This window comes from Amycolatopsis sp. NPDC049868, assembly GCF_044461365.1.
Taxonomy (GTDB): Bacteria; Actinomycetota; Actinomycetes; order Mycobacteriales; family Pseudonocardiaceae; genus Amycolatopsis.
Genome location: NZ_JBITKV010000001.1, coordinates 1,222,789 through 1,450,316 on the forward strand (window position 1 = coordinate 1,222,789; position 227,528 = coordinate 1,450,316).

204 protein-coding genes and 1 riboswitch (1 of these 205 running past the window's edge) are annotated in these 227,528 nt (G+C 69.2%); of the genes, 91 read left to right on the forward strand and 113 right to left on the reverse strand.

What is annotated here, in order from left to right; translation table 11 throughout:
• Nucleotides 1-97: 97 nt before the first annotated feature.
• Entirely contained in the window at nt 98-1,411 is a 1,314-nt protein-coding gene (locus ACIBTM_RS05885) for a cytochrome P450 (RefSeq protein WP_395875404.1), read from the reverse strand.
• A 71-nt stretch (nt 1,412-1,482) separates the two neighbouring features.
• On the opposite strand from ACIBTM_RS05885, the gene ACIBTM_RS05890 reads away from it, so the two are divergent.
• On the forward strand, nt 1,483-2,103 hold the full coding sequence (locus ACIBTM_RS05890) for a UdgX family uracil-DNA binding protein (protein WP_395875405.1): 621 nt from the start codon (nt 1,483-1,485) through the stop codon (nt 2,101-2,103).
• A gap of 1 nt (nt 2,104) precedes the next feature.
• Here the strand turns inward: ACIBTM_RS05890 and ACIBTM_RS05895 are convergent, their stop codons facing one another.
• Nucleotides 2,105-2,296, reverse strand: coding sequence for a hypothetical protein (locus ACIBTM_RS05895; RefSeq protein ID WP_395875406.1), 192 nt, complete (start codon nt 2,294-2,296; stop codon nt 2,105-2,107).
• A 117-nt stretch (nt 2,297-2,413) separates the two neighbouring features.
• Nucleotides 2,414-3,376 carry a TIGR03557 family F420-dependent LLM class oxidoreductase gene (locus ACIBTM_RS05900; protein ID WP_395875407.1) on the reverse strand — a complete coding sequence of 321 codons (963 nt, stop codon included), beginning with the start codon at nt 3,374-3,376 and terminating at the stop codon, nt 2,414-2,416.
• Between the two features lie 111 nt (nt 3,377-3,487).
• Here ACIBTM_RS05900 and ACIBTM_RS05905 point away from each other — a divergent pair, with 111 nt between their 5' ends.
• The 3 genes from ACIBTM_RS05905 to ACIBTM_RS05915 all read left to right on the forward strand — a co-directional run bounded on the left by ACIBTM_RS05905 (nt 3,488) and on the right by ACIBTM_RS05915 (nt 5,122).
• The gene (locus ACIBTM_RS05905) at nt 3,488-3,820 is read left to right on the forward strand and encodes a plasmid stabilization protein (RefSeq protein ID WP_395875408.1); all 333 of its coding nucleotides are present in this window, start codon (nt 3,488-3,490) and stop codon (nt 3,818-3,820) included.
• A gap of 64 nt (nt 3,821-3,884) precedes the next feature.
• Nucleotides 3,885-4,337 (forward strand): anti-sigma factor, encoded by a 453-nt coding sequence (locus ACIBTM_RS05910; protein WP_395875410.1) that lies wholly within the window; start codon nt 3,885-3,887, stop codon nt 4,335-4,337.
• A complete protein-coding gene (locus ACIBTM_RS05915) occupies nt 4,334-5,122 on the forward strand; it encodes a SigB/SigF/SigG family RNA polymerase sigma factor (protein ID WP_395875411.1) in 789 nt (262 codons plus the stop codon). Before ACIBTM_RS05910 ends, ACIBTM_RS05915 begins: the two co-directional genes overlap by 4 nt.
• A gap of 202 nt (nt 5,123-5,324) precedes the next feature.
• Here the strand turns inward: ACIBTM_RS05915 and ACIBTM_RS05920 are convergent, their stop codons facing one another.
• The 3 genes from ACIBTM_RS05920 to ACIBTM_RS05930 all read right to left on the reverse strand — a co-directional run bounded on the left by ACIBTM_RS05920 (nt 5,325) and on the right by ACIBTM_RS05930 (nt 6,706).
• Nucleotides 5,325-5,654, reverse strand: coding sequence for a DUF3140 domain-containing protein (locus ACIBTM_RS05920; RefSeq protein ID WP_395875412.1), 330 nt, complete (start codon nt 5,652-5,654; stop codon nt 5,325-5,327).
• 28 nt (nt 5,655-5,682) lie between these two features.
• A complete protein-coding gene (locus ACIBTM_RS05925) occupies nt 5,683-6,147 on the reverse strand; it encodes a hypothetical protein (protein WP_378371664.1) in 465 nt (154 codons plus the stop codon).
• A gap of 97 nt (nt 6,148-6,244) precedes the next feature.
• Nucleotides 6,245-6,706, reverse strand: a complete 462-nt coding sequence (locus ACIBTM_RS05930) for an SRPBCC family protein (protein ID WP_395875413.1) — start codon at nt 6,704-6,706, stop codon at nt 6,245-6,247.
• Nucleotides 6,707-6,842: 136 nt separating this feature from the next.
• Between ACIBTM_RS05930 and ACIBTM_RS05935 the strand changes: the two genes are divergently transcribed.
• Genes ACIBTM_RS05935 through ACIBTM_RS05960 form a run of 6 tightly spaced genes read left to right on the forward strand, consistent with a single transcriptional unit; the run spans nt 6,843 to nt 11,454 of the window.
• Entirely contained in the window at nt 6,843-7,256 is a 414-nt protein-coding gene (locus ACIBTM_RS05935; protein ID WP_395875415.1) for a phage holin family protein, read from the forward strand.
• Nucleotides 7,253-7,558, forward strand: coding sequence for a DUF3618 domain-containing protein (locus ACIBTM_RS05940; RefSeq protein ID WP_395875416.1), 306 nt, complete (start codon nt 7,253-7,255; stop codon nt 7,556-7,558). Before ACIBTM_RS05935 ends, ACIBTM_RS05940 begins: the two co-directional genes overlap by 4 nt.
• On the forward strand, nt 7,555-7,821 hold the full coding sequence (locus ACIBTM_RS05945; RefSeq protein ID WP_007030245.1) for a DUF4235 domain-containing protein: 267 nt from the start codon (nt 7,555-7,557) through the stop codon (nt 7,819-7,821). The genes ACIBTM_RS05940 and ACIBTM_RS05945 overlap by 4 nt, the downstream gene beginning before the upstream one ends.
• Before the next feature lie 2 nt (nt 7,822-7,823).
• Nucleotides 7,824-9,119 carry an NAD(P)/FAD-dependent oxidoreductase gene (locus tag ACIBTM_RS05950; RefSeq protein ID WP_395875417.1) on the forward strand — a complete coding sequence of 432 codons (1,296 nt, stop codon included), beginning with the start codon at nt 7,824-7,826 and terminating at the stop codon, nt 9,117-9,119.
• Between the two features lie 11 nt (nt 9,120-9,130).
• Complete coding sequence (locus tag ACIBTM_RS05955; protein ID WP_395875418.1) at nt 9,131-9,634, forward strand: hypothetical protein; 504 nt, start codon at nt 9,131-9,133, stop codon at nt 9,632-9,634.
• A gap of 29 nt (nt 9,635-9,663) precedes the next feature.
• Nucleotides 9,664-11,454: a thiamine pyrophosphate-requiring protein gene (locus ACIBTM_RS05960; protein WP_395875419.1), complete on the forward strand. Its 1,791-nt coding sequence runs from the start codon at nt 9,664-9,666 to the stop codon at nt 11,452-11,454.
• 64 nt (nt 11,455-11,518) lie between these two features.
• Here the strand turns inward: ACIBTM_RS05960 and ACIBTM_RS05965 are convergent, their stop codons facing one another.
• The 3 genes from ACIBTM_RS05965 to ACIBTM_RS05975 are packed head-to-tail and all read right to left on the reverse strand — an operon-like array spanning nt 11,519 to nt 13,344.
• Entirely contained in the window at nt 11,519-12,289 is a 771-nt protein-coding gene (locus ACIBTM_RS05965) for an SDR family NAD(P)-dependent oxidoreductase (RefSeq protein WP_395875420.1), read from the reverse strand.
• Between the two features lie 35 nt (nt 12,290-12,324).
• Nucleotides 12,325-12,921: a TetR/AcrR family transcriptional regulator gene (locus tag ACIBTM_RS05970; protein ID WP_395875421.1), complete on the reverse strand. Its 597-nt coding sequence runs from the start codon at nt 12,919-12,921 to the stop codon at nt 12,325-12,327.
• Between the two features lie 54 nt (nt 12,922-12,975).
• Nucleotides 12,976-13,344 (reverse strand): winged helix-turn-helix transcriptional regulator, encoded by a 369-nt coding sequence (locus ACIBTM_RS05975; RefSeq protein WP_395875422.1) that lies wholly within the window; start codon nt 13,342-13,344, stop codon nt 12,976-12,978.
• 78 nt (nt 13,345-13,422) lie between these two features.
• Between ACIBTM_RS05975 and ACIBTM_RS05980 the strand changes: the two genes are divergently transcribed.
• Nucleotides 13,423-13,947: a GNAT family N-acetyltransferase gene (locus ACIBTM_RS05980; RefSeq protein WP_395875423.1), complete on the forward strand. Its 525-nt coding sequence runs from the start codon at nt 13,423-13,425 to the stop codon at nt 13,945-13,947.
• Here the strand turns inward: ACIBTM_RS05980 and ACIBTM_RS05985 are convergent.
• Nucleotides 13,944-15,020 (reverse strand): TetR/AcrR family transcriptional regulator, encoded by a 1,077-nt coding sequence (locus ACIBTM_RS05985; RefSeq protein ID WP_395875801.1) that lies wholly within the window; start codon nt 15,018-15,020, stop codon nt 13,944-13,946. The genes ACIBTM_RS05980 and ACIBTM_RS05985 overlap by 4 nt on opposite strands.
• 107 nt (nt 15,021-15,127) lie before the next feature.
• On the opposite strand from ACIBTM_RS05985, the gene ACIBTM_RS05990 reads away from it, so the two are divergent.
• On the forward strand, nt 15,128-16,318 hold the full coding sequence (locus tag ACIBTM_RS05990) for a cytochrome P450 (protein WP_395875424.1): 1,191 nt from the start codon (nt 15,128-15,130) through the stop codon (nt 16,316-16,318).
• A gap of 26 nt (nt 16,319-16,344) precedes the next feature.
• A complete protein-coding gene (locus tag ACIBTM_RS05995) occupies nt 16,345-17,202 on the forward strand; it encodes an LLM class F420-dependent oxidoreductase (protein WP_395875425.1) in 858 nt (285 codons plus the stop codon).
• Here the strand turns inward: ACIBTM_RS05995 and ACIBTM_RS06000 are convergent.
• The gene (locus ACIBTM_RS06000; protein ID WP_395875426.1) at nt 17,177-18,574 is read right to left on the reverse strand and encodes a serine/threonine-protein kinase; all 1,398 of its coding nucleotides are present in this window, start codon (nt 18,572-18,574) and stop codon (nt 17,177-17,179) included. The two genes, ACIBTM_RS05995 and ACIBTM_RS06000, sit on opposite strands and share 26 nt — an antisense overlap.
• Nucleotides 18,575-18,803: 229 nt before the next feature.
• Here ACIBTM_RS06000 and ACIBTM_RS06005 point away from each other — a divergent pair, with 229 nt between their 5' ends.
• Together ACIBTM_RS06005 and ACIBTM_RS06010 are read left to right on the forward strand one after the other, a co-directional pair.
• Nucleotides 18,804-19,496 (forward strand): IclR family transcriptional regulator, encoded by a 693-nt coding sequence (locus ACIBTM_RS06005; protein ID WP_395875427.1) that lies wholly within the window; start codon nt 18,804-18,806, stop codon nt 19,494-19,496.
• A gap of 348 nt (nt 19,497-19,844) precedes the next feature.
• Nucleotides 19,845-21,407 (forward strand): amidase, encoded by a 1,563-nt coding sequence (locus ACIBTM_RS06010; RefSeq protein ID WP_395875802.1) that lies wholly within the window; start codon nt 19,845-19,847, stop codon nt 21,405-21,407.
• Between the two features lie 187 nt (nt 21,408-21,594).
• Here ACIBTM_RS06010 and ACIBTM_RS06015 read toward each other — a convergent pair whose 3' ends face one another.
• Nucleotides 21,595-22,134 (reverse strand): TetR/AcrR family transcriptional regulator, encoded by a 540-nt coding sequence (locus tag ACIBTM_RS06015; protein WP_395875428.1) that lies wholly within the window; start codon nt 22,132-22,134, stop codon nt 21,595-21,597.
• A 136-nt stretch (nt 22,135-22,270) separates the two neighbouring features.
• Between ACIBTM_RS06015 and ACIBTM_RS06020 the strand changes: the two genes are divergently transcribed.
• Together ACIBTM_RS06020 and ACIBTM_RS06025 are read left to right on the forward strand one after the other, a co-directional pair.
• Nucleotides 22,271-22,762: an anthrone oxygenase family protein gene (locus ACIBTM_RS06020; protein ID WP_395875429.1), complete on the forward strand. Its 492-nt coding sequence runs from the start codon at nt 22,271-22,273 to the stop codon at nt 22,760-22,762.
• A gap of 164 nt (nt 22,763-22,926) precedes the next feature.
• Nucleotides 22,927-24,147 (forward strand): pentapeptide repeat-containing protein, encoded by a 1,221-nt coding sequence (locus ACIBTM_RS06025; RefSeq protein WP_395875430.1) that lies wholly within the window; start codon nt 22,927-22,929, stop codon nt 24,145-24,147.
• 4 nt (nt 24,148-24,151) lie between these two features.
• Here the strand turns inward: ACIBTM_RS06025 and kstD are convergent, their stop codons facing one another.
• From kstD to ACIBTM_RS06050, 5 genes are all read right to left on the reverse strand, one after another.
• Complete coding sequence (kstD, locus tag ACIBTM_RS06030) at nt 24,152-25,900, reverse strand: 3-oxosteroid 1-dehydrogenase (protein ID WP_395875431.1); 1,749 nt, start codon at nt 25,898-25,900, stop codon at nt 24,152-24,154.
• A 130-nt stretch (nt 25,901-26,030) separates the two neighbouring features.
• Nucleotides 26,031-27,068 carry an LLM class flavin-dependent oxidoreductase gene (locus ACIBTM_RS06035; protein WP_395875432.1) on the reverse strand — a complete coding sequence of 346 codons (1,038 nt, stop codon included), beginning with the start codon at nt 27,066-27,068 and terminating at the stop codon, nt 26,031-26,033.
• Entirely contained in the window at nt 27,068-27,586 is a 519-nt protein-coding gene (locus ACIBTM_RS06040) for an SRPBCC family protein (protein WP_395875433.1), read from the reverse strand. The genes ACIBTM_RS06035 and ACIBTM_RS06040 overlap by 1 nt, the downstream gene beginning before the upstream one ends.
• A gap of 48 nt (nt 27,587-27,634) precedes the next feature.
• Nucleotides 27,635-28,150, reverse strand: a complete 516-nt coding sequence (locus ACIBTM_RS06045; RefSeq protein ID WP_395875434.1) for a winged helix-turn-helix transcriptional regulator — start codon at nt 28,148-28,150, stop codon at nt 27,635-27,637.
• A gap of 60 nt (nt 28,151-28,210) precedes the next feature.
• On the reverse strand, nt 28,211-29,134 hold the full coding sequence (locus tag ACIBTM_RS06050) for a hypothetical protein (protein ID WP_395875803.1): 924 nt from the start codon (nt 29,132-29,134) through the stop codon (nt 28,211-28,213).
• 538 nt (nt 29,135-29,672) lie between these two features.
• On the opposite strand from ACIBTM_RS06050, the gene ACIBTM_RS06055 reads away from it, so the two are divergent.
• Nucleotides 29,673-30,086 carry an SsgA family sporulation/cell division regulator gene (locus ACIBTM_RS06055; RefSeq protein WP_125788323.1) on the forward strand — a complete coding sequence of 138 codons (414 nt, stop codon included), beginning with the start codon at nt 29,673-29,675 and terminating at the stop codon, nt 30,084-30,086.
• Between the two features lie 57 nt (nt 30,087-30,143).
• Here ACIBTM_RS06055 and fgd read toward each other — a convergent pair whose 3' ends face one another.
• The 5 genes from fgd to ACIBTM_RS06080 all read right to left on the reverse strand — a co-directional run bounded on the left by fgd (nt 30,144) and on the right by ACIBTM_RS06080 (nt 34,223).
• On the reverse strand, nt 30,144-31,148 hold the full coding sequence (fgd, locus tag ACIBTM_RS06060; protein ID WP_016333459.1) for a glucose-6-phosphate dehydrogenase (coenzyme-F420): 1,005 nt from the start codon (nt 31,146-31,148) through the stop codon (nt 30,144-30,146).
• A 339-nt stretch (nt 31,149-31,487) separates the two neighbouring features.
• Nucleotides 31,488-31,964 (reverse strand): DIP1984 family protein, encoded by a 477-nt coding sequence (locus ACIBTM_RS06065; protein ID WP_395875435.1) that lies wholly within the window; start codon nt 31,962-31,964, stop codon nt 31,488-31,490.
• A gap of 43 nt (nt 31,965-32,007) precedes the next feature.
• A complete protein-coding gene (locus ACIBTM_RS06070; RefSeq protein WP_395875436.1) occupies nt 32,008-32,535 on the reverse strand; it encodes a hypothetical protein in 528 nt (175 codons plus the stop codon).
• A gap of 17 nt (nt 32,536-32,552) precedes the next feature.
• A complete protein-coding gene (locus ACIBTM_RS06075) occupies nt 32,553-32,969 on the reverse strand; it encodes a CBS domain-containing protein (RefSeq protein ID WP_395875437.1) in 417 nt (138 codons plus the stop codon).
• 60 nt (nt 32,970-33,029) lie between these two features.
• Nucleotides 33,030-34,223, reverse strand: a complete 1,194-nt coding sequence (locus tag ACIBTM_RS06080; protein WP_395875438.1) for a zinc-dependent alcohol dehydrogenase — start codon at nt 34,221-34,223, stop codon at nt 33,030-33,032.
• Between the two features lie 89 nt (nt 34,224-34,312).
• On the opposite strand from ACIBTM_RS06080, the gene ACIBTM_RS06085 reads away from it, so the two are divergent.
• The gene (locus ACIBTM_RS06085) at nt 34,313-34,672 is read left to right on the forward strand and encodes a VOC family protein (RefSeq protein WP_395875439.1); all 360 of its coding nucleotides are present in this window, start codon (nt 34,313-34,315) and stop codon (nt 34,670-34,672) included.
• A gap of 258 nt (nt 34,673-34,930) precedes the next feature.
• Here ACIBTM_RS06085 and ACIBTM_RS06090 read toward each other — a convergent pair whose 3' ends face one another.
• Nucleotides 34,931-35,131, reverse strand: coding sequence for a hypothetical protein (locus ACIBTM_RS06090; protein ID WP_395875440.1), 201 nt, complete (start codon nt 35,129-35,131; stop codon nt 34,931-34,933).
• 133 nt (nt 35,132-35,264) lie between these two features.
• On the opposite strand from ACIBTM_RS06090, the gene ACIBTM_RS06095 reads away from it, so the two are divergent.
• Entirely contained in the window at nt 35,265-35,771 is a 507-nt protein-coding gene (locus ACIBTM_RS06095) for a GNAT family N-acetyltransferase (protein WP_073847202.1), read from the forward strand.
• On the opposite strand, the gene ACIBTM_RS06100 is transcribed toward ACIBTM_RS06095, so the two are convergent.
• Entirely contained in the window at nt 35,696-36,631 is a 936-nt protein-coding gene (locus tag ACIBTM_RS06100) for a DMT family transporter (protein WP_395875441.1), read from the reverse strand. The two genes, ACIBTM_RS06095 and ACIBTM_RS06100, sit on opposite strands and share 76 nt — an antisense overlap.
• A gap of 388 nt (nt 36,632-37,019) precedes the next feature.
• Here ACIBTM_RS06100 and ACIBTM_RS06105 point away from each other — a divergent pair, with 388 nt between their 5' ends.
• Nucleotides 37,020-39,302: a tetratricopeptide repeat protein gene (locus ACIBTM_RS06105; protein WP_395875442.1), complete on the forward strand. Its 2,283-nt coding sequence runs from the start codon at nt 37,020-37,022 to the stop codon at nt 39,300-39,302.
• Here the strand turns inward: ACIBTM_RS06105 and ACIBTM_RS06110 are convergent.
• Nucleotides 39,299-40,519, reverse strand: coding sequence for a cytochrome P450 (locus ACIBTM_RS06110; protein ID WP_395875443.1), 1,221 nt, complete (start codon nt 40,517-40,519; stop codon nt 39,299-39,301). The two genes, ACIBTM_RS06105 and ACIBTM_RS06110, sit on opposite strands and share 4 nt — an antisense overlap.
• 130 nt (nt 40,520-40,649) lie before the next feature.
• Between ACIBTM_RS06110 and ACIBTM_RS06115 the strand changes: the two genes are divergently transcribed.
• On the forward strand, nt 40,650-42,170 hold the full coding sequence (locus ACIBTM_RS06115; protein WP_395875444.1) for a GGDEF domain-containing protein: 1,521 nt from the start codon (nt 40,650-40,652) through the stop codon (nt 42,168-42,170).
• A gap of 114 nt (nt 42,171-42,284) precedes the next feature.
• Here ACIBTM_RS06115 and ACIBTM_RS06120 read toward each other — a convergent pair whose 3' ends face one another.
• Nucleotides 42,285-43,232: a phosphatase PAP2 family protein gene (locus ACIBTM_RS06120; RefSeq protein WP_395875445.1), complete on the reverse strand. Its 948-nt coding sequence runs from the start codon at nt 43,230-43,232 to the stop codon at nt 42,285-42,287.
• Nucleotides 43,233-43,342: 110 nt separating this feature from the next.
• Between ACIBTM_RS06120 and ACIBTM_RS06125 the strand changes: the two genes are divergently transcribed.
• The 4 genes from ACIBTM_RS06125 (at nt 43,343) to ACIBTM_RS06140 (ending at nt 46,797) form a co-directional block, all read left to right on the forward strand.
• Nucleotides 43,343-44,032 (forward strand): response regulator, encoded by a 690-nt coding sequence (locus ACIBTM_RS06125; protein WP_395875446.1) that lies wholly within the window; start codon nt 43,343-43,345, stop codon nt 44,030-44,032.
• Nucleotides 44,029-45,441, forward strand: a complete 1,413-nt coding sequence (locus ACIBTM_RS06130) for an ATP-binding protein (protein WP_395875447.1) — start codon at nt 44,029-44,031, stop codon at nt 45,439-45,441. Before ACIBTM_RS06125 ends, ACIBTM_RS06130 begins: the two co-directional genes overlap by 4 nt.
• The gene (locus ACIBTM_RS06135) at nt 45,438-45,935 is read left to right on the forward strand and encodes a hypothetical protein (RefSeq protein ID WP_395875448.1); all 498 of its coding nucleotides are present in this window, start codon (nt 45,438-45,440) and stop codon (nt 45,933-45,935) included. The genes ACIBTM_RS06130 and ACIBTM_RS06135 overlap by 4 nt, the downstream gene beginning before the upstream one ends.
• A gap of 196 nt (nt 45,936-46,131) precedes the next feature.
• A complete protein-coding gene (locus ACIBTM_RS06140) occupies nt 46,132-46,797 on the forward strand; it encodes a hypothetical protein (protein ID WP_395875449.1) in 666 nt (221 codons plus the stop codon).
• Between the two features lie 9 nt (nt 46,798-46,806).
• Here ACIBTM_RS06140 and rnhA read toward each other — a convergent pair whose 3' ends face one another.
• From rnhA to ACIBTM_RS06165, 5 genes are all read right to left on the reverse strand, one after another.
• The gene (gene rnhA / locus ACIBTM_RS06145; protein WP_395875450.1) at nt 46,807-47,289 is read right to left on the reverse strand and encodes a ribonuclease HI; all 483 of its coding nucleotides are present in this window, start codon (nt 47,287-47,289) and stop codon (nt 46,807-46,809) included.
• Nucleotides 47,290-47,310: 21 nt separating this feature from the next.
• The gene (gene dinB, locus ACIBTM_RS06150; RefSeq protein WP_395875451.1) at nt 47,311-48,501 is read right to left on the reverse strand and encodes a DNA polymerase IV; all 1,191 of its coding nucleotides are present in this window, start codon (nt 48,499-48,501) and stop codon (nt 47,311-47,313) included.
• Nucleotides 48,502-48,543: 42 nt separating this feature from the next.
• Complete coding sequence (locus tag ACIBTM_RS06155) at nt 48,544-49,545, reverse strand: MerR family transcriptional regulator (protein ID WP_395875452.1); 1,002 nt, start codon at nt 49,543-49,545, stop codon at nt 48,544-48,546.
• On the reverse strand, nt 49,545-50,204 hold the full coding sequence (locus ACIBTM_RS06160) for a HEAT repeat domain-containing protein (protein ID WP_395875453.1): 660 nt from the start codon (nt 50,202-50,204) through the stop codon (nt 49,545-49,547). The genes ACIBTM_RS06155 and ACIBTM_RS06160 overlap by 1 nt, the downstream gene beginning before the upstream one ends.
• A gap of 189 nt (nt 50,205-50,393) precedes the next feature.
• The gene (locus ACIBTM_RS06165; protein WP_395875454.1) at nt 50,394-50,813 is read right to left on the reverse strand and encodes a DUF6010 family protein; all 420 of its coding nucleotides are present in this window, start codon (nt 50,811-50,813) and stop codon (nt 50,394-50,396) included.
• Between the two features lie 93 nt (nt 50,814-50,906).
• Between ACIBTM_RS06165 and ACIBTM_RS06170 the strand changes: the two genes are divergently transcribed.
• Together ACIBTM_RS06170 and ACIBTM_RS06175 are read left to right on the forward strand one after the other, a co-directional pair.
• The gene (locus tag ACIBTM_RS06170) at nt 50,907-51,845 is read left to right on the forward strand and encodes a GlxA family transcriptional regulator (protein ID WP_395875455.1); all 939 of its coding nucleotides are present in this window, start codon (nt 50,907-50,909) and stop codon (nt 51,843-51,845) included.
• Nucleotides 51,846-51,951: 106 nt separating this feature from the next.
• Entirely contained in the window at nt 51,952-53,694 is a 1,743-nt protein-coding gene (locus ACIBTM_RS06175; RefSeq protein WP_395875456.1) for a discoidin domain-containing protein, read from the forward strand.
• 1 nt (nt 53,695) lies between these two features.
• On the opposite strand, the gene ACIBTM_RS06180 is transcribed toward ACIBTM_RS06175, so the two are convergent.
• A complete protein-coding gene (locus tag ACIBTM_RS06180; protein ID WP_395875457.1) occupies nt 53,696-53,986 on the reverse strand; it encodes a hypothetical protein in 291 nt (96 codons plus the stop codon).
• Between the two features lie 119 nt (nt 53,987-54,105).
• Here ACIBTM_RS06180 and ACIBTM_RS06185 point away from each other — a divergent pair, with 119 nt between their 5' ends.
• From ACIBTM_RS06185 to ACIBTM_RS06205, 5 genes are all read left to right on the forward strand, one after another.
• Nucleotides 54,106-55,365, forward strand: a complete 1,260-nt coding sequence (locus ACIBTM_RS06185) for an MFS transporter (RefSeq protein WP_395875458.1) — start codon at nt 54,106-54,108, stop codon at nt 55,363-55,365.
• A 340-nt stretch (nt 55,366-55,705) separates the two neighbouring features.
• On the forward strand, nt 55,706-57,004 hold the full coding sequence (locus ACIBTM_RS06190; protein WP_395875459.1) for a diguanylate cyclase: 1,299 nt from the start codon (nt 55,706-55,708) through the stop codon (nt 57,002-57,004).
• Nucleotides 57,005-57,029: 25 nt separating this feature from the next.
• Nucleotides 57,030-58,472 carry an ArnT family glycosyltransferase gene (locus ACIBTM_RS06195; protein ID WP_395875460.1) on the forward strand — a complete coding sequence of 481 codons (1,443 nt, stop codon included), beginning with the start codon at nt 57,030-57,032 and terminating at the stop codon, nt 58,470-58,472.
• A 115-nt stretch (nt 58,473-58,587) separates the two neighbouring features.
• Nucleotides 58,588-59,748, forward strand: a complete 1,161-nt coding sequence (locus ACIBTM_RS06200; RefSeq protein WP_395875804.1) for a DUF222 domain-containing protein — start codon at nt 58,588-58,590, stop codon at nt 59,746-59,748.
• Nucleotides 59,749-60,360: 612 nt separating this feature from the next.
• The gene (locus ACIBTM_RS06205) at nt 60,361-65,850 is read left to right on the forward strand and encodes a carboxyl transferase domain-containing protein (protein ID WP_395875461.1); all 5,490 of its coding nucleotides are present in this window, start codon (nt 60,361-60,363) and stop codon (nt 65,848-65,850) included.
• A gap of 82 nt (nt 65,851-65,932) precedes the next feature.
• Here ACIBTM_RS06205 and ACIBTM_RS06210 read toward each other — a convergent pair whose 3' ends face one another.
• Complete coding sequence (locus ACIBTM_RS06210; RefSeq protein ID WP_395875462.1) at nt 65,933-66,466, reverse strand: bifunctional nuclease family protein; 534 nt, start codon at nt 66,464-66,466, stop codon at nt 65,933-65,935.
• A 23-nt stretch (nt 66,467-66,489) separates the two neighbouring features.
• On the reverse strand, nt 66,490-68,247 hold the full coding sequence (ctaD, locus tag ACIBTM_RS06215) for a cytochrome c oxidase subunit I (protein ID WP_395875463.1): 1,758 nt from the start codon (nt 68,245-68,247) through the stop codon (nt 66,490-66,492).
• A 127-nt stretch (nt 68,248-68,374) separates the two neighbouring features.
• Between ctaD and ACIBTM_RS06220 the strand changes: the two genes are divergently transcribed.
• Nucleotides 68,375-69,385 carry a serine hydrolase domain-containing protein gene (locus ACIBTM_RS06220; protein WP_395875464.1) on the forward strand — a complete coding sequence of 337 codons (1,011 nt, stop codon included), beginning with the start codon at nt 68,375-68,377 and terminating at the stop codon, nt 69,383-69,385.
• Here ACIBTM_RS06220 and ACIBTM_RS06225 read toward each other — a convergent pair whose 3' ends face one another.
• From ACIBTM_RS06225 to ACIBTM_RS06250, 6 genes are all read right to left on the reverse strand, one after another.
• Nucleotides 69,386-70,528: a glycosyltransferase gene (locus ACIBTM_RS06225; protein WP_395875465.1), complete on the reverse strand. Its 1,143-nt coding sequence runs from the start codon at nt 70,526-70,528 to the stop codon at nt 69,386-69,388.
• Nucleotides 70,529-71,329, reverse strand: a complete 801-nt coding sequence (locus ACIBTM_RS06230; RefSeq protein ID WP_395875466.1) for an alpha/beta fold hydrolase — start codon at nt 71,327-71,329, stop codon at nt 70,529-70,531.
• A gap of 2 nt (nt 71,330-71,331) precedes the next feature.
• Complete coding sequence (locus ACIBTM_RS06235) at nt 71,332-71,631, reverse strand: acyl carrier protein (RefSeq protein ID WP_395875467.1); 300 nt, start codon at nt 71,629-71,631, stop codon at nt 71,332-71,334.
• Nucleotides 71,628-75,896: a beta-ketoacyl synthase N-terminal-like domain-containing protein gene (locus ACIBTM_RS06240; RefSeq protein WP_395875468.1), complete on the reverse strand. Its 4,269-nt coding sequence runs from the start codon at nt 75,894-75,896 to the stop codon at nt 71,628-71,630. Before ACIBTM_RS06240 ends, ACIBTM_RS06235 begins: the two co-directional genes overlap by 4 nt.
• Nucleotides 75,897-75,899: 3 nt before the next feature.
• Nucleotides 75,900-82,400 carry an SDR family oxidoreductase gene (locus ACIBTM_RS06245; protein ID WP_395875469.1) on the reverse strand — a complete coding sequence of 2,167 codons (6,501 nt, stop codon included), beginning with the start codon at nt 82,398-82,400 and terminating at the stop codon, nt 75,900-75,902.
• Nucleotides 82,401-82,817: 417 nt separating this feature from the next.
• A complete protein-coding gene (locus ACIBTM_RS06250) occupies nt 82,818-83,723 on the reverse strand; it encodes a LysR family transcriptional regulator (protein WP_395875470.1) in 906 nt (301 codons plus the stop codon).
• 71 nt (nt 83,724-83,794) lie between these two features.
• Here ACIBTM_RS06250 and ACIBTM_RS06255 point away from each other — a divergent pair, with 71 nt between their 5' ends.
• Nucleotides 83,795-84,784, forward strand: coding sequence for a YeiH family protein (locus ACIBTM_RS06255; RefSeq protein WP_395875471.1), 990 nt, complete (start codon nt 83,795-83,797; stop codon nt 84,782-84,784).
• Here ACIBTM_RS06255 and ACIBTM_RS06260 read toward each other — a convergent pair.
• Nucleotides 84,762-85,946: an MFS transporter gene (locus ACIBTM_RS06260; RefSeq protein ID WP_395875472.1), complete on the reverse strand. Its 1,185-nt coding sequence runs from the start codon at nt 85,944-85,946 to the stop codon at nt 84,762-84,764. The genes ACIBTM_RS06255 and ACIBTM_RS06260 overlap by 23 nt on opposite strands.
• Before the next feature lie 56 nt (nt 85,947-86,002).
• On the reverse strand, nt 86,003-86,899 hold the full coding sequence (locus ACIBTM_RS06265) for a DMT family transporter (RefSeq protein WP_395875473.1): 897 nt from the start codon (nt 86,897-86,899) through the stop codon (nt 86,003-86,005).
• Between ACIBTM_RS06265 and ACIBTM_RS06270 the strand changes: the two genes are divergently transcribed.
• The 3 genes from ACIBTM_RS06270 (at nt 86,898) to ACIBTM_RS06280 (ending at nt 90,864) form a co-directional block, all read left to right on the forward strand.
• A complete protein-coding gene (locus tag ACIBTM_RS06270; protein WP_395875474.1) occupies nt 86,898-88,322 on the forward strand; it encodes a PLP-dependent aminotransferase family protein in 1,425 nt (474 codons plus the stop codon). The two genes, ACIBTM_RS06265 and ACIBTM_RS06270, sit on opposite strands and share 2 nt — an antisense overlap.
• Nucleotides 88,323-88,359: 37 nt before the next feature.
• Nucleotides 88,360-89,058, forward strand: coding sequence for a Crp/Fnr family transcriptional regulator (locus tag ACIBTM_RS06275; protein WP_395875475.1), 699 nt, complete (start codon nt 88,360-88,362; stop codon nt 89,056-89,058).
• Between the two features lie 285 nt (nt 89,059-89,343).
• On the forward strand, nt 89,344-90,864 hold the full coding sequence (locus ACIBTM_RS06280; RefSeq protein ID WP_395875476.1) for an exo-alpha-sialidase: 1,521 nt from the start codon (nt 89,344-89,346) through the stop codon (nt 90,862-90,864).
• 130 nt (nt 90,865-90,994) lie between these two features.
• Here ACIBTM_RS06280 and ACIBTM_RS06285 read toward each other — a convergent pair whose 3' ends face one another.
• From ACIBTM_RS06285 to ACIBTM_RS06305, 5 genes are all read right to left on the reverse strand, one after another.
• On the reverse strand, nt 90,995-92,404 hold the full coding sequence (locus ACIBTM_RS06285) for a DHA2 family efflux MFS transporter permease subunit (protein WP_395875478.1): 1,410 nt from the start codon (nt 92,402-92,404) through the stop codon (nt 90,995-90,997).
• An 89-nt stretch (nt 92,405-92,493) separates the two neighbouring features.
• Complete coding sequence (locus ACIBTM_RS06290) at nt 92,494-92,961, reverse strand: hypothetical protein (protein ID WP_395875479.1); 468 nt, start codon at nt 92,959-92,961, stop codon at nt 92,494-92,496.
• A 1-nt stretch (nt 92,962) separates the two neighbouring features.
• Nucleotides 92,963-93,235: a DUF1905 domain-containing protein gene (locus tag ACIBTM_RS06295; RefSeq protein ID WP_007032748.1), complete on the reverse strand. Its 273-nt coding sequence runs from the start codon at nt 93,233-93,235 to the stop codon at nt 92,963-92,965.
• A gap of 39 nt (nt 93,236-93,274) precedes the next feature.
• Nucleotides 93,275-93,781 carry a flavodoxin domain-containing protein gene (locus ACIBTM_RS06300; RefSeq protein ID WP_395875481.1) on the reverse strand — a complete coding sequence of 169 codons (507 nt, stop codon included), beginning with the start codon at nt 93,779-93,781 and terminating at the stop codon, nt 93,275-93,277.
• Nucleotides 93,782-93,869: 88 nt separating this feature from the next.
• Nucleotides 93,870-95,078 (reverse strand): nitric oxide synthase oxygenase, encoded by a 1,209-nt coding sequence (locus ACIBTM_RS06305; protein WP_395875482.1) that lies wholly within the window; start codon nt 95,076-95,078, stop codon nt 93,870-93,872.
• 376 nt (nt 95,079-95,454) lie between these two features.
• Between ACIBTM_RS06305 and ACIBTM_RS06310 the strand changes: the two genes are divergently transcribed.
• Together ACIBTM_RS06310 and ACIBTM_RS06315 are read left to right on the forward strand one after the other, a co-directional pair.
• A complete protein-coding gene (locus ACIBTM_RS06310; protein ID WP_395875483.1) occupies nt 95,455-96,471 on the forward strand; it encodes a CobW family GTP-binding protein in 1,017 nt (338 codons plus the stop codon).
• 104 nt (nt 96,472-96,575) lie between these two features.
• The gene (locus ACIBTM_RS06315; protein ID WP_395875484.1) at nt 96,576-96,842 is read left to right on the forward strand and encodes a hypothetical protein; all 267 of its coding nucleotides are present in this window, start codon (nt 96,576-96,578) and stop codon (nt 96,840-96,842) included.
• A 14-nt stretch (nt 96,843-96,856) separates the two neighbouring features.
• Here the strand turns inward: ACIBTM_RS06315 and ligD are convergent, their stop codons facing one another.
• From ligD to ACIBTM_RS06330, 3 genes are read right to left on the reverse strand one after another with little or no spacing between them, the layout of a single operon-like run.
• On the reverse strand, nt 96,857-97,864 hold the full coding sequence (ligD, locus tag ACIBTM_RS06320; protein ID WP_395875485.1) for a non-homologous end-joining DNA ligase: 1,008 nt from the start codon (nt 97,862-97,864) through the stop codon (nt 96,857-96,859).
• The gene (locus tag ACIBTM_RS06325; RefSeq protein WP_395875486.1) at nt 97,861-98,940 is read right to left on the reverse strand and encodes an ATP-dependent DNA ligase; all 1,080 of its coding nucleotides are present in this window, start codon (nt 98,938-98,940) and stop codon (nt 97,861-97,863) included. The genes ligD and ACIBTM_RS06325 overlap by 4 nt, the downstream gene beginning before the upstream one ends.
• Nucleotides 98,941-98,979: 39 nt before the next feature.
• The gene (locus ACIBTM_RS06330) at nt 98,980-100,131 is read right to left on the reverse strand and encodes a DUF1015 family protein (RefSeq protein WP_395875487.1); all 1,152 of its coding nucleotides are present in this window, start codon (nt 100,129-100,131) and stop codon (nt 98,980-98,982) included.
• Nucleotides 100,132-100,242: 111 nt separating this feature from the next.
• Between ACIBTM_RS06330 and ACIBTM_RS06335 the strand changes: the two genes are divergently transcribed.
• Nucleotides 100,243-101,763 (forward strand): MDR family MFS transporter, encoded by a 1,521-nt coding sequence (locus ACIBTM_RS06335; RefSeq protein WP_395875488.1) that lies wholly within the window; start codon nt 100,243-100,245, stop codon nt 101,761-101,763.
• Nucleotides 101,764-102,115: 352 nt separating this feature from the next.
• Here the strand turns inward: ACIBTM_RS06335 and ACIBTM_RS06340 are convergent, their stop codons facing one another.
• Complete coding sequence (locus ACIBTM_RS06340; protein WP_395875489.1) at nt 102,116-103,006, reverse strand: TIGR03854 family LLM class F420-dependent oxidoreductase; 891 nt, start codon at nt 103,004-103,006, stop codon at nt 102,116-102,118.
• A 163-nt stretch (nt 103,007-103,169) separates the two neighbouring features.
• On the opposite strand from ACIBTM_RS06340, the gene ACIBTM_RS06345 reads away from it, so the two are divergent.
• Nucleotides 103,170-103,901 carry a thioesterase II family protein gene (locus ACIBTM_RS06345; protein ID WP_395875490.1) on the forward strand — a complete coding sequence of 244 codons (732 nt, stop codon included), beginning with the start codon at nt 103,170-103,172 and terminating at the stop codon, nt 103,899-103,901.
• 42 nt (nt 103,902-103,943) lie between these two features.
• Here ACIBTM_RS06345 and ACIBTM_RS06350 read toward each other — a convergent pair whose 3' ends face one another.
• Both ACIBTM_RS06350 and ACIBTM_RS06355 read right to left on the reverse strand, forming a co-directional pair.
• Nucleotides 103,944-104,375, reverse strand: a complete 432-nt coding sequence (locus tag ACIBTM_RS06350; protein WP_395875491.1) for a DUF6292 family protein — start codon at nt 104,373-104,375, stop codon at nt 103,944-103,946.
• A 100-nt stretch (nt 104,376-104,475) separates the two neighbouring features.
• Entirely contained in the window at nt 104,476-104,919 is a 444-nt protein-coding gene (locus tag ACIBTM_RS06355; protein WP_395875805.1) for a MarR family winged helix-turn-helix transcriptional regulator, read from the reverse strand.
• A gap of 103 nt (nt 104,920-105,022) precedes the next feature.
• Here ACIBTM_RS06355 and ACIBTM_RS06360 point away from each other — a divergent pair, with 103 nt between their 5' ends.
• The gene (locus tag ACIBTM_RS06360; protein WP_395875492.1) at nt 105,023-105,421 is read left to right on the forward strand and encodes a DUF5313 family protein; all 399 of its coding nucleotides are present in this window, start codon (nt 105,023-105,025) and stop codon (nt 105,419-105,421) included.
• A gap of 83 nt (nt 105,422-105,504) precedes the next feature.
• The gene (locus ACIBTM_RS06365) at nt 105,505-106,455 is read left to right on the forward strand and encodes a pseudouridine synthase (protein ID WP_395875493.1); all 951 of its coding nucleotides are present in this window, start codon (nt 105,505-105,507) and stop codon (nt 106,453-106,455) included.
• A 39-nt stretch (nt 106,456-106,494) separates the two neighbouring features.
• Here ACIBTM_RS06365 and ACIBTM_RS06370 read toward each other — a convergent pair whose 3' ends face one another.
• Nucleotides 106,495-107,100 (reverse strand): hypothetical protein, encoded by a 606-nt coding sequence (locus ACIBTM_RS06370; RefSeq protein ID WP_395875494.1) that lies wholly within the window; start codon nt 107,098-107,100, stop codon nt 106,495-106,497.
• A gap of 123 nt (nt 107,101-107,223) precedes the next feature.
• Here ACIBTM_RS06370 and ACIBTM_RS06375 point away from each other — a divergent pair, with 123 nt between their 5' ends.
• Nucleotides 107,224-107,424, forward strand: coding sequence for a hypothetical protein (locus tag ACIBTM_RS06375; RefSeq protein WP_395875495.1), 201 nt, complete (start codon nt 107,224-107,226; stop codon nt 107,422-107,424).
• Between the two features lie 72 nt (nt 107,425-107,496).
• Here the strand turns inward: ACIBTM_RS06375 and ACIBTM_RS06380 are convergent, their stop codons facing one another.
• On the reverse strand, nt 107,497-108,276 hold the full coding sequence (locus ACIBTM_RS06380; protein ID WP_395875496.1) for an alpha/beta fold hydrolase: 780 nt from the start codon (nt 108,274-108,276) through the stop codon (nt 107,497-107,499).
• Between the two features lie 99 nt (nt 108,277-108,375).
• Here ACIBTM_RS06380 and ACIBTM_RS06385 point away from each other — a divergent pair, with 99 nt between their 5' ends.
• A complete protein-coding gene (locus tag ACIBTM_RS06385) occupies nt 108,376-109,002 on the forward strand; it encodes an alpha-ketoglutarate-dependent dioxygenase AlkB (protein WP_395875498.1) in 627 nt (208 codons plus the stop codon).
• 3 nt (nt 109,003-109,005) lie between these two features.
• Here the strand turns inward: ACIBTM_RS06385 and ACIBTM_RS06390 are convergent, their stop codons facing one another.
• Nucleotides 109,006-110,280, reverse strand: coding sequence for a cytochrome P450 (locus ACIBTM_RS06390; RefSeq protein WP_395875499.1), 1,275 nt, complete (start codon nt 110,278-110,280; stop codon nt 109,006-109,008).
• Nucleotides 110,281-110,526: 246 nt separating this feature from the next.
• On the opposite strand from ACIBTM_RS06390, the gene ACIBTM_RS06395 reads away from it, so the two are divergent.
• Nucleotides 110,527-113,652, forward strand: a complete 3,126-nt coding sequence (locus tag ACIBTM_RS06395; protein ID WP_395875500.1) for an ATP-binding protein — start codon at nt 110,527-110,529, stop codon at nt 113,650-113,652.
• Nucleotides 113,653-113,680: 28 nt separating this feature from the next.
• Here the strand turns inward: ACIBTM_RS06395 and ACIBTM_RS06400 are convergent, their stop codons facing one another.
• From ACIBTM_RS06400 to ACIBTM_RS06420, 5 genes are all read right to left on the reverse strand, one after another.
• Complete coding sequence (locus tag ACIBTM_RS06400) at nt 113,681-114,532, reverse strand: ABC transporter permease (RefSeq protein WP_395875501.1); 852 nt, start codon at nt 114,530-114,532, stop codon at nt 113,681-113,683.
• A complete protein-coding gene (locus ACIBTM_RS06405; protein WP_395875502.1) occupies nt 114,529-115,509 on the reverse strand; it encodes an ATP-binding cassette domain-containing protein in 981 nt (326 codons plus the stop codon). The genes ACIBTM_RS06400 and ACIBTM_RS06405 overlap by 4 nt, the downstream gene beginning before the upstream one ends.
• 23 nt (nt 115,510-115,532) lie before the next feature.
• Complete coding sequence (locus ACIBTM_RS06410; RefSeq protein WP_395875503.1) at nt 115,533-116,087, reverse strand: NADPH-dependent FMN reductase; 555 nt, start codon at nt 116,085-116,087, stop codon at nt 115,533-115,535.
• A 101-nt stretch (nt 116,088-116,188) separates the two neighbouring features.
• Nucleotides 116,189-117,088: an ROK family protein gene (locus ACIBTM_RS06415; RefSeq protein WP_395875504.1), complete on the reverse strand. Its 900-nt coding sequence runs from the start codon at nt 117,086-117,088 to the stop codon at nt 116,189-116,191.
• On the reverse strand, nt 117,085-118,494 hold the full coding sequence (locus ACIBTM_RS06420; RefSeq protein ID WP_395875505.1) for an APC family permease: 1,410 nt from the start codon (nt 118,492-118,494) through the stop codon (nt 117,085-117,087). Before ACIBTM_RS06420 ends, ACIBTM_RS06415 begins: the two co-directional genes overlap by 4 nt.
• Before the next feature lie 217 nt (nt 118,495-118,711).
• On the opposite strand from ACIBTM_RS06420, the gene ACIBTM_RS06425 reads away from it, so the two are divergent.
• Complete coding sequence (locus tag ACIBTM_RS06425) at nt 118,712-119,221, forward strand: hypothetical protein (protein ID WP_395875506.1); 510 nt, start codon at nt 118,712-118,714, stop codon at nt 119,219-119,221.
• Nucleotides 119,218-120,141 (forward strand): hypothetical protein, encoded by a 924-nt coding sequence (locus ACIBTM_RS06430; RefSeq protein ID WP_395875507.1) that lies wholly within the window; start codon nt 119,218-119,220, stop codon nt 120,139-120,141. Before ACIBTM_RS06425 ends, ACIBTM_RS06430 begins: the two co-directional genes overlap by 4 nt.
• A gap of 6 nt (nt 120,142-120,147) precedes the next feature.
• Here ACIBTM_RS06430 and ACIBTM_RS06435 read toward each other — a convergent pair whose 3' ends face one another.
• Nucleotides 120,148-121,014, reverse strand: coding sequence for an alpha/beta hydrolase family protein (locus tag ACIBTM_RS06435; protein ID WP_395875806.1), 867 nt, complete (start codon nt 121,012-121,014; stop codon nt 120,148-120,150).
• A 151-nt stretch (nt 121,015-121,165) separates the two neighbouring features.
• Between ACIBTM_RS06435 and ACIBTM_RS06440 the strand changes: the two genes are divergently transcribed.
• Nucleotides 121,166-122,245 carry a DnaJ domain-containing protein gene (locus ACIBTM_RS06440; RefSeq protein ID WP_395875508.1) on the forward strand — a complete coding sequence of 360 codons (1,080 nt, stop codon included), beginning with the start codon at nt 121,166-121,168 and terminating at the stop codon, nt 122,243-122,245.
• A 71-nt stretch (nt 122,246-122,316) separates the two neighbouring features.
• On the opposite strand, the gene ACIBTM_RS06445 is transcribed toward ACIBTM_RS06440, so the two are convergent.
• Nucleotides 122,317-124,815 (reverse strand): M14 family zinc carboxypeptidase, encoded by a 2,499-nt coding sequence (locus ACIBTM_RS06445; protein WP_395875509.1) that lies wholly within the window; start codon nt 124,813-124,815, stop codon nt 122,317-122,319.
• Nucleotides 124,816-125,050: 235 nt separating this feature from the next.
• On the opposite strand from ACIBTM_RS06445, the gene ACIBTM_RS06450 reads away from it, so the two are divergent.
• Together ACIBTM_RS06450 and ACIBTM_RS06455 are read left to right on the forward strand one after the other, a co-directional pair.
• Nucleotides 125,051-125,740 carry a DUF998 domain-containing protein gene (locus ACIBTM_RS06450; RefSeq protein ID WP_395875510.1) on the forward strand — a complete coding sequence of 230 codons (690 nt, stop codon included), beginning with the start codon at nt 125,051-125,053 and terminating at the stop codon, nt 125,738-125,740.
• 92 nt (nt 125,741-125,832) lie between these two features.
• The gene (locus ACIBTM_RS06455) at nt 125,833-126,498 is read left to right on the forward strand and encodes a class I SAM-dependent methyltransferase (RefSeq protein ID WP_395875511.1); all 666 of its coding nucleotides are present in this window, start codon (nt 125,833-125,835) and stop codon (nt 126,496-126,498) included.
• On the opposite strand, the gene ACIBTM_RS06460 is transcribed toward ACIBTM_RS06455, so the two are convergent.
• Both ACIBTM_RS06460 and ACIBTM_RS06465 read right to left on the reverse strand, forming a co-directional pair.
• The gene (locus ACIBTM_RS06460; protein ID WP_395875512.1) at nt 126,404-127,045 is read right to left on the reverse strand and encodes a hypothetical protein; all 642 of its coding nucleotides are present in this window, start codon (nt 127,043-127,045) and stop codon (nt 126,404-126,406) included. The genes ACIBTM_RS06455 and ACIBTM_RS06460 overlap by 95 nt on opposite strands.
• Nucleotides 127,042-127,353, reverse strand: coding sequence for a hypothetical protein (locus ACIBTM_RS06465; RefSeq protein ID WP_395875513.1), 312 nt, complete (start codon nt 127,351-127,353; stop codon nt 127,042-127,044). The genes ACIBTM_RS06460 and ACIBTM_RS06465 overlap by 4 nt, the downstream gene beginning before the upstream one ends.
• Before the next feature lie 383 nt (nt 127,354-127,736).
• Here ACIBTM_RS06465 and ACIBTM_RS06470 point away from each other — a divergent pair, with 383 nt between their 5' ends.
• From ACIBTM_RS06470 to ACIBTM_RS06485, 4 genes are read left to right on the forward strand one after another with little or no spacing between them, the layout of a single operon-like run.
• Nucleotides 127,737-129,029, forward strand: a complete 1,293-nt coding sequence (locus tag ACIBTM_RS06470) for a helix-turn-helix transcriptional regulator (protein WP_395875514.1) — start codon at nt 127,737-127,739, stop codon at nt 129,027-129,029.
• Entirely contained in the window at nt 129,026-129,775 is a 750-nt protein-coding gene (locus ACIBTM_RS06475; protein ID WP_395875515.1) for a hypothetical protein, read from the forward strand. The genes ACIBTM_RS06470 and ACIBTM_RS06475 overlap by 4 nt, the downstream gene beginning before the upstream one ends.
• A complete protein-coding gene (dcd, locus tag ACIBTM_RS06480) occupies nt 129,766-130,362 on the forward strand; it encodes a dCTP deaminase (protein ID WP_395875516.1) in 597 nt (198 codons plus the stop codon). The genes ACIBTM_RS06475 and dcd overlap by 10 nt, the downstream gene beginning before the upstream one ends.
• Entirely contained in the window at nt 130,346-131,428 is a 1,083-nt protein-coding gene (locus ACIBTM_RS06485) for a thiamine-monophosphate kinase (RefSeq protein ID WP_395875517.1), read from the forward strand. Before dcd ends, ACIBTM_RS06485 begins: the two co-directional genes overlap by 17 nt.
• 68 nt (nt 131,429-131,496) lie before the next feature.
• Here the strand turns inward: ACIBTM_RS06485 and ACIBTM_RS06490 are convergent, their stop codons facing one another.
• Nucleotides 131,497-134,751: a S8 family peptidase gene (locus ACIBTM_RS06490; protein ID WP_395875518.1), complete on the reverse strand. Its 3,255-nt coding sequence runs from the start codon at nt 134,749-134,751 to the stop codon at nt 131,497-131,499.
• Between the two features lie 214 nt (nt 134,752-134,965).
• Between ACIBTM_RS06490 and fabG the strand changes: the two genes are divergently transcribed.
• From fabG to ACIBTM_RS06525, 7 genes are all read left to right on the forward strand, one after another.
• Nucleotides 134,966-135,727 carry a 3-oxoacyl-ACP reductase FabG gene (gene fabG, locus ACIBTM_RS06495; RefSeq protein ID WP_007029803.1) on the forward strand — a complete coding sequence of 254 codons (762 nt, stop codon included), beginning with the start codon at nt 134,966-134,968 and terminating at the stop codon, nt 135,725-135,727.
• A 3-nt stretch (nt 135,728-135,730) separates the two neighbouring features.
• On the forward strand, nt 135,731-136,183 hold the full coding sequence (locus ACIBTM_RS06500) for a MaoC family dehydratase (protein WP_395875519.1): 453 nt from the start codon (nt 135,731-135,733) through the stop codon (nt 136,181-136,183).
• A 91-nt stretch (nt 136,184-136,274) separates the two neighbouring features.
• Nucleotides 136,275-137,300: a phosphotransferase family protein gene (locus ACIBTM_RS06505; RefSeq protein ID WP_395875520.1), complete on the forward strand. Its 1,026-nt coding sequence runs from the start codon at nt 136,275-136,277 to the stop codon at nt 137,298-137,300.
• 2 nt (nt 137,301-137,302) lie between these two features.
• Nucleotides 137,303-138,526: an acyl-CoA dehydrogenase family protein gene (locus tag ACIBTM_RS06510; protein WP_395875521.1), complete on the forward strand. Its 1,224-nt coding sequence runs from the start codon at nt 137,303-137,305 to the stop codon at nt 138,524-138,526.
• Nucleotides 138,523-139,704 (forward strand): acyl-CoA dehydrogenase family protein, encoded by a 1,182-nt coding sequence (locus ACIBTM_RS06515; RefSeq protein ID WP_395875522.1) that lies wholly within the window; start codon nt 138,523-138,525, stop codon nt 139,702-139,704. The genes ACIBTM_RS06510 and ACIBTM_RS06515 overlap by 4 nt, the downstream gene beginning before the upstream one ends.
• Nucleotides 139,701-140,816: an acyl-CoA dehydrogenase family protein gene (locus ACIBTM_RS06520; protein WP_395875523.1), complete on the forward strand. Its 1,116-nt coding sequence runs from the start codon at nt 139,701-139,703 to the stop codon at nt 140,814-140,816. The genes ACIBTM_RS06515 and ACIBTM_RS06520 overlap by 4 nt, the downstream gene beginning before the upstream one ends.
• Nucleotides 140,817-140,900: 84 nt before the next feature.
• Nucleotides 140,901-141,287, forward strand: a complete 387-nt coding sequence (locus ACIBTM_RS06525; protein ID WP_395875524.1) for a hypothetical protein — start codon at nt 140,901-140,903, stop codon at nt 141,285-141,287.
• A 5-nt stretch (nt 141,288-141,292) separates the two neighbouring features.
• On the opposite strand, the gene ACIBTM_RS06530 is transcribed toward ACIBTM_RS06525, so the two are convergent.
• The 3 genes from ACIBTM_RS06530 to ACIBTM_RS06540 form a co-directional block, all read right to left on the reverse strand.
• Nucleotides 141,293-141,910, reverse strand: coding sequence for a TetR/AcrR family transcriptional regulator (locus ACIBTM_RS06530; RefSeq protein ID WP_395875525.1), 618 nt, complete (start codon nt 141,908-141,910; stop codon nt 141,293-141,295).
• Between the two features lie 78 nt (nt 141,911-141,988).
• On the reverse strand, nt 141,989-142,972 hold the full coding sequence (locus ACIBTM_RS06535) for a phosphotriesterase (protein ID WP_395875526.1): 984 nt from the start codon (nt 142,970-142,972) through the stop codon (nt 141,989-141,991).
• Between the two features lie 5 nt (nt 142,973-142,977).
• Nucleotides 142,978-144,633 carry an AMP-binding protein gene (locus ACIBTM_RS06540; RefSeq protein WP_395875527.1) on the reverse strand — a complete coding sequence of 552 codons (1,656 nt, stop codon included), beginning with the start codon at nt 144,631-144,633 and terminating at the stop codon, nt 142,978-142,980.
• A gap of 104 nt (nt 144,634-144,737) precedes the next feature.
• Between ACIBTM_RS06540 and ACIBTM_RS06545 the strand changes: the two genes are divergently transcribed.
• Nucleotides 144,738-145,556 (forward strand): enoyl-CoA hydratase-related protein, encoded by an 819-nt coding sequence (locus ACIBTM_RS06545; RefSeq protein WP_395875807.1) that lies wholly within the window; start codon nt 144,738-144,740, stop codon nt 145,554-145,556.
• Here the strand turns inward: ACIBTM_RS06545 and ACIBTM_RS06550 are convergent, their stop codons facing one another.
• From ACIBTM_RS06550 to ACIBTM_RS06560, 3 genes are all read right to left on the reverse strand, one after another.
• On the reverse strand, nt 145,557-145,892 hold the full coding sequence (locus tag ACIBTM_RS06550) for a hypothetical protein (RefSeq protein WP_395875528.1): 336 nt from the start codon (nt 145,890-145,892) through the stop codon (nt 145,557-145,559).
• 214 nt (nt 145,893-146,106) lie between these two features.
• A complete protein-coding gene (locus ACIBTM_RS06555; protein ID WP_395875529.1) occupies nt 146,107-146,892 on the reverse strand; it encodes an SDR family oxidoreductase in 786 nt (261 codons plus the stop codon).
• The gene (locus ACIBTM_RS06560) at nt 146,889-147,647 is read right to left on the reverse strand and encodes an SDR family oxidoreductase (protein WP_395875530.1); all 759 of its coding nucleotides are present in this window, start codon (nt 147,645-147,647) and stop codon (nt 146,889-146,891) included. The genes ACIBTM_RS06555 and ACIBTM_RS06560 overlap by 4 nt, the downstream gene beginning before the upstream one ends.
• Before the next feature lie 124 nt (nt 147,648-147,771).
• Between ACIBTM_RS06560 and ACIBTM_RS06565 the strand changes: the two genes are divergently transcribed.
• The gene (locus ACIBTM_RS06565; RefSeq protein WP_395875531.1) at nt 147,772-148,386 is read left to right on the forward strand and encodes a TetR/AcrR family transcriptional regulator; all 615 of its coding nucleotides are present in this window, start codon (nt 147,772-147,774) and stop codon (nt 148,384-148,386) included.
• Nucleotides 148,387-148,544: 158 nt separating this feature from the next.
• Nucleotides 148,545-149,918 (forward strand): MFS transporter, encoded by a 1,374-nt coding sequence (locus ACIBTM_RS06570; RefSeq protein WP_395875532.1) that lies wholly within the window; start codon nt 148,545-148,547, stop codon nt 149,916-149,918.
• On the opposite strand, the gene ACIBTM_RS06575 is transcribed toward ACIBTM_RS06570, so the two are convergent.
• A complete protein-coding gene (locus tag ACIBTM_RS06575) occupies nt 149,877-150,836 on the reverse strand; it encodes a helix-turn-helix transcriptional regulator (protein WP_395875533.1) in 960 nt (319 codons plus the stop codon). The genes ACIBTM_RS06570 and ACIBTM_RS06575 overlap by 42 nt on opposite strands.
• 164 nt (nt 150,837-151,000) lie before the next feature.
• Between ACIBTM_RS06575 and ACIBTM_RS06580 the strand changes: the two genes are divergently transcribed.
• On the forward strand, nt 151,001-151,465 hold the full coding sequence (locus tag ACIBTM_RS06580; RefSeq protein WP_395875534.1) for a nucleoside deaminase: 465 nt from the start codon (nt 151,001-151,003) through the stop codon (nt 151,463-151,465).
• Here the strand turns inward: ACIBTM_RS06580 and ACIBTM_RS06585 are convergent.
• Entirely contained in the window at nt 151,462-152,721 is a 1,260-nt protein-coding gene (locus ACIBTM_RS06585; RefSeq protein ID WP_395875535.1) for a GGDEF domain-containing protein, read from the reverse strand. The two genes, ACIBTM_RS06580 and ACIBTM_RS06585, sit on opposite strands and share 4 nt — an antisense overlap.
• A gap of 225 nt (nt 152,722-152,946) precedes the next feature.
• Between ACIBTM_RS06585 and ACIBTM_RS06590 the strand changes: the two genes are divergently transcribed.
• Nucleotides 152,947-153,897 (forward strand): chitinase, encoded by a 951-nt coding sequence (locus ACIBTM_RS06590; RefSeq protein WP_395875536.1) that lies wholly within the window; start codon nt 152,947-152,949, stop codon nt 153,895-153,897.
• Nucleotides 153,898-153,984: 87 nt separating this feature from the next.
• Here ACIBTM_RS06590 and ACIBTM_RS06595 read toward each other — a convergent pair whose 3' ends face one another.
• The 13 genes from ACIBTM_RS06595 to ACIBTM_RS06655 form a co-directional block, all read right to left on the reverse strand.
• Nucleotides 153,985-155,484, reverse strand: a complete 1,500-nt coding sequence (locus ACIBTM_RS06595) for an ABC transporter substrate-binding protein (RefSeq protein WP_395875537.1) — start codon at nt 155,482-155,484, stop codon at nt 153,985-153,987.
• Between the two features lie 88 nt (nt 155,485-155,572).
• The gene (locus tag ACIBTM_RS06600; RefSeq protein WP_395875538.1) at nt 155,573-157,597 is read right to left on the reverse strand and encodes a hypothetical protein; all 2,025 of its coding nucleotides are present in this window, start codon (nt 157,595-157,597) and stop codon (nt 155,573-155,575) included.
• A 181-nt stretch (nt 157,598-157,778) separates the two neighbouring features.
• Nucleotides 157,779-158,249: a hypothetical protein gene (locus ACIBTM_RS06605; RefSeq protein WP_395875808.1), complete on the reverse strand. Its 471-nt coding sequence runs from the start codon at nt 158,247-158,249 to the stop codon at nt 157,779-157,781.
• A gap of 297 nt (nt 158,250-158,546) precedes the next feature.
• Nucleotides 158,547-158,816: a hypothetical protein gene (locus ACIBTM_RS06610; RefSeq protein WP_240597349.1), complete on the reverse strand. Its 270-nt coding sequence runs from the start codon at nt 158,814-158,816 to the stop codon at nt 158,547-158,549.
• A 117-nt stretch (nt 158,817-158,933) separates the two neighbouring features.
• On the reverse strand, nt 158,934-159,536 hold the full coding sequence (locus tag ACIBTM_RS06615) for a TetR/AcrR family transcriptional regulator (RefSeq protein ID WP_395875539.1): 603 nt from the start codon (nt 159,534-159,536) through the stop codon (nt 158,934-158,936).
• Nucleotides 159,533-160,384 carry an SDR family oxidoreductase gene (locus tag ACIBTM_RS06620; protein WP_395875540.1) on the reverse strand — a complete coding sequence of 284 codons (852 nt, stop codon included), beginning with the start codon at nt 160,382-160,384 and terminating at the stop codon, nt 159,533-159,535. Before ACIBTM_RS06620 ends, ACIBTM_RS06615 begins: the two co-directional genes overlap by 4 nt.
• Before the next feature lie 11 nt (nt 160,385-160,395).
• Nucleotides 160,396-161,562, reverse strand: coding sequence for an acyl-CoA dehydrogenase family protein (locus tag ACIBTM_RS06625; RefSeq protein ID WP_378372897.1), 1,167 nt, complete (start codon nt 161,560-161,562; stop codon nt 160,396-160,398).
• Nucleotides 161,559-163,511 (reverse strand): biotin carboxylase N-terminal domain-containing protein, encoded by a 1,953-nt coding sequence (locus tag ACIBTM_RS06630; protein ID WP_395875541.1) that lies wholly within the window; start codon nt 163,509-163,511, stop codon nt 161,559-161,561. Before ACIBTM_RS06630 ends, ACIBTM_RS06625 begins: the two co-directional genes overlap by 4 nt.
• Before the next feature lie 5 nt (nt 163,512-163,516).
• The gene (locus ACIBTM_RS06635; RefSeq protein WP_360094916.1) at nt 163,517-165,115 is read right to left on the reverse strand and encodes a carboxyl transferase domain-containing protein; all 1,599 of its coding nucleotides are present in this window, start codon (nt 165,113-165,115) and stop codon (nt 163,517-163,519) included.
• Nucleotides 165,112-166,260: an acyl-CoA dehydrogenase family protein gene (locus ACIBTM_RS06640; RefSeq protein ID WP_395875542.1), complete on the reverse strand. Its 1,149-nt coding sequence runs from the start codon at nt 166,258-166,260 to the stop codon at nt 165,112-165,114. The genes ACIBTM_RS06635 and ACIBTM_RS06640 overlap by 4 nt, the downstream gene beginning before the upstream one ends.
• The gene (locus ACIBTM_RS06645) at nt 166,257-167,957 is read right to left on the reverse strand and encodes an acyclic terpene utilization AtuA family protein (RefSeq protein WP_395875543.1); all 1,701 of its coding nucleotides are present in this window, start codon (nt 167,955-167,957) and stop codon (nt 166,257-166,259) included. Before ACIBTM_RS06645 ends, ACIBTM_RS06640 begins: the two co-directional genes overlap by 4 nt.
• Nucleotides 167,954-168,748 carry a TIGR03084 family metal-binding protein gene (locus tag ACIBTM_RS06650; protein ID WP_395875544.1) on the reverse strand — a complete coding sequence of 265 codons (795 nt, stop codon included), beginning with the start codon at nt 168,746-168,748 and terminating at the stop codon, nt 167,954-167,956. Before ACIBTM_RS06650 ends, ACIBTM_RS06645 begins: the two co-directional genes overlap by 4 nt.
• A 150-nt stretch (nt 168,749-168,898) precedes the next feature.
• On the reverse strand, nt 168,899-169,753 hold the full coding sequence (locus tag ACIBTM_RS06655) for an NAD(P)-dependent oxidoreductase (RefSeq protein ID WP_395875545.1): 855 nt from the start codon (nt 169,751-169,753) through the stop codon (nt 168,899-168,901).
• Nucleotides 169,754-169,803: 50 nt separating this feature from the next.
• Between ACIBTM_RS06655 and ACIBTM_RS06660 the strand changes: the two genes are divergently transcribed.
• The 10 genes from ACIBTM_RS06660 to ACIBTM_RS06705 all read left to right on the forward strand — a co-directional run bounded on the left by ACIBTM_RS06660 (nt 169,804) and on the right by ACIBTM_RS06705 (nt 183,329).
• On the forward strand, nt 169,804-170,196 hold the full coding sequence (locus tag ACIBTM_RS06660) for a MerR family transcriptional regulator (protein ID WP_395875546.1): 393 nt from the start codon (nt 169,804-169,806) through the stop codon (nt 170,194-170,196).
• The gene (locus tag ACIBTM_RS06665) at nt 170,193-170,663 is read left to right on the forward strand and encodes a tetratricopeptide repeat protein (protein ID WP_395875547.1); all 471 of its coding nucleotides are present in this window, start codon (nt 170,193-170,195) and stop codon (nt 170,661-170,663) included. Before ACIBTM_RS06660 ends, ACIBTM_RS06665 begins: the two co-directional genes overlap by 4 nt.
• Nucleotides 170,664-170,702: 39 nt before the next feature.
• The gene (locus ACIBTM_RS06670) at nt 170,703-171,542 is read left to right on the forward strand and encodes an enoyl-CoA hydratase-related protein (RefSeq protein WP_395875548.1); all 840 of its coding nucleotides are present in this window, start codon (nt 170,703-170,705) and stop codon (nt 171,540-171,542) included.
• Nucleotides 171,527-172,147, forward strand: a complete 621-nt coding sequence (locus ACIBTM_RS06675) for an acetoacetate decarboxylase family protein (protein ID WP_395875549.1) — start codon at nt 171,527-171,529, stop codon at nt 172,145-172,147. Before ACIBTM_RS06670 ends, ACIBTM_RS06675 begins: the two co-directional genes overlap by 16 nt.
• Before the next feature lie 234 nt (nt 172,148-172,381).
• Entirely contained in the window at nt 172,382-175,387 is a 3,006-nt protein-coding gene (locus tag ACIBTM_RS06680; RefSeq protein WP_395875550.1) for a ribonucleoside-diphosphate reductase subunit alpha, read from the forward strand.
• Nucleotides 175,388-175,460: 73 nt separating this feature from the next.
• On the forward strand, nt 175,461-176,537 hold the full coding sequence (locus ACIBTM_RS06685; protein WP_395875551.1) for a ribonucleotide-diphosphate reductase subunit beta: 1,077 nt from the start codon (nt 175,461-175,463) through the stop codon (nt 176,535-176,537).
• 82 nt (nt 176,538-176,619) lie between these two features.
• A riboswitch (cobalamin riboswitch) is annotated at nt 176,620-176,843 on the forward strand.
• A 100-nt stretch (nt 176,844-176,943) separates the two neighbouring features.
• Nucleotides 176,944-179,217, forward strand: a complete 2,274-nt coding sequence (gene metE / locus ACIBTM_RS06690; RefSeq protein ID WP_395875552.1) for a 5-methyltetrahydropteroyltriglutamate--homocysteine S-methyltransferase — start codon at nt 176,944-176,946, stop codon at nt 179,215-179,217.
• 138 nt (nt 179,218-179,355) lie between these two features.
• Entirely contained in the window at nt 179,356-180,801 is a 1,446-nt protein-coding gene (locus tag ACIBTM_RS06695) for a cytochrome P450 (protein WP_395875553.1), read from the forward strand.
• A 197-nt stretch (nt 180,802-180,998) separates the two neighbouring features.
• Nucleotides 180,999-182,846 carry a putative bifunctional diguanylate cyclase/phosphodiesterase gene (locus ACIBTM_RS06700; protein ID WP_395875554.1) on the forward strand — a complete coding sequence of 616 codons (1,848 nt, stop codon included), beginning with the start codon at nt 180,999-181,001 and terminating at the stop codon, nt 182,844-182,846.
• 18 nt (nt 182,847-182,864) lie between these two features.
• A complete protein-coding gene (locus ACIBTM_RS06705) occupies nt 182,865-183,329 on the forward strand; it encodes a peroxiredoxin (protein WP_034311845.1) in 465 nt (154 codons plus the stop codon).
• Here the strand turns inward: ACIBTM_RS06705 and ACIBTM_RS06710 are convergent.
• The 4 genes from ACIBTM_RS06710 to ACIBTM_RS06725 all read right to left on the reverse strand — a co-directional run bounded on the left by ACIBTM_RS06710 (nt 183,316) and on the right by ACIBTM_RS06725 (nt 187,367).
• Nucleotides 183,316-183,846, reverse strand: a complete 531-nt coding sequence (locus ACIBTM_RS06710) for a GNAT family N-acetyltransferase (RefSeq protein WP_395875555.1) — start codon at nt 183,844-183,846, stop codon at nt 183,316-183,318. The genes ACIBTM_RS06705 and ACIBTM_RS06710 overlap by 14 nt on opposite strands.
• Nucleotides 183,847-184,085: 239 nt before the next feature.
• Nucleotides 184,086-185,294: an LCP family protein gene (locus tag ACIBTM_RS06715; protein WP_395875556.1), complete on the reverse strand. Its 1,209-nt coding sequence runs from the start codon at nt 185,292-185,294 to the stop codon at nt 184,086-184,088.
• 94 nt (nt 185,295-185,388) lie between these two features.
• Entirely contained in the window at nt 185,389-186,651 is a 1,263-nt protein-coding gene (locus ACIBTM_RS06720; protein ID WP_395875557.1) for a class I SAM-dependent methyltransferase, read from the reverse strand.
• Between the two features lie 20 nt (nt 186,652-186,671).
• Nucleotides 186,672-187,367: an alpha/beta hydrolase gene (locus ACIBTM_RS06725; protein ID WP_395875558.1), complete on the reverse strand. Its 696-nt coding sequence runs from the start codon at nt 187,365-187,367 to the stop codon at nt 186,672-186,674.
• A 131-nt stretch (nt 187,368-187,498) separates the two neighbouring features.
• Here ACIBTM_RS06725 and ACIBTM_RS06730 point away from each other — a divergent pair, with 131 nt between their 5' ends.
• Both ACIBTM_RS06730 and ACIBTM_RS06735 read left to right on the forward strand, forming a co-directional pair.
• Entirely contained in the window at nt 187,499-188,227 is a 729-nt protein-coding gene (locus ACIBTM_RS06730; protein ID WP_395875559.1) for an SIS domain-containing protein, read from the forward strand.
• 90 nt (nt 188,228-188,317) lie between these two features.
• The gene (locus ACIBTM_RS06735) at nt 188,318-189,466 is read left to right on the forward strand and encodes a serine hydrolase domain-containing protein (RefSeq protein WP_395875560.1); all 1,149 of its coding nucleotides are present in this window, start codon (nt 188,318-188,320) and stop codon (nt 189,464-189,466) included.
• Between the two features lie 85 nt (nt 189,467-189,551).
• On the opposite strand, the gene ACIBTM_RS06740 is transcribed toward ACIBTM_RS06735, so the two are convergent.
• A complete protein-coding gene (locus tag ACIBTM_RS06740; protein WP_395875561.1) occupies nt 189,552-191,417 on the reverse strand; it encodes an ABC transporter ATP-binding protein in 1,866 nt (621 codons plus the stop codon).
• A gap of 146 nt (nt 191,418-191,563) precedes the next feature.
• Here ACIBTM_RS06740 and ACIBTM_RS06745 point away from each other — a divergent pair, with 146 nt between their 5' ends.
• Nucleotides 191,564-192,865: a glycosyltransferase family 87 protein gene (locus ACIBTM_RS06745; protein ID WP_395875562.1), complete on the forward strand. Its 1,302-nt coding sequence runs from the start codon at nt 191,564-191,566 to the stop codon at nt 192,863-192,865.
• On the opposite strand, the gene ACIBTM_RS06750 is transcribed toward ACIBTM_RS06745, so the two are convergent.
• The 5 genes from ACIBTM_RS06750 to ACIBTM_RS06770 all read right to left on the reverse strand — a co-directional run bounded on the left by ACIBTM_RS06750 (nt 192,866) and on the right by ACIBTM_RS06770 (nt 200,647).
• Nucleotides 192,866-193,075, reverse strand: a complete 210-nt coding sequence (locus tag ACIBTM_RS06750) for a helix-turn-helix domain-containing protein (protein WP_003071237.1) — start codon at nt 193,073-193,075, stop codon at nt 192,866-192,868. It abuts the gene before it with no gap.
• Nucleotides 193,076-193,253: 178 nt separating this feature from the next.
• On the reverse strand, nt 193,254-194,882 hold the full coding sequence (locus tag ACIBTM_RS06755; protein ID WP_038515461.1) for an ABC-F family ATP-binding cassette domain-containing protein: 1,629 nt from the start codon (nt 194,880-194,882) through the stop codon (nt 193,254-193,256).
• A 141-nt stretch (nt 194,883-195,023) separates the two neighbouring features.
• The gene (locus ACIBTM_RS06760) at nt 195,024-195,692 is read right to left on the reverse strand and encodes an acVLRF1 family peptidyl-tRNA hydrolase (protein WP_395875563.1); all 669 of its coding nucleotides are present in this window, start codon (nt 195,690-195,692) and stop codon (nt 195,024-195,026) included.
• 128 nt (nt 195,693-195,820) lie between these two features.
• Nucleotides 195,821-198,694 (reverse strand): S8 family serine peptidase, encoded by a 2,874-nt coding sequence (locus ACIBTM_RS06765; RefSeq protein WP_395875809.1) that lies wholly within the window; start codon nt 198,692-198,694, stop codon nt 195,821-195,823.
• Between the two features lie 390 nt (nt 198,695-199,084).
• Entirely contained in the window at nt 199,085-200,647 is a 1,563-nt protein-coding gene (locus tag ACIBTM_RS06770) for a deoxyguanosinetriphosphate triphosphohydrolase family protein (protein WP_395875564.1), read from the reverse strand.
• Between the two features lie 43 nt (nt 200,648-200,690).
• Here ACIBTM_RS06770 and ACIBTM_RS06775 point away from each other — a divergent pair, with 43 nt between their 5' ends.
• Both ACIBTM_RS06775 and ACIBTM_RS06780 read left to right on the forward strand, forming a co-directional pair.
• Nucleotides 200,691-201,818 (forward strand): lycopene cyclase family protein, encoded by a 1,128-nt coding sequence (locus ACIBTM_RS06775; protein WP_395875565.1) that lies wholly within the window; start codon nt 200,691-200,693, stop codon nt 201,816-201,818.
• Nucleotides 201,819-201,890: 72 nt separating this feature from the next.
• Complete coding sequence (locus tag ACIBTM_RS06780; RefSeq protein ID WP_395875566.1) at nt 201,891-203,573, forward strand: EAL domain-containing protein; 1,683 nt, start codon at nt 201,891-201,893, stop codon at nt 203,571-203,573.
• Between the two features lie 11 nt (nt 203,574-203,584).
• Here the strand turns inward: ACIBTM_RS06780 and ACIBTM_RS06785 are convergent, their stop codons facing one another.
• The 3 genes from ACIBTM_RS06785 to ACIBTM_RS06795 form a co-directional block, all read right to left on the reverse strand.
• Nucleotides 203,585-204,745, reverse strand: a complete 1,161-nt coding sequence (locus tag ACIBTM_RS06785; RefSeq protein ID WP_395875567.1) for a sulfotransferase family protein — start codon at nt 204,743-204,745, stop codon at nt 203,585-203,587.
• 184 nt (nt 204,746-204,929) lie between these two features.
• Nucleotides 204,930-205,712, reverse strand: coding sequence for an SDR family oxidoreductase (locus ACIBTM_RS06790; RefSeq protein ID WP_395875568.1), 783 nt, complete (start codon nt 205,710-205,712; stop codon nt 204,930-204,932).
• Nucleotides 205,709-206,878, reverse strand: coding sequence for a hypothetical protein (locus tag ACIBTM_RS06795; protein WP_395875569.1), 1,170 nt, complete (start codon nt 206,876-206,878; stop codon nt 205,709-205,711). The genes ACIBTM_RS06790 and ACIBTM_RS06795 overlap by 4 nt, the downstream gene beginning before the upstream one ends.
• 86 nt (nt 206,879-206,964) lie before the next feature.
• On the opposite strand from ACIBTM_RS06795, the gene ACIBTM_RS06800 reads away from it, so the two are divergent.
• Entirely contained in the window at nt 206,965-207,852 is an 888-nt protein-coding gene (locus ACIBTM_RS06800) for a helix-turn-helix domain-containing protein (RefSeq protein WP_395875570.1), read from the forward strand.
• A 7-nt stretch (nt 207,853-207,859) separates the two neighbouring features.
• Here ACIBTM_RS06800 and ACIBTM_RS06805 read toward each other — a convergent pair whose 3' ends face one another.
• Nucleotides 207,860-208,327 (reverse strand): nuclear transport factor 2 family protein, encoded by a 468-nt coding sequence (locus ACIBTM_RS06805; protein WP_395875571.1) that lies wholly within the window; start codon nt 208,325-208,327, stop codon nt 207,860-207,862.
• A gap of 77 nt (nt 208,328-208,404) precedes the next feature.
• Between ACIBTM_RS06805 and cysD the strand changes: the two genes are divergently transcribed.
• Both cysD and cysC read left to right on the forward strand, forming a co-directional pair.
• Entirely contained in the window at nt 208,405-209,313 is a 909-nt protein-coding gene (gene cysD, locus ACIBTM_RS06810; protein ID WP_395875572.1) for a sulfate adenylyltransferase subunit CysD, read from the forward strand.
• Nucleotides 209,313-211,139, forward strand: coding sequence for an adenylyl-sulfate kinase (gene cysC, locus ACIBTM_RS06815; protein WP_395875573.1), 1,827 nt, complete (start codon nt 209,313-209,315; stop codon nt 211,137-211,139). The genes cysD and cysC overlap by 1 nt, the downstream gene beginning before the upstream one ends.
• A 31-nt stretch (nt 211,140-211,170) precedes the next feature.
• Here the strand turns inward: cysC and ACIBTM_RS06820 are convergent, their stop codons facing one another.
• The 3 genes from ACIBTM_RS06820 to ACIBTM_RS06830 are packed head-to-tail and all read right to left on the reverse strand — an operon-like array spanning nt 211,171 to nt 213,629.
• Nucleotides 211,171-211,824 (reverse strand): response regulator, encoded by a 654-nt coding sequence (locus tag ACIBTM_RS06820; RefSeq protein ID WP_395875574.1) that lies wholly within the window; start codon nt 211,822-211,824, stop codon nt 211,171-211,173.
• Nucleotides 211,821-213,050 carry a sensor histidine kinase gene (locus ACIBTM_RS06825; protein WP_395875575.1) on the reverse strand — a complete coding sequence of 410 codons (1,230 nt, stop codon included), beginning with the start codon at nt 213,048-213,050 and terminating at the stop codon, nt 211,821-211,823. The genes ACIBTM_RS06820 and ACIBTM_RS06825 overlap by 4 nt, the downstream gene beginning before the upstream one ends.
• A gap of 9 nt (nt 213,051-213,059) precedes the next feature.
• Nucleotides 213,060-213,629 (reverse strand): TetR/AcrR family transcriptional regulator, encoded by a 570-nt coding sequence (locus tag ACIBTM_RS06830; RefSeq protein ID WP_395875576.1) that lies wholly within the window; start codon nt 213,627-213,629, stop codon nt 213,060-213,062.
• A gap of 89 nt (nt 213,630-213,718) precedes the next feature.
• Here ACIBTM_RS06830 and ACIBTM_RS06835 point away from each other — a divergent pair, with 89 nt between their 5' ends.
• Nucleotides 213,719-214,936, forward strand: a complete 1,218-nt coding sequence (locus tag ACIBTM_RS06835; protein WP_395875577.1) for an MFS transporter — start codon at nt 213,719-213,721, stop codon at nt 214,934-214,936.
• 13 nt (nt 214,937-214,949) lie between these two features.
• Entirely contained in the window at nt 214,950-216,914 is a 1,965-nt protein-coding gene (locus tag ACIBTM_RS06840) for an ABC1 kinase family protein (protein ID WP_395875578.1), read from the forward strand.
• On the opposite strand, the gene lepB is transcribed toward ACIBTM_RS06840, so the two are convergent.
• The 9 genes from lepB to ACIBTM_RS06885 all read right to left on the reverse strand — a co-directional run bounded on the left by lepB (nt 216,838) and on the right by ACIBTM_RS06885 (nt 224,534).
• Entirely contained in the window at nt 216,838-217,638 is an 801-nt protein-coding gene (gene lepB / locus ACIBTM_RS06845) for a signal peptidase I (RefSeq protein ID WP_395875579.1), read from the reverse strand. The two genes, ACIBTM_RS06840 and lepB, sit on opposite strands and share 77 nt — an antisense overlap.
• A gap of 18 nt (nt 217,639-217,656) precedes the next feature.
• Nucleotides 217,657-217,986 carry a YnfA family protein gene (locus ACIBTM_RS06850; protein ID WP_125736353.1) on the reverse strand — a complete coding sequence of 110 codons (330 nt, stop codon included), beginning with the start codon at nt 217,984-217,986 and terminating at the stop codon, nt 217,657-217,659.
• A 141-nt stretch (nt 217,987-218,127) separates the two neighbouring features.
• Entirely contained in the window at nt 218,128-218,535 is a 408-nt protein-coding gene (locus ACIBTM_RS06855) for a metal-sulfur cluster assembly factor (protein ID WP_016333171.1), read from the reverse strand.
• Nucleotides 218,532-218,981 (reverse strand): Fe-S cluster assembly sulfur transfer protein SufU, encoded by a 450-nt coding sequence (gene sufU, locus ACIBTM_RS06860; RefSeq protein WP_007029705.1) that lies wholly within the window; start codon nt 218,979-218,981, stop codon nt 218,532-218,534. Before sufU ends, ACIBTM_RS06855 begins: the two co-directional genes overlap by 4 nt.
• Complete coding sequence (locus tag ACIBTM_RS06865; RefSeq protein WP_395875580.1) at nt 218,981-220,267, reverse strand: cysteine desulfurase; 1,287 nt, start codon at nt 220,265-220,267, stop codon at nt 218,981-218,983. The genes sufU and ACIBTM_RS06865 overlap by 1 nt, the downstream gene beginning before the upstream one ends.
• Before the next feature lie 39 nt (nt 220,268-220,306).
• Nucleotides 220,307-221,077 carry a Fe-S cluster assembly ATPase SufC gene (gene sufC, locus ACIBTM_RS06870; protein WP_007029703.1) on the reverse strand — a complete coding sequence of 257 codons (771 nt, stop codon included), beginning with the start codon at nt 221,075-221,077 and terminating at the stop codon, nt 220,307-220,309.
• A 36-nt stretch (nt 221,078-221,113) separates the two neighbouring features.
• A complete protein-coding gene (sufD, locus tag ACIBTM_RS06875; protein ID WP_395875581.1) occupies nt 221,114-222,286 on the reverse strand; it encodes a Fe-S cluster assembly protein SufD in 1,173 nt (390 codons plus the stop codon).
• A gap of 2 nt (nt 222,287-222,288) precedes the next feature.
• On the reverse strand, nt 222,289-223,737 hold the full coding sequence (gene sufB / locus ACIBTM_RS06880) for a Fe-S cluster assembly protein SufB (protein WP_038515497.1): 1,449 nt from the start codon (nt 223,735-223,737) through the stop codon (nt 222,289-222,291).
• Nucleotides 223,734-224,534: a helix-turn-helix transcriptional regulator gene (locus ACIBTM_RS06885; protein WP_395875582.1), complete on the reverse strand. Its 801-nt coding sequence runs from the start codon at nt 224,532-224,534 to the stop codon at nt 223,734-223,736. The genes sufB and ACIBTM_RS06885 overlap by 4 nt, the downstream gene beginning before the upstream one ends.
• Nucleotides 224,535-224,744: 210 nt before the next feature.
• Between ACIBTM_RS06885 and mptB the strand changes: the two genes are divergently transcribed.
• The 3 genes in view from mptB to ACIBTM_RS06900 are tightly spaced (at most 19 nt apart) and all read left to right on the forward strand, a layout consistent with a single transcriptional unit that may run on beyond the window.
• The gene (gene mptB, locus ACIBTM_RS06890) at nt 224,745-226,331 is read left to right on the forward strand and encodes a polyprenol phosphomannose-dependent alpha 1,6 mannosyltransferase MptB (protein ID WP_395875810.1); all 1,587 of its coding nucleotides are present in this window, start codon (nt 224,745-224,747) and stop codon (nt 226,329-226,331) included.
• A 19-nt stretch (nt 226,332-226,350) separates the two neighbouring features.
• Nucleotides 226,351-227,277, forward strand: a complete 927-nt coding sequence (locus ACIBTM_RS06895; protein ID WP_395875583.1) for an ABC transporter ATP-binding protein — start codon at nt 226,351-226,353, stop codon at nt 227,275-227,277.
• On the forward strand, nt 227,274-227,528 hold the start of the coding sequence (locus tag ACIBTM_RS06900; protein WP_395875584.1) for an ABC transporter permease. The gene runs 546 nt beyond the window's last position; only the first 255 of its 801 coding nucleotides appear in the window; its start codon is at nt 227,274-227,276; its stop codon lies beyond the right edge, outside the window. Before ACIBTM_RS06895 ends, ACIBTM_RS06900 begins: the two co-directional genes overlap by 4 nt.

Genomic DNA, 227,528 nt, shown 5'->3' on the forward strand with positions numbered 1-227,528 from the left:
CCCGCGCGGGGGTTCCCCAACCCCCAGTGCGGGCCCTCCCGGCGCCCCTATGGGGCCCCCCCCCCACACCTCCGTCCGAATGGGTCGAAGACGAGCCCTAGACCGCCGAAAACCTCAGGTGGAAGTTGTCCAGCGTCGCGGGCAACGGCCGCTCCGGCCCCAGGACGGCACCGGAGGCCAGTTCGAAGCGGCGATCCTTGATCAGGTGCGCCAGCATCGTGCTCGCGCAGAACAGCACCAGATCCCGGCCGGGGCAAATGGCCGGTCCGGCACTGAACGGGACCAGCGCGGGATTCGCCGCCGCGCTGCCGTCCAGCCAGATCCCGGGTTCGAACCGGTCGGCGTAGGGCAGCGATTCGGGATCGCGGTGGAAGAACGGGGTGAAGATCAGCACCGTGGTCCCCGCGGGTCCCCACGCCGTCTCGGCCGTGCTCTCGCGCAGCAGCGCGGGGGTGGTCGGCCACAGCCGGACCGATTCGAGGGCGCAAGCGCGCAAGTACGGGAACTGGCCAGGCACAGTCAGGTCGGCGGCCGCGACCTCCTCGTCGGCGCGTTCCCGCGCGGCCGGGTGGGTGGCCAGCAGCGCGAGCGCGCGGTAGGTGACGATCCCGGCGGCGTCGAACGCGAAGAGCCAGTGGGCGACCTGGTCGGCGACGACCTCCATCGTCCGCTCTCCCGCCGGGCCCGCCGACGCGATGGCTTCGGCGAGGCTTCCCGGCTCCGCCCGTTCCAGATGGCCGATGAGCCGGGTGCGGAATTGATCGTGGAGCCGCTCGCGCCGAGGGTGCGCGTACGCCCAGTTCGCGTCCTTCCGCAGCCGGGCGAGCATGTCGGTGAGGCCGTCGTCGCCCGCCGCGGACTCGCCGAGCGCGACCCGGCGAACCATCCGCCACCAGGCCACGTTGAAAGTGTCCCAGTCCAGCGTGCCGCCGTCCCACAGCGACGCTGCTTCCGCGCCGATCGCCGCGGCGAAGGGGGCGGCGAGATCGTGCAACGGCTTGCCCGGTTCGAGGACCTCCTCGTTGAACGCGCGGCGCGGCGCACGCTCCACCGCGTCCGAGACGAGTACGCCGTGGGGCTGGAAATGTCCCAGCGCGGCCCGCTTCTCCGTGGTCGACGGACTGAACGGGACCGGCGCGGCGGCGAGCACGTCACCGACGTCGTCCCCCGACAGCGCCAGATCGATCGAGCGGCCGGGCACCCGCAGGCGCAGCGGCCCCTCGCCGTACCGGGACCGAAGCCGGCACAACAGCCGCACCGCGGGGCGGTCCAGCTGGAGTTTCTGCGCCGCGGCCAGCCCCAGCGGCCGCCGTTTGATCACCCCGCCCGCGAGCGTGGGAAGCACCACCCGCAGCGCGACACGCACCGTGTCCTGGACGGAAGCGATGGCTGGTTCGGTCGTAGTCGCCATGACGAAGGACTACCCGGCACGGCGCGCACGTAACCGGTTTGTCCCACGGCCGGGCGGGGAATCCGGCGGCCATGGCGACCAAGGCACCCGGGGCGGATCCGCCCGAGACCGCCGACCTGGACCGGCTGCGTTCGGCGGCGGCCGGTTGCCGCGGCTGCGACCTCCACCGCGACGCCACTCAGACCGTCTTCGGCGAAGGCACCCGCGCGGCGGAGATCATGGTGATCGGCGAACAACCCGGTGACCAGGAGGATCGGCAGGGAGCCCCGTTCGTGGGGCCCGCTGGGCGGCTGCTCGACCGGGCTCTCGACGAAGCGGGCTTCGACCGCCGGAAGATCTACGTCACCAACGCGGTCAAGCACTTCAAGTTCAAACGCGACGAACGCGGCAAGCGGCGTATCCACAAGACGCCGTCGAAGACCGAGATCGTCGCCTGCCGTCCGTGGCTGCACGCCGAACTGGCGGCGGTCCACCCGGGGCTGCTGATCTTCCTCGGCGCGACGGCGGCGAAGGCGCTACTGGGCGACGACTTCCGCATCACGCGAAGCCGCGGAGAGCGGATCGACCTCGCCGAGTTCGCCACCACCGCGGTCGCCACGGTGCACCCGTCCGCGGTACTGCGCGCGCCGGATCGCGACGAGGCCTACCAGGCCTTCGTCGCGGATCTCGTGGCGGCGCGCGGCGCGCGCTGAATCAAGCCACTTCGGAGCTGCTGCCGCCGTCGTGCAGGCCGAGCATGTCCAGCAGGGTCGCACAGTCTTCGGCGTTCTTGGCCCGCGAAGCCACGGCGAGAGCCGCCTTACGACGGATGGCCTCTTGCTCCGGGGTGTCCTGGCCCTCCGGCAGCAGGTCCGGGACCGGATGAAGCCCGAGTTCGTTGTGCATCGATTCCCCCTTGACTGAAGGATGACGTGCCTCCTGGTACCCGCGCTCGCGGGTTTGAACACAGGTGTCCCCGTTCGGGTGCGCAGAGACACAGCGCTCCTACTCCGTCCGTGTGAATCAGCTCCGCAGCGCCGGGAGCAGCGTGTCCTCGGCGAAGCGCAGGAAGCCTTCCTGCTGGTCACCGCCGATCTGGATCAAAGCCAGATCGGTGAACCCGGCCGCCTCGAATTCGCCCGCCCGCTTCACGATCCCGTCCACGTCGGGCCCGCACGGGATCGCCGCGGCGACGTCGTCCGGCGTGACGAACTGCGTGGCCCCGGCGAACCCCGCGGGCCCGGGCAGTTCGGCGTTGACCTTCCAACCGCCGCCGAACCAGCGGAACTGCTCGTGCGCCCGCTGGATCGCGGCGTCGCGATCCTCGCCCCAGGACACCGGCAGCTGGGCGATCTTCCTGGTGGCCGGGCCGATTTTGGTGGCGTCCCACTCCCGGCTCAGTGCTTCGTCCGGCTCGACCGCGATCATCGCGTCGGCGATCGGCGCGAAACGGGTCACCGACTGTGACCCGGACACCGCGACCGCGAGGGGGACGCGCTGCTCCGGCAGATCCCAGAGTTTCGCCGAGTCGACCCGGAAGTGGTCACCCTTGTAGTTGAAGTAGCCACCGTCGAAGAGCCCGCCGATGATCTGGACCGCTTCGGCGAGCATCTCGTGGCGGACGTTCGCCGGCGGCCAGCCGCGGCCGACGACGTGCTCGTTCAGGTTCTCGCCCGCGCCGAGCCCGAGGGTGAACCGGCCGTCCGACAGCGCCTGGACGGTCGCCGCCTTCTGCGCCACCACCGCCGGGTGATAGCGCATGGTCGGACACGTCACGAAGGTCATCAGTTCGACCCGTTCGGTGCTCTGGGTGACCGCTCCCAGCACACTCCACGCGTACGGGGAATGTCCCTGCTCGTCGAGCCACGGCGAGTAATGGTCGCTCATCACCTCGAAGTCGAATCCCGCCTTCTCTGCCCCGGCGGCGTATCCCACCAGGTCCTTCGGTCCGGCCTGTTCGGTCATGAGTGTGTAGCCGATGCGCATCGAAGCCTCCTTCGCGTCCCGCCTCCGCGTACCCGCCCGTTCCGGGGGTCAACCGGACGTTTATCCGGCGAATCGAACGGGGTACCTGATCCGGTGAGGAGAGGAGCCGCGATGCCGCAGCAGGCTTGGAGCGACAAACGAGAACGTCAGTACGAGCACATCAAGGATTCGGCGAAGGACCGGGGCGCGAGCACAGACCGGGCCGAGGAGATCGCCGCGCGCACGGTCAACAAGAACCGCGCCCAGGCGGGCGAGTCACGCGAGGCGAGCCGCACGTCCCTTCAGGACATGTCACCGCAGCGGCGTGGTGGCAAGCGGTCCGGCAACCGGTTGGGCCCGAACGGCCCGACGAAGGACCAGCTTTACAACGAAGCGAAGCAGCGCAATGTCAAGGGCAGGTCGAAGATGTCCAAAAAGGAGCTTCAACGAGCTCTGGGCCGTTGAGCAAGCGCCACGCGGCGGATCACCGCCGCGGTAGTCCCACGGCCACGGACGGATGGATTTCGTAATGGACGCATACGGGCGGGGTGGCCTGACCCCGCAGACCCGGTTCCAGTCGGACGGCCTGTCCGACCGGGTCGAACTCCGTCTGCCCGCCGAGGCGGAGCAGATCCCCCTCGTCCGCACGCTCACCCACGGTGTGGTGGCCCGCGCGGACTTCGGCTTGGACGCCATTTCAGACGCGAAGATGGCCGTCGACGAAGCGTGTTCCCAACTTGTCCAGCCCGCTGAACTGGGAGCTGTTCTTTGTTGTGTCTTTCACGAGATACCGGAAGGAATCGCCGTCTCGATCTCGACGCGGACGAGCAAGCCCCATCTGCCGAGCGAGACGACCTTCGGCTGGCACGTCTTGACGACCTTGACCGAGTCGGTGACCGCGCGATGCGAACCGATCCCCGGCGAACTGGGGGGCACGACGACGATCGACCTCGTCCTGACCCCGGGAACGAGCGACGGGTGAGTGGCGAGCGCAAGACACTCACCCGGCAGGCTGACGACTACGCGCATTGCGAACCTCTCTTCGAGGAGCTGTCGTCACTGCCGGAGGACTCTCCGCGCCGCCAAGATCTGCGTGCCCGTCTCGTCACCGAACTCCTGCCGCTCGCCGAGCACATCGCCACCAGGTTCTCCGGCCGGGGCGAACCCCGCGAAGACCTGGTGCAGGTGGCGCGGATCGGCCTGATCAACGCGGTCGACCGGTTCGATCCCGGCCGCGGGCACGACTTCCTCTCGTTCGCCGTGCCCACGGTCATGGGCGAGGTCCGGCGTCACTTCCGGGACACCGGCTGGTCGGTCCGGGTACCGAGGCGGCTCAAGGAACTCCACGTCTCGCTCAGCCAGGGCACGGCCGCGCTGTCCCAGCGGCTCGGCCGCGCGCCGACTCCGACCGAACTCGCCGAATACCTCGGGCTCGAGGTCGACGAGGTGCGCGAAGGGCTGCTGGCCGGCCAGGCCTACCAGACGTTGTCGGTCGACAAGCCGGTACACGACAACGCCACCGAGGCCCTCTCGCTCGCCGACACGATCGGCGAGGAGGACCACGAGATGGCCTTGGTGGAGACCCACGAGGCGCTGCAACCGCTGCTGCGGGAACTCCCGAAGCGCGAACGCGCGATCCTCGTCATGCGGTTCTTCGGCGGCTACACCCAGACACAGATCGCGGAACGGATCGGCATCTCGCAGATGCACGTTTCGCGGCTTCTGTCGCAGACGCTGGAACAGCTGCGCGGGAAGCTCTCGGAGTAGCGCCGATCGGCGATCATGCGTGATTGGAGACCAAACACGCGTGATTGGAGGCGGAACTCTCTCATCCGCCCTCAATCACGCGTGATCCGGCTCCAATCACGCATGATCCGGCTTCAGACACACTTGTCGGCAGGACCAGAAGTACGTGAAGGCCCCCTTCACTGCGTCTAGCGCAGTGAAGGGGGCCTTCACGTACTTCGCGTCACGTGGGTTTCAGTGGGTCGTGCCCCATCGACATCAGCTTGTGCCGCCAGTGCGCCTCGCCCGCGACCGGTTCCAGGTCGTCCCGTCGCTGGTCCTCGACCCGCCGCACGACCGAGCGCATCACCCGCTCGTCCTCGGCGGTGAGGTCGGTCCGGCGCTTGCCGAGGATGCCCAGCACATGCCGCCCGGTCGGTGTACCCGCCTGGTCCGGCAGCACTTCGTCCTCGTCGTCGGCCGACCGCGTGCGCAGCCAGTCGGCCAGTTCCCGCGAGGTCATGTTGACCACGCGATGGAATTCTTCCCACAGTTCGTCGTCGATCTCGTGCACGGCGAAACCTCCTGCCAGCACTCGACTTCTACGGCGTCGTGTACGGCGCCTGGTTTTCGATGGACGGGCTGGCCGCCGGGTAGCGGCCGTCCTGCCCGGGTACCGGCGTCACCGTCGTGCCTTGCTGCTCGGGCTCGACGCGCTGCCGGGGACGGTTGATGACGGCTTCGGCCTCCTGCTCACCACGGATCCGCGAAAGCACGCTGAGCGTGATCGCATGGGCGATGGCCAGTACCAGCAGCAGAACACCGAGCCTCCCCACCACACCGGGAAGGTCGCTGCCCCCGATGTCGATGGTCGACAGCAGCGCCAAGACGCCCAACGTCGCGAGGTGGAACAGCACCGTCACGAGCCACGTCATGGACGCGCCCGCGGCCGGATCCCCGTGGGAACCCCGCAGGTAGCGCTTACCGCTCTGGTAGATGATCAGACCGTCGAGCATGACCAGCGCCACCCCGATGACGAGGAAGGCCACGTATGCGTTGGTAGTCATGCCGGAACGCTCCCTTCGTAATGGACCTCACCCCATGAGATACCCGGGACCTCCCCCTGGAAAACGCCGTATTCCAGGGGGAGGTCCCGGGCGATGGTCAGCTGCCGGGGCGGTCCACGTCACCGCGCCACGCGCCGGATTCACGGCCGCGGCTCTCGATGAAGTCCTTGAACCGCCTCATGTCGCCCTTGATCCGGCGGTCGAGCACGCCGAGTTTGTCGGCGACGTTCTCGGCGAAACCTTCCGGGTCGATCTCCATCTGCGCCGTGACACGGGTCTTGTTGTCGTCCAGGCGATGGAAAGTGATGACGCCCGCGTGGTCGGGACCGGAGTCCGACGTCCACGCGACACGTTCGTCGGGATGTTGTTCGGTGATCGTCGCGTCGAATTCCCGGCTCACCCCACCGAATTTGGTCACCCAGTGGGTGTGGGTCGCGTCAATCTGACGGATCTCCTCGACACCCTCCATGAACTGCGGAAAGCTCTCGAACTGAGTCCACTGGTTGTACGCGGTCTTCACCGGGACTTCGACGTCCACCATTTCGGTGATCGTGCTCATGCATCCTCCTGTCCGTTGGGTGCTTTTCGAGCCGGCACTTCCCGGCTACCCGGCGCTCAACGCGGCGAAACACGCTGTGATTGACCGGCGGGGCGGCCGGGTACCCGCCGGGCAGAACGCTCCGAGGAGGTGCCCCATGATCGAAGAGACCCACCGGAAGCCGCCCGAGGAAAGGTCGGTCGGCGAACTGGTTTCCGATCTCGGTGACGAGGTCAAGCATCTGGTCCGCGACGAGCTGCGGCTGGCCGTTTTCGAATTGCAGGGCAAAGGGAAGAAAATGGGACTCGGCGCCGGAATGTTCGGTGCCGCGGGCATTTTCGCGCTCTTCGGCCTGGCCACCCTGATCGCCGCGGCGGTGCTGGCCCTCGCGCTGGTCATGCCCGCTTGGCTGGCGGCCGTGGTGACGGGCGCGGCGCTGCTGCTGATCGGCGGCCTTTCCGCCGTCGTCGGCAAGAAGGAGGTCACGAGCGCGACGCCGCCGGTGCCGGAAGAGGCCATCGAAGGTGTCCGCGACGATGTCGACACCGTCAAGCAAGGAGTGCGCTCATGACTGATTTCCCCAAGAACGCCGAAGAAGCCCGCGCCGATCGCGACGTGACGCGCGAAGAACTCACCGAGACCCTCGACGCGCTGGGCAAGAAGATGGACGTCAAGGCGAGGGTGAAGGACGATCTCGACGCGAAGGTCGATCAGGCGAGCGCCACGATCTCCGACAAGATTTCCGAGCCCGCGGGCGAAAAGTTCCGTCAGGGCACCGAAATCGTCCGTGCCAATCCCCTGCCGATCTTCGCCGGTGTGCTCGCGTTGCTCGTCACCATCCGGCTGATCCTCCGAAAGAGGTCTTCGTCGTGAACAAGGTTCTCTACAAACCGCTGAACATGGTCGTGAGCGCCGCGGGCGGTGTCCTCGCCGGGATCGCGTTCAAGCAGATCTGGAAACGCGTGAGCGGTGAGGAAGACGCACCGAACGCCACCGACCGGGATTTCACCTGGACCCAGGTGATCGTCGCGGCCGCCGCGCAGGGCGCGATCTTCGGTGCGGTGAAGGCGGCCACGGAACGGGCGGGCGCGGTCGGCTACCGCAAGGCGACCGGCGACTGGCCCACGGAGGACTGACGATGCGCGTTGTGATCATCGGAGGCGGCTTCGCCGGGTACAACGCGGCGAAGACCCTGCTCAAATCGGTCGGCGACGACACCGAGATCGTGGTGCTGAACCCGACCGACTACTTCCTCTATCTCCCTCTGCTGCCCGAAGTCGCCGCCGGCATCCTGGAACCGCGGCGGATTTCGGTGTCCATCCCCGGCACGCTGCGCGGTGTGCGCCTCGTGCTCGGCACCGCGACCTCGGTCGACTTCGACGGCCGCACCGTGGCCTACACCGACTCCGAGGACCGCGAGCACCACCTCGGCTACGACCGCCTGGTGCTCGCCGCGGGCAGTGTCAACAAGCTGCTGCCGATCCCCGGCGTGCCGGAATACGCCCACGGCTTCCGTGGTCTGCCCGAAGCCCTGTACCTGCGGGACCACGTCACCCGGCAGATAGAACTCGCCGCCTCCGCGAAGGATCCGGCCGAACGCGACGCGCGTTGCACGTTCGTCGTGGTCGGCGCCGGCTACACCGGCACGGAGGTCGCCGCGCAGGGACCGGCGTTCACCGCCGCGCTCGCCGCCCGGCACCCGGAACTGAAGGAACAGAAGATCCGGTGGCTGCTGCTGGATCTGGCCGACCGGGTCCTGCCGGAACTCGACCGGCGGCTCGGCACCACCGCGGACGAGGTGCTGCGCGCACGCGGCGTCGAGGTGCTGATGAAGACGTCGATCGAGAACGCCGGGCAAGACGGGGTCACGCTGACCTCCGGCGAATCCGTGCCGACCCGCACCCTGGTGTGGTGCGTCGGTGTCCGGCCGGATCCGCTGATCGAGGACCTGGGGTTGAAGACCGCCAAAGGCAGGCTGGTCGTGACGGCGCAGCTGAACGTTCCCGGACGTCGTGACGTCTACGCATGCGGAGACGCGGCCGCCGTCCCGGATCTGACCCGGCCCGGCGAGTACACCCCGATGACGGCCCAGCACGCCGAACGGCAGGGCAAGCTCGCCGGGAGGAATGTGGCGGCGTCCCTCGGGCACGGTTCGCACGGCACCTACCGGCACCACGACCTCGGCTTCGTCGTCGACCTCGGCGCCCACCAGGCGGCCGCGAATCCCTTGCACATCCCGCTTTCCGGATTCGCCGCCAAGGCGGTCACCCGCGGCTACCACCTGCTGGCCATGCCGGGCAACCGGCTGCGGACCGCCACCGACTGGGCGATGGAAGCGGTGACGAAGCGGCAGACGGTCCAATTAGGACTCGTACGATCGGGTTCGGTACCGCTGGACACGGATTCCCCCGAACTCCCCCGCACGAACTGCTAGAGGAGACGCCCATGACCGCCGAATCCGATCCCATCCGCGCCGAAGGCCCCTCTGTCGTCACCGACGGCGGCGACGAGGGGGCGAAGCTGCTGGTCCTCGACCCGGCGGGCGAGGGCAAGCACGGGGAACTCCCGGCGACGTGGCGGCCGCTCGCGGCCCGTCGCCAGGTCATCTGGTGCAGGCTGCCCGTCGACGGCGCGCTCAGCCAGGCCGAAGACGTCCTTGGCGACGCGGAACCCGGTGGTCCGCCGATCGACGTGGTGGCCGCCGGCGACTCGGCCGCGGACGCGCTGCGGCTGGCCGAACGGTATCCCGGGGCCGCGGCCCATATCCTGCTGGTCGACCCGGTGCCGGACGAGTACTCCGAACCGGCCGAACGGGTGCGCTCCGCCGGGACCGCGGTGGACGTGCTCCCCCACAGCACCGGTGAGCCGTACAACAGGGTCCCGCCGCCGCTGCCGCTCGGGCATCCGGACGTCGTCGCGGGGATCTCCAAGGTCCTCGAGGACGTTTAGCCGCCGGGCCGGGGCGGTATCCGGCGCCCATGAGCGAAACCGTTGCGGACCATGTTCTGGCCAGGCTGCGCGAATGGGACGTGGAGCAGGTCTTCGCCTATCCCGGGGACGGCATCAACGGGCTGGTGACCGCGTTCGGCGCGGCGGGGAACGAGCCGCGTTTCGTGCAGACGCGCCACGAGGAGATGGCCGCGTTCGCGGCCGTCGGGTACGCGAAGCTGAGCGGGCGGCCCGGTGTCTGCATGGCGACGTCCGGCCCGGGGGCGATCCACCTGCTCAACGGCCTCTACGACGCCAAACTCGACCATGTGCCGGTGGTGGCGATCGTCGGGCAGACGGCGCGCAGCGCCATGGGCGGCAGCTACCAGCAGGAGGTGGACCTGCAGGCGTTGTTCAAGGACGTCGCGAGCGAGTACCTCGTCGAGGTCAACGTCCCCGAACAGCTGCCGAACGCCCTCGACCGCGCCCTCCGCACGGCCATCGCCCAGCGCGCGCCCACGGCGCTGATCATCCCGGCGGATCTACAGGAGGAGACCTATCAGCCGCCGCAGCACGAGTTCAAGCACGTGCCGTCCTCCCCGCCCGATCACCCGCGGGCCAGTGTCATCCCGCCTTCGGACGAGGTCGCCCGCGCGGCGGAGGTGCTGAACGCGGGTGAAAAGGTCGCGATCCTGGCCGGGCAGGGCGCGCGCAACGCCGTCACCGAGTTGCGCGAGGTGGCCGGGATCACCGGTGCCGGAGTGGCGAAAGCGTTGCTGGGCAAGGATGTCCTGCCCGACGACCTGCCGTATGTCACCGGCTCCATCGGCCTGCTCGGCACGCGGCCGACGTACGAGATGATGCGGGACTGCGACACGCTCCTGATCGTCGGCTCGAATATGCCGTACGCGCAGTTCCTGCCGGACTTCGGTCAGGCGCGGGCGGTCCAGATCGACATCGATCCCCGGTTCCTCGGGCTGCGCTATCCGACCGAGGTCAATCTGCTCGGCGACGCGAAGGGCACCTTGCAGCAGCTGATCCCGTTGCTGGCCGGGAAAACCGAGCGCGGCTGGCGCGAGCGGATCGAGAAGAACACCGGCGACTGGCACGAGACGCTGGCCCGCCAGGCGATGCTGGACGCGGACCCGGTCAACCCGATGCGGATCGTGCACGAACTGTCCGAGCGGATCCCCGAGGACGCCATCGTCACCGCCGACTCCGGTTCGGCCACCAACTGGTACGCCAGGAACCTCCGGATGCGCGGCCGCATGCGGGGCACGCTTTCCGGCACCCTCGCGACGATGGGCTCCGGCGTCCCCTATGCGATCGGCGCGAAGTTCGCCCATCCCGACCGGCCGGTGATCGCGCTGGTCGGCGACGGCGCGATGCAGATGAACGGGATGGCGGAACTGCTGACCATCGCCCGGTACCGCGAACTGTGGACGGACCAGCGGTGCGTCGTCTGCGTGTTCCACAACGGTGATCTGAACCAGGTCACCTGGGAACTGCGCGCCATGGGCGGCGCACCGAAGTTCGAACCGTCGCAGAGCCTGCCGGAGGTGTCCTATTCGGACTTCGCGCTGGAGATCGGCCTCGGCGGGATCGCCGTCGACGATCCCGCCCAGCTCGGCGAAGCGTGGGACGTCGCCTTGTCGACCGACGTGCCGACCGTGCTCGACGTCCGCTGCGATCCCGAAGTGCCGCCGATTCCGCCGCACGCCACCTTCGAGCAGGTGAAGGCCATGACCGAAGCCGTCCTCAAGGGCGAACCCGACGCCTGGCACCTGCTGACGCAGGGCATCAAGACGAAGATGCAGGAACTGCTGCCTTCGCGCCGCTGAGAGATGTCAGGAAAGGGTCGTTCCTGACGAAAAACGTCCTGAACGACCCTTTCATGACATCGGCTCAGGCGCTGGCGCCGCCGTCGAGGACGATGTCGTGCCCCACGACATACGCCGCCTCGTCCGACGCCAGCCACAGGACCGCCGCGGCGATCTCCTCGACCGCGCCGATCCGGCCGAGCGGGATGGCCGCGCCAAGCCGTGCGGCGCGGTCGGCCTCGGACTCGCCGGGCCGGAACGACATGGTGGTGTCGGTGGCGCCGGGGCTGACCGCGTTGATCCGGATGCCTTCGGCGATGTGGTCGCGGGCGGCGGTCCGGGTCAGCACGTCCACGGCGGCCTTCGTGGCGGCGTAGGCGGCCATTCCCGGCAGGCGGGTGTGCGAGCCGATGTTGGACGACATGTTGACGATGACGCCCCCGCCGCTCGCCCGCATCTGGGCGATCTCGTGCTTCATGGACAGCCAGGTGCCGGTGAGGTTCGTCCGCACGACGGCGTCGAAGCCGTCTTCGTCGAGATCCGCCGTCGGCGCGGGGCTGCCGAGGATGCCGGCGTTGTTGAACGCGATGTCGAGTTTGCCGTGCCTCCGCACGGTCTCGGCGACGAGACGCTCGACTTCCGCACCGGCACTCACATCCGCGGTCACCGCGTCGGCCGTTCCGCCGTCCGCCTCGATCTCCTTCACGGTCTGACGCAGCTTCTCGCCGTCCCGTCCTGAAACGACGACCTGAGCACCTTCGCGCGCGAAGGCCGCCGCCGTGGCGCGCCCGATCCCGGACCCTCCCCCGGTGATCAGGACGACCTTGCCGCTGAATCGCTTCCCCGCAGACAACACAGTAGTAACCACTTTCTGGTCCGATCGTTCCATTATCAATGCTTGCGAGCGGCTTCGAGAACCGCGATGGCCTGCCTCGCCGTCGCCTTGACCCGCGCCGCGGGATCCGGCCCCTTGCCCAGTACCCGCATGCCTTGCAGGACGGTGAGCAGGAAACCGGCCAGCTCTTCCGGATCGGCGGCGGCATCGAGCTCGCCCTGCGCTTTCGCGCGGCTCAACGCCATCCGCACGGCCAGCTCAAGCGCGTCCCAGCTGCGCTCGATCACCCGCGCCACCTCGGGATCCTTCGGCATCATCTCCATGGCGGCGTTGACCACGAAACAGCCTTTACGCCCCGATTCGCCCAGGATTTCGGCGAGATAGCGATCGATGAGCCGTCGTACTCCCGCGAGCGCCGGCCCCGGCCCGGCGAAGTCCTCGACGAACCGCTCGTTGCCCCGGGCGACGTAACGATTCAAGGCCGTCAGGTACAGCTCGTGCTTGGTGCCGAAGGTCGCGTACAGACTCGCCTTGCCGATGCCGAGCTCGGCGACCAGGTCGCTGACGGAGGTGGCTTCGTACCCCTGCCGCCAGAACAGTTCCAGCGCGGCTTCACAGGCCGCGTCGACGTCGAATTCCTTCACCCGGGACACGTCAGAAGCTTAACCGCATCTGGACCGATCGGTCAAATAAGCCTGAGTGCAGGCTCAACTACCCGAGTCGTACACCGACCGCGCTTCTTCCACCTTCGGCAGGTTCTCCGTCGACCAGTCCGCGAGGCTCGCGAAGAGCGGCGCCAGGCTTCGCCCGAGATCGCTGATCTCGTACTCGACCCGGGGCGGGACCTCGGCGTGATAGGTCCGGGTGATCAGACCGTCGCGTTCCAGTTGCCGCAGCCGTTGGGTCAGCACCTTCGGCGTGATCGAGCCGATGCGCCGCTCGAGTTCGACGAACCGTTGCCTGCCGAACTCGTTGAGCGCCCACAGGATCGGCGTGGTCCAGCGGCTGAAGACGAGGTCCACCACCGGGGCGATCGGACAGGCCTGATCAGGCGTAATCGAGGCGTCGGCGCGCATGACACCAAGGTACGCGGGTTGCCGAGTTGTCATGATCCGGACACCCCATGGCCCCGCCTGTGCGCGTAACGTTCTGTTATGGACTTGACCACCGAAAGGCTCGTCGTCCGTGATTGGTCCGAGGACGACGCCGAGGCCGCGCTGGCGATCTACGGCACCACCGACGTGACCCGCTGGCTCACCCCGGCGATGGACCGGGTGACCGACGCGGCGGCCATGCGTTCGGTTCTGCAGGCCTGGCAGCAGGCGCAGTCGAATCTCGTGCCACCGCGCGGAAGATGGGCGGTGCAGCGCAAGGAAGACGGCATGGTCGTCGGCGGGCTGGGCATCCATCTGCTGCCACCGTTCGAAGAAGACCTGGAGATCAGCTGGCAGCTGCACCCGGACGCCTGGGGCGAGGGCTACGCCTCCGAGGCCGCCCGCGCGCTGATCGGCTGGGCGTTCACCCAGGACACGGACGAACTCTTCGCCGTCGCCCGGCCGAACAACACACGTGCCATCGCGACCGCGAAACGGCTCGGCATGGTGTGGGTCGGGGAAACCGACAAGTACTACGGGCTTCGCCTTCAGGTGTACCGGATCCGGCACACGGACACCGTTTAGGAACTGTCCACACGGGACACTTCGCCCGAGACCGCGTGCCCCGCGCCGCGCCCGTCCGCGGTGGCGACGATCCGGCCTCGCTCGACCCGGATCGCGGCCTCGGTCTCGTCGCTGACCGCGAGCACTCCTGCCGCGGCCGCCAACGTCCCGGTCGCGTCGCACACCACGCGCACTCCCGGCCAGGACGATTCCGGGAAGGCCTGCCGCAGACCTCCGCACAGTTCCGCGACGATCAGCCGGGTCAGTGGCACCAGTTCGTCGGGATCACTGGTCACGGCGACGACGGTGACATCGCGGCCCGATGCCCGGACGGCCTCCTCCGCGGCGGCCAGCCGATGAGTGCCCAGCACGACGACCACACCGTCGCCGGGCACGAAGGATTCGGCGCGCACCAGGTCGACGGCCCCGGGCGGTGACCACGGCCGGTCGGCGGCCTGCGCCGTCGGCGCGATCACCGGCGGCGCCCACCAGTCGTTGAAGGCCAGCCCCGCCAGCCGTTCAGACGCACTCACGACGTCGAAGGGCTCGACGAGCCCCGGCGCGGTGGCCGCCAGCTGGCCGGCGCCGTGCAGCGTGGTCAGCACGGTCTCCGCGAGCCGGACCCGGCGTGGGATCGGCGATCCCGCCGGCCGCTCCGGCGGGTCGAGCCGCTCCAGCGCGAGCCCGAGCAACAGCCCGTTGAGCTTCACCAGCTGGGCGAACGGGCGCCGGACGTGCTCGTCCGCGAGTACTTCAGGCATCAGGTCGCGGGCGAGGCCCGCCTGATCCTCGTCGAGGGGAAGCGCCACCACCCGGGCCCTGGCCAGCGCACCCAGCGCACCTTGGAGCGTCTCACCGGGCACGGCGTGCGGCGCTCCGGCGGACCGTTCGGCCAGCTCGGCGAGGACGGCGAAGTACAGCGCGCGTTTCCCCGGGAAATTCGAGTAGACCGCGCCGCGGGTGAGTTCCGCCCGTTCGGCGATGACGTCGATCTTGGCATCCCGGAAGCCCTGTTCCGCGAACTCGTCGCGCGCGGCGGCCAGCACCTTCGCACGATTGCGCTCCTGCGTCTCCGCCCTGCTCAGCCGGACCATCGGCCTCCCGTCAGCCAGCACGATTGCTCTCGGACCCGAATCAAGATACCTTGAACATTCAGATGATGAGAACATCTGATTTGCACATCCGAACTGGGAGAGCCACCTTGTCCGACGTTCCCGAGATCCTCCTGACCGACCCCGAGGTTCTGCGCGACCCGTTCACCGCCTACGGCCCCGTCCGCGAGCGCTCCCCGATCGCCAAGCTCACCGCGCCGGGGTTCTCGATGTGGGCGGTCCTGCGCCACGAAGAGGCACGGAAGATGCTGAGCGACCCGCGATTCGCCCTGAGCGCGAACAGCTATCAGCGGATGGACATCCCCGACCACTGCCGCCCGTACATGCGGACGATGCAGGAGGTCGAGGGGCCGGAACATCTCCGGCTCCGGCGGTTGGTCGCCCCCGCGGTCACCCCGCGCAAGGCCGCCGCGCTCCGCCCGGGAATCGAGCGGCTCGTGGACACCCTCCTCGACGAACTCGCCGGAGAAGACCGGATCGACCTGGTCACCGCGTTCGCGCGCCCGCTGCCGGTGGACGTGATCTGCGCGCTGGTCGGCATCCCCGAAGCCGACCGCCCCCGATGGCGCGAGTACGGCGCCTTGGTCTCGGCCGGCGACGGAGCGGGACTCGCGAAAGCGGTCCCCGGGATCGTCGAGGGCGCACTCGCCGCCATCGCGGACCGGAAACTCGGGCCCGCCGAGGACGTCGTGTCGCAACTGCTTCAGATCCAGGCCGAAGACGGCGACAGGCTGAGCGACACCGAACTGGTCGCCCTGGTGTGGCAACTCGTACTGGGCGGCCAGGTACCCGGCAACCTCATCGCCAACGCCGTCGAAATCCTGCTCTCCCATCCCGCGCAGCTGGCCGAGCTTCGCGAGAACCCGGCGCTCATGCCCGGCGCCGTCGAGGAGGTGATGCGCTGGCAGAGCCCGCAGCTGCTGACGCTCCCCCGGTTCGCGACCACCGACGTCCGCATCGGCGACGTCCTCATCCCCGAAGGAGAACCTGTTACCGTCGCGATCGCCGCGGCGAACCGGGACCCCAGGGCGTTCCACGACCCGGACGTCTTCGACATCCGGCGCGCGGCGGGACCGGCTTGGCATCTCGCCTTCGCCCACGGGCCGCACTTCTGCCTCGGCGCTTCACTGGCCAGGGTTCAGGTCGAGGTCGCACTCACCGCCCTGCTGCGCAGGTTCCCCGATCTCGCCCTCGCCGACGGCCTCGTGCGGATCCCGGATCCGGGCACCTGGCGGCTGAACGCCCTGCCGGTCACGCTGCACGCCACGGTTGCGAACTGAAACACGTTCTAATAACGTGACCGCCTGTGAGACACGGGATTGTGCTGTTCACCAGTGACCGGGGTATCAGTCCGGCGGCGGCCGCGCGGGCGGCGGAAGCCGCCGGCTTCGACACCTTCCACGTACCCGAACACACGCATATCCCGGTCAAACGGGAGGCTCCGCATCCGCGCACCGGCGACTCGTCGCTCCCCGACGACCGCTACCTGCGCACGCTGGACCCGTGGGTCGCGCTGGCCACGGCGGCCTCGGTGACCACGCGGATCCGGCTCGCGACGGCGGTGGCCCTCCCGGTCGAGAGCGATCCGATCACGCTGGCGAAGACGATCGCCAGCCTCGACCATCTCTCGGCCGGGCGGGTCACGCTCGGCGTCGGCTTCGGCTGGAACGTCGACGAACTGGCCGATCACGGCGTCCCCGGCGGCAAACGCCGGACCGTGCTGCGCGAGTACCTGGAAGCGATGCGCGCGCTGTGGACTCAGGACGAAGCCTCGTACGCGGGCGAGTTCGTCTCGTTCGGCGCCAGCTGGGCGTGGCCGAAACCGGCCCAAGCGCATATCCCGGTGATCGTCGGCGCGGGCGGGACGGAGAAGACGTTCCGCTGGATCGCGAAGTCCGCCGACGGATGGCTCACCACGCCCGGCGACACGGACATCGAGGGCAAAGCACGGCGGCTGCGCGAGATCTGGCACGAAGAGGGCCGCGCCGGGGAGCCGGAGATCTCGGCGCTCGGCGTCCGCCCGGATCCGGCGAATCTGGCCAGGCTGGAGGCGGCCGGGGTCACCGAGACGATCTTCGGTCTCCCGGACCGCTCCCCCGACGAGGTCGAAGCGTGGCTTCAGCGCCTCGCCGGGAAGCTCAGCCTGCCCGCTGGGAGTCGATGAGGTACCGGCCGTCCTTCTGGACCAGGACGAAGGTTTCCCGCCCCGTCGTGGTCCCGCCCGACGCCTTCACGTAGGTGAGCGTCGCCGTCACCGTGTTGCCGGATTCGGTCACGTTCGACACGGTCACCGCGCTGTACTGCCTCCAGTAGTTCGAATACCGCTCGAAGCTCTGGTTCCTGCTCTGCTTGAAGTTGTCGCTCAGCGTCGCGAACCCCGCCTGGAGATTTCCCGGGATGAGGGCGTAGTAGGCCGCGAGCGCCTGCCCCGGCGTCTGCGCGGGCGGCGGCGCGGCCGAGGACGACGGGGGCGGCGTCGAGGGCGGCGCGGAGGACGCCGAAGGCGGCGGCGCGACCGGCTCCGAGGTGGCCGGGGCCGCGGACTGCGACTGGGAAACCGACGGCGGAGCCTGTCCCGTCGGGGCGTCGTCGTCGCGGTTGAGCACCACGACCACGGCCGCGGCGGCGGCCGCCGCGAGCACGAGGAACACCGCGAGCACGCCGATCAGCATTCCCTTGCGCGCCTTCGGCGGCGGTTCCTCGGCGGCGAGCGTCGTCGGCTCCCCTGCCGCCAGCGCCCGCAGCTCCCGCTCGGTCTCGGTCATCGTCGGCCTGCTGTCCGGCCGGACGTCGAGAAGCCGGTTCAACAGTGGTGTCAGGATCCCCGCCTTGGTCGGCGGGGTGATCTCGCCGCTCGACGCGCGGTACAGCAACGCGATCGGGTTCTCCGCCGTGCCATAAGGCGTGCCGCCTTCGAGCGCGGTGTACAGCGTCGCGCCGAGTGAGAACACGTCGGAAGCGGACGTGGCGTCCTCGCCGCGGGCCACCTCGGGCGCCAGGAACGCCGGTGTCCCGGAGATCTCGCCGGTCGCGGTCAGCTGGACGTCGCCCATCGCCCGTGAGATCCCGAAATCGGTGATCTTGACGGTGTCGTCGTCGCCCAGCAGGACATTGCCGGGCTTGATGTCACGGTGGACGATGCCTGCCCGGTGCGCGGCCGCCAGCGCCGAGCACAGCTGGATGCCGAGGCGGATGACGTCGTCGACCTCCATCGGCCCCTCGCGCAGCTTCTCCGCGAGGCTGGTCGAGGGCAGGTACTCCATGATGATCCACGGGCGGTCCTGCTCGTCGATCACCCCGAAGACGGTGATGGCGTGCGGATGCACCAACCGCGCGGCGATCCTGGCCTCGCGCAGCGCGCGGTTCTTGGCCTCGTCGGCCTTCTGCTCCCCGGCGCCGTGCGGCAGAAGGAGTTCCTTGACCGCGACCGTGCGCTCCAGGTTCTCGTCGCGCGCACGCCACACGGTGCCCATGGAGCCACCGCCGACGGGCTCGATGAGATCGAACCGATCGGCGAGGCGGCGGATCTCCTCCATTATCGACGTCCCCCTGGAGCTGTGGTGTTCGCGCGAACCTTGCCAGCATGCCAGGAACGCGCCGGGACGCCGGACCCGGCAGGGTGGTTCGCGAAGCGGTGTCGGTCACGTCGGCGCAGGGGCCGTTCAGCGGAACCCCGCCCCATCGGCTGCCCGAAAGTTCGTATCTCAGCCTGCCGGGGGCGCACTTTACTTCTCCGGTGTGGCCTGTTTCCGGGAAAGGGCGGCGATGCGGGAAACCATTGGCGGACGCGGCGTGCTCGAAGGCGCGTTCGCGTTACTCGAAGCACTCAACGAGCACGGCGGGCAGGCCGGGCTGACCCAGCTCGTGCGGACCACCGGGCTCCCGAAGACCACCGTGCACCGGCTTCTGGACCAATTGGCCGACCTGGGCGCGGTCGAGCGGGCGGGCCGCGGCTACCGGATCGGTTCGCGGGTGTTCCGGCTCGGGCGGTACTGGCAGCCCGAACTACGGGACCTGGCCAAGGAATGGCTGCCGTCGCTTTCGGCGCGGATGCGCGCGAGCCTGGTGCTCGTGGTGCCGAGGGAAGGTCGCGCGCTCGTCGCGGCAGGGGCTGTCCTCCCCGCCGACGACGTCCCGGTGTGGCCGGGAAGCCCGCTGCCGCCCGGAACCGCCGCCGGGCGGCTCCTCGCCGCCCATCACCCGGCGCTCGCCGAACCCGACGCCGACGCGCTGGAGATCCGCGCGACCGGATTCGCGACGGAGTCGGAGACGATCACCGAGGGACTCGGCTGCGCCGCCGTCGCCGTCCGGACCCCGGACGGCCGGGTCGGCGCGGCACTCGCCGCCGTCCTGCCCGTCCGCCGCGACCCGGCTTCCGCGATCACCGCGCTGACGAGCACCGCCCGCTCCTTCGGTGCCGCTCTCGCCGAATACTCACGGCCAAACCGGGCCGGATGATCGGCGAACCCCGAACAATCCCCGAACAATGCGATAACCGGGCAGCCAACCGAATACGGGCGGAATATTTCCGACGAAATCCCGGAAATCGCCTCACCGTGCGTCCGCGACCGGTGTCACCCCGTGCGGAAACCAAGGAAACCCCTGGGACAAAGGCCGTTTGCGTGACCGATCGCCTACCGGGCGATGCGTTGTAGCGGCGATTAAATCACCGTCCCGCGTTTCTTCCGGCACTTCCGAAACGGAGGAGCGCACGTACTGTTCAGGAATTCTTTCGACCAAGGAGGGAATTCCTTGACAAGACATTCCTTGAAAAGACGGGGCGCGGCCGTGGCGGCGTTCCTCGCCATGGTGTCCGTGGCGTCCGCCACCACGGCCGTCCCGGCATGGGCCACCGAACGGTCCGGCCGTCCCGTCGTGGCCGGGATCGACCTGGAGCGGGCGACGATCCCCGATCTCCAGCGGGCGATGCGCTCCGGACGGCTGTCCTCGGTCGAGCTGACCGCCTTCTACCTGCATCGGATCCGCAAGCTGAACCCGACGCTGCACGCGGTGCTCACCACGAACCCGGACGCGCTGCGGCTCGCCGCGGAAAGTGACCTGCGGCGGCACCGGCACCGGTCGAAGGGCCCCATGGACGGCATCCCGGTGCTGCTCAAGGACAACATCGACACCGCGGACCGGCAGCCGACCACCGCCGGCTCGACCGCGCTGCTGGAGTCGCGTCCCTACCGTGACGCCGGCGTGGTCGAGAACCTGCGCGAGGCCGGGGCGGTCATCCTCGGCAAGGCCAACCTTTCGGAGTGGTCGAGCTACCGCTCCACGAGCTCGTCGAACGGCTGGAGCCCGCTCGCCGGCCAGACCGCGAACCCTTATGTCCTCGACCGCAACCCGTGCGGCTCGTCGTCCGGCCCGGGCGTCGCCGTCGCGGCGCACCTGGCGACCGTCGCCGTCGGGACCGAAACGGACGGTTCGATCAGCTGCCCGTCCGGCGCCAACGGCATCGTGGGGGTCAAGCCGAGCCTCGGGCTCGTCAGCCGCAGCGGGATCGTGCCGGTGTCGAAACAGCAGGACACCGCGGGGCCGATGGCGCGCAACGTGGTCGACGCCGCGATCCTGCTCGCGGCCCTCAACGGCGCCGACCGTCGCGACCCGATCACCGTCGACGCCGCGAGGCAGTCCCTCGACGACTACACGAAGTTCCTGCGTCCCAACGCTTTGCGCGGGAAGCGGATCGGCATCTGGCGCGAGGTCTACACTCCGGACGAGACGACGAAGGCGGCGTTCGAGCAGGCGTTGGCCAGGCTGCGGAAACTCGGCGCGACCACGGTCGAGATCACCATCCCGTACCTGGACGTCATCGCGGCCAACGAGTTCCCCGCGATCAGGACCGAGTTCAAACACGACATCAACGCCTACCTCGCCTCGACCGGCGGCAGGCATCCCGCCGATCTGGCGGGGCTGATCCAGTACAACCTGGACCACGCGGCCGTCGAAATGCCGTACTGGACCCACAACCTCTGGGACCGCTCGCAGGCCACCACCGGCGATCTGAACGATCCGGCGTATCGCGCGATGCGGGAAGCCGCGACGAGCGCCGCGCGGCGAGGCCTCGACGAAACGCTGCGCGGCGAGAAGCTGGACGCGATCGTCGCGCCGACGAACAACGCCGCCTGGAAGACGCAGCTCGGCGTCGGCGACGGCGCGCTGCTGATCGACTCTTCCGGCCCGGCGGCCGTTTCGGGCTATGCCAACATGACCGTTCCGATGGCGTACGCCGGGCCGTTGCCGCTGGGACTGTCGATCATGGGCGGGCGGTTCAGCGAACCGTCACTGCTGGCCATCGCCTACGCCTTCGAGCAGGACACGAAGGTCCGGCGGCTGCCGACCTTCATCCCGTCCATCGGCTGAACCGGGACCGACGGCTACTCGACGTGGTCGGCGAGCGCGTGAGTATCACCGCGAGTGAGGGGTGTGTGGATATAGGGACGTTCAATGTCCCTATATCCACACACCCCGCCGTGACCGGACCGCTCACACGGTGCGCGTCCCGACGCTCTACGAACAACACCCTCGTCTAGCGTCCTGAGTCAGGGCGCTAAGGGACCAGGAGCCCGAGGCTGCGCTCGGCCTCGGCGACGGCGGAGTCGCGCTCGACGTGACCGTCGATCACGAGCGTGGCGAGCCCGTGGAGCAGGCACCAGAGCGTGACGGCGAAACCGTCCGGATCGTTCCGCTCCCCCACCCGGTCGGCCAGCAGCGCACAGGTCGCCCGATGCGCCTCCGCCAGTTCCGGATAGGCGGCACGGTCACCGATCCCGGCGCCCGCCATCAAGCGGTACAACGCGGGATTCTCCAGCGCGAAGCCGAGGTAGGAGTGCCCGAGTGCGGTCACCGTCCCGGCGCCGAGACTCCGCAGGCACTCCTGCAGCTCGGCATGCCCTTCCAGTGCGACCGCCACCAGCAGCGCGTCCTTGTCGCGGAAATGCCGATACGGCGCCGCCGTGGACGCACCCACCTTCGCGACCGCGGCGCGCAGACTCACCCCCTCCGGACCTCGTTCGACGAGGAGCTCCCGTGCGGCGCGGACGAGCGCTCGACGAAGATCCCCGTGGTGATAGGCACGTTTGTTGATCATGGCGGACCCCCCAGCCCTTGATGCCACGCGAACGCCTCACCTTAACGGGCGGGAAACGCGGAGGTGGCCGACTCCCTGTCCGCAAATAATTCAGACACGTTGTCAGAGTTACCCGGGTCCAGCTATGTTTGACGGCATGTCAAAGATCAGGTTCGATCTCGTCACCTGCGTCGCCCTGCTGTCGACGGGGCTCCTCGCGGGAGCCTTCGGCTACGGCGTGGTCAACGTCGCCGCCACGTTCGACGTCGTCCCACTCGACGTGCGGTTGACCTTCCACACGGCGCTGATGCAGCGGAACGGCGTCGTCATGCAGACCGCGATGGCGCTCGCGGCGATCAGCTCCCTCGCACTCGCCCTGCTGAGCCGAGGGCGGCCGCGACAGCTGGCCGGCGTGGCCGCGGCCCTGGTCGTGACGTCGTTCCTGGTCACCCGCTTCGGCAACGTCCCGATCAACGGCCGGATCAAGGTCTGGGCCGTCACCACGGCACCCGCCGACCACGCGGCGATCCTCGACAGCTGGGAGACCTACAACGTCATCCGGACCGTCACCGCTCTCACCGCTTTCGTGCTCATCATCGTCGCCTCACGGCTCAAGCTCCCGGAGCGCGCCTTGGCTCCGGCGCAATAACCAACCAGAAACATCCCAAGGCCAGTCCGCGCGGCGCTGTCACGTATTCGCCAGATTCGAAACCAGCCTCGCACTGCGATCATGGTTCGATGGTCGATGATTCGCACCCTCCGGAGATGCCCCGAACTCGGCCTACCTCGCTCTCCAGCGGGAAACACCGGATCTTGTCGAATCGCACCATCGTCCTGTGTGCCGGGCTTCTGCTCGCCTTCTCTGTCGCAGCCTGCTGGGTGCTGTTCGTTCTCTACGGAAAAGGAACCGACGCTGACAAAGCCCGGCTGGAGGGTGTGCGCACCGTCGGCACGATCGTGCTCGGAGCGGGCGGCGCCATCGCGCTGCTCCTTGCCGCTCGACGCCAACAGACCGCGGAGCAGGACCTTCTCACCAAACGTCATGACCTCCAACTACGAGAGCGGGCCAATGACGACGCTCGCCACGATGCCGCAGAGCGGCGGATCAGCGACCTGTACCTCAAGGCGGTCGAGCAACTGGGGGCGGACAAAGCACCCGTCCGACTCGCCGGGCTGTACGCGCTCGATCGCCTGGCGCAGGACAATCCTTCGCAGCGTCAGATGATCGTCAATGTGATCAGCGCCTATCTACGCATGCCTTACGAACTACCTGACAAGCCTCCCGATGCCGGCGCCGAGAAAGAGATCCACGACGAATACCGAAGTGACGTTCAAGAACGTGAGGTACGAACGACGGCCCAGCGCATCCTGGCCGACCATCTCGACCCGAACTACCAGGATGGGAAAAGGTTCTGGCCCGACATCGACCTGGATCTCAGCGGCGCGCTGCTGATCGACGTCATGTTCCGCGACTGCAGGCTCAACAACGCTCGCTTCTCGAACGCACGGTTCTGTGGTGACACCTTGCTGATAGGCATCCACTTCGATGGGGAAACCAGGTTCGACGGCGTCACATTCACTGGCGACTCCTGGTTCTCGGAGGCGCGGTTCACCGGCAACGTCCGGTTCGATCAGGCGACCTTCGAGGCCATGGCCAGATTCGACGCGGCTACCTTCAAAGGAACCGCCACCTTTCGCGCTGCCTCATTCTTGCGCGAAGCACGGTTCACGAACACGACGTTCACCGGGAGCGTGGTGTTCAGCAAAGCCACCTTCACCGACAGCGCGACCTTCGATGACGCCACGTTCTTCGAAGACGCCTACCTGCCCGGCGTGACGTTCGCGCACCGGTCCTACTTCACCGAAGCCGCGTTCGCAGGTGACGCCTGGTTCAACCAAGTGACATTCAGCAGCTACACCACGTTCGACGGCGCGACGTTCAGCGGTGACATCAGGTTCACCGACTCCACTTTGGACGGCGTTCCCTTTGTCCCCTCGCAACTTCAACCACACAAGCCGCCCGAAGACGAGTGAAGCGTCAGCTCGAAGCCTGATCGGCGAGGTCGTTCGCCGCGACGTACCCGAAGGTCATCGCCGGGCCGATCGTCGACCCCGCGCCCGCGTAGCTGTTGCCCATCACCGCCGCGCTGGCGTTCCCGGCGGCGTACAGGCCGGGGATGACCGAACCGTCCGCCCGCAGGACCCGCGCCCGCGCGTCGGTGCGCATCCCGCCCTTGGTACCGAGGTCACCCGGGACGATCTTGAACGCGTAGAAGGGCGGTTCCCAGAGCGCGGCCAGGCACGAGTTCGGGAGGACGTACGGGTCGGTGTAGTAATGGTCGTAAACGCTGGCGCCCCGATGGAAGTCACCGTCCACGCCGGACAGTGCCTGCCCGTTGAACCGATTGACGGTGGCGCGCAACGCCTCCGGCGGGACACCGATCGCGGTACCGAGGGACTCCACGGTCCATGCCTTCTTGACCGCGCCTGACGAGTACCACTCGGCGGGAAGGGGCAGCAGCGGAGCGACGTCACGGAAGAGATACCGGTTGCGGTAGTGCTGGTCGACGACCAGCCACGCGGGAATGGTGGGCGACGTCGGGTTCCGGTCGTACATCGTGTGCACGACGTCGCTGTACGGCGCCGCTTCGTTGACGAACCGGCGGCCCGCCGCGTCCACCATCAGCCCGCCGGGCAGGGTCCGCTCAGCGAGGCAGAAGTACGGTTCGCCGGGCAGCGGGATCGCCGGACCCCACCAGGCGTCGTCCATCAGGTCCAGCGCCGCTCCGGCGCGCTTTCCGGCCAGGATCCCGTCTCCGGTGTTCGACCGAGCGCCGACAGTCCACTGTGTACCGATCGGCTGGCGCTGGTACTCGGCCCGCATGGCGGCGTTGTACTCGAAACCGCCGGAGCCGACGATGACACCGCGTCGTGCCTTCACCACCCCCGCCGCGACGGTCACCCCGGTGACCTTCCCGTTCTCGATGACGAGATCGGTCAACGGCGTGTTCAGCCAGACCGGGACACCGGCGCGCTGCAACCCGGCCCGCAGTCCCGCGGCCAGCGACTGGCCCATGGTGAGCGGCTTCTGCCCGGCGAGCGCGGCGGCCGTGCCGCGGGCGAGGCAGGCGGCCGCCACAGCGGCGCCCTTCGGGTTGACCGCGGCCAGCGCGAGCCATTTGTAGTCCGCGCTGAAGACGACCATGCCCGCGGGCGTGGCGAGATAGGGCGGGTTCAGGTTGGCCAGTTCCGCGCCGAGGATGTTCCCGTCCAGCTGGTCGGGTTCGATCGAGCGGCCGTCCGGCATCCCGCCGGGCAGCTCCGGATAATAGTCGCTGTAGCCCTCCATCCAGCGGAACCGCAGCGGGCTGTTGGCCATCACGAAGGACAGCATCGCCGGACCGTTGGCGAGGAACGCTTCCTGCCGCGAGGCGGGGATCGACGGGCCGACCACGGCGGCCAAGTACCGTGCGGCCTGTTCCGGGGTGTCACGGACGCCGGCCTGTGCCAGCACCGAGTTGCACGGAATCCAGATCCCCGCCCCCGACCGGGCGGCCGAACCGCCGAATTTCGCCGCCTTCTCCAGCACCACGCAAGTGAGCCCCCGCTTGGCCGCCGTCAGCGCGGCGGTCATCCCCGCCGCGCCCGCCCCGACCACGACGACGTCGTACTCGCCGACCACCGCGGAGGCGGCCGAAGCCGTCCCCGCGAACGGCAGTCCCGAAGCGAGCGCGAGCCCGGTGCCGCGCAGGACCTGACGCCGGGACAGCGGGGAATCGGGACCCATGAATCCTCCTCGCGTGGGGATCGAGCGAGGTCATGTTCTCCAGCCGGGGGCAAAAGTGAAACAAGTTCTACCCGCTTGGAGCAGGCGGGGACAGCTACGCTCGGCCGGTCACCTCAACCGGCGCGGGCATTCAGCCCAGCGCCCGGACCAGGTCCAGCGCGCGCCCCAGGGTGGCGAGCCGGTCGGCGACCGTCTCACCCGCCGGATACAGCCGGACCGTGTCGACGCCGGCGTCCCGCCAGACACGCAGCCGTCGCGCCACCATCGGTTCGGTGCCGATCAGCGTCGTACCGAGCACCATCTCGTCGGTCACCAGCGCGGCCGCGCCTTCCCGGTCGCCCGCCTGCCAGCGTTCCCGTACCGCCGCGGCGGCCTCGGCCCAGCCTTGCCTGCTGTAGGCGTTGTTGTAGAAGTTCGTCTTCGCCGAGCCCATCCCGCCGAGGCTGAACGCGAGTTCCGCCTTGCGGCTCGCGACCATCCCGCGCAAGTCGTCCTCATCCCGGGCGAAGGCGACCTCGGCGCCTTGGCAGACTTCGAGGTCCGCGCGCGATCGGCCCCCCTTCGCAAGGCCCGCGTCGAGATGCAAGAAGTAGGCCTGCGCCCCCTCCGGCACGAAACTGGTCCCCAGCCAGCCGTCCGCGATCTCGCCGGTCAGCTCCAGCAGCTTCGGCGAAAGCGTGGCCAGATGGATCGGGATGTCCGGATTCGGGGCCGTCGACAGCCGCATCGGCCTGCTCTCGCCCGGCAGCGGGATCTCGAACTCCTTGCCGGAGAACGCGATCTTCTCCCCGGCGAACGCCTGGCGGATGACCGCGACCGTTTCCCGCATCCGCGTCAGCGGCCGGGCGAACGGAACACCGTGGAGCCCCTCGATCACCTGTGGCCCCGAAGCACCGAGCCCGAGGGCGAACCGGCCATCGGACAGGTCCGCGAGCGTCAGCGCGGCCTGCGCGATCGCCACCGGGGTCCGGGTGCCGAGCTGGATGATGCCCGAGCCGAGCCGGATCCGCTCGGTCCGCGCCGCGAGATAGCCGAGGACGGACGGCGCGTCCGATCCCCACGCCTCGGCGACCCAGCACTCGTCGAGACCGAGCTTTTCCGCTTCCAGTACGAAATCCAGCGTCTCCCGCCGGCCGCGGGAAGCCTCGACCGTGGTCGCCGTCCGCATCACGCGCCGTCCGCTTCGGCCCGCTCCTTGATCGCGGCGAGGGTCCCGGCCATCGCTTTCTCGAACTCGCGCAGCCGGACGAAAACGATCTTCTCCTCCTTGTCCGGCATCTGGTCGATGGCCAGCGAGAGACCCGACCGTCCCGGCCCCAGCTGCATCCATTGCCGGAGCTTCGTCCCGCCGTTCTCGGGTTCCAGCGTGAAGCGCCACAGCGCCGTGGGCGTCTCGGCGTCGTGCACGGCCCAGGTGAACACGCGCGGCTCGTCGCATTCGACGACGTGCGACGTGGTCTCCCATTCGCCGAGCGCGTCGTGTTTGCTGCGGCCGACGAACCGCCTGCCGACCGCGGCCGCGCCTCCCGCGCCGTCACACCATTCCGCGGCTTGAAGCTCCTGGCTCATCTCCGGCATCAGCCGCACGTCGGAGACGATCGACCAGACCCGTTCCGGGACGGCGTCGACCCACGCCTCGACCTCGACCGTCGGCTTGTCGGCGTACTTTGCGCCCGTCCACTCCATCGTGGCCCGCCTCCCATGCTCGTGACCTCGATAGTTGCGTAGATGGACTTACCCTGTCAAACCGTCCTGCGCGGCGAAGCGGCGCACCACGTCGGGACGGCCGGCGAGCTTCGGCGGATAACCGGGCCCGAGCCGCGCCCGGGTGTTCTCCCCGGTCAACGGCCCGGCGCACTGCGCGCAGACGACCTCCGCGTGCGTGTCCTGCCCGCAGGTCTCGTGATGAAGGATGACGGGCGGCCCGGCCTCCTCCGAGAGCCATCGGTCGCCCCAGCGCGACATCGCGGCGAGCACACCGTAGAAATCCGTGCCCTTCTCGGTCAGGACGTAGTCGTAACGGACCGGGTCGGCCTGGTAGGCGCGCTTTTCCAGCAGTCCCTCCCCGACCAGACGGCGCAACCGGTCGGCGAGGGTGTTCCGCGCGATGCCGAGCTCCTGCTGGAACTCGTCGAACCTGCGGATCCCGTAGAACGCCTCGCGCAGGACCAGCGGCGTCCACCAGTCGCCGAGCAGGTCCATGGTGCGCGCGATCGAACACGGCCACTGCGCGAACGAAGTCCGTTTCATACCCGCGAGCCTACGCCCGGCGAAATTGATCCGGTCATTCCTCCACCTATTCCCCGACGCTCAGGCGCTGACTCGAAATGTTGCGATCCGGTCAAGAATATCTCGCGCATTAATATCGCCGACTCGCTTCCGTACGCTTTCCGACAGGGGTTTCAAACGATCTAGTGTCCGCGCGGAACGGATCCCGTCCGCGATCTCCATCGCGGCGAGACCGACCTCCGCGGCCCGGTCCATGTCACCCTCCAGCGCGTGGTCGACGGCGAGCCAGATCATCGTCAGCGAGCGGCTGCGCATCATGTCCGGGCCGTAACCGTCGATGGCCCGGGTGAGCACCGGGATGGCTTCCCGGCAATGACGGACGTCGACGAGCCTGGCGAGTTCGGTGCGCACCGTGCCGATCATCGCGGCCAGGTCGTTGGCCGTGAAGAAGGCAGACCACGAAGGGACAGCGTCGCCGACGGAGTCCTCGAATTGTTCCGTGGCAAGGGAAAGTTTGTCCAGCGCCTGGCGGACGTCACCGAGCAGCGCGTAGGCCCACGCCTCGTTCGCCGACAGGATCGCCTGCGACAGCGGCCGTCCCGCACGGCGCGCCGCGAGCTGCCCCTGACAGAACTGCTCGAGCGCCTCCGACGGCGTACGGTGATGCAGATACATCCGGCCGAGCCGGTAACGGATGTTGGCGAGGAGATCGTCGGCGCCCGCCTCGGTCGCGAGCTCGAGCGCACGACGGAACTGCCGTTCGGCCCGCACGGGGCGGCCGCAATCGAATTCCGTCCAGCCCCTGAGATTGTGCAGATCGGCGACCACACCCGCCAGCCGCCTGGCCAGCGGCTCGGACATCATCCCCTGCCGCAGCGCGGCGCCGTATGGCTCCAACACGCGCAGCAGCTCCCGGCAGGACCCGCCGCCTTCCCGGTAGTCACGTGCCCTGAGCGCGCCGATGACACCCTCGAGCCGGTCGACGTCGGCCTGCCCGACCCGCATCGGGAGCCGGTCAATCACGGCGGCGCCCCTGTACACGAGGGACCGCCGGCGCGGTCGCCGAACGCGACGGGACGGGAGCAGGCCTCGGCACCACCCGGCCGCGCGGCCCGTGAACCGTGTTCCGCTGCCCGGCGTCCTGCCTGGGAATGGCGACGGTGATGCGTACGCCCATTACCGCTCCTTTCCCTAATCCTCAACGACCGTGCTCGCCGGGGTCCAGGACGGAGCCACGCCGGTCTCCTGGAATACGTGAACGACGCACAATGATGTTAACCACGGGGAAAAGCGATTCACTCCGCCGAACGGCTGGCTATTCTCATTCACCGGAATATGCACGTGCGGAGTCTCTTTCTTTTGCACGGCTGTTCGCATTTCCCGGCCGCTCACCGCACGTGCCCGCCGGGAACCGTCCGTGAGCGCGTGAGACGCAGCTCTCAGCCGAACGTGTGAACCTTGCCGACTCGGGTCACGAAAAGGCTTCACATTGCGTTATCAATAGCTGAAGATCAACAGCAACCGAACGTAAGGGGCTGAAGCGTTGGACAAGGAAAGCGACCTCATCCGGGGGACTATCGTCTTCGGCCTGCGCACTTTCGGTGCGGACCCGCTCCCCGTCCAAGCCGATCTCGAATACGACCCCGAAGACCCCTACGCCGTCGTGGTGGCCTACCACTCGGGCGGCGGAACGGTCCGCTGGATGTTCGGCCGTGATCTCCTCGCGGACGGACTCCTCACCCCATCGGGTGAGGGCGACGTGATCATCAGCCCGGCCGACGACACCTCGATCGTGATCTTCGCCCTCAGCGCGCCCGACGGCTGCGCGGTCCTCGAAGCCCCGGCGCAGGAGCTGGCCGAATTCCTCGACCGTACCTACGACATCGTGCCCGCCGGATCCGAGCCGGAATGGTTCGACTTCGACCAGGAGATCGGCAAGCTCGTCACCGAGTCCTGACGGCCGATCCCGACCCGGTGGCGGCACCGGCCATGCGGTGCCGCCCTCCGCATCGGGTCAGGCGAGTTCGCGCAGCCCCGGGACGACCTGCTCGGAGAACGAGCGCAGGAACCGCTCCTGGTCGTGGCCGGGACCGTGGAAGACGAGGTGGTTGAAGCCCGCCTCGACGTACGGCTTGATCTGCTCGACGGCGTCGGCCGGGTCCGACGTGACGATCCAGCGGCGGGCGACCTGCTCGATCGGCAGCGCGTCCGCGGCCTTCTCCATTTCGGCCGGGTCCTCGATGCCCGCCTTCTGCTCCGGCGTCAGCGACAGCGGTGCCCAGAACCGGGTGTTCTCCAGCGCCTGCGCCGGATCCGGGTCGTAGGACAGCTTGATCTCGATCATCTTGTCGATGTCGCCGGTGCTGCGACCGGCCTGCTCCGCGCCCTCCGCGACCGCGGGCAGCAGCTTCTCGGTGTAGAGCTCCATCCCCTTGCCGCTGGTGCAGATGAACCCGTCACCCTGCTTGCCGACGTACTTCGCCATCACCGGGCCACCTGCCGCGATGTAGATCGGCACCCCGCCCTCGGGACGGTCGTACACGGTGGCGTCGGTGGTCTGGAAGTACTCGCCCTCGAACGTGACGCGCTCTTCGGACCACAGTTTGCGCATCAGGTCGATCGCCTCGCGCAGCCGCGCGAACCGTTCCTTGAACGCGGGCCACTCGATACGGGCCACCGCGACCTCGTTGAGGGCCTCACCGCTGCCGACGCCGAGCAGCACACGGCCCGGGTACAGGCTGCCGAGCGTGCCGAACGCCTGCGCGACGACGGCCGGGTTGTAGCGGAAGGTCGCGGTCAGCACGCTGGTGCCGAGCACCACCCGTTCGGTGCGCTCGCCGACCGCCGCCATCCACGCGAAGGAGAACGGCGCGTGCCCGCCCTGATGCCGCCAGGGCTGGAAATGGTCGCTGACCATCACGCTGTCCAGCCCCACCTGCTCGGCGAGCACGGAGTACTCGACGAGGTCGCGCGGGCCGAACTGCTCGGCCGACGCCTTGTAACCGATCTTCAGTGCCATCCGGGGTCACCACCTGGACTCTTGGGTTGTTCCGCTCTTCACCTTGGCACAGAGTCGATCAGGCGCGCCCATGCCTCGGCGGGGTGAAGGTGTCGCGAACACCACTGTGCCGATGGGAATGCGCCCGGAGGCGTGGAAAGACCCCGTACCCGCCCTCGCCCTCCGGGACCGGCACGTGGTGATGAACTGTGCCGTTTGCGCCGTCACCTGTGCGCCGTGCTGGGCGGAGTTGTGATCGGGGAGTCGAACCCCACGCTGCCCGCCACGTACCAGGCGAGCCGGAATACCGCCGGCCCTCGGCTTGTGCCCGCTTCCCGGAGGGCTACCTGCTTTCCACGTTCAGTCCAGGAGGTCGGTCTCCCAGTTGGTGCGCTGGATCTCGACGTCGACCGCCCGGATCTCCCCCGCGACCCGGTCCGCGCGGGACCGCAGTTCCGCGACCGGCAGCGCGGAGAGGTAGCGGAGTTCCGAGCGGAGCTGGCGGCCGTACCCGCCCTGGTTACGCCCGGCCGCGGCGTCGGCGGCCGCGGTCAGGACACCGTGCCTGAGCCGGAGGACGTCGCGGCGCGCGATCGCGTCGGTGATCGTGCCTTCCCCGAGCGGGGTCGCGGCGTTGGTCCGGTTGATCCGCTGGATCAGCGATTCCAGTTCGTCCAGCGCGGTTTCGGCCTCGACGAGCAAGGCGGACGCGTCTTCCGACGGCTCCTCGCCCTCCTGGTGCCGAGCGTTGTCGACGATCCGGGAGCGAAGCGCCTCCACCTTCTTGGTCGCGTCGGCGCGCGAGACGAGCGCTTCGGCCAGCTTGATCCGGGACATGCCGGGAAGTATCGCCAAGATCGGCGACCGTCGCATCCCGTTTTCAGCCCGCCAGTGAATGTCTCCGGTAGGACGAGTCGGGCTCGGTGTATTCGATGCCGTTCTCGTCGAGTGCGTTGAACACGGTGAACCGGCCGTGCGGGAAGACCAGGCCGAGCGCGACCATGCCGTTCGCCATGTCCCGCGTCGCGCAGTCGAGCAGCTCGACGTCTTGGAGCACCTGACCCTCCAAAGCGGACAGTTCCGGAAAGACGTCCTGTCGCCACCGGAGCGGGCTGGGTTCGGCCGGATCACCCCAGTCCCATGAGGACTTCCCGTACGGGTCGATCGTGTTCCAGGTCAGGGAAAGCTCGTCGAACTTCCAGTGCGTGATCTCCAGCCGTTCATCGCCGAAGTCGGCCACGACGGGCGCACCCGAGAGCCACTCGGCGTACTCGACGAACCAGGTGAGGTGAACATGCCGCAGTCGTTTGCCCACCAAAGCACGCAAGCGATCCCCGTGCGCCCTCCGGATCGTCTGGAGTCCGGAGAGCCACACGGGTTCGTAACCCTCGATGTCGAAGAACGCCACCGAGCGAGTATGCCGTGTCAGTCGTAGGACAGGGCTTCCACCAGTTCACCGCTGTCCGGGTTGGGCAGGGCCCTGGCCACATCGGCCTGCGCCACGATGCCGACGAGCTGGTGCCCGTCGATCACCGGCAGGCGCCGGACCTTGTGGTTCGCCATGGTGCGCATGATCTCCTCGGCGTCGTCGTCCGCGCCGATCGTCACCGCCTCGCCCTGGGCCAGTTCCGAAGCGTGCAGTGCCCTCGGGTCCTTGCCTTCGGCCAGCACCTTCACCACGATGTCGCGGTCGGTCAGCATGCCCTTGAGCTTGCCGTCCTCGCCGCAGATCGGTACCGCGCCCACCGACTCGGCGGCCATCTTCTTGGCGGCGTCGAGCACGGTTTCGGAGGCGGACACACAGGTCGCGTTCGCGGTCATGATGTCTCGTGCCGTGGTCATCCCATCGCTCCTTCCTTCAGGGTCCTCCCACCGGATACCCGGCATCCGCGGGCCGACACCTCAAGCCGCCGACGGCTCCAGAAGGATCTTGACCGCGCCGTCCTGCTTCTTCTGGAAGATCTCGTAGGCGTGGGGCGCGTCCTTCAGCGGCATCTTGTGCGTCGCGAAGCCCTCGACGCCGAGCGGATCGGCGGAATCGGTGATCAGCGGCATGATGTCGTCGATCCAGCGCCGGACGTTGGCCTGCCCCATCCGCAGGGTGATCTGCTTGTCGAACAGGTCCATCATCGGCAGCGGGTCGACCATGCCGCCGTAGACGCCGCTCAGGGAGATCGTGCCGCCGCGCCGGACGCAGTCGATGGCCGCGTACAGCACGCTGAGCCGGTCGATCGCGGCCTTCTCGGTGATCTTCGCGCCGATCGGGTCTGGCAGCAGGGCGACCAGGTTCTGCGCCATTCGCCCGATCGGGGCGCCGTGTGCCTCCATCCCGACGGCGTCGATCACCGAGTCCGCTCCCCTGCCGCCGGTGGTCTCGCGGATGAGGTCGCCGAGGTGCCGGTGTTCACGCGTGTCGTAGGTGACGACGCCGGCCGCGGCGGCCTTCGCGAGCCGTTCCGGCACCAGGTCGATGCCGATCACCTTCCCCGCGCCCCGGTGTTTCGCGATCCGGCAGCAGAACTGACCGATCGGGCCCAGCCCGAAGACCACGACCGTGCCGCCTTCGGGGATGTCCGCGTAGTCGACGGCCTGCCAAGCCGTGGGCACGACGTCGGAGAGGTACACGAAACGCTCGTCCGGCGGGCCGTCCGGCACCTTGATCGGGCCGTAGTGGGCTTGCGGGACCCGCAGATATTCGGCCTGGCCGCCGGGGACCTGCCCGTAGAGCTTGGTGTAGCCGAGCAGCGCCGCGCCCTTGCCGCGGTCGGTGACCTGCGTGGTCTCGCATTGCGACTGCAGGCCGCGGTCGCACATGAAGCAGTGGCCGCAGGAGATGTTGAAGGGGACGACGACGCGATCGCCGGGTTTCAGGTTCGTCACCCCGGAACCGACCTCTTCGACGACGCCCATCGGCTCGTGCCCGAGGATGTCGCCCTCGTCGATGAAGGCGCCGAGGACCTCGTACAGGTGCAAGTCGGACCCGCAGATACCGGTCGAGGTGATCCGCACGACGGCGTCGGTCGGTTCGACCAGCTTCGGATCCGGGACGGTGTCGACCCGGACATCGCGTTTGCCGTGCCAGGTGACGGCCTTCATGGTGCTCCCTTCGGCGAATGGCTCTGCTCCCCGCCGGATGCCCGTCCGCACATCCGGCAAACCTCGCCGTTCCGTGCCACCGTGGATCCATGCGAACCCGGATGCTCGCCGTCGCCGTCGACTGCCGTGAGGCCGAAGCACTGGCCGCGTTCTGGAAGGAAGCACTCGGCTACCCCGAGACCGAGCGGTGGACCGACGGCCATGGCGTGACCTATGTCGAGTTGAAGAGCCCCGACGTGCCGAGCCTGCTCTTCCAGCCGGTTCCCGAGGGAAAGCAGGGCAAGAACCGGCTGCACCTCGACCTCGCGCCCACCGAACTCGAACAGCGCGAAGAGGTCGCCCGGCTCGTGTCACTCGGCGCCAGGATCGTCGAAGACCCCGAGTCGGACGACTGGATCGTCATGGCCGACCCGGAAGAGAACGAATTCTGTGTGCTGCCGAGGCGCTGAAGGACCCCTTCCCAAGTACATGAAGGCCCCCATCCTTGCGCCTAAGTACAGGAAGGGGGCCTTCATGTACTGGGCAAGGCGTGAAGGTCGAGCCGCTGTGACCACTGGAACTCCCGGCTCGCCACGCTCACCCCACAAGCACCAGCAGTCACAGCGGCTGCTTCACACCTTCCCAAGTACATGAAGGCCCCCTTCCTTGCGCCTGGCGCAAGGAAGGGGGCCTTCATGTACAACCCGGCGCAAGAGACCGATGCGGCCTCAGGCGGCCTCATCATCGGTCCGGACCGGCCTTTCGGAATGCAGCCCCAGCATCTCCAGCAGCATCCGGCAGTCCGTCGCGTCGCGGGCGTTCGCGACCACCGCTTCGGTCGCCTTGCGCAGCACCGCCGCCCGCACGGCCGTCGCACCACCTTCGGCCAGTTCCTCCACCGGACGCAATTCCTCGATCGGGTTCCCCATGACCCACCTCCGTCGTCCCTTTCGTTGATACCGGATTCCGGCCGGGAAAGCCCCCGTGTTCTTGCGGTCCGGCGGCGCCTCCGCCGGTTTCTCCCTAGACTGGCGCCATTCGGACGAGCGGACGGAGCGGGAACTGACCACCGAGTTGCGCGGGGAGATCGTGACACTGACCCCGGTCACCGAGGCCCACGTCCCGGACCTGCGGCGTATCCGCGGCACGGCCGAGGTCGGGGCGCGCTGGGGTTCGGTCGACGACTCCCCCACCTGGCCGTTCGACGACCCCACGACCGCCTGTTTCACGGTACTGGAAGGGAGCGTCGTCCGAGGCTTCGTCCAGTACGGCGAAGAGGAGGACCCGATGTACCGGCACGCGTCGGTCGACCTCTTCCTCGACCCGGCGGCGCACGGCCGGGGGCTGGGCACGGACACCGTCCGCACGATGGCACGGCACCTCCTGCACGATCGCGGGCACCATCGGCTGGTGATCGATCCCGCCGTGGACAACGACGCCGCCATCCGCTGCTACAAGGCCGTCGGCTTCCGCGAGGTCGGCGTGATGCGCGGCTACGAACGCGACACCGACGGCGACGGCTGGCACGACGGATTGCTGATGGACTTGCTCGCCGAAGACCTCACGTAGCGCGTCAGCGCGACTCCGAGCAGCACCACGGCCATCCCGGCGAGCACCCGCGGGCCGAGGTCCTCGCCGAGCACGATCGCGCCCAGCGCGACCGAGACGACCGGCAGCAGGTAACCGACGGTCGCCGCGGAGGTCGCGCCTTCGTCGGCGATGAGCCGGTAGTTGAGGTAGAAGGTGACGCCGGTGCCGAAGATCCCGAGTACCACGACGGCGAGCACCGCGGTCACGTTCAGCGCCCCGGCCGGTGCGGCGTCGAAGGGCAGCGCGAGCGCGCTCAGCCCGGTGGCGGTCAGCAACTGTGCGGCGGAGATCGCGATCGGACCGCCTTCGCCGACGAGTTTCCTTCCCATGTAAGCGAAAGCGATCGCGTAGCTGATCCCGGCGCCGAGCAGGGCCAGCGTCCCCCAGCCCAGCACGCCGCTCTTCTGCCAGGGCGCGAAGATCAGCAGGATGCCGGCGAAACCGAGGACCAGCCCGCCCACCCGGATCACCGTGAGCCGCCGTTCGGTGCCGATCCCGATGCCGATCAGCAACGACCACAGCGGTGTCGTCGCGTTCATCACCCCCGCCACGCCGGAATCGACGGTCAGTTCACCGATGCTGAACAACGCGAACGGCAAAGCGTTGCAGAAGAAAGCGGCGACGAGGAGCCTGCCCCAGATCCGGCGGCCGCGCGGGAGGCGCTGGCCGGCCCAGCGGCTCAGCACGAGAAGGACGGCCGCGCCGAGGGCGCAGCGGATGACGGTCACCTGAACGGGCGGCAGCCCGGTCAGGGCGAGCTTGATCCACAGGAACCCGGATCCCCACAACAGAGCGAGAACGCCCATCCGGGCCAGGGTTCTTGGCGCGCCGATGCTCACTTCGTTCCTTTCGCCGGGCCGCTCGATACCTCTCCAAGCTGCCTTGGGCGACTCGTCAGGACAAGTGAAAAGATCTACACCGACGTTAAGCGGTCCTACATGTTCCGAAAGGACCCGGCCGTGGCCGCCGCTGGGGACGGCCACGGCCGGTTTCCGAGGAGATCAGCACTCGCCCGGTGTTCGCAAGGCGGAACAGGGCCTGCTCACATTTCGCGGTCGCGCATGATCCACCTCCCTTTCGACTGGCGCACCGGTGGGGAACGGGCGCGTTCTCGCACAGTTTGGGGGCAGGCTTCACACCTCCGCACACCCAGTGGCCGTGTTGTGACCCAGGTAATGGGAAGGTTGTGGCACGATCTGCCGCGAAGCGGGGAGAAAGGTGCTTCTGGTGACCGAGAATTCCGGTTCGGCCAGATCCGGGGAGACCGGGAAAGCACGCGCTGAACCGAGGCCGGTTTCGACGGCCGCGGCGACGTTCGGCCGCGCCTTGCGGCAACGGCGGCAGGCCTGCGGGCTGGCGTTGCGCGAGCTTCAGAAACTCGCCTATGTCGACAAAAGTCTCATCAGCCGCGTCGAACGCGGGCTCACCCCGCCGAGCGCGGAATTCGCCGAAGCCTGCGATCGCGCGCTGGGTGCGGGCGGGGCACTGATCGTGCTCGCCGAGGCCGCCCGCGCGGAACCGTATGTGCATCTTCCCCCGCCGCCTGATCATTTCGTCGGCCGCGAAGAACATTTGGCTCTGCTGGACGAAAAAGTGTTCACCGAAACGGCGAAAGTGGTCTTCGTCGCCGGACCGCCCGGGGTCGGGAAGACCGCGCTCGTGCTGAATTGGGCGAACCGGCGCCAAGAAGAGTTCGATTGCGTGCTCTGGTCGGATCTGCGCGGCTACGCGGCGGGCTCGCCCGCGCAACCCGCCGACATCCTCGACGACCTCCTGTGCTGCGTCGGTGTCCGCCCCGACCGTGTCCCCGCCGAGGAGCACATGCGGCTCGCGCTCCTGCGCGGCCTGTTACGCGGCCAGCGCACCCTCGTCGTACTGGACAACGCCCTCGACTCGCCTCAGGTGCGGCCGGTGCTGCCCGGCACCCCGGACACCACCGTGCTGATCACCAGCAGGCGACGGCTTTCCGGGCTGGTCGTCGGCAGCGGCGCGGTCCAGGTTTCCTTGGAACCACTGCAAGAGCTCGAAGCGACGCGGCTCATGGCCGACCTCATCGGCGACGAACGCGCGGCGCGCGATCCCGAAGGTGTCGGCAGGCTCGTCCGGCTGTGCGCGGCACTGCCGCTCGCGGTGAACATCGCCGCCGAACGGGTCGCCGCCCATCCTCATCAGAGCGTCGGCGACCTCGCCCGTGAGCTCGTCGCCGAGGGGCGGCGGCTGGAACTGCTCGCGGTCGACGACGACACCGTCGGGGTCAAGGCCGCCTTCAGCTGGTCGTATCGCGCGCTGGAGGCCGACACCGCCCGGATGTTCCGGCTGCTCGGCCTCCATCCCGGCCCGCGGTTCACCGCGGGCGCGGCGGCCGCGCTCGCCGGGCTGCCCGGGCACGACGCGCGACGGCTGCTCGACAAACTCGTGCACGCGCACCTCGTCCAGCAGGTCGGCGCGGAGTACTACCGGTTCCACGACCTGCTCCGCGTCTACGCCGCCGAAGAGGCCGGTGCCGAGCGATGGCGGGACGAGCGGCAGGCGGCGGTCTCCCGGCTGGCCCATTGGTATCTGTACGCGGCGAACGCCGCGAGCTGGACGCTGACCCCGGCCCGCGACCACCACATCGATCTGGGTCCCGCGCCCGAAGGTGTCGAGCCGCTCCGGTTCGCCACGTTCGACGAGGCCTACATCTGGTGCGCGTCGGAGATGCCGAGTATCACCGGCGTCGCCCGGCTGGCGCTGGACCACGGGCTGTACGAGATCGGCTGGCGGCTGCCGGTGGAGCTGTTCGACTACCACCTGCTCGGCAGGCCGTGGCAGACGTGGATCTCCAGTCACGAGGTGGCGATCGAGTCCGCGAAGGCGGGCGGTGACCTCGGCGGGCTGGCGTGGTCGGCGATCAACCTCGCCGAGGCGCACCGGCGGCGTGGCGACCTCGGCCGCGCGAGCGAACTGTTCGGCCAGGCCGTCGAGATCTCCGAGGAGATCGGCGAGAACCCGAGCCTCGGCTGGGCGCTGGTCGGGCTCGGCAACATCGCGCACGAACGCGAGGACTACGCCGAAGCCGTACGGCTCGCCGGGCAGAGCGTGGAGGTGAACGCACGGATCGGCTACCAGCTCGGCGAAGCGACCGCGCGGGTCCATCTCGGCCGCGCCTACCGTGACCTCGGAGAACGGGACCTGGCCCTCGATCACGGTCTGCGCGCCTTCGACGCCTACGCGAAGGACTCCGACCAGCACGGAATGGGCTTCGCGCTGGTGCCGCTCGCCAGGACCTGCCGCCGGTTCGGCGACCTGGAACAGGCGCTCGGGTACTGCGAGCAGGCGCTGACCGCCTACCGGAACTGCGGCGACGTCTGGGGGCAGGCCGACGCGCTCGACGAACGCGGCTGCGCGCTGGCCGCTCAGGGGCACACCGACGAGGCCATGGCCGTCTGGCGCGACGCGCTCCAGCTCGTCATGGATCTCGACGACCGGAAGGCGAACGTGCTGCGGGGCCGTCTCGAAGGTGCGGCCTAGAGCTTCACCGGCAGGTTGTGCAGGCCGCGGGTGATGGCGCTCGGCCACCACACGAGCCGGTCCTCCGGCACGGTCAGCGTCATCGACGGCGCGCGGTCGAACAACGTCTCCAGGGCCGCGGACGCCTGCATCCGCGCGAGCGCGGCGCCGATGCAGATATGCGGGCCGACGCCGAAGGCCACATGCCGCACCGGCCGCTCGCCAGGGCGGAAGGCGAGCGGTTCGGGGTGCACCTCCGGATCGCGATTGGCCGCCAGCAACGACAACAGGATCGGATCGCCCGCCGCCATCCGCTGCCCGGCGAGTTCCATCGGTTCGGTGACGAAACGCCAGCTGGTGTTCTGCAACGGGGTGTCGCGGCGCAGGACCTCTTCGATGACGAGCGTCAGGTGGGAGCCGTCGGCGCGGGCGCGGGCCGCCTCCTCCGGATGCGTGACGAGGGTCAGCGCGGTGGACGCGATGAGGCTGATCGTCGTCTCGTGCCCGGCGATCAGGGACAGGAACGCCGTCGCGGCGACCTCGTCGCCGGTCAGCTTCCCGGCGGCCTCCTGAGTGAGCAGATCGCTGATCAGATCCGCCCCCGGTTCGGCGCGTTTGCGGGCGACGACGTCGGCGAGCAGCGCGTCGAGGTCGTCGGTCGCCTTGAGCATCGACGCCATGTCCGTGACGTCGCCGGCGGCGACCACCAGCGCGGGCGGGCGGACCTCGTCGAGCAGGTTGTCCGGGATGCCGATCAGCTCGCAGATCGACCGGATTCCCAGCGGGTACGCGAAATCCTCGACGAGGTCGCCTTCGCCCCGGTCCAGGATCGGGTCGAGCAGCTCGTTCGCGAGCTGATGCGTGCGGTCGCGCATATGCTGCAGCCGCCGCGGACCGAACGCGCCGGCGCAGGCCTTGCGCAGCCGCGCGTGTTCCTCGCCTTCGACGTTGTTCATATGCCCGATGAGCGACGGCCGATGGTCGGCGGGCAGTCCGAGATTGGCCTTGCGCCAGTGCTCCGCGGCGACGGACGGGCATTTGGACAACCGGGGGTCGGCCATCGCGGAAACGACGTCCGCGTGCCTGGTCAGCAACCAGGTCCACGTGTCGCCGGGGAGCGGGAGCCGGAACGCCGGCGCGTTGCTCCGAAGCCATTCGTAGGCGGGCGAGGGATCCCTGTCGAAGTCCGGGCCGAACATCACGGGAACCGCGGCGGCGTCGTATGCAGCGTCAGGCATACGAGCCACCATGCCAGCCGGAGGCGGAATCGCGTCCGGCGAACGCGGGTATCAGCCTGTCTCACGCGATCGTCAACGCGGTCCCCCTGTCACCCTCTTGTGGTTACCCAGCAAGATCGAAGCGGGTGCGGTGCGTAACGGGTTGGAGGTGACCCTCGTCAGCGAGTTCGGCAAGCACGACCGTGACACGGTCTCGGCGCGGCCGCGCGGTTCGCTCCGGGGATTCGCCGACACCGTCGGCCTCGCCTCCGCCCGCGTCTGGCGGCTGCGTGGCCGCGCCTGGAACACCCTGCGGCATCCGGCCGGGTGGGAGCTGTGGCGCCTGCCGCCCGCGGCGGTCTTCTGGATGCTCGGCACCGAGATCGCGGTCGCGGTCTGGGCGCTCTACAGCGGTTTCAGGGCCTACGCCACGGCCACGGACCTCGTCCGCTTCGGCGTGATCGCGGGCTGCACGATCTGGTATCTCGTCCAGACACAGCATCCCGAGGAGCAACGCCGGGCCGACGACCGGCGCGGCGAGCACATCGACCAGACCGCCGTCTGGCTGGGCGGCGCGGCCGTCCTGCTGCCGCCCACGTTGTCGCTCGCGCTGCTGCTGATGGTGCGCGTGCAGCGCTACTCCATCGCGCACAAGGCGATGACGACCTTCCTCTTCACCACCGCCGCGCACGCCGCCTCCATTCTCGGCGTGCACACGATCACCGAGCTGACGTCACTGCACACCTGGCTCGAATCGGGCACGCTCCCCCAGCGTCCGGGCGACATCGTGGTCGCCGCCTTCGCGCTGGTGGGCGCCGCGCTCTGGTACTTCGCGTCGCAAACGCTGCTGATCAGCATCGCGCGCGGCCTGGCGTGGGGCGGCTGGCGGCGGCAGAAGCTGATCGGCAGCTGGGCCGACAACGCGGATTTCGTCTACGCGCTGCAACTCGCCGCGTGCACGACGATCCTCGGTGCGGTCAACATCGCGCTGGTGCCGCTGGTGATGATCGGGATCGCGCTGCGCTCGACCCGGCTCTCGCAGGCGCTGGCGGACACGATCGCGCGCAGCCAGCGTGACCGGAAGACCGGGCTGCTGACCGAAGACTCCTTCCACGCCCCGGCCGCCCTCCGGCTGCTCGAAGACCAGACCGGGCGGCGGCCGACGGCGTTCCTGATGCTGGACCTCGACCATTTCAAGCAGTGGAACGACAAGTACGGGCATTCCGGCGGCGACATCGTGCTCGGCTGTGTCAGCGCCGTGCTGCGGCAGAACACCCGCTCCACCGACGTCGTCGGGCGGTGGGGCGGCGAGGAGTTCTCGGTACTGCTGCCGGACACCACCCGCGAGGAGGCGATGCGGATCGCCGAGCGGATCCGGGTGGCCGTCGCGAAGACCGCGATCACCGGCCTGACCGAACTCGCCAGCGGGCACGCGACCAACGAACCCCGCGCGGTGGGACCGATCCACGGATGCACCGTGTCGATCGGCGTCGGGCTGTCGCCGGAGCACTCGACGGACTACGGCGAACTCTTCCGCGCCGCGGACGCGGCCATGTACCAAGCGAAACGGAGCGGGCGGAACCGGGTGGTCGTGGCGCCCTCCGCGATCCCCCCGTCGCCGCGGACCCCGACGTCACCCCTGAGCCGGGCCGGTGACTCGCGCCGCGACTGACGTAAGACGCGTGTCTCCAGCCGTAACTCGCGTGATTGGAGGCGTAACTCGCGAGTTACGCCTCCAATCACGCGAGTTACGTCCCCGATCACGCGAGTTACGGCCCAAGGCGCGTCAGGGGCGGGTCACGAGGCGGGTCTCGAGCAGATCGTCGACCACCCGGGTCTCCACACCGGTCCGCCGTTCGAACGCGGACCCGCGCAGCGGCCACAGCGCCACCAGCACGACCCCCACAGCGGACAGGGCCGCCAGCACCAGCGCGGCGACGAACTGGGCGGCGCCGTCGGTAGCCGTGCTCAGTACCGCGAATCCGATCAAGACGATCCCGGTCGGCAGCACCGTGGCCAACGCGACCAGGTAGGCGGGCGTGCGGCGCAGGTCGCGGCGGCGGGTGGTCAGCCAGGCGGCGAGCAGGCAGGCGAACGACGCCCCGAGCAGGCAGGCACCCGCCGTGTCGCTGAGCCGGTGCCAGCCCAGCGCGATGGTCGACGACGCGACCCAGGCGACGGCGACGCCGCCGATCCCGATGATCACCGGACGGAACCGTTGGGGCAGAACGAATGCGAGGGCCATCAGGATGGCCATGGCGGCACTGACGTGACCGCTGGGGAAGCTGTTGTGTCCCGGGCCTCGACCGCCGTCGGGCAGTTCGGGACGGACGAGGACGTAGAGCTTGAGCAGCTGCGCGGCGACGAGCGGGAGCACGAGGACACTCAGCGCGGGGATCAGGAGGCCGGGTTTGCGCCGGAGCAGCGCGAGGACGACGAGCCCGATCCCGGCGGCGCCGATCACGAGCACCATGTCCTGGTCGCGCAGCGGGCCCGCCCAGTCCATTGTGGACCAGCGACCGGACTGCGCGCTCCGTACCACGCCGTTCTCCGCGAGCTGCCCGGCCGACGTGTGCACGAACAGCACGTAGGTCACGACGAACGCGGCGGCCAGTCCCAGTCCGGTGGCGAGCTGGAACGCGGCCCTGGACAGGGTCCGCCTGGTCTCGGCGTGCCGTCCCGGCAGCGGACGGCGGGCGGGGGTCGGCTTCGCTTCGTGGGTGAGTAGGGCCATGCGTCTCACTGTCCCCACGCCGTTTAGCCGTGAGGTCCGGACAATGTCATGGTTCTGCTACAAGATCGAGCCGAGTCGCACACGCGCGGAGACATCCGAATAATGGCGGCGTGGCAAGTGTCCTTGTGATCGAAGACGACGCGTCCGTCCGGGAGGGGCTGGAACTCGCGCTGCGCCGGCAGGCGCACACCGTGTACACCGCCGAGAGCGGTGAGCTCGGGCTGGAGAAACTGCGGGTGTTCCAGCCCGACATCGTCGTACTCGACCTGATGCTCCCCGGCATCGACGGCTTCGAGACCTGCCGCCGCATCCGCTCGGCGGGCGAGGTGCCGATCATCATGCTCACCGCCCGCAGCGACGACTTCGACATCGTGGCCGGGCTGGAGGCGGGTGCCGACGACTACGTCACCAAGCCGATCGAGCCCCGCGTGCTCGACGCCCGGATCCGGGCGGTGCTGCGCCGCGCGGTGAGCGAGAAGCCCGCGAGCGACGACGACGCCGGGGAACGGCACGGCGGCCTGGTCATCGACCGGGCCGGGCTGGTGGTCACGAAGAACGGCGAGCCGGTCTCGCTGACCCCCACCGAGCTGAAGCTGCTGCTGGAGCTGTCGCGGACGCCAGGCCAGGTCTACAGCCGCCAGCAGATCCTCTCCGCCGTCTGGGATCACGACTACCTCGGCGACTCCAGGCTGGTCGACGCCTGTGTCCAGCGGCTGCGCGCGAAGATCGAAGACGTGCCCGCGAAACCCGACCACATCCAGACCGTCCGCGGCTTCGGGTACCGGTTCGGCCGTTCATGAGGCTGCTCTCCGGGCTGCGGCCCCGGCTGATCCTGGCGTTCGCGGTGATGACGATCATCGGGGCGGCGGCTGCGGCGGGCGCCAGTTACGTCTCGGCCCGCAACGCGATCCTCGAAGCGGTCCAGGACGCGGCCATGAACCAGTTGAAGGACCGCGTCAGCGCCTACGGCCGCCCCCTGTCCACGCCGCCGACCCAGGACCAGCTCAACGACTTCGCCGGCAGCCTGCGGTTGAACGCCGTCGCGGTCTACCGCAACCTGCGGTCGGTCAACGGCCCGGACCTGACCACCTTCTCCCCCGAGTTGCGGCAGACCGTCGCGAACGACAGCCGCATCCAGTTCCAGCGCGTGGACCGCGAAACCATCCCGGAACTGCTGGTCGGGCTGCCGGTGCTGGCCAGGCAACCCGACGGGTCGATGAAGAACAGCGGCGTCGAGGTGTACTCCCTCACCTCGCTCGTCCAGCAGCAACAGGCCATCGGCGAACTCGCGAAATCCGCCTGGCAGATGGCCGCGCTGGCTCTCCCACTGGCCGCGGCGCTCGCCCTGCTCGCGGCGAGACAGGTGCTCAGGCCGGTCCGGGCGCTCAACACCGCCGCCGCCCAGCTCGGCGAAGGCAGGCTCGACGTCCGGCTGCCCGCCAAGGGCTCCGACGAGCTGGCCGAACTGGTCACGACCTTCAACAACACCGCCGCCGAACTGGAACGCACGGTCGGTGAGCTGAGAGCGATGGAGGCCGACGCCCGCCGGTTCGTGGCCGACGTCTCGCACGAACTCCGCACCCCGCTCGCGGCGATGAACGCGGTCACCGACGTCCTCGACGAAGACGCGGAGGCGCTGCCGCCGGACACCGCCGTCGCGGCGCGGCTGGTCTCCGGCGAGACCCGGAGGCTGACGCGGCTGGTGCAGGACCTGGTCGAGATCTCCCGCTTCGACGCGGGCCGCGCCGAACTCGTGCTCGACGAATGGGATCTCGCGACGGCGGTCCGGGACAGTCTCGACGCCCGCGGCTGGCGCGACGGCGAAGACCTGGTCACCGACCTGCCGGAAGGCGTTCTCGCCCGGGTGGACCGGCGGCGGCTCGACCTGATCGTGGCCAACCTGGTCGGCAACGCGTTCCGGCACGGCGCGGCCCCGATCGAGGTCCGGCTGCGCGCCGACGGCGACGGCGTCACCTTGGCGGTCGAGGACCACGGACCCGGGATCGATCCCGAGGTCCTGCCGCATGTGTTCGACCGGTTCACCAAGGCCGACACCGCCCGCGCCCGCTCCGAAGGCAGCGGGCTCGGGCTGGCGATCGCGCTGGAGAACGCCCGTCTGCACGGCGGCGACATCACCGCGGCCGACACCGGGCACGGCGCCCGGTTCGTGCTGCGCCTGCCGCACCGGACCGAAGGAGGGACGCGTTGAGGAAGACCCGCGTACTGCTCGCCCTCGCGACCGCGGCCCTGGCGGCAGCCTGCGGTGTCCAGCCGACCGGTGTCGTCCCGGCCGGGCCCGGACCGTCCATCCGCAACACCGAGGGGAAGCAGGTTTTCGGCGGTCTGACGCTCTACTTCGTCTCCGATGGCCGGGTCATCCCGGTGACCCGGCCCAGCGAAGGCTTCATCTCCCCCGAAGGCGCGGTCACGATGCTGCTGAAGGGACCGACGGAGCGGGAAGCCGCGCAGGGCCTCACCACGTTCGTCCCGCCGGAGGTGGGCCGGGTCGAGGTGTACTCGGGCGACCCGGCGTCCATGGTGGTGCCGTTCCCGGTGCGAAAATTGTCCAATCAGGCCATCAACCAGCTGGTCTGCACGGCGATCGCCGCCTCGGCGGCGACCGACCGGGCTCCGCGTCCCCATGGGGTCAACGTGACCTCACCGGATGGGCCGATGTACTTCCAATCCTGCAAAGCGGACTGAATTCGTCACCCACAGTGCTCACATAAAAGCACTTCTCGTATCTGTACGGGCGTGAGCCTCTTTTGGTTCAACGATCAAGGTAACTGTGGGCGAACACACTCGGGCGTGACATTGCCGTGTCCTTTTCGTAATGTTGCCCGGAGCTCGCGGCCCCCGACGCGAGTTCCCGTCCCCGAAGTGGTGAGTGATCAGAGAAATGGCCGGCAGACATCGCAAGAACAAGGCTCCGCAGTGGAAGCTCCCCGCGGGTATCGCGGCAGCGGTCGCCACGGCGCTCCCGGCGTCGATGTGGCTGACCTCCGTGGACTCTCCCGACGTCGAAGCGGCCAGCGCCGCGCTCGCGCTGAAGGCTCCCCCGGTCTCCAGCGTGACTCCCCCGCCGTCGACCAGCAGCACCCCGCCCTCCAGCACGACCCCGCCCCCGTCGACCTCCTCGGCTCCCCCGAAGCCGACGACGTCGACCAAGGCCCCCGCCCCGGTCAAGAAGACCGTGCCCGCCGCGACGGCGTGTTCGACCAGCCTCGCCGGTACGAAACCGCATGTGGCCCAGGTCGGTAACCACGTGAAGGCGAAGTTCGGCGTGACGAACATCGGCGGTGTCGCCGGCCGGGCGAACGCCAGCGACCACCCTTCCGGCCTCGCGCTGGACTTCATGGTGGACACCGCCACCGGCAACGCGATCGCCGAGTACCTCCTGGCCAACCAGAAGGACTTCGGCATCACGTACGTCATCTGGCGCCAGCGCTACAACGACGGCAGCGGCTGGGACACCATGGAGGACCGAGGCGGCGCGACCGCCAACCACATGGACCACGTCCACGTCTCCTTCGCCAGGAGCGCGAAGGTGAACGTCAGCTGCTGAAGGCGTCTTTCAACGTTGCTGAGCGGACCGCTCGCCGGGCTGGACCACAGGTCGTCCCACGACCTCTTCCACGCCTTTCACGGCGAGCCGGTCCGCTCGCTCGTTCTCCGGATGCCCGGCGTGGCCTTTGACCCAATGCCACTCGACCTCGTGCCGTGACGCGGCCTCGTCGAGACGGCGCCACAGATCGGCGTTCTTGACCGGCGTCTTGGCCGAGGTCATCCAGCCGTTGTTCTTCCAGTTCCGCACCCAGCTGGTGATGCCGTTCCGGACGTAGGTGCTGTCGGTGTAGATGTCCACCGTGACCCGGCGCTTCAGGCTTTCCAGCGCCTCGATGGGCGCGGTCAGCTCCATCCGGTTGTTCGTGGTCGGCCCGGGATCCCCGCCGTAGATCTCCTTCTCGACGGTGCCGTACCGCAGCACCGCGCCCCAGCCGCCGGGACCGGGATTCCCGCTGCACGCGCCATCGGTGTAGATCTCGACTTCCGCCACCGGAACACCCTAGCGACGGGTTCAGTCCGGCAGGAGCGGCACCCACGGCTCCTCGACCTGCCCGAGATGCACCGCGCGCGTGATGGACGTCGAACCGAACCGGTCTCGGACGGTGTCGAGCGTCGAGTCGAGCGCGTCCCTCGGTTTCGCCCCGAACGGCAGGGCCAGCTGGATCGCGTCGTCCTTCGACAGATTCGTGAGCGCGAGCCCGATCAGCGTGAGACCGCGTTCGTCGATCAGCGGTCTCGCCGTCGCGAGCAGCTCACGCGCCGCCGCGACGATCGCGCCGGTCTGCTCGGTGGCCTCCATGAGGGTGTGCGAACGCGTCGCCTTGGTGAAATCGGCGAACCGCATCCGCAGCACGACGGTGCGGCACACCCGGTGCGCCGCACGCAGACGGCGGGCGAGGCGATCGGCCAGCGTCAGCAGCGTCGCGTCGAGCTCGGCGGGCGAACGCGGCCTGCTGCCGAGCGCACGCTGTGCCCCGATCGACCGGCGGCGACGGCCCGTCTGCACGCGGCGGGGGTCGTCGTTGTGGGACAAGGCGTGCAGATGGGCGCCGACGCCGCGGCCGAGCATCCGGACGAGTTCCTTCTCCCCGAACCCCTCCATCTGCCCGACCGTCGTCACCCCGCGCTCGCGGAGCTTCCGCGCCGTCACCTTGCCGACGCCCCACAGCCGCTCGACCGGGAGCGGATGCAGGAACTCCAGCTCCTTGTCGTGCGGCACGACGAGCAGGCCGTCGGGTTTCGCGACCCCGCTGGCCACCTTCGCGAGGAACTTCGTCCTGGCGACGCCGACGGTGATCGGCAAACCGACCTGCTCCAGAACGTCCTTCCGCAGCTTCGCGGCGATCCGGCTCGGTGTGCCCGCGATCTTCAGCAGCCCGCCGACGTCGAGGAAGGCCTCGTCGATCGAAATGCCTTCCACGAGCGGCGTGGTGTTGCCGAAGACCTCGAAGACCGCCTTGCTCGCCGCCGAATACGCGCGCATCCGGGGCGGGACCACGATCGCGTCCGGGCACAGCCGCCGCGCCTGGCCGCCGCCCATCGCCGTGCGCACGCCGTACGCCTTCGCCTCGTAGCTGGCCGCCAGCACGACCCCGCCGCCGACGATGACCGGCCGTCCGCGGAGCCTCGGGTCGTCACGCTGCTCGACCGACGCGTAGAACGAGTCCAGGTCGGCGTGCAGGATGGGACCCTCGGTCGTCATAGAACATATGTTCGCATCAAACGGCCCGGTGGCCAAGCCACCTCACCCAGGGGAGCCGAGCGCTCCCGCGAGGGCCGAAGCGAGGAGGGCGACGGTGCGATCGTCGTCTTCGGCCAGGTCACGCAGCACGTCCAGCGCGAGCGCGGGCGGCATCTCGACGAGGGCCTGGGTGAGGCGGATCCGCGCCGCCGGGTCCACGGTGGCGAGCTCGCCGGTCAACGCGCTCATGATCCGGTCCGCGGCACTGGCGTCACGTGCCAACGTGCCGAGGACCTCGGCCGCCTCGACGTCGGACGTGCCCTCGACCACCATGCGGACGAGCTCCGGCACCGCCGCGCTCTCACCACGCGACCCCAGGGCCAGCGCGGCGCGGGCGCGGACCGCCGGGTCCGCGTCGCCGAGTGCCTCCGCCAGTGCAGCGGTCGCCTCGTCACCGGGCATCCCGGCGATCGCGAGTATCGCGCGCCGCCGGACGTCGACGTCGTCCGAACGCGCACCGGACGCCAGGCTCGCCACGCCGTCACCGCCCGCCCTCGCGAGTGCCCATCGCAGAGCTCCGGCGACGTTCGGATCGGCTTCGGCGAGGACCGCCCCGGCCAGCAGTTCGGTGGGAACCGGGGCGTCCTCGGCCGGGGCCAGGACGGTTTGCTGCCGTCGGGCCGCGTGGGGCGAGTTGAGCCCGTGCAGAAGCTCGACGATGCGCAGGACTCCTTCCCAGCCCGTGGGTGCCGAACCGTCGACCGCACGGAGCCGATCGAGCAGCTCCTGCTCCCGGTTCAGGCGCTCCTCGGTCCGCCGGATGAGGTCACCCACGAGATCGGACGGCTCGAAGGCCGGATCCTCCAAGGCGCGGCCGATCTCGCGCAGCGACAGGCCGAGGGACCGCAGGCTCTCCACGTGGAAGATCCGGCGGATGTCCTCGTCGGAGTACTCGCGGTAGCCGCCGAAGGTGCGGCCGGTCGGGCGCACCAGCCCGAGGGAGTCGTAATGCCGGAGCATCCGGCTGCTCACCCCCGAGCGGCGCGCCACCTCACCGATCAGCATCAAGCTCCCTCCTGGCCCAGCGCGACGATCCGTTTCGACTCGTCGAAACCGGAGTCCGGGTCGCGCAGCAACCGCTCCGTGGCGCGGGCGTGCGCGCACACCTCCAGGTCGGCACTCTCCAAGGCCTTCCGCAAGACGGGCTCGATCACGGGTCCGAGCGCGACGAGCGCCCTGCTGAGACTCAGCCGCACCGTCCGGTCGCCGCGGCCGAACTGGTCGGCCAGGTCACGGGCCAGCCGGGCCCGCTCCCCGTCGGGGACGAGGACGACGGCGGCACGCCACGCGCTGCGGGCGACCTCGTCGTCGGCGTCGTGCAGCAGCGGCCGCGTGATCGCGGGCCACGCGGCGCGGTCCCCGATCTTGGACAGCGTGTGCAACGCCTGGCTCCGGGCCTGGGCGACCTCCGAACCGAGCTCGGCCAGCAGCACCGGCACCGTCTTCTCGGCGGGCAGCCGGGTCAACGCCCAGGTCAGCATGTCCCGGACGTAGAAGTCCGGCTCGATCGCGCACCGCGCCACGAGCGGGTCGACGAACCGGACGTCCGGATGCGTCCCGGCCGCCAGCGCCGCCTGGAGCCGCGTCGACGAGCTTTCGGAGCTGAGCGCGTCGAGCACGCGCAGGTCCGGTGAAGTCCTCTGTGTCGTGTTGATGGGGATCACCTCCTGCGCTCCAGTGAAGACCTTGTCACGATGTCAAGGTCAAGTACGGCTCTCCACCGTGGTCAGTCGAACGGGTGCCCGGAGTACGAGACCTGGTGTCCCTCGACGTACCGGTCCCGTTCCTCCGGGTCGACGTACACCTTTCCCGCCACGATCACCGTCATTTCAGCTTCCCTTCGTCCGGTCGGTTCACTCCACCGACGAACGCGGACGACGCGAACCGACACGGGCGCGGAAGAAGTCCGTCACCGATCGTCCGCCGGCGAAACACCAGATCGCGATCACCGGGTCGCAGATCGCGCAGCCGAACGACGAATCGTCCAGGAACGGGATGATCGGGGCACCCTTCAGGTGGTGCACGACGTCCCAAGCCGTGTGCAGCAGCCAGCCGATCCCGATGAACGTCCACGATTCGAGCCCGCGGTACGCCACATAGGCCATCAGTGCGGTGAAGACGAGTTCCCAGATCCCGAGCCCGCCGCCGCTGGCGTAGGCCGCACCGGCGCCGGCGATCATGACCGCGTTGAAGCGGCGGCGGTGCGGCTCGTGGATCAGCGACATCAGTACGACGTAGACGAGGCCGACGAGAATCGGCGCGATGATCACCATGGTTCGACGCTAGAACCGGGCGGCGCCCGCTCCCAGTGGCGTGAACGACGCCTTCCAACGGGATCTCGCCATCGGGCGGGTACGTTGCGGTCCATGCACACCGTCGCCGTCCTCGCGCTGGACAAGGTGATCCCGTTCGATCTCTCGACGCCGATCGAGGTCTTCACCAGGACCCGGCTCGCCGACGGAAGCGCGGGCTATCGGGTGGTCGTCTGCGCGGAACACCCGGAAGTCGACGCCGGTCACTTCACCCTGCGCGCGCCGCGGGGACTGGACGCGTTGCGCGAGGCGGGCACGATCATCGTCCCCGGCACCGCCGAACCGACCCGGACGTTGCCGGAATCCGTCCGCGACGCGCTGACTTCGGCCGCCGCGAGGGGCACCCGGATCGCCTCGATCTGTTCCGGCACCTTCATTCTCGCCGCCGCGGGTCTGCTCGACGGCCTTCGCGCCACGACGCACTGGGTCGCCGCCGAGGCACTGGCCGCGGCGTACCCGGAGGTCGACGTCGACCCGGACGTGCTCTATGTCGACAACGGGCGGATCCTGACGTCCGCGGGCGCCGCCGCGGGCCTGGATCTGTGCCTGCACCTGATCCGGCGGGACCACGGTTCCGCGATCGCGGCCGACGCCGCCCGCCTTTCGGTCATGGCGCTCGAACGCGAGGGCGGCCAGGCGCAGTTCATCGCGTTGCGGCATCCACCCGCGCCCCGTGGCGCCACGCTGGAGCCGACTCTGTTGTGGATGCAGGAAAATCTCTCGCGCGAGCTCACGCTGGCCGACATCGCCACGCGCGCCGGGATGAGCACGCGCACGCTGATCCGGCACTTCCGTGAGCAGACCGGGACGACGCCGTTGCAGTGGCTGCACCGGACCCGGGTCCGGCAGGCGCAGCATCTGCTGGAGACCACCGAGTACGCCGTCGAACGGATCGGCGCCGAAGTCGGTTTCGGTTCACCCACCTCGTTCCGCGACCGGTTCAAGCGCACGACCGGTGTCAGCCCGGGCACCTATCGACGCGCTTTCCGTTGAGCGGGAACGCCTCTTGCCGGTGACCGGCCTTCACCGCGACCATGGCCGTATACATCACCGAGCACGTCTTCGCCCGCCGTAGGGGACGTCGTCAGGAGGCTGGCTCGTGCTGGGCAAGAAACTGGGCGTCCTAGTGGCCCTCGTACTCCTCTTCGCGGGGCTGACACCCGCGAACGCCGAACTCAACCATCCACGCCAGGGCTGGCTGCGCGCCTCGACCGCGGGCCTGTTCCTGCATTGGGGAATGCGCACCTCCCCGGGCTACACCAGTTGCGCCGCCTGGGAAAAGGCGGTCACCGACGGCGGATGGACCGCGAAGTACTGGATCGACGAGGCGAAGAAACTGCACGCGCAGTACGTCGTGCTGGCGTCGTTCCACAGCAGGCTCGGCTACGCCAGGGCATGGCCTTCCGAAGTGCCGGGAAGTTGCTCCACCAAACGGGATTTCCTCGGTGAGCTGATCGCCGCCGGTAAGGCGGGCGGCGTCAAGGTCATCAACTACATGACCGACGATCCCAAGTGGTTCAACGAAGGTCTCGGCTCGGGCAAGAGCTGGCTGAACTCGTCCGCGTACTCGAAGTACAAGGGCAAGCAGGTCGACCTGCACACGCGCGACGGCTTCGGCGAATTCGGTTACGACAACTTCGTCGAGGTCATGCGGCGCTACCCCGATCTCGCCGGGTTCTGGATCGACAACGACAACGCGTACTGGGAGCGCAACGGTCTCTACGAGCGTGTCCGCCGGGAACGGCCGGACTACCTGCTCAGCAACAACAACGAGGACACGCCGATCATGGACACGATCAGCAACGAGCAGAAGACCGGCATGACCCCGGCCTACGACTACCCGCAGGCGGTCTACACGGCCGCGCCGCGGCTGATCGAGGCGTGCTTCAAACTCCCCACGACCGGCGCGTGGTGGTACAGCGGCTCGAACCCGCCGGTCGACTATCGGCTGACGCTGGGCCGGTACCTGGCCAACAAGGGTTCGGACGTCAAGGCGCTGATGGCCGAGACCGCCATGGTGAACGGGCGGTTCCCCGCGAACCAGGAGGCGTTCAACGACTTCGCCGCCGGGTTCTTCGACAAGATCTGGACGGCGGTCGACGGCACCCACGGCGGCGGTTACGACCACGGCGGTTTCGCACCCGGTTTCTGGAACGACGGCGCGCACGGCGTCACGACGGTGTCCAAGACCGACCCGGACAAGCACTATCTCCATGTGCTCACCCCGCCGTCGGGAAGCACGCTTTCGTTACGGGACAACGGCTACCGGGTCAAGCGGGTGACGAACCTGCGCACCGGCGCGGCGATCGCGCACAGTCAGTCCGGCGGACGGCTCACCTTGACGGGGCTCTCGTCCTGGGACCGGTACGACACCGTGTTCGCGGTGGAGACCGGCGGACGCGAAGGCGTCTACCCGCCGTCGTCGTACACGATGAGCGCGAGCGCCTCCGGCAGCGGACATCCCGCCAAGGCCGCCGCGGACGGCGACTACGCGACCTATTGGGACGCGACGTCCGCTCGGCCTGTGTCGCTGCGGTTCGATCTCGGCGCGCCGAAGCGGATCCAATACATCGGGATCAACCAGCGCGAGGACTCCACCACCTACCCGGCGTCGAATTCGGCGCGGATCAAGAACTACCGGGTCTATGTCAGCGCGGACGGGCAGAACTGGGGTTCGCCGGTGAAGACCGGCTCGCTGCCGAACCACCGCGGTGTGCAGTTCATCGACCTGCCCGTGACGACCGCGCGGCACGTCCGCGTCGAGAAGGTCGACAGCCAGGGCATCGAGCGGCTGCGGGTGGACGAGGCCTGGATCGGCTCCGCCTACGCGACCGGCGGCTGAATCAGGCGGCGAGCGACAGGACGGTGTCCGAGGCCCGTGCCCGGGCCTGGTCGGCGAACCGCCTCCGCGCGACGACGACTCTGAGCCATCGTTCCGAACGCTCGGCGTCCAGATCGGAGGTGGCGCGGGCGAGCACCTCGGCGGCGTGCGCGGCGGAATCGATCTCCGCGGCGGCGCCGAGGTAGTCGCCCGCCTCGATCAGCTTGTAGGCGTGGCGCATCTCGGTCTGCGCGGTCGAGTAGATGGCGTAGGCGGCGAGGTTGTTCGCCAGCGGGCCCAGTGAATGCGACATCGGATTCTCCGTTCCTTCTCTCTACAGACACGTCGAACGGGCCCGCGGTGGTTCGACATGGCGGACGGATTTTTTCCGAGGGTTGCGCAAAGTGGCCGCTTCAGGACAGCCTGAAGCGCATGCCAGCCCGAGCGGCGTCGTTCCGCAGCGTCTTCGCGGTCGCCGGATTCCGCCGGATCTGGCTCGCGCATCTGCTCTCGGTCGCCGGCGACCAGCTGGCCAGGGTCGCGCTCACGGTGCTGGTGTTCGACCGGACGTCGTCGGCGGGCTGGGCTTCGGCGGCGTACGCGCTGACCTTCGTGCCGGACCTCCTCGGCGGCGCGCTGGGCGGCGTCGCGGACCGGTTCTCGCGACGCACCGTGATGGTGGTGACCGACGTCGGCCGCGCGGTCCTGATCGCGCTGATGGCGGTGCCCGGCCTCCCGCTGCCCGCCGCGGCCGCGCTGTTGTTCCTCGTCCAGCTCATGGCCGGGCCGTTCCACGCGGCCCGCCAGGCGATGCTGCCGGATCTGCTCGATCCGGACCGGCTGGTCGTCGGCCAGGCCGTCATCTCGTCCACGTACCAAGCCGGGCTCGTGGTGGGCTTCGGCGCGGGCGCCGCCGTCGTCACCGGCCTCGGCGTGCCCGGAGCACTGCTGATCGACGCGGGGACGTTCGCGCTGTCGGCGCTCATGCTTCGCTTCGGGCTCGAACGCTTCCCGCCCTCGGCACCCGTCCACCACGAACGCCCGTCCCTGATCGAGGGCTGCCGCCTGGTGGCGCGCGACCGCAAACTGCGCTGGCTGCTGCTCATCGCCTGCTGCTGCGGCTTCTACGTCGTACCCGAGGGCCTCGCCGTCCCGGTCGCCGCCGAGCTGGGCGGCGCGGGCGCGCTGCCGTGGCTGCTGGCCGCGAACCCGGTCGGTTCGGTGCTCGGCGGTCTCCTGCTGAGCCGGATCCCGCGCGAACGGCAGATCCGGGTGCTGGGCGCGCTGACGGTGGTGAGCAGCCTGGTGCTGATCCCGACCGGCTGGGCCCCCGGCCTGGTCACGATCGTCGTGCTGTGGACGATCTCGGGCGTGTTCTCCGCGCACGACATGATCACGCAGACGCAGTACAGCCTCGCCGCGCCGGCCGCCCATCGCGGCCAGGTGATCGGGGTCGCGATCGCGGCGTTGCGGGCGGCTCAGGCGGTGGGGATCGCGGCGGCCGGGCTGCTGGCCCAGGTCGTCGCGCCGACCACCGTGGTCACCGTCGCGGCGATCGCCGGCGTGGTGGTCGCCTTCGTCGCCGGAGTGGGCTGGTCACGGGCGGTGTCGTCCCGCCGCGGCCCTGAGGAACCCGAAGATCCCGTGGGTCCGGTCGGCGGGACGACACCCGTTGGCGAACACGGTTCCTGACACATCACGTCCAGTTGTTGTCACGTCGGGTCGTCCAGTTGTTGTCACGCACTACGTTCACCTCCCTTCGCGAAGCCGCGCGCTCGTGGGCGAGATCACTCACGTCCAGTTGTTGTCACGCCGAGTGGTCCAGTTGTTGTCCCGCATTCCGTTCACCTCCCTCGAAATAGCGATCTACCCGGCAAAACACTCACCAGTTGTTGTCCTGCATCGGTGCACCTCCCTCGTTTCGGTTGGGCTGTCCGGGGGAATTCGGGGCCGCGTGTCTTATCGTCCGGACAACGAGGGTCGTCGCAGTCCCGGTTCGATTACGGTGTAGATCACCGACGGAAGAGGGTGCGTGGACGGACGACTCGGCGGCACGCGGCGGCGGCTCAGGGCCTGGCACCTGTGGAGCCTGCCGCGACCTGTGCGTTCCTACGTCCTGGTCGTGAATCTCATCGCAGTCCTCTCGACCGCCGCCACGGCCCGCCTGGTCCCGGTGACCGGTACCGACCTGGTCCGGTTCGGCGTCTTGACGCTCTGCGCGGCCATCGCGATCGAGGGCACCCGGCAGATCGAACGCCAACGGGAGTACGACAGAGCCCCATCGGTCGCCTACGTCGACACCAAGGCGGTCTGGAGCGTCGCCGCCGTCATCGCGCTGCCTCCGGTGCTCGCCGCCGCGATGGTCGTGGTGACCTACACCATCGCATGGTTGCGGATCTGGCCGCACCAACGGCCGGTCCTCCCCCATCGGTGGATCTTTTCCGCCGCGACGGTGCTCTGCGGTACGCAGGCCGCCGTCGTCGTCCTCAGCCTCGGCATGCGCCACTACCCCGGCGCGCCCGACTCCGGGCTGCTCGCCGGACTGGGTGACCTCGCCGTCATCATCGTGGCCGCGGCCCTGCGCTGGGCGATCAACACCGTGCTGGTGATGATCGCGATCGCGCTCTCGTCGCCGCCGAAGTCGATCGGCGAACTGTTCTCCGGGTTCGGCGACCAGATCCTCGAGGCGGGCGCGCTCGGCCTCGGTCTCGTGACGGCCGTCGTCCTCGTCCAGGCCAACCCGCTGGTGCTGGTCGGGGTCGTCATCGCGCTGGTCGCGCTGCACCGAGGGCTGCTGCTGACGCAGTACCGGCGCGATGCGCACACCGACGCCACCACCGGCCTCGTCACGAAACGCCGCTGGCGTCAGCTGGCCGAAGAACAGCTGGGCCGCACACGCGCCGGCCGCAAACTCGGCGTGCTGTTCCTCGACCTCGACAACTTCAAGACGATCAACGACACCTACGGCCACCCCAACGGCGACCTCGTCCTGCGCGCGGTCGGCGACGCGCTGCTCGCCGAGGTCCGCGAACAGGACGTCTGCGGGCGGTGGGGCGGCGAGGAGTTCGCGATCGTCATCCCGGACATCCACGGCGAGGAGACGCTGCGCCAGGTGGCCGAACGGATCCGGCACCAGGTGGCGGTGGTCTCGGTCGCGCTGCCCGATCGCGACACCGTGCTGACCGACCTGACGGTGTCCATCGGCGGGGCGCTGTATCCGGCGGCCAACATCACCAGCGTCGACGACCTCCTCGTCGCCACCGACACCGCGCTCTATCGAGCGAAGCAGGGCGGCCGCAACAGGGTCGAACTGGCACCGCCCGCACAGTAGGATTCGCCGCGTCTGGGGAGGCGCGATGGAGCGATTCGCTCGGGGTCCGGTCGGTTTTGTGGTCGCGATCCAAGTGTTGGTGCTGACGCTGGTTTCGGGACGGTACGGCTTCCACCGGGACGAGCTGTACTTCCTCGCCGCGGGGAAACGGCTCGCCTGGGGCTACGTCGATCAGCCGCCGCTGACGCCGTTGCTCGCGAGGCTCTCCACCGACGTCTTCGGCGCCACTCCCGCCGGCCTGCGCGTGGCCGCGACGCTGTGCGCCGCCGCCACGGTGGTCCTACTGGCGCTCGTCGCCCGCGAGTTCGGTGGCGGCCGTGGCGCGCAGGTTTTCACCGCCGCGACGACCGCGCTGTCGGCGTTCGTCGTGGTCGACGGGCACATGCTGTCGACGGCCACCGTCGACCTGGTGATCTGGAGCGCGCTGGGCCTGACGGTCCTGCGCCTGTTCCGCACCGGTGACGGACGGTGGTGGCTCGCGATCGGCGCCATCATCGGCATCGGTCTGGAAGGCAAATGGCTTGTCCTGCTGATGGTCGCCTCGATCGGCCTGGCGGTGGTCACCGTCGGCCCGCGGACGGTGTTCCGCAGCGGCTGGCTCGCCGCCGGGATCCTGCTCGCGCTCGTGCTGGCCGCACCGGCCGTGATCTGGCAGGCGGCGCACGATTTCCCTTTGCTGACCGTGGCTTCCGGTATCAGCGAGGACGACGGCGCGGAGAACCGGATCCTGTTCGTGCCGATGCAGTTGCTGTATCTGGCGCCCGTGGTCGTGCCGGTCTGGATCGCGGGCGGTCTCCGGCTCTGGCGTGATCCCGAACTGCGCTGGGCTCGTTCCCTGGCGCTGGCTTATCCGTTGTTATGCGTGATTTTGCTGATATTGGGCGGAAAACCGTACTACTCGGCACCTTTTCTATTGCTGCTCACGGCGGCCGGCGCCGAACCCTGCCTGCGATCACTGGACCGGGTCTCGCGTCGCGTCGGAGCGGCGGTGCTGGCCGTGACGGGTGCCGCGACCTCCCTCGTCGTCGGACTGCCGTTGCTGCCGGTGTCCGCGCTGGCGCCGGTTCTGGTGGTGAACAAGGAACAAGGTGAGCAGGCGGGCTGGCCCGAGCTGGCTTCTTCGGTCACCCGGGTCTGGGAGCGAATCCCGGCGGAGCAGCGCTCGACCGCGGTGATCTTCACGCGGAACTACGGGCAGGCGGGAGCTTTGGAGTACTACGGGCTTCCTTCCGTGTACTCGGGGCATATGTCCTATGCGGACTGGGGACCTCCTCCTTCTACCGCTACAGGCCCCGTGGTCGTCGTAGGCCCGTATCTTCCGGCTTGGTTCACCGGATGCCACGAGGCCGCGGTGCACGACAACGGCCTCGGGGTGGAGAACGAGGAGCAGGGAGTGCGAATTTCCTTGTGTGCGGGGACTTCCCGGCCTTGGGCTGCACTTTGGAGCGAGCTGAGGCACTACTACTGAGCCGAATATTGTCGGTGGTCGGTTGTAGGTTCTGGGTGTGGACACTCTTAACGCCACTGTGGCGCTGTTGAAGGAAATCACCGAGTCGGATGCGTTTAGGGAGGTCAATGCTTCGCTGGATTCGTTGGGAGACAAGGACGCTATCGCTGCGGCGGTGGCGGCGTCGGAAGGGATCGCACGACTGGAGGCCGTCCGGTTTCGTGCCTTGAGACAGCTGGGCCGTCATCGTGACGATGCCGCCAGCGTGGTGCAGGAGGTCGCGTTCGAACTGTCCGTTGTGGATGGTCACGCGGCTGGGCTGGTGTCGACGGCTCAGGCGTTGGTGTCTCGTCTGCCCCGCACGCTGGGGTTGCTGGATCAGGGGAAGGTGGGTGGATATGGGGCGATGAAAGTCGCCGCCGCCACCGCGTGGCTCTCCGACGACGACGCCCGCGCGGTCGACGCCGTCTTGGAGGACCGGTTGCCGGACCGGAACTCCGACCAGATCCGCAAAGCGGCCAACCACGCCGCGATGATGGCCGACCGTGACGGTGCGGCCCGGCGGACCGAACGCAATCGTGCCGGACGTCGTGTGCTGGTGCGGCAGGGTGAGACCGGGGTGGCCTCCATCGAAGTCGAGGATGGCCCGGTGGAGAAAGTCGCCGCCGCGTATACGCGCATCGACCGCGAAGCACGGGCATTACGGGCCGGCGGGGAGACCCGCACCCTGGATCAGTTGCGGGCGGATGTCGCCCTCGACCTTCTACTCGGCGGCCAGGGCGGGAAGAGCGAACGCTCCGAAGTATTTCTCTACATGGACCTCAACACCTACCTCGGCCTGAACGACGATCCCGCGGAGCTGGCCGGGCACGGGCATATTCCGGCGTCGCTGGCCCGCCACATCGCCAGCGGTTCGAATACGGTGTTGCGGCGGATCATCACCGACCCACTCTCCGGGCAGGTCCTCGACCTCGGCCGCGACCGGTATCGGCCGACGGCGGGGTTGGACGAGTTCGTGCGGGTGCGGGATCGTGAGTGCCGAAGACCGGGGTGTCATCGGGTGGCGCAGGCGTGCGATCTCGATCATTCGCTGCCGTGGCAACACGGTGGCCATACCGCCGACACCGAGCTGGTCGATCTCTGCCGCCGGGACCATCGGCTGAAAGACGAACCCGGCTGGAACTACCAGTTGGCATCGGATGGCACCCTCACCATCACCACACCCACCGGGCGGAGCTACGACAGTACGCCTCCGCCGCTGCATGAGCCCCGTGCCGAGGAACCACCACCGTTCTGAGCTGTCGCCGGAAAACGGCCACGCCGTGTCCGCCATCGACGCTGGCCGGGTTGCCGAAAAACGACCACGGCTCAATCACGGACCGCCAGCACAAAACACCCCTCCACAAACCGACTGGCTCTGGCCGACAACGCCACGGCACCGACCACCGCTCCCCTGCCCGCGAACCCTCGACTCTCGTTGCCGAAAAACGACTACAACACCCCTCAGCCGAGAACCCTCGCTCGTCCTTGCCGAGAACCGACAAAGCCGCGGCGACGCCATCACCCGCTGCCGACCGTCGCCGGAAAACGGCCACCCCACCACAGGCAGCAGGAGCAAGCCACGACCACCCCGGTGAAACCGGCGTGAACACCCGGTGACACCTCGCGACCCTGACTGACAAGCCGAGCCATCAGTTGTCCACTTCATGACGTCATCAGGCCCCTCCGCTAGGTGTTCCAGGCCACTTTTTGGCGGGTTCCTACAATCCCCGGCCCTCGGCATGCGCCACCGGCGACATTCTCGTACCGGCCGGTAAGAGGCAGGCTGTTAAACAGGTACAGGAGACTGTCCCGCGCGTGATCCGGCGGGACGTCAGCTGTTGTGTCACGCACTTGGGAGGCTCAGTCGGTGTTCAGTCGTGTCGCCATCGTCAACCGCGGAGAAGCCGCGATGCGGCTCATCCACGCCGTCCGCGAGCTTTCGGCGGAGACCGGACGGCGGATCGAGACCGTCGCGCTCTTCACGGACGCGGACCGGTCGGCGACGTTCGTGCGGGAAGCCGACATCAGCTACAACCTCGGGCCCGCGTCGGCGCGCCCGTATCTCGATTTCGCCGTGCTGGAGCGGGCGCTGACCGAGACCGGGGCCGACGCGGCCTGGGTCGGCTGGGGTTTCGTGGCCGAGGATCCGGCCTTCGCCGAGCTGTGTGAGCGGCTGGGCGTCACCTTCATCGGTCCGAGCGCGGACGCGATGCGCAAGCTCGGCGACAAGATCGGCGCGAAGCTGATCGCCGAAGAGGTCGGCGTGCCCGTCGCTCCGTGGAGCCGCGGCGCCGTCGCTGACCTCGACGCGGCGATCAGCGCGGCCGCCGAGATCGGTTATCCGCTGATGCTCAAGGCCACCGCCGGCGGTGGCGGCCGCGGTATCCGCGTCATCACTTCCGCCGACGAGCTCAAGGACGCCTACGAGCGCACCAGCCTGGAGGCCGAGCGCGCCTTCGGCAGCGGCGTCGTCTTCCTGGAGCGCCTGGTCACCGGCGCCCGGCACGTCGAGGTCCAGGTCATCGCCGACGGCCAGGGCACCGCGTGGGCGCTCGGCGTCCGCGACTGTTCGGTGCAGCGCCGCAACCAGAAGATCATCGAGGAGTCCGCCTCCCCGGTGCTGAGCCCCGAGCAGGCCGACGAGCTCAAGCGGTCCGCCGAGCGGCTCGCGCTCGCGGTCGAGTACCGCGGCGCCGGGACGGTCGAGTTCCTCTACCACCCCGGCGACAAGCTGTTCGCGTTCCTCGAGGTCAACACCCGCCTGCAGGTCGAGCACCCGATCACCGAGCTGACCACCGGCATGGACCTGGTCAAGGCCCAGCTGCACGTCGCTTCCGGCGGCAAGCTCGAAGGCGTCCAGCCCGCCGAATTCGGTCACGCCGTCGAGGCGCGGCTCAACGCCGAGGACCCGGACCGCGACTTCGCCCCGTCGCCGGGCCGCATCGCGCGCCTGGACCTGCCCGCCGGCCCCGGTATCCGGGTCGACACCGGGGTCAGCGAAGGCGACACGATCCCGGCCGACTTCGACTCGATGATCGCGAAGATCATCGCCTACGGCCGCGACCGTGACGAGGCGCTCGGCCGTCTGCGCCGCGCGATGGCGCAGACCACGGTCATCATCGAGGGCGGCGCGACCAACAAGAGCTTCGTCCTCGACCTGCTCGACCAGTCCGAAGTGATCGACGGCAGCGCCGACACCGGCTGGATCGACCGGGTCCGCGGCGAAGGCAAGCTGGTCACCCACCGCCATTCGGCGATCGCGCTCGCGGCCGCCGCGATCGAGGCCTACGAGGACGAGGAAGCCGTCGAGCGCCAGCGGCTCCTCTCCACCGCGCACGGTGGCCGCCCGCAGGTCCAGCACGAGAGCGGCCGTCCGCTCGACCTCAAGCTGCGCGGCGCCGCGTACCGCGTGAGCGTCGCCAGGATCGGCCACCGCCGGTTCCGCGTCGGCGTTTCGGCAGGCGGCGGCGACATCCACCCCGCCGACGTCGAGGTCGACCGGTTCGACGAGCACACCGGCCAGATCACCGTCAACGGCACCCGGTTCCGCCTGGTCACCGGCACCCACGGCCCGATCCACCTGGTCGAGGTCGACGGCATCACCCACCGCATCAGCCGTGACGAGGGCGGCGTCGTCCGCTCCCCCGCGCCCGCGCTCGTCGTCGCGACCCCGCTGGAGGTCGGCGCCGAGGTCGAGGCGGGCGCACCCGTGCTGGTGCTGGAAAGCATGAAGATGGAGACGGTGCTCCGCGCGCCCTTCCGGGCGAAGCTGCGTGAATGCGTCGTCTCGGTCGGCAGCCAGGTCGAGACCGGCGCTCCCCTGCTGCGGCTCGAACCGGTGGCGGAAGAAGGCGAAGAGGTCGCCGAGGACACCGGCAGCGTCGAAATCGAGCTGCCCGCGGAGCCGGACGGCACGTCGGCGGCGCAGCGGATCACGCGGGGACAGCAGGATCTGCGCAGCCTCCTGCTCGGCTTCGACGTCGACCCGCACGACGAGCGCCGCACGCTCAGCGCGTATCTGGCCGCCCGTGCCGAGCTGGAGGGCAACGGCGACCGCCCGTTGGAGGGCGAGGTCGAGCTGCTGACCGTATTCGCCGACCTGTCCGAGCTGATGCGCAACAAGCCGGCGCGCGAAGACGCCAAGACGGACAACCGGGTGCACAGCTCCCGCGAGTTCTTCCACACGTACCTGCAGAGCCTCGACGTCGAACGCGCCGGGCTGTCGGAGTCGTTCCAGAACAAGCTCAAGAAGGTGCTGGCGCACTACGGCATCCAGGATCTGGAGCGGACGCCGGAGCTGGAGGAAGCGGTCTTCCGCATCTTCCTCGCCCAGCAGCGGACGGCGTCCGACGTCGCCATCGTCACCGCGCTGCTGCGGCAGTGGCTCACCGAGCCGCAGCCGTTCGAGTCGATGCGCGAGCCGGCGGGCAAGGCGCTGGAGCAGCTCATCGCCGCGACCCAGCTCCGCTTCCCGGTGGTCGGCGACCTGGCGCGCAGCGTGGTGTTCCGCTGGTTCGCCCAGCCGCTGCTGCGCCGCACCCGCGCCGAGGTGTACAGCGAGGTCCGCAAACACCTGCGTCACCTCGACCTGCACCCGGATTCGCCGGACCGCGCCGAGCGGATCGCGAGCATGCTGGCCAGCGCGCAACCGCTGGTGCGCTTGCTCGGACAGCGGATCGGCCGCCCCGGCACCGATCACACGCCGCTGCTGGAAGTGCTGAGCCGCCGCTACTACGGCAACCGCGCGCTCACCGGCGTCGGCCAGGTCACCGTCGGCGGCTGCACCTTCGTCACCGGTGACTACGCCGACGCGGACGAGCGGTTCCACATGGCCACCACCGCCGTCGACCGCGCCGGGCTGCCCGCGGCGATCAAGGCGGTCGCCGATCTCGCCGCCCAGCTGCCCGCCGACACCGACGTCGAGGCGGACCTCTACCTGACGTGGGACGACGAGTCGGCCGACGACGACGCGATGGCCGCGGGGCTGCGCGAGGCCCTCACGGCCGGTGCGCTGCCGAGCCGGATCCGGCGTATCACCACCACCGTCGCCGGACACGGCGGCGCGGTGATGCACCACCACTTCACCTTCCGCCCGTCCTCGACCGGGTTCAGCGAGGAGCGGCTCATCCGCGGCCTGCACCCGCTGATCGCCCAGCGGATGCAGTTGCAGCGACTGGCGAACTTCGATCTCACGCGCCTGCCGTCGGGTGACGAGGACGTCTACCTGTTCAAGTGCGTCTCGCCGATGAACCCGTCGGATCAGCGGCTGGTCGCGCTCGCCCAGGTCCGTGACCTGACCCCGTTGCGGGACAACGACGGCAAGCTGCTGGCCCTGCCCGCGGTCGAAGGCACGCTGGCGGGCTGCCTCGACGCGATCCGCGAGGTGCAGGCGAAGCTTCCGCCGAAGAAGCGCTTCGACACCAACCGGATCATGCTGTACGTGTGGCCGATCAGTGAGCTCACCGGTGAGGAACTGAACACGGTCGCCCAGCGTGTGCAGCCGTCGACGGCGGGCGCGGGTCTCGAAGAGGTCCAGTTCCTCGGCAGGCAGCGCGACCGCGCGACCGGCGAGGTCAAAGAGGTCGCCGTGCGCATCGGCTACGACGTGAGCGGCGGCGTGCAGATGTCGCTTTCCGAGCCCACCACCGAGCCGATCCTGCCGCTCGACGACTACCGCCAGAACGTGCTGCGCGCCCGTCGCCGCGACACCGTGTACCCGTACGAGCTGACCGAGATGCTCGGCTCGTTCACCGAGTACGACATGGACGACACGAACACCCTCGTCCCGGTCGACCGGAAGAAGGGCCGCAACAAGGCGGCGATCGTCGCCGGTGTGGTCACCACGCCGACCGAACGCCACCCGGAGGGCGTCAAGCGCGTGGTGCTGCTGGGTGACCCGACGAAGGCGCTCGGCGCGTTGTCCGAGCCGGAGTGCTCGCGGGTGATCGCGGCGCTGGACCTCGCCGAGCGGCTGAGGGTCCCGCTGGAGTGGTACGCGCTCTCGGCGGGGGCCCGGATCTCGATGGAGTCCGGTACCGAGAACATGGACTGGGTCGCGGCCGCGCTCAAGCGGATCGTGCACTTCACCCAGGACGGCGGCGAGATCAACATCGTCGTCGCGGGGATCAACGTCGGCGCGCAACCGTACTGGAACGCCGAAGCGACGATGCTCATGCACACCAAGGGAATCCTGGTGATGACGCCGGATTCCGCGATGGTGCTGACCGGTAAGCAGTCCCTCGACTTCTCCGGTGGCGTCTCGGCCGAGGACAACTTCGGCATCGGCGGCTACGACCGCGTCATGGGCCCGAACGGCCAGGCGCAGTACTGGGCGCCGAACCTCGCCGCTGCGCGCGACGTGCTGATGTCGCACTACGACCACACCTACGTGGCACCGGACGAGTCCGGTCCGCGCAAGGCGGTCACGAACGACCCGATCGACCGGGACATCTCGTCGTTCCCGCACGCGGCCGTCGACAGCGACTTCACCACGGTCGGCCAGATCTTCTCGCGGGAGGCCAACCCGGACCGCAAGAAGCCGTTCGACATCCGCACCGTGATGCGCGCCCTGTCGGATCAGGACCACCCGGTGCTGGAACGCTGGCCGGGGATGGCCGACGCGGAGACCGCGGCCGTGCAGGACGTGCACCTCGGTGGACGGCCGGTATGCCTGCTCGGCATCGAGTCGCGTTCGGTGCCGCGCCGCGGCTTCCCGCCCACCGACGGCCCGGACACCTACACCGCGGGCACGCTCTTCCCGCGGTCGTCGAAGAAGGCGGCGCGGGCGATCAACGCGGCCAGCGGCAACCGGCCGCTGGTGGTGCTGGCGAACCTGTCCGGCTTCGACGGTTCGCCGGAGTCGATGCGGAAACTGCAGCTGGAGTACGGCGCGGAGATCGGCCGGGCGATCGTCAACTTCCAGGGCCCGATCGTGTTCACCGTGATCTCGCGGTACCACGGCGGCGCGTTCGTGGTCTTCTCGAAGGCGCTGAACCCGAACATGACGGTGCTGGCGCTGGAAGGCTCGTTCGCCTCCGTGCTCGGCGGGGCGCCCGCCGCGGCGGTCGTGTTCGCCGGTGAGGTCAACGCGCGGACCGCGGCGGATCAGCGGGTGCGGTCGCTCACCGAGAAGCTCAGCGGGGCGGCCGGTGCCGAACGCGCCGCGCTCGCCGCGGAGCTGGCCGAGGTCCAGTCGTCGGTGCGGGCCGAGAAGCTGGGCGCGGTCGCGTCCGAGTTCGACGGCGTGCACAGCATCGAGCGTGCGGTGAAGGTCGGTTCGGTCGACGCGATCATCAGCGCCGCCGAGATGCGGCCGCGCATCATCGAGGCGATCGAAGAGGGCCTGGCGAAGCAGTAACCCTCCCCCTCACGAGTGCTATGAACGGGACGTTCCTTGCAAATTTTGCAAGGAACGTCCCGTTCATAGCGTTTCCAGGGAGCTAATCGGCGGGCGGCTGGTCCCCGAAGTCCTCGGGCGCGATCTTGTCCAGCGCCGCCCGGAACTCCTCGACCTCCCGCTCCTGCGCGACCGGGTCGGAGGGCACCATCGGCAGTTCCGCGTCCGGCCCGCTTCCCACGATCTCGACCCGCACCGAAGCGACCTCCAGGACCGCGTCCGCCACCTCGATCCCGACCCCGGCCCGCAAGCCGATCGCGACCGCGTCGCTCGGCCGGGCCGAGACGCGGATACCGGAATCGAGTACCAGGTCGGCGAAGAAGATGCCGTCCCGCAGCGCGGTGACCTGGACTCCGGTGACCCGGTGCCCGAACGACTCGACGACCTGGCCGATCAGTTCGATCGTGCCGGGCCGGGGCAGCCGGATCCGCTCCTGTGCGAGCGCCACCGCGCTCGCCTCCGGACCACCGATCGTGATCGCCAGCCAGCGGCGTTCGCCTTCCCGTTCCCGCAGCAACATCACCGGTGCCGCTTCCGGGGCCAGGACTGCCATCCCCTCGACGTCCATCGAAATCATGCGCGGTACCTCATTCCCTCGCCTCAGGCGGAGTCGTCGTCCTTGAGTGTCTTGTCCGCCACCACCTCCGACGGGGTGGGCCGGTCACGCCGCTGGAACGGCGTCGTATGCCCCTCGGCGCGCAGCCGGGGAACCATATGCGGATAGTGGAGTTCGAACGCCGGCCGTTCCGACCGGATCCTCGGCAGATCGAAGAAGTTGTGCCGCGGCGGCGGACAGGTCGTCGCCCATTCCAGGGAGTTCCCGTGTCCCCATGGGTCGTCGACCTCGACGACCTCCCCGAACCGGTAGCTGCGGACGACGTTCCAGAGGAACGGCAGCACCGACGCGCCCAGCAGGAACGCGCCGATCGTGGAAATGGTGTGCAGCAAGGTGAAACCGTCCGTGCTCAGGTAGTCGGCGTAGCGGCGCGGCATTCCTTCGTTACCGAGCCAGTGCTGGACGAGGAACGTCATGTGGAAGCCGATGAAGGTGGTCCAGAAGTGGAGCTTCGCGAGCCGCTCGTCGAGCATCCGCCCGGTCATCTTGGGGAACCAGAAGTAGATCCCGGCGAAGGTGGCGAACACGATGGTGCCGAACAGCACGTAGTGGAAATGCGCCACCACGAAATAGGTGTCGTGGATGTGGAAGTCCAGCGGTGGCGCGGCGAGGATGATCCCGGTCAGCCCGCCGAGCAGGAACGTCACCATGAACCCGATCGACCACAGCATCGGTGACTCGAAGGTGAGCTGCCCCTTCCACATGGTGCCGATCCAGTTGAAGAACTTGATCCCGGTCGGCACCGCGATCAGGAAGGTCAAGATGGAGAAGAACGGCAGCAGCACCGCGCCGGTGGCGAACATGTGGTGCGCCCACACGGCGAAGGACAACGCGGTGATCGCGATCGTCGCGAACACCATGAGTTTGTAGCCGAACAAGGGTTTCCGGCTGAACACCGGGACGATCTCGGTGATGATGCCGAAATACGGCAACGCGACGATGTACACCTCGGGATGGCCGAAGAACCAGAACAGATGCTGGAACAGGATCGCCCCGCCGTTGGCCGGATCGAAGACGTGCGCGCCGAGCCGCCTGTCCGCCTCCAGCCCGAACAGGGCCGCGGTGAGGATCGGGAAGACCGCCAGGATCAGGATCGTGGTGAACAGGATGTTCCAGGTGAACAGCGGCAACCGCCACATGGTCATCCCGGGCGCGCGCAGGCAGAGGATCGTGGTGACCATGTTGACCGCGCCGAGGATCGTCCCGAGCCCGGAGATGATCAGCCCCATGATCACCAGATCGGCGCCCACGCCGGGAGTGTGCGCGGCGTTGGACAGCGGCGTGTACATCGTCCACCCGAAGTCGGGCGCACCGCTCGGCGTCAGGAACGAGCTGAGCACCATCAGCCCGCCGAACAGGTAAAGCCAGTACGAGAACGCGTTCAGCCTCGGGAAGGCGACGTCCGGGGACCCGATCTGCAGCGGCAGGATGTAGTTGGCGAAGGCGAAGAGGTTCGGGGTGGCGTAGAGCAGCAGCATGATCAGGCCGTGCATGGTGAACAGCTGGTTGTACTGCTCCTGCGAGAGGAACTGCATACCCGGCCTGCCCAGCTCGCCGCGCATCAGCAGCGCCATGAACCCGCCGATGAGGAAGAACGCGAACGAGGTGCTCAGGTAGAGCACGCCGATCGTCTTGTGGTCGGTGGTACGGACGACGCTGAGAAACACACTCCCCTTGGGGGCACGGGTCCGCCCGCCGAAGCGGATGGCCTCCGGTCGTGGAGAGGGCTTCACGGCGGTCATGGCGACTCCCAGCACGAGGACACACCTTCTGAAGGCTGGTACCCCTCCAGGAGAGTCCCTACACGCACGCTTTTCAAGAGCTAGCCGAGTAGAGGACCCTGGACACCGTGTGTGAGGGGGGTGTCCTTTGAAGCTGTCCGTCATCCGTGCCGCCTCGATGGCACAGCAGGCGCGTGTCACGCCGGGAATCGAGGATATGAAGAGCTACCTGGATTCTCAGGTGGCCGACGACTCCCATCGGGAGGTGATCGGGCCGGTGCTGCCCGCCTCCGGAGCGAGCGGGGTGGTCGTCCACGGCGGGGAGCGCGTCGCGTCCTGGGGTGATCCCGGTGTGCCCGAAATGGCGTTCAGCGCCACCAAGAGTGTCGTGTCGACCGTCGCGGGCCTCGCTTTCGACGCCGGATTGATCCCCGAGCTCCACCAGCCGGTGACCGACACGCTCGACCTGCCCGAGCTGACCGGCCCGCACGCGAGTGCGATCACCTGGCACCACCTGCTGCAGCAGACCAGCCAATGGGGCGGCGAACTCTGGGGTAAACCGGCTTGGGCGGACGCCGCGAGCCACCGTCCGGGGAGCGCGCCATGGGACGCTCCTCCGGGCGCGGGGTGGGCCTACAACGACGTCCGGGTGAACCTGCTCTGCCTCGCACTCACCCGCCTGTTCGCCCGGCCGCTGCCCTCAGTGCTGCGGGACGGCGTCCTCGGGCCGATGGGCGCGTCCGGCAGCTGGTCGTGGCACGGCTACCGCGGTGCGACGACCGACATCGACGGTGAAGACGTGCCGGTCGTCAGCGGCGGAGCGCACTGGGGAGGCGGCCTGTGGATCTCCGCCGACGACCTCGCCTTGCTCGGCCTGCTCTACCTGCGCGACGGTGAACACCACGGCCGCCGTCTACTCGGCGGCGAGTGGATCGATCGCACCTGGCGCCCGTGCGACCACAACCCGGATTACGGCTACCTCTGGTGGCTCAACGACCGTCGGCAGGTCTTCCCGGCCGCTCCACCGAGTGGCCGGTGTGCCCGCGGAAACGGCGGCAGGCACGTGCTGTGGGTCGATCCCGAACGCGATCTCGTCATCGTCTCCCGCTGGGGCGAGGATGTCAGCCGGCTCCTGCACGACGTCTCCGCCGCCATCTGACTAGGCGAGCAGAGCCTCCAGGTGATCCGCGGCAGTGGCGGCCCCGCCCGCCTCCCGGAACGAGGCGCCCACCTTTTCGGCGGCCGACCGGTACCCCGGATCGCCCAGCACCCTGGTCACGGCGGCCGCGATCCGTTCGGGTTTCGCCTTTCCGAACCGCAGCCGGACGCCGGCGCCCGCGTCGACGACCTGGCCGGCGACGATCGGCTGGTCGTCCCGGATCGGCGCGACCACGAGCGGCACCCCGTGCCACAGGCTTTCGCAGACGGTGTTGTGCCCGCCGTGACAGACGACGGCGTCCACGCGGGCCAGAAGTGCCATTTGGGGCACCTGTGGCACCACGAGCACCGTGTCCCCCACCGGCCCCACCGCTCCGCCCGGATCGGCGACGACGGTCTGGATCCCGTCGACCTCGGAGAGTCCCCGTGCGGCCGCGCGGAGGAAGTCCCCGGCGGCGTCGGCGTTCGCGGTGCCGAGGGTGACGAACACGGTCGGCACCGCCGGGTCGAGCCGGTCCCACGGGAAGTCGCCGGTGGGCGCGCGCCCGCCGATGGACGGCCCGACCAGCCGGACCCGGTTCGGCAGCGCGGCCGGGCCGAGCAGCTCGCGGGTGGTGAACGCGAGCACGCCGTGCGGCGACATCCTGGGGTCGGCCGGGCCGCCGTCGATCCGCGCTCGCAGGCCGTCGAGGAGCTCGTCGAGCCAGGCCGCCACCTTGGGGAGCCCGGCCAAGGGGTCGACGAGCTCCGCGGACGTCGTCGCGGAGGTGACCCACGGCAGGCCGAGACCGTCGGCGACGAGACCGCCCGCGATGGCCTGCTGGTCGGCGACCACCACCTGCGGGCGGAACCGGCCGATCGCGGCGCGGACCCCGGGCGCCATCGCCTCGGCCAGCGGGATCAGGAACTCCTCCCACAGGAACCGGAACGCCGCCGGCCCTTTGAGGCTCGCGTCGCGTTCGGGCAGGTGGCGCGGGATCGCGCACGGGAACACGTCGGCGCCGTCGCCGGCGAGCCGCCGGATGACCTCCGGCCGCCCCGCCCAGGCGACCTGGTGCCCGCGCGCGGTGAGGGCGGCCGCGACCCCGACCGCGGGGTTCACGTGCCCGGTCAGCGGCGGGGTGACGAAGAGGAATCTGCCCACTCAGGCCGCCGTTTCGCACGAGTGTTCGCGAACCCAGTCCAGGATCAGCCCCGACGTCTCCGCGGTGCGCTCGACGAGCACCGAATGTCCCTGGTCCGGCAGGACGACGGTGCGGCAGCGGTCGAGGTTCGCCTCCAGGTCCGGGACCTGCGCCGAGAGCCCGGACAGGTCACCGAACAGCGCGAACACCGGGCAGCGGACCGCCGCGAGGTCGTCATCGATGGTCCGGCTCAGCGGGATGTCCTCCGCCAGCGTGGTGGCCGCGAGGATCTTGTACGCGGATTTCGACAGCCGGGCGGTGTGCGCGCCGTGGTTCTCGGCGATCCAGCCGATCACCTCGTCGTGTGCGAGCCGGTTCTTCGCGTCGGCGAGCCCTTCGGCCATATGCCCGGCCCAGGCGCGCACCGGTGGTTCCGCTTCGATGGCGACGACGCTGGCGACGCGCTCGGGACGCGAAGCCGCGAGCCCGAAGGCGATCGACCCGCCGAACGAGTTCCCGGCCACGTGCACCGGCCGGTCGATCCCGAGCGCGGTGAGCAGGCCGTCGAGGTCGGCGACGAACTCCTCCAGCCGGTAGCCGGTGGCGGGCCGCGTCGTGCGGCCGTGCCCGCGAAGGTCGTACATGACGACGTCGATGCCTTGCGCCGCGAAGGCGGGCCCGAGCGTGAAGTAGTAGCTCGCCAGGCTGTCGGTGAGAAGGCCGTGGACGAACACCACGACCGGCGCTTCACCGTCCGAAGGCCCGACAGCCCCGAGCAGCTGGACGTGGACGTCGAGGTCGCCGACCTTGACCTTCGCCATGGTCAGGCCCTCCCCGCCAGTGACGTGACCACGTGATCGACCAGTTCGCCGACGGTCAGCGCGATGATCTCGTCCAGTTCGCGTTCCGCGACGAACTCGGCGAAGTTGACCTTGTCGCCGTAGTGGTCGCGCAGCCGCCCGGACAGCGTCACGAGGTCGATGCTCTCCAGTTCGAGGTCGTCGTGGAACTTCGTGTCCCGGCCGATTTCGGCGTCGTCCAGCCCGTACTCCTCGAGTAGTTCGCGCAGCATCGCGGTGATGTCGGCCAGCACGGTCCCGGCCGCCACGGTTTCAGTGGTCATTCTTCGTTCTCCGTCCAAGCGACGACGTAATCCTTCGCCGGTGTGGTGATCGTGGTGTGCCACACCGGATACCGGGCATCGCCCACCTCCACGGTGAGCCGCCCGTCGTCCGCGCCGACGACGGTGAAAGCGCGCGGATCACCGCGCAGGCCGGTGCGGAGCCGTTTCGCGACGGCTTCCTTGGCGGCCCAGAACCTGGTGAACCACAACGCTTCCGGCTCGCCGAGCAGGGCACGTTCCGCCGCGCCGAGCGCGGCGGCGACCGTGCTCTCCGGCCGGTCTTCCACGGCCTCGATGTCGATCCCGCAGGGCCCTCGCCGGGCGATGGCGACGCCGAGCGCGTCCCGATGGGCGATCGAGACGGTGAGCTCCGGCAGGCTTCTGCCGTAGGCGCCCGAGACGGTCGGCGCCCCCGACGAGTCGTTCCCGATCCGCAGCTCGGCGGGGAAGATGTCGTCCGCACCGTCTGTCCACAAGAGACGACGCACGGCGTCCTTCGCCGCGATCCGGCCGAGCAGCCACGCCCGTTTCCGGCGCGGCGGCTGGTCGGCGTACGCCTGTCTTTCCGCACCCGCCAGCACGTTCCGCATGATCAGCTCGCGGGTGGCCAGATCCGGCCACTGCTCGCGGACCAGTGCCCAGCCACCGGGACGCGCTTCGGACAGCGTGGCGCGTTCGGGCCGCCGGTCCATCGCCCGGATCACCGGGTTGCTGTCGAACCGGCGATCGCGCCAGCCCTCGACCTCTGCCCAGACCCGGCCGCCACGGATCAGCTGGACGTCCGCTTCGAGTTCCGCGTCGGTCACCGACACGATGCGGACGACACAGTCGACCCGGTCCCCCGGTAAGGGATGTTCGCCGTAGAACCGGATCCGCCGCATCCCCACCGGGAACACCGTGGTCCGGGCGGGCAGCCGGGACATGATCCAGTACCCGAGCAGCTGCCCCGCGTTGTCCAGCAGCGCCCCCGGCGCGGCCGGAGTCCGCAGTACTCCGCGCACGTGGCGATCCCCCACCGCGACCAGTTCCTCGACGCCCTGGAACCTCGGCCCGTGGAACATCCAGCGATCGGTGTAGAGCTGCTCGGCGCGCAGGTCCGGCGTCCGTTCCCGGGCGGCCGGGAACGTCCACGGCCCCGGCGGATCGGCGGGGAACCCGGGGTGCAGATCGATGACGGCCCTGGAGTAGTCGCCGAGGGAGACACCGGCCTGGGAAGGGCCTTGCGGCACCACGGTCACCGGCACGTCCAGCGCGGGGGTCGCGGCGATCCACTGGTTCAGCCGGACGTCCTCCAGCGCGACCGCGCGGCGGCCCGGCGCGGCCTGTTCGGCGAAGTCCATCAGGTGCCCGATCGCCGTGGTGGCGGGCACGACCGGCCATGAGTCGGCGGGTTCCGCGCCGGGTGGCTGCTTGAAGAAACAGTGGTCGAGCAGATACGGCATGGTCTCGACGGAGACGCGGAGTTCGGTGCGCAACGGCCGGATCCGGGGCGCCGACCTGGCGGAGAACAGTTCGGCCGCCAGGCCGGCGGTGTCGGCCAGCAGCCCGGAGAACTCGGCTGCCAGCGGGTTCCGTTCCCCGATTCTGTCCAACGTGGACGTTTTGACCGCCGGCGGACGGAAGCCGCGCCGGACGCGTTCGTCGAGGGACACCAGTGCGCCGCCGAGATCGAGCCGGATCGTCCGGCCGCGTTTCGCACCGCCTTGACCGGGCAGGAGCCGGAACGCCGGATCGGCGCCGTCGGCCCACAGGGCCGTCGCGGTCCGCAGCAGTTGCGGGAGACCGGGCCGGTGCGCGGAATGCGCGGCGACGACGAGGTGTTCGCGGTCGTGCAGGGTGTTCCCGATCAGCGACCCGAGCTGTCCGGCACCCGTCTGCACGAACGCGCGGAATCCGGCCGCGTACATGTTCTCCACGAGACCGCGGAACCGCACCGGCTCCAGCAGGTGCCGGACGAACAGGTCCCGCACTTCCGCGGCGGCGGCCGGGTAGGGCTTCCCGGTTGTGGCTGACCAGACCGGGAGTTTCGCCCGATGCAGCGTGTAGCGCTCGGCGGCCTCGCGGATCGGGCCGAGATACGGGGCGAGCATCGGCGTGTGGAAGCCGGACCGGAACGGCAGCACCTGGGAGATCACGCCGTCCGCGCGGAATCCGCGTATGAATCCGTCGATGGCCTCCGCCGGCCCGCAGATCATCGACTGATTGGGTGCGTTGTCGTGGGAAAGGACCACTTCGGACTGTCCTTTGAGGATCTCGGTGACCGCGGGAGCGGCCGCGCCGATCACCGCGAAGGCCAGCCCCGGCACCTTGAGCGCGTCGGGATCGAAGCCCGCCAAGAACGCGTCGACCTCGGTGTCGGCATGGATTCCGGCGACGGCCATGGCGGTCCACTCCCCCAGGCTGTGCCCGGCGAGCGCGTCCGGCGTGACGCACAACGTGCGCAACGCGGTGTCGAGCAGCCTGCCCAGCTGGAACACGCCCTTGCCGTGCCTGCCGACATCGCCGACGGTGACGTCCGGCGATTCCCAGCGGACACCGAAATGCCGGGCGATGTCGTCGGCGTGGGCTTCGAATTCGTTCTCCAGCCCGGGAAAGACGAACGCGAGCTTGCCCCCGCCCGCGCCGAGCAGCGGTTCCGGAACGAACCAGAGGTCGTTGCGGCCGCGCCAGGGTCTGCCCTTCGCGACCACTTTCCTGGCCAGGTTCAGCCGCTTGGGCGTCGGGTCGACGAGCCCGAGCCGGACCCGGCCGCGACCGGTGTCACTCTCGCTCAGGACGTCGTCGTGATCGAGCAGGCAGCCCATCTCGGCGACGGTCGGCGCCGAGAGCCGCAGAACCCGTTCGGGCTCGGAAACCTCGACGGCGGGCCGTGTCGCGGCCTGTTCCAGGACCACGTGGGCGTTGATCCCGCCGAAGCCGAACGCGTTGACCCCGGCCCGCCGCACCGGCCGCCGGTCGTCGGTCTCCCAGACCTTCGCGGCGCCGAGTGTCTCGAACCGGGTCTCGGCCAGGGCCGGATGCGGGTTCTCGCAGTGCAAGGTCGGCGGGAGAACCCCGTGGTACACGGCCAAAGCGGCCTTGACGAGTCCGGCGACGCCCGCGGCGGGCATGGTGTGCCCGATCATCGACTTGACCGAGCCGAGTACCGCGGTCGGCTCCTGCGCCTGCCCGAAGACCTCGGCGATCGTCGCCAGTTCGGCCGCGTCGCCCGCCGGGGTGGCGGTCCCGTGCGCTTCGAGCAGACCGATCGTGGCGGGGTCGATCCCCGCGGCGCTCCAGGCCTGCCGCACCGCGCGGACCTGTCCGGCGCTGTCCGGAGTGGACAGTCCGGCGGTCCGGCCGTCGCTGGCCACACCGGTCCCGGTTACGACGGCGTAGACGCGGTCGCCGTCCCGTTCGGCGTCCGCGAGCCGCTTCAGCACGACGACCCCGGTGCCCTCGCCGATCAGCACCCCGTCCGCGTCCTCATGGAACGGCCGGATCCGCTGGCTCCGCGACAATGCGCCGAGCTGGGAGAACACGCTCCAGAACGTGACGTCGTGGCAATGGTGCACGCCGCCGGCCAGCACGACGTCGCACCGCCCGGTCGCCAGTTCGCGTACGGCGTGGTCGACGGCGACGAGCGAGGAAGCGCAGGCGGCGTCCACCGTGTACGCGGGTCCGCGCAGGTCGAGCCGGTTCGCCAGCCGCGAGGCCGCGAGGTTGGGCACGAGCCCGATCGCGGCGTCGGGGGCTTCGGGGCCGAGCCGGTCGGTGAACGCCTGACGGAGTTCCTCCAGCCGCTCGCCGCCGAGTTCGGGCATGAGTTCGCCGAGGGTGCGGACGACCTGGGTGGCCGTGCGGACCCGCTGGTCGAGCCGCACCAGACCGGGTGTCAGGTAGCCACCGCGGCCGAGGATGACGCCGGTCCGCTGCCGGTCGGCGGGCAGCCGGTGCTCGCCGCCCGCGTCGGCGATGGCCTGCGCGGCCACCCGCAGCGCGATCAGCTGGTCCGGTTCGGTGCCGGGAACCGACGACGGCATCACGCCGAAGCCGGTGACGTCCACTTCGGCCAGTTCACCGACGAAACCTCCGCGATGACAGTAGATCCGGTCCGCCCGTGGTTCGGCGTCGGGCTGGTAGAAGCCCGGATCCCAGCGATCGGCCGGGACTTCGGTGATCGCGTCGACACCGTCGACGATATTGCGCCAGTAGGTATCGAGATCGGGGGCGCCGGGGAACAGCACCGACATCCCGACGATGGCGATCGGGGGCGTTTCGGCCACCGGTCACCACCCCGACGCGGTGTAGGTGACGGCCGTGAGCCCCTCGTCGCCCCACGCCAGTTCGCGCAGCAGGCTCAACGTGCCTTCCTCGGGGTCGATCAGCTCGATCCCGCGCCGGGCGTAGTCCCGCATCAGTTCCGGGGTGACCATCCCGTTGTTCACCCCGGTGGGCGCCCAAGGTCCCCAATGGACGGTGAGGCCGCGACGTCCGTACACAGTGGACCATCGGTGGCCGAGCGCCTCGAGCGCGTCGTTCGCGGCCGCGTAGTCGGACTGGCCGCGGTTTCCCAGTGTCGCGGCGACACTGCCGAACAAGACGGCGAACTTCGGCGCCTCCGGCAGTTCACCGGCCGCCGCGAGCAGGGTGCTCGCTCCTTCGACCTTGGTGGCGAAGACCCGGTCGAAGGACACCGGGTCTTTTTCGGCGATCAGCTTGTCCTCGATGACGCCCGCCGCGTAGACGATGCCGTCGAGCCTGCCGTGTTCGGCGTGGATCTCCTTGACCGCGCGGTGCACGGCCTCCGCGTCGAGCATGTCCACCGAGTGGTAGCGCACCGGGCTGCCGAGGTCGCCGATCCGCCGCAGTGTTCCGCGGACCTCGCGTTCGGACTCGATGAGCCGGATGGTCCGCTCGATCTCGGCCGGTTTGGACAGCCCGCTCCCGATCAGGGCGGCACGCAGCTCTTCCGTCGTCGTCGCGGTCGCGATCTCCGGTTCCTCGCCGTCGATCGGCACGGCGGTACGGCCGAACAGTTCGATACGGCACCGCGACGCCGAGGCCAGCGTGGTGGCCAGCCAGGCGGTGATGCCCTTCGCCCCGCCGACCAGGAGGACGACCGAATCCCGGTCCAGGCCGAGCGCTTCGGCCTCGGCCGTCCCGTCGCCTGCCGGACCGGCGCCCGTGCTGCCGAGCAGGCCGAGGCCTTCCTCGGTCATCCGCAGACCACGCCGCGCACCGCCGCGGCGGACCACGACCGGCTCCCAGTCCCCGGCGGACAGCTCGGCGAGCAGGGTCTCCACCTGTTCGTCCACAGTGGATTCGGGTGCCTGCTCGACCACGCGGGCGACCGTGTCCGGGTACTCCTTGGCCACCGTCCGGAAGAAACCGCGGGCACCGTCGGCGGGGCCGTTCGCGATGAGCCAGCGCGGACCGCCCGCCAGGACCGCTTGGTACAGCGGGAAATCGTCGGGGAAGGCCGGTGACAGGTGGAACACGCCGTCCGCGCCGTGCTCAGGTACGCCCTGGACCAGCTCGGTTTCGGCGCCGTATCCGGCGAGCCGGGCGGTGAGCATCTCGGCGACCTGGCCTTCACCGACGACGGCGAAGCGGAGCCCGGCGAGTTCCTCGTCGGCGGGCGCGGCGTCGGCGAGATCGAATTCCCGCATCAGATAACGCTTCGGCGCCACCACGACGGCGTCGTTCTCCTCGGCGGGCCGGGCAGCGCCGTCACCGGAGGGCACGCCGCCGAGCAGGTCGGCGAGTTCCGCCGCCGTCCGGGCCTTGGCGAGGACCTCGGGATCGCCGTCGGTCAGGCCCAGCCGGGCCGCGAGTTCCCCGGCGATCTCGGCACGTTTGATCGAATCGACGCTCAGATCGGCTTCGAGGTCCAGGTCCGGCTCGATCATGTCCACCGGATAGCCGGTCCGCTCCCCGATCACTTCGACGACGGTGCCGAACACGTCGAACACCGGACGTTCGGGTGCGATCTCGACGCGGGCGGGCTCGGGGACCGGCTCGGGCACCGCGGGAAGGACGACGGGCGCGGCCGGCCGGACACCGGGATCGGTACCGAGGTAGCCGAGCAGGACGTCCCGTTGCGCGGCGATCATCTCGCGGCTGGTGCGGAGGAACTCCGAGATGAGCGCCTCACCGCCGTCGGTGCCTGGCCGGGAAGTCACGATCGCCTCCGTGGGGATTCGCTGGGCAGGGTGCAGGGCGGTGGTGGGGATCTCACCGTCGGCGGTGCGGACGAGGTGTCCGTCGACGGTCCAGCCCGCCTTCTTCGGCGGACGCGCGGACAACGCGTCCGTGCCCGCGCGTCCGGTGAACAGCCGTCCGGTGCGGACGTCCGCACCGGCGACCGCCAGCCTCGCCAACGCGGCGAGGAAGCCGGGGATCCCGGTGCGGCGGCGGCCTTCGAGGGTGACCGTCCGATGTGGACGGCCGCCGAGCACGGCACCGACGAGCCGGGTGAGGACGGAGCCGGGGCCCGCTTCGACGAACGTCCGGGCGCCCGCCTCGTACATGGCCTCGATCTGGTCGGCGAACCGCACCGGCGCACCGATCTGCGCGGCCAGTTCGGCGCGGATCCCGTCCGGGGCGGACGGGTAGGGCGCGGCGGTCCGGTTCGCCCACACCGGGATCTCCGGTTCCCGGACCGCGACGGTGTCGAGCACGCCGGCGAACTCCGTCTCCGCCGGGGCGACCAACGGGCTGTGGAACGCGCACGCGACCGGGAGGGATTTCACCCCGATCCCGCGGTCCCGTAGCCGGTCCACCGCCACCCCGACGGCGGCGGTCGGACCTGAGATCACCGTCTGTTCCGGCGAATTCCGGTTGGCGGTGACGACGGTCCCGGTCAGGCCCTCGGCGGCGAGCACCTCGGTGACGTCGGCGGCGTTCGCGGCGACGGCCGCCATCGTTCCCGGGTCTCCGGTGCCGGTCGCGCCGAGGATCGCCGCCGCGCGCGCCCGGCTGAGCTCCAGCAGCGAAGCCGAGCTCAGGGCACCGGCGGCGGCCAGCGCGACCAGTTCGCCGTAGCTGTGACCTGCCACCATCGAGGGCCGGACCCCGGCCGTCCCGAGCAGACGGTGCGCGGCGAGCCCCACGATCCCGAGCGCGGGCTGCGCGGCCCGCGTATCCGTCAGCCGGGCATGCTGGGCCTCGCGGCCGGCCTCGTCGAAGGCGGCGGGCGGGAACAGGACGTCGACGGTGCTCCCGGCGCGCGCGAGGTAGCGCCGCAGTTCGGGGAACGCGACGAACAGATCCGCGAACATCCCCGGCCGCTGACTGCCCTGCCCTGGAAAGAGGAAGGCGATCTCGCCCACCGGCGCGTCCTCGGCGGCGAAGATACCCGCGTTCTCGTCCCGCTCCCCCGCGATGGCCCGGCGCAGCAACCCGGCCAGTTCGTCCACAGTGGACGCCAGAATGGCGAACCTGGTCCGGCCGCCCCGGCTTTCCGCCCGGCGGGACGCGGCGAGCGCCAGATCCCGCAAGCGCCAGCCCTGCCCCGTGGCGGCCAGTAGATCCTGGGCGTCCTTGTCGTCCTTGCCGGCGAACAGGAAGAGCTCGGCCGGCCATTCGTCGAGGGTTTTCGCGGGCGGGACAGCGCCTTCATGGGCGGTGAGGACGACGTGGAAGTTCGTGCCGCCGAACCCGAAGGCGCTCACCCCGGCGACGCGTTCGGTGCCGGCCCACGGCCGGGCCTCGGTGTGGAACGCGAACGGGCTGGTCGCCGGATCCCACGCCGGATTCGGCTTCGCCAGATGCAGGGTCGGCGGTTTGACGCCGGTGTGCAGCGCGAGGCTCGCCTTGATCAACCCGGCCAGCCCGGCGGCGCATTTCGTGTGCCCGATCTGCGATTTCACCGAACCGAGCGCGCACCGGCCCGGTTCGGCGCCCGCCTCGGTGAACGCCTTGGTCAGGGTGGCGAGTTCGGTGCGGTCGCCGACCACGGTGCCGGTGCCGTGGGCTTCGACCAGCCCCACCCGCGCCGGGGAGATCCCGGCGTTGCGGTACGCCCTGGTCAGCGCAGTGTGCTGGCCTTTCGGCCGCGGCGCGGTGAGACCGAGCGCCCGCCCGTCGCTGGCGCTGCCGACCCCTTTGATGACGGCGTAGACGCGGTCGCCGTCGCGTTCGGCGTCCGCCAGCCGCTTCAGGACGACGCACGCGACGCCCTCCCCCAGCGCGATCCCGTCCGCGTCGCTGTCGAAGGTGGCCGATCGGCCGGACGGCGAGAGCGCGTGCACCGAGGAGAACAGCAGGTAGTCGTTGATGCCGTTGTGCAGGTCGGCGCCGCCGCACAGGACGAGGTCGCTGGTGCCGGCGACGAGTTCCTTGCAGGCGACGTCGACGGCGGTCAGCGACGAGGCGCACGCCGCGTCGACCGTGTAGTTCGCGCCGCCGAGGTCGAGCCGGTTCGCGACCCGGCCGGCGATGACGTTGGCGAGCACCCCGGGGAACGAGTCCTCGGTCAGCCGCGGCAACTGGCGGTCGAGGTCGGCCGGGAGTTCGCCGAGGTAGGACGGGAGCACGGTCCGCAAGGTCATCGCGTTGGACAGGTCGCTCCCGGCTTCCGCGCCGAAGACCACCGACGTTCGGGATCGGTCGAAGGCTCGTTCGGCGTATCCGGCGTCGGCGAGCGCCCGCCGGGACACTTCCAAGGCCAGCAGCTGGACCGGTTCGATACTCGCGAGCGACGCGGGCGGGATTCCGTGGTCGAGCGGGTCGAACGGGATCTCCGGCAGGAAACCGCCCCAGCGCGACGGCGTCTTCTCGCCATCGCCGTCGGGGGCGTAGTAGAGCGCCGGGTCCCAGCGCCGAGCCGGTACCTCGGTCACGGAGTCCGCTCCGGACAGGATGTTCGCCCAGAACGCGGAGAGATCCCCTGCCTGCGGGAAGACTCCGGCCATCCCCACGATGGCGATGTCGAGCGGTTCCGGCACGGGCTCCTCGCCCGGGGCTTCCAGCAGCTCGGCGGCGCGGGCGGCGAGGAACGCCTGGGCCCCCGGGCCGACCGCCTCGTGCAGCCGGGCGATCGTCGTGACCTCGGACCGCAGCACGGCGACGTCGCCCGCCATGAACATGCCTTCGGCGAGCTGCCGGTCTTCGGCGACCGGGCTGAGCTCGTCCCCGACCCGCTCGATCCCCTTGCTCGCCAGGCGAAGCCGTCCGACATTGAGCTTCTCCAGCCGCTCCCAGGCCTCGCGGTCCGGCACGTCCTGGTCCTTCAGCGCACGTTTGAGCTCGGCGTACTCGGCCGTGAACGCCGAACGCACGCACCGTGTCGCGTGCCCCGGCGCCGTCTCCAGCAGGTCGGTGCTCGTGGCTTCGACGATCTGGCGCTGGAACAACGGCAGGACCGCGCCCGCGCGGACGGCCTCCTCGGTGAACAGGTACGCGGTGCCCATCAGCAGGCCTGCGGTCGCGCCGCGCCGGGTCAGCGGTGCCGCGGCCGCGGCGACCATCGCGGCCGATCGCTCGTCGTGGACTCCGCCTGCGAAGTACACCTCGACCTCGGCCGCGTAATCGCGGAGCACGTCGATCTGGGCTTCCCACAACGGAAAGCTCGCCCTCGGCCCGACATGCCCGCCGCATTCGGAACCTTCGAAGACGAACTTGCGCGCGCCCGCTTCGAGGAACTGGCGCAGCAATCCCGGAGACGGGACGTGCAGGAACGTCGAGATGCCGACCTCTTCCAGCGCCTTCGCCTGTGCCGGGCGGCCACCGGCGATGATCGCGTGACTCGGCCGGATCTCGCGGATCACCTCCAGCTGCGCGGCACGGACGTCCTCGGCCGCGAATCCGAGCACGCCGACACCCCAGGGCGCGTCGCCCAACGCCGCCTTGGTCGCTTCGAGCATCTCGCGGGTCTGCGCGGGCCCGGACAACGCCAGAGCCAGGAACGGCAGCGCTCCCCCGGCGGCGACCGCGCGCGCGAATTCGGGCTGGTCGCTGACCCTGGTCATCGGGCCCTGCGCGAGCGGCGACGGGCCGCCGGAAGCGGTGAGCCCCTCGGCGATCGACGCGCGAACGCCGTGGATCGCGGCCGGGAGGGTGCCCCAGCGGGCGCGGAACCGCTCGGGCAGGAAGGCGTCCTGCCCGGCTTCCACCGGCAGCCGGCGGAGCCGCCGGACACCACCGTCCACAATGGTCTCGGAACCGTCGAGACCTTCCAGTGCCGTCGTGACGTCCGACGGGAGCTCCGCTTCGGGGAGCAGCGCGAACGCCGTGTCGAGGACAACACCGGCGGCGCCTCCGGCCACGGCGGCGGCCGCGGTGTGCGCGCCGATCCCGCCGTACGCCCAGACCGGGACGCCGATCGCCGGATCGGCCAGCAACCGCTGCAGGAACACGAAGGTCCCGAGCTCGCCGATCCTGCCGCCCGCCTCGTGACCGCGGGCGATGAGCCCGTCCGCGCCGGCGGCGACCGCTCGCACGGCGTCGTCCCGGCTCGTGACTTCCGCGAGCACTCGCCGGCCCACGAACTCCACAGTGGACTTTGAGGCGCCCGCGGCGAGCAGAACCGTGTGCACCGCGGGCGGAAGCTCGACCGGTCCCGCGACGCGGACACCGAAGCCGGCCGCGAGCCAGTCCCCTGCCAGGTCGAGTTCTTCGCGGGCCGCCCGGTTTCCGCTGGTCAGGTCCAGGACACCGAGTGCACCGGCGCGGGTCGCCGCCGCGGTGAACCGCGCGGACGGCACACCGAAAGGGTGCACCGCGATGAGCAGATCCGCCGTACCGGTCAACGCTGAGGCATCGGCGCCACGAATCGACTTACCCACGGGAAGCCTCCGGCACACGGAAGAGTGACTTGGTTACCGGGCGTACTTAAACGCAGGTGAGGCTTCACGTCAATACTCGACAGTAGGGTTTCCGGTCACAGGAACCGGATGGCGGTACGCCGACCTGCGAAACGCGAAGTCCGTCGCGAGAATTTAGCTTTCCGGATACACACGGGACATCCAAGAGGCCGGGTTTTCGGTCCAGCTACAGGAAAGGACAGTCAACGACCAGGTGTCCCAACGTCCGATACGCCATCCGCCTGTTACCCGGAGTTCACCATTCCACTTTCCTCCGGACCACCGGAAATAGTGGTCCGTGACCATTTCCGGAAATCGACTCCGATTCCCCCCTATCGTCGGTATCACGACGCCGGGAGATTCGGTATCACGCGCGCTCACCCGGAAACATGAAGGGACTCACCGGGGTTTCGCATTCCGGACGGCGATGCCCAGCAGTTCCGCGGCCGGACCGGCGAGCCGCCGCCCGGCGGGCCACACCGCGCGCAGCTCCCGGCCGAAGTCGACGCCGTCCACCGCGACCGCGACGAGCCGCCGGTCGGCGACATCACGGGCGATGGCGAGCTCGCTGATCACCGCCGGTCCGGCGCCCGCGATCACCGCGTTGCGGACAGCGGAGGCGGAGCCCAGTTCCAGCAACGGTTTCGCCGGGCCGACCCCGGCCTTGCGCAAGGCGGCGTCCACCGTCTCCCTGGTCCCGGAACCGAGTTCCCGGACCACGAGCGGCGTGATCGCCAGTTCGGCCGCGGTCAGCGGACGGCGTTTGCGTGCCCACGGATGGCTCGCGGGCACGACGAGGACCAAGCGGTCGGTGGCCACCCGCCGGGACGAGAGGCCGGGCAGCGAACCGGGCGACTCGACGAACCCGAGATCGACCTTGCCCTCTCGCGCCAGTTCGGCGGCCTGGTCGGAATTGGTGACCTCCAGCCCGAGGTACAGCCCGGGGTCACCGCGTTTGAGCTCGCCGATCCAGCCCGGCACCAGATATTCGGCCAGTGTCATGCTCGCGGCGACCCGCAGATGCGCCTCGTGCTGGGTGCGCAGCGCTTCGGCGCCGTCGAGCAGACCGTCGAGCTCGGACAGCACGCGGTGCGCCCAGCCCGCGATGACCCGGCCGTCGGGGGTGAGCGCGGAGCCGCGCCGTGTCCGGTCTACCAGCACCAGCCCCAGCCGTCGCTCGACTGTGGACAGTCGTTTGCTCGCCGACGGCTGCGCGATCCCGAGACTGGCCGCGGCCTGCCCGATACTGCCGAGCTCGTCCACGAGCACCAGCAGGCGCAGGGAGTCCAGATCGGGTGTGGTCATAGCCCAAGTGTATGACCTACCCCCCGCGTTCCCGGCTACCGAGGTCACTCCGGCCGGGCGAAGCTCGAACCATGAGCACCACGCACGCGAGACCGACGAAGCCCTACCTCACGGCCTTGGCCATCACCGGCGCCGGGGTGGCCGCCGCGTACCTGGTCGGCACCGCTTTCCCGGTCGTCAGCGCGCTCACCATCGCCGTGGTGCTCGGCATCCTCACCGGCTCGCTGTCGTCGGTGTCGGAGGAGACCCGGAAGGCCATCTCCGGGATCACCAAGAAGCTGCTTCGCGCCGGTGTCGTGCTGCTCGGTCTGCAGCTCTCGCTCCCGGCCGTCCTCGCGCTCGGCCCCGGGACCCTGCTCGCCGTCGTGCTCACGGTCGGCATCACCTTCCTCGGCACCATCGGTCTCGGCAGGCTCCTCGGCGTGCCGCGTGGCCTGGCGATGCTGGTCGCGACCGGGTTCTCGATCTGCGGCGCGTCCGCCATCGCCGCCATGGAAGGCGTGGTGAAACGCGAGGACTCGGACGTCGCGACCGCGGTCGCGCTGGTCACCTTCTACGGCGGCCTCGCCATCGCCGCGGTCCCGTTGATCGGTGGCTGGCTGCGGCTCGACGCGGCCCGGATCGGCGAGTGGGCCGGGCTCAGCGTGCACGAAGTCGCGCAGGTCGTCGCCGCGGCCACCCCCGCGGGCAGCGCCGCCATCGCGGTCGCGATCGTGATCAAGCTCAGCCGGGTGGTCCTGCTCGCCCCGATGGTCGCCGCGGTCGGCGTATGCGAACGGAATCGCCCCGTCGAGGGGAAGCGGCCGCCGCTCGTCCCGCTGTTCGTCCTCGGCTTCCTGGCGATGGCCGCCCTGCGCAGTACCGGGATCGTGCCGGGTCTCGCACTCGACGTCGCCAAGATCGCCTGCACACTGCTGCTGGCCGGAGCGTTGTTCGGGCTGGGCTGCGCGGTCCGGATCGGCACGCTCGTCCGCACCGGCGGCCGCGCCCTGCTACTCGGGCTGCTCTCCACCCTGCTGGTCGGGACCACCGCGCTGGTCACGCTGACCGTGCTCGGCTGAGGACCGCGACCGCCAGCAGCGCGACCACGCCGCCGGTGACCATCACGGCCGGGACGGAGACCGCGTCGACGACCAGCCCGCCGAGCAGCGCGCCGGCCGAAAGAGTCGCCTGGAACGACGAGGTGAACAGCACCGACGCCGCCTCGGGCGCCTGCGGAGCCGCCCTCGCGAACCACGTTCCCGAACAGACCGGGACGGCACCGTAGGCGAAACCCCAGACCACCAGCAGCGCGAGCGCGCCCGGTTTCGCGCCGCCGAGGAACGGCAACGCACAGGTCACCACACCGATCAACGCCGCCGCGGTGAGGAAGGTCAGCCGGAGATCGCGCGCGATCGCCGCGCCGGCGACGAAGTTGCCGGCGATCCCGGCGGTGCCGTAGACGAACAGGAAGACGGTGATCAGCTCCGGGCTCACCTGCGTCACCTGGCGAAGGAGCGGCGTGACGTAGGTGTAGGTCCCAAAGTGGGCGAGCACGACCAGCACCGTGACGAGCAGGCCGAGCCGGATCGCCCGCTGACGGGTCATCTCGCGCAGGACGCCGAGCCGGGTCGCGCCCGCCGACGGCAGTGTCGGCAGTGGAGGCAACGCCCACGCCAGCGCGGCGAGGACACCGGCCGTGAACACCGCCATCACGGCGAAAGCGACCCGCCAGCCGAAGAGTTCGCCGAGGAAGGTCCCCGCGGGCACCCCCAGCACGGAGCCGAGCGGCACGGCGGAGAAGATCACCGCGGTCGCCGTACCCGCGCGTTCCGGGCCGACGAGCCGGGCGGCGAGCCCGGACCCGATCGCCCAGAAGGCTCCGATCACCAGCCCGACCAGGACTCGTGAGACCAGCACGGCCCAGTACGCGTGCGCCGTCGCCGCGAGGACGTCGGACAGTGCCAGCACCACCATCAGCACGCACAGCAGGATCCGGCGGTCGAGCCGCCCGGCGGCGACGGTGACGGCCGGGGCGGCGAGCGCGGCGAGGAAGCCAGGCAGGGTCATGGTCAGGCCCGCCGTCCCCGGCGTGATCCGGAAGTCCTCGCCGATCGGGGTCAGGAGGCCGATCGGCAGGATCTCGGTGGTGACGAGGGAGAAGATCCCCAGCGTCACCGCGAGGACGGCGAGCCATCCCTTCAGCGGGGTCCGCGTGGAGGTGTCGAGGGTCGAAGCGGTCATGTGCTTCAGCCCATCACCACGCGGGCACCGCGGTCTGGCGGATTCGCGACGTTGATCTAGGTACGGGACCGCTGGGTCACGACGATGCAGGCGACGACGATCAGCGCGGTCACCGGCGCGGCGGCCGGGAGATGCTCGCCGAGCAGCAGGACCGCCCAGACCAGCGTCAGCAGCGGCTGGGCGAGCTGCAACTGGCTCGCCCGCGCGACACCGATCTCGGCCATTCCCCGATACCAGGCGAAAAACCCGCCGAACTGCGAAATGAGCGCGACGTACAGCAGGCCGGCGATCCCCTCACCGGTGACGTGCAGCGGCTCGGTCGCGAGCCCGAAGACGGCGAACGCGCCGGTGACCGGCAGCGCCATGACCAGCGCCCAGGCGATCACGTGCCAGCCCGCCATCTCCCTGGCCAGCCTGCCGCCCTCGGCGTACCCGAACGCGCACAGCACGAGCGCGCCGAACAGGAACAGGTCCGCTGTGGACAGTCCGCCGCCGCTCTGCGCGACGGTGAACACCACGACCGCGCTCGCGCCGACCGCGGCGACGAACCAGAACCGGCGGGACGGCCGGTTCCCGGTCAGCTTCGAGGAGATGACGGCGGTGGCCAGCGGCAGCAGCCCGATCACCACCGCGGAATGCGCGGTCGACGACGTCTTGAGCGCGAGCGTGGTCAGGATCGGGAAGGCGAGGACACAGCCGAGGGAGACCACGGCCAGCCCCCGCCATTGATCGCGTCTCGGCAGCGGGACCCGGAAGATCCGGAGACAGGTGCCGGCGACCAGCGCGGCCAGGACGCTGCGCAGCCCGGTGGCGGTCCACGGGTCGAAGCCCTTGAGCGCCCACACGGTGGCGGGGAACGTGAACGAGAAGGCGAGGACACCCAGCGCCGCCAGCGCGGTCCCGGAGCGGACCGCTACTGCCCGGTCCGCGATAGCGCTATCATCCAGTCTCATGTCCGATGGTAGCAGCGTCACCAGCCTGGTCATACAGCTGCGGTCCACTTTGGAGCGCTATCCGATCGAAGGAAAGCTCCCGTCCAGCCGGGAGCTGGTCCGGGAGCTGAAGGTGAGCCCGGTGACGGTGTCGCGCGCCATCGCCGCGCTGGCCGCCGAAGGACTGGTGATCACCCGGCCAGGTGCCGGCGTCTTCCGCGCGCCGCCGCCTCGCGAAGCGGCGGTGTCCGGCGACGTGTCATGGCAGGAGGTGGCGTTGAGCTCGCAGTCCGGCACCCGCGCGATCGACGCGAGCGGCGTGCTCACCGCGCTGAGCGATCCACCTTCGGGCGTCATCGACCTCAACGGCGGGTACACGCATCCGAGCCTCCAGCCGGAACGCGAGCTCGCGGCCGCGTCGGCCCGGGCAGGCCGCCGTCCCGGCGCCTGGACGCGGCCGCCGATCTGCGGTCTGCCCGAACTGCGGGCCTGGTTCGCCCGCGACATCGGCAGCCCGGTGAACGTCGAGAACGTGCTGGTCACCTCGGGCGGGCAGAGCGCGCTGACCACGGCGTTGCGGGCGCTCGGCGCTCCCGGCGCGCCGGTGCTGGTGGAATCCCCGACGTACCCGGGGATGCTGGCCATCGCGCGGGCGTCGGGGCTGCGGCCGGTCCCGGTGCCGATCGACCGCGACGGCGTCCGGCCCGAACTGCTCGCGGACGCCTTCCGCGACACCGGGGCCCGGTTGTTCGTCTGCCAGCCCGCGTTCCAGAACCCGACCGGCGCGGTGCTGTGCGCCGAACGCCGCGCCGAGGTCCTGCGGATCGCCCGTGCCGCGGGTGCCTTCGTCATCGAGGACGATTTCGCCCGGCTGATGGCGCATCCCGGCAGCCCGGCTCCCCCGCCGCCGCTCGTGGCCGACGATCCCGACGGGGTCGTGGTGCACATCCGATCGCTCACGAAACCGGCGTCGCCGAGCCTGCGGATCAGCGCGCTCGCCGCCCGTGGCCCGGCGCTGGAACGACTGCGCGGCCTCCACGCCGTCGAGAGCTTCTTCGTGCCGCGGCCGCAGCAGGAAACCGCGCTCGAACTGGTGAGCTCTCCGGCTTGGGCCCGCCACCTGCGGACTCTCGCGGCCTCGTTGCGGGAACGCCGCGACGTGGCCGTCTCGGCGCTGCGGGAATTCCTGCCGTCCTGGCAAGCCGTCCCGGTCCCGACCGGGGGCTACCACCTGTGGCAGCCGCTCCCCGGCTTCGTCGACGAAGTAGCGCTGACCAGTGCCGCTTTCCGCGCGGGAGTAGCGGTCACCCCCGGCAGGATGTACTTCGCCGCCGAGGCGCCGGGCCCCTATCTGCGCCTGAGCTACGTCAGCGCCGCGACAGGCGCGCAGCTACGCGAAGGGGTCCAACGCCTTTCCCAGGCGTACCAGGAGATCCCCGGTTGACATCTCGTACGATCGCGCACGGAGGCGACGAGAAGGCATGACTCAGCCGGCGGCGGAGCCGCACGATCCACCCGGCAGGCTCTGGGAGCTGCTCGACGACGGCCAGCGCAAGGCGCTGCGTGCCGAGGCCGAACTGCGCCGGTACCCGGCGGGAACGGTGATCATCCGCGAGGGTGACCGCTCGGACTGGGTGCTGATCCTGATGACCGGGCGGGTCAAGATCACCTCGGTGTCCACCGGCGGCTACGACGCGGTGCTGGCCGTCCGCGATCCGGGCGACATCATCGGCGAGATGGCGTCGATGGACGGCAGCCTGCGCTCGGCGACGGCGATCGCCGTCGAGCCGGTCACCGGGCTGTGGCTGTCCGCGCGGGCGTTCAACTCCGTGCTCCGCGAAGATCCCGGCCTCTCCGTGGTCCTGCTCCGGATCATCACCTCACGTCTGCGCTACGCCAACTCGCGACGCACCGAATTCGGGGACAGCACCGCCGCCGAACGCATCGCCGCCATCCTCGTCGACCTCGCCGAGCGCTATGGCGTGCCCGTCGCCGACGGGACCCTGATCGCCCTGCGGATCAACCAGCGCGACCTGGCGGGCCTCGCGTCCGCCTCACGGGAAGCCGTCGCGCGGACCCTGCGGGCCTTGCGCGCCGACGGGCTGCTCAGCACCGGCCGCCAGCGGCTGGTCGTCCGTAGCCTGAACGACCTCAGGCAGCTGGCACCCGACGACCGCTGAGCCGGTAACCGCCGGTGGGTCCTGACCACTGGACCCACCGGCGCCACGACGCGAATCGCGATCGACCCTCCCTCACCCTCTCCGGGTCGATCAGCGTGATCGGCCCTCCCGCCGATCTCGCGCCGTGTCCGACGGGAACGAGCTTGGCAGGGCGGACGCCGTCGTTCTGCGTCATTTGACACAAAAGGCGAAACCGGTTGTACGCGTCTTGTACGACGGCTGTACGAGCCGGAAGGACTCTGATGCCCCGTCACCCGGAACCGAATCCAGGACGGAGCAATTCCCGTGAAGATCTCCCGCGTCGCACAGGGCCTGTTCGCGGCCCTCGTCGCCACCGCGGCGGTCGGCGCAGCCCCGGCCACCTCCCTCGCCGCACCGGCCACCGGCGACCAGTTCTCGACCACCGCCGTCGGGAACACGTTGGTGTACAACCAGAAAACAGAAGGTTACGACTGCTTCAGAATCCCCGCGATCGTCAAGGCGAACAACGGCGAACTGCTCGCGTTCGCCGAAGGCCGCAACGGCGGCGCCAGCTTCTGCAACGACAGGGGCGACATCGATCTCGTCGTGAAACGCTCCGCCGACAACGGCAAGACCTGGAGCGCCCCGAAGATCGTCATCGAAGGTTTCGGTGACACCAAAGGAAACCCGACACCGATCGTGATCCCCTCCACCGGGCGGATCGTGCTCCTCTCGGTGATGGAATGCGTCAAGAATCCCGACTGCAACCGGATTCCGCGCGTCTCGATCAGCGACGACCACGGTAAGACGTGGACCGCGCCGAAGGTGCTCACCACACAGCTCGGGTTCGACACCGCGCCCGGCTGGCTCGCGACCGGCCCGTCACACGGCATCGTGCTGACGCGTGGCGCGCACGCCGGCCGGATCGTCGCCGGCATGAGCTACACCATCGACGGCAAGAACAGCGGAGCGCTCGTCTACAGCGACGACCAGGGTGTCACGTGGAAGCGCGGCGCCACCGACACCCCGGCGGCGACGGCCGGGCTCAACCCGCAGGAGATCAGCGTCACCGAACTGCTCGACGGACGGGTCTACGCCGCGGCGCGCAACCAGGCCAACAACGACAACAAATGCCTCAGCGGCGGCGCGAAGAACCGCGCCTACGCCATCAGTTCCGACGGTGGGGCGAGCTTCTCCACCAAGTTCACCTTCGAGGAGGACTTGATCACGCCGGTGGTGCAGGCCTCGACCGCGCGGATGACCGCGACCGACAAGGCGGGCAAGTACAACCGGATCCTGTTCGCCGCGCCGTCGGTCTGCGATCGCCGCAAGGAACTCGTCGTGCGCTCGTCGTTCGACGAGGGTGCGAACTGGCAGGGCAACTCCGCCGGAACCCTGGTGTGGAGCGGTGACGCCGCGTACTCCGACATGGTCCAGCTTTCGTCGGGCTCGGTCGGCGTGCTGTACGAAGCGGGCCCGGCGGGCAACGCCAACGAGACCATCCGCTTCTCGACCGTCACCGAGACGACCCTCGGCGCCCCGGTGTGCGGCGGCGGATACGGCGTGATCGACTCGGCGCCCCTCGGGACGGCAGGCACGGTTTACCTGTCCTACAACGCTTCCAACGGACAGAACTGTGTCAGCACGATGAAGAGCGAAGCCGCGGGCACCGCGACCGCGACGTCCGCCTACCTCGAGGTGGCGGGGTCGTCCCGGATCACCGACTCGGGCTCGTTCTCGTGGTTCGCCGGTCCGGTGCGGGCGGCCGCGGCGGGCAAATGCGTGAAGTGGGGCGGTTCCGCGGGCGGGACCAAGTACGACAGCCCGTCCGAGCACTGCGGCTGAGCAGGGCGATCATCGGGTCCGTGAAGGCCTCCTTGAGGGACTTGAATCCATGCAGTGGCGCGCAGCGTCTCCGTTGAGGGTGGTGGCGGGGGCATGGATGGACCCTTAAGGAGGCCTTCACGGACCGAACTCACGCGCGGCGCGTCACCCACCAGAGCCTCGCGCCCAGCACCGCGGCGACCGCGGCCGCGGCGGTGAGCCACCAGAACGTCGCGCGGAAGGCCGAATCCGCGCCCGCGGGCAACAGGTTCGCCAGTACGACGGCGAACAGGGCCGTCCCGGCGGCTCCGCCGACCCGGCTGACGATGTTGATCTGCGCGGCGGCGTCGGGCAGCTGGTCCTTGGTGACGGCCGCGTACCCGGCGGTCGTCGCGGGCATCAGCAGGAAGGCCACGGCGATTCCCCTGGCCAGCAACAGGATCTGCACGACGACACCGTCCGGTGGGAAACCGCCGATGGCGAAGGGAACGGTGGTGGCGAGTGTCGCGACGCTCCCCCAGGCGGCGACCAGGCCCGCGCCGTAGCGGTCGGTGAGCTTGCCGGAGATCGGCAACGCGATCGCCGAACCGACCCCGAGTCCCATCAACAGCAGCCCCGTCTCGACGACCCCGTTCCCGCCCAGCACCTGGAAGTACAGCGGCAGCAGGAAAAGCGCGCCGAACAACGCGGGCGCGGCGAAGAAGGACAACGCGGCCGCCGCGGTGTAGACGCGGCTTCGGAACAACGTCAGGTCCAGGACCGGGTTCTCCCGGCCCCACGACCGCCGGACGAAAAGCGCCAGCAGCACGACCCCCGCGACGAGCGGCGCCAGCACCCCCGCGCCGAATTCCTCGCCACCCTCACCCCAGGTGGTGAGCCCGTACAGTAGCGCGGGGATTCCCGCGCTCACCAGGACGAAGCCGAGCCAATCGGGCCGGTTCGCCACACCCTTCGCACCGCGAGGCACCAAGCGGAGCCCGAGTACCAGCGCGATCACGCCGACCGGGATGTTGATCAGGAACAGCCATTCCCAGGAGAGTCCGCGCAGCAGGACCCCACCGAGAACCGGTCCGAATGTCGGGCCGACGCTCATCACGATGCCCAGTGTCCCCATGACGCGGCCGAGCCGGGTGGGACCGACCGCCTGGCCGAGCACCGTTTGCCCGGCGGGCAGGAGCAGACCGGCGGCGAGGCCCTGCAGCACCCGCAGCCCGATCAGCCAGCCGATGTTCCCGGCGAGCGCGCACAGCACCGAAGCCACGGTGAACGCCGCCAGCGACACCAGCCAGACCCGGCCCGCGCCGAAGCGGCGGCTGAGCCAGCCGCACAACGGCAACGCGACCGCCAGCGCGACCAGGTACGCGGTGAAAACCCATTGCACGGAAGCGATTCCGGCGCCGAGTTCGCGGGTGAGCGTCTCGGCCCCGACCGCGAGGACCGTGGTGTCCAGCATGGTCATGAACGCGCCGAGCACGATCACCCAGGCCATCCGCCAGGCCTCGGCCGGAACCTTGTCCGGCGGCGGGACCGTGTTCGCCCGCCGTTCCAGCGAAACAGCCATCGGGATGCTCTCCTCACGTGCCCGGGGATCTTGACCCGGCTCACGCTAAGACCTCGACTTAACTCAAGGTCAAGTGAAGAACACCTCGATCACTTCGGCGGACGCAGCCGCGGGGAAAGCTTGGTGAGCGCCAATTCCTCCAGACGGCTCGAAATCTCCGCCAGCCCGGCGTCGAACCGGTCCAGATCCACCCCCTTGCCGGACAGGTCTTCGCGAACGTGCTTCTCCACCTTCGCCCAGTCGTTGCGGTACCGGGTGGCGAGTTCCTTCCACGGCACACCGGCCAGCCCGGCGGTGAGGCCGCTGTCGTAGGCGAGCACGCCGCGCTCCATCAGGTAGGCGATACCCGGGTAACCGAGGTATCCCTGCCAGTAGGACCCGTTGTCGTTGGCCGTGATCGATCCCGCGGCCGGATCGTGGCGTACGTCGTAGGTCTTGGCCTTGTCCGACGACGTGACGCGTGCCGTGTCACCGTCGATCTCGACCCGCCCGTCGGCCACCGCGCCGAGCGCCTCGTAGATCTTGATGACCGGGGACGGCTTCCATGCGGCGGCCAACTCAGCCCTCGAGCCTTTCGAGCAGGACGATGTCGACGGTGTCACCCTCCTCTTTGCCGATGGCCTTGCGCACGTCGGCCTTCACCGGCAGCTTGTGCGTGCCGTCCCCCAAGGCCATGAACGAACTCCGGAACGGATGCCCGTCGATCGTCCCGCGCACCTTCACCAGCCCCCTGGTGCCGAAGAACTCGGCGGAGCCGGGCATGACCACGTACGTCCAGCCGCCCTTCTCCGGGCTCTTGAGCAGCTTCGCGGTGAACTGTTTCTTGTCCATGGATCCACCCTACGACAGGGCGCCGACGAAACCAGACACTCAGAGGGTGACCCGGATGCGCACACGGCGGCCGACATCGCGGGCCCATGCCCGGATCGACGGCCAGTCGCGGAAATCGCCGGCCCACGGGCCCGCCGCCATGATCTTCCAGAACAGGCCACTCGCGGTGTCCGGGCTGAGTTTTCCGCCGAAAGTGGCCGTGCGTTCGGCATCGATCCTCGCGGCCAGCAGGGCGACCCCCGCGGGCAGGCTCACCCGTTTGCCCGCGGCGAGCGGCCCGCAAGGTCCGCTGTGGAACAACCAGACGAGGCGGTTCCGCAGCGCTTCCTCGTGCTCGGCGAGCAGGCGGACCGCCTCCGGGCGCCAGCGCCGGTGGTACAGCGCGCTTCCCACGATCACCGCGCCGTACGGCTCGACGTCCTCGACTTCGGCCGCGTCCAGCAGGTCGACCGTCAGCCCGCCTTCGACCAGCTCGGCGGCGATCACCTCGGCGATCTCCTTTGTCCCACCGGATCTGCCGGCATGGGCGACGAGCACTGCGGTCATGTACCCATTGTCCGCGCGGTCGCGACCTGTGCCACCGTCCGGCCCATCGACACGCCGCATTCGGCTCACCTCTTCACCCGTCGGAGCCCTACCCGGGAGGCAGGAACGCCGGTCTCACGGCCGGATCGGGTTCGTCGTAGTAACGGTGGAACACGGCGGTCTGCCCGCCGGACAGCGGCGGGACGATCCAGCTCCACTCGGCCTGGCAACGGCGTCCCGCGCGCTCCTCCTTGGCGATATGCGTGAGGAACCGCCGCGATTCGGTGTGGTGGTCGGCGACGGTCACGCCCGCCGCGTCGAAGGAGTGCTGGACGGCCAGCGTCAGTTCGACCAGCGCGCGGTCGCGCCACAGGGTGCGCTCCGACTTCGTCGACAGGCCCATCAGATCCGCGACCACCGGCAGCAGGTCGTAGCGGTCGGCGTCGGCGAGGTTGCGTGCGCCGACCTCGGTAGCGAGATACCAGCCGTTGAACGGTGCCGCGGGATAGGTGAGCCCGCCGATGACCAGCCGCATGTTGCTGATCGCCGGTACCGCGTGCCACCGCAGGCCGAGCCCGGCGAACCATCGGTGGTCGGGATGCGACAACGGGACCTCCAGCACGGCGTCCGACGGCAGCCGGAACAGGCATCGTTCCCCCGGCTCGGTCTCGATGAGGAGCGGGAGAACGTCGAAGGAGCCCTTCCGTTCGGGCGGACGCCAGCCGTGCTCCCGGACGGTCTCGGTGAAGTCGGCGTGGCGCGGATCGCCCAGCACCGAGCCGTCGCCGAGCCGATAGCCCGCGTACCGGACGAGCTGATCGTTGTGGATCTTCGGACCGGGCCCCGCCGGGCCGTCCGGCGCGAACACGGTGATGGTCGAGCGGATCCGGCCGCCCCTGGTCGCCTCCCGCAGATGGGCGACGCACTCGTCGGCGATGGCGGGGGCGCCGTCGACGTCGCGGCGGTCTCGCACCTTCAACCCCTGCCAGTACAGCCTGCCGATGCACCGGGCGGAGTTCCGCCAGGCCACCCTGGCGCCGAATTCGAGTTCGGCGGTCGTGTGCCGGTAGGTGCCGGTCGCGTCGATCTCGGCACGGACCCGGTCGAGCCGCGTGTGCAGTCGCGCCTGCCCGCCGTCCGTTTCCGCGTGGAAGAGCCGGAGGAAGTCCTCGGCCTCCGCCACGTCCACGCTCCGTCCCCGCGGCCGCACCTCCGGAGGCAAGCGAGGGATATCCGTCACCCGCATGGACGCCGTCGCCACCTCGGCCTCCCACTCTCCGAATTCGACGCCGGGACCGGCGGCGGGAACGATCACCATTCCTCCTGCACTCGGAAATGCCCGGAGGCTCATGCCCGATCGGCGAGCTGGCCGGGTCCGGACCAGACGAAAGACGATACCCCACAGAAAGACGACCACGATCCACCAAATGGCAGAAGCTTCGACAGCGCTGACATTTCGGCAGGCAGAAAGCTTGCCGACGACAATATTTGGAATTGAGTAGGACTTCGCGGGATATTCACCGAATTTCCTCGAACCGAATGATCACACGCAGCCAAGATCACTTTATGATCGTCATTAATCACCCTTTTGAGCGCATTCACTCCACGACTCTTCCACCCTTTCCCCGTGCCGGTGTATTGACCCGCCTCCCCCGTCGCTAGAGTGCGGGGGAGCTCCGACGGAAAGGAAAATCGTGGTCGACAGGCGGATTCCGGTCATCCTGGTCGCGGGCTTCCTCGGCTCCGGCAAGACCACCCTGCTCAACCACCTGCTGGCCAATCGGCAGGGTGCCCGGATCGGGGTCGTGGTCAACGACTTCGGCAGCATCGCGGTCGACGCGATGGCCGTCTCCGGCCAGGTCGACACCATGATGTCGTTCGGCAACGGCTGCCTGTGCTGCGCCGTCGACGCGAGCGGCCTCGACGCCATGCTCGCGAAGCTCTCCGAGGCCGAGGCCGGGATCGACGTCATCGTGATCGAAGCCAGCGGGCTCGCCGAACCGCGTGACCTCATCCGCCTGATGATCGCCAGCGAGAACCCCGTCATCGCCTACGGCGGCCTGGTCGAGCTGGTCGACGCCGCCGAGTTCGAGGCGACCAGGAAGCGGCACCCGGAACTGGACGAGCATCTCGGGTTCGCCGACCTCGTCGTGCTCAACAAGACCGACCGGGCCGACGAGGACACCCTGGCCAAACTGCGCGGCACGATCGACGAGATCGCGCCCGGCACGCCGGTGATCGCGACCTCGCACGGCCGGATCGACCCCACCCTGTTCTTCGACGCCCGGCCGCGCGACCGGGTCGGGCAGATGTCGTTCGACGACCTCCGCGAGGAGGAGCACGACCACGAGCACCACTTCCACACCGCGTACGACAGCGTCGCTTTCACCACCGAGCGCCCGCTGGACCCGCGACGGCTGATGGACTTCCTCGAACAGCGCCCCGGCGGGCTCTACCGGATCAAGGGTTTCCTCGACTTCGGCCCGAACGGCCCGCGATCCCGGTTCGGCCTGCACACGGTGGGCTCGTTCATCCAGCTGGACCGGTCGGCGTGGCCGTCCGGCCTGCCGCGCCGGAGCGAACTGGTGCTGATCGGTTCGGGGATCGACACCGAGGCCGTCACCGCGCGCCTTGAGGACTGTGTCGCGGACGATCCCGAGGTCGTCGACCAACGCGCCATGCTGCGCGTGCTGCGGTTCATTCAGGACTGACACGCCGAACGGCCGCGAAATACCGGATATCGCCGCGCGTCTGCTTGACACTGGTTTCCGGAAGGAATCTCGAGCTGGACCACCTGTATCGGGAGGACAGTTCCATGACGAACACCGCCGGACACTGGTACCTGGTCGGCGCGCTGCCGGAGGACTCCCCCGCCGCGCACCTGATGACCCGCTCCGAAGACCTCCGCTACCGGCGTTCCGCCTGCGGTGACAAGGAATCCCGGCTGTGGACGCCGGTGGATCTCACCACCACCGAGGTCGCCCCGTGCCCGCGTTGCGCCGCGACCCTCCCCGGCCACCGGTCCAGCCGCAAGGCCGAAGCCGCCGTGAACACGCAACTCGCTTTCGACCTGCCACTCTGACCGCATTCAGAGGACTAAACGCCGTCTTTTTTCGCCCTGCTCGGCGCCACCCGGGGCGGCTCGTTCGGCATCTTCGGATAGACGGGCGGCCAAGGCGCGTCCATGAGCCCGTTCGCCATGTCCTTCCGCGACATTTCCAGCAGCGGCTCGATCGTCTGTGGTTCCGTTGCCGCCCAAGGGTCTCCGCGTTCGGCGAGACGAGCGGGCACAGTGGACAGGGTGAGCTTGTCCGGCTCGACGGTCTCCAGTTCGTCCCAGCCGATCGGCGTCGACACCTGCCCGCCGACCCGCGGCCGTACGCACCACGCGCCGAACACCGTCTTGTGCGGCGCGTTCTGATTGAAGTCGACGAACACGCGGGAACCGCGTTCTTCCTTCCACCACTGCGCCGTCATCTCCTCCGGGTGGCGGCGTTCGAGCTCGCGGGCGAGCGCGACGGCGGCCGCGCGGACCTCGTAGCCGTCCCATTTCGGTTCCAGCGGCACGTAGAGATGCAGGCCGCGCGAGCCCGAGGTCTTCAGCTGCGCCGTGATGCCCAGCTCCTCGAGCAACGCCTTCGTGAGGACGGCACCGTGCCGCAGCTCGGGAAACCCGACCCCAGGCGACGGGTCGAGGTCGATGCGCAGCTGGTCGCTGATGTCCGGCGCGTCGGCCTTGTTCGGCCAGACGTGGAAACCGAGGCATCCCTGGTTCACCGCCCAGATGACGTGCGCGAGGTCCTTCGCCACGAGCGCGTCCGAGGTGGTCCCGTTCGGGGTGGACACCACCGTCGTGGTCAGCCAGCCGGGAGCGTTCTTCGGGACCCGCTTCTGGAACCACGACTTCCCGCCGGCACCGTCGGGATAGCGTTCCAGCAGCAGGGGCCGGTCGCCGAGCTGCGCCAGCAGCGGGACGGAGACCGCGCGGTAGTACTCGACGAGGTCCAATTTGGTCTCGCCGCGCTCCGGGAAGTAGATCTTGCCCGGATTGGACACCGTGAACTCGACGCCGTCGAGGTCCAGCGTGACCGGCTCCGCTTTCATGTTTCCCCCAGCTCGGTGAACAAGGTGGCCAGCTCGGCGGGCGGGACTTCTTCGAGCTGCGCGTACGTGCACGAGGCCGGCTCGCGGTCGGGACGGAAGCGCACGAGCCTGCCGCCGTGACGGAACCGGGTGCCCTCGACGTGCTCGTAGCGGACTTCGGCGACCCATTCGATACGGACCGGCTCCCAGCTCAGGTCCTTCTTCGGCGCCCACCGGCTGCCCGCGCCCGGCATCCGGCCGCCCGCCTCCTCGTGGGCTTCGACCCACTCGCGCCAGGGATGGTTTTCCAGCGCGTTCTCACGCAGCGGCGCGAGCTCGTCCACCAGCTCACGGCGCCTCGCGGCGGTGAAACTGCTGGCCACGCCCACATGGTGCAGGACGCCTTCGTCGTTGTAGAGCCCGAGCAGCAGCGACCCGACCCCGGCGCCGTCCTTGTGCCACCGGAATCCGGCGACGACGCAGTCCGCGGTGCGCTGGTGCTTGACCTTCCACATCACCCGCTTGTCCTGCTCGTACGGTGCGTCGGCGGGTTTGGCCATCACGCCGTCGAAGCCCGCGCCCTCGAAGCGGGTGAACCAGTCCTGTGCGACGTCCGGATCCTCGGACAGCGGGGTGAGGTGCACCCGGGCGAACTTCGTGTCGACCACGCTTTCGAGCAGCTTCCGCCGCTCCCCGAACGGTTCCGGCGTGAGATCCCGGTCTTCCAGTGCGAGCAGGTCGAACACGACGAAACTGGCCGGCGTCTCCTCGGCCAGTTTGTTCACCCGGGACGCCGCCGGATGCAGGCGCAGCTGGAGCGCCTCGAAATCGAGCCCGCCCTCGGTGACCAGCACGATCTCGCCGTCGGCGACGCAGCGCTCGGGCAGCGCGTCCTTGAGCAGCTCCACCAGCTCGGGGAAGTACCTCGTCAGCGGCCTGTCGTTACGCGAGCCCAGCACGACCTCGTCGCCGTCGCGGAAGACCACGCAACGGAAGCCGTCCCATTTCGGCTCGTACAGCAGCCCCGGCGTGCGCGGCAGTTCGTGCACGGCCTTGGCCAGCATCGGCTTGACGGGTGGCATCACGGGCAATTCCACGACGCGATCCTAAGCCGCGCCACCGACAAAAGCGCGACGTCAAAGCTCGGCCAGCAGGAGCCCGCTGCGCGGTTTCGGCGTGAAGTAGGTGGCCTTCCTCGGCATCCGCGCCCCGGCCGCGTGCACGGCGAGGACCTCCGCGTACGGGACCGGGGCCAGCAGCAACACCGCGTCCACGTCTTCGGGCACCGGCACGCCGGGCAGCAACGGGCGCACGTTCGGCCCTTCCGGATCGACGCCGAGCGCCTCGCGGAGCAGCTCCTGCTCGACCACCGCGTGGTCACCGCCCGCCTTGCCGAGCGACACCCGGAAAGCCGACGTTCCCGCCAGCACGGTCACCTCGCCCGCCTCGGACGGCGGCCCCGGCGGGCCGGGGTGGACGTCGTAGCCCGCCTCCGTCCAGCGCCGGACCAGGGTGTCCGCGGCGAAACCGGTGCCGGCGAGCACCCGGTGGATGGGCCCGATCCGCAGCCCCGGCCCGCCGGTGACCAGCGCCAGCAACGCGCCGCGCCCGGAGGCCGCGGCGGCCGCGACGCGGTGGTTGCCGTCCGCGACCAGGAGATCCAGGCCGTCCAGGGTCGCCAGCAGTTCGTCCTGGTCTTCGCCGGGACCGGTGAGCCACAGTTCGTGCTTGCGACCCGCGCCGTCCACTGTGGACAGGCTGGGCACCCGGCCCCGGCAGATCCGTTCGATCAGCGCGGTCAGCGCGCGGCCGCCGGTCGCGGGGACCAGCATCGCGGCACTCGTCGCGACGCCGAGCCCGGCGAGCATCGCGGCCCGTTCCGCGACGACGTCCGGATAGACGTCCTCGGTGTGCCGGACCCGGGTCAAGCCGTCGTCCCGGACCGCGGCGGGGTCGACGAGGCAGAGCACGCCCAGCGCGACCCCGTCCGGGCCGTCGATGCGATACGGCGCGACCACGGCGCGGACCGGGCGATAGTGCCGCTCCCGGATCCGCTCGAACGTCGCCCTGGCCTGCGGCAACGCCGCTTCGATCGAGAGCCCGCCCGCCAGCGCGGCCGGGGTTCTCGCCGGATGCTGAACCGCCAGCAGGCTGTCGCCGCGGGCCCCGGCGAGCGCGGCGGCGACCCGGTCCGGGTCGGCGAACTCGTCGACGTCGGGCCCCGGGACGGTGTCGCGGACTACCCAGCCACGCTCGATCGGGCGGATCCAAGTGCTCATCCGATCCATTTTGCGGGATAGCTCACGGAAAAAATCGGTCCCATGACCGGGTGTCTCCGTGGAATGCTTACCCATGCGAAGTAGTTGACGCCGTTCATGAGCCTGAGGAGACCGTCACAGATGACCACCCCGGCCCCGGTCACCGCGAAGGAAGGGGTCGGCTTCCGGTCCGAACGCGGCCCCGTCCTGATCGCCGTGATGCTGTGTTCCGGCCTGATCGCGCTGGATTCGACCATCATCGCCACGGCGGTGCCCTCGGTGGTCGCCGATCTGGGCGGGTTCTCGCAGTTCCCGTGGCTGTTCTCGATCTATCTGCTGACCCAGGCGGTCACCGTCCCGCTGTACGGCAAGTTCGCGGACGTCCTCGGCAGGCGCCCGGTGATGTTCTTCGGCATCGCGGCGTTCCTGCTGGGTTCGGTGCTGTGCGGCGCGGCCTGGAGCATGCCGGTGCTGATCGCCGCCCGCGCGGTGCAGGGCATCGGCGCGGGCGCCATCCAGCCGATCGCGCTGACCATGGTCGGCGACATGTACACCGTCGAGGAACGCGCCAGGGTGCAGGGCTATCTCGCCAGCGTGTGGGCCATCTCGTCGGTGGTCGGGCCGACGCTGGGCGGGGTGTTCGCCGAGTACCTCGACTGGCGTTGGATCTTCTTCATCAACCTGCCGCTCGGCGCGCTGGCGGCGTGGATGCTGTTCCGGAACTTCCGCGAGCGCGTCGAACGCCGCTCGCACCGCATCGACTACCTCGGCGCCACACTGCTCACCCTCGGCTGTTCGCTGCTGATCCTCGGCCTGCTGGAAGGCGGGGTCGCCTGGGGCTGGGCGTCCGCGCCGAGCCTGGGGATCTTCGCCGCAGCGGCGGTGCTGCTGGTGGCGTTCGTGTTCGCGGAACGCAAGGCCGAGGAGCCGGTGCTGCCGCTGTGGATCTTCACCAAACGGACGCTGATCGGCGGGAACCTGGTCGCCGTCGTCGTCGGCATGCTGCTGATGGGCCTGACGTCGTATCTGCCGACCTTCTCGCAGGGCGTGCTCGGCACCGGCGCCCTCGTCGCCGGATTCGCGCTGGCGGCGCTGACCGTCGGCTGGCCGATCTCGGCGTCGCTGGCGGGCCGGATCTACATGCGGATCGGGTTCCGGGACACCGCGCTGATCGGCAGCGGAGCGGTCATCGCGGGCGCGGCGCTCACGGTCTTCCTGGCCGCGGGGTCGTCGATCTGGATGGCGGCCGCGGCCGCGTTCGTCCTCGGGCTGGGGCTGGGCCTGGCGTCGAGCCCGACCCTGATCGCCGTGCAGTCCACCATCGGGTGGGAACGCCGCGGCGTCGTCACCGCGACCAACATGTTCAGCCGTTCGCTGGGCAGCGCCGTCGGCGTGGCGATCTTCGGCGCGATCGCGAACGCCACGCTGGCGAACCGCTTCGCCAACCCGCCTGCCGGGGTCACCGGTCTGCCGTCCGGCGTCGACGCGACCAGTGTCGTGCTGGAAGGCAACGGCCCGGAAACCCCGACGACGACGTTCGTGCGGGGCGCCCTCGCCGACGCCACGCACCACGTCTTCCTGGCGATGCTGGTGGTCGCGGTGCTGAGCGTCGGCGCGTTGCTGCTGATGCCGCGGCGGACCGAAGAGCTGAAGTTCGACTGAGGCGTGCGGTGACACCTCGGTCCAGGTGGTCGTGAGTGGCGATTCGGGCTGGAGCCAAGGGTGCCTACTGGATTTTGGGTGCGGCCTGGTCGCGGGCCAGGTCCGTGAAGGCCTCCTTGCCTACCCTGAAGGTAGTGAAGGAGGCCTTCACAGACTCCCGGCTCGCCACACTCGCCCCAGGTACGCCAGCAGTCACAGCGGTCACAAGTGCCGCGCGTGAAGGACTCCTTCCCTCGGCTCAGCCGAGGAAACTCGACCTTCACGCCATGCCCAGTACATGAAGGCCCCCTTCCTTGCGCCTGGCGCAAGGAAGGGGGCCTTCATGTACCTCAGGCCAGCCCAGGTGATCCACTCAGTTCTGCAGCGGGACGGCGTGTTCGACGAAGTTCTCCACGAACCGCTCGATCGGCTCCGGACCGGCCGGGTACAGCACGAACTTGCTCAGCCCGGCGTCGATGTACTCGGCGATCAGGTCGCGGGCGGCGCCCCAGCCGCCCGCGATCAGCCGGGACGGGTCCGCGCCGGACCGTGCCGCGACCGAAGCCGCGAGCGCGTCCGGGATCCCGTCCTCCGCGACGAGGAGACTGATCCCGAAGTGGTCGGCCTCGACCTCCCGGTCCGCCTCGGCGGCGGCCTCCTGGATCGCCTCGCGCCCGGCCCTCGCCTCCTCCGGCGTGAGGAAACTGGCCAGCCAGCCGTCCGCGAGCCTGCCGACCCGCCGCAGTGCGCCGGGTGCCTTCCCGCCCAGCCAGAGGTCGAGCCGGTTGAGCGGGGTCAGCCCGAGACCCGCGCCTTCGACGCGGAAGAACTCGCCGTCGAAGGTCACTTCCTCCTGTTCCAGCAAGGCCCTGATCAACCGCAGCGACTCGTCGAACACCGCGGCGCGGCGGCCTTGCGGCACCGGGAACAAAGGCAGTTCCGCGTCGCGCGCGGGCTTCAGTCCGAAGACCGGAAGCACCCTTTTCGGCGCGAGCGCGGCGAGGGAGGCGAACTGTTTGGCGACCAGCACCGGATCACGACCGGGGAGCACCATCACCCCGGTGCCGACCTTCAGTTTCGTGGTGCGGGCGAGCGCGTGCGTCAGGCCGACGACCGGATCGATCCTTGGCGAGTACACCGCCTCGGGCAGCCAGAGCGAGTCGACGCCCGACCGCTCCAGCAGGTCGACCGCGGCGCCGAACTCCTCGGGCGCCGTCCCGGTCCCCAGACCCGCACCGATCCTGATCTTCAGGTCCTCCGCCACATCCGCTCCCTTCCGCCGGGCCCCGGCCGCGGCCCGGTGTCCAGTGTTCCCAGCGTGAACAACCCCGCACAAGCATGGACTCATTCCGCGAATCCCCCGTACATTCCAGTGTCGTGCGGGTCGTTCCCGCACGGATTGGGGGATTTCGATGGCAGGACAGGCTTTGAGCAGTTGGACGCGCTGCTTTCATCCTGCGCCGTCGGCCGGGATGCGGCTCCTCGCCTTCCCGCACGCCGGTGGGTCCGCGAGCGCGTACCGCTCGTTTTCGGCCGCTCTCTCACCCACCGTCGAGGTGCACACCGCGCAGTACCCGGGGCGGCAGGACCGGATGGGCGAGCCGGTCATCGACGACCTGCACGTCCTCGCCGAGCAACTGGTGGACGTCGCCGCCGCGTTCCCGAAACCCTTCGCCCTCTTCGGCCACAGCATGGGCGCCATCATCGCGTTCGAGGTCGCACGACGCCTCGAAGCGCGTGGCATCGTGCCGACGGCGATATTCGTCTCGGCACGCCGCGGTCCGGACGTGCAGAAGGAGAACTCGCACCACCTCGCCGACGACGACACCTTCCTCAAGCAGGTCAGCCGTCTCGGTGGCACGGACCCCACGATCTTCGACGACCCGGACATCCGCGCGCTCGCGTTGCCCGCGCTGCGTGGCGACTACAAGGCCGTCGAGACCTATCGGTACCGGCCCGGCCCCGACGTGAGCTGCCCGATCGTGGCGCTCGCGGGCGACGCGGACCCGGTCCTGGAGGTGGCGGACACCGAAAACTGGCGCGAACACACCAGCGGCTCCTTCGAGCTGGAAGTGTTCGAAGGCGGTCACTTCTTCCTCGACGACAACCTGGACGCCGTCGCCGCGCGCATCCTCGGCAAGCTGACCGTCAGTCCCTGAGGCCTTCCCTGCTCGCCCTCGGTCCCGGTTTCGCCAGGGTGATCAGGCCCAGGCGGCGAGCTCCTTGGCGAGCGAGGAAGGTCCGGCGGCGGTGCGCAACGCCGGCGGACCGGGCCAGCAGTCCTGGTGATCACCGGTCCGGAGGGTCTCGGCGAACCTCGCGACCAGGCGCGGATGCGACGCCACCGTGCGGCCACCGAGGTAGGCGACGACGACGTGGTGGTCGTCGTCCGCGTGCGTCGCGACCGCGGCCGACCAGCCGTGCTCTTCGTGCCACATGAGGTCGACGTCGCGCTCGGGGAAGCCGGGGAGGCGCCAGTTCAGCCTCATCCGGGCGGTGACCGGACCGGCGAGGTCGACCGCGCACGCGTCCATCCGTATCCCCAGTGCCGCGGCCACGTCCTCCAGGTAGGCGTTCAGCCTGGTCATGAGCTCCAGACCTGCTTCCGTGGGCGCGGGGGTCGAGGTGGTCACGGTCCCTCATCTTCCTGTCACTTTGAGTTGGCGTGACGGGAATTACCCACCCCGGAGCGGCTTCACACCCCCATTTCGTCACACCCCGGTTTCGGTTCGCTCAAGCCGTGGCTTCGATGACCCGGGTGAGGGCCTTGTGCAGCGCTTCCAGCTCGGAGACCTCCATACCGAGCTTCTCCACGACGCGATACGGGATCTTCTCCGCCTCCGCGCGCAACGCGCGACCGGATTCCGTCAGCTCGACCGTGAGCAGCCGCTCGTCCTCGGAGCTGCGCCGGCGAGTGACGTAACCGATCGTCTCCAGCCGTTTGAGCAGCGGTGACAGCGTCGCGGGTTCCGCGCGCAGGGCGACGCTCAGGTCCTTGACCGACTGCGGGCCCCGCTCCCACAGCGCCAGCATGACCAGGTACTGCGGATGGGTGAGCCCGTGGGGTTCCAGCAGCGGACGGTAGATGGCGATGACGCTGCGCGACGCGACCGACAGCGCGAAACACACCTGACGCTCCAGCGCGAGCGGATCCGCGCCCAGATCGATCGACTTCATCTCCGGCCCCTCCGAGTTCATGCCGCCGATCCTAGCCGTGACGCTAATATTTAGCGTACTAATGATTAGTGTACTGTGACGCATCGAAGGAAGGAGTCGCCCGATGCCCCGCAAGCGCCCGGACGTGTTCCGCTGGCTGTGGTACTCACTCGGCGGCAGGCTGCCCGAGCGCTACCACGACTGGATCCTCCACGACGCGACCACCGGCAGCTGGCGCTGGCGGCACGTGGCCCGCAGCACGGTGATGATCGCGCCGCTCTGCGCGGTGTGGCTGCTCCTGCCCGGCCCGCTCCCCCTGCGGCTGGCGATCGTGCTGATGGCCGCGCTCGTGGCGTACTTCTATTCGACGGCCTACATGGAGGAGAGCATCGAACACCGGCTCGCCAAGAACGGCTTCCCGCCGGGCATCGGGCGCCGCACCCGCGCGGAGGCCGCCGCGGTCGCGGAAGCCGAGGCGACCGAGCGGTATCTGGCGCGGTACCGGAACCAGCCGAACTCCTGACCGGGGTGCCCGCGACACCGGCGACATCCCTGGGACAGCACGGCGGCGGCCCGCGACCAGGACCGCGGCTAGAGTGCGCGGTGATGAGACGCAAGCTCCGCCCGCCGCTCCCGCCCCGCCACGGGCTCGATCCCGCGAGGCTCAAGATGCCGGCCGAGGGGCCGTGGACGACGTTGCGGGAGCACCTCGTCGAGCGGCTTCCCCGCGTCGCGCCCGAACGGATCGAGGAGATGCTTCGCGAGGAGCGCATCGTCGGACCGGACGGGCCGCTGGGCGTCGATTCGCCGTTCGTGCCGGACTCGTTCATCTGGTTCCATCGCGATCTGCCCGACGAGGTCGAGGTGCCGTTCGAGGTTTCCGTCCTGCACCGCGACGAGCATTTCCTCATCGCCGACAAACCGCATTTCCTCGCGACGATCCCGCGCGGACGGCATATCCTGCAGACCGCGCTGGTCCGGCTGCGCCGCGAGCTCGACCTGCCGCGACTCACCCCCGCGCACCGGCTCGACCGGGTCACCGCGGGGCTCATCCTGTTCGTGATCCCCCCCGAAGTTCGCGGCAAATACCAGACGATGTTCCGAGACCGCTTGGTACACAAGGAATACGAGGCGGTCGCGCGATACGATCCGGCCGTCGCGATGCCGCGCGAGATCAGCAGCCGCATCGTCAAGGAACGCGGGGTCATCGCCGCGCAGGAGATCGACGGGCCGCCCAACGCCGAGACCCGCGTCGAGCTGATCGAACAGCGCGACGGCCTCGGCCGCTACCGCCTGATCCCCGCGACCGGCCGCACCCACCAGCTCAGGCTGCACATGAGCGGCCTCGGGTTGCCGATCCTCGGTGACGACTTCTACCCGGACCTGACCGAAACCCCGCTCGACGACTTCACCGAACCGTTGCAGCTGCTGGCGAAGGTCCTCGAATTCACCGATCCGGTCACCGGGGAACGCCGTCGGTTCGAAAGCCGGCGGACTCTCCAGGCATGGACGGACCTCGACGCGTGGCGCCGTGGCCCGAGCCTCGTGAGTGGCTAGGACGCTTAGAACCGTCCTAGCCACTCACGAGGCGGCGGCTCACTTCCGCCAGAACTTGATCCCGCTCCAAGTCACCTTGACCGGTCCGGCGCCACTGGCCGTCCGGTAGGCGCCGAACTTGTCGTAATAGCTCCCGCCGCTGCTGCTCACGGTCTGCTTCAGCGAACCGTTGATGTACACCTTGTGCGTGCTCCCGACCTGGTGCACGGTGTTGACCCGCACCGACGTCCCGACGGTCGCGCCGCTCCCCAGGGTGTCCCCGCCGTGCACGGCGTAGAGCCGTCCGCCGCGTTCGACCGCGAGCATGAAGTACGGCCCGGCGGTCGGCGCGTCGCGGAAGGTCTGCTTCAGGCTGATCCGGGTGCCCGCCATGCTGGTGATCCGGAACGATCCCTCGAACTGCCGGGTCCCGCCGGTGTAGGTCACGTAGCGTCGTTCCGCCCGTTGGTCCCCGCTTCCGGTGGAGCAGGTCAGTTCGAAGTTCAGCCCGTCGACGTTGCCGCATCCGCGTTCCTGCACGTTGAACGACGGGTTCTCCGCCGTCCACGGCCCGGTTCCGACCTGGGCGTTCGCCGGCATCGCCGACGCGATCAGGCCGAGGACGGCCGTCGCGACCACCCCGGCGGTCCGAAGTCGTCTCCGCATCCTGCCTCCTGCGCATTCAGGGCGGCGGTGGTCCAGACCAGGACCAGGGTGCGACTGTACGAGCACGAACCGTCATCGGACAAGACGTTGACGCTCCGGTGTCCCGCTGATTGGGTAACGACGGTGATCCTCTCCTTGACGGTCCTCGAAGGACTGGAGGCCGGGGTGATCGAGGTCGTCTCGGTCGAGATCGTCGACCCCGCCGTCATCACCGAGGCCGACGCCCCGGTGTACCGGATCCACCTGCGCCACCTCGGCCATCGGCAAGCGATCGTCCAAGATGGACGCACGCCGAACCGCCGAAGGTCGACATCCGCAAGCTGAAGAACCTGGGCCTGACACTCAGCCTCGAAGTCGGCTACCGGATCTCCCCGCGCGGCGCGGCTTATCTACGTCTTATCGAGGATCCCGGTAGAACGCGCCGAGTTCCGGTGCGAGCAACTCCGGCCGGACACTGTGGAACTCCCCGTCCAGCTCGACCTGCCGTGCTCCCGGCACCGTCTTCGCCGCGGCGAGAGCGGCGGCCTTCAGCCAGTCGGTGCTGCCACCGCTGTTCACCACGAGCACGGGTGTCGCGATCGACGCCAGTTCGCCCGGCACCTTGGAGTCCCTCATCACGAAGGCGTCGTAAACGAGCGTGGGCGCGAACGATCGCAGCTCCGCCCACATCGGCGTCGCCTTGGCCGCGGTGACGGCCTCCGCCGGGGTGCCGACCGCGGACATCGTGAACAGCGCGACGGCGTCGTCCCACCGGTCCGCCGCGACCAGCTCGCGCATCTCCTCGGCATACCCCTCGGGGACCTCTTCCGTCTCGCCGCGATACGGCGGCTCGAAGACCGACAGGCGCGTCATCGGCACTCCCGCCGCGGCCGCGAGGAGCGCCAGCGCACCGCCGGAGGAAATGCCGTGCACGATCACCGGCTCGGCGAGCGCGGCGACGACCGCGGCCAGGTCCTCGATCTCACGCTCGACCGCGTACGGCGCGGTGTCCCCGCTGTCACCGCGGCCGCGGCGGTCGTAGGTCACCACGGAGAACTCGGCCGTCAGCTCCGCGACCAGCGGTTCGTCGCCGTGCCGGTCGTTACCCGCGCCCGCGACGACGACCAGCGCCTGCCCCGTGCCGCGTCGTTCGAACACGATCGGCGTTCCGTCCGCGGACCTCGCTGTGTGGATCATGCGGACCATCGTGCCCGACCGCACCGACGGAAGCAGGTCATTTACCACACTCGAACACCCGTTCGACAAATGATCGGAATCGGGGTAGTTTCGGTCGCCATGACCCCCGCCCTTCAAGCCTCGCTGTTCGACGAGTGCGCCACGCTCGGGCTCGGCTCGCTCGACGGGCTCCGCCGCACCGAGCTGACCCGCGGCGCCTGGATCGACGTGCTGCCCGGCTGGCTCTCCGGCGCGGACGAGCTGTTCACCCGGCTCGCCGAAGACGTGCCGTGGCACGCCGAACGACGGCAGATGTACGACCGCGTCGTCGCCGTTCCCCGGCTGCTGAGCTACTACCGCGAGGGCATGCCGCTCCCCCATCCGATTCTCACCGAGGCGCGGGAGACGCTTTCGGCGCATTACGCGGAAGAGCTCGGCGAGCCGTTCGTGACCTCCGGCCTGTGCTTCTACCGAGACGGGCGCGACAGTGTCGCCTGGCACGGCGACGACACCGGCCGCTCCCGCACCGAGGACACCATGGTCGCGATCGTCTCGGTCGGCGCCGCCCGGCAGCTGGCGCTGCGCCCGCGCGGCGGGGGCGAGACGGTCCGGCACGCCCTCGGCCACGGCGATCTGATCGTCATGGGCGGCAGCTGCCAGCGCACCTGGGAACACGCCATTCCCAAGACCGCCAAACCGGTCGGGCCGAGGATCAGCATCCAGTTCCGCCCGAGAGGAGTCGCCTGAGGATCAGTCCAGCAGCACGGGCAGCGCGTCGACGCCGTAGACGATCGAGACCTTCCGGAAGCCCACCTCTTCCGGTTCGACCGCCAGCCGCATCTCCGGGAACCGGCGGACCAGCGCGGGATACGCGGTGCGCAGTTCCATCCTGGCCAGTTCGGCACCGATGCATCGGTGGATGCCCCAGCCGAAGGCGAGATGCGACGTCGGCTCGCGGGTCGCGTCGAACTTCTCCATGTCCTCGCCGAGGACGCCGTCGCGGTTCGCGACGCTGAGCGACACCAGCACGATGTCGCCCTTCGCGATCCGGACGCCGGCGATCTCCATGTCCTCCTTGGCGAACCGCGGGAAGGCCATCTGCACCACGGTCAGATACCGCAGGAGTTCCTCGACGAACTTGTGGACGGCCTCGTCGTCGCCGCGGACGGTCTCGAACAGCGCGCGGTCCTTGAGCAGCACGAGCGCGCCGAGCGCGAGCATGCTCGCCGTGGTCTCCAGCCCGCCGGTGAGCACGCCGTCGGCGAGGCCCGCCAGTTCGCGGTCGTCGATCTCGTCGCCGTGCTCCTTGATGAGCATACCGAGCAGGCCGTCGCCCGGGTTCTCGCGCTGCTTCTTGACGATCTCGTCCAGATAGGACAGTGACTCGGTCATCGCACCGAGTGACGCCCCCGCGCCGCCGAAGAGATCGAACCGCGCGGTGCTCAGCCGCTGGAAGTCGTCGCGATCTTCGTACGGGACGCCCAGCAGCTCACAGATCGTCAGCGACGGGATCGGCAGCGCGAAGGCCTCCCACAGATCGACGGGGCCGTCCGCCTTCTCCATCGCGTCGAGCTGCTCGGCGACGATCTCGTCGATCCGCGGCGTCAGGCGCGAGAGCCGTCGCATGGTGAACTCCGGCGTGAGCAGCCGCCGCAGCCGGGTGTGCACCGGCGGATCGGCGAACCCGAGCCCGCCGGGGTTCTGATCCTCGGTCACGCCGGCGTTCCCGACCAGGTTCGTGAAGTCGCTGCTGAACTCGCCGACCTTGCCCAGCACGGCCTTGGCCTCGTCGTAGCCGGTGACCAGCCAGCCGTTCATCCCGAACGGCAGGTCGAGTTTGCTGATCGGCTCGGTCGCGCGGATCCGGCCCAGCTCGGCCACCGGGTCGAGACCGTCGCGCTTGAGCGGCAGCAGCGCGTTGTCCGGGATGATCGACATCTTGGACAGGTCGAAACCGTTCTTCTGCTGACGCGCGAGATAGCGGCGGCCGATCCAAGCCAGCACGCGCGAGCGAATGCTCCCCATACTCCGCACCCTACTCCAGGCCCCGACCACCTGACCTGGCACAACAGGCCGCCTTCGCCCGGCCGGGCAGGAATTTCGACGGCTGTTCACCCGTCGTCCCACTCGATTAGTCACGTCCAGAAAGTCGGATTCCCCGCTCGCGGGGTTCCCGATGGGCGGGAGACGTCCGTCACCACGGTCCGGAGATAACGCCTGACAGCGGGCGCGCGTCGTGAGATTGTCGGACCCTACTGGGAGGATTCGGACATGTCAGCCGCGCTCATCGGACGTGACCATCCCGCGGGGGTGCTCCGCGCGGAGATCGCCCGTGCCACCGAAAGCCACGGCGGGCTGGTGCTGGTCACCGGTGAGGCCGGAATCGGCAAGACCACACTCGTCACCGGCGCCGCCGAAGAAGCGAAGCGTCTCGGCGCCCTCGTGCTCAACGGGTCCTGCTGGGACTCCGCGAGCGCTCCGGGCTACTGGCCGTGGACACAGGTGGCCCGCGGGCTGCGGCGCGCGGTCGGGGAGCGCTGCTGGGCCGAGATGGCCGACAGCGCGCTGGACGTCCTGCTCGGCGAGGCGCGCGGCGACGGCGCGGCGGACGGGTTCCGGTTGTACGACGCGGTGACGAGCGTGCTGGTGGCCGCTTCCCAGGACCAGCCGGTCGTCGTGGTGCTCGACGATCTGCACTGGGCCGACGCCGCGTCGCTGCGGCTGCTCGAGTTCGCCGCTCAGCACACCTGGTTCGAACGGCTGCTGCTGATCGGCACGTACCGGGACGTCGAGGTCGAAGCGACCGATCACCCGCTTCGCTCGCTCATGCTGCCGTTGCTCGCGAAGGCCACTTCGGTCACTCTCACCGGCCTCGAACCGGACGAGGTCGGCACGCTCATGGCCAGGACGGCGGGAGCGGAGCCCGACGACGCACTGGTCACCGAGGTCCATCGCCGCACCGGCGGGAATCCGTTCTTCGTCGAGCAGACGGCGCGGCTGTGGCACAGCGGCGGTTCCGCCGAGACCATCGCCCCCGGCGTGGCCGACGCCCTGCAGAGGCGGCTTTCCCTGCTCCCCCAGCCGGTCCTCGATCTGCTGACCACCGCGTCCGTACTCGGCAGGGAATTCCACCGCCGGCTGCTCGCGGGCGTGGCCTCGGCACCCGTGCCCCAGGTGGACCGGCTGCTCGACCAGGCCGTCGCGGCGCGTCTGGTCGTGGTGCACGGACAGGGCCGGTTCGCCTTCGCCCACGACCTCGTCCGCGAGACGCTGTACGCGAGCCTGTCCGAACCGGACCGCCGCAAGCACCACGCCGCGGTCGTCGCGGCGGCCCGCGAGACGCCGTCCTCAGCGGACCGGCTCTTCCCCGCGGACATGGCCCGCCACGCGCTGCTCGCGGGCCGGGAACTCGATCCGGACGAGGCCGTCGACCTGCTGCTCGCCGCCGCGATCGACGCCACCGGCCGGATGGCGACCGAGGAGACGACCACGCACTACCGGCGGGCGATGGAAATCGTCGAAGACCGGCGGCGAGAAGCGGTCATCGCGCTCGAACTGGGCGCGCATCTGACCCGCCACCAGGAAACGGAGGAGGGCAGGCAAGTCCTCGACGACGTCTCGGTGCTCATCCGTGAACTCGACGACGACGATCTCCTCGCCCGGCTGGCGCTGACCCTGGTCCGCGCCGATCACAAGGGCCTGCGGGCCGACGAGACGGCCAAGGTGCTCACCGAAGCGCACGGACGGCTGCGCGGCGGTGAGCCCGGCCGGGACGTCACCGTCGAGGAGATGACGCAGGAACTGACCGCGCACATCATGATCACCGCCCGCGACGACCAGGACGATTCCGCCCTGTTGTTCGGTTTGTGGGCCCGGCACGACGCGATCTGGGGGCCGGGCAGCGCCGCGGAACGCGAACGGCTCACCGACGAACTGGTCCTCGTCGGCCGCCGCATTTCGAACCCGGAATTGGAGCACTACGCGGCGTCGTTCAAGTGGGTGGCGCAGCTCGAACAGGGCGATCCCCGGTATTTCGAGCAATATCAGGAGTTCCTCACCCTGGCGGCGACCGGCAGGGCGCCGAGTTCGCAGCTGGCGTCCCGGATCGACCAGAGCATCATCGCCACGCTCCAGGGCCGGTTCTCCGAAGCCGAGGCGTTGATCCAGCAGGTGATGCCGTGCCACGAAGGAGACGAGCATCCCCATTTCGGTGACCTGAACCATTTGCAGCAGTGGGCCCGGTGGTGCCTGGAGGGACGGTTCGACGAGCTCGCCGGGTTGCACCGCGAAATCTCCCGCAGCGGGTACGCCTACAGCCGGATGCTGGAGGCGATCACCGCGGCCCAGCGCGAAGATGTCGGGGAGGCCGTTCGGCTCACCGATCTCGCGGCCGACGTGAAGCCGTATCCGCGTGATCTGGAAGCGTTGTGGTTGCGCTGTCAGGCGCAGACGGCGGCGGTCTCACGCGATCCCGAACGCTGTGAAGCGGCCCGCGCGCTCCTCGTGCCGTACAGCGGGGAATGGCTGGTTTCCCTGTACGGCTGCGAGATCTCCGGCCCGGTCGACCTCTGGCTCGGCAGGCTCGATCTCGCGCAGGAACGGTGGAACGAAGCGGTGGACCGGCTGCGCGGTGCCGTGCTTTCCGCGGATCGGCTCAGGGCGACGGTCTGGGCGACCGAAGCCAAGTCCTGGCTGGCGAATGCCCTGCTGGGCCGCAACCTCGACGGCGACGCGACGGCCGCGGTGACCCTGCTGTCCGAAGTGGCCGAAGAAGCCACCGCGCTCGGAATGCGACCGGTCCTGGCCAGGGTGACGCGGGCGTGGGAGGACGCACGCACCCCGGCGGCGCCGCTGGCCGAGTTCCGCCGCGACGAAGCCGTGTGGACCTTGCACTTCGCCGGTGTCACCGCCCACCTTCCGGACTCGAAAGGCTTGCGGGATCTGCATTTCCTGCTCGGCAGGCCGGGTTCGGAGGTGACGGCCGTCCGGTTGCTCGATCCCGAAGGAGGCGAGGTGGTCGTCGCCGCGAAGAGTCTCGGCGGGGACGCCGTCCTCGACGACGAGGCGAAGGCCCGGTACCGCGCGCGGCTGGACGAACTCGACGAACTGATCGACACCGCGGCCGGGCTCGGCCAGGACGCGCGCGCCGCGGCACTGGACCGGGAACGGGACGCGCTGCTCGCCGAACTGCGGTCCGCGGCCGGGCTCGGCGGCCGCACCCGGCGGCTCGGCGACGAGGCCGAACGCGCCCGCAAGACGGTCACCGCCCGGATACGGGACACCTTGCGCAAACTCGACGAGCAGCATCCGGCGCTGGCCGCGCATCTGCGTGCGTCGGTCACCACCGGATCTTCGTGCCGTTACGCGCCGGAGGACAAGGTCCCTTGGCGGCTGTGAGCCGCCAAGGGACCTTGCCACCCCCAGGTCATTTGCGGTTGTAGAGCCGCATCGTCAAGGTGCCGAAGATCGCAAGGATGACCGCGCCGGCGATCAGGACCCAGGTGATCTCGCCGCCGTTCCAGGCGCCGTCCATCATCGAGCGGACCGCCGCGACCACGTGGGTCACCGGGTTGACGTCGACGAAGGCCTGCAGCCAGCCCGGCATCGTCTCGGGATTGACGTAGATGTTGCTGAGGAAGGTCAGCGGGAACAGCACCATCATGCTGACGCCCATCACCGACTTCTCGCTGCGCAGCAGCAGACCGAACATCGTCCAGATCCACGAGAACGCGAACGAGAACGCCAGCAGCAGGAGGATCGCGGCGGCCACGCCCCCGATTCCCCCGGCGGGGCGGAAACCCATGATCAGCCCGACGCCGAGGATCACCAGCGAGGCGATGAGGTAGCGCAGCATGTCGCCGAGCAGGTAGCCGACCATCGCCGACGGCCGCCAGATCGGCAGCGTGCGGAACCGGTCGAAGACGCCCTTTTCGATGTCGGTGTTGACCGCGACCCCGGTGTACATGGTGATCATCAGGATGCTGCTCGCCATGATGCCCGGCAGCACGAACTGCAGGTACTGCGTCGGCGAGCCGGACAGCGCGCCGCCGAACAGGTAGGTGAACATCAGCGTCATCATGATCGGGAACGCCGTGACGTCGAACAGCTGCTCGGGCACGTGCTTGATCTTCAGCATCGCGCGCCACCCGAAGGTGACCGAAGCCGACAGCGCGCTGGGCCGCTGCGGGCGGTTCTTCGCGATCAGGACGGCGGCGAGATCCTCCGCTTTCGGTGCCGCGAGAACGGGTTCGTTGTCTTTGACTGCCGTGGTGCTCAAGCTGCACTCTCCTCGGAAACAGTGGTGCGGTCGGTGAGGGCCAGGAAGACCTCGTCGAGGCTCGGCTGGCCGAGGGAGAAGGTGTCGACGACGATGCCGGCGCGGGCGAGTTCGGCCAGTGCGCGCGCGGCGTGCTCGGCGGCACCCTGTTCGGTGCTCTCGCCCGAAAGCCGGGCGGTCAGCGCGACCGGGTCCGGCTCCAGAAGCACCTGCGCCTCCAGGTTGCGGACGAGCAGCGCCTCGGCCGCGGGACGCTGGTCGGCCTCGCGCAGCCGGACGTGGACGGCGCCCGCGCCGACCGACGCCTTCAGCTGGCCCTTGGTGCCTTCGGCGATCACCTTGCCGTGGTCGATGACCGCGATCCGCGAGGCCAGCTGGTCGGCTTCGTCGAGGTACTGCGTGGTCAGCAGGACAGTGGTGCCGTGCTTCACGATCGCGCGCACGATGTCCCAGACCTGGTTACGGCTGCGGGGATCGAGCCCGGTCGTCGGCTCGTCGAGGAAGAGCACGTCCGGGGTGTTGAGGATGCTCGCGGCGATGTCGATCCGCCGCCGCATCCCGCCGGAGTAGTTCTTCACCTGCCGTCCCGCGGCCTCGGTCAGGCCGAACGCCGCCAGCAGCTCCGCCGCCCGTGCGCGGGCGGCCGGTTTGCGGTGCCCGGTCAGCCTGCCGATCAGCACCAGGTTCTCGGTGCCGGTCAGGTCCTCGTCGACCGAGGCGTACTGCCCGGTCAAGCTCACCATGGACCGGACGGCGTCGGCCTCGCGGACGACGTCCTTGCCGAAGATGCGCGCTTCACCGCCGTCGGGGCGGAGCAGGGTCGCGAGCATCTTCACCGCGGTGGTCTTGCCGGCGCCGTTCGGCCCGAGGACGCCGTACACGGTGCCGGCGGGGACCTTCAGGTCGATGCCGTCGACCGCCCGGTTCTCGCCGAACACCTTGACCAGCCCCGAGGCTTCGATGGCCAGTTCACTCATTTTCCGTTTCCTTTCAGAAGCTTTCAGCAGACGTAGGGGCGGGCGGCGCGCGCATCGCGCAGGGCGAGGCCCCACCAGGCGAGTGCGTCGAGCAAGGTGGTCACGGCCTGCACCTGCCCGTCGGAGTCGAAGAGGGTGCCGTCGAGGAGGTTGAAGGCCACGGTGTCGCGCATGGTCACCGTGTGCAGCTCGGTGAAGATCGTGCGCAGCTGCTCTACGGCGTAGAGCCCCTGTGAGCGGTAGCCGTATGAGACGAAGCCGACCGGTTTCGCGCGCCACTCGTCGTAGGCGCAGTCGATCGCCTGCTTGAGCGACGCCGGGAAGCTGCGGTTGTACTCGGGGGTGACGACGACGAACGCCTCCGCCTCGTCGACCAGCCGAGCGAACCGCTTCATGTCGTGCGTCGGATGCTCCGGCAGCCCGGCGGGCAGGTCGAAGTCGACCAGGTCGAGCACGTCGGTGACGAGGTCTTCCCGGTGTTCCGCCCGGCCGGTGAACCATTTGCCCACGGCGTCCCCCACCCGCCCTTCACGGGTGCTGCCGACGATCACCGCGACCCGCAGTGGACTGGCGTCCATGACCGACCTCCTCTCGCCTCACCCCTAGGGCGCGAGAAAGCCGCCGGACTTTCGCTAGATCGGATCTAGCGGAGGTCCGGCGGCTTCGGTCGGTGATCTCGCTACGCGTCCAGCGCGATCGCGATCGCGCCCAGCAGGGACGCGTCCTGGTCGAATTTCGCCGACACCAGCTCCGGCGGGAACGGCACGGCCCGCGCCAGCCGCTCACGCAGCGCGGGCAACAGGATGTCGGCCGAGCGCACCAGTCCCCCACCGACGGCGATGCGCTGCGGGTCGAGCGCGATGGCGAGGTTCGCGACGTGCATCGACAGTTCGTCGAGCGCCGCGCCGACCAGTTCCTTCGCCTGCGCGTTCTCCCTGGCGAGGCCGAACAGTTCGCCCGCGGTTACCGGGCGGCCGAGCAGCACACTCGCCCGGCCGCCCAGCCCACGCCCACCGACGGCCTCCTCCAGCGGCGCCGCTCCGCTGGCGAACCCGTCGGTGTCCTGCGGCGAGAGGAGGTTGTACCCGATCTCTCCCGCAGCGCCGTTGGCGCCGGCCAGCAGCCGGCCGCCGACCAGGACCGCCGCGGCGATCCCGGTCCCGAGCGAGAGGAACACCGCCGGATCGGTATCCGCCAGTGCACCCCATCGCCATTCCGCGAGCGCCGCCGCCTTGGCGTCGGTGCCCACTTCGATCGGGACGCCTTCGAACTCGGCGGCGACGAGTTCGCGCAGCCGCAGTTCCTCCCAGCCCGGCACGTTCGGCGCCAGCAGGATGCGATCCTGCAGCACGATGCCCGGGCTGACGACGCCGATCGCGGCGAGCCTGTCCGCGGCGCCTTCGTCGGCGAGCAGTTTCCGCGCCGCGGCGAGCGCCCGGCTCACCACCTGCCCGGCGCCCGCTTGCGCGTCGGTGTCGAGACGCCGGGTGACCAGCAGGCTCCCGGCTCTGTCGGCCAGCCCGATCGCGACCTTCGTCCCACCGAAGTCGATCCCCAGGATCAGTTCTTCCCCCGTCACTTCCCGGTCCCCTCTGCCGCTCCCGCGAACGATTCCTGAATCCCCTTCGGCCCGAACGGCCACACGCGCTCCGCCTTCGCGTAGGCGAGGAACGCCGCCACGCCCAGCACGATCCATCCCACCGAAAGCCCGATCGAGAGCCAGGTGGCGGAGAAGTAGATGTAGACCCAGCCGAGCAGCGCGATGATCGTCGGGATCGGGTAGAGCCATTGGCGGTACGGCCGGTCCAGATCCGGCCGTCGCCGCCGCAGCACCACGATCGCCGCGACCTGCGCGAGCGACTGGACGATCACCAGCACCGTCACCGCCGCGTTGATCACCGCGGTCAGGGTGAACAGCGAGCCGATCGCGGCGATGGCGCCCATCGCCAGCACACCGGCCGTCGGCAGGTTCAGTTTCGGGTGCAGTCTGGCGAACACCGGCAGGAACACCTTGTCGCGCGCGGCCTCGAACGGGACCCGCGAACCGCCGAGCAGGCCCGCGAACACCGAACCGATCGCGGCGATCACGATGAACACGGTGATGATCTTGGCCGCGCCCGTGCCCCACGCCTGTTCGAGCACCGTGGAGGCGACCGAAGTGGCGTTCTTCAGCTCTTCCAGCGGGATCGAGCCGAGGACGCCGAGCTGCAGCAGGAAGTACAGGCTCATGATGCCGAGGATCGAGAGGATGATCGATCGCGGCAGTGTCCGGCCGGGGTCGCGCACCTCGCCGCCGAGGTAGGCGCTGGTGTTGTAGCCGAGGTAGTCGTAGATGGCGATGACCAGGCCCGCGCCGAGCCCGGCCCAGAACGCGCCGCCCCCGAACGAGAACGCGCCCGGCGTGAAGGCGAACGCTTGCGCGCCGTCGAAATGCGTGAAGGCCGCGACGATCACCGAGAGCGCGGCGAACAGCATGATCCCGAACAGGACGGTGGTCAGCTTCCCGATCTCGCCGATCTTGCGGAACAACGCCAGCACGATCAGGGCGATGATCCCGAGACCGATCACCTTGCCGAGCGTCGTCGTCCCGCCGTCGTCGGCGACCCCGGGGACCAGGTACCCGAGGTACTGGACGAGCCCGATGATGCCGGTGGACATGATCAGCGGGATGAACAGCACCGCGCTCCAGGCGAAGAGGAACGGCATGAGCCTTCCGGTGCGGACGCCGAACGCCTCGCGCAGGTAGACGTAGGTGCCGCCGGCGCCGGGGAGGGCGGCGCCGAGTTCCGCCCAGATGAGGCCGTCGGCCAGCGCGATGACCGCGCCGATGAGCCAGCCGAACATGGCCTGCGGGCCGCCGAGGGTCGCCACCATCGCGGGGATGGTGACGAACGGGCCGATCCCGCACATCTGGGTCATGTTGATGGCGGTCGCCTGGAGCGGCCCGATCTTCCGCTCGAGCCCCGGCCGCGGGGATGAACTCAAAACGCGCCTCCCTGTTAGTTAGTAAAGTTTCTTAACATAATTTCGGGCGTGTCGGAAGTCCACGCGACGAAGTTGTCGTGCACCGGTCCACCCGGATTTGCCCGAAAGGGCGGAATCCTCAGGAATACGCCCGAACGGAGCAACCCGTTACGTATCCGGGCCCCGTCATTCCGCGTCTTTACCCAGAAGGACGTCTTCCCCAAGGACGGTGAGGTCCATGAAACGGCTGTTCAGCGCGGCGATGGCGATCGCCGCGCTCGGGTTCGCGACGGCCTGCGGCGGGACGTCCACGCCCCGCGACACGGCGCCGGGCGATCTGACGACCGACAGCGGGATCACCACGGAGACGGCCCCGACGGCGTCTTCCGAGGCGACCCCGACGGGACCGGGCACCGATCGCGGCCCGACGAAGGACTCCCCTCCACCCGGCGTCGTGCCCGGGAGCCCGATCAAGTACAACAGCGACCTTCTCGGCACCGACCCCACCACCGCCAAAGGCGCGATCGAGCAGAACCTCGAGCGCCTCTGCAAGAGTTCCCGGCGGTGCGGGGTCTCGGTCACGATCGTGGGAGAAGGGAACTGCATCCGCAGCATCGGCCCGAATCCGGTCCGGCCGGGCAAGACGATCACGATCCGGGCCAGGACATGCGAAACCGAGACCACGGAGCAAAGCTCGGCGCCGCCGAAGTCGGAAAGCACGAAGCCGAGCGAAACCACGGGCGGATGAGCACCCGGCGGCCACTACGCCGGGGCCTGCGCGCCCCCGCACCGCCGGAGCCCGAAACCGCGGCAGGCCCTTCGCACGCGCTCAGGCTGGTCGGCACCGTGCTGGCCAATACGACGCTGCTCACCGCGTTGCTCTACTACTTCGGGCTCGTCTACACGCAGACGTACTTCATCTACTTCCGCGTGCACTACACCCTGCTCGGCCAGACACCGGACGAGATCTTCGGGCGCGGGGTCGACGGGGTGCTCCTGCCCCTGACCGCCGCCGCGGGGGCCGCGCTGCTCTTCCTCGTCCTGACCCGGTTCCTGAAGATCCGTCTCGGCGAGGGTCCCTGGGCCCGGCTGCTGCGGATCTGCTCCCCCGTCGCGGGTGTCCTCGGCCTCGCGCTGCTCGCCGTCACGACCGCGATCGCCCTCGACCCGGAGCCCTTCCGCGAACGCCCCGGCGCGCCGGGGATCGGCTTCGCGATCGGGGTCCTGATGGTGCTCTTCTCCTGGCGTCACTGGACCTCGCTGAGAACGGGGAGCACCCGGTCGAGCGTCGCGGAACTGGTGACCGGCTACGTCCTGGTGAGCATCGGCCTCTTCTGGGCGGTCGGCGACTACTCGGGAGCCGCCGGCATGAGCCGTGCCTACGAGGCCTCCGTGGTGATCGCGACCAGACCGGCCGCGACCCTGTACAGCGCGGAAAGCCTCAATCTCACCGCGAGCGGTGTCCTGCAGGTGAAATGCGCCGACCCCGGATCGGCCTACAAGTACCGGTACACCGGACTGAAGCTGCTGCTCCAGTCCAGTGGCCAGTACGTCTTCCTCCCGGCGAACTGGCGGGCTTCGACCGGCGTCGCGTTCGTGATCCCGAAAACCGACAAGCTGCGCCTCGAATTCGGCCCGCCCCGCTCCGTCCCGCCGCCCGGCTGCTGACGTGCGTCAGCCCAGGTGGGCCGCCAGCCACTCGGTGACCGTGTCGTCCACCAGTTTCGCGATCGGCAGCTGCGGTGCGGGCTCGATACCCGGATCTTCGGCCAGCGGATGGGCGAGACCGGGCACCCCGGCCAGGCGGACGTCGTCCGGACGGGCGTACCGCTCGCGCAGCGCGGCGACCAGATCTCCGGCGTCGGCGCGCAACGACGGATAGTCGTCCTCGCCGGAGACGAGCAGCAGCGGAACTTGCGTTTCCCGCGCCGATATTTCACCCGATCGTGCGACGAAGTCGAGCTGATCCGCGGCCTGCTCCGCCTCGGCGTTCCACGGATACGGCTGTTCCAGCAGGCCTTCCACCAAGCCGACCACCGAACGCGCCCGCACGGCGGGGTTGATCAGGGCCGCCGCACGGACCGGGATCTCCCGGGTGGCCAGGATCGTCAGCGCCACCGCACCACCCAGCGACCCGCCGACGACCGCCGTGCGGGACGTGTCGAAACCGAAGCGTTCACGCAGTTCGGCCAGTGCGGCGGGGAACTCCAGCGCCGCCTGGCGGACGAACGGGTCGACGTAGGCGAGCATCGCGTCACGCCGGGCTCGTTCGACCACGGCGTCCATGGCGCCGTCGACCATTCTCGCGCCGCACAACGGCATTCCGAGATACACCCGCCACGCGGGCACCCCCGCCAGCGGCAGCGCGGCCGCGAACGCGGCGTCGGAACGGGGCGAATCGATCATATGCCAGGCGACGACCACCGGCGCGGGTCCGCTGACCTCGGCGGATGGCGGCAAGACGGTGAACGGCACCCCCGCGGCCGTGCCCGTGACGGGTTCTTCCACCGCGTTCCTTCCTCGTGTGCTGTCGATCTCCACGATATCCAGGACGCGGCGGAGGCGGACCTCGTTCCGCCACAAGCGAAACAGTATGCCCGCGACGTCACCCCGACGCGCCGCGGAGGTGGTTGCGAGCGCGCGGCGGCGGCCGAATAGTGTTGCGGCCCGGCCCTTTGGAGGTGAACCGCCCGTGCCCGACGTCGACTATTACGAGGTGCTCGGCGTGGGCAAGGCCGCCTCGGTCACCGAGATCAAGACCGCGTACCGGCGGCTGGCGAAGTCGCATCACCCGGACACCGGCGGATCCGCCCTCACGTTCCAGCTGGTCCGCGAGGCCTACGACACGCTCAGCGACCCGATGCGGCGCGCGGGCTACGACGCGGGCGGGCGCTCGGTGCGCGCCCCGATCCGGCCGCGGCCACGGCGTCGCTTCGGCGAAGAACCGGGCTACGAGCCCGAGCCGGTCGTGATCGATCCGGACGACCTCGAATGGTGGGAATTCGCCGCACAGGACGAACGGGTGCGCCACGGCCGCCGTCGCGGCCCCGGGCACACCCCCGTGGTGGCGGCGGTCGGCGGGATGGTGCTGGTCCTGCTGCCGGTGCTGACCGGCGTCGGGTTCTCGGCCCCCACGCTGATCGTCTGGCTGATCCTGACCGCCGGCACCGCCCTGCTGGTACAACGCCTCGCGCGCGGCTATCTGGCCGCTTCCCGCGCCAAGAACCGGTTCGCCGCCGAATTCGGCGGGAAGCGCGTATTCGGCACCCCCGGCGTCGAAACCGACGAACTCGCCGAGCGCCTCACCGCCGACATGCTCGAGCGCTACCTGACCCGGCTGCCCGGCGCGCGGATCTTCCACGGCCTCTCGTGGCCGGACTCGGTGTTCGCCGACGTCGACCACGCGGTGCTGTGCGGGAAGCGGCTCGTGCTCGTGGAATCGAAGCTGTGGCTGCCGGGACACTACGAAACCGGGGACGACGACCGCCTGCTGCGCAACGGCCGCGCCTTCCGCGGCGGCGGGAGCAGACTGACCGAAAGCCTCGCCGAGTTCCGGCGGGTCCTGCCGGGGGTCGCGCTGCGCGGGGCGATGATCGTGTACCCGAGCCGGACCGGTGAGATCACCACGGATCTCGAAGACCCCTCCCCCGCGCCGCCGATGACGCCGGAGCAGTTCCTGCACGAGATCGGCGGCTGGCTGGCGGCGGAGCCGTCCACTGTGGACGCGGCGACGATGCGGGTGGTGCGGAACCGGGTGGTCGGCACCGCCTGAGCTCTCTCAGATGCAATGAACGGTCCTTTCCTTGCAAAATTCGCAAGGAAAGGACCGTTCCTAGCACGCAACTATCGGCCCGAGCGCTCCTTCATGGCACGCGCCGACCGGGTGCAGACCTCACCGACGTCGACCGTCTGGCCGCGGTCGATGTACACGTCCGCCAGCCCGACGAGCTTGCCGTTCGGCGACGTACAGGTCAGCTGGTACGCCTCCTTGGGACCGTAGGTCGGCGGGATCGGCGACTGGAACGACACACCGCCGGTCCAGTCGTCCACAGTGGACGGATTCGCCTGCGAGTAGTTGACCAGCACGGCCCGGTAGTCCCCGGCGGGCGGGTCGTACAGGATCGCGTGCTCTTCCGTGGTCGAACCGTTCGCCGACGACGACACCATGTTGCCCGCGGCGTCGAAGACGTACAGGTCCCAGTCGGTGTCCTGGCTGGCCCACTTGACGTCGACGCTGAACTTCCCGTTGTCGACCTTGGGGAGCCCGTCCACGTGGAACGTGAAGCTCTCCGAGGCCGGGTCGGCCGGGTAGTTCGTGTTGATCGCCGGGACCCCGGCCGGGTTCACGGCCTGGATCGGCGACTGCGCCGGTCCCTGCGGTTCGCGGCCGTAGCGGCCCGCGACGTAGGGGCGGGTCGACGGGTTGATCGACCACGCGAACCGGCCACCGGTCGACGACAGCGACGAGTTCAGGTCGTCGGTCACGTAGATCGGCGGCTTCGTCGAGCCGTCCGGCTGCACCACCGGGGAGGTCGGCGTCTGGAAGGTCTTGTGCAGCTTCAGCTGGTAGCCCTTCGGCGCCGTGCCGATCAGCGTCGAGTGTGCCGCCGGGTCGGCGGCGTTGGCCAGCATGTCCACGAAGGCCTGCCGGTTGCCGCCCTTGCCCGCGCCCGCGGCGGGGGCGACACCGGTGTACTCGGCGACGACACCCTCGGCGAACGGCGGGTGGAACTCGTTCGGGCCGACCTCGAAGGTGAAGCCCCAGCCACCGGTGGCCCAGTACGACCAGTCCTCGGTCGAGCCGGTCGTGTCGTAGAGCGCCCACGACGGCTGGCTGGTGTATCCGTTGCGCGAGGCCATCTTGTCGCCGAGCGCCTTGTACGCCGGCTCGTCGAGCGGCGGGCGGACGGCGGCGACACCCGGGACACGCAGCACCAGGTTCGAGAAGGTGTGCAGCGTGATCAGGTTGGTCACCTGGCGGTTCGACACGATCGAGCGAATGTTGCGCGTCTCGGGCTCGGAGAACGGGCCGGCGCCGCGGAACGTGTCGCTGCGCCACAGGGTCGACGCGCCGACGCCGCCCCAGAATCCCGCGTAGTTGCGGTTCGGGTCGGTGCCGCGTTCACGGCCGCCGGGGTTGGCCTTGCAGACGCCCGTCGCGAATTCCTTGGGCGAGTCGTTGACGTTGCAGTTCTTGCGCTTCATCTCGTAGTCGAAGCGCGAGAAGTCGCCCTTGGGCTCGGCCTCACGGGAGATTTCGAAGCCGTCGGGGTTGACGATCGGCACGATGATGTTGCGCGTCCGGCCGACCAGACCGCGGATTTCGGCGTTGTTGCCGGTGTAGCCCTTGACCAGTTCGTGGGCCCATTCCATGGCGTGCTCTCCCGCCGGCCACTCACGGGCGTGGTGCACGCCCATGGTGAAGTTGACGGGTTTGCCGTCGGCGATGTTCTTGACGTCGGTCGCGATCTCGAGGCCGAGGACGTCACGGCCTTCCCAGGTCGGCTGCGGCAGTGTGAAGGCCGTGACGAGCCGGGGGTTCTTGCGGGCCAGTTCCTTGACCTCGAACTGGTAGTCGTAGAGGTGCCGGTAGCTCGTGCGCCCGGACGGCAGGGTGGAGCCCGGCGTCTTCGCGGCGTACTCGCGGTCGGTCTTGGCGTTCTGGATCGACCGCCCCGAAAGGTCGGCGTCGACCACCTTCGATTTGAAGCCGTTGTCCGCCAGCGTCTTGCGGTCGGCGTCGTTGGCGAGGACGACCTCGACGCCGGTGGCGTCGGCCTTCTCCGTGACGTCCAGTCCGAGCCGGAGCAGCTTGTCCTTGTCCTGCTTGGCGGGTGTTTCGACGCGGACCAGTTCGGCGCGCTGCGGCGCGGGCGGGGCACCGGTCGGGGTCCCCTGCGGCGTGAGCGCGAGGAAGTCGATCCCCAGTACCGCGTCGCGCGTCCGCCCGTCGTACCGGCAGGTCTGCACGACCAGCTTCTGGTCCTTCTTCACGAAGCCTTCGGCGAGCTCGTGGCTGCGCAACGCGGCGGACGCGGCGACCACGGCACCGGTGGCCTTGTCGAAGACCGCGACGTCCCAGTCGCCCTCGGTGCCGCCGCGCGGCGCCAGGCGCGCCTGCAGCAGACCGTCTACTGTGGACGTGAACTCGCGCCGATCGGTGCCGGAAGTACCCGGCTTCTGCAGCGCGGCGAAACAGGAACGTGGCACGGCCTGGTCGGCTCGCACCACGTTGTCCGCGGCCCCCGCCGTCGTGGCCGACGGAAGTGCCACGAAGGCCCCGGCGAGTACCAGGGTCGCCGCGGTCCATCCCGCTCTTCGCCGGTTTGGTGAATACCCCACAGACTGACCTCCTTGGACAGTCCGGTGACCGGGTGAGGTCACCGGTAGCGAGACCCTAGACCCGCGACCCCGCCGGAGGGACCCGCCACAAGTCGGCTACACCTCTTTCGGCCCAACGATCTCACCGTCCGTGCCGGAACGATCACCGGTACGCGCGCCGTGGAATGGGACTTTCCTGTCGATTCCGACAGCTCGGCCTAAGAAAACCTTCAGGTTGGGTGGTTACCTTTCAACCATGACGACGCCCCAGGTCACCGCCAGGTCACCGCTGGCCCTGCTGGCCGCCGTGGTCTCCGTCGCCGGCGGAGCGCTGCTGATCCTGCTGCTGCAGGTCCTCCCCGCCACCAGCGACATCAGCCCGGTCCGCCGCACCATCAGCGAGTACGCGCTCAGCGAGAACAAGTGGATCTTCGACGTCGCGGTCCTGCTGGTCGCGTTCGGCTCGGCGATCGGCTTCGGCGCGCTGATCCGCCGCAAACACCTTCCCGCCCTGTCCGCGGCATCGATCTTCTGCGCGCTCTGGACGGTGAGCCTGGTGGTGATCGTGGCGTTCCCCAAGAACAACTGGGCGATCGGGCCGAGCACCGGCGGGACGGTGCACCGGATCGCGAGCGTCGTCGCCTTCGTCTGCCTGCCGCTGGCCGTGTGGTTCGCGGCGAAAGCCGTGTTCCCTTCCTCCCCCGCGCGACGTGCCGTGACCCGGGTGCTCGCGGTGGCGGCCCTGGCCTGGTTCGGCGTGATCCTCGGGGCGATCGTGGTTTCGATGAACGGCGGTGAGCCGTGGTGGCGGGCGATCCCGCTCGGACTGGTCGAGCGCGCGATGGCGCTGACCGGGCTGGTCGCGCTGGCGTCACTGCTCATCCCCGCGCGTGTGGTCACCGCACCGGTGACGGAGCAGGCCGAAGCACTGGAGATCGCGTCCTGACCGCCGAGCGCCTCGCCCGAGCCTGGGACGAAGCCGCCGACGGTTACGAGGCGTACTACGTCCCCCGGTTCGCGCCTTGGGTCTCCGCGGCGGTGCATGCCCTTCCCCGGGCTCTGCCCGAGGGCCCCGTCCTCGTCCCCTGCTGCGGGACCTTCCCGGAACTCGACGTGCTCGCCGGGCATCTGCCCGGCCGCGAGATCGTCGGCATCGATCTGTCCGCGGGGATGGCCGCGAGGGCCAGGAACCGGGCCGCGGGCAACGCGCTCGTCCGCGTCGTCGAGGGCGACGCATCGGAACTCGACCCGGGCTCGGCCGCCGCGATCGTCTCGGTCTTCGGCCTCCAGCAACTACCCGAACCCGATACCGCGCTCCGGTCCTGGACCGGCGCGCTGCGCCCCGGCGGAGTGCTTTCGGTCGTCTACTGGCCGCACAGCACCGAACCGGGCGGAGCCTTCACGGTGCTGTCCGAAGTACTCCGGGAACGTGTCCCGGCGGGCGACCGCTCTTGGGAAGAACGGCTCGTCCCCGCACTGGAAGGCGCCACGCTCGAACGGGACGAGCCCTTGTCGTTCCCGATGGTCCACCCCGACGCGGACACGTTCTTCACCGCGCACACCCGTTCGGGGCCGATGCGGCCGCTGGCGGACGCGCGCGGTGAAGAGTTCATCGCCGTGCTGCGCGAGGAATTCCGGCGAAGGGCGCCGGAAGGGGAATGGCGGCACCGTCCGTCTGCCCGGCATATCGTGGCGCGGGCGTGAGCTCGGCGGTGTCGACGGTGTCCTTGCGCAACCGCGCCGTGCACACCGAAAGGTGCACCACGTTGGCACGCTTGTGGTGGCGGTACACGTGGACGTCGGTGGCGAAGCACGCCGCGGCCAGCAGCGCCCGCCGCTGCTCGATGCGCTCGTAGCCGACCCCCGCCGGGCAGAACACGGTGACCTCGACCTCGTCGCCGCGCGGCTTGGTCCACAGGATCACCGGCAATTTGCCGTCGAGGGTGCACACCCTGGCACGGGCGAACCCGGTCCGCAGCCGGTGCTGCACGACGATCGAGCGGAGCCGGTCACGGAGGAATCGCCGCGCCGATTTCCAGTAGAACAGCCAATTCGCGATACCGAACAGCACGACCGCGCCCCAGATCGGGCCGGCCGCCTGGAAAAGCGCGAACAGCGCGTACGGGAGAACGAGGAGCGCGCCGATCTCGTATCGCCAGTGATAGAGGGCGGTGACCGGGTTGGGCCTCCTGACCACCGTGATCTCCCTGGCCAGCTCGGCGATCGCCTGGGGTTCCTGCCAACGGCTCATGACCTTCCTCCTGTCCGTCCGGCGGTTTGCTCGGCGGCCACGGCCGCCGCGGGAATGGAGCGGACGACACCGGCACCGGCGCAGTCCGGGCAAACGGCGTCCTCGTAGGGCCACCACCCCGTGCCTCCGCACGGTTCGCACGCGTGCACGGTGTCCCAGCGGGGATCGCGGTAGACGCGGCGCCTGCTGTTCGGCACCCGGGCCACCTGCCAGCCGCGAGCGGCCGCTCGCGCGTCCTCGCCGGACGCGAAAAGCCATTCGTGGAAGCGTTCGAGAACGCGATCGAACCAAGATCGGGGCGCTGCCATGTGGTTCTCGTGGTGGGACATGAGGTTCACCCCCGATGCTGCGAAGCACTGACTCGGGTGGCACACACGATGCCTACTCCGGCATTCGTGTGGCCCGCAGGCGACACGAACCGAAACGGATGCACAGCGTCACATTCAGATGGCTGACAGCATCCGCTATTCGGTCGTGCCCTGTTCGGACCAACCCTCGCGACCGGGTGGGTCCCGCACCCCAGGACCTGGTAGAACAGGGCCGGATGCGACCATTCGCCGTCCGTGACACGACTTTGACCGACGCGCCAGCGCGGTCCGATACGGTTGCTGTACTCTCCCCGTTGTGTGCACGTTCAGTCACCGCCCTACTTTGCCTACTAAAGGTAGGTAAGCCTGTGTCTAGTGCCTACATGGAGCCTACATCGGCCGGACGGCGGCCGGTAAGCCCCGATGCGGAAACCGTTACCGCGTCGGGTGTCGGACGTGAGCTGCGGCGGCTGCGCAAGGCCGCGGGTGAAACCCAAGCGGAAACGGCCCGGATCATCGGGGTGACCAGGGCGAACCTGACTCAGTGGGAGACCGGCAAATACCTGCCGTCGACGCACAACGCCCGCCAGCTCGACGACCACTTCCGCGCCGCGAACGCACTGTTCACCCTGGTCGAGACGGCCCGTTCACCGCAGGAACACACCCCGGCCATCGTCGGCGACGCCGGCGTCATCGACACTTCGCGGTCGCTGTTGCAGGTGTTCCACACCGTCGGCGCCAAACTCGCCGAGCGCCTGATCCGCGACGAGCACGGGAAACCGCTCGGCTGGCGGCACAACCTGCAGAAAAGCACCGGCCCGAAGGCACTCAGCACCGCCTACGGGATCAACACCATGCTGGTGGTAGGCGATCCCTACATCGACCTACATATGCTCGCCGAAGATCTCTACCGGCTCCAATCGGCACACGGCTGGCGGGGCCGCGCGGGCGGCAGGCGACCGGAGACCACCGCGTCGGTCGTGGACGCGCTCTTCCGCACCAGCACGATGTCCGCCGATGAAGGGCTGGACCAGCTCGAGGGGTCGCTCGACCCCTACAGCAGGACCCGCCCGTACCTGTTGTCCGCCGTGCTGCACACGGCGGTCCGGCTGCGGCCGGACGCCCCGCTGACCGACCGGCTGATCGACGCCCTCCTGGCGGCCCGCCTCGACTTCGACGGCTCACGCCTGTGGCCGGAGAAGAACGAGGCCGGACTCGTCGCCCCCGAGGCCTCGGTGGTGCACACCGCGCGGTCGGTCGTCGCCCTGCGGGACTTCCTGCGCAGCCGTGAAGATCGCAACGACGTCCGGGAGGCGGCCGACGAAGCCACACAATGGCTCATCGATCGGTCCCATTCGGACGATGGCGTGGCCGAGGATCTCGAAAGGCCTCGGCCCGACGGGGAAGGAACGACCCGGATCATCATCCGGCACTTCACCTCCGCCTGGGTCGTCCAAGCGCTCGCCACCGCCCCCTTCCTGCCACTCCCCCGGCTCAACCGGGCGCTCGGAACCCTTTGGGAGCGCTACGACGCCGACCAGGGACTGTGGGCCTGGGGAAGCGGCGATCTACCCATCTGGCAGACCTTGGACGCAGTCACCGCGCTCCGCGCGGCCGCATTCGCCGCCGCGGGGCCCCCGCTCAGCCCTCCCGGAATTCCAGGTACGACTCAATGATCGACACCACGCCATCGACCCTCGCCGCCGTTCCGGCGGACGCGCACGCGTTCCTCGGTGAGGTCACCGGCGCCCGTCCCGGCCACGGTGACGCGGACCTTCCCTGGCTGCGCGCGGTCGCGCAGCGGGTCCAGGACTCCCCCGGCGTTTTTCTTTCGTGGCTCGAAGAAATCCTCGGTGACGAAGAAGCCGTCCGCGCCGCGGCGAAGCGTTCCTACTGGCATCCCAACGGATTCGCCAAAATGGTGCTCCACGCCTCGCCCGATTTCCGGATCCGGCTCCACGTCTGGCCGGAATCCGCGGAACCGTCCCGCGGCGAGTCCAATCCGCACAGCCATCGGTGGGAATTCGCCTCGACCATCGTCGCGGGTGAAGGCCTGCACATGGTCGAGTTCCACGAAACGGCCGAAGGCGGGAAGCCGTACGACCGGTATCGCTACGGCGCCGACCCGGCGAATCCCGCCGCGTTGCTCGCGGACGGCGAAGCCCGGCTCGAAGTGGACAAGACCCCGCACGCCCGGCTCGGCGACGTCTACTCGTGCGACACCGGCATCGTGCACACCGTGCGGCCGATCGCGGCGGGACTGACCGCGACGGTGGTGATCCAGGGGCCGCATCGCACCAGCACCACCGTCGTCTACTGCGAGCCGGGCGAGTCCGACGACCAGCCCAACGGCGAACTGACCGAGACCGATTTCCGCGTCCTGGTCGGCGCCGTCGCGGAAGCGGTGGCGTCATGCCGCTGAGCTGGCCCGCGCCACGCCGCGGCATCCTGACCGACCGGACCATCAGACGCGCGCACCGCACCGGGGAACTCACGATCACCCCGTTCGAGCCTGCTCTCGTCCGCCCCGCCGCCATCAGCCTGCGGCTCGGGCACGAGGCGTTCGCACTGGAGTCGACCGGGACCGTCGACATCGCCGACCGGAGCACCTATCCGGAACTCCGGCCGAAGGAACTCGACGCCGAAGGCCGGCTGTGCGTCGAACCCGGCGAGGTCGTCCTCGCGCCGACCCTGGAGAGGATCGGGCTCTCGGAGAAGCTCGCCGGGCTCGTCGACGGCACGAGCGACTACGCGCGGCTCGGCATCAGCGTCGTCCTTTGCGGACAGGTCAGCCCCGGTTTCGGCAGTGCGAAAGGCGCCGTGCTGACCTTGGAGATCGTGAACCACCTGCGGCATCCGGTACTGCTGTACCCCGGAACGCGGATCTGCAACCTGATGCTGTTCGCCTCCGCCGGAAGCGAACAGCCCTATGGCACGCTGCCGCACAACTATTCCAGCGACCACAACGTGGCCCCGTCCCGATTGGCGGATCATGTCGGCCGTAACTGAAATCTCGCCGGTCGGCGACGACGTCCCGCTCGGCGACCTCGGCGAGCACGCGATCCTGGAGCACATCCTGCGGCCGCGCTACGGCGGTGTCCGCGGGTTCGGTGACGACTGCGCCGTCCTCGACGCCGAAGAGGGGCTTCGCGGCGAGCTGGTCGCCACCACCGACAGCTGCCCCACGCCGCTGGTCACCATCCTGGGTGAAACGGATCCCTATCACGCCGGGTGGCTGCTGGCGACGATCAACCTGTCCGATCTGGCGGCGGCCGGCGCCACGCCACTCGGCCTGGTCGTCAACTACACCTTGCCGAAGACGACCACGGCGGGCGAATTCCGGCGGCTTCTCGACGGCGTGGACGACTGCACGAAGGTGCACGGGACCAAGGTCGTCGGCGGCGATCTCCGGGACGGCCCGGTCCGGCAGCTCACCGCAACCGCGATCGGCCGCTGCGTCCCCGGCGGCAGGCTCGGGCGCATGGGTGCCGAGGCCGGCGATCGCCTGCTGCTGGTCGGTTCGCCCGGTTACCTGTGGTCGTACGCGCTGCTCGTCGAAAAGCAGGCACGGCTCTCCGATTCGCTCGTCGCCGAGATCCGCGAGCGCGCCTGCGAGCCGATGGCACAGGTGGCCGCCGGGAAGGCGCTCGCCACGGCGGGGCTGGCACGCGCCGCGATGGACGTCTCGGACGGTCTCTTCCCGACCGTGCGGACCCTCTGCGAAGCCAACGGCCTCGGCGCGCGGGTCACGACGGCCATCCGGCTGGACGAGCCGCTCGCCGACGTCTGTGCGCAGTCGGGACTCGGCCGCTTCGAGCTCGCGCAGGCTTGGGGTGACTGGACGCTCGTGGTCGCCGTGCGGCCGGAGGACGTCGAGCTCGCCAAGAAGACCCTCGCCGGCGAAGGCGTCGCGGCGCAGGAGATCGGCGTGCTCGTTCCCCGCGAGGAAGGCATTTCGCTGGACGACGGCGAGCCTTGGGAAGGGATCGCGCAGGAGCGGTTCTCGCCCAGTTCGTGGCACGGCGGCGAGCTGCCGAGGCTGATCACCGAGGTGCTAGGCACGCGGGCGAGCTGACCTGAAGTACATGAAGGCCCCCTTCCTTGCGCCTGGCGCAAGGAAGGGGGCCTTCATGTACCGGGCACTTACCGCAGCCGATAGGCGTTCACAACCGTCTGCGTCACCGAATTCCCACCGGAATCCGTCGCGGACAGCCGCAAGGAGACGAACCGGGCGGAACCGAACGGCGGCGGCACCACGACGGCCTGCCGCCGTTCACCGCTCCCGAAGACGGGCTGCCGGTGCCAGGTCTTGCCACCGTCGAAAGACGCCTCGGCCGTGACCTGCCGGACGCCTCCCGTCGGCCGCTCGACCTCGATCGGGACGGCGAGCGGAAGCAGCCGCCAGGCGTCGTTGGCCAGGCCGAGCGACGGTGTGGCCCGCAGCGTCATCAGCGGCAGTGGCGTCTCGACGGCCGTCCGCTGCGAACGGAAGTTCCACGACACCACCACGTTGCTCGACAACTCGGCGTTGCCGCCGTCCGGCCGTTTCGCGTCGACGGTCAGCGTGTACTCGCCCGCTTCCGGCGGCACGGTGAAGGTCACCGGGCCCGAAACCGGCCAGAGGTGGCCGGGAACTTTGGGCACGGAGCCGATTTCCTCCCCGTTCCGCAGCAGCCGGGTGGTGCCCTCCACCGCCGACACGCTGACGTGCTCGCCGCGCGCCGCGAGCAGCGGGAGCAGGACGCTGAAGGTGTCGCCGTCGCGCACCGTCCTGGTCAGTTTCGCCGGCGTCGGCCCCACGACAGCGCGATTCCACTCCTCCCGGACCCGTTGCCCCGCACGGTATTCGACGCCCTCCGCGGTCTCCTGCGTGTCGCTCCAGACGCCGTTGGTGGGAAGCCGATCCACGAGGAGCCGCTTCAGCCAGCGGATCTTCCCGGTGCTGTAGAACTCCTCCCGTGTCGAGGGCAATTTGGCCTGAGCGGTGAGGAACCAGGCGTTGCCGAGGTCGTTTTCGTTGTCGTACGGCGAAGGCAGCACGTGCAGGTTGCCCCATTGCTCGCCGGTCGCGGCGTAGGTGGCGGACACCTTGGCCAGCTCGTGGTCGCGCACCCGGTACGCCGAAACGTCGGGAACGCGGCCGTTGCTCGGGAACTGCAGGTTGTAGACGTAGGGACTGTTCTCCGACCTGCCTTCGCTCGTCTGCTTGCTCAGCATCGTCGTGACGAGGAAGTCGAAGTCGGGCACGGCGGTGCGGGTCGGTGCGACGTAGGCGTACTGCTCGTCGTGGAAGAGCCTCGGCTGGTACCACGAATAACTCGCGCTCCCCCGGCCGGCGACGCGTTCGGAGAAGGCGACGATCTGGCCGTTCGAGCCGGCGTCCCGGCGGTCGGTCCGCACCGTCACCGGTTTCGCCAACCGCCCGTCCAGCACGACCTCCCGGTCGCGATCGAGCACGAAACCCGGTTCGCTGACCAGGCTCGCCCCTGACGTCTCGGAGATCTCCGAGACGAACAGGTACCGGCCTTGCGGCAGCCGGATCGGGCCACCGCCGTCCACCGCGGACAGGATCTTCCCGTTGCCACTGTCCAAATTGGTCACGAACACGAAGCCGTTCGCCTTGCCGCCCTTGCGGTCGATGAGCTTGACGTCGGCCGAAAACACTTCGCGCTGGAGGTCTGCCCCGAGAAGGCTGCGTATCTCCACTCCGGCCGCGGTGGCGAGCAGGGTGCCGCCATAGGTGCCACGCGGCTTTTGCCCTGGGCTCACCGAGATCACCGCGGTCCCGGTCCCGCCTGCGGGCACCGTGATCCTCGGCCGGTCCACCGAGAACAGACCGTCGGCCGCCGGTTTCCCGCCCTCGTCTCGGACGTCGAGCCGCAGATCCAGCTCGACCGGGGCGGCACCGCCGTTGCGATAGGTGATCTCCCGGGTCAGCGGTTTCGGATCGGCCACCGGGATGGTGCCGAAGGCCAGCGTGGTGACGTCGGCGTTCACGCGCTGCCCGACCGCTTTGGCGACGTCGGCTCGTCCCGTTCCCTGCTGGAAGACGGTCAGCCCATCGGTCGGCTTCGCGGTGCCCGTGAGCCCGGCCTTGATCCGCTCGGGCCCCCAATCCGGATGCTGCTGGACGAGCAGCGCGGCCGCGCCCGCCACGTGCGGTGTCGCCATCGAGGTGCCCGACATCGGCTGGTGTTCGCCGCCCGCCTTGGCCGCGACGATCGCCACTCCCGGCGCGGTGATCTCCGGTTTGACCGCGTTGTCGCCGCGCCGCGGCCCCCGGCTGGAGAACGACGCCAGCGCGTCGGCCCGGTCCACTGCGCCGACGGTGAGCGCCGCGTCGGCGCTGCCCGGCGACCCCACCGTGCCCGCCCCGCGTTCCCCTTCGTTGCCCGCGGCGATCACGAACAGCACACCGTGCTCCTTAGTGAGCCGGTTCACCGCGGCTTCCAGCGGGTCGATGTCCGCGCCGTCCTCACCGCCGAGACTCAGGTTGATCACCTTGGCGCCCTCGGCGACCGCCCACTCCATCCCGCTGATGATCTCCGACCAGCCGCCGCTGCCGTCGTCGCCGAGCACCTTGCCCGCGAGCAGCCCTGCGTCGGGCGCCACCCCCTGGAACCGTCCGCCGGACCCGAGGATCGTCGAGGCGACGTGGGTGCCGTGGCCGTGCCGGTCCGTGGGGTCCCCACCGCCGGAGAAGTCCTTGGCCGCGACCACTTTGCCCGCGAGATCCGGGTGGCGGGCGTCGACTCCGGTGTCCAGCACGGCGACCTTGACGCCCTTGCCGGTGAACCCGCTCCGCCAGGCCTCCGGCGCGCCGATCTGCGGCACGCTGCGGTCGAGGTTCGCCTTGACCCTGCGGTCCAGCCACACCTTCCGCACCGAAGCGGCACCGGGACCGGTCAACGAGGACCAGAACTCACCCGCGCGTTCCTTGGGCTGGGCAAAAGCGGTGGCGCCGATACTGTCGAGCCGCCGCCCCGCGGCGGCCACCGGACCTTCCTGCTGCACGATCAGCGGAAGCGTCGATCGCGCACGGTCGTCGTATCCGTCGGCGAGCAACCGGTCGATGCGGAACAGCCGCTGGTCCAGCACCCCCTTCGCCACAAGCGGCAAGGCGTCGGCCGGGTAGACCGACCAGCCGTTCTTGTCCTGGCCGCGCCGGAAACCCATCCGTTCGCGCCCCGGCCCCGGTTGGACGGCGAGAGCGGGCACGCCGCCCGGCCGCTCCTGCACGGTGACCCGGTCTCCGGTGATCAACGTGAGGGCGCGCGGAGCGGGCAGCGTGTCTTGTTCCGGCGGCTGGCCGGGAGCGGCCGACGCGACCTGCGCGCCGGTCACTCCGAGCACGGTCACCAGGAGCAGACCGGTCAGGACATGGGCTCTTCGGCGCATGTGGCACCTCCGTGTGCGCTCTTATCGGTGGGCCGAGGCTTTCGGAAGTGCAGGTCGGGGCGCCAGACGTCGGGACGATCAGCTCGTCGGGAGTAGCCGTTCGGGCACCCGTGATTACGATCACAGCGAGACTCCTGGCCTGACATCTCTGCAAACCGACCGCTCAGTACGGCAGACTCGACGGCACTTCCACTCGACGACGAGGAGAACACCCGTGACCGAACACCCCTCCCGTGTAGCGATCGTCACCGGCGCCGGCCGCGGCATCGGGGCGGCCGTGGCCAAGCGGCTCGCTTCCGACGGGTTCGCCGTCGGCCTGCTGGACCTCGACGAGGCAGGCGTCAAGCAGGGGGCAGAAGCGATCGTCGCCGAGGGCGGCAAGGCCGTCGGTGTCGCGCTGGACGTCAACGACGCCGCGCAGGTCGAAGCCGCGGTGACCCGGGTGGCCGAGGAACTCGGCGCGCCGACCGTGCTGATCAACAACGCCGGCATCACCCGCGACAACCTGCTGTTCAAGATGACCGAACAGGACTGGGACTCGGTGCTGGGCGTGCACCTGAAGGGCTCGTTCCTGATGACCCGCGAGGTGCAGAAGTACCAGACGCAGGAGAAGTGGGGCCGCATCGTCAACCTGTCCAGCACCTCGGCGCTGGGCAACCGCGGCCAGGTCAACTACTCCGCCGCCAAAGCCGGCATGCAGGGCTTCACCAAGACCCTCGCGATCGAACTCGGCAAGTTCAACGTCACCGCGAACGCCATCGCCCCCGGGTTCATCGCCACCGACATGACCGCGGCGACCGCCGAACGGATCGGCATGTCGTTCGAGGACTTCAAGGCGGCGGCCGCGTCGCAGATCCCGGTGCAGCGCGTCGGCACCCCCGAGGACATCGCCAACCTCGCGTCGTTCCTGGTGAGCGACGGCGCCGGATTCATCTCCGGCCAGGTCATCTACGTCGCCGGCGGACCGAAGGACTGAGCCATGCGCGAATTCGCCTCCCTGCAGGAGTTCGAGAACGCCGTCGGCGAGCACTTCGGCCACAGCGACTGGCTGACGCTCACCCAGGAACGGGTGAACCTGTTCGCCGACGCCACCGACGACCACCAGTGGATCCACGTCGACGTCGAGAAGGCGGCCGAAGGCCCGTTCGGGGCACCGATCGCCCACGGTTTCCTGACGCTGTCGCTCATTTCGGGCTTCGTCGGCAAGCTCTATCGGGTCAACGGGCTCAAGATGGGCATCAACTACGGCCTGAACAAGGTCCGGTTCCCCCAGCCGGTCAAGGTCGGCGCGAAGATCCGGGCGGGCGCCGAACTGGTCGAGGTCACCGACGTCGCCGGTGGCAAGCAGGCCGTCGTCCGGTGGACGATCGAGATCGACGGCGAGCCCAAACCGGCGTGCGTCGCGGAAATGGTCGTCCGGCTGATCGCCTGAGAGAGTGACCTCCGGCACCTGGCCGGACCAGCCCTACCCGACATACCGACTGGTCGGTACTGTTACCGGAAAGCGAGACGCTGGAGGCACCATGAACCAGTCCGACCTGCCGGGCCTCGACCTGGCCAGGCTCAAGGCCCATCTGGACGAGCACCGGCCAGGCCTCGTCCAGGGCGACCTGAGCGGCCAGGTGGTGGAAGGGGGCCGGTCTAACCTCACTTACATCGTGGGTGACGGCCGGTCCCGCTGGGTGGTCCGCCGCCCGCCGCTGGGCCACGTCCTGCCGACGGCGCACGACATGGGCCGCGAGTTCCGGGTGATCTCCGGCCTGCACGGCACGGCCGTCCCGGTACCGGAAACCGTGCTGCTGTGCGAAGACACCGACGTCATCGGCTCGCGGTTCTACGTGATGGAGTTCGTGGAGGGCACCCCTTTCCGCTCGGACACCGAACTGGCCGCGCTGGGGCCCGACCGGACCAAGGCGATCGCGGATCAGCTGGTCGACACCCTGGTCGAGCTGCACGCCGTCGAGCCGGAATCGGTGGGGCTGGGCGATTTCGGCCGTCCCGAGGGCTTCCTCGAACGCCAGTTGCGGCGCTGGAAGAAGCAGCTCGACGGCAACCGCAGCCGTGACCTGCCCGGCGTCGACGAACTCCACGACCGGCTCGCCTCGTCGGTACCGGAATCGGGCAGGCCGTCGATCGTCCACGGCGACTACCGGCTGGACAACGTGCTGGTGAACGCCGACGACCGGATCACCGCGGTACTGGACTGGGAGATGTCCACCCTCGGCGACCCGCTGACCGACCTCGCGCTGCTGGTGGCCTACGCCGAACGCGACAAGGTCTCCCTGCAGTTCGTGTCCAATGCCAGTTCGGCGCCGGGCTATCCGCACAACGACGAGGTCATCGCGCGGTACGCCGAGCGCTCCGGCCGCGACGTCTCCCGGCTCAACTGGTACGTGAGCTTCGCGTTCTTCAAGCTCGCGGTGATCCTGGAAGGCATCCACCTCCGCTACAGCAAGGGGCAGACCGTCGGCGCCGGATTCGACGGCATCGGCTCGGGCGTCGTCCCGTTGATCGCGCACGGCAATGAGACTCTCAAGGAAGAGGGATAGAGATGGACTTCGCCTTCGACGCGAAAACCGAGGAACTGCGGGGAAAGCTCCTCGAGTTCATGGATTCGCACATCTACCCGGCCGAGGCCGTCTTCGAGCGGCAGCTGGCCGAGCGCGACAGCGAGTGGTCGCAGCCGCCGATCGTCGAAGAACTCAAGGCCGAGGCCCGCAAACGCGGGCTGTGGAACTTCTTCCTCCCCGGTGACCACGGCGCGGGCCTGACGAACCTGCAGTACGCACCGCTCGCCGAGATCACCGGCCGCAGTCTCCGGCTGGCGCCGACCGCGGTGAACTGCGCGGCGCCGGACACCGGGAACATGGAAGTGCTCACCATGTTCGGTACCGAGCAGCAGAAGAAGCAGTGGCTGCAACCGTTGCTGGACGGCGAAATCCGGTCCGCGTTCGCGATGACCGAGCCCGACGTCGCCTCTTCCGACGCGCGCAACATCGCCACCAGCATCCGCCGGGACGGCGACGAGTACGTCATCAACGGCCGCAAGTGGTACATCTCCGGCGCGATGAACCCGAACTGCAAGATCTTCATCGTGATGGGCAAGACCGATCCGGACGCGCCCGCGCACAAGCAGCAGAGCATGATCCTGGTCCCCCGCGACACCCCCGGTATGACCGTGAAACGCGGTATGCACGTGTTCGGCTACACCGACGGGGACCACGGCGGCCACGCCGAGGTGCTCTTCGAAGACGTCCGTGTGCCGGCGGAGAACCTCATCGCCGGCGAGGGCGACGGGTTCGCCATCGCGCAAGCCCGCCTCGGGCCGGGGCGGATCCACCACTGCATGCGCGCCATCGGCATGGCCGAACGCGCGCTGGAACTGATGTGCCGCCGGGCGCTCTCGCGCGAGACCTTCGGCAAGCCGATCGCCGAACAGGGCGTGGTGCAGGACTGGATCGCCGAGGCGCGGGTCAAGATCGAGCAGCAGCGGCTGCTGGTGCTCAAGACCGCGTGGCTGATGGACACCGTCGGCAACCAGGGCGCGCACACCGAGATCCAGGCGATCAAGATCTCCACCCCGATCACCGTCGAATGGATCCTCGACAAGGCCGTCCAGCTGTTCGGCGCCGGCGGGGTCAGCCAGGACTTCCCGGTCGCCGAGATGTGGGCGCAGGTGCGGACGCTGCGCCTGGCCGACGGCCCGGACGAGGTGCACAAGCGCTCGCTGGCGCACCGTGAACTCAAGAAGTACCGCGGGGAGACTGCCAAGTGACCACTGTGGACGATCTCAAGCGGCGCGTGGCCGACTTGCTGGCCGCGTATCCGCCGGAAAGCACGCCGCGCCAAGACTTCCTCGACGCGCGGTTCGACGCCGGGCTGGCCTGGATCCACTTCCCCGAAGGCCTCGGCGGCCTGAACGCGCCCCGCTCCCTTCAGTCCGTTGTCGACAAAGAGCTCGCCGCGGCGGGCGCACCGGACAACGACAAACGGCGGATCGGGATCGGCCTCGGCATGGCCGCGCCGACCATCCTCGCCTTCGGCACACCCGAACAGCACCAGCGCTTCCTGCGTCCACTGTGGACCGAACGCGAGGTGTGGTGCCAGCTGTTCAGCGAGCCCGGCGCCGGATCCGACCTGGCCGCGCTGGGTACCCGCGCGGTGCGCGACGGCGACGACTGGGTGGTCACCGGTCAGAAGGTGTGGACGTCGGGCGCGCACAAGTCGCAGTGGGCCATCCTGGTCACCCGCACCGATCCCGACGTGCCGAAACACCGCGGCATGACGTACTTCCTGTGCGACATGACCGCGCCGGGCGTCGAGGTCCGGCCGCTGCGGCAGATCACCGGGGAGGCCGAATTCAACGAGGTCTTCCTCAGCGAGGTCCGCATTCCCGACGCGCACCGCCTCGGCGCCGTCGGCGAAGGCTGGAAGGTCGCGCAGACCACACTGATGAACGAACGGGTCGCGATCGGCGGGACCGAGTTCCCGCGTGACGGCGGCATGGTCGGCGTCGTCACGGAAACCTGGCGGGAGCGCCCGGAACTGCGCACGTCCGAACTGCACGACCGGCTGCTGAAGCTGTGGGTGGAGGGCGAAAGCCTGCGCCTGGTGAGTTCGCGGTTGCGGCAGCAGCTCGCCGCGGGCGCGCCGGGGCCGGAGGGTTCCGCGGTCAAGGTCGCGTTCTCCGAGCTGAACCAGGCCGCGTCCGGGCTGGAGATCGAACTGCTCGGCGACGAGGGCCTGCGCTACGACGACTGGACGATGCGACGTCCCGACGGCGTGAACTTCCTCGGCCGCGAAGCCGGCTATCGCTATCTGCGCGCGAAGGGGAACTCCATCGAGGGCGGCACCTCGGAGGTCTTGCGCAACATCATCGCCGAACGTGTGCTGGGGCTGCCGTCCGAGCCGCGGATCGACAAGGACGTCGCCTGGAAGGACCTGCCCCGATGAGCGACCTGCTGTACTCCGAGGTCGAAGAGGACCTTCGCGCCAGCGTCCGCGACCTGTTCGAAGACCGCGTGGAGCCGGCGGCCCTGATCGCCAGGACCGAGACGGCGGAACCGTACGACCTGAAGTTGTGGCGTACGCTCGCCGCCGACCTCGGCGCAGCGGGTCTCGCCGTCCCGGAGGCGCTGGGCGGGCACGGCGCTTCGGCGCGGGAAGTCGCCGTCGTGATGGAGGAGCTCGGGCGCAGCGTCGCCCCGGTCCCCTATCTCGGCAGCGCCGTCCTGGCGACGTCGGCCCTGCTGGCGACCGACACGTCGCAGGCGGAAGTGACCGAACGGCTCGGGAAACTGGCCGCTGGCACGCTCGTCGGCGCGCTGGCGGTGCCGCTGTCGACCGCGCCCGGCGCCGAGTTCCCCTCGGCGGTCACCGCGGCGGCCGACGGGACGCTCAGCGGCCGGGTCCGCAGCGTCGCCGACGCTTCGGTGGCCGAACTGCTCGTCGTCCCGGCGGTGGGACCAGACGGTCCCGGTCTGTACACGGTCGACGTGGCGTCGGCGGGCGTGACGGTCACCGAGGCCGTTTCCCTCGACCTCACCCGGCGCATCGCCGACGTCGCTTTGGAGAACGTGGCCGCGAAACGCGTCGCCGACTCCTCGGTAGCGGTATCCGCGCTCGACACGGCACTCGTCACCGCGGCGGGACTGCTCGCCTCGGAACAGCTCGGGATCGCCGAGTGGGCGCTGACCGAAACGGTGCGCTATCTCAAGGAGCGCTACCAGTTCGGCCGTCAGGTCGGTTCCTTCCAGTCGCTGAAGCACCGGCTGGCGAACCTGTACACGGATCTGGTCAACGCCAGGGCGACCGCGCGGTACGCCGCCGACTGCCTCGCTTCCGGTGACGACATCCCGATCGCGGTCGCGGTGGCGCAGGCCCGCAACTCCCTCATCGCCGTCCACGCGGCCGAAGAGGCGATCCAGCTGCACGGCGGTATCGGCATGACCTGGGAGCACCCCGCGCACCTGTACCTGAAGCGCGCGAAGAGCGACGAGATCGCTCTAGGCACTCCCGGGCGGCATCGCGCGGCCCTCGCGCCGCTGATCGACCTGCCCGCCTGATCCACCCGGCGGGGTCCGCCCCGGAAAGTGTCGGACCCCGCCGGTACAACCCTGTTCGAACATCCGATCGAACAGGGAGCCGGCATGAAACTACTCGTGGCCACCGCGAAGACCCAGGGCGCGCGGGAGAACGACTTCGACCACTGCGTCGAGGGCGAGTTGCTCTGGATCGCCCCTTGCTGCGACGACGGCGAGAGCTCGCCCGATTCCCACTGCGGCTGCGGCCGGGCGTTCGGTGGGCTGAGCTCGCACCGCGGGACGACGACGGCACTCGTCGCGGATCTACCCGGCTTCACCTTTTCCGACTACGCCGATGCGCTGCGGTCGAGTCTGGCCGCTCAGGGCTGGCCGCCCGAAGCCGCCGAAGACGTGGCGACGGAGCTGATCGCCCTCGCCTCCGAATGGGAGGCGGGAACGGTGCTCGAACGCCGCAACGACTGGTTCGCCGAACGGCTGGGCCATGTCCGGTGAGAGCGCTACTCGGGCCGCAGCGCGGACAGCAGGAGATCGGCGAAGTGGTCACCGATCTGGCGGGCCGAGAGCGCGCCGCCACGCCGGTACCACGAACCGAGGTGGTGCACCGAGCCGAAGAAGAAGTCGACGATCACGTCGGCCGGTTTGTCCCCGCGGAATTCGCCGGACTCCTGGCCTTCCTCGATCAGCGTGCGGAACCGCTCGTGGTACTTGCGGCGTTCCGCGCGGACGGCCTTCTGCTTCTCCACGCTGAGCTGATGCATGGACTGCATGAAGATCGTGTTGTCGTCGAGGTTGTCGATCGTGCTGACGATGACGTCGGACGCGGCCGAACGCAACCGCTCCCGCAGCGGAGCCTCGCTCGAAGCCACCTTTTCCAGTTGCTCGGTCTGTGACCGCAGCACCCGGGCGTAGATCTCGTAAAGGAGGTCGTCCTTGGAGCCGAAGTAGTGGTACATCGCGCCCTTGGTGACCCCGGCGGCCTCGACGATCTCCTGCACGGAGGTGCGGTCGAAACCCTTCTTGGCGAAGAGCTTCGTGGCGTGCGACAGCAGACGGCGCGGGACGGCGGCCTGGTCTTCGCCGCCTGCCTCGGCCTTCCGGGTGGTCGCTCGTGTCATGGCCGGCTCCTTCTCGTGCGGACACTCAGCATACCGGCCGGTTTGTCGACGCACGGGGAAAGGCACCCGGACGAATCGTCAATACGCGCCGCCGTGCTCGAAGAACCGGCGGGGATTCTTCACCAGCATCGTCGTTATGTCCCTTTCGGATACCCCCGACTCCCGCAAAGCGGGCAGCACGTCACGGGTGATGTGGAGGAAATGCCAGTTGGGCGCCACGGCGGCCAACTTGTCCTGCTCGAACCAGTCGATGAAACAGGAGGCGTCATGGGAGAGGACCATGCTTTCGGCGTAACCGCGCTCGCACATCGCCGCGACCGTGGCCACCCGTTCGTCGAACGACAGCAACGGGTCGAGCCCGAACCGGTCCATCCCCAGCAACGATCCCTTGTCGGCGATTTCGGTGAGGTAATCGAGGTCGGTGCTGTCGCCGCTGTGGCCGATGAGCACCCTGCTCAAGTCGACGCCTTCGGTCGCGAAGACGGCCTGCTGTTCGAGGCCGCGCCGTGTCGGCGCGTGGGTATGGGTCATGATCGGCGCGCCGGTCTCCCGGTGCGCCTTCGCGACCGCGCGCAGGACGCGTTCGACGCCGGGGGTGACGCCGGGTTCGTCGGTCGCGCACTTCAGCAGGGCGGCCTTCACCCCGGTGCCGGCGATCCCGTCGACGATGTCGCCGGTGAAGAGACCGACCAGCGGGTCCTCGCCGTCGTCGAAGACGAGGCCCGGTCCGCGATGGTGGAGGTAGTGCGGGACGTCGTTGTAGGTGTAGAGCCCGGTGGCGACGATGATCCGGAGGTCGGTTTCGGCCGCGACCCGCCGCACGCGCGGGATGTAGCGGCCGAGCCCGATCACGGTGGGGTCGACGATGGTGTCGATCCCGGCGGCCTTGAGTTCGTCGAGCCGCCGGATCGCGTCGGCGACGTGTTCTTCTTCGCGGAATCCGTCGTGCTCGGGATGGTTCGCCATGAACTCGGGACTGAGCACGAACAGGTGCTCGTGCATGAGCACCCGGCCCAGCTCGCCGGTGTCGACGGGACCGCGAACGGTTTCGACCTGTGCCATACCGCTCAGCCCCTCTCCCGGAGTTCGCGGCGGAGGATCTTGCCGCTCACCGTCTTCGGCAGTTCGTCGAGCACCTCGATCACGCGCGGGTACTTGTACGCGGCGAGGCGTTCCTTGCAGTACGCGACGAGATCCTGGGGATCGGGCGCGGCGCCCGGCGCCGGGCTGATGTAGGCCTTCACGGTCTCGCCGCGGTATTCGTCCGGAACGCCGACGACGGCCGCTTCACGCACCGCCGGATGCGTGTACAGGACGTCCTCGACCTCACGCGGCCAGACCTTGAACCCGGAGGCGTTGATCATGTCCTTCTTGCGATCGACGACGTAGACCCAGCCGCTCGGCTCCATGAAGCCGATGTCGCCGGTCAGTAGCCTGCCGCCGGGCAGCGCGGCTTCGGTCGCCTCGGGCCGGTTCCAGTAGCCGGGGATCACCATCGGACCTTCGACGACGATCTCACCCGCCGTCCCGAACGGCTGTTCTTCGCCGTTCTCACCGAGGATGCGCACGATGGTCCCCGGCACGGGCAGGCCGATCGAGATCGTGCCGGACGCTTCGTCGATGGGCGCTTCGAGACTGCTCGGGACGACGACGCAGCCCGCGGTCGTCTCGGTGAGCCCGTAGCCGTTGTGGATGTAGTGGCCGAACCGTTCGCGGAACGCGCCGACCACGGCGGGCGGCAGCGCGGCACCACCGGAGTACAGCAACTCGAAGGAGTCGAAGTGTTCGCGGCCGACGCCGGGGTGCGCCATCAACGCCATGTACGCCGTGGACGGGCCGACCGTGTACACGGGCTTGTGCTCCAAGAAGGCGTCGAGCACCACACCGGGCTCGAACCGGTACGCGATCGCGAGCGTGCCACCGATGTCGATCGCGGAGGCGATCTCGCAGACCATGCCGGTGATGTGGAACAGCGGGGCCAGGCCGAACAGCGTGGCGCCCTCGCCGAGACCGCTGAACGCGCTGAGCACGGCCGCGTTCGCACCGAGGTTGCCGTGGGTGTTCATCGCCCCCTTCGGCGTCCCGCTGGTGCCCGAGGTGTAGCTGATCAGCGCGACGTCGCCGGGGTCGAGGCGGGGATCAGGGAGCGGCTCCCCCGCCGCGGCCCGCGCCACCGTCAGCAGATCGGCGGCGCCGGGGGTCGGCTCCCGCACGATCTCGCCGAACACTCGCGAATCGTCGCGACCCTGCAGGTCGAGTTCGCTGGTGGTCAGCGCGATGGTCACGCCGCTGCCGGGAACGAGCGGGCCGATCCGGCGGTTCCAGCCGCTCTGCGAGCAGACGACCGCGCGCACCCCCGCGTCATCGAAGACATGCTGAAGTTCCCGTTCGCGGTACATCGGGTTGACCGGGACGACGATCCCGCCTGCCTTCCACGCTCCGAGCAACGCCAGCACGAACTGCGGGATGTTCTGCAGGACAAGGGCGAGCCGGTCACCCCGGGCGAAACCGGAGGCCAGCAGATGACGCGCGACGCCGTCGGAGAGCTCGTCGACCTCGCGGTAGCTCATCGTGGTGTCGAAATAGGCGATCGCCGTGGCCTGCGGAGAACGCTCGACCGCCCGCCGGAAGGACGCCGGGACCGTGGTCGTTTTCGGTGTCTCCGCCGCCTTCATCCGATCCTCGTAGGCGGCCAGCCACGGCTTCGCTTCGTACCGGCTCATGCAGGTTTCCTCCCTGACAAGTCTCGACGCTGCCCTGAGCATCCGCTTAGTATGGCGATGACGCAAGGAGGTCGACGTTGACCGACCAGCTCTCACCGTCCGAAATGGACACTGTCCGGTACGCCGTGGACGGCGCCGTCGCCACGATCACCTTCGACAAACCCAAGCGCGGCAACGCGATGGACCAGCCGATGCAGATCCGCTACGGCCTGCTGCTGGGCGAGGCGTCGGCCGATCCCGGGGTCCGCGCCGTCGTCGTCACCGGCAGCGGGCGCTCCTTCTGCCCCGGCGCGGATCTGGGACTCCTGGAGAACATCTCCGTCAGCGGCGCGGGCGCGCCGGAACGAGAAGGTTTCCGCGACGTCCTCGCCGCCGCGTATGCCGATGTGCCGGTGGTCGCGGCGATCAACGGCGGCTGCGCCGGGCTCGGCTTCGTGATCGCCTGCGCCGCCGACGTCCGGTTCGCCGCGGCGGGCGCGAAGTTCACCACCGCCTTCGCGCGGCGGGGCCTCATCGCCGAATACGGGGTCGCGAAACTGCTGCCGGAACTCGTCGGCAGGGGCCGCGCCCTCGACCTGTTGCTGTCCGGCCGGACCTTCACCGCCGAACAAGCGCACGAGTACGGCCTGGTGCAGGAAGTCGTTCCGGCGGAAGAACTTCCGCTGCGCGCGAAGGCCTACGCCACCGAACTGGCCACCTACAGCGCCCCACGCTCCATGGCGCTGATGAAGCGGCAGGTTCTGCGGGAAGCCGGGCTCCCGCTGGAGGACTCCGCCCGCGAAGCCACCACCCTGATGCTCAAGTCCTTCTCGTATCCGGAACTTCCCGAGGGACTGGCCAGCTGGAACGAGCGCCGCGCACCCCGCTTCCCGCCGTACGAAGGGGACCAGGCCGCCCCGGAACCGGGGCGACCCAAGCCCTGATCAGACCGTTTCGCGCGTGGTCACCGCGTCCTTCTCGGCGGCCAGCGCGGTGCAGGTGCGCACCCACAGCTCCCAGCCGCCCAGCGCCTGGTTGCAGTTCCAGCCGGTCCAGCGTCCCGCCTGCGCGCCCTCGTTGCCGGCGCGGTTGCAGGAGGTTTTGCTGCTCCAGCCCTCACTCACCTTGCGATACGGCGTGCAGGAAGCCGCCGCGACGTCTCCCGACGCCCCGGCCGCGCACGGCTCCGCGGTGCTCGCCATCGCCGATCCCGCGGTCAGCATCGACCCGGCCACGGCCGCGGCAAGCACAAACCCACGGACCACGAAACGCTTGTTCATCGTGTTTCCTTACCGCGAGCAAGACCCCCCACCCACAGTGGCCGATCCGCCGACGAAGATCAAGTGCGCGGCCGAGCGCGGTGGTCGTGAGTGGCGTTTCGGTGGTTGTGCGTGTTTGAGGGGACGGCGCGTGTGATCAGGTGGACGACACGCGTGACTGGATGGACGACACGACCAACCACCGCACCCGACACGTTTGCCTTACGACTCGGACTCACTCCCCGATGACCTGCTCCACCTTGCGCTGCAGCTTGTTCATCCCGCCGAGCCAGCGGTCGGTCTGCGTGGCCCGCGCGGCGTAGTAGTCCGCGACCTCGGGATGCGGCAGCACCAGGAAACGGTCGGCGGCGATGGCCTCGAACAACGCGTCCGCGACCTGTTCCGGCTGGATCGCCGACGCGCCCATCAGCAGTTCACCCGCGGGGCCGGTGTTCTCGAGCATCGCCGTCCGCACACCCTGCGGGCAGATGGCCTGCACGGTGAGCCCGCGATGCCGGTACGTCGCCGACAGCCATTCGGCGAAGGCGAGCGCGCCGTGTTTGGTCACCGAGTACGACGCCGAACCGAGGCTGGTCAGCAATCCCGCCGCCGACACCGTCGAAATGAAGTGGCCGCGGCCGCGTTCGAGCCACGGCGGCAGGAGCAGCCGCGCGGCGCGCACGTGTGCCATGACGTTGACGTCCCAGATCCGCGCCCAGTCCTCCTCGGGCGCGTCCACACCGCCCATCGGCGCGATCCCGGCGTTGGCGCAGAAGACGTCGATCTCGCCGAGGGTTTCGCGGGCCGTCGCGATCAGCGACGCGACGCCCGCTTCACTCGCGGCGTCGCCGACGACGGCGGTTCCGCCGATCTCCTTCGCGACCTCGGCCGCGGCGTCCCCGTTCAGGTCGCCGACGACCACGCGCGCGCCCTCGGCGGCGAACCGGCGGGCGAGGACGGCACCGATCCCACCGCCCCCGCCGGTGACGACGACACCGGATCCGGTGGAGGACGGGGTCACAGGCCACCCGCCAGTGTCACGCCGCCGTCGAGGACCATCGTCTGCCCGGTGATCCAGCCCGCTTCCTCCGAAAGCAGGAACGACACGGCGCTCGCGATATCCGCCGGGACGCCGAGGCGCTTCATCGGGTACGGCTCCGAGACCTCTTCTTCGCGGCCTTCGTACAGCGCGGTCGCGAACTTGGTCTTGACCACGGCCGGCGCGACGGCGTTCACGCGGATCTTCGGGGCCAGCTCGAAACCGAGTTCCTTGGTGAGCCGGATCAGCGCGGCCTTGCTGACGCCGTACATCCCGATCCCGGGCGACGCGCCGAGCCCGGCGATGGACGCGACGTTCACCACCGCGCCGCCGTGCTCCCCCATCCACGCGTCCTGCGCCCGGCGGGTCCACGAAAGCGGGGCGAGCACGTTCACGGCGAAGATCTTCGCGGCGGCGGCGGGGTCGACGTCCAGGGTCGGCCCGAACACCGGGTTGATGCCGGTGTTGTTGACCAGCATGTCGAGCCGTCCGAAGGTCTCGATGGTCTTGGCGACGGCCTCAGCCTGGTGCGCGTCGTCGTCGGCCTTGCCGGGAACGGCGATGGCGACCGCCTCGCCGCCCAGTTCGGCCACCGCCTCGGCCAGCGGCTCCGGCTTGCGCGCGGTGATGCACACCTTCGCGCCGCGCTCGACGAGGTCCTTGGCGATCCCGAGGCCGATACCCCGGCTGGCGCCGGTGACGATCGCGACGCGATCCTTGAAGGAGTGGTGGTTCACTCTGTCGATCTCCTCTGTGTTCACTAGCGAGCGCATTCACTAAGCGAGCGCTCACTTACAATGGGAAGGTCCGGAGGCGCTGTCAAGCCCACTCTCCGGTTCGAGCGTCTGGGAGGATCTGCGGATGACCATGTCGCTGTCGGCCGAACTGTGGCCCGATGTCCAGCCGGAGACGGCACGGCGGCTGATGCTGGCCGGGGTCGAATCCTTCGCGCGGCGCGGCTATCACGCGACCACCACCAGGGACATCGCCTCGGCGGCGGGGATGAGCCCCGCGGCGCTGTACGTGCACTTCCCGTCCAAGGCCGCACTGCTGTTCGCGATCTCGAAGTACGGCCATGAGCAGACACTCTCCCTGGTCGAGAGCGTCGTCGCACGGGAGACCGACCCGGTCGAGCGGATCCGGCTGCTGGTGGAGGACTTCGTGGCCTGGCACGCGCGGAGGCATACCGTGGCCCGCGTGGTGCAGTACGAACTGCAGGCGCTGCCCGACGAGGAGTTCGAGATCGTCGCGAAACTGCGCCGCCGCATCGAGCAGGTCGTACGCGAGGTCATCACCGAAGGCGCCCGGGCGGGCGTGTTCACCGTCGGCGACCCGCACACCGCGGCCCGCGCCGTGCTCTCGCTCGGCGTCGACGTCTCCCGCTGGTACAGCGAACGAGCCCGCCAGACCCCCAAGAAGCTTGGCCAGGAGTACAGCGAGCTGGTGCTGCGCATGCTCGGCACGAAACTCTCCTGACCAGTACAGATCGACCTTCCCCGGCGATACCGCCACCAGAGTGACATACCAACTGGTCGGTATCTAGAATTACCCGTTGAGACGTTGACCACATACTAAGCGGTTGTTAACTTGCCCGGACTGCATCGCCGCAGCAGCGCCGAGCGAAGGGCATCCAGATGGCCGACACCGCACCGAACGCCCCCGAAACCGCCGCCGAACCGACGATCACCGTCTCCCAGCGCAGGAGGGCCGCGACGGCGGCGGCACTCGCCTCATCGGTCGAGTGGTACGACTACTTCGTCTTCGGGATCGCCGCCGCCCTGGTGTTCGGGAAGACCTTCTTCCCCACCACCAACGCCGCGGCCGGCGTCCTCGCCTCGTTCGCCACCTTCGCGGTCGGCTTCCTCGCCAGGCCGCTCGGCGGGATCATCGCGGGCAGCCTCGGTGACAAACGCGGCCGGAAACCCGTACTGGTGCTGGCGATCGCGCTGATGGGCGCGGCGACCACACTGATCGGCCTGCTGCCGACCTACGACTCGATCGGCATCGCGGCGCCGATCCTCCTGGTGCTGCTAAGGCTCGTTCAGGGGGTCGCCGTCGGCGCCCAGTGGGGTGGCGCGATGCTGCTCGCCACCGAATACGCGCCGCCCGGCAAACGCGGCCTCTACGGCAGCCTCGTCCAGCTCGGCGTCCCGATCGGGGTCGTACTGGCGAACACGGTGTTCCTGATCGCCGCGCAGGTGGCGCCGCCGTCCGACTTCCTCGTGTGGGCGTGGCGGATCCCGTTCCTGGTCGGCGTCCTCGTGCTCGGGCTGGCCTGGTACATGCACGTCAAAATCGACGAGACACCCGAATACCGCCGCGCGGAAGCGAAACTCGCCGCCGAGGAACGCGGCCGGGCCAAGTCGCCGCTGCGTGACGTCCTGCGCCACCACAAGGGCACGGTGCTGCTGGCCGGTGGTTCGTTCATGGTCAACACCGCCACCTTCTACATCCTGCTGAACGGCGTCCTCGACTACGCGACCCGGCATCTGGGCATGTCGCGGACCACCGTGCTCGTCGCGACCCTGCTGATCAGCACGCTGCAGCTGGCGATCATCCCGCTGGCGGCGAAACTGTCCGACCGGATCGGCAGGCTCAAGATCTACACCTTCGGCGCGGTGGGGGTCGCGCTCTGGGCGATTCCGATGTTCCTGCTGATCGACACGGCGTCGCTGCCGCTGTTCGTGGTCGCCTCGTTCGTCGGGTCGCTGTTCCTCGGCATCATGTACGGCCCGCAGGCGGCGCTGTTCGCCGAACTGTTCACCGCCGAGATGCGCTACACCGGCGCCTCGCTCGGCTACCAGATCAGCGCGGTCGTCGGCGGCGGGCTCGCGCCGTTCATCATGGTGCTGTTGCTGGAATCCACCGGGACCTCGATGTCGGTTTCGCTCTACATCATCGTGCTGGCCCTGATCTCACTCGGCTCGATCGGCCTGCTCGCCAAACGCGCACGGTCCACTTCGGACTCAAACGACCGCGCGCGCGAAGCGGTCGGCGACCAGTCGTAGCCGCTCCTTGACCTCGTCCGGCGCCTCCTCCACGACGAAGTCGACGTCCCAGTGGGCGAGGTAGTAAGGCATCACGGAGAGGTCGTTGGAACCGACCCTGACCCGGCAGGTGCGCTCGTCGATGGCCTCGATCGTCCCGGCGGTCGGTGACACGTACTCGGCGAGCGCCTCCGCCGAGGCGTTGACCCGCAGCACCATCTGGTGCGGATACGGCGAAGACGTGATCCCGCGGGAGACGTAGGCCGCGAGGTCCTCGGCGGGCGGTTCCCTGGGCGTGAACCGGAAGCTGGTGGCCGGGACGCCGTCGATCCGGTCGACGCGGAAGGTCCGCCAGTCGTCACGATCGAGATCGAACGCGACCAGGTACCACCGGCGCCCGGTGTGCACCAGGCGCAACGGCTCGATGTAGCGCTCGGTGACGTCGCCGCTGTGGCTGCGGTAACCGAACCGGAGCCGCTGATGGTCGCGGCACGCGGACGCGATGACCGTCAGCGCCGCCGCGTCGATGACCGGGACGACGCCGCCGAGCGGGATCATCGCGGTGTTCAGCGCGGTCACCCGGTGCCGGAGCCGGGCGGGCAGCACCTGCTCCAGTTTCGTGAGCGCGCGCACCGAGGTCTCCTCGATCCCCGACACCGTCCCGTTCGCGGCCGTGCGGAGCCCGACGGCGACCGCGACCGCCTCGTCGTCGTCCAGCAGCAAGGGCGGCAGGGCGGCCCCGGCGCCGAGCCGGTAGCCACCCGCGACCCCGGGGGTGGCGTGCACCGGGTAGCCCAGCTCCCGCAGCCGCTCGACGTCGCGCCGGACCGTGCGGACGTCCACCTGCAGCCGGTCGGCCAGGTCGGCGCCCGGCCAGTCGCGCCGCGCCTGCAGCAGGGAGAGGAGCCTCAGCAGCCGTGCCGACGTGCCCGTGGTCATCGGTTCGCTCGCTTCATGGGAGGAAGTCTGGCAGATATTCAGGACAGATCCGGTCCGCATTGGGCTCGCGAGCCAATGCGGCTTCGCGTGACCCAGTGGACGACACGTGTGATCAGACGGACGACACGCGTGATCGGGTGGACGACACCCTCGCTAGCCGTAAGGTGACCCAGGTGATCGATCCCGCGCAGCTGCTGTCCGTCGCCCGCGAAGAGGCCGAACTCGGCAAGGCCGAGGGTGGGGTCCCGATCGGTGCCGCCCTCTTCGACACCACCGGTGTCCTGCTCGGCCGCGGCCACAACCGCCGGGTCCAGGACGCCGACCCGTCGATGCACGCCGAGACCTCCGCGTTCCGGAACGCGGGCAGGCGGCCGCACTACCGGGACACGATCATGGTCACCACCCTCTCCCCCTGCTGGTATTGCAGTGGACTGGTGCGCCAGTTCGGTATCGGCCGGGTGATCATCGGCGAGGCCACCACGTTCGAGGGCGGCCACGGCTGGCTCGAAGAGAACGGCGTCGAGATCACCTTGCTCGACGATCCGGCCTGCACCGCCCTGATGACCGAGTTCATCCGGGATCACCCGGAGTTGTGGTTCGAGGACATCGGCGTCCCCGCCGAGGACTAGCTTTCGGCCTCGAAGACGACGGTCCGGTTGCGCCCGGCCCCCTTCGCCGCGCGCAGCGCCTGATCCGCGGCGCCAACGAGCCGGTCGAGCGTCTCACCGCCGGCGGGATGCGACGACACCCCGATCGAAACGGTCGCCCCGGCGAACGTCCCACCCAGTGAGACGAACGTCGAGGAGATCCGCATCCGGATCCGTTCGGCGATCGCATGCGCGTCGAACCGGGTCGTACCGGGCAGCAGGACGACGAATTCCTCGCCGCCGAACCGGCCGACCAGATCCGCCGCCCGGACCTCCGCGCGCAAAGTGTCCGCCACCGCGCGGAGGACGTCGTCGCCGACGTGCCTGCCGTGCCGGTCGTTCAGCCGGGCGAAGTGGTCCAAGTCGAGCATCAGCAGCGAAAGATCCGCACCACGTCCCCGAAGCAGTTCGAACTGGGTGCGCGCACCGTCCAACCAGGACGACGCGGTGAGCAGCCCGGTGCCGGCGTCCGTACCCGCGTGACCGCGCAGGGCGCGCATCGTCCCGGCCCGGTGAAGTACCACGAGTGCCCCCGCGAGTACCAAGGTGACGTACGGCCAATCCGCCGCCGACCACGCGAGCAGCAATCCGAACGCGACCATCGCCGCGTCGAAGGCGAACCCCGACGGTTCCGCCCCGAATTCGGCGGCCGGCGCGGCCAAAGCGGCGTCGACGGACAGGAAAATCAGCCCGGTCGCGAAAACCAGGGCAAAACTCTCGAAATCCCTTGCCGCGTCGGCGAACGGCGGCGCCCCAAGCAGTACCGGGATGATCGAGGCACCGAGCGCCGAAAGCATCGTGGCGGAGGCCGCGAACACCTGGCGGTGCGGGATCCCGCGCCGGATCCGGAACCAGCGGTAGCCTGCCGAAACGACCACGAGTACCGCGGCCAACGCGGGCGGTAGCAGCAACGCGCCCGCGAAAATCCACGCCGCGTCCAGTCCGGCACCGAGCCGGGTGTCGGCACGCGACCGCTCGACGGGCCGCGAAAGCTCCGAACTGAGGATCATTCCCGCCAGCAGAGCCGAAAACGGGAGCAAGGACGACGGCGCGGGCGGCCGCAACACGAAGAGGTAGGCGGTGGCCGCGAAAGCGGCGAAGTCGACGAGGAGCAGGTATCCGATCAGACCCCGCCTGGGTAGTTCCCACAGGCTCCAGGACCCCAGTATCCGCCGCGGCGCGGCGAGCCGGTCTCTCCGGCCGCGGCTTCCGGTCGCCATCAGGGAGTCCCCCACCATTTCGGCAAACTAGCCGGTAAACACGATGGTGTCGATCCGCTTTCCGGGTAGTGACCCCCCTACTAAGGTCGGTCGTTTCCGCCGGGAATTCCGGTGAATTCTTGACAGTCCTCAATGGTCTAGTCCACCGTGAGTTGAGCGCACCCTCCCGGTTGATACGCCGCGTCAAGACGGAGGTGCTCCACACCTGCGCGCTTCGCCGCGCGCGTACCAGTTGGAGGACCTATGAAATCCTTACGACGCTGGGCAACACTGGCCACCGCCGCCGGCGCCGCTCTCGCCACGGCCGTCGGCCTCGCCCCCGTCGCCTCGGCGGCCCCGGACCCGGTGCTCGCCTCGCCCTATCTGTACCAGTGGTCGGGACAGACGGACCCGATCGCCGCGATGAACGCCACCGGGGTCAAGGCCTTCACCCTCGCGTTCATCCTCTCCGACGGCGGCTGCAACCCGAAATGGGACGGCAGCCGTTCCCTCACCGGCGCCGACGCCACGATGATCAACAACATCCGGGCCAAGGGCGGCGACGTCATCCCCTCGTTCGGTGGCTGGTCCGGCACGAAGCTCGGCCCGAAATGCGGTACCGCCGCGGCACTCGCCGGCGCGTATCAGAAGGTCATCGACGCCTACAAGCTCAAGGCGATCGACCTCGACATCGAGAACACCGACGAGTTCGAGAACTACACCGTCCAGGACCGGATCCTGAACGCCATCAAGATCACGAAGCAGAAGAACCCCGGCCTGCGCGTGGTCATCACCATCCCGACCGAGGTGGGCGGCCCCAACTCGCACGGAAAGCGGCTGATCAACCAGTCGAAGGCGCTCGGCGCGGGGGTCGACGCGTGGTCGGTCATGCCGTTCGACTTCTCCAGCGGCGGTGACATGGCGGGCAAGACCCGCAGTGCCGTGGACGGGCTGAAGAACGTCGTGAAGTCCACCTTCGGCCTGAGCGACGACGCCGCCTACCGGCGCAGCGGGCTTTCGTCGATGAACGGGAAGACCGACGTGGCGGGAGAGACCGTCAGCGTCGCCGACTTCCGCGCGATCCGCGACTACGCGGCGAGCAAACATCTCGCCCGGCTGTCGTTCTGGGCGGTGAACCGCGACTGCAACAACTGCGCGGGAATCTCGCAGGGCAAGTACGACTACACCAAGATCGTCGCGGGTTACACCGGCTGACTTCCGTTCCCCACCGGTGTCAGTCCGTGAAGGCCTCCTTCCCCGCTCTCAAGGCAGGGAAGGAGGCCTTCACCACTCACGACTGCTTCACCGGCCACAGTCCGGATTCGTGTTCAGCGGCCGCCCCCGCGACCACACCAGATCGACCGGATGCACCGAACCGTCCGGATCGATCGACAGGATCGGCAACGCCTTGTCGAGCTGGTTCCCCGTCGCCTGGTCGAACGCGACGAACCCGCTCGCCCCGGGCACCGGGGAGTTGCAGTCGATACTGCGCAACACATCCGGTACCGAAACCGGATCCGACGACACGTTCTGCACCGCGGCTTCGACGGCCGCCGCGACGGCGTCGTGTTCGATCATCGCGGCACCGTCCCACAATTCCCCCTTGGGAAAACCGTGGGTACCGGTGAACTCGGTGACGAAGCTGTCGTAGTTCTTCTTGTACGTCGGATGCGCCGGATCGGCGGTGAACATATCCCACTGGTCGGGATACGCGAGGGCTGTGTAGCGGAGCCGGACACTGATGTCCTTGTTCAGCTGCAAGGGTTTCCCGGCGAGCGTGCTCGCGTCGTCCCCGGTCATCACGGTCACCGTGTCGAGCCCTTCGCAGGCCCCGTCGCCCGCCAGCGCCGCCACGAGGGCGCCGACGTCGAGCCCACGGCCGGCGAAGTAGATGAGATCCGGTCTCGCGCCGCAGATGTCGTTGTGCCACTTGCTGAACAGACCTCGCAGATAATCCTCACGCGAGATGTCGGTGAGCGGCTTGACGTCGTAGGTCTTCGTGTAGATGACCGGGACCTTCGACGAGCTCTGGAACGCCTCGGCGAGCGTGGTCGCGTAGGTGTCCTCCTTGCTGACTCCCTGGATCATCATCACGCGCCGGAAACCGTGCGCGGCGATGTATCCGGCCGCGGCGCGGGCCTCGTCGGTGTTGGTGGGGCCCACGCGGAAGAAGTTGTCGATCCGCGCGCCCTTCGGATCGGTGTTCATGTTGTCCGCGGTGGGGGTCGCGCCGATCGTGGCGATACCGTGCCGGGACAGCTCGGCCACCAGAGCCCGGCTGTTCTCCGAACTGTTGCCGACAGCGGTGACGGCCACGATGCGCTGGGCCGCGGCCGCGGCGATGATCTCTTCGGCGGCGACACGCCAGTGGTCGGCGTTGCTCCCGTAGTTGGCCAGCAGGAGCTTGATCCCCGGGGGCCCGTTCTTCGGCCAGGCGGCGGTGATCGCGCCCTGGACCTCCCGCCGGATGAACGGGAACGGCTGGCTGTCGATCTTCGGATCGGGCGCGAGGTTCTCCAGCAGCACGATGGTCCTGAAGTTGTCGCCCGCCATCTCGTTGCGGCCCTTGATGTACTTCTCCAGCGGGTCGAGCGGATCGTCGTTCCGCATCGGACCGGAGTCGAGGTTCAACCCGACGCAGACGTACGACGAACCGATCGAATCCTCGTCCGCGTCCACCGCACGCAACCCGGAACCGCAGGACTCCCAGGGTCTGATCCCCGCCAGTACGGCACCCACCAGCACGACCACGACCGCGATCAGCAACACCCGGTGCCGGTGCGCCCAGCCACGGGGCCGCACCGGCGGTCCCGTCGCCGTACGTTCGCCGGCCTTGGATATGCGTGTTCTCAACGAATCGAGCCAGGACATCACGGGGTTCCGTTCCGGGTCAGGGGAATTCGCCGCGCCGGGCGGCTTCCTTGGCCGACACGAGCGCGCCGACGTCGGGCTGGTGCGAAGTGGTGGCCAGCGCGGCGAAGGCGTTCGCGATCACCTGGTGCTGAGCCTGCCCGCGGACCGCGAAGGGGTTGGCGGTCAGCCAGCCCGCCGCGATGAGCCGGGCGACGTTGTTCCGGATCTCGGACCGGCCTGCCGGGCGTTGCGCGTTGTCGAGGTTGACGAGTTCCTCGTACAGTTCCGCGTGATCACGGTCGGGCGGGAGATCGTCCGGCGCGTTCAGTACCAGCTCGAGCTTCGCGATCCACTCCGCGTGCGGAATCCGGTTGAACTCGCGCTCGAAGAAGGTGACCACTTCGCCGATGTCGCCCAGCGCGAGGTTGCAGTAGGCCAGGCGCACCGGATCCTGTGCGGTGTCCGGATCGTCGCGCAGCGCCTTGAACTGGTCGGTGTAGGTCGGCCCGTCCCCGTCACCGCGCCGGGCCAGCGCGGACACCAGGTTCGCCGCGATCCACGGATGCAGGGCGGCCTGGTCGTCGGTCGAACCGGGCGAGTTCCTCGCCGTCACCCACAACGACGTGCGCAGTTCGGTCAGGATCCGCCCGACGTGCGGCTGGTCGATCCGGCTCTGCGCGGCGTCCGGGATCAGCCAGGGCGCGGTCGCGAACGGGGCCGCGGTCACGAAGTCGTCGACGTGGACGTCGTCGAGGTGTTCGGTCAGGGCGAGCTCGGTCAGCCTGCGGTAGCAGGGATCCTGCTCGCCACGCGGATCGGTGGTGAGCAGGTCCCGATCGCCCTCGCGCGCGTTGCTCGCCCGCAGCCGCCCGGTGACCTGCTCGACCGCCGACGGCAGTCCGCCGGTCGCCCGGTGCGCGAGCGTGACCTTCGGGGTCCGCGCGCCGGAATCGAGGATCCGCGCGATCCGCCCGATCGACTGGGGCGAGATCCGGACCGGGTAATAGGCCGAGTCGAGCGCGCCGTTGGCCGGGTTCGCCCAGTCGTCGTACGAGGCCTCCTCGCAGTCCACCATCGGCCGGACGGCGGGCGGGGCGCCGGACGCGGGTTTCCACGGCGCCAGCCAGGCGGTGCCCCAGTCCTCGTGCCACCGCCCGCTGGTGGCGATGACCAGCAGGGCGTCGTGTGCCTCGCGGTCGTTCGGATGCTGGACGGCATGCCGCTCCCGAGCGGCGATCAGGTCGGCGAGGAACTCGGTCCCGCCGGGGTGGTCGACGTCGTCGAGCACCACCACCCAGTTGTGCCAGTGCCTGCGCTGCTGCGAGATGTCGCAGGTACAAGGACTCTTCTCCTCCGGCCTGGCCATCCGCGGGTGGTTCTCCCGGACGTCGCCGAGGAACGCCGCCATCAGCCACTCGTTGACCGCCTTGGCGTCTTGGGCGCTGCCGTGCGCGAGCCGGTTGAGTTCGAGCAGCGCGTCGAACGGGGATCTCCCCTCGGCGTGCGGGAAGTCGGCCAGCGACCGCAGCGCCTTCCCGAGTCTTGGCCGGATGTTCCGGACCAGATGCGGGAACGTCTGACGGAACAGGTCCGCGTACGGGGGCTCGACGAGACCGGTCGCCTTCGCCGTCTCGGTCAGCGTGTCGAGTGTGCTGTCCATCGCCGGTGTCCAGATGACTCTGTCGAGACTGCCGAGCAGCGACTTCAGCTGTCCCAAGTCGTCGTCGCGGTTTCGGCCGGAAAGCTCCGCCTGAACTGCGATCAGCGCAATTGTGAAACGAATGAACTGCGGTTTCGGCCGATTTCGCCATTTACCCGAAAACGAGTAGGCCAGTTTCGTGAGCACGTCGATGGTGCCCGCCTTGCCACCTTGCCCGAAATCGAATCCGGCGTGGACGACGCCCCAGCCCAGGTCTCGGCGGATCGCTTCCAGTGCCGTGGTCTTCCCCGAACCGACCGGCCCGAGCAGCAGCGTCACCGGCTGCGGACGGGACGGATTCCCCGTCTCACGGTTGATCAGCATTCTCCGGGCGAACTGCACCGCGGGAGAATGTCGGTCCACACTCATTTTCCTGTTCAGCCCCTAGCCGTGCTCCGGGAGAAATGGAGAGTGCGGACCATCGTAGGTATCCGCCTGAAGGCGGGACACAGGAAAAATGACAGCAGACACGAACGGACGAAACCGGGGATGAATCGTGATTCTTGTTCGACGGTGAGCGACGCCGCCGATCACCCGATCGGCGCTACCGGCCCCATTGCGGCCAGCGGCCGCCTTGATGACCGCCGCCGTAATACCAGTCGTAATACTGATCGAAGTCGTGGTGACCGGTGCGCGGCTCCGGCCGTTCTTCGGGTTCCGGAGTGGGTGTCGGGGACGGCGTCTCCGAGCCGTGCAGCGACGCCGTCATCGGTGGCGGAGGTGCGACACTGCCGCCCGAGGGGCCAGACGGGACGGGTGAGGAGACCGCGTCGGCCGGGACGTCGATCGCCTGCGGGGCGATGGTCAGCGACGGCGGAAGGAGCGGGGTGCCCGGGACGACTTCGGCCGGGTCGGCCGGGACGAGCAGGACGGCCAGCAGTCCGCCGGCGATCACGCCACCAGCGGAAAGCGCCGAAATCCGCCGGATCCTGCCGGTGCCCGGAGCGGTTTCCGGAGCCCGGTGCTTCGGCCCGCGCGGTCCCCGGCGACGGGGTGCCGCACCGGCTTCCCGCATCAACGTGCTCAGTGTCTGTTGATGAACCCGCGTCCGCGATCGACGTCGGCAGGGCGCGACCTGGCCCTTCAACTCGCGAAGGGTGATAAAGGCGCCCTGCCACCGCGATCGCGGGGCCTTCGGCCATGGCGGGTTCAGGGCGTCCTCACCGGTATCGCGGCGAGCCGTGCGTGCCATCGGCACCTCCCAACCCCGGTCCGTCGCGCGGCGACGGCCTCATCCCGGGTGGATCCTAGGAACGCGGGAGGTGGTTGTAAACGGTCGTCGTCCACTGCGGACAGACGATGCGGTGAAAGGTCAGGCGGCGGCGGTGACCGCGATCGCGGCTTCGCCGGCCTCGGTCAGCTCGGCGGGCACCCGGCCGGTGACCGCGGAGGGTCCGGTGGACTCGGCGGGGCGGATGTAGCCACCGTGGGCCAGCGCGTGCGCGGTCATCTGATCGCAGCAGGCGAATCCGTCGATGAAGAGATCCGGCTCGCAGCTGCACGACATCTGGGCACGGCGCGCCGCGACCGCTCGCAGCATCGCCATCGCGCGATGGGACAGTTCGACCTCTGAACCGGACACCGGACTGGACCTCTCTCGATCAGCCACCTGAATCAGCAGCACTCACACCGTGTTATCGGTCGCTGCTCCATCAGTGTTAACAAGATCTCAGACGTTTCCGGCGACTTCTCGGTTCCGTCAGATCTTCGCCGCCGCCAAGGTCGGTTCCAGTACCCGCGCCCACTGCGCGACGATCTGTTTGCGCCGCTTCGTGTCGTCGGTCAGCAGGTTCGCCAGGCCCAGCCCCCGGGCAAGATCGAGAGTGGCCTGGACCAGCTCGCGAACGCCCTGGTGGGACTCGTCGACACCGAGCAGCTCGACGGTGACGCGGTGTGCTTCCCGGCCGACCCTGGCCTCCAGCGGCACCAGGGTCGCGCGCAGTGAGTCGTCGGTCGACGCCGCGACCCACAGGTGGAGCGCGGCACGGAACAGCGGCCCGCTGTAGAGGTTGAGCACCATGTCGACGGCCCGTTCGATCCGCGACCGTCCCGACGGAAGTTCCGCCGCGCGAGCGCGCAGTTCCACGATCTGGATCTCACCGACGTGCTCGACCGCGGCCGCGACCAGGTCCTCCCTGGTCGGGAAGTGGTGCTGGGCGGCGCCGCGCGAGACCCCGGCGCGTTCGGCGATGACCGCGACGGTGGTCCCGTGCCAGCCCAGCTCCCCGATCGTCTCGACGGCGGCCTCGACCAGCCGCCGCCGGGTCGTGCGGCTGCGCTCCTGCTGTGGTTCGCGGATCATGGCCCTGATTGTGGGGTACGGGCTTCGACCCAGAAGTCGAGCTGCAGATCTTCCTCGGATCCGCCGACGCGGTACTTCGAGAAGTCGGTGACGCCCTCGGCGGCCAGCACCTCGTCGTCGAGATAGAAATTCCCCGTCGCCTCGGTGCTCGGTTTGGTGAGGATCGCGTGCGCGGCGTCGGCCATGATCTCCGGCGTCCGCGATTTGGCCGCCAGCTCGGCACCGACGACGTTGCGGATCGCCGCGGTGTCGATCGTCGTGCGCGGCCACAGCGAGTTCGCCGCGATGCCGTACTGCCGCAGTTCCGCGGCGAGCCCGACGGTCACCAGGCTCATCGAGTACTTCGCGATGCTGTACGCGAGATGCCCGGCCTGGAACCACTTCTCGTCGAGGCTGATCGGCGGCGACAGCGTCAGGATGTGTGCGTTCTCCGCGAGCTTCAGGTACGGGATGGCGAGTTTCGACAGCAGGAACGACCCGCGCGCGTTGATGTCCTGCATCAGGTCGTAGCGCTTCATGCTGACGGATTCGGTCGGGGTCAGGTCGATCGCGCTCGCGTTGTTGAGCACGATGTCGATGCCGCCGAACTGCTCCGCGGTCCGGGCGATCGCGGCCTCGACCGACGTGTCGTCACGGACGTCGCCGACGATCGGCAGCGCCTGCCCGCCGGCGTCCTCGATCGCCTTGGCCGCGGTGTAGAGCGTGCCCGGCAGCTTCGGATGCGGCTCGGCGGTCTTGGCCAGCAGGGCGATGTTCGCCCCGTCGCGGGCGGCGCGGACCGCGATGGCCTCGCCGATCCCGCGGCTGCCGCCGGAGATGATGATCGTCTTGCCGTGGAGAGTGGGCATGGGCTGGCCTCTCAGTAGGAGCGGGGCAGGCCGAGGCTGTGCTGGCCGACGAAGTTGAGCACCATCTCGCGGCTCACCGGCGCGATCCGGCCGAGCCGGACGGCCGCGACCAGCGTGCCCAGCCCGTATTCGCTGGCGAGACCGTTGCCGCCGTGGGTCTGCACGGCCTGGTCGACGGCGCGGATGGCGACCTCGGCGGCGGCGTACTTCGCCATGTTCGCCGACTCGCCCGCGCCGAAATCGTCGCCGGAGTCGTAGAGCGACGCCGCCTTCTGCGTCATGAGCTTGGCCAGTTCCAGCTCGATCTTGATCTCGGCCAGCGGATGCGCGAGACCCTGGTGGGTGCCGATCGGCGCGCCCCACACCTTGCGCTCGTTGGCGTAGGCGACTGCCTTGCCCAGCGCGTAGCGCGCGATGCCGAGCGAGAACGACGCGCCCATGATGCGTTCGGGATTGAGCCCGGCGAAGAGCTGCGCGATCGCCGCGTCCTCCTCGCCGACCAGTGCGTCGGCGGGCAGGTGGACGTCGTCGAGGAACAGGCCGAACTGCTTCTCCGGCGCGATCAGGTCCATCTCGATCTGTTTGTACTCGAAGCCGGGCGCGTCGGTCGGGACGATGAACAGCGCGGGCTTGAGCTTGCCGGTCTTGGCGTCCTCGGTGCGGCCGACGACCAGGACGGCGTCCGCCTCGTCGACACCGGAGATGAAGACCTTCCGTCCACTGAGGACCCAATCACCGCCGTCGCGTTTCGCGGTCGTGGTGATCTTGTGCGAGTTCGATCCGGCATCCGGTTCGGTGATCGCGAAGACCATCCGCCTGCTGCCGTCGGCGATGCCCGGCAGCCAGCGCTTCTTCTGCTCGTCGGTGCCGAAGCGCGAGATGACCGTGCCGCAGATCGCCGGCGAGACGACCATGAGCAGCAGCGGGGAGCCGGCCGCGGCGAGTTCTTCGAGCACCGCGGCGAGATCCGCGATCCCCGCTCCCCCACCGCCGTACTCCTCGGGCAGGTTCACGCCCAGGTAACCCAGCCGTCCGGCTTCGGCCCACAGTTCCTCGGTCTTGAGCCCGGCGCGCGCCTGCTTGGCGTAGTACTCGTGCCCGTACTTCTTGCCGAGTTCGGCGACCGCGGCCCGCAGCGCGACGCGCTCCTCGGGCTCGGTGAAGTTCATCGCGTTCATTCGTCGTCTCCTACCACCGCGAGGATCGTGCCCACTTCGACCTGCTGTCCGACCACCACCGGGAGTTCGGTCACGACGCCGTCGGCGGGCGCCGCGATCCGGTGTTCCATCTTCATCGCTTCGAGCCACAGCAACGGATCGCCCGCCTTGACGGTGTCGCCCGCCTCGACCGCGAGCCGGACGACCGTGCCCGGCATCGGCGCCACGAGCGAACCGGCGGCGAGCGCCGCGTCGGGATCGGTGTATCGCGGCACCACGCCCAGTTCGACGGAGCCGCCGGGCGAATCGACGTAGACCGTGTCGCCGTACCGGGCGACGGCGAGCTTCCGCCGCACCCCGGAGACCTCCAGGACCACGTCGCCGCCCTCGGCGGAAACCAGTTCGACGCCTTCGAATCCGTCGGCGCGAAGACCGTCCCGGCCGAGGCTGTAGACGACCTCGATCTCTTCGTCGCCTTGACGAAAACGTTTGCGCTGCCCTTGGGAACGCACGTTGCGCCAGCCGCTCGGCAGCCGGCCCTGAACCCGGGCGGCCGAGCGATTCGTGGCCGCACCGGCCAAAGCCGCGGCCAGCGCGGAAATCCGTACAGTGTCCACAGTGGCCAGTGGCCGGGCCAGGGTTTCGAGGCCATGCCGGTCGAAGAACGCCGTGTCGGTCTCGCCGGCGAGGAACGCCTCGTGGCGCAACACGTTCACCAGCAGGTCGCGGTTGGTCACCACACCGTGGATCTCCGCGCCCGCCAAGGCTCCGGCCAGCGCTCGCGCCGCGCTCCGGCGATCCGGGGCGTAGGCGATGACCTTGGCGAGCATCGGGTCGTAGTGCACACCGACGGTCTGCCCGCTGACGAAACCGGAGTCCAGCCGGACACCCGGGCCGACCTCGAATTCCCGTTGTGCCGCGGGAAGCTCGAACCGATGCAAGGTGCCACTCTGCGGCTGCCAGCCCGCCGCGGGGTCCTCGGCGTAGAGCCGGACCTCGATCGCGTGGCCCCGCGTCTCCGGCTCGCCGATCGGGAGGTGCTCGCCCTCGGCGATCCGCAGCTGCAGCGAAACCAGGTCGAGGCCGGTCGTGGCCTCGGTGACCGGATGCTCGACCTGGAGCCGGGTGTTCATCTCCAGGAAGTAGAACCGCCCGTCGGGACCGGCGAGGAACTCGACCGTCCCGGCGCCGACGTAGTCGATCGCCTGCGCGGCCTTGCGAGCGGCGTCGAACAGCTCCTCCCGCATGGCCTCGTCGACGAACGGCGACGGCGTCTCTTCGACGACCTTCTGGTGGCGGCGCTGGATCGAGCACTCGCGCTCCCCCACCGCCCACACCGTGCCGTGGGTGTCGGCGAGCACCTGGACCTCGATATGACGGCCGGTCTCCAGGTACCGCTCGCAGAACACGGTCGGGTCGCCGAACGCCGACGCGGCCTCCGCGCTCGCGCCTTCGACGGCCTCGGCCAGTTCGCCGAGCGAGCGCACGACACGCATACCGCGTCCGCCACCTCCGGCGGAAGCCTTGACCAGCAAGGGAAGGTCGGCCTCGGTGACTTCGGCCGGGTCCAATTCGGACAGGATCGGAACGCCGGCCTCGGCCATCATCCGTTTGGACTCGACCTTGGAGCCCATGCTCTCGATGGCTTCCGGCGGCGGGCCGACCCAGGTGAGTCCCGCGTCGGCCACGGCGCGGGCGAACCCGGCGTTCTCCGACAGGAAGCCATAACCGGGGTGGATCGCGTCGGCGCCGGTCTCCACGGCCGCCTTGATCAGCAGTTCGGCTCGCAGGTACGTGTCGGCGGGCGCGTTGCCCGGCAAGCGGACGGCGACATCCGCCTCGGCGGTGTGCGGCGCGTCGGCGTCCGCGTCGGAGAACACCGCGACCGTGCCGATCCCGGCGTCGCGGCAGGTGCGGAACACGCGGCGGGCGATCTCACCGCGGTTGGCGACCAGAAGTTTCTCGATCATGCCGCTCACATCCTGAAGACGCCGAAGCCCTCGGCGCCCTTCACTGGTCCATTGTGGATCACGGACAGGCTGAGCCCGAGCACCGTGCGGGTGTCGCGGGGATCGATGATCCCGTCGTCGTAGAGCATCCCGGAGAGGAACATCGGCATCGACTCAGCTTCGATCTGCCCCTCGACCATGGCGCGCATGGCGGCGTCGTGCTCCTCGTTGTACTCCTGCCCCCGCGACGCGGCGGCGGCACGGGCCACGATGGACAGCACGCCAGCCAGCTGCTGCGGCCCCATGACCGCGGATTTCGCGCTGGGCCAGGCGAAGAGGAAGCGGGGATCGTAAGCACGGCCGCACATGCCGTAGTGCCCGGCACCGTAGGAGGCGCCCATGAGCACCGACAGATGCGGCACCTTCGAGTTCGACACGGCGTTGATCATCATCGCGCCGTGTTTGATGATGCCGCTCTGCTCGTACTCCTTGCCGACCATGTAGCCGGTGGTGTTGTGCAGGAAGACCAGCGGTGTGTCGATCTGGTTGGCCAGCTGGATGAACTGCGCGGCCTTCTGCGACTCCTCGCCGAACAGCACACCTTGGGCGTTGGCGAGGATGCCGACGGGGTAGCCGTGAATGCTCGCCCAGCCGGTGGCGAGGCTGCTGCCGTACAAAGGTTTGAACTCGTCGAAGTCCGAACCGTCGGCGACCCTGGCGATCACCTCGCGCGGGTCGAACGGCACCTTCAGGTCGGTGGGCACGATGCCGAGCAGGTCTTCGGCGGAGTACAGCGGCTCGGCGTAGTCCGGCTTCGGCGTCGGGCCCTGTTTGGTCCAGTTGAGCCGTTTGACGATACTGCGCCCGAGCCGGATCGCGTCCTCTTCGTCCGCCGCGAGATAGTCGGCGAGCCCCGAGGTGCGGGCGTGCATTTCGGCGCCGCCGAGCGATTCGTCGTCGGACTCCTCGCCGGTCGCCATCTTGACCAGCGGCGGCCCGCCGAGGAACACCTTCGCGCGTTCCTTGACCATCACGACGTAGTCCGACATGCCGGGCAGGTACGCGCCGCCCGCGGTCGAGTTGCCGAACACCAGCGCGATCGTGGGCACCTTCGCCGCCGAGGACCGCGTGATGTCGCGGAAGATCCGGCCGCCGGGGATGAAGATCTCCTTCTGCGTCGGCAGATCCGCCCCGCCGGACTCGACGAGGTTGATCACCGGCAGGCGGTTCTGCGCGGCGATGTCCGCGGCGCGGTAGCTCTTCTTGGCCGTCCACGGGTTGCTCGCCCCGCCTTTGACCGTCGGGTCGCTGGCGGAGATCATGCACTCGACGCCTTCGACGACGCCGATGCCGGTGATCACGCTGGCGCCGACCTGGTAGTCCGAACCCCACGCCGCCAGGGGCGACAGTTCCAGGAACGGCGAGTCCTCGTCGAGGAGGAGCTCGATCCGCTCGCGGGCCAGCAGCTTGCCGCGTTTGCGGTGCCGGGCGACGTACTTCTCGCCGCCACCCGCGATCGCCTTGGCGTGCTCGCCGTCGATCTCGGCGAGTTTGCCGAGCATGGACTCGCGGTTCGCCGCGAACTCCTCGCTCCTTGAGTCCACAGTAGACCTGATCGTGCTCATGCGGTGTATCCCAGTCGCTTCGCGGCCAAGCCGGTGAGGATCTCGTTGGTCCCGCCGCCGATACCGAGGATGCGCACGTCACGGTAGTGACGCTCCACTTCGGACTCCCGCATGTAGCCGAGTCCGCCGTGCAGCTGCACGGCCTCGTTGACCACCCATTCGGCGGTCTCGACGGCGGTGTTCTTCGCGAAACAGGCTTCGGCGATGACCTCTTCGCCCGCGACGTGCCGCTGCGCGACCTGCCGGGTGTAGGTGCGGGCGACGTCGATCTTGCGGGCCATCTCGGTGAGCTTGTGCTGCACCAGCTGACGGGAGATCAGCGGGCGGCCGAAGGTCTCGCGCAGGCGGCACCAGTCCAAGGTCAGGTCGAGTGCCCGCTGCGCGTGCGCGTAGCCCTGCACGGCCAGCGAGACCCGCTCGGTGACGAACTGGGTGGCGACCTGCGCGAAGCCGCTGTTCTCGGCGCCGATCAGGTTCTCCGCGGGTACCCGGGCATCCACATAGGACAGCTCGGCGGTGTCCGAGCAGAGCCAGCCCATCTTCTCCAGCTTGCGGGAGACGGTGAAGCCTGGTGTACCGCGCTCGACGACGATCAGCGAGATCCCGTGGGCGCCTGCTTCACCGGTGCGGACCACGGTGGTCACGAAGTCGGCGCGGCAGCCCGAGGTGATGAAGGTCTTGGCGCCGTTGATGACGTACTCGTCGCCCTCGCGCACCGCCGTCGTGCGGATCCCGGCGACATCGGAGCCGCCGTCGGGTTCGGTGACCGCGAGCGAGCCGATCTTGGCGCCCTCCAGTGTCGGCCGGACCCAGCGTTCGATCTGCACCGGATCCCCGGCCGCCGCGATATGCGGGACGGCGATACCGCAGGTGAACAGCGAGGCGAACAGGCCACCGGAACCGCCCGCGTAGTGCAGTTCCTCGGCGATGACGACGGCGTCGAGATAGTCGCCGCCCCCGCCGCCGACCTCCTCGGGGAAGCCGACGCCGAGCAGCCCGAGTTCCCCGGCCTTGCGGTGCAGGTCGCGGGGCAGTTCGCCCTCGCGTTCCCAGTCTTCGAGGTGCGGCAGGATCTCGGTTTCGGCGAACCGCCGGACGGTCTTGCGCAGTTCCGCGCGTTCCGGCGTGGCGAAGGGGTCGGTCACAGGAGGGCCTCCGGGATGTCGATCTCGCGGGAGCGCAGCCATTCCCCGAGCGCCTTCGCCTGCGGGTCGAACCGCGCCTGCGACGCGACGCCCTCGCCGAGGATGCCTTCGACGACGAAGTTGACCGCCCGCAGGTTCGGGAGCAGATGCCGCCGGACCTCAAGATCCGCGGTCTCCGGGAGCAGCAGTTTGAACTCGGTGACGGTGAGCCGGTGCGCGAGCCAGCGCCACGCCTCGTCGGAACGCGCCCAGACGCCGACGTTCGCGTTGCCGCCCTTGTCTCCGCTGCGGGCACCTACGACCTTGCCGAGCGGTGCCCGCCGGACCTGCGCCTGAGTGAACGGTGCCGGCATCGGCCGCTCATCGTCCACTTCGGACAGAGGCAGTGTTTCGGTGGCGGGCGTGATGTCGCGGCGCGTTCCGTCCGGCAGGACGGCAATGTGCGGGACCTCGTGCGCGTCGACGAACGCGGGCCGGTACACGCCGTAGGGCGAGGCGGCCGCGGGCGGCGCGGTGACATGGAACCCGGGGTAGCTCGCCAGCGCGAGTTCGATCGCCGCGCCGCTGAACGCGCGCCCCGCGACCTCCGGATCGGCGTCCTTCACCGCGACGTGCAGCAGCGCGCTCGCCTGCTGCTCGGTTTCGGCGTCGGGCCGGTCGGTGCGGGCCAGAGTCCACTTGACGTCGGCGGGCGGGCGGGCCTTGAGCGCGCCTTCGAGTTGTTCCTTGACCAGAGCGGCTTTCGCCTCGATGTCGAGTCCGGTGAGGACGAACGTCGTCTCGTTGCGGAAACCGCCGAGCCCGTTCAGGCAGACCTTGAGCGTCGGAGGCGGCGGCTCGCCCGTGACGCCACTGATCCGGACGCGGTCCGGGCCGTCCTCGGTGAGGGTCAGCGTGTCGAACCGCGTCGTGACGTCCGGCCCGGCGTAGCGGGCGCCGGTGATCTCGTAGAGCAGTTGCGCGGTCACGGTTCCGGCGTTCACGACACCGCCGGTGCCGGGGTGTTTGGTGATCACGCTGGAGCCGTCGGCGGAGATCTCGGCGATCGGGAACCCCGGGACGCCGATCTCGTGCTCGGTGAAGAAGGCGTAGTTGCCGCCGGTGGCCTGCGTCCCGCATTCGATCACGTGCCCGGCGGCGACCGCACCGGCCAGAGCGTCGTAGTCGTCGCGCGCCCAGCCGAAACGCGCGGCGGCCGGGCCGACGATCACCGACGCGTCGGTGACGCGTCCGGTCACCACGATGTCGGCGCCCGCGTTCAGGCATTCCGTGATCCCCCACGCGCCGAGATAGGCGTTGGCGGTCAAGGTCTTGCCGAAGCCGAGCTCTTCGGCGCGCTGAATGAGGTCGTCGCCCTCGACGTGCGCGATCGCGACGTCGACGCCGAGTTTCGCGGCGAGTTCGCGGAGCGCGTCCGCGAGCCCGGCGGGGTTGAGCCCACCGGCGTTCGCGACGATCTTGACGCCTTTTTCCTTGGCCAGCGCGAGATTCTGTTCCATCTGACGCAGGAAGGTCTTGGCGTAACCGCGATTCGGGTCCTTCATCCGGTCGCGGCCGAGGATGAGCATGGTCAGCTCGGCGAGGTAGTCGCCGGTCAGCACGTCGAGCGGGCCGCCGGTCAGCATCTCGTGGACCGCGGAGAACCGGTCGCCGTAGAACCCGGACGCGTTGCCGATGCGGATCGGGGCCGCGGTCATGCGAACTGTCCCGGCCGTCGCCCGGCCCCGGGAGGCCCGGCGAACGCCTGCGCGATCCCCAGCCATTCCTCGACGTCCTTGCCCGTGGCGACCAGATCGGTGTCGTCGGGGTGACGGCGCTGGGTGATCACGAGGCAGAAGTCGACCGCGCTCCCGGTGAGCCGCTGTCCGGCGTCCTCCGGCCCGAAAGCCCAGGTGGTGCCGTCGGGCGCGGCCAGCTCGACACGGAATTCCCCGGTGGGCGGCGCGAGCGAGTTGAGCTTGTACGCGAAGTCACGGGTGCGGGTGCCGAACCGGGCGATATGCCAGATCCTAGCCGTGTTCTCCCGTCCGAGGCCGAGCGCGTCGAAGATGTCCTGGCCGTGCGCCCAGGTCTCCATGAGGCGCGCCGTCACCATGGACGCGGCGCTCATCGGCGGGCCGTACCAGGGGATCTTCTGTCCGTCGGGCACCGCGGCGAGTGCTTCGGCGAGCTCCGCGCGACCGGCGCGCCACTGCTCCAGCAACTCGCGGGGCGGCGTCTTCGCGCCCTCGGTGGCCCCGTCGTCGACGTAGGACTCCCCTGTCGCGAGCAGCCCTTCGATCTCGGCCTGCCACTCGGCCTCGGATCCGCGCGCCGCGATCAGCGCCTTCTTGTCCGTCCAGGCCAGATGGGCGATCTGATGGGCGATCGTCCAGCCTTCCGCCGGGGTCTGCCGCGCCCAGTCCGACGCGGGCAGCTCCGCCACCACGTCGTCGATGGCCTGCGATTCCGCCGCGAGATCCCCAAGGATCACGCCCAGGTCAGCCATGCCCGCCTCCTCGCGTCTCCTCCAGGCTGGCACCCCGCACCAGAAAAATCAAGCACGCCTGATTGTTTTCCTCGGGGCCGAAGGGGCCCTTCACCGCATGCGACGCGGCGAAGGGCCCCTTACCTGCATGTCACGCGAGGAAGGGCCCCTTCAGCCCCGCTCGAATTCCCGGATCAGCACCGGGTACTGCTCCCCGCCGTGCCCGGCGGCGATCGCCCGGTCGGCCATCGCCTTGAACAGCTTCGGCAGTTCGGCGTTCACCCCCAGCGCCTCGCATTCCTCGACCAGATGCGCCATCGTCCGCGCGTCGGTCTCCAAGGCCGCCACCTCGGCGGGGAAGGAACCCTTGTCGACCTGTTCCGCGTAGCCGGGCAGCCAGCCCGCCACTCCGACAGCGATCTGCTGCGCGAACGGCGCGTACGTCGCGGCGTCGACACCGGCCGTCTTGAGCATCGCGGTGCCCTGAAGCCACGCGTTGAGGACGCTCCACATCATCGTCAGGCCGGCGACGTCGTACAGGGACGCCAGCCCGGCGTCCTCTCCGAGGTAGCTGATCGTGCCGAGCGCACCGAGGTCGAAGTCCGGCCGCGGTCCGCTCAAAAGGATCACCGCCTCGTCGGTCCCGATCGACGACGGGATGGCCATGATCGCGCCGTCCAGGTAGTGGGCGCCCTGTTTTTCGGCCCAGGCGGCGGTTTCCCGCGCTTGCGCGGAGTCACCCGAAGTCAGGTTGACCAGTTTCGTGCCCTTCAGACCGGCATCTCCGAGCAGTTCCCGCACGGCGGAGTAGTCGGTGAGGCACAGGATCGTCACGCCGCCCGAGCCGAGCGCGTCGCCGATCGTGGGCGCGAGCCTGGCGCCTTCGGCCACGAGCGCGTCCGCCTTGGCGGCCGTCCGGTTCCACACGGTCGTGGGATGCCCCGCCTTCAGGAACGCGCGGGCGAGCGCGGTGCCAATGAGACCGAGGCCGACGATCGATATCGGGGTGTTCACGTTGTCCGTCATGGCACGATCGTCAACGTTGATACCGGTATGAAGGTCAAGTGGGGAAAGCGATGAAGATCGGTGAACTGAGTCACCGGACGGGCGTCAACGCCCATCAGTTGCGCTACTACGAGGCACAAGGACTCCTGGAGGCGAGCCGCGGCACGAACGGCTATCGCGAGTACGACGAGACGGCTTTGCTACGGGTGAAGCAGATCCGCCATCTGCTCGCCGCGGGCCTGTCGTCGGAGGACATCGCCTATCTGCTCCCCTGCGCGATCGGCGAGGAACCCGAGCTGATCGGCTGCCCCGAACTGCTGGCCGCGATGCGCGAGCGGCTCGGCCGCCTGGACGAGCAACTGGCCAAGCTGACGCGGTCGCGCGACGCGCTGGCCGAGTACATCGTCGTGGCGGAGCGGGTCGGCGCCGAGACCTACCCGCCCTTCGACGGCGCCGTCGCATGAACGAGGCGATCCGGCTACGGGAGCAAGGTACCGACGAGGCACGCCTGCGGCTGATCGAGCTGGCAGAGAAGAACCCGCGGGACGCCGTGATCGCCTACCAAACCGCGTGGGCGCACGATTCGGCAGGCTTGGAAGCCGAAGCGGCCCCGTTCTACGAACAGGCGCTCGCGGGCGACGGTCTGTCCACAGAGGACAGACACGGGGTGTTCGTCGGACTCGGCAGCACGTACCGCGTCCTCGGCCGGTACGACGAGTCGCTGGCGACCTTGCGACGCGGACTCGGCGAGTTCCCGGACGACGCGGCACTCAGGACGTTCCTCGCGATGGCGCTCTACAACGTCGGTGAGGCGCGCGAGGCGGCGGGAACCCTGTTGAAGGTGCTCGCGGCGACCAGCGCGGACGACGGTGTCCAGCGGTACCGGCGAGCGGTCGAGTACTACGCGGACCATCTGGACGACGTCGAATGAGCCTTGTTGACACCTTGTCAACACTGGTACTTTCACGCTATGAGCGCGTACGCCGAAATCACCTACGAGGTCGAAGACCGCATCGCGACGGTCACGCTCAACCGGCCCGAGGCCCGCAACGGCTACACCATCCGCATGGCCGACGAGCTCGGCGACGCGATGGACCGGGCCGACCGCGACGAGGACGTCCGGGTGGTGATCCTGACCGGCAACGGCAAGGATTTCTCGGTGGGCGCAGACCTCACGCAAGGTGGTTTCGACTTCGATCCGGAGGCCGGGCCCGACGCGGCGTGGCAGGAGCCGGCGGGACGCTGCTCGAAGCGGATCTTCACGATGAACAAGCCGGTGATCGCGGCCCTGCGGGGCGCGGCCGTCGGCGGCGGCATCACGATCACGCTGTCGTGCGACTACCGCCTCGCGGCCACGGACTCCCGGTTCGGTTTCGTGTTCGTCCGCCGCGGGATCTACCCCGAAGGCGCGTCCGCCTGGTTCCTCCCCCGGCTCGTCGGGATGGGCACGGCACTCGACTGGATGATCAGCGGCCGCGTCTTCGGCGCCGAGGAAGCGAAGACCGCCGGACTGGTCCACAGTGTTCACGAGCCCGAGGAAGTGCTCGGCAAGGCCCGCGAACTGGCTCGCGAGATCGCCGCGACCACGTCGCCGGTCTCGGTGGCCGTGACCAGGCAGCTGCTGTACCGGATGGCGAGCGCCGCGTCGCCATTCCCCGTGCACGAGCTCGACTCCCGGCTGATCGGCGGCCTGGGCTCCAGCCCGGACGCGGTCGAAGGGGTCGTGTCCTTCCTGCAGAAGCGACCACCGGAGTTCTCCATGCGCGTCGACACCGACCAGCCCGCCTACCTGCCATGGCTGAACAAGTGACCGCCTATCCCCCGGAACCCTGGAACCTGGCAGGGCAGGCGTACCTGTCGATCTGGCGTGTCCCGGTGAGCGAACTGCCCGCACTGCCCGGCGAGGCCGAACCGATCGTGGTCGGCGGCCGCGCGCAAGTGTTCACAGCCTGGGTCGACTACCAGGAACCCGGACAGCTCCAGTACCACGAGCTGCTGGCGACGGTCGCGGTCCGCGGCGAACGCCTCTCCAGTTCCATCACCGGCATCTGGGTCGACAGCGAGGTCTCGCTCGCCGGCGGGCGGGCGCTATGGGGCATCCCCAAGGATCTCGCCGCGCTCGACTTCGCCCACGGGCGGACCTTCACCGCCTCGGCGGCCACCCAGGAAGACTGGATCGCGACGGCGGCCTTCACCCCTCGCCCGAGCCTCCCGGTGCGGATGCCCGCGGCCTTCGACGTCGTCCAAATGCTGGACGGTCGTCTCAAAAGGAGCCCCGTCCGGGCGAAGGCTCGACCTTGTCCGGCGGCCGCGGACTGGCGGATCAACGAGTCCGGGCCGTTCGGCTTTCTCGCCGGTCAGCGGCCGGTCCTGAGCGCCTGCCTGCGCGATTTCAAGCTCGTCTTCGGCGGTTGACCAGCCGCGCTGCGTGATCGTCTAACCCGCCAGGGTGAGACCGCGACACGCCACCCATTGGGGCACGTGCAGCCTCCGACCCCTACATGTAGTCTCTGGGAACCGGCACCGCCCAGCGACGGGGAGACCGCTCGGGAGCGGTGGTCGGACAGCTTTGTGAACGTGCAGCGCACGGCCTCGTGAGGCCTTGTGGTGCTTCAACGCGCCTTTTTTCAGAGACAGTGGAGACTACGTATGTCAGTGGAAACCGGTCAGCGGCCGCCCTCGTCCTCGGACACGACGCCCGCGACCGTGCGAGTCATCCGGCGGGACGGCAGCGTGTCCCCCTTCGACGCGAACAAGATCTCGGTCGCCGTGACCAAGGCCTTCCTCGCCGTCGAGGGCGGTGACGCGGCCGCCTCGTCGCGGATCCACCACCTGGTCAAGGAGCTGACCGAGCAGATCGAGACCACCCTGCTCCGCCACGCCGGTCCCGAGACCGCGCTGCACATCGAGCAGATCCAGGACATCGTCGAGCTCGCGCTGATGCGCGGCGAGCACCACAAGGTCGCCCGCGCGTACGTCCTGTACCGCGAGGAACGCGCGAAGGCCCGTGAGGCCGAGAAGCCCGCGTCGTCCGACGTCGCCATCAGCGTCAAGGCGGCCGACGGCTCGCTCCGCCCGCTCGACTGGGCCCGCGTCTCGCACGTCGTCGGCGAGGCCGTCGCCGGCCTCGACGACGTCTCGGCCGAGCCGGTGCTGGCCGAGGCCAAGCGCAACCTCTACGACGGCATCAGCGCCGACGAGCTCGCCCTCGCCCAGATCATGGCCGCGCGCGTGCTCGTCGAGCAGGAGCCGAACTACTCCTACGTCAGCGCCCGCCTGCTCGCGGACAAGCTCCGCGGCGAGGCGCTCAGCTACCTCGCGGGTGTCCCGCAGCTGGCCAGCCAGGACGAGATGACCACCCGGTACCCGCAGTACTTCCGGGACTACCTCAAGCGCGCCATCGAGCTGGAGCTGGTCAACCCCGAGCTCCAGACCTTCGACCTGGACAAGATCACCGCCGCGATCCACGCCGAGCGCGACCTCGACTTCGGCTTCCTCGGCCTGCAGACCCTGTACGACCGGTACTTCCAGCACCACGACGGTGTCCGGTTCGAGCTGCCGCAGGCGTTCTTCATGCGCGTCGCGATGGGGCTGGCGATCCGCGAGGACGACCGTGAGGCTCGTGCCATCGAGTTCTACGAGCTGCTCTCGACGTTCCACTTCATGGCGTCCACCCCGACGCTGTTCAACTCGGGCACCACGCGCCCGCAGCTGTCGTCCTGCTTCCTGACCACCGTCGACGACGACCTGGACTCGATCTTCCAGGCGTACAAGAACAACGCGCTGCTGGCGAAGTACTCGGGCGGTCTCGGCAACGACTGGACCCCGGTCCGCGGTCTCGGCGCGCACATCAAGGGCACCAACGGCCAGTCGCAGGGGGTCGTGCCGTTCCTCAAGATCGCCAACGACACCGCGGTCGCGGTGAACCAGGGGGGCAAGCGCAAGGGCGCGGCCTGCGCGTACCTCGAGACCTGGCACGTGGACATCGAGGAATTCCTCGACCTGCGCAAGAACACCGGTGACGACCGTCGTCGTACGCACGACATGAACACCGCGAACTGGGTGCCGGACGAGTTCCTGCGCCGCGTCGAGGCCGACGCGCAGTGGACGCTGTTCTCGCCGAACGAGACCCCGGACCTGCACGACCTCTACGGCAACGCGTTCGCCGAGCGCTACCGCGAGTACGAGGCCGCCGCCGAACGCGGTGAGCTGAAGGTGTTCCGCAAGGTCCGCGCGGTCGACCTGTGGCGCCGCATGCTGACCATGCTGTTCGAGACCGGCCACCCGTGGATCACCTTCAAGGACCCGTGCAACCTGCGCTCGCCGCAGCAGCACGTTGGTGTCGTGCACTCGTCCAACCTGTGCACCGAGATCACCCTGAACACCACCACCGACGAGGTCGCGGTCTGCAACCTCGGCTCGGTGAACCTGCTCAAGCACGTCACCCCCGAGGGCTTGGACACCAAGCGTCTCGAGAAGACCGTGCGCACCGCGGTCCGCATGCTCGACAACGTGATCGACATCAACTTCTACACGATCCCGGAGGCGCGCCGCTCCAACCTGCGTCACCGCCCGATCGGCCTCGGCCTGATGGGCTTCCAGGACGCGCTGTTCGAGATCGGTGTCCCGCTGTCCTCGGCCGAGGCCGTCCAGTTCGCGGACACCAGCATGGAGCACATCAGCTACTACGCGATCTCGGCTTCGACCGACCTCGCGGAGGAGCGCGGCCAGTACCAGACGTTCGAGGGTTCCTTGTGGAGCAAGGGAATCCTGCCGATCGACTCGATGCAGCTCCTGATCGACGCCCGCCAGGGCGACGCGCTCGACGTCGACACCTCGTCCACTTTGGACTGGGCGCCGCTGCGCGAGCGGGTCAAGACCGTCGGTATGCGCAACTCCAACGTGATGGCGATCGCGCCGACCGCGACGATCTCCAACATCTGCGGGGTCGGGCAGTCGATCGAGCCGCTGTTCCAGAACCTGTTCGTCAAGTCGAACATGTCCGGTGACTTCACCGTGGTGAACCCGCACCTGGTCCGCTCGCTCAAGGAGCGCGGGCTGTGGGACGAGGTCATGGTGTCGGACCTGAAGTACTTCGACGGCAGCCTCGGCCAGATCGACCGCGTGCCGGACGACCTGAAGGCGCTGTACGCGACCGCGTTCGAGATCGAGTCCAAGTGGCTGGTGGACGCCGGTTCGCGGCGCCAGAAGTGGATCGACCAGGCTCAGTCGCTGAACCTGTACATCGCGGCGCCCAGCGGCCGCAAGCTCGACGAGCTGTACCGCTACGCCTGGCACAAGGGCCTCAAGACCACGTACTACCTGCGGGCGCGGTCCGCGACGCACGTGGAGAAGAGCACCCTGCGCGGCACCGACGGCAAGCTGAACGCGGTCTCGGCCACCCCGGCCCCCGCCGCACCCGCTTCGCCGAAGCCCGCCGCCGCTCCGGCTCCCGCCGCTTCGCCCGCCCCGTCGGCTTCGGCCGCGGTGTCGCCGTCGCCCGCCGCCGCGGTCCCGGCGGCCTCGGTCCCGGCCGCGGTTCCCGCCGCCAAGCCGGAGCCGAAGGAGATGCCGAAGGTCTCGGACGTCGACTTCGTCGCCACCGAAGGCGCCGCCTGCCGGATCGACGACCCCGACTGCGAAGCCTGCCAGTGACCCCTCGTGAGTGATCTGGGTCGTTCCGACGACCCAGATCACTCACGACCCCCAACTTCCGAAGTGAGCCTCCATGACCACCTTTGACGCCTCCACCGACGCCACGGGCCTCGGTGAGATCGAAGTCGGCGCCGCCCGCATCAACGTCGACGACAAGCGGATGATCAACGCCCGCGCCGACGTCAACCAGCTGCTGCCGATGAAGTACACCTGGGCGTGGGAGAAGTACCTCGCCGGCTGCAACAACCACTGGATGCCGACCGAGGTCGCCATGCAGGCCGACATCGCGCTGTGGAAGTCGCCCGACGGCCTCACCGAGGACGAGCGCACCATGCTCAAGCGCAACCTCGGCTTCTTCGCCACCGCGGAATCGCTGGTGGCCAACAACATCGTGCTCGCGGTGTACCGGCAGATCACCAACCCCGAATGCCGCCAGTACCTGCTGCGCCAGGCGTTCGAGGAGGCCGTGCACACGCACACCTTCCAGTACATCTGCGAGAGCCTCGGCCTGGTCGAGGGCGAGCTGTTCAACATGTACCGCGAAGTTCCGTCCATTTCGGACAAGGACACGTGGGCGCTGAAGTACACGCAGAACCTGGAGAACCCGGACTTCGAGACCGGCACCCCGGAAGCCGACCAGAACTTCCTGCGTGACCTCGTCGCGTTCTACGTGATCTTCGAGGGCATGTGGTTCTACACCGGCTTCGCGCAGATCCTGTCGCTCGGCCGCCGGAACAAGATGGTCGGCATCGCCGAGCAGTACCAGTACATCCTGCGCGACGAGTCGATCCACCTGAACTTCGGCATCGACTGCATCAACCAGATCAAGATCGAGAACCCGCACCTGTGGACCGAGGAGTTCCAGGCCGAGGTCCGCACCATGCTGACCGAGGCTTGCGAACTCGAGGTCGCCTACGCCCGCGACACCATGCCGCGCGGCATGCTCGGGCTGTCGGCCGAGCTGATCGAGCAGTACATGCACTTCATCACCGACCGGCGGGCGCAGCAGATCGGTCTCGCGCCGATCTTCGGCGAGACGGAGAACCCGTTCCCGTGGATGTCGGAGGCGATGGACCTCAAGAAGGAGAAGAACTTCTTCGAGACCCGCGTCATCGAGTACCAGTCCGGTGGCGCCCTCGACTGGGACTGATCCCCCGTCCGTAGTACATGAAGGCCCCCTTCCTTGCGCCTAGGTACAGGAAGGGGGCCTTCATGTACTTCTACTTCGCGGTACGCTCCAAGGTGCTACTGGTTCGCCCGACCTCCCAGGCCGGGTGAGGTAACAGGGAACCCGGTGCGAATCCGGGACTGCCCCGCAGCGGTATGTGGGAACGAAAGCCGTCACCGTGCGAGACACGGTAAAGCACTGGGACATGGCGCCCCGGGAAGCGACGGCCGGTAGGAGCGAGCGAGTCGCCCACGAGTCCGAAGACCTGCCCGTGGTACGCGCGCCGACGGCGTGCGTGAGTCCGGGCCTCGTGGGATGGGCACGACCGAACGGCGGTCACTCCTGCGCGCGCTCCGGGCTCCGACGACAAGCTCGCGAGGAGAGAGCTGTGACCGAAATCGGCACGACAGTGCTGGGCTACCCCCGGATCGGACCGGACCGGGAACTCAAGCGTTCACTCGAACGCTACTGGGCGGGCAAGATCGACGAGGCCGAATTGCTCGGCACCGGCCGCGCGCTGCGCACCCGCACCTGGCGAGAGCTCAAGGACGCGGGGCTGGACTCCGTCCCCTCCAACACGTTCTCCCATTACGACCAGGTGCTCGACACCACCGAGCTGTTCGGAGCGCTGCCGGAACGCTTCACCACGCTCGGCCTCTCATCGCTCGACACCTACTTCGCCGCCGCACGCGGGGTGCAGGACGCGCCGGCGATGGAGATGACGAAGTGGTTCGACACGAACTACCACTACATCGTCCCCGAGCTCGGCCCGGACACGAGGTTCTCGCTCACCGGCACCAAGCCGCTCGACGAGTACCGCGAAGCCCGCGCGATCGGCGTCGAGACCCGGCCGGTACTGGTGGGCCCGGTGACGTTCCTACTGCTCGCGAAGCCGGCCGAGGCCGCGCCGGAGGGCTTCCGCCCACTGGAGCTGCTCGACAACCTTCTCGACGGTTACGTCGAACTACTGCGGCGTCTGCACGACGAAGGCGTCGAGTGGGTGCAGTTCGACGAGCCCGCCTTCGCCGCGGATCGCAGCGAGCGGGAACTCAACGCGCTCATCCGCGCCTACCACCGGCTCGCGAAGGAGACCGTGCGGCCGAAGATCCTGGTCGCCGGGTACTTCGGCGGGCTCGGGCGCGGCCTCGGCGTGCTCGCCCGCTCCCCGATCGACGCCATCGCGGTCGACCTCGTCACCGATGAGTCCTTTGTGGACTCCGTCGCCACCGAACCCGCCTTGCGGGACAAGGAGGTTCTGGCCGGCGTCGTGGACGGGCGCAACGTCTGGCGCACCGACCCGACCCGCGCGCTCAGCCGGGCGGCGACGTTGCTCGGCACCGCGAAATCGGTCAGCGTGTCGACGTCCTGCTCATTGCTTCACGTGCCCTACGACGTCGAGCGGGAAGACGGGCTCCACCCGCGTCTCAAGGGCTGGCTCGCTTTCGCCAGGCAGAAGGTCGACGAGGTAGTCCTGCTCGGGCGCGCGCTGCAGGAAGAGGGCATCGACCTTTCAGCCGCTCGTGCCGCGGCCACGGATCGTGCGACGGCGGCCGACCTGGCCGACAGCGGGGTACGCGCGCGGCTGGAAGCGTTGCGGCCGGAGGACACCATCCGCTCCCCCTATGCCCGGCGCGCGACGGCTCAGCAGGCCGCGCTGAAGCTGCCGCCGTTGCCGAGCACGACGATCGGCTCGTTCCCGCAGACCACCGACGTCCGCAAGGCGCGGGCCGCGCACAAGGCGGGTTCGCTGGACGACGCGGGCTACGAAGCCGCGATGAAGGCGGAGATCGAGCGCGTCATCAGGCTCCAGGAAGACCTCGGCCTCGACGTGCTGGTGCACGGTGAGCCAGAACGCAACGACATGGTGCAGTACTTCGCCGAGCGGCTGGCCGGTTTCGCGGCCACCGACTTCGGCTGGGTGCAATCCTACGGTTCGCGCTGCGTCCGGCCGCCGATCCTGTACGGCGACGTCTCACGTCCGGAGCCGATGACGGTCGAGTGGGCACGCTACGCGCAGAGCCTCACCGGCAAACCCGTCAAGGGCATGCTGACCGGGCCGGTGACGATCCTCGCGTGGTCGTTCGTCCGCGACGATCAGCCGCTGGGCGAGACCGCCCGTCAGGTGGCGCTGGCCATCCGCGACGAGGTGCACGACCTGCAGGAGGCGGGTATCCGCGTGATCCAGGTCGACGAGCCGGCGCTGCGGGAGCTCCTCCCCCTGCGCGCGGCGGCGCACGAGGCGTACTTCGCGTGGGCGGTTTCGTCGTTCCGGCTGGCGACGTCCGGGATCGACGACGCCACGCAGATCCACACGCATATGTGCTACTCGGAATTCGGTGAGGTGGTCAAAGCGATCGACGCGCTCGACGCCGACGTCACCAGCATCGAGGCCGCGCGGTCGAAGATGGAGGTCGTCACCGACCTGGGCGCGGCGGGCTTCGGCCGCGGCGTCGGACCGGGTGTCTACGACATCCACTCGCCGCGTGTCCCCGGTGCCGACGAAGTCAGCGGCCTGCTGCGGACCGCCGTCGGCGCCGTGCCCGCCGAGCGGATCTGGGTCAACCCGGACTGCGGCCTGAAGACCCGCGGGTACGCCGAGGTCGAACCGGCCCTGCGGAACCTGGTCGCCGCGGCCCGCACGGTCCGCTCCGAACTCGCCTGACCGGTCCGTGAAGGCCTCCTTCCCTACCCTCAAGGTAGTAAAGGAGGCCTTCACGGAACTTCCACCGGGGTATTGTCAACGCGTCAATAAGGGTGCGATGGTGGAGCGGTAACCGGTCTCAGCGGGGAGATGGTCACCATGGCGAACGCCGTCGAAAAGGTCACCGGGGCGCTGCGCGAGCGGGTTCCGCCGCTCACCTCGATTCCCCTGCCGCGTTCGGTCGACCAGCGCTGGCTCGGCGCGACCTGGCCGGTCCGCGAACTCGCGCCCGCCCCGCCGGGCCTCAAACCCGTCCTCGGCGACGAAGGCCCGCCGGTCATCGGGCACGCGCTGGACTTCATGCGCTTCGGCATCGAGTTCGGCCTCAAACGCTACGAGACCTACGGACCGGTGTCGTGGATGGGCGCGTTCGGGCGCCGTATCGTCGCGCTCTCCGGCCCGGAGGCCACCCAGATCGCGCTGGTGAACAAGGACAAGGCCTTCTCCCAGGAGGGCTGGAAGTTCTTCATCGAGCAGTTCTTCGACCGCGGCCTGATGCTGCTCGACTTCGGCGAGCACCATCTGCACCGCCGGATCATGCAGGCGGCCTTCACCCGGCAACGGCTCACCGGTTACGTCGACCAGATGGGGCCGGCCCTGCGTGCCGGCATCGCCGCGTGGGCGGACCGGCCGAACCCGCGGATCTACTGGTCCCTCAAGCAGCTCACGCTCGACGTCGCGACACGCGTGTTCATGGGCATGAGTTCCGGCGACGACGCGGCCGCGATCAACCGCGCGTTCGTGAACTCCGTGCGCGCGGGCACGGCCATCGTGCGGTTCCCCGTTCCCGGCGGCCGCTGGGCGGCGGGCCTGCACGGCCGCAAGGTCCTCGAACGCTACTTTTCGGCGAACCTGCCCGCGAAACGGGCCGGCGACGGCGAAGACCTCTTCACCGCGTTGTGCCACGCCACCACCGAAGACGGTGACCGCTTCACCGACGCCGACGTCGTCAACCACATGATCTTCCTGATGATGGCCGCGCACGACACCTCGACGATCACCAGCGCCGCCGCCGTCTACCACCTGGCAAAGAACCCCGAGTGGCAGGAACGCGCGCGTCAGGAGTCCCTCGCGCTCGGCGACGACGTGCCGGACATCGAGGCACTGGAGACCCTGACGACGCTGGACCTGGTGATCAAGGAAGCGCTGCGGCTGGTGGCCCCGGTTCCTTCCCTGGCAAGGAAGACCGTGAAGGACACCGAGGTCCTCGGGCATTTCATTCCCGAAGGGACACTCGTCGGGGTTTCCCCCACCGTCAACCACTTCTCGCCCGAGCACTGGACCGACCCGATGCGATTCGACCCGGACCGCTTCGGCGAAGACCGCCGCGAGGACAAGTCGCATCGCTACGCGTGGATGCCGTTCGGCGGCGGGGCGCACAAGTGCATCGGCCTGCATTTCGGGACGTTCGAGGTGAAAGCGCTGCTGCACGAGATGCTGCGGGCGTACCGATGGTCGGTCCCGGAGGGCTACACCGCGCGCTGGGATTACGTGTCACTGCCCGTTCCGGCGGACGGTCTGCCGATCCGCCTGACGTCCCGGTGAGACCACACCACTATCGAGCACTCTTGGTAACTTCCGGTCACCACTCGTGTAGTAGCGATCACCCTTTCAGCCGGTAGACACCCCGGATCGCGCATGGTGGCGTGGCACTACACCCGGTCGGCTCATACCTAGTGTGGGTCCGTGGGCTCGGACACCCGGTCTGAGCTGGCCATCAACCGCGCATGAAGAGGTGAAGTGTGCCCGAACCTGGTTCCGCGCCAGGGTTGGTGGACGTCGCTCGGAGATGGGCCGAGACGCTCGCTGACACTAAAGGAGTATCGCTTCCCAAGGAGCAACTCGAACGGTTCCTGCTCGGCGTCGCCCAGGACGCCGTCCGCGCCGAGCCCGATCACCAGCCCGCTCTGCTGCGCTTCTCCAAGCTCTATTCCGCCTCCCCCATCGGGATCGCGCTGGCCGACTCCGACGGCTCGATCGTCGAAGCGAACGCCGCGCTCGGCAAGCTTCTCGGCTGCCGTCCCGCCGCGCTGCGCGGGCGGAAGATCCCCGATCTCGGCTCCGCCGACCACGACGTCGCCCGCCTGCGGAACGGGCTCTCGCAACTGATGACACTCGGGCAGCCGACCCAGCAGGAACGGCTGCTGATGGACCACAGCGAGGAAGGCACGCTCTGGGTCGACGTGACCCTGACCGACCTTCCCGGTGACCGGCCCGGTTCGACCTACCCCGTGCTGATGGTCTCCGACGCCAACGAGATCCACCTGCTGCAGGAACGGCTGCTGCACCAGAACGTGCACGACGCGCTCACCGGCCTGCCCAACGCCACCGCGTTCGGCAACGCCCTCGAAGCCGCGCTGGCCGGGTCCGGCGGCGAGCAGGTCGCGCTCGTCTATCTCGACGTCGACGGCTTCAAGGTGATCAACGACGGTCTCGGGGCGGGCGTCGGTGATCAGGTACTGCGCGGGGTCGCGAAGAAGCTCACGTCGGTGTTCACCGGCAGGCACAACGGTTCGGTCGCCCGGCTGTCCGGCGACGGGTTCGCCGTCCTGTTGCGCGGCGACTTCACCCCGCCCGAGGTGATCACGCTGGTCGAGCAGGCGTTGGAGGAGCTGGTCGAGCCGATTTACCTCGGCGGGCACGGTATCGGGGTCAGCGCGAGCGCGGGGATCGTCGTCCGCCCGGTCGCCGAAGGCGGTCCCGAAGACCTGCTTCGTGCCGCGGAGATCGCCCTGCACCGCGCCAAGGAAGCGGGCAAGGCGCAGTGGATGCTGTACGACCCGGAACTCGACGCGCGTGACCGGGGCCGCTACCAGCTCGGCGCGGTCATCGCGGGCGCGCTGGAGAACGGCGAGTTCTCGCTGATCTACCAGCCGACGGTGAAGCTCGCGAATCCCGACCAGCTGGCCGCCGTCAACGCCGGGCTGCGCTGGCGTCATCCGGAGAAGGGCGAGCTGGACTCCGACGAGTTCTATCCGCTGGCACAGATCACCGGGATGACCATTCCGCTCGGCCGGTGGCTGCTGGCCGAATCGCTCGCCGCCACCGCGCGATGGCGGAGCAGGTTCGGCGACGCGGCCCCCGACGTCTGCGTGCGGCTGCCGAACCGGCTGGCCATCGAGCCCGATCTGGTCCTGCTGGTCAAGGAACAGCTCGACCGGCACGACCTGCCCGCCCAGGCGCTGCGGCTGTGCACGGACCGCGAGTCCGTGCTGGACGCGAACGGCGAGGTGCTCGACTCCTTCGCCGTACTGGCCGATCTGGGCGCCCAGCTGGTGCTGACCATCTCCGGTTCGGACGATCTGGAGCTGATCCCGCGGCACGGGCTGCCCGTCCGCCACGTGATCCTGTCCGGCGCGGTCGTCGACGCGCTGGCCGACGGCGAGAACGAGGCCGACGTCCGCCACCTGTGCCAGCTGGTCGCCAGGGCCAAGGAGCTGAAACTGCGCATCGGCGCGGAAGGCGTCCACAGCCACGAGCAGGCCGAACGGCTGCGACGGTACGGCGTCCTCGCGGCGCGTGGTTCGTTCATCGCGGATTCCGCGACCGGGGACGAGGTCGACGAGCTCATCGAACGGCACGCCCACTGACGTGGCAGGATCCCGTCCATGGACCAAGGTGACATCGCCCCGGACTTCACGCTGCCCGACGACAAGGGCGAAGAGCGCACGCTGTCGGACTTTCTCTCGTCCGGTCCGGTGGTGCTGTTCTTCTACCCCGCCGCGATGACCAGCGGCTGCACCGCCGAAAGCTGCCACTTCCGCGACCTGGCCGCGGAATTCGCCGAAGTGGGCGCGCACCGCGTCGGCATCAGCCCGGACGCCGTCGCCAAACAGCAGGAATTCTCCGCCAAACACGGCTTCGACTATCCACTGCTGTCCGATGTGGACGGTGTGGTGGCGAAACAGTTCGGCGTGTGGCGCAAATTCAGCCCGCTGCACGCCAAACGGCACACCTTCGTCATCGACACCGACCGCAAGGTGCTCGAAGTGATCAAGAGCGAGTTGAAGTTCACCGTGCACGCCGACAAGGCGCTCGCGGCCCTGCGCGAGCGCAAGACTAAGGACGCTTGAGCCGCCAGAACCTGTTGACACCCGCGCAGGCGGGGGCGAGCGGCGGTTCGGCGGTCTCTTCGCCGATCATCGTGAACCCCAGCCGCGCGGGCACGGCACCGCTCGCGAGGTTCTTCTCGTCGTGCCGGATCTCGACCTCCGGCGCGCCGAGCCGGAAAGCCTCGTCTGCCAAGAGCTTCGCGGCCCTGGTCGCGAAGCCGCGACCGGTGTGGTGCCTGCCGAGCCAGTAGCCGATCTCGATCCGGTCCGGATGCGTGATCATGCCCGCGCCGCCGACGAGATCGTCTCCGGTGAGGATCGCGAAGTCGTAGGTCTTGCCTTCCGCCCAGTTCTTCGCGGTCCGCTCCAGGAAGTCGGCGGCTTCGCGACGGCCGTAACCGTAGGTGGCCCAGATCATCCAGGCGCCGAGATGCGCGGCGGAGTCCCCCGCGACGGCGGCGAGGGTTTCGAGCTGCTCCGGCTTCCAGCGGCGCAGCGTGACGACTTCGTCGGCGAGGGTTTCGGCGGGCGCTTCCATCCGCCCATGGTGACGCGCCGCCGCTTCGGGCGCCTCCGCTTTTCGGGCGCCGGACGGGTTTCGCGGATGTCATGAAAGGGTCGTTCAGGACGTTTTTCGTCCTGAACGACCCTTTCATGACATCCGGACGGGGCACAGGCGCCCGAGGCACGCGAAGGCCCCCGGATGCTATGAACGGTCCGTTCCTTGCAAAATTTGCAAGGAACGGACCGTTCATAGCATCTCGCAGCGGCCGAAGATCAGGTCAGGATCGCGCTGTCCGGAATCTCCGTGTCGTTCTTCAAAGCGTCGAAGAGCAGCTTCGACTTCGTCTTGTCCCAGTTCTCCGCCGAGCCGTTGGTCACCGGCACCGTCGTGGTGACGACGCCGCCCGACGAGATCCCCCGCATCGCCAACGCCAGCCCGACCAGGTTGTGCACGTGGTCGCCCGAATCCATCGTCAGCGCGTCCGGCGCGGTCGACAACAAGGGGAACAGCGAGAACGGGTTCAGCAGCGTGCCGGGGCTGCCGATCTCGCTGACCATCGCGCCGATGAACTTCCGCTGGTTGGCGACGCGGTCGAGGTCCGAGCGCGGAGTGGCCTCGCTGTGCCGCATGCGGACGAACCCGAGCGCCTGCGGGCCCTGCAGATCCTGGCACCCGGCCGGGATCTTGATCTTGGTGAGGGTGTCCTCCATCGGCTTCTCGACACACATGTGGACCCCGCCGATCGCGTCGACGATCTTCGCGAAGCCGCCGAAGCCGATCTCGGCGTAGTGGTCGATGCGCAGGCCGGTCGCGCCTTCGACGGTCTGCGCGAGCAGCGTCGGGCCCCCGATCGAGAACGCCGCGTTGATCTTGTTCTTGCCGTGCCCCGGGATGGTCACCTGCGAGTCGCGCGGGAGGCTCAGCAGGGTCGGCTTGGTGCTGTTGTCCGGGACGTGCGCGATCATGATCGTGTCGGTCCGCTTGCCGCCGCCGGCGGCCTTGGAGTCACCGGTGACCAGCTTCTCCTGCTCTTCGGGCGTCAGCCCGTCCCGGCTGTCGGAGCCCACGATCAGCCAGTTGGTGCCCTCGGCCGCGACGGGGCGGCCGGAGTAGTCGGCCAGCGCGTCGACGCGGTTGATGGAGAATTCCAGGTACACCCACACGCCGGCGAGGAACACCACGAACACGGTCAGCAACGTGAGCAGCACCTTGCCGAAGCCCCAGCGCTTACGCCGCCGCGGCGGGCGCGCGTCGTCCATCGGGCGCCCCGGAGGGGGCTGCGGCGGGCCTGGGCGGCGCGGAGGCGGCCCCGCGGGACGCTCCTGACCTCCGTGCCCCATCGGGGTCGTCCGCTCGTCGTACGGGCTGCTCCCCCGGCCCGGCAGCGGCATCATCTGCGCGGGCTGATGCCGCCGGGGGCGGCCGGACGGCGGCCGTTGTGGCGGCAGCCGTCGCCCTCGGTCGTCGCCTCCATACGTCATGCCGAATCACCCGTCCCGATCTCGCGTGTGGGGCCCAGTCAACCGCAGACCCTAGGTGAAGGACGTACGGCACCCCGCATCGGTTGGGTGGTGCTCACCGTCCGTTTTCGGCGAATCCGAACTGGTGGACCTTGAGATACCCCGAACGGAACCCCGCTTCGGAGTACGCGAGGTAGAACTCCCACATCCGTTTGAAGACGTCGTCGAAGCCCAGTTCGGTGATCTCGCCCCACCGCTGGGTGAACCTCTCCCGCCACAGCCGCAACGTGCGGGCGTAGTCGTGGCCGAACTCGCGCACCCCCTCCAGCCTCAGCCGCGCGTGCTCCAGCAGGCCCTGTTCGACGGAGGTGGTCGACGGGATGAGCCCGCCGGGGAAGATGTACTTGTGCATCCAGGTGTACGAACGGGCCGCGGCGAGCATGCGTTCGTGGTCCATGGTGATGGCCTGGAGTCCCAGCCTGCCGCCGGGCTTCAGCCGTTTCCCGATGGTCTCGAAGAACGTCGGCCAGTACGCCTCCCCGACCGCTTCGATCATCTCGACACTCACCACGGCGTCGTACTCACCGGTGGAGTCGCGGTAGTCGCACAGCCGGACGTCGACGCGGTCGGCGAAACCCGCCGCCGCGACGCGCTCGGTCGCCAGCGCTGCCTGCTCCTCGGAAATGGTCAGTGACGTGACCGTCGCCCCGCGCGCGGCGGCCCGGATCGAGAGTTCGCCCCAGCCGGTGCCGATCTCGAGCACGGTGCTGCCTTCGCGGACGCCGGCGTAGTCGAGGACGCTGTCGATCTTGCGGTGCTGGGCTGCGGTGAGGTCGTCGTCCAGGCCGAACAACGCCGACGAGTACATCATCGACGGGTCCAGGAACGCGCGGAACAGGTCGTTGGACAGGTCGTAGTGGCGATGGATGTTCGCCCGCGCGCCCTCGACGGTGTTCTCCTCGCCGTCCGGGTGCCCGCGGTCGACGAAGCGGCGGAACCGCTGCAGCAGCGGCGGGATGAGCGTCGCCATCCGTTCCGCGAACGGGGTCAGCACCTCGGCGAGCGCGTCGCTCGTCCAGTCGCCGACCATGTACGCCTCACCGAAGCCGATCTTCGCGTCCACGCCGAGACGGTGGAAGAAGGCGGCCGGACGGTTGAGCCGCATCTCGGGCGCGTCCGGTCCGCCCGCGCCCAGCTGTGAGCCGTCGGGCATGCGCACGCGGACGTTCAGCGGGCGCACCGCGTGCCGGAACAACTGCTCGGCGATCCGCGCCCGGAACGGGGAATGCGGTGGGGTGGCCAACCCCGGCCACCGGGTTTCGTCAGGGTTGGGCGGACCGGACGAACCTGCCGTCCGATCGACGCTCGACGTGGACATGGGTACTCCCTCCCGCCCGGTCAGACCGGGATCCGCAGCCGTTCCGAGCTCGGCCGATCCCAGGCCCCGCTCAGTGTTTCGTCAGTGCCCCCGGCTTCGATCAGCTCGAGTGCGAATGCCCGTACGAGGCGGTTCCAGACACGAGACCTTCGCAGCATCGCGTGCCCTTCGCCGCCGATTTCGAACCGCGCCGACCGCGATGTCACCTTTTCGGCGCGTTCGGCGAAAGCGTGTGACGCCACCGGATCGGTCATGCGGTCCTTGGTCCCGTGCGCGATGAGCACGGCGCGGCCGCCGACGGCACCGATGGGTTCACCCGGTGGTGTCCATGGTGCCAATGCGCAGACGCCGATGACGGCCGGATCGTCGGCGACGCGCAGGCCGACCCGTCCCCCCATCGAATGGCCGACGAGGATCACCGGCACACCGGGGTGATCGTCGTGGATCCGCGCCAACGCCCAGCGCGCGTCGGCGAGCGCGTCGGTGCCGTGGTCGTTCCAGCCGTAGACCCGGTTGCGCAGGAGCCGCACCTCGACCCCGTGCCCCCGGCCCGCCCGGTGGACGTCCTTCGCCAGCGGCACCATCCGCTGGTACGCCAGCCGCCACGGCGCCACGCGGGCATGACTGTGCTCCGCGCCGCCGTGCAGTACCAGCACCACGGCTTTCACCTGGCCGCGTACGCGCCAAGTCCGCACCGCGGGATCAGCCTCGCTCACCCTGGACCCTCCAGTCTCCGAAACCCCGGCCGCAGTGATCAGGTCAACCTCGATCATGACCCGATGTATTCCACTTCGGCCATTGGTCCACGCGATACATTCGTCGCTGATCTCCAGACGGAAGGGCGGATGTGGTGAGCACCACCGAACGTTATGCAGACGTCGCCGAACGGCTCGCGGAGGCCGAACGGGGTAATGCGGAGCAGATCCGGAAGTCGGCCGAGCTGATCCTGGGGGTCATCCGGGCCGACGCCCTGGTGTTCACCGCCGGGGCCGGTCATTCGCTGGCCGCGGTCGCCGAGACCTTCTACCGGGCCGGCGGGCTCGCCTGCGTCTACCCGCTCTACCACCCCGAACTGTTGCCGCTGCACGGCGCGCAGCACAGCACCAAGACCGAGCGCCGCTCCGGGCTCGCCGAAGAGGTGCTCGCCGAGCGCGCCCCTGGGCCGGACGACCTGCTGGTGGTGTTCTCGACCTCGGGGGTCAACCCGTACCCGGTCGAACTGGCCGCCGGGGCGCGCAAGCGCGGGGCGTCGGTCATCGCGGTGAGTTCGGCCGCCTCCGTGGCCGCGGCGCCCAAACGCGCGGCCACGACGCTGATCGAAGAGGCGAGCATCGTGCTCGACTCCCACGTCCGTCCCGGCGACTCGAGCTACCCGCCGGAGGCGCCGCGGACCGCACCACTGTCCACTGTGATCAACGCGTTCCTCTGGAACCTCGTACTCGCCGAGGTCGTGGACCTCGGTGCGGCGCAGGGCGTCGACATCCCGCTGTGGCGCAGCTCCAACGTGGACGGTGGCGACGAGGCCAACGCCTCGCTGCTGGCCAAGTACGGCGCGCGGGTCCCGGCATTGCGGTAGCGATTTCGCGGGGGCGAGTCTCTTGACTCGTCCCCGCGGCGCTTCTACGGTCACATACCGACCGGTCGGTGTCCGCAGGAGGTCCGTGCCATGACCGAGATCCACGGTGAGTGCTCGGCGGGCTTCGAACCCGTCCGGGCCGCCTTCGAGGAGAACTTCGCCGGACGCGGAGAGATCGGCGCCGCGTTCTCGGTGACCCGGCACGGCGAGACCGTGGTCGATCTCTGGGCGGGCTGGGCCGATCCGGACCGGACGACACCGTGGCGGGCGGAGACACTCACCAACGTCTGGTCGACCACCAAGGGCATGACCGCGCTCTGCGCCCACCACCTCGCCGACGCCGGCCCGCTCGACATCGACGCGCCCGTCGCGAAGTACTGGCCGGAGTTCGCGGCCGCGGGCAAACAGGACATTCCCGTGCGATGGCTGCTCTCGCACCGCTCCGGGGTGACCGGGATCGGCCTCGACCGGCCGGTGAAGGTCGGGGAACTGTACGACTGGGACCACATCACCGGACTGCTCGCCGCGCAGCCGCCGCTCTTCGAACCGGGTACGGCCAGCGGCTACCACGCGCTGTCGTTCGGTTTCCTCGTCGGCGAAGTGATCCGCCGGGTGAGCGGGCAGGACGTCCGCGCGTACTTCGCCGAGCACATCGCCGGTCCGCTGGACGCGGACTTCCGGATCGGCCTGGATTCCGACGACGACCTGGCACGGTGCTCCACCCTCGTCGAGCCCGTTCTCAGCGCCGAGATGAAGACCGCCCTGACCCAGGCGTTCGCCAACGCCGGCCCCGTCGCCCTCGCGGCACTGGCGAACCCGCGCGTCCAAGGCCACGACGCCAACGACCCCGAATGGCGGCGTGCGATCCTGCCCGCGCTGAACGGGCACGGCACCGCCCGGGCCATCGCGACCGTCTACGGCGCGCTCGCGTCCGGGCGGCTGCTCTCGGCGGGTGCGCTCGCGACAGCCCGCGAAGGGCAGGGCCGGGAGGCCGACGTCGTCGGCGGACTGGGCAACGAATGGGCGCTGGGGTTCTACCTCGGCAGCGAGGAACGCGGCTTCGGCCCGAACCCGCGCGCGTTCGGGCACGACGGGCTCGGCGGCTCGTCCGGTGGCGTGGATCCCGAAAGCGGGATCGCCTTCGGCTACACGATGAACCGGATGGGGCCGCTGATGCGGGACGATCCGCGGAAGATGGCGCTGGTGAACGCGACCTTCGCCTCGCCCGCCCTCGCGTGACCGGGCCTCTCATCCACCCGGGCGTGCTAGGAACGGTCCTTTCCTTGCAAATTTCGCAAGGAAAGGACCGTTCCTGGCATCCGGGTCACGCGGCCGCAGGCTCCTCCGAGAACTGCGTCAGGTAAAGCGACGCGTAGCGCCCTTCGCGAGCGAGAAGCTCTTCGTGCGTCCCCCGCTCGACGATCTCTCCGTGCTCGATCACCAGGATCTGGTCCGCCGCCCGGACCGTCGACAACCGGTGCGCGATGACGAGCGCGGTCCGCCCGTCGAGCGCGTCGGTCAGCGCCTCGCCGACGGCCGCCTCGGACTGCGAGTCCAGATGCGCGGTCGCCTCGTCGAGGACGACGACCCTCGGCTGCGCCAGCAGGAGCCGGGCGATGGTCAGCCGCTGCCGTTCCCCGCCGGAGAGCCGGTAGCCCCGCTCCCCCACCACGGTCTCCAGCCCGTCGGGCAGCTCCCGGATCAGCTCGGCCAGCCGCGCCTTCTCCAGCGCCGACCAGATCTCGGCGTCGGTGACCTCGGGCCGCGCGTACTCCAGGTTCGCGCGGATGGTGTCGTGGAAGAGGTGCCCGTCCTGGGTCACCACGCCGACGGTTTCCCGCAGCGAGGCGAAACTCAGCTCTCGAACGTCCACATCGGACAGACGAACCGATCCGGCGTCGACGTCGTACAGCCGCGGCAGTAGCGAGGCGATCGTCGACTTGCCCGCGCCGGAGGATCCCACCAGCGCCACCATCTGCCCGGGTTCGGCACGGAAGCTGATGCCGTGCAACACTTCCTCGCCACCTCGGTGATCCAAAGTGGACACTTCCTCCAGCGACGCCAGCGAGTAGCGGTCCGCCGCGGGGTAGCCGAACCGGACGTCGGAGAATTCCACCGAAACCGGGCCTTCGGGAACTCGGCGCGGTTCCGGCTTCTCCTCGATCATCGGCTTGAGGTCGAGCACCTCGAAGACCCGCTCGAACGACACCAGCGCGGTCATCACGTCCACCCGGACGTTCGCCAGCGCGGTCAGCGGCGAGTACAGCCTGGTCAGCAGCAACGCGAGCGCCACGACGGTGCCCGGCGCGAGCGCCCCGGTCAGCGCGAGGTACCCGCCCAGCCCGTAGACCAGCGCCTGCGCGAGCGCGGACACCGTGGTCAGGCTGGTCAGGAACCAGCGCGTCAGCATCGCCGTCCGCACCCCGATGTCGCGCACCCGCCCGGCCCGCGCGCCGAACTCGCCCGCCTCGCGTCCCGGGTCGCCGAACAGCTTCACCAGCGTCGCGCCCGGCGCGGAGAACCGCTCGGTCATCTGCGTGGTCATCGACGCGTTGAGCCCGCCTGCCTCCCGCTGCAGCGCGGCCATCCGCCGTCCGAGCCGCCGCGTCGGCAGGATGAACACCGGCAGCAGCACCAGCGCCAGCAGGGTGACCTGCCAGGACAGCGTCACCATGACCACCAGCGACAGCGCCAGCTGGATCACGTTGGTGACCAAACCGGACAGGGTCGCGGTGAACGTGCGCTGCGCGCCGATGACGTCGTTGTTGAGCCTGCTCACCAGTGCGCCGGTGCGGGTGCGCGTGAAGAACGCGACCGGCATCCGCTGCACGTGGCGGTACACCGCGAGCCGCAGGTCGAGGATGATCCCCTCACCGATCCTCGACGACTGGGCCCGTTCGGCCAGCCCGAGCCCGGCGTCGATCAGCGCCAGCGCCGCGATCACCACGGCGAGCCACACCACCAGCGCGACGTCGTGCCCGCCGACGATGGCGTCGACCACCTTCCCGGCCAGCACCGGCGTGCTCACCGCGAGTACCGCCGAGACGACGGTGAGCACCAGGAATATCAGCAACCTCCGCCAATGCGGCCTGGCGAATCGTGCGACGCGGCGGAGCGTGCCCTTGTGCAGCCCCTTCGGAACGTCGGCGGACTTCATCGCCGAGTTCATCAGCGTCCACGTGTTGTCCATGAGAACCCTCTCTTCGCCCCCAAAACCTCGATATTAGTCGAGAGTTTTCCCGGATATAAGCATGACCAACACCGAAGCACACCGGATGCTTCCCGGTTTCCACGTCCTCTTTCCGGCGGAGGTGGCCACGTCGGTAGCCTGAGCCGGTGACCAAGGACCCAGACCGGCGACGACTGACCATCGACCTGGTCTTCTACACGGGCTGCCTGATCTTCGCCGTCGCGAACACGGCCGTCGCGGAATTCTACGGCTATCGCGTGTGGGCGAACTTCGCTGTAGCGGGTTACGGCCTCGCCGTGGTCCACACCGGCTGGCTGACCATCGCCGCGCGACGCGGCAAGCAGCTGCCCGGCGCGCTCGGTTCGCGGTGGATCGGTATCGGCGCCATCGGGTTGTTCGCCATGATCCTTCCGTTGGGAATGCTCGTCATTCGCCGTCTGACCGGAGTGGACTGGCTCGTCACCCCGAACTCATGGGCCGCACAGCCCGAGGTCTGGGTCATCGAACGGTCGGCGAAACTCCTTCTGGAGAACGGAACCCCGTACGTCGACGTCACCGCACTCGGTCGCGCGGTGGAAGTAAACGATTACACGCCATACGGTCCGGTGATGACCGTTTTCGGCCTGCCGCGCGCCTTGCTGGGCGGCGGACCGGTCGCGAACGCCCTCACCGACGCGCGCTGGATGTTCGCACTGGCGGCCGTCGCATGTGTACTGCTGACGCTGAGGCTGCTGAAGTGGCCGAAAATCCCGGTCAGCGCGGCACAACTCGCCCTCGCCTGCCCGCTGACCGCGCTGACCTGGGCGGTCGCCGGCCCGGATCTGGCCATCGTCGGGCTGCTGGTGCTGTCGTTCGCGCTGGCCACGACGGGCCGTGCGGTCCTGTCGGGTTTGGTGCTGGCCCTGGTGGTCAGCGCGAAACTCATCGTCGCACCGGCGATCGTGGTGCTGGGTGTCCTGTTGATCACGCGGCGTGGCCCTCGCGCACTGGGCGGATTCGCCGCGGCACTCGTGGTGACGACGATCGTCCTGCACGTACCCGTCTATCTGGTCGACCCCAAGGCGTTCGTCGAGCACGTCTTCCGGTTCCCGCTGGGAATCGGCGTGATCAAGTCACCGGCGGCGAGCCCGTTGCCCGGCCACCTCATCGCCTCGCTCGGCCCGGTGGGCACGGCGGTTTCCTTCGCCCTGCTCGGGATCGCGGCCGTCGCGATCCTGATCTGGCTGCTACGACGCCCGCCCGCGACCGGTTCGGACGCGTTGCTGCGCATGGCCGTCGGGCTCGTCGCGCTGATAATGCTCACCCCGGCGACGCGGTACGGCTACCTGGTGTATCCGCTGGTCCTGCTCGGTGCCAGGCTGGTCTTCCTGGTCGCGGAAACCCGTGAAACAGCGGTCCCTGGAAAGGGAACTGCGCCCCCCGCGCAGCAGTCCGCTACTTCCTCGTGACTACTTCTTCTTGACCCTGGTGGCACCGCCACGGCCGCGCAGCTGGACGCCGGACTCCGAGAGGACCCGGTGCACGAAGCCATACGAGCGACCCGTGGACTCCGCGAGAGCGCGGATGCTCGAGCCCTTCTCGTATTTCTTCTTCAGGTCAGCGGCCAGCTTGTCACGCGTGTTGCCGGTGATCCGCGCGCCTTTCTTGAGATCAGCCACGTCGATCGCCTTCCCGCCGAGAGTGTTCTGGGCCACATAACGGCCCCTGTCGCCGCAATGATCGAACACTGAGCGCCGGAATGCCAGACGACGAGCGCAAAACTGCTGAAACCGCGATCACATTGGGCCATTTCAGTGGCCGGATGGCATCGATCAAGCACCCGAACGGACGCAGACCTCACGCAAGCTGGACAAGTTCCAGATAATCAGCCGACCAATGATCCTCTGTTCCGTCCGGCAGCAGGATCACGCGTTCCGGCTCCAGCGCCTCGACCGCGCCCGGGTCGTGCGTCACCAGGACGACCGCTCCGGCGAAGCTGCGCAAGGCGTCCAGGACCTGGGCACGGCTGGCCGGGTCCAGGTTGTTGGTCGGCTCGTCGAGCAGCAAAACGTTGGCAGCGCTGGACACCAGACCGGCGAGCGCGAGCCGCGTCTTCTCGCCGCCGGAGAGTGTGCCCGCCGGCTGATCGAGCTGCTCGCCGGTGAACAGGAACGAGCCGAGGAGGTTCCGCAACTCCTGCGCTCCGGTGTCCGGCGCGAGATGACGGATATTTTCCCACACGGAAGCATCATGGTCGAGCGTTTCATGTTCCTGTGCGTAATAGCCCAAACGCAATCCGTGACCTGGAATGGTCTCGCCGGTATCCGGAGTTTCCATTCCGCCGAGCAGCCGGAGCAAAGTCGTCTTTCCGGCACCGTTCAATCCGAGCACGACGACCTTCGAGCCACGGTCGATGGCGAGGTCGACACCGGTGAAGATCTCGAGCGATCCGTAGGACTTCGAGAGCCCCTCCGCGGTGAGCGGGGTCCGGCCGCATGGGGCGGGCTCGGGGAACTTGATCCGGGCGACCTTGTCGGCCTGACGGGTCTCGTCGAGCGCGGACAGCATCTGCTCGGCGCGGCGGGCCATGTTCTTGGCGGCCACGGCCTTCGTCGCCTTGGCGCCCAGTTTGGCGGCCTGCTGCTGCAGCGCGGACGCCTTCTTCTCGGCGTTCGCGCGTTCGCGGCGGCGGCGCTTCTCGTCGGTGGCGCGCGCGTCGAGATAACGTTGCCAGCCCATGTTGTAGAGGTCGAGCTCGCCGCGGGTCGCGTCGAGGAACCACACCTTGTTGACCACGTCCGCGAGCAGTTCGACGTCGTGGCTGATGACCACGAGACCGCCGTCGTGCTGCTTCAGGAATCCTCGAAGCCAGTTGATGGAGTCGGCGTCGAGGTGGTTGGTGGGCTCGTCGAGCAGCAGGATCGTCTCGGATTTTCCGCCCGCGCCCGCTTCGGCGGCGGCGAACAGGATGCGGGCCAGCTCCACGCGGCGGCGCTGACCACCCGAAAGCGTCTGCAGCGTCTGCGCGAGCACCCGGTCGGCGAGGCCGAGGTTGGAACAGATCCGCGCGGCCTCACTCTCGGCGGCGTAACCACCGAGGGAGGCGAAGCGCTCTTCGAGGCGGCTGTAGCGGTTGACCGCCTTGTCGCGTTCCTTCTCGTCCACCAGCTCCGACATCGCGTTCTGCGCTTTTTCCATGTTGCGCAGCAAGGAGTCGAGGCCGCGCGCGGAGAGCACACGGTCCTTCGCGGTGACGGACAGGTCGCCCTCGCGCGGGTCCTGCGGGAGATAGCCGAGCTCGCCGCTGCGGCGGACCTCGCCCGCGTACGGCTCGCCCTCCCCCGCCAGCACCTTGAGCGAGGTGGTCTTGCCGGCGCCGTTGCGGCCGACCAGGCCGATACGGTCGCCCTGCTGGATGCGGACGTTGGTGTCGTCGAGCAGGATGCGCGAACCAGCGCGCAGCTGCAGGCCAGAGGCCGTGATCACGGGAACTCCCGGTACAAGGGGTGGATGAGCGGACAGCTTCGACTCGCCGGCCCACGGCCGGCGAGGAGCTACTCCAAGAGGATGTCCACGGGACCAGTGTACGGGCCGGTGTCGACCGGTTTTATCGGACCGTGCCCGACGTCACGGCCCGGCGAGGGTGATTTCGACCGCGACGGCCCGTTCCGCCGCGTCTTCGAGCACCGTCCGGCGCGGTTCGGGGATGTCGAGAACACGGGGCTCGGCACGCTGGAACAACGGCGCCAGCCGCCTGTTCTCGCGCAGGGTCTCCAGGGCCCGGCGGTCACCGCCGAGCACGACAGCGTCCACTTCGGACAGTTGAGGGACGAGAACCTCGAAGGCGTCGTCCGCGGCGGAGCGGAGCGCCGTACGGGCCTGCCCTTCCCGCCGCCGCGCGAACCGCTGCTGCGACCAGCCGCCCGCCGCGGACCGGCCTTGGACGAGGTGCCGGTCCGTCCTGGACTGGACGACCACTCCCCCGCGCGCGATCCCGACGCTGTGCCCGCCGCGGCGCACCAGCAGGAGCGCGATCCTCCGCGAGATCAGCGCGTGCTCGACGAGCGGGCCGACGGCCAGTCCGGCCATCGTTCCTTCCGCCCGCAGTGGTCCGAAAGGGACGGTCGCGACGGCGACGACGCCGTTGACGGCGACGACCGTGACGGTGTCCGGCTTCAGTTCCGTCGAACGGACGCCTTCGTTGCGGACGGCGAAGCGGGCGTACCAGCCTTCGAGGCGATCCGGGGCGACCTCGACCGCCCGGCCCCCGCCCGCCACCTGCCGCTCCCTCGCCATGGGTCCAACGTACGGGGCCCGGCCGGATCGGCAACCCCGCACTCGCGTGCTCAAGCCCAACGCGCGTGAAGGCCCCCTTCCCTCGGCTGAGCCGAGGGAAGGGGGCCTTCACGCGCATGACCAGAGGACTAGACCGGCTTCACCGGCCCGCGCCCCACCGACTTCCCGACGCTCGCGGGCCGCTCGGCCACGCCAGGTTGCACGAAACCGTTGATGTGCAAGGAGATCGAGCGGATCGACCCGGTGTCACCACCGGCGGCGTCGACCGCGGTGAACTTCCACGTGCCGTCGGCCGCCGCACCGGTGGTCAGGCCGCCGAGCGCCTGCGTCGGCCGGTAGGTGCCGGTGAACGGGGCGTTCGCCGCGCTCACCGAGCTGAACGCGGCGGCCGCGTTGTCGGCGAAGACGACCTGGCACAGGTTGTTGCCCGAGCCGCCGCTGCGCTGGAACACGGTCGCCTTCGCGCCCGCGGGCGACGTCAGCGTGCCGACCAGGTCACCGACGTACGAGTGGTTGATGCCCACGGTCGTCGAGGTCTCGTCGGTGTTGCAGGTCGCGCCGTCCACCGAGAACGTCAGCTTCGACGCGCGTCCGACGCCGCTCACCGTGATCGGCACGGTCACGCCGGTCGGATCGCTGTCCGGGATCGCCACCGCGTCACCGGCGTAGGCGAAGTCCCGCGTCACCGGCGACGGCGTACCGACCGGCAGCGAGAACGTGGAGGTGGTCGGCGAGTACGAACCCGCGAAGGTCACCCGCGCGTTCAGCACCACCGGCACCCCCAGTTCCTGCGTGGCGGGAACGGTGATGGTGAAGTCGTTCACGCCCGTCTGCCCGGGGCTGATCGTGCCGTACGACTTCGACCGCGGCGCCACCGTGACCCCGGGGGTCGGGCTGGAGAGCACGACGCTGGTGGACGTCGCGGTGCCGTCGCCGCGGTTGGTCACCGGCAGCGTCACCTTCGCGGTGTCGCCCGGGTCGAGCGCGGAACCACCGTCGGCCGGGGTGACCGTCGGCCGGCCTGCGGACGCGAGCGGCTGCGGGCTGGCACCGGTGTAGGCGAGCACCTTGTCGGCGAGGACGACACCCGCGCCGCTGGAGTTGTCGCGGCCGGGGGCCAGGATGTCGACGGCGGTGTTGATCAGCGCCTCGCGCACCTCGGCCGGGGGCAGCCCCGGGTTGCCCGAGAGCACCAGGCCCGCGATCGCGGCGGCGTGCGGCGCGGCGGCCGACGTGCCGTAGAACGTGGTGAAGCCGGTGACGCTGGTGGAGACGCCGTCGGCCGCGGTGATATCCGGCTTGGCGCGGACCTCACCACCGGTCCCGGACACGTTGCCCGGGGTGATCGGTGTGCCGTCGGCCTGGTAGAACATTCGCCGCGGACCGTCCGAAGTGAACCGTTCGACCTTCGAGGTCGCGCCGAACGCGGCCGGGAACGGGCCCGCCGGGTTGGCCGGGTCGCCCGGTTCGAGGGCACGGGGGAACGCCTTGGCCGCCGGGGCCGCCGCGACGCTGAACGCGTCCCGCGCGGCCGAGTGGCCCACGGTCACGCCGGGCTTGGTGTAGGCCTTGAGACCGTCGGCCGAATCGGTGAACCGGCCGCGCAGCGCGGACAGCGAAAGGTAGCGGCCCTCACCGGAGAACTTGACGATGGCCAGCCGCAGTCCGGCGACGCCCGTGGTGTCCACCCGCTCGTACGGGTCCTGGGTACCGGTCTGGACGTCCTGGCTGAAGTCGACGACGTTGCCCGCCGCGTTCAGCAGGTACAGGTCGTAGTCGTTGTTCGAACGGCCCAGCGGGTCGGACCAGAACAACGTGACCGGCACCCGGCCCGACGCGCTCGAAAGCGGCTGGAAGACCTGGTTGCCCGCGGCACCGGCGAAGTTGTGCGCGGTACCGGCGTATTTGCCGACGCTCTTGCCGGAGTCGACGAAGTCGCCTTCCCAGTGGCCCGAAGTGCCGTCGGTGACGTTGCCCTCGTTACCGGCCGAGGAGAAGTACAGCGCGCCGTTCGCGGTCACGTCGTTCACGGCCTGGGCGATGATCCAGTCCTGGAACGGGGATTCCTTGAAGTACAGGACGTCGTCGACGATGACGTCGCAGTGCGCGTCGAAGCGCAGCTTGCGGATGTTGTCGGCGAAACTGGCATCGGAGTTGAACGCGCTGGCGAAACCGAGTGCCGCGTTCGGCGCGAGATCGTGGATGATCTCGAGCATCGCGGTGCCCTCGTCGCCGTCGCCTTCCTGGCCGGGGATCACGTCGACGCCCGCCGGGAGTTCGCCGCGCGCCTGTGAGGTCGCGAGCGAGTCGATCCCGTCGGACAGTGCGCAGATCTTGGTGCCCACGCCGGTGACGCCGAACTGCTGGCGCGCGGTGTCGGCGTTGTGCGCGCGGTCGCCTTCGCTGTTGATCGGCCCGGCCGCGATACCGGCCTGTCCCTTGGCCTCGACGGCCTTCTTCAGCTCGTCCGCGATCCGTGCGGCCTTCTCTTCCTTGCTTTCCCGCTTGCCCGCGGTGGCGGGCTCGGCGAGCTGGCGGGCGGTGAACGCCTCGTTGGCGGTCTCGACCTTCTTGACGTCGGCTCGGGCCGCGATCGCCGGGACCGCGTTCAGCGGCACCTCGGCGCGGACACTGCCGTACCGCTCGGAGACCGCGCGGATCCCCGCACCGGATTCACGCAGTCCTTTGAGGAGTTCTTCCGAGACCTGGCCCCGGATGTCCACGAGTACGGTGCCGGCCGCGGAGACATTCGCCCCAGACCCCAGTGCGGGAACCGCGGAAGCCGACATCCGCTGCGCGCGGAGTTTCTGTTCGACGAGCAGTCGGCTGTCCACTTTGGACTCACCGGCGTTCTGACTCTTCTTGATCGATTGCAGGGCCTCGATCTGCCGGACGGTGTTCTCCGAGAACGCGTCCGGGGAGGCCCCGCCTTCCGCCGCCACGACGGGCGGGCTCACCAGGCCGAGCGCGGTGACGAGGGCCGCGGTGCCCGCGGTCAGGATCGTTCTTCTTCTCCTACTAGAACGGGTTGGACGCACGTGCGCCTCCGATTCCTAGGCGCGTGCCCCGACTCACGCTGACCGACGCCGGCGATCACCGGCTGGATCAAGCTAAGTACCGGGCGCGCACCGGCGGCAGGAGCCGTTCGGGTGACGTCGGATGGAGAATTTCCGGATTCGGCCGCAGGTCGTGGGCCGTTCAGGGTAATCGCGCGGCTCGGTCTCCTCTGGTGAACCCGCGTCCGCGATCGACGTCGGCAGGGCATGACCGGTCTTCCAAGTCGCGCTGGGTGCGGACGGTGCCCTGCCACCGCGATAGCGGGGCCTTCGGCCGGGGCGGGTTCACGCGTACGGTCACTTCCCGGACAAGATCCCGGCTCCGCCCAACAGGCACTACAGGACGAAAGAGTCCGACCAAGGCTGCGAAGCACGGCCCGACAAGCCGTCCAAAAGGGTCACCGCTTGTTTGTCCGTCAACGACGCCACGAAATCGACGACCGCCCGCCCTCGCGCCAGGCCTCGTACGGCGTCGGCACCGGTGACCGGTTCCCCGGTCGCCCCGACGAGCAGTTCCGGCGAAGTCCGCGCCAGTGCGGAGAACTCGGCCTGCGCCAGTTCGACCAGATCGTGCAGCCGCCGCGGGAGCCGGTAGAACTCGTCGCGGTCGAGCAGCCACGCGTCGAGCGCGTCGACCAGGGTGGTCACCAGGCTCGCCTGTCCGCGTTGGTGCAGCGCGAGTTCCGGGCGCAGCAGGACGAACCGCCGGTGCACGAATTTCAGCACCTGCACCTCGTGCCACTGAGCGGGCCGCAGCGTGAGATGCCCTGTCCGGGCGGAGGGCGACGCCACCATCTGGACGCCGTCGACGAGCCGCGCGGTCCATTTCGCGGAGAAGGCGGCAGTGGCCTGTTCGGCTTCGATGGAACCGTCGAACCCGGTGGCGAGCAAGCCGTCGACGAGTTCGGCGCGCACACGGACGACGGCGCTGGTGAAGGCGTCGTCGTCGACGATCCACCCGTCCTTGGCGTGCATCCGGCGGCGCAGCCGTTCCAGCGAACGGCCGGGCAGCCGCCGTTCGGCGGTCAAGGTCGCGTCGTCCAGCGCGGCCAGTTCCACCGCGTGGTCGACCCAGCCGGTGAACTCGGCGGCGACCGGAGCGTGCTGCAGGACACCGATCCGGTGGAAGTCCTGGAGATCGTGGATGGCGTACGCGATGTCGTCGGCGGTGTCCATCACGGACGCTTCGACCGTCTGCTGCCAGGATTCGATCCGGCCGTCGAACGGGGCCCGCGCCTGGGTGAAGTCGTCGAGTTCGGTGCTGTAGGCGGAGAACTTGCTCGCGCCGGTGCCGGGGGCGTCGGCCGGTTCGCCCGCGCCGCGTGGCTGCACGGCCATCGAGGTCGGATGCGGATCCGGCACGTGCAACCGCGCCCACGGGTACTTCAGCACCGCGGCGCGCACCGCCGTGGTGAGGTCCAGTCCAGAGGCGGACGGGCCGCGCACGTCGGTGGTGGTGATGATCCGGAACGACTGCGCGTTGCCTTCGAAACCGTCGGCGAGGCCGAACCGGTGCCGGGCGATCCGGTCCAGGGTCTGCTCGCCGAGATGCCCGAACGGCGGATGCCCGAGATCGTGCGCGAGCGACGCGGCCTCGGCGACGTCCGGGTCGCAGCCGCCCAGTTTCGCGGCCAGTTCGGCGGAATCGCTGGTGGAATTGATCCGCTCGGCGATCGCGCGGGCGACCTGCGCGACCTTGAGGCTGTGGGTGAGCCGGTTGTGCAGGAGCCCGGAACCGCCGGCACTGACCACCTGCGTCACACCGCCGAGCCGCGCGAAGAAGGGCGACGCGGCGATCCGGTCCCTGTCGATCCGGAACGGGCTCGTGGCGAGGTCGGTGAACCCGGCGCTCTCGCTCGCCGGATCGCGCCGCCACGTCCTCGGGTCCGTCTGTTCCATGCGCAACACCGTATCCGTCGTGGCCGCATGATGAGATACGCAGGTGGCGGACGTGGTGATCGCGGGCGGCGGCCCGGCGGGCCGGGCGCTCGCGCGGGCCTGCGCCCGGCGCGGCCTGGCGACGGTCCTGATCGACCCGGCGCCGGACAGACGCTGGCGGGCGACCTACGGGCTGTGGGCCGACGAACTGCCCACGCTGCCCGGGAGCGCCGTCGCGTGCGAGCCCTCGGCCACGCTCGCCTTCGGGACCGGACCGCACGTCCTCGACCGGCGGTACCTGGTGGTGGACAACGACGGCCTGCGCCGGTGGCTGGACGAGGGTTACGACGTCGTCGCCGGGACGGTGTCCGGCGTGGACCATGGACGGCAGGGGTCCTCGGTGCGCCTGGAGGACGGACGGACCCTCGCGACAGGTCTGTATGTCGACGCCACCGGCCCCCTGCCGCGAGGCGACCGGTACGAACAGACGGCCTTCGGCGTCGTCCTCCCCGCCGAGGACGCGCTGCGGCTGGCCGACCGCCCGGACACCGCCGTGTTCATGGACTGGCGGAACACGGAGTCCGGATTCCTCTATGTACTGCCGCTCGGCGACGGCACCGTCCTCGTCGAGGAGACCTCGCTCGCCCGCAGACCCGGGCTGCCGCCGGACGTCCTCGCGGCGCGGCTGCGTGCCCGGCTCCTGGCCGTCGGCCTGACGTCACGCGGACGCGAGGAACGCGTGCGGATCGTGCTCGACCTGCCCGTGCCCCGGCGCGGCCGGACGGTGCCGTTCGGGGCCGCCGGAGCGTTGGTGCATCCGGCGACCGGGTACAGCGTCGCGACGTCGGTGCGGCTCGCGGAGCCGGTCGCGGACGCGGTTGCCCGGGCATGGGATCGAGGCCCTGCCGCAGTGGCGTCGGCCGCGCACGGAGCGTTATGGCCGTCCTCGGCACGCACCGTGCACGCATTGCGACGGCATGGATTGCGCGCGCTGTGCGGGATGCCGCCCGAACTGGTCCCGGTGTTCTTCGATTTGTTCTTCACGTTGCCCACGCAGCTCCAGCGCGCTTTCACCAGCGGTCGCGAAGATGTTTCGGGTACTACTGAAGCGATGTCGGCACTTTTCCGAAAGTCACCGTGGCAAGTAAGAAAACACCTGATCGGGTGGCGTGCGTTACGCCGTTCTAGGTAACCCAGGTGCCTTCGCGATGAACATCAGTTGACACGTATTTTGTTTCGCGCCGTCACCGGCGAATATGCGCTTGTGACGTTGCAGATCGCTGTCCGCTTCGCTTACCAGCCGTTGTACAGCCTGCACACCGGAGGCGTCGTCGCGTTCGAAGCACTGGCGCGGCCGGGCCGTGGGACCGCCCACGAGCTGCTCGCCGACGCCCGGCGCAACGGCAGGCTGGCCGAGGTCGACGTCGGGCTGGCCGCCGAGGCCGTCCGGCAGCTGCGCGAACCGCAGGCCGCCCTCCCCCTGCACCTGAACCTGTCCGCGCGGACGGTGGCGGCGCCGCCGTCACAGTTCGACCCGCTGACCGACGCGCTCAGCACGGTGGGCCGCCGGACCAGGGACGTGGTGCTCGAGATCGGGCCGCCGTTCACGCAGATCCCCGCCGACCTGCTGCTGACCGGTATGCGGCGGCTCACCGAACTCGGCTTCCGGCTCGCGCTCGACGGCCTCGGCCGCGGCGACCTCCCGCTGACACTGCTCGCTTCGGCACCCGTCGACCTGGTGAAGCTGGATCGCAGCGTGCTGCGGGGCCTGCCGCACGACCCGGCCGCCGTCGCGGTGGTCGAAGCGGTGCTGCACTTCGCGTCGCGCACCGACAACCGCCTGGTCGCGACCGGGCTCGAGACCACGGAGCAGCTGGAGTCCGCCCGGCGGCTCGGGGTGCGGATCGCGCAGGGCAACCTGCTCGCCCCGCCGGACGGCGACCACTCGCCGCTGCCCGCGCCGGACGCGCCGGGGCCCTTCATCCCCGGCACCGCCCGCGCCCGCCGCGTCGGCGACTTCCTCCGGCCCGCGACGACGCTGCCCGAGGCGGCGACCTGTGACGACGTACGCGAGGTGCTGGCCGCCGCCGACGGGCCGAGCGGGATCGTCGGCATCGACGACCGCCACCGTCCACAGTGGTCGATCGACCGGACCCGGTTCCTGGTCGCGGTCACCGGGTTGTACGGCCATGCCCTGCATGCCAAACGGCCGGCATCGCGGCTCGCCGACCGGCCGCACACGATCCACGCCGACGCGAGCGCGCTCGAATTCCTCGAACTGGTCACCGACGCGGACTGGGGCCGGACCGGCGACGACGTCGTCGTGGTCGACGACCGCGGCCGGTGCGTCGGCGTGGTGCTGGTGAACGAGGTCGTCCGCGGGGTCGCGGAGGCGAAGGTCGAGGAGGCGGTCTCGCTGAGCCCGCTGACCCGCCTGCCCGGCAGCGACGCGGTCGCCAGGGACGTCGACCGCCGGATCAACGCCCGGGAGCCGTTCGTCGCGGCCTGGCTGGACGTCGACTCGTTCAAGACGGTCAACGACACCGCCGGGTTCGCCGCGGGCGACGATCTGATCCGCGCGCTCGGCCGGACGCTCACCGATCTGGAGACCCGCCTGCGCCGGATGCGGGTCAGCCATGTGGGCGGGGACGACTTCCTGATCGCCTGCGACGTCGACGAGATCGGCACGGTCGCCGCCGCGCTGCTGGACACACCGTGGTCGGCCGACGGTCTCCCGGTGACGGTCTCGCTGGCGACCCTGGTGTGCGGGAACGGCGCCATCCGGTCCTACAAGGACGCTTCCCGGCTCCTGGCGCCGCTAAAGAAACAGGCCAAGGAGGTCCCCGGGTCCAGCTGGGTGCTCGGGCGGCCGGGTTCGGACCGCGTCGAGGTCCTGCGCGGGATCACGACCCGCGGCCTGCCTTCCCAGCGCGTCGCGGGCTTCTGACCGTCTGCAGGTCAGAGGTCGTAGGCGGCGCGGTAGGCCGAGAAGCGTTCGTCGACCTCGCCTGCGGTGAGCCCGAAGTCCGCGAGGTCGTACCGGTGCACGGGTTTCCTTTCCCCGGAACGGCTTTCGGCGTGGACGACGGTCATCGCGTCCCGCGCGGCGTCGCTCAGCGGCAGGCCGAAATGCCGGTAGACGCCCTCGACCGTGCCGATCGGGTCGGCGACGAAATCCTCGTACCGGACGTCGCAGAACTGCGCCGGATCATGCCGTTTCCTCGCCTCCAGCGACTTTTCCGCACCCCGCGCCCAGAGATCCAGCTGGCTGCGGCCGATCACGTCGCCGCGGAAGACATCGGACCAGCCCTCCGAAGCCTGTTCGTTCAGGCTGCACACCGACGCGACGATCGTGCTCGGCGCGCGATGGGTCTGGACGATCAGCGCGTCCGGGTACACCTCCAGCAGCGCGTCGAGCGCGAAGAGGTGGCTCGGGTTCTTGAGCACCCAGCGGCGTCCGGCGTCGGGAAGACCGATGAGCTGAAGGTTGCGCCGGTGCCTGCGATAGGCGTCGGTCCAGCTCTGCCCGTCCAGCCAGCGCGAGTACGACGGCACGTGCGCGAGGCATTCGTAGGACACCGATTTCAGGGACTGCCGCAGCAGTTGCCAGCATTCCTCGACCTGGTCGGCGGACATGTGGTGCAGCCCCATGAACTCGGGATGCTCGACATGATGCTTCTCGTAGCCCGCCTGGATCCCTTGGAAGACCGGGTTTTCCGCCCACGTCTCGCGCGGCGGCCGCGGTTGCGGCACCTCGGTCAGCCAGACCTCCAGTCCCTGGTGCGCCGGGTCCTCGGTGAGCAGCCGGTGCAGCGCCGTGGTCCCCGTGCGCGGCAGGCCGGTGACGAAGATGGGCCGCTCGACAGGAGCCTCCGCGTACTCCGGGTTCTGCTTCCACGAGGCCTCGCTCAACGACCTCGCCACCAAAGCCCCGCGCAGGAACGCGCGATGGATCTTGTTGCCGTACGGGGTCAAGCCCGCCTCGCCGGCATACGAATCCAGCAGCACGCCGAGACCTTCGAGGTGGTCTTCGCCGCCGAAGTCGTCCAACCCGGTGAGCTTCGCCGCCGACGCGTGCAGATCTTCCACGGTGCCGACGTTTTCCCGCCCTGGCAGCATGTTCTCCCCTTCAGTATCTTTTGGTGAACCCGCATCCGCGATCGACGTCGGCAGGGCGCTGCCTGGTCATCTACCTCACGATGGCGGACAAGGCGCCCTGCCACCGCGATAGCGGGGCCTTCGGCCGGGGCGGGTTCACGCGTTTAGTCGCCTTTCGAATCCTTCTGCAGCTCCGCCAACAGGCTCAGTGGTGATATTCACCGGCGTTGACGTCGAGACATTGGCCGGTGACGCACCGGGCGAGCGACGAGGCGAGGAACACAACGGTGTCGGCGATCTCGTCCGGCTCCGGCAGGCGGCGCAGGTCGATCGTCTCCGCCGTCTCGGCGTACACCTGCTCGGGCGGCACGCCGCGTTCTTTGGCCAGATAAGCGAAGTACCACTTCAGCGAGTCCGCCCAGATGTAGCCGGGTGCGACGGAATTGACCCGGATCCCCCGCGGCCCGAGTTCCGAAGCGAGGCTCTGCGCGAGCGCGAGCAGGCTCGCCTTCGCCATCTTGTACGCACCGAACGTTCGCCGGGAATGCCGCAGTACGGCCGAATTGATCATCACGACCGAACCGCGACTCTCCGCGAGCGCGGGCGTGAACAGTCGTGTGAGCCGGAGGGCGGCGAGCACATTGGTCTCGAACCCCGCCCGCACGTCGGCCAGGTCGACGTCGGCGAGATCCATGATGGGCGGGATGGCGAAAGCGTTGTTCACCAAGGCGTCCACCCGGCCGAACGCCTTCAAGGCCGCCTCGGTGAGATTCGTGGCCGAAGCGTCGTCGGTGATATCGGTGGGCACGGTGATCGCGCGGCGGCCGAGCGCGTCGATCTCCTTCGCGACCTCGGCGAGCCGCGATTCGGTGCGGGCGGCGAGGACGACGTCGGCGCCCGCCGCGGCACACCGGGTGGCGATGGACCGGCCGAGTCCCGGGCCGACGCCGGAGACCACGACCACCTTCTCCCGCAAGAGATCCGTCATCCCAGCATCCTCGCCGCGACGGCGTTCTGACGGGCCGAGATCCGGTCCGCCCATTCGCGCGGGGTCACGCGCGCCTCGTCGTGAAACGGCAACCGGTCGGCGAGTTCGCCGAATTTCACCACCTCGACCTCGGGACCGTCGGCTTCGCCCAGCGCACGGGAGAGGCGCTGCCAGCGGATCTGGACGTACCCGCGGTCGTGTCCGGTGCGTTCGAGCCAGTTGGCCAGGCCAGGATCGCGTTCGCTGATCACGAAGCGGATCTTGCCGTCCGGGTCGACCCGCGCCTGGTCAGCGGTGAGGCTCGTCTGATGGTTGATGTAGTCGAGCGAGAGGTACCAGACGCTGCCGAGCTGAATGCCCTGATAGGGCGCGTCCGAACGCGGCACGGTCACGATCATGACCTCTTCGTCGCCGAGTTCGTAGTGCCCCGCCGACGAGTACTGCGTGGTCAGCCCGCCTGGTGTGGGGCGCGGCTCGGTCATCGTGTTCACCGGCAGGTTCAGGTAGAACCACTTCGGGAAGGCGAGGAAGGTGCGCAGCCTGCTCAGCAGGATCTTGCCGGCGACGCCGTAACGCTTGGCCAGCCCGTCGCGGGTGAGCGGCGCGGGCGCGCCGCCCGCCGTGTCTGCGCACTGGATCTGGATCGTGCCGCGGCGTTCGGTGGCCCAGTCGCTGTAGACCTCGCGTACCACGAGCATCGACGAACCCGGGCCGAGAACGAAGTAATTAGGGCCGGGATCGGTTCTAGCCGGACCGAAGCGGAGTTCGAACGAGCCGTCGTCGGCGATCTCGATCTCACGGTCGTCGAAGGCGGCGAGGCTGTCCGGCACCTCGACGGGCGAGTAGTCGCCGTTGAGGACCTGGAAACTGACGTCGGCCGTGCTCCCCCGCGTCCCGGTGACGACGTACTCGCGGTCCTCGCGGATGTTCGCGTTGAAGTACAACGTGTCCGGGTTGTCCAGGCCCATCTTCGTGTACGGCCCGGTGGACTGGGTGAAGAACGGGTAGTCCCGTTCGTAGGCCCACGCCATCTGCAGGGACGCGCGGATGCTGCCGGCGAGGTAGTCGTACCCCTCGACCAGATCCTGTTCGGTGCGGATATGCGGCGCCTCCGCGATGACCTTCTCGGCTTCGGCGATCGCGTCCGCGAACGGTCGAGTGAGCACCGGCGACTCCTCATACTGGTACAAATATGTACCGACTTGGTACGTTCTTCGCACGGCAACACTAGAACGCGTTCTAAGGATGGTCAATGGCCCGGCATTCTCCGCCCACCGAGCGGGTCGTGAAGCTACTCGACTTCTTCGCCGCGCACCCCGGCCGCCGCTTCGGCCTTTCGGAGCTCGCCCGCGAGCTCGACCTGGCGAAACCGACCTGTCTCGGCATCGTGACCGAGCTGACGACGGGCGGCTACCTGGTCCGAGACCCCCGACCGGTCACCTACCGGCTGGGGCCCGCGATGGTCGCCGCCGGCCGGGTCGCGAGCGAGGGTTTCGGCGCGAGCGAGGTCGCACGACGGCATCTGGAGGATTTGAGCAGGCGCTACCGCGCCACGTGCACGGCGTCGGCCGTGGTCGGCGACCGCATCCTGATGCTGCAGAGCGCCGGGCCCGGCCGGGTCAAACTGGGCGAGACGTATCCGTTCGCGCCGCCGGTCGGCCTGATGTACGTGCTGTGGGACTCCGACGCGGCATTCGACGCGTGGCTCGCCAAACCTCCGGCGGTGCCGGTGCGACTGGACGAAGCGCACCTTCGCCGCGTCGTCGCCGAATGCCGGGAGCACGGTTATCTGGTGGAGAGCCTGACCTCCGCGGGGCGGCGACTCTATGCGCTGATGGCGGGCGTCGGGGCGGACGAACTGCCACCGGAAGTGCGGGGCCTGGTGGGAGAACTCGTGTCAAGCCTCGGTGAGCGCGTCTACCTCGGCGCCGACCTGGAGCCGCGCCGCAAGCACGCGGTGAGCCTGCTGGCCGCCCCGACGTTCGACGCTTCGGGGCGACAGGAACTGGTGCTCACGCTGTCGGTCGGCGAGCCGGTCACCGGCGCCGAGATCGCGCGACGGGGCGCGGCACTGGTCGCCGCCGCCGATGCCGTCACCGCCGAATCCGGCGGCCGCCACCCCACGCGTTCAGTCCTCTAAATGCGGGTCAGGAGGACCACCGGTTCGCGGTGAGTTTCAGGCTCGGCACGTCGTCCATCGACATCATCGTTTCGTACAGCCGGTCGTACTGGGTGGAGGCGGTCAGCCACACGCCGTCCACCCGCCGATAGGTGTCCTCGTAGTACGCCGCGCCCTCGATGATCACCCGATGCTCGGGCACGATCACCTTGTCCCGCATCAGCCAGGTGCCCGTCGCGGTGTCGCCGTCGACGTCGATCTCCGGCTGCCCGGCGAAGTGCACCGTGGTGATTCCGGCGCCGACAGCGTTCCGGAAGAACTCGACGATCGCTTCGCGGCCTTCGAAGGTCAGCGGTTTGCCGTACGACGGCGTTCCGTACCGCGCACGCACGTCGGCGGTCAGGGTCCCGGCCATCTCGTCCCACAGCTTGAGGTCGAGGCAGCGGAGGTAACGGGCTTTGAGGCGTCGGATCTCTTCAAGCGCGACCAGGTCCATGCCGACAGCGTCCTCCTCCCCTTGACCAAGCACAAGAACTTGTTCTACTTTTCTGATCTCGAACGACGGAGGTCACGATGGCGTCCCCGGCCTACGAGCTCACCCATCTCGAAGCACTCGAAGCCGAAGCCGTGCACATCTTCCGCGAGGTCGCGGCGACCTTCGAACGGCCTGTGCTGCTGTTCTCCGGCGGCAAGGATTCGATGGTGATGCTCCACGTGGCGGCCAAGGCCTTCTGGCCGTCGCCGCCACCGTTCCCGGTGATGCACGTCGACACCGGGCACAACTTCGACGAGGTCATCGAGTTCCGGGATCGCACGGTCGGCACGTACGGGCTCCGGCTCGTCGTCTCCAGCGTCCAGGACGACATCGACGCCGGCCGGGTCGTCGAAGACCCGAAGGCCGGCCGCAACCGTCTCCAGACCGCCGCCCTGTTGCGGGGAATCCGCGAACATTCCTTCGACGCGGTCTTCGGCGGAGCGCGGCGCGACGAGGAGAAGGCCCGTGCGAAGGAACGGGTGTTCAGCTTCCGCGACGAGTTCGGCCAATGGGACCCGCGCAATCAGCGGCCGGAACTGTGGGATCTGTACAACGGCAGGCACCGCAAGGGCGAGCACATCCGCGTCTTCCCGCTGTCGAACTGGACCGAGCTCGACATCTGGCAGTACATCGAGGCGGAGAACGTCGACCTGCCGTCGATCTACTACTCGCATCGGCGTCCGGTCGTCCAGCGGGACGGCATGCTGCTCGCGCACACCCGCTTCCTCACCTTGAACGAAGGTGAAAGTCCTTACGAGGCAACGGTTCGCTTCCGCACGGTCGGCGACGCGACCTGCACCGGCTGCGTCGAGTCGACGGCGACGTCACCGGGCGAAGTGGTCGCCGAGGTCGCGGTCAGCAGGCTCACCGAACGCGGCGCCACCCGAGCCGACGACCGGATCTCCGAGGCGGGGATGGAAGACCGGAAGAAGGAAGGCTACTTCTGATGGGCGCTTCATTGGTCCGCCTCGCGACCGCGGGCAGCGTCGACGACGGGAAGTCGACCCTGATCGGCCGTCTGCTGTTCGATTCGAAGACGGTGTTCACCGACCAGCTCGAAGCCATCGAACGCACCAGCCGCGACCGCGGCGAGGCGTACCCGAACCTCGCGCTGCTGACCGACGGTTTACGCGCCGAACGCGAACAAGGCATCACGATCGACGTCGCCCATCGCTATTTCGCCACGCCGAAGCGGAAGTTCATCATCGCCGACACACCGGGACACGTGCAGTACACCCGGAACATGGTCACCGGCGCGTCCACGGCGGATCTCGCGCTGATCCTGATCGACGCCCGCAAAGGCGTGCTCGAACAGTCGCGGCGGCACGCGTTCCTGGCCAGCCTGCTGGGAATCCCGCATCTGGTGCTGTGCGTCAACAAGATGGACCTGGTCGGCTGGTCGCAAGACCGCTTCGAAGAGATCCGCGAGGATTTCCGGCGCTTCGCCATGAAACTCCAGGTGCACGACCTCACCTTCGTGCCGATGTCGGCGCTGCACGGCGACAACGTCGTGCATCGGGGCGCCAGTATGCCTTGGTATGAAGGGACTTCCCTGCTGCATCACCTCGAACAGGTGCACGTAGCCTCGGATCGCAACCTCATCGACGCACGATTCCCCGTGCAGTACGTGATCCGCGAGCACAGCCGCGACTTCCGCGGTTACGCGGGCACCGTCGCGGGCGGGGTGTTCAAACCCGGTGACGAGGTCGCCGTCCTGCCGTCCGGATTCACCACGACGGTGCGCGCGATCTGGGGCCCGGGCGGCACCACGGTCACCGAGGCCTTCGCCTCGCGGGCCGTCACGATCGAACTCGAAGACGACCTCGACCTCGGCCGCGGTGACCTGATCTGCCGCCCCGGCAACCGTCCCCACACGAGCCGGGACGTCGACGCGATGGTGTGCTGGTTCTCCGAACAAGGAGCTTTGAAAGCAGGGAATACCTTCCTCGTGCGGCACACCACCCGGGAGACCAAGGCCGAGGTCCGCGACCTGGACTACCGGCTCGACGTCACCACCCTGCACCGCGACGAGACCGCGAAGTCGTTGTCGCTCAACGAGATCGGCCGGATCCGGCTGCACGCCCGGCAGCCGTTGCTGTTCGATTCCTACCGCCGCAACCGCTCCACCGGAGGTTTCCTGCTCGTCGACGAGCATTCCGGGGCGACGGTCGCGGCGGGCATGATCACCGGACCGAGCGTGACCGCGTCGAACGTCGTCTGGCATACCGCCGCGGTCACCAGGGCGGAACGCGCGACACGCGGGCTCACCGTCTGGCTCACCGGGCTTTCCGCGTCCGGGAAGTCGAGCGTGGCCGTGGAACTGGAGCGGCGGCTGGTGGCGTCGGGCAGGCCCGCGTACCTGCTGGACGGCGACAACCTGCGGCACGGGCTGAACGGGAACCTCGGCTTCAGCCCCGCCGATCGCGCCGAGAACGTCCGCCGTGTCGCCGAGGTCGCGAAGCTGTTCGCCGACGCCGGTGTGGTGTCGGTGGTCTCCCTGATCAGCCCGTACCGGGCGGACCGCGAACTCGCCCGCGCCGCGCACGAAGCCGCCGGGCTGCCGTTCATCGAGATCTTCGTCGACACCCCGCTGGAGGTCTGCGAAGACCGCGACCCCAAGGGGATGTACGCGAAGGCGAGGGCGGGCGAGATCAGCGGGTTCACCGGGGTGGACGCTCCTTACGAGCAGCCCGAGAGCCCGGATCTGGTGCTGCGCCCGGAAAACGGGGACCCTGCCGCGATGGCCGCGCTGATCCTCGCCGCCCTCGATTGACCTGGGCACCGGACCGCGGAGGTGACGATCGTCAGCCCGCCGGCGTGACGAATCCGGTGTCGTAGGCCTTGATCACCGCTTGCGTCCGGTCCCGGGCGCCGAGTTTCGCGAGCACGTTCCCGACATGTGTCTTGACCGTCTGCACGCCGAGGTACAGTTCGCCCGCTATCTCCACATTGGACAGTCCGCCCGCCATCAGCCGCAGCACCTCGCTTTCGCGTTCGGTGAGCCCGGCACCGGCCAGGCCGTCCAGCGGCCCCCGGTTCGCCTGCTGCGCGGCGAGCCGCCGGATCGCGGCCGGGAACAGCAGCGACTCCCCCGCCGCCACGGTCCGGATCGCCGCGACGATCTCCTCGGGCCTGGCCCGCTTCAGCAGGAAGCCGCTCGCCCCGGCGAGCAAGGCGTCGTAGACGTAGTCGTCGTTCTCGAAGGTGGTCACCACGATCACCTTCGGCGGTTTGTCCATAGTGGACATAAGGTGAGTGGTCGCGCGGATGCCGTCGATCGACGGCATCCGGACGTCCATCAGCACGACATCGGGCCGGAACCGCGTCACCAGGCCCGGTACCTCGGCGCCGTCGGCCGCCTCGCCCACGACCTCCAGGTCGGGCTCCGAAGCGACGATCGCCCGCAGCCCGGCCCGGATCAGCTGTTCGTCGTCGACCAGCAGCACCCCGATGCTCATCGCCGTTCCCCCCATGGCACCGCCACCTCGACCTTCCAGAATCCGTCCGCGCGGCCCGCGGTGATCGTGCCCCCGAGCACTTCCACCCGTTCCGTCATTCCCCTCAGCCCTCGGCCGCCACCGTCCCGTGACGGCGCCGCGGCGCCGAGCGGATTGGACACCCGCACCCGCAACAGCTCCGCCCCGGCGTCGACGAGGACCGCCACCGGCACCTTACCGGCGTGCCGCAACGCGTTCGTCAGGCATTCCTGCAGGATCCGGTACGCCTCGCGGGAGACCACCGGCGGCACCGCGGACGGATCACCTCGCATCTCCGCCGACACCTCGGCGCCCGCCAGCCGCGTGGCCTCGACCAGCGCGGGCAGCTCCGCCAGCCCCGATTGCGGCGCCCGCGACGAGGCCTCGTCACGCAGCAGGCCGAGCACATGGTCGAGATCGTCCAGCGCGGCGCGGGCCGAGTCCTCGATCGCGGTGAGCGCCTGCTCGGTGAAACCGGGATCGGACCGCAGGGTGCGCCGCGCCGCGCCCGCCTGGATGGTCACGACGCTCAGCGCGTGCCCGACCGAGTCGTGCAGTTCGCGCGCGAGCCGGTTGCGTTCGGCGAGTTGTTCGGTGCGCTTCTCCAGCTGGGCGATCCGCTCCGCGGCCGAAATCCCCAGCAGGCTCTTGGCGCAACGGGTCAGCACCGCGCCCGCGCCCCATACGACGTAGGCCAGCGCGACGACGCCGAGCAGGCACGCCACCGGGATCCACGCGCTCGCCCAGCCCTTCGGTACCTCGATCGCGCTCTCGTCGGTCAGGGCGATCCGGCCGCTGAACGGAGCCGCGATCGTGAATCCGAACGCGACCGGCACGAGCAGGCTCACCAGGCTGACGACACAACCGGTGATCACGTGCAGCAGGAACATCGCGGTCGAGCGCAGCCGGACGGGCCAGCTCCCGGCCGGCCCGAACACGACTCCCGGCACGGGATCGTCCAGCAGTTCCCGCACGGCCGCGCCTTCCAGCACGCGGACGGCGGGGATGAACGACGACGCGATCATCACCAGGACGACGGTGATCATCCCGATGAGGGTCCCGCGTTCCACCGTCACGACGAGGGGCAGCAGCGACGGCACCATGATGGCGGCGAAGAGCACATACGGCACGCTCAGTGCGCCACCGAGGATGAAGTAGACCCACCTGCGGTAGGTCGCCCGATCCAGGAGCGGGCCGAAAAGTCGCATGGGGTCTTTCTAGCGTGTGCCGGCTTCGCGCGTATCCCTCACGAGTATCTCCGCGATCTCCCTCGCGAGCGTGACCCGGTGCGCGTCCCCGTCGATGCCGGTATGCGCGACCGCGCCTTCGAGCAGGAGGAAGAGCTGCTCCGCCATCCGCTCCGGATCGGCCGCGCGCGGGGCGTCCTCGCGGAGGAGTTCGGCGAACTTCGCCCGCACCGCCGCCTTGTGCCGCCGGATCACGTCGAGCCCGGGATGCCCGGCGGGCAGTTCGGCGGCCGCGTTGAGGAAGGCGCAACCCCGGTCGCTCCCGAGCTTGGGGTGATCGACGTAGGCGTCGAAGACCGTCAGCGCCCGGGGCGCTTCGGCCTCCGCCAGCCGCTCTTCGAGGTACGCCCACCAGACGTCGTGACGGCTTCGCAGGTACGCGATCGTGAGCTCCGTCTTCGATCCGAAGGAGGCGTACAGCGTCTTCTTCGTGACGCCCGCGGCCTCGGCGATGGCCGCGACGCCCACGGCGTGCAGACCCTCCCGGTAGAAGAGCTCGCTCGCGGCGCTCAGCACGCGCTCGCCGGCCGGTGTCAGCATGCCTCGACTATACCGATCGGTTGACCCGGGCGCGAGATGCGGGAACACTCCAGAGGTATACCGCTCGGTATACCTCTGGAGGAGAGCTGATGGTTTCTTCGTACAAACGCGAGCTGACGTTCACCGCGGCCGGGTTATCACTGATCGCGGTCTCCTACGGACTCGCGAGGTACGCGTACGGCCTCTTCGCGCCGACGCTCCGTACGGAGTTCGACCTCGACGGCAGCGCGCTCGGCGCCATCGCGGCGGGAAGCTACGTCGCGTACTGCCTCGCGGTCGTCGCCTCGACCGCCGTGACGACCCGCTGGGGCGCGCGGGCGGGCGCGCTCGCCGCCGGGACGACCGCCACCGCGGGGACCGCGCTGATCGCGGCCGCGCCGAACGCGGGCGTCCTCGCGCTCGGCGTCGTCCTCGCCGGAGCGAGCACGGGCCTGGCTTCCCCCTCGCTCGCCGACGCGGTCTCCCGCGTCGTCCGCGTGACCCGCCGAGACCGTGCCCAGTCCGTGGTGAACGCCGGGACCGGACTCGGCGTGCTCGTCTCGGGTCCGGTATCCCTGCTCGCCGTCGGCGACTGGCGAATGGCTTGGTGGGCCTTCGCCGTGGCCTCCGCGTTGGTGACCTTGTGGATCGCCCGTGTCGTGCCGCCGGTGAAGGACGACCGCGCGCGGGGACTGCCGTCGCCGCTGTTCCCGCCCTCCACCGGGCGGCTGCTGCCCGCCGCCGCGACCCTCGGTCTTGCCAGCGCGGCGATCTGGACGTTCGGCCGGGACATCGCCGTGAGCGTCGGCGGACTCGACGAGACCGCCTCGACGGTGGTGTGGATCGTGCTCGGCGCGGTCGGCTTGGCGGGCGCCTTCACCGCCGAGCTGACCTCCCGGGCGGGACTGCGCCGCGCCTGGTCGGCGGGAATGGTCCTGTTCGCCGCCGCCACGGCCCTCTTCGCCCTCGCCACCCGGTCGCTCCCGGCGCTCGTCATCGCGGCGGCGCTCTTCGGGGCCGTCTACATCGGACTGACCGGTGTCCTGATCCTCTGGGGTACCAGGGCCTACCCGACGGCGCCCGCGTTCGGTGTCGGCGTGGCCTTCCTGATGCTGGCACTCGGACAGGCCGCCGGAGCACCGCTCATCGGCTTCCTCGGCGATCTCCTCGATCTTCGCGCCGGCTTCCTCGCGGCGGCGGCGATCGCCGTCCTCGGTGTCCTGTTCGCGCCCAAGGAGGCGACCACCACCTACAACTTCGGGGTCCGCTCCCTCTCAGGGGTGAGCACCGTCCCGCCGCAGCGGGAATCCCGCGCGGGCTGCGCGTGATGTCCTCTTCGGCATGAACCTGCTGCTCGGCCTGCTCACCCTGCCCGTCTACGCGCTCATGCTGTGGCCGCTCGTGGTCGGCGCCCGCCGCGTGCTGGGTGTGCGGATCGGCCTGATCCGCGCGGGCTGCGCCGCCGGTTTCGGCTGGCTGGTCGCGGGAGGCATCCTCACCGCGTTCCCGCGGGCGATGTACGCGGGCAACGCCTTCGCCGGGCTGGTCATCCCGGTGGCGGGCAGCGCTTTCCTGGCGACGCTGATCTTCCTGTTCGTCGCGGAACTCGCGCTGCCCTCCGGCTCGGGGCTCGGGCTGATCGGCAGGATCCGGTCGATGCGCCGCCGCGCGGCCAGGACACGGCGCTACTCGCAGATCACCAGGATCGCGATCAAGCACGGCCTCGGCCGCTATCTCACCGGCCGCCGCGAACCCGGCCTCGCCCAGGTCCGGCACGCCAAACTGGCGCGCTCGCTGCGGCGCGCGCTGGAGGAGGGCGGCGTGACGTTCGTGAAACTCGGCCAGCTGCTCTCGACCCGATCCGACCTGCTCCCCCCTGTTTTCGTCGACGAGCTCAGCAAGCTCCAGGACCAGGTCGCCTTCGCCGACGCCGACGGGGTCGCGACGGTACTGCGGGAGGAACTCGGTGGGAACCCGGACGAGATCTTCGCCGAATTCGACCCGGAGCCGATCGCGGCCGCGTCGATCGCGCAGGTCTACCGGGCGAAGCTGCGGAGCGGGCAGGACGTCGTCGTCAAGGTGCAGCGACCGGGCGTGCAGGCCTTGGTCGAGCGGGACCTCGACATCGTCCGCCGGGTGGCGGCCGCGTTGGACCTGCGCGCGGGCTGGGCACGCTCACTCGGCGTCGTCGATCTGGCCGAAGGATTCGCCGACGCGCTGGTCGAGGAGCTCGATTTCCGCACCGAGGCGAGGAACATCGAAGCGGTCACCGCCGCCTCCTCCGGCACCGAGGTCGCCCTTCCGACCGTCCACAAAGAACTGTCCACCGAACGTGTCCTGGTGATGCGGCGCCTCGACGGCAAACCGCTCGCCGCGGCCAAGGAGCGGGTGCCGGTCGCGGAACGGGCGAAGCTCGCGCGGTCGATGCTGCGGTGCGTGCTCGGCCAGGTGATGGGCAGCGGCGTCTTCCACGCCGACCCGCATCCCGGCAACGTCCTGCTGCTCAACGACGGCAGGCTGGGCCTGCTCGACTTCGGCTCCGTCGGCCGGCTCGACTCGGGTTTGCGCGGCGGACTGCAGAACCTGATCCTCGCCCTGGACCGCGGCGACCCGGCCGCGTTGCGCGACGGTCTGCTGGAGATCGTCGACCGGCCGGACGAGATCGAGGAGCGACGGCTGGAACGGGCGCTGGGTGCCTTGGTGGCCAAGCATTTCAACCACGGCCAGGCCCCGGATCTCGACATGTTCACCGACCTGTTCCGGGTGATCGCCGACTTCCGGCTCAGCGTGCCCCCGCCGATCGCCGCGGTGTTCCGCGCACTGGCCACCTTGGAGGGAACGCTGGCCGCGCTGGCGCCGGGATTCAACATCGTCGTCGAATCCCGCGCCTACGCCGCCGAGCAGGTCGGTGCCGGATTGCGCCCGGAATCGCTGCGTTCCACGGCCACCAACGAACTGATGGCGCTCCTGCCGGTGCTGCGACGGCTGCCCCGCCGCGTCGACCGGATCGGCGACGCGCTGGAGCAGGGCAGGCTTTCGGTCAACGTCCGGCTGTTCTCCGACGAACGCGACCGCGACGTGGTCACCGGGCTGGTGCACGAGATCCTGCTGGCGTTCGTCGGCGTGGCCACCGGCCTGATGGCCGTGCTGCTGCTGGGCAGCGCGACCGGCCCGGAGGTGCTGACCGGGGTCACGCTGCACCAGATGTTCGGCTACAACCTGCTGGTGGTCAGCGCATTGGTGGGACTGCGGCTGCTCTTCGTCGTTTTCCGGCGGAGCGGACAACGCTCACGATCGCCCCGATGACGCCGACGGCGACGAGCCCGGCGCCGCCGAACGCGAGGTTTCGCGAGGTGCGGAACCCGGTGTCGGACACCGGATCCCCGGGCAGTCCGGCCTCGACGAAAGCGGTGGTCTGCGGAAAGGGGTCGGCGGCGAGGAGACTCCCCAGCCCGACGACGACTCCGCGCACTTTCGACAGCGGCACGGCGCCGTCGCCCGGCATACCGATGTAGAGCCGTGAGTCCCGCGAGTTGTTCCGCTGGTCGCCCACGACGAACACGGCGTCCGGCGGAACCTGGACGCTGAACGACCGGTACTCCTTGCGGCCGTACCCGTTGTCGTCCTCGGTGTAGGGCTCTTTGACCGGCGTCCCGTTGACGGCGATCAGGTTGTCGTTCGTGCAACAGACGACCTGGTCACCGCCGACACCGATCACCCGCTTGACGATCCGGCCGTCGTCGGGGCCCGAATCCGGAAACGCGGAAACATCCATGAGGACGACCGCGCCGCGGGGGATCTCGGGAAGAGAGGTCCAGCGGTACAGCACGACCGCCCCCGGCTGGATCGTGGGCGCCATCCCGCCGCCGGGAACGCTCGCCATGCGATAGCTCAGCAGGGTCCAGAACCCGTATCCGCCGGCGCCCACGCCGACGACCGCCAGCAGGATCATCACGAACAGGAGCGGGGAGAATCTTCGCTTCGGCCGGGGTCTCTCGGCGGGCGGTGTGGGGAAGTCCGTTTCGGTCACAGCGCAGAGTAGCGCCACTCAACCTCGGGGCGCGTACATGATGACCCCGACCCCGGCCAGGCAGATCAAGGCGCCGATCACGTCGTAGCGGTCCGGCCGGTAGCCGTCGGCGACCATCCCCCACGCCAGCGAGCCCGCGACGAAGACCCCACCGTACGCGGCGAGGATACGGCCGAAGTTCGCGTCGGGCTGCAAGGTCGCGACGAAGCCGTAGAGCCCCAGCGCGATGACGCCGGCGCCGATCCAGAGGTAGCCGCGGTGTTCCCGGACGCCTTGCCAGATCAGCCAGGCACCGCCGATCTCCAGCAGGGCGGCGAGCGCGAAGAGCGCGATGGACCGGAAGATCATTCCGGCAGCCTACGGGACGCGGTATAGGTCGTTATACGCTCGGCGCCCTCGACCCTCCCCTCAATGCAATGAACGGTCCTTTCCTTGCAAATTTCGCAAGGAAAGGACCGTTCCTAGCACTCGAAAGGAGCGAAGCAAGCCTCAGACGGTGAAGCCGAGCGCCCGCAGCTGTTCGCGGCCGTCGTCGGTGATCTTCTCCGGACCCCACGGCGGCATCCAGACCCAGTTGATCCGGAAGTCCTTCACCAGCCCGGTCCCTCCGCCGACGAGCGCGGCACCGGTCTGGTCCTCGATGACGTCGGTCAGCGGGCAGGCCGCCGACGTCAGGGTCATGTCGATGGTGGCGGTGTTGTCCGCCTCGACGCGGATGTCGTAGACCAGTCCGAGGTCGACGACGTTGATGCCGAGTTCCGGGTCGACGACGTCGCGCATCGCCTCTTCGACGTCCTCAACCTTCGCCACGTCGGCGCTGTCCGGGGCGGCGGCGGTCTCGGCGTCGAGGTCGGCGGCCGTGCGCCCCTCGCGGGTTTCGGTCTGCTGTTCGGTCATGCCGTCTCAACTCCGTTGGTCGTGCGGGCGACGGCGTCCTTGAACGCCATCCATCCGAGCAGGGCGCATTTCACGCGGGCCGGGTACTTGGCCACGCCGGCGAAGGCGATGCCGTCCTCCAGCACGTCCTCGTCCGGCTCGATCTGTCCTTTGCCCTGCATCAGCTCGACGAAGGCGTCCATGGTGGTGAACGCCTCCTCCACGGTGTGCCCGACGACGAGATCCGTCAAGACCGACGTGGACGCCTGGCTGATCGAGCAGCCCTGTCCCTCGTAGGAGACGTCGGCGACCTTCCCGTCGTCGACCTTCACCCGCAGTGTCACCTCGTCGCCACAGGTCGGGTTGACCTGGAACGACTCGGCGTCGAACGGCTCGCGCAGGCCGCGGCCGTGCGGGTTCTTGTAGTGGTCCAGGATGATCTCCTGGTACATGCTCTCCAGGTTCATCAGGCCACCCCGAAGAACTTCTGCGCCTCGCGCACACCGTTCACCAAAGCGTCCACTTCGGACAGTGTGTTGTAGACGTAGAACGACGCGCGCACGGTCGCCGGGACCGAGCAGGCCCGGTGCAGCGGCCACGCGCAGTGGTGCCCGACGCGGACGGCGACACCGAGGCTGTCCAGGACCTGGCCCGAGTCGTGCGGGTGGACGCCGTCGATGACGAACGACACCAGCCCGCCGCGGTCGGTCATGTCGGTGGGGCCGATGATCCGCACACCCGGGATCTCGCCGAGCCCGGCGAGCGCCGCCTCGGTGAGCACGTGCTCGTGCGCGGCGACCCGATCCATGCCGATCGCCGACAGGTAGTCGGCGGCCGCGCCGAGGCCGACGGCCTGCGACGTCATCGGGGTGCCCGCCTCGAACCGCTGCGGCGGCGCGGCGAAGGTGGTCTGGTCCATGCGGACCAGCTCGATCATCGAGCCACCGGTCAGGAACGGCGGCATCGCTTCGAGCAGCTCACGGCGGCCGTAAAGGACACCGATGCCGTACGGGCCGACCATCTTGTGCCCGGCGAAAGCGGCGAAGTCGACGTCGAGCGCGTGCAGGTCCACCGGGAAGTGCGGCACCGACTGGCAGGCGTCCAGCACGACCAGCGCGCCGACCTTGCGAGCCTTCTTCACCAGGAACTCGACCGGGTTGATCGTGCCGAGCACGTTGGACTGGTGCGTGAACGCGAGCACCTTGGTCCGCTCGGTGATCAGCTCGTCCACATTGGACAGGTCGAGCCGTCCGTCCGCCGTGACGGAGAACCACTTCAGCGTCGCGCCGGTGCGCTGGCAGAGCTGCTGCCACGGAACCAGGTTCGCGTGGTGCTCCATCTCGGTGATGACGATCTCGTCGCCGGGACCGATCTTGAACCGCTCGGCCCCGGGACCGGCCGTGGCGGCGTTGCTCATCGCGTAGGCGACGAGGTTGATGCCCTCGGTGGCGTTCTTGGTGAACACCAGCTCGTGCGGGGAGGCGCCGACGAACTCCGCGATCCGCACGCGGGCGGACTCGTAGGCGTCGGTCGCCTCCTCGGCGAGCTGGTGCGCGCCGCGGTGCACCGCGGCGTTCGAGGTCTCCAGGAACCGGCGCTCGGCTTCGAGCACCTGCGCCGGTTTCTGGGACGTCGCACCGGAATCCAGATACACCAAGGGTTTCCCGTCCCGGACCGTGCGGGTCAGGATCGGGAAGTCGGCCCTGATGGCCGCTACGTCCAGCGGAACAGAGTTAGCCGTGGTGGTGGTCATCGGGCCAACTCCTCTCGGTGTAGTCGTGAAGTTCAGTGATCAGACGGCGGCGGTCTCGGCGGAGCCGGTGTACTTGACGTACCCGTTCTCCTCGAGCTCGTCCGCGAGTTCACGGCCACCGGACTCGACGATCTTGCCGCCGGCGAACACGTGCACGAAGTCGGGCGTGATGTGCCGCAGGATCCGCGTGTAGTGCGTGATCAGCATGACGCCGGCGTCGTTGTTGGCCTTGAACTCGTTGACGCCCTCGGACACGACGCGCAGCGCGTCGACGTCGAGGCCGGAGTCGGTCTCGTCGAGGATGGCGATCTTCGGCTTGAGCAGCGCCAGCTGCAGGATCTCGTGGCGCTTCTTCTCGCCGCCGGAGAAGCCCTCGTTCACCGAACGCTCGGCGAACTCGGACGAGATCTCCAGCTTGCCCATCTCCTCCTTGACCTCCTTGACCCAGTGGCGCAGCTTGGGGGCCTCGCCACGGACCGCGGTGGCCGCGGTGCGGAGGAAGTTGGACATGGACACGCCCGGCACCTCGACCGGGTACTGCATGGCGAGGAACAGGCCCGCGCGGGCACGCTCGTCGACGCTCATCTCCAGCACGTCCTCACCGTCGAGCAGGACCTGCCCGGAGGTGACTTCGTACTTGGGGTGACCGGCGATGGCGTAGGACAGCGTGGACTTACCCGAACCGTTGGGGCCCATGATCGCGTGGGTCTCGCCCGACTTGATGGTCAGGTTGACGCCCTTGAGGATCTCCTTGGGGCCTTCCTCGGTCGTGACCGAGGCGTGCAGATCCTTGATTTCCAGCGTAGGCATTTCTTTCCTAAAAGTCTGATGTGGACGGACGCGCGCTCAGGCGCCGACAGCTTCGAGTTCGGCTTCGATCGCGGCCTCGAGACGCTCGCGCACCTCGGGAACACCGATCTTGACCAGGATCTCGTGGAAGAACCCGCGTACGACCAGGCGGCGCGCGGCGTCTTCGCCGATTCCGCGCGACTGAAGGTAGAACAACTGCTCGTCGTCGAACCTTCCCGTCGCGCTCGCGTGGCCGGCGCCTTCGATCTCGCCGGTCTCGATCTCCAGGTTCGGGATCGAGTCCGCCCGCGCGCCCGGCGTCAGCACCAGGTTGCGGTTGAGCTCGTAGGTGTCGGTGGCCTCGGCGGCCGCCCGGATCAGCACGTCGCCGACCCACACGGTGTGCGCGCCATCGCCCTGCAGCGCGCCCTTGTACATCACCCGCGACTTGCAGTTCGGCACCGCGTGGTCGACGAAGAGACGGTGCTCCTGGTGCTGTGCTTCGTCCGCGAAGTACAGGCCGAGCATCTCGACGTCGCCACCCTTGTCGGCGAAGGTCGCCGTCGGCGAGACGCGGACGAGGTCACCGCCCAGCGTGATGACGATGTGCTTGAGGCTGGCGTCGCGGCCGAGCTTGAGGTGCTGCTCGGACACGTGCACCGCGTCGTCGGCCCAGTCCTGGACGCTGACCACGGTGACGTTCGCCGAATCGCCGATGACGAACTCGACGTTGTCGGCGTACGTACCGGAGCCGACGTGGTCGAGGACGATGACGGCCTCGGAGAACTGCTCGGCGCGCACCTGCACGTGCCCGTAGGCGACCTTGCCCTCGCCGGGGCCGGTGATCTTCACCGTCGACGGCTTCGACGTCTTCGTCTCCTTGGGCACCGTGATGACGGTGGCCTCGGTGAACGAGGAGTACGCCTGCGCGGCGATCCGGTCGCTCGGGACACCCGCGGCGCCGAGGCGCTCGTCGTCCCGGCCGACCGTCTCGATCTTCAGTTCGGGGGCAGCGTCGGCGTCCACGGTGGCCGAACCGGAGGCGGCGGCGGACCCGTCGTGCAGGCCGCGCAGCCGCTTCATCGGCGTGAACCGCCAGTTCTCCTCACGGCCGCCGGGGACCTCGAAGGCCTCGACGTCGTAGGAGGTGAAGCGCTCCGCGCGGGACGTGGCCGGGATGACCACGCCCTCGCGCATCGCTTCGGAAACGTTGTTCTCGGTAACCGACATGACTAGCCGACGGACCCTTCCATCTGAAGCTCGATCAGGCGGTTCAGCTCGAGCGCGTACTCCATCGGCAGCTCACGCGCGATGGGCTCGACGAACCCGCGCACGATCATCGCCATGGCCTCGGCCTCGTCGAGACCGCGCGACATGAGGTAGAACATCTGGTCTTCGCTGACCTTCGAGACGGTCGCCTCGTGGCCCATGGAGACCTCGTCGTTGCGGATGTCGACGTACGGGTACGTGTCCGACCGCGAGATCGTGTCGACCAGCAGCGCGTCACAGACCACGCTGGACCGCGAGTGGTGCGCCCGCTTCGCGACCTTGACCAGGCCGCGGTACGAGGTGCGGCCACCGCCGCGCGCCACCGACTTCGACACGATGGTCGAGGAGGTGTGCGGCGCCAGGTGCTCCATCTTCGCGCCGGCGTCCTGGTGCTGGCCCTCGCCCGCGAACGCGACCGAGAGGACCTCGCCCTTGGCGTGCTCGCCCATGAGGAACACGGACGGGTACTTCATCGTGACCTTGGAGCCGATGTTGCCGTCGATCCACTCCATGGTCGCGCCCTCTTCGCACTTGGCGCGCTTGGTGACCAGGTTGTAGACGTTGTTCGACCAGTTCTGGATGGTCGTGTAGCGGCAGCGGGCGCCCTTCTTCACGATGATCTCCACGACCGCCGAGTGCAGCGAGTCGGACTGGTAGATCGGCGCGGTGCAACCCTCGACGTAGTGCACGTAGGCGTCTTCGTCGACGATGATCAGGGTCCGCTCGAACTGACCCATGTTCTCGGTGTTGATCCGGAAGTAGGCCTGCAGCGGGATGTCCACCTTGACGCCCTTGGGCACGTAGATGAACGAACCGCCGGACCACACCGCGGTGTTCAGCGCGGAGAACTTGTTGTCCCCGGCCGGGATCACGGAGCCGAAGTACTCCTTGAAGATCTCCGGGTGCTCCTTGAGCGCGGTGTCGGTGTCCAGGAACAGGACGCCCTGCGCCTCCAGGTCCTCACGGATCTGGTGGTAGACGACCTCGGACTCGTACTGCGCGGCGACACCGGCGACGAGGCGCTGCTTCTCCGCCTCGGGGATGCCCAGCTTGTCGTACGTGTTCTTGATGTCCTCGGGCAGGTCTTCCCAGGAAGTGGCCTGCTTCTCCGTGGACCGCACGAAGTACTTGATGTTGTCGAAGTCGATCCCGGAGAGGTCCGCACCCCAGTTGGGCATCGGCTTCAAGTCGAAGAGCTTGAGCGCCTTCAGTCGCGCTTCGCGCATCCACTCCGGCTCGGACTTCTTCGAGGAGATGTCGGTGACGACGTCCTCGTTCAGTCCGCGGCGGGCAGTGGAGCCCGCCTCGTCGGAGTCCGCCCAGCCGAACGCGTACTTGCCAAGGGACTCGATGGTCTCTTCCTGGCTCATGGGCGCGGTGGTGGGAGTGCGCTGCTCGGCAGCGGCAGTCATGCGGGTTTCCCTCCATTCGGGATCCGTGCTGTGCGCCCTGGAGAGGGCGCCGTGCTTCCCGGCCCGGGTGTGGCCGGGTGACCCGTCGAGACGACGGGTACGTGTGTGGTGCACGCGTTGTCACCGCGTGCGATGGTCGCCAGCCGCTGGACGTGGGTACCCAGAAGTTCCGCGAAAGCCTCTGTCTCGGCTTCACACAACTGAGGGAACTCGGCGGCGACGTGGGCGACCGGGCAATGGTGCTGGCACAGCTGTTCACCGACACCGACCTGACGGGTCGACGCAGCGTAGCCCTCCCTGGTCAGCGCCGCAGCGAGAGCCTCGGCACGGGTGGCCGGGTCCGCGTGCTTGGTGATCGCGTCCTGGTGCGGGCCGACCAGAGAAGCGACCCGAGCCTCCGCGAAGGCCTTCACGGCGTCTTCGCCGGCGTGTTCGGCGAGGAAGCGGATGGCCGAGGACGCGAGGTCGTCGTAGGCGTGCCCGAAGCGGGCCCGGCCCGCTTCGGTGAGCAGGAAGTTCTTGGCGGGACGGCCTCGCCCACGGGGGCCGCGGCGGGGCGCGTCCCGGGTTTCGGCCTCGCCGTCGGCGAGCAGCGCGTCGAGATGACGGCGCACGGCGGCGGCGCTGATGCCCAGCTGCTCGGCCACCACGACGGCGGTCATCGGACCCTGTTCCAGCAGCAAGCGGGCCACTTCGTGCCTGGTCCGGCCCTCGGGGCCGACCTGCGCGGGGACAGGCTGGACCTCGGCGCGGAGCATGTCGCCACCGGCCTCGTCCTGCGTCCCCGTCTTTTTCACAACACAAGTGTGACGTATTTCCGGGGAGACGGCAAAGAGGGGTGCCTCACGGAGTGGCGTGGGTCACTTCGGCCGGCTGGAGCACAGGGGTAACCACGTACCCGCCCGGTCTGTTCCCGGGATCGCTACCCTTCGTGCGTGGCAGTGGGCGATCACCCGGCACAGCGGGACACGGACGGGGCAGAGCCGGAAGACCGGGCTGCGGGACCGGTGGCGACGCTCGTGCCCGGGCGCCCGCACGATCCGGAACCGCTGGACGACAAGGAACTGCGCGGGCTGAACGTGGTCCGCCGATTCGGCGCGGTCGGTTCCCTGTTCCTCGCGCTCGGCTCGCTCGGCGCGGGTGCCGCCCCGGTGATCAACCCGGTGCAGGAGATCCCGGTCCTGCGGCTGTTCACCCGGATCCCGATGGTCTCGCTCGCGATGGGCCTGGCCGGTATGGCGATCATCGTGCTCAGCTGGCTGCTGCTCGGCCGGTTCGCGCAGCCCGCACGCCGCCGCCTCGCCACCCAGGGCCAGCTCGCCCGCACCATCGCGCTCTGGTGCGCGCCCCTGCTGTTCATCCCGCCGCTGTTCTCCCGCGACGTCTACAGCTATCTGGCGCAGAGCGAGATCGTCGCCCGCGGGATGGACCCGTACTCCCTCGGCCCGGCCGAGGCGCTCGGCGTCTCCGACCCGCTGACCTCGGGCGTCTCCAACATGTGGCGCGAGACCCCGGCGCCCTACGGCCCGCTGCTGCTGCGCCTCGGCGGCTGGCTCGCCCCGCTCAGCAGCGGCAACATCGTCACCGGCGTGCTGCTGCAGCGAGGGCTCGCGCTGATCGGCGTCATCCTGATCATCTGGGCGCTGCCCCGGCTGGCCCGGCGGTTCGGCGTGCAGCCCGCCACCGCGCTGTGGCTCGGCGCGGCGAACCCGCTGCTGATCTTCCACTTCGTCGCGGGCGCCCACAACGACGCGCTCGCGATCGGGCTCATGGTGGCCGGGCTTGAGGTCGGCCTCCAGCGGATGCCGGTGCGGTTCAAGAACGACGAGCCGCCCCCGCTGGCCAAGGGCGAACTCCTCTATATCGGGCTAGGGGTGGTGCTCATCACCCTCGGTGTCGCGGTGAAGATCAACGCCATCCTGGCGCTGCCGTTCTTCACCGTGATGGTGGCCAGACGCTGGCACGGCCGGATCAAGGACCTGGTCACCGCGGCGGTGCCGATGGCGTTGCTGTTCGGCGTGGCACTGGTGGCGGTCTGTTACGGCACCGGCCTCGGTTTCGGCTGGGTCGGCGCGCTCGGGACACCCGGGCTGGTCCGCTCGTGGATCTCGCCGACGTCGGAGCTCGCCGCGCTCGGCGGTGTCCTCGGTATCGCGCTCGGTCTCGGCAACCACACCAACGCGATGGTGCCGATCCTGGGCGCGCTCGGCTATCTCGTCGCGGGCGCGGTGACGGTCAAATTCCTCTGGGACAGCTTCAAATGGCGCTACCGGCCGATCATCGGCCTCGGTGTCTCCCTCGGCGCGGTGATGGTGCTGCACGTCGCGCTGCAGCCCTGGTACCTGCTGTGGGCGATCATCCCGCTCGCCGCGGCGGCGGGGACCTCGCGGTTCCGCATCGCCGCGACGATCGTCACCGCCGTCCTGCCGTTCCTGCTGCCGACGACGGGAAGCACCTTCGAGGGCCGCGGTTTCGTCCTGCCGTTCGCGTGGGCCGCCGCCGGGGTCGTCACGCTTCTGGGGTTGTTCATCGTCCACCGCCTCTCACCACTGCTGCTGTCCAGACCGTCCCCGGAGCATTCGGTCCCGGTGTGAGCCCGTATCGTGACCTGTCGTGAACGCCCCCGCCGTCGAGATCACCGGGCTGGTGAAGCGCTACGGATCCACCACCGCCGTCGATGGACTCGACCTGCGGATGGAACGTGGCACCTTGCTCGCTCTGCTCGGCCCGAACGGGGCCGGCAAGACCACCACCGTCGAGATCTGCGAAGGCTTCCTGCGGCCTGACGACGGTGACGTGCGAGTGCTCGGCCTGAACCCGGCGCGCGACGGCGCCGCGCTGCGGCCCCGGATCGGCGTGATGCCCCAGGGCGGCGGCGCGTATCCCGGTGTCCGCGCCGACGAGATGCTCGGACTGGTCGCCGCGTGCGCGGCGAACCCGCTCGACCCGGCCTGGCTGCTGGACGTCCTCGGGCTTTCCGGAGCGAGGAAGACGCCGTTCAAACGGCTTTCCGGCGGGCAGCAGCAACGGCTCTCGCTCGCCTGCGCGCTCGTCGGACGGCCGGAACTGCTCTTCCTCGACGAGCCGACGGCGGGTATGGACCCGCAAGCCCGCCGCCTGGTCTGGGATCTGCTCGAAGCGCTGCGCGCCGACGGGGTCAGCGTGCTGCTCACCACGCATCTGATGGAGGAGGCCGAAACGCTGGCCGACACCGTGGTGATCGTGGACCACGGCAAGGTCGTCGTCGAAGGCTCCCCGCAGTCGCTGACCGTCGAAGCCGGCGAGACGGCGCAGCTGCGGTTCAAGGCCAGGACCCGGCTCGACACCGCGCTGTTGACCGCGGCGCTGCCCGAGGGGCATCTCGTCCACGAGTCGGCGCCGGGGACGTATCTCGTCGAGGGCGCGATCGACCCGCAGGTGGTGTCGACGGTGACGGCGTGGTGCGCGCAGCAGGGTGTCATGCCGGAGGAGCTGCAGGTCGGCAGGCGCACGCTGGAAGAGGTCTTCCTGGAGCTGACCGGACGGGAACTGCGCGCATGACGACAACGCCTACGCCACGGTTCGCCCCGGGCACGTTCACCCCGGCCCCCGGCCGCGGCTCGCTGGGCAAGATGCTCCGCACGCACGCGAAGGTCGAGGCGAGCCTGACGCTGCGCCACGGCGAGCAGATCCTGCTGACCCTGCTCATCCCGCTCGCGCTGCTGATCGGCCTGTCGCTGCTGGACATCCTGCCGTCATCGCAGCTCGGCGATTCGTCCAAAGTGGACTGGATCACGCCGAGGATCCTGGCG

What these genes read in the sequence shown, in the direction of transcription:
- ACIBTM_RS06305 (WP_395875482.1), bottom strand. Translation starts at nt 95,078, where the DNA reads ATGGTGATCGTTCCCGCCGCCGGTCCCGGCGTCGAATTCGGAGAGTGG.
- fgd (WP_016333459.1), bottom strand. Translation starts at nt 31,148, where the DNA reads ATGGCACTGAAGATCGGTTACAAGGCGTCGGCCGAGCAGTTCGGCCCG.
- ACIBTM_RS06485 (WP_395875517.1), top strand. Translation starts at nt 130,346, where the DNA reads ATGTCGGCCGTAACTGAAATCTCGCCGGTCGGCGACGACGTCCCGCTC.
- ACIBTM_RS06260 (WP_395875472.1), bottom strand. Translation starts at nt 85,946, where the DNA reads ATGACCGCTTCGACCCTCGACACCTCCACGCGGACCCCGCTGAAGGGA.
- ACIBTM_RS06090 (WP_395875440.1), bottom strand. Translation starts at nt 35,131, where the DNA reads ATGGGGAACCCGATCGAGGAATTGCGTCCGGTGGAGGAACTGGCCGAA.
- ACIBTM_RS06605 (WP_395875808.1), bottom strand. Translation starts at nt 158,249, where the DNA reads ATGCGGGAAGCCGGTGCGGCACCCCGTCGCCGGGGACCGCGCGGGCCG.
- ACIBTM_RS06550 (WP_395875528.1), bottom strand. Translation starts at nt 145,892, where the DNA reads ATGAACAAGCGTTTCGTGGTCCGTGGGTTTGTGCTTGCCGCGGCCGTG.
- ACIBTM_RS06645 (WP_395875543.1), bottom strand. Translation starts at nt 167,957, where the DNA reads ATGACCGCGGCCCCGATCCGCATCGGCAACGCGTCCGGGTTCTACGGC.
- ACIBTM_RS06735 (WP_395875560.1), top strand. Translation starts at nt 188,318, where the DNA reads ATGACCGAGATCCACGGTGAGTGCTCGGCGGGCTTCGAACCCGTCCGG.
- ACIBTM_RS06840 (WP_395875578.1), top strand. Translation starts at nt 214,950, where the DNA reads ATGAACCTGCTGCTCGGCCTGCTCACCCTGCCCGTCTACGCGCTCATG.
- ACIBTM_RS06075 (WP_395875437.1), bottom strand. Translation starts at nt 32,969, where the DNA reads ATGACCACGGCACGAGACATCATGACCGCGAACGCGACCTGTGTGTCC.
- ACIBTM_RS06670 (WP_395875548.1), top strand. Translation starts at nt 170,703, where the DNA reads ATGAGCGCGTACGCCGAAATCACCTACGAGGTCGAAGACCGCATCGCG.
- ACIBTM_RS06585 (WP_395875535.1), bottom strand. Translation starts at nt 152,721, where the DNA reads ATGGTGGGGGACTCCCTGATGGCGACCGGAAGCCGCGGCCGGAGAGAC.
- ACIBTM_RS06545 (WP_395875807.1), top strand. Translation starts at nt 144,738, where the DNA reads ATGGACACTGTCCGGTACGCCGTGGACGGCGCCGTCGCCACGATCACC.
- ACIBTM_RS06425 (WP_395875506.1), top strand. Translation starts at nt 118,712, where the DNA reads ATGAAACGGCTGTTCAGCGCGGCGATGGCGATCGCCGCGCTCGGGTTC.
- ACIBTM_RS06590 (WP_395875536.1), top strand. Translation starts at nt 152,947, where the DNA reads ATGAAATCCTTACGACGCTGGGCAACACTGGCCACCGCCGCCGGCGCC.
- ACIBTM_RS06820 (WP_395875574.1), bottom strand. Translation starts at nt 211,824, where the DNA reads ATGAGCATCGGGGTGCTGCTGGTCGACGACGAACAGCTGATCCGGGCC.
- ACIBTM_RS06475 (WP_395875515.1), top strand. Translation starts at nt 129,026, where the DNA reads ATGATCGACACCACGCCATCGACCCTCGCCGCCGTTCCGGCGGACGCG.
- ACIBTM_RS06050 (WP_395875803.1), bottom strand. Translation starts at nt 29,134, where the DNA reads ATGCGGGTCGGGCAGGCCGACGTCGACCGGCTCGAGGGTGTCATCGGC.
- ACIBTM_RS06540 (WP_395875527.1), bottom strand. Translation starts at nt 144,633, where the DNA reads ATGAGCCGGTACGAAGCGAAGCCGTGGCTGGCCGCCTACGAGGATCGG.
- ACIBTM_RS06180 (WP_395875457.1), bottom strand. Translation starts at nt 53,986, where the DNA reads ATGTCGCATTCACTGGGCCCGCTGGCGAACAACCTCGCCGCCTACGCC.
- ACIBTM_RS06330 (WP_395875487.1), bottom strand. Translation starts at nt 100,131, where the DNA reads ATGGATCGGATGAGCACTTGGATCCGCCCGATCGAGCGTGGCTGGGTA.
- ACIBTM_RS06695 (WP_395875553.1), top strand. Translation starts at nt 179,356, where the DNA reads ATGGCGAACGCCGTCGAAAAGGTCACCGGGGCGCTGCGCGAGCGGGTT.
- ACIBTM_RS06185 (WP_395875458.1), top strand. Translation starts at nt 54,106, where the DNA reads ATGCCAGCCCGAGCGGCGTCGTTCCGCAGCGTCTTCGCGGTCGCCGGA.
- ACIBTM_RS06000 (WP_395875426.1), bottom strand. Translation starts at nt 18,574, where the DNA reads ATGGAGGAGATCCGCCGCCTCGCCGATCGGTTCGATCTCATCGAGCCC.
- ACIBTM_RS05890 (WP_395875405.1), top strand. Translation starts at nt 1,483, where the DNA reads ATGGCGACCAAGGCACCCGGGGCGGATCCGCCCGAGACCGCCGACCTG.
- ACIBTM_RS06660 (WP_395875546.1), top strand. Translation starts at nt 169,804, where the DNA reads ATGAAGATCGGTGAACTGAGTCACCGGACGGGCGTCAACGCCCATCAG.
- ACIBTM_RS06650 (WP_395875544.1), bottom strand. Translation starts at nt 168,748, where the DNA reads ATGGCTGACCTGGGCGTGATCCTTGGGGATCTCGCGGCGGAATCGCAG.
- ACIBTM_RS05910 (WP_395875410.1), top strand. Translation starts at nt 3,885, where the DNA reads ATGGACGCATACGGGCGGGGTGGCCTGACCCCGCAGACCCGGTTCCAG.
- ACIBTM_RS06710 (WP_395875555.1), bottom strand. Translation starts at nt 183,846, where the DNA reads ATGGAAGCGCCCGCCGAAACCCTCGCCGACGAAGTCGTCACGCTGCGC.
- ACIBTM_RS06620 (WP_395875540.1), bottom strand. Translation starts at nt 160,384, where the DNA reads ATGCCCACTCTCCACGGCAAGACGATCATCATCTCCGGCGGCAGCCGC.
- ACIBTM_RS05950 (WP_395875417.1), top strand. Translation starts at nt 7,824, where the DNA reads ATGCGCGTTGTGATCATCGGAGGCGGCTTCGCCGGGTACAACGCGGCG.
- sufU (WP_007029705.1), bottom strand. Translation starts at nt 218,981, where the DNA reads ATGAACCTGGAGAGCATGTACCAGGAGATCATCCTGGACCACTACAAG.
- ACIBTM_RS06130 (WP_395875447.1), top strand. Translation starts at nt 44,029, where the DNA reads ATGAGGCTGCTCTCCGGGCTGCGGCCCCGGCTGATCCTGGCGTTCGCG.
- ACIBTM_RS06790 (WP_395875568.1), bottom strand. Translation starts at nt 205,712, where the DNA reads ATGACGGATCTCTTGCGGGAGAAGGTGGTCGTGGTCTCCGGCGTCGGC.
- dcd (WP_395875516.1), top strand. Translation starts at nt 129,766, where the DNA reads ATGCCGCTGAGCTGGCCCGCGCCACGCCGCGGCATCCTGACCGACCGG.
- ACIBTM_RS06265 (WP_395875473.1), bottom strand. Translation starts at nt 86,899, where the DNA reads ATGAGACTGGATGATAGCGCTATCGCGGACCGGGCAGTAGCGGTCCGC.
- ligD (WP_395875485.1), bottom strand. Translation starts at nt 97,864, where the DNA reads ATGAAAGCGGAGCCGGTCACGCTGGACCTCGACGGCGTCGAGTTCACG.
- ACIBTM_RS05895 (WP_395875406.1), bottom strand. Translation starts at nt 2,296, where the DNA reads ATGCACAACGAACTCGGGCTTCATCCGGTCCCGGACCTGCTGCCGGAG.
- ACIBTM_RS05985 (WP_395875801.1), bottom strand. Translation starts at nt 15,020, where the DNA reads ATGGTCCGGCTGAGCAGGGCGGAGACGCAGGAGCGCAATCGTGCGAAG.
- ACIBTM_RS06295 (WP_007032748.1), bottom strand. Translation starts at nt 93,235, where the DNA reads ATGGACAAGAAACAGTTCACCGCGAAGCTGCTCAAGAGCCCGGAGAAG.
- ACIBTM_RS06570 (WP_395875532.1), top strand. Translation starts at nt 148,545, where the DNA reads ATGGCCGACACCGCACCGAACGCCCCCGAAACCGCCGCCGAACCGACG.
- ACIBTM_RS06110 (WP_395875443.1), bottom strand. Translation starts at nt 40,519, where the DNA reads ATGCCTGACGCTGCATACGACGCCGCCGCGGTTCCCGTGATGTTCGGC.
- ACIBTM_RS06195 (WP_395875460.1), top strand. Translation starts at nt 57,030, where the DNA reads ATGGAGCGATTCGCTCGGGGTCCGGTCGGTTTTGTGGTCGCGATCCAA.
- ACIBTM_RS06535 (WP_395875526.1), bottom strand. Translation starts at nt 142,972, where the DNA reads ATGGCACAGGTCGAAACCGTTCGCGGTCCCGTCGACACCGGCGAGCTG.
- ACIBTM_RS06040 (WP_395875433.1), bottom strand. Translation starts at nt 27,586, where the DNA reads ATGGAGTGGACGGGCGCAAAGTACGCCGACAAGCCGACGGTCGAGGTC.
- ACIBTM_RS06300 (WP_395875481.1), bottom strand. Translation starts at nt 93,781, where the DNA reads ATGACCGCAGTGCTCGTCGCCCATGCCGGCAGATCCGGTGGGACAAAG.
- ACIBTM_RS06760 (WP_395875563.1), bottom strand. Translation starts at nt 195,692, where the DNA reads ATGGCGAGGGAGCGGCAGGTGGCGGGCGGGGGCCGGGCGGTCGAGGTC.
- cysD (WP_395875572.1), top strand. Translation starts at nt 208,405, where the DNA reads ATGGCGTCCCCGGCCTACGAGCTCACCCATCTCGAAGCACTCGAAGCC.
- ACIBTM_RS05900 (WP_395875407.1), bottom strand. Translation starts at nt 3,376, where the DNA reads ATGCGCATCGGCTACACACTCATGACCGAACAGGCCGGACCGAAGGAC.
- ACIBTM_RS06855 (WP_016333171.1), bottom strand. Translation starts at nt 218,535, where the DNA reads ATGACCGAACAGCAGACCGAAACCCGCGAGGGGCGCACGGCCGCCGAC.
- ACIBTM_RS05905 (WP_395875408.1), top strand. Translation starts at nt 3,488, where the DNA reads ATGCCGCAGCAGGCTTGGAGCGACAAACGAGAACGTCAGTACGAGCAC.
- ACIBTM_RS05925 (WP_378371664.1), bottom strand. Translation starts at nt 6,147, where the DNA reads ATGACTACCAACGCATACGTGGCCTTCCTCGTCATCGGGGTGGCGCTG.
- ACIBTM_RS05885 (WP_395875404.1), bottom strand. Translation starts at nt 1,411, where the DNA reads ATGGCGACTACGACCGAACCAGCCATCGCTTCCGTCCAGGACACGGTG.
- ACIBTM_RS06740 (WP_395875561.1), bottom strand. Translation starts at nt 191,417, where the DNA reads ATGGACAACACGTGGACGCTGATGAACTCGGCGATGAAGTCCGCCGAC.
- ACIBTM_RS06830 (WP_395875576.1), bottom strand. Translation starts at nt 213,629, where the DNA reads ATGCTGACACCGGCCGGCGAGCGCGTGCTGAGCGCCGCGAGCGAGCTC.
- ACIBTM_RS06080 (WP_395875438.1), bottom strand. Translation starts at nt 34,223, where the DNA reads ATGAAGGCCGTCACCTGGCACGGCAAACGCGATGTCCGGGTCGACACC.
- ACIBTM_RS06530 (WP_395875525.1), bottom strand. Translation starts at nt 141,910, where the DNA reads ATGACACGAGCGACCACCCGGAAGGCCGAGGCAGGCGGCGAAGACCAG.
- ACIBTM_RS06015 (WP_395875428.1), bottom strand. Translation starts at nt 22,134, where the DNA reads ATGATCAACAAACGTGCCTATCACCACGGGGATCTTCGTCGAGCGCTC.
- ACIBTM_RS06285 (WP_395875478.1), bottom strand. Translation starts at nt 92,404, where the DNA reads ATGGCTGTTTCGCTGGAACGGCGGGCGAACACGGTCCCGCCGCCGGAC.
- ACIBTM_RS06865 (WP_395875580.1), bottom strand. Translation starts at nt 220,267, where the DNA reads ATGACCACCACCACGGCTAACTCTGTTCCGCTGGACGTAGCGGCCATC.
- ACIBTM_RS06835 (WP_395875577.1), top strand. Translation starts at nt 213,719, where the DNA reads ATGGTTTCTTCGTACAAACGCGAGCTGACGTTCACCGCGGCCGGGTTA.
- ACIBTM_RS06520 (WP_395875523.1), top strand. Translation starts at nt 139,701, where the DNA reads ATGAGCGACCTGCTGTACTCCGAGGTCGAAGAGGACCTTCGCGCCAGC.
- ACIBTM_RS06395 (WP_395875500.1), top strand. Translation starts at nt 110,527, where the DNA reads ATGTCAGCCGCGCTCATCGGACGTGACCATCCCGCGGGGGTGCTCCGC.
- ACIBTM_RS06360 (WP_395875492.1), top strand. Translation starts at nt 105,023, where the DNA reads ATGCCCCGCAAGCGCCCGGACGTGTTCCGCTGGCTGTGGTACTCACTC.
- ACIBTM_RS06800 (WP_395875570.1), top strand. Translation starts at nt 206,965, where the DNA reads ATGGCCCGGCATTCTCCGCCCACCGAGCGGGTCGTGAAGCTACTCGAC.
- ACIBTM_RS06035 (WP_395875432.1), bottom strand. Translation starts at nt 27,068, where the DNA reads ATGCGGACGGCGACCACGGTCGAGGCTTCCCGCGGCCGGCGGGAGACG.
- sufD (WP_395875581.1), bottom strand. Translation starts at nt 222,286, where the DNA reads ATGTCGGTTACCGAGAACAACGTTTCCGAAGCGATGCGCGAGGGCGTG.
- ACIBTM_RS06720 (WP_395875557.1), bottom strand. Translation starts at nt 186,651, where the DNA reads ATGTCCACGTCGAGCGTCGATCGGACGGCAGGTTCGTCCGGTCCGCCC.
- ACIBTM_RS06665 (WP_395875547.1), top strand. Translation starts at nt 170,193, where the DNA reads ATGAACGAGGCGATCCGGCTACGGGAGCAAGGTACCGACGAGGCACGC.
- ACIBTM_RS05960 (WP_395875419.1), top strand. Translation starts at nt 9,664, where the DNA reads ATGAGCGAAACCGTTGCGGACCATGTTCTGGCCAGGCTGCGCGAATGG.
- ACIBTM_RS06365 (WP_395875493.1), top strand. Translation starts at nt 105,505, where the DNA reads ATGAGACGCAAGCTCCGCCCGCCGCTCCCGCCCCGCCACGGGCTCGAT.
- ACIBTM_RS06255 (WP_395875471.1), top strand. Translation starts at nt 83,795, where the DNA reads ATGAGCACCACGCACGCGAGACCGACGAAGCCCTACCTCACGGCCTTG.
- ACIBTM_RS06355 (WP_395875805.1), bottom strand. Translation starts at nt 104,919, where the DNA reads ATGAAGTCGATCGATCTGGGCGCGGATCCGCTCGCGCTGGAGCGTCAG.
- ACIBTM_RS06510 (WP_395875521.1), top strand. Translation starts at nt 137,303, where the DNA reads ATGGACTTCGCCTTCGACGCGAAAACCGAGGAACTGCGGGGAAAGCTC.
- sufC (WP_007029703.1), bottom strand. Translation starts at nt 221,077, where the DNA reads ATGCCTACGCTGGAAATCAAGGATCTGCACGCCTCGGTCACGACCGAG.
- ACIBTM_RS06235 (WP_395875467.1), bottom strand. Translation starts at nt 71,631, where the DNA reads ATGACCACTGAAACCGTGGCGGCCGGGACCGTGCTGGCCGACATCACC.
- dinB (WP_395875451.1), bottom strand. Translation starts at nt 48,501, where the DNA reads ATGACGACCGAGGGTCCCATCCTGCACGCCGACCTGGACTCGTTCTAC.
- kstD (WP_395875431.1), bottom strand. Translation starts at nt 25,900, where the DNA reads ATGGGTCCCGATTCCCCGCTGTCCCGGCGTCAGGTCCTGCGCGGCACC.
- ACIBTM_RS06565 (WP_395875531.1), top strand. Translation starts at nt 147,772, where the DNA reads ATGACCATGTCGCTGTCGGCCGAACTGTGGCCCGATGTCCAGCCGGAG.
- ACIBTM_RS06140 (WP_395875449.1), top strand. Translation starts at nt 46,132, where the DNA reads ATGGCCGGCAGACATCGCAAGAACAAGGCTCCGCAGTGGAAGCTCCCC.
- ACIBTM_RS06450 (WP_395875510.1), top strand. Translation starts at nt 125,051, where the DNA reads ATGACGACGCCCCAGGTCACCGCCAGGTCACCGCTGGCCCTGCTGGCC.
- ACIBTM_RS06575 (WP_395875533.1), bottom strand. Translation starts at nt 150,836, where the DNA reads ATGACCACGGGCACGTCGGCACGGCTGCTGAGGCTCCTCTCCCTGCTG.
- ACIBTM_RS06850 (WP_125736353.1), bottom strand. Translation starts at nt 217,986, where the DNA reads ATGATCTTCCGGTCCATCGCGCTCTTCGCGCTCGCCGCCCTGCTGGAG.
- ACIBTM_RS05980 (WP_395875423.1), top strand. Translation starts at nt 13,423, where the DNA reads ATGGACTTGACCACCGAAAGGCTCGTCGTCCGTGATTGGTCCGAGGAC.
- ACIBTM_RS06385 (WP_395875498.1), top strand. Translation starts at nt 108,376, where the DNA reads ATGACCCCCGCCCTTCAAGCCTCGCTGTTCGACGAGTGCGCCACGCTC.
- ACIBTM_RS06525 (WP_395875524.1), top strand. Translation starts at nt 140,901, where the DNA reads ATGAAACTACTCGTGGCCACCGCGAAGACCCAGGGCGCGCGGGAGAAC.
- ctaD (WP_395875463.1), bottom strand. Translation starts at nt 68,247, where the DNA reads ATGACCGCCGTGAAGCCCTCTCCACGACCGGAGGCCATCCGCTTCGGC.
- ACIBTM_RS06805 (WP_395875571.1), bottom strand. Translation starts at nt 208,327, where the DNA reads ATGGACCTGGTCGCGCTTGAAGAGATCCGACGCCTCAAAGCCCGTTAC.
- sufB (WP_038515497.1), bottom strand. Translation starts at nt 223,737, where the DNA reads ATGACTGCCGCTGCCGAGCAGCGCACTCCCACCACCGCGCCCATGAGC.
- ACIBTM_RS06315 (WP_395875484.1), top strand. Translation starts at nt 96,576, where the DNA reads ATGACGAACACCGCCGGACACTGGTACCTGGTCGGCGCGCTGCCGGAG.
- cysC (WP_395875573.1), top strand. Translation starts at nt 209,313, where the DNA reads ATGGGCGCTTCATTGGTCCGCCTCGCGACCGCGGGCAGCGTCGACGAC.
- ACIBTM_RS06630 (WP_395875541.1), bottom strand. Translation starts at nt 163,511, where the DNA reads ATGATCGAGAAACTTCTGGTCGCCAACCGCGGTGAGATCGCCCGCCGC.
- ACIBTM_RS06010 (WP_395875802.1), top strand. Translation starts at nt 19,845, where the DNA reads ATGGTGTCCGTGGCGTCCGCCACCACGGCCGTCCCGGCATGGGCCACC.
- ACIBTM_RS05975 (WP_395875422.1), bottom strand. Translation starts at nt 13,344, where the DNA reads ATGCGCGCCGACGCCTCGATTACGCCTGATCAGGCCTGTCCGATCGCC.
- ACIBTM_RS06655 (WP_395875545.1), bottom strand. Translation starts at nt 169,753, where the DNA reads ATGACGGACAACGTGAACACCCCGATATCGATCGTCGGCCTCGGTCTC.
- ACIBTM_RS06685 (WP_395875551.1), top strand. Translation starts at nt 175,461, where the DNA reads ATGACCACCTTTGACGCCTCCACCGACGCCACGGGCCTCGGTGAGATC.
- ACIBTM_RS06020 (WP_395875429.1), top strand. Translation starts at nt 22,271, where the DNA reads ATGTCAAAGATCAGGTTCGATCTCGTCACCTGCGTCGCCCTGCTGTCG.
- ACIBTM_RS06615 (WP_395875539.1), bottom strand. Translation starts at nt 159,536, where the DNA reads ATGATCCGCGAACCACAGCAGGAGCGCAGCCGCACGACCCGGCGGCGG.
- ACIBTM_RS06680 (WP_395875550.1), top strand. Translation starts at nt 172,382, where the DNA reads ATGTCAGTGGAAACCGGTCAGCGGCCGCCCTCGTCCTCGGACACGACG.
- ACIBTM_RS05935 (WP_395875415.1), top strand. Translation starts at nt 6,843, where the DNA reads ATGATCGAAGAGACCCACCGGAAGCCGCCCGAGGAAAGGTCGGTCGGC.
- ACIBTM_RS06505 (WP_395875520.1), top strand. Translation starts at nt 136,275, where the DNA reads ATGAACCAGTCCGACCTGCCGGGCCTCGACCTGGCCAGGCTCAAGGCC.
- ACIBTM_RS06390 (WP_395875499.1), bottom strand. Translation starts at nt 110,280, where the DNA reads ATGGGGAGCATTCGCTCGCGCGTGCTGGCTTGGATCGGCCGCCGCTAT.
- ACIBTM_RS06500 (WP_395875519.1), top strand. Translation starts at nt 135,731, where the DNA reads ATGCGCGAATTCGCCTCCCTGCAGGAGTTCGAGAACGCCGTCGGCGAG.
- ACIBTM_RS06005 (WP_395875427.1), top strand. Translation starts at nt 18,804, where the DNA reads ATGCGGGAAACCATTGGCGGACGCGGCGTGCTCGAAGGCGCGTTCGCG.
- ACIBTM_RS05930 (WP_395875413.1), bottom strand. Translation starts at nt 6,706, where the DNA reads ATGAGCACGATCACCGAAATGGTGGACGTCGAAGTCCCGGTGAAGACC.
- ACIBTM_RS06430 (WP_395875507.1), top strand. Translation starts at nt 119,218, where the DNA reads ATGAGCACCCGGCGGCCACTACGCCGGGGCCTGCGCGCCCCCGCACCG.
- ACIBTM_RS06065 (WP_395875435.1), bottom strand. Translation starts at nt 31,964, where the DNA reads ATGTCCCGGATCAAGCTGGCCGAAGCGCTCGTCTCGCGCGCCGACGCG.
- ACIBTM_RS06825 (WP_395875575.1), bottom strand. Translation starts at nt 213,050, where the DNA reads ATGCGACTTTTCGGCCCGCTCCTGGATCGGGCGACCTACCGCAGGTGG.
- ACIBTM_RS06405 (WP_395875502.1), bottom strand. Translation starts at nt 115,509, where the DNA reads ATGAGTGAACTGGCCATCGAAGCCTCGGGGCTGGTCAAGGTGTTCGGC.
- ACIBTM_RS06045 (WP_395875434.1), bottom strand. Translation starts at nt 28,150, where the DNA reads ATGAAACGGACTTCGTTCGCGCAGTGGCCGTGTTCGATCGCGCGCACC.
- ACIBTM_RS06170 (WP_395875455.1), top strand. Translation starts at nt 50,907, where the DNA reads ATGCACACCGTCGCCGTCCTCGCGCTGGACAAGGTGATCCCGTTCGAT.
- ACIBTM_RS05955 (WP_395875418.1), top strand. Translation starts at nt 9,131, where the DNA reads ATGACCGCCGAATCCGATCCCATCCGCGCCGAAGGCCCCTCTGTCGTC.
- ACIBTM_RS06250 (WP_395875470.1), bottom strand. Translation starts at nt 83,723, where the DNA reads ATGACCACACCCGATCTGGACTCCCTGCGCCTGCTGGTGCTCGTGGAC.
- ACIBTM_RS06085 (WP_395875439.1), top strand. Translation starts at nt 34,313, where the DNA reads ATGCGAACCCGGATGCTCGCCGTCGCCGTCGACTGCCGTGAGGCCGAA.
- ACIBTM_RS06770 (WP_395875564.1), bottom strand. Translation starts at nt 200,647, where the DNA reads ATGGAACAGACGGACCCGAGGACGTGGCGGCGCGATCCGGCGAGCGAG.
- ACIBTM_RS06675 (WP_395875549.1), top strand. Translation starts at nt 171,527, where the DNA reads ATGGCTGAACAAGTGACCGCCTATCCCCCGGAACCCTGGAACCTGGCA.
- ACIBTM_RS06275 (WP_395875475.1), top strand. Translation starts at nt 88,360, where the DNA reads ATGACTCAGCCGGCGGCGGAGCCGCACGATCCACCCGGCAGGCTCTGG.
- ACIBTM_RS06715 (WP_395875556.1), bottom strand. Translation starts at nt 185,294, where the DNA reads ATGACGTATGGAGGCGACGACCGAGGGCGACGGCTGCCGCCACAACGG.
- ACIBTM_RS06705 (WP_034311845.1), top strand. Translation starts at nt 182,865, where the DNA reads ATGGACCAAGGTGACATCGCCCCGGACTTCACGCTGCCCGACGACAAG.
- ACIBTM_RS06470 (WP_395875514.1), top strand. Translation starts at nt 127,737, where the DNA reads ATGGAGCCTACATCGGCCGGACGGCGGCCGGTAAGCCCCGATGCGGAA.
- ACIBTM_RS06465 (WP_395875513.1), bottom strand. Translation starts at nt 127,353, where the DNA reads ATGGCAGCGCCCCGATCTTGGTTCGATCGCGTTCTCGAACGCTTCCAC.
- ACIBTM_RS06460 (WP_395875512.1), bottom strand. Translation starts at nt 127,045, where the DNA reads ATGAGCCGTTGGCAGGAACCCCAGGCGATCGCCGAGCTGGCCAGGGAG.
- ACIBTM_RS06370 (WP_395875494.1), bottom strand. Translation starts at nt 107,100, where the DNA reads ATGCGGAGACGACTTCGGACCGCCGGGGTGGTCGCGACGGCCGTCCTC.
- ACIBTM_RS06210 (WP_395875462.1), bottom strand. Translation starts at nt 66,466, where the DNA reads ATGATTTCGATGGACGTCGAGGGGATGGCAGTCCTGGCCCCGGAAGCG.
- ACIBTM_RS06490 (WP_395875518.1), bottom strand. Translation starts at nt 134,751, where the DNA reads ATGCGCCGAAGAGCCCATGTCCTGACCGGTCTGCTCCTGGTGACCGTG.
- ACIBTM_RS06165 (WP_395875454.1), bottom strand. Translation starts at nt 50,813, where the DNA reads ATGGTGATCATCGCGCCGATTCTCGTCGGCCTCGTCTACGTCGTACTG.
- ACIBTM_RS06380 (WP_395875496.1), bottom strand. Translation starts at nt 108,276, where the DNA reads ATGATCCACACAGCGAGGTCCGCGGACGGAACGCCGATCGTGTTCGAA.
- ACIBTM_RS06335 (WP_395875488.1), top strand. Translation starts at nt 100,243, where the DNA reads ATGACCACCCCGGCCCCGGTCACCGCGAAGGAAGGGGTCGGCTTCCGG.
- ACIBTM_RS06785 (WP_395875567.1), bottom strand. Translation starts at nt 204,745, where the DNA reads ATGCTGCCAGGGCGGGAAAACGTCGGCACCGTGGAAGATCTGCACGCG.
- ACIBTM_RS06155 (WP_395875452.1), bottom strand. Translation starts at nt 49,545, where the DNA reads ATGCTGATCGGTGAGGTGGCGCGCCGCTCGGGGGTGAGCAGCCGGATG.
- ACIBTM_RS06230 (WP_395875466.1), bottom strand. Translation starts at nt 71,329, where the DNA reads ATGGCGAAGGTCAAGGTCGGCGACCTCGACGTCCACGTCCAGCTGCTC.
- ACIBTM_RS06270 (WP_395875474.1), top strand. Translation starts at nt 86,898, where the DNA reads ATGTCCGATGGTAGCAGCGTCACCAGCCTGGTCATACAGCTGCGGTCC.
- ACIBTM_RS06625 (WP_378372897.1), bottom strand. Translation starts at nt 161,562, where the DNA reads ATGAACGCGATGAACTTCACCGAGCCCGAGGAGCGCGTCGCGCTGCGG.
- ACIBTM_RS05940 (WP_395875416.1), top strand. Translation starts at nt 7,253, where the DNA reads ATGACTGATTTCCCCAAGAACGCCGAAGAAGCCCGCGCCGATCGCGAC.
- ACIBTM_RS06410 (WP_395875503.1), bottom strand. Translation starts at nt 116,087, where the DNA reads ATGGACGCCAGTCCACTGCGGGTCGCGGTGATCGTCGGCAGCACCCGT.
- ACIBTM_RS06120 (WP_395875445.1), bottom strand. Translation starts at nt 43,232, where the DNA reads ATGGCCCTACTCACCCACGAAGCGAAGCCGACCCCCGCCCGCCGTCCG.
- ACIBTM_RS06635 (WP_360094916.1), bottom strand. Translation starts at nt 165,115, where the DNA reads ATGAGCACGATCAGGTCTACTGTGGACTCAAGGAGCGAGGAGTTCGCG.